The sequence below is a fragment of the Gordonibacter sp. 28C genome, assembly GCF_003339845.1.
GTDB lineage: Bacteria > Actinomycetota > Coriobacteriia > Coriobacteriales > Eggerthellaceae > Gordonibacter.
The window spans coordinates 286,795-517,480 of sequence record NZ_PPTR01000001.1 but is presented as its reverse complement, the minus strand read 5'-3'; the positions used below and the strand labels follow the sequence as shown (position 1 = coordinate 517,480).

The following is a 230,686-nucleotide window of genomic DNA, read 5'->3' as shown; positions in this document are numbered from 1 at the left end:
TGTAGGGCACGTCGTGCACGATGCCGCGCATGACGGAGTTCTCCAAGTGGGTGTGAAGGTCGACCAAGCCGGGCATGAGCGCGGCCAGGCCGTAGTCGACGATCTCCTCGTCGGGGTAGCGAAGCTTCAGCATATCGACGGTGCCGATATCGCGGATGCGGCCGTCGCGCACGAGCACGGCGCCGCCCTGGAACGGTTCGGAGGTGATGGGAAGAATGTATTGTGCGCACAACAGCATGATGGCCCGCCTATCTCCCGATTAATCGTGTGCTGCGTATCATAGCATTCCCGGCCCCCTCTCCGGCGAAAGCACACAGGGCAATCGGCGTGAGGGAAGGACGGGCGTGCGAGTTCACCGCCGGTTTAGGAGGGCGCGGCGCACGGGGAGGCAAAGGGGGCGCGACGGGCGCGGCAGCGGGTTGGATGGCCGCGCCCATGCGGGAGGCGAAGGGAGGCTCGGCGGGCTCGGCGGCCGTGCCTACGCCGGACACCCGTCGCCGAAGAGCAGCTCGCGCTCCGCCCCCGTGAGAGCGGCCCGCGCTTGGTCGCGCAGGTTGTTCATGCCGCTGAGGAACTGGCGGTACATGACGACGGTGAGGTAGCGGCCCTTCGGCGTGAGCGTGAGCTCTTCCTCGTTGTCAGTTGCGAACGCCCTGTTCAGGCGCATGAAGGCCATCTCCAAGGGAAGACCGGTCTCCACGCTGCAGCCGAAATCGCGCTCGAAGGCCCGCTTGTCCAGGCGCAGCTTGTACAGGTCGAGCAGGAAGCGGTAGCGCATGAGGTCGCGCTCGCTCATCACCGTCTTGCCCATGATGGACATGCGCCCGCTCTCGATGGCGGCGTTGTAATCCTTGATGCTGAAGTTGTTCACGTACAAGCAGCCGTTCAGGTGCGTGATGGAGCCGCTGCCGATGGCCGGGTACTCGTCGTAGTTCACCTGGTACTCTTCGATCTGCGGCTTTGAGTTCTCGAAGCCGCAAAGCGAGGCGCCCTCCTGCTGGCCTTCGCGCGTGAACGTCCACAGCGTGGTGCGCTCGAACAGCGGATCGTCGCCGCCGGCCAGCACCCCGTCGAGGATCTGGTAGTAGCGGTACTCGCGGTCGTAGTCCACCTTGCCCAGCGTGGCGGCCATCTTGCGCGTCGTGGCGGACGACACGTACAGCGGCGAGAACGTGGTCTGGCGGCAACCGCACAGCGCGATCTTCTCCAAGTCGGCCATGAGCACGTCCTCGGTCTGCGAGGGGAAGTTGAAGATCATGTCCACGTTCAGCGAGTCGAAGTACGGCTCGGCCTCGGCGATGCGCTCGAGGATCTCCTCGCCGCTGCCGTACTTCTCGTAGCGGTCCATCTGTTTGAGCAGGTCGTTGTCGAAGCTCTGCACGCCCACGCTCAGGCGCTGCACGCGGCCGTGCAGCTTGTCGAGCCACGGTTGCGTCAGGTGGTTCGGGTTGGTCTCGGACGCCACTTCCCGAATGTCGAAGTTGTCGCGGGCCATGTCGAGCGTCTCGCACAACTCGTCGATCATGACGGTGGGCGTGCCGCCGCCCACGTAGATGCTCTCGAAGTCGTAGCCCAGGTCTTTCAGCATCATCATCTCTTTGCGCATGTTCGCGAAATAGGGCTTGGCGACGTCCTCGCGGAACGGGTAGCGGTTGAAGCTGCAGTACGGGCACAGGCGCTCGCAAAAAGGTACGTGCAGGTAGAGCATGTATTTCTGCCCAGGTTCCGCCGGGGGCATCATCGTCTCGTCGGTGGGCTTCAGGGTCAGCTCCCGTTTGGTCATGGAGTGGATCAGGCGCGAAAGCATGCGCTCGGAAAGCATGGAGGTCTCCTCTACGTGTATGAAGAAATGTGTCGACACCATGGTAAGGCTTCTTCGGCGGTTTGCCACGATCTTCTGCCCCGCGTTGACGAAAATCCACCTGGAGCAGAGCGCCCGCCAAGAACGAGACGGCGCGCACGGGCGGCCTTCCCGCAGTTCACCGTGGCCATTGCTCCAAAGCCGTGCAAGACAAGGATTCGCATGCGCCCGTTGACAATAGAGGAAAAAAGAGAAAGAATAGGAAAAAAAGGAAAGGGCCCTGTATGAAAGACACGGTATTCTCTCCGGCATTCGGCAACCGCCCGAGCTGCCTCGTTGGCAGAAGCGACGTTGTTTCCGCCATGCTCGCCGGGCTCGAAGAGCCACCCGGCAGCCGGAGCAGGGCAACGCTTCTGTTAGGGCAAAGAGGATCGGGGAAGACGGTCCTTCTTTGGGAGCTCGCGGATCGCGCTCGAGCCAAAGGGTTCGTGGTGGCAAGCCCCACCATCGCAATCGAAGACATGCTCGACCGAATCGTCGAGAAAATACAGGACGACGGCGAGCGTTACATCAAGGAGAAGACAGCGCACCTCACGGGTGGGAACATTGGGGCTTTAGGTTTTTCGGCGGGGCTCCAATTCAGCAGAAGCACCCAGGAATCGAAGAGCTTCCACTACAAGCTTTCCCACCTCTGCGACGCACTGGCGCAGCAGGGAAAAGGCGTTCTCGTGCTTATTGACGAAATACAGGGAAACGATCCTCGGGTTCGCCAGCTCGTTGCAGCTTATCAGGAGCTTGTCGGCAAGCAGGCGGATATCGCGCTTGTCATGGCCGGATTGCCAGGAGCGGTTTCGGCTACGCTGAACGACCGCGTTCTCACGTTTCTGAACCGTGCGAGCAAAATGTCGTTGGAGCCCTTGGCACCGGCTGAAACCGACGCGTTCTTCATGAAAGCGTTCGAGCGGCTTGGCCTGCACGTTTCTTCCGACCTTAGACGCAAAGCGGTGAAAGCGACCTGCGGATCGCCGTATCTTCTTCAGCTCGTGGGGCACAATATGGTGCTGTATTCGGCAGAGGACGGCACCGTGGACGAAGACGCGCTTGAAAGCGCGCTTGAAAGCGCGCGAAACAGCTTCGAAAACGATGTATGCGGGACCACGCTTGCCGCCCTGTCGGACAAGGATGTCTGCTTTCTCAGCGCCATGTCCGAAGACCCGTACGAAAGCCGCATCGCAGACGTGGCCAAGCGCATGGGCGTCACGCACGACTATGCGCAGAAGTACCGCAAGCGACTCATCGATAGCGGCATCATCGAACCGGCCAGGCGGGGGATTGTGCGTTTCGCCGTCCCTTATCTGGCTGATCACTTGCGAAAGACCAGCGAAATCATATCCGACTTCTAGGGGCGAATACCCCCCCCCCGCAGGCATGCGCGCGAAAGCCACGCTCGTTCGACTTAAAAAGCGTTCGCGCACGTATTTCCGGCTCCTTCGTGCTTCTTGGCCGAAAACGCGAGCCGAGGATTGCGGCGTGACGTATACTGGGCTTTTATTCGCACGGCAACCTTCAGTTTTGGAGCAGCATCTGTGAGCATCGACACCGCCACCGGCAAGGAAGCACCCGCGGAGATATCCTCCGAGCGGGTAAAAGACATATTCTCGTCCATTGCGAAGAAGTACGAGCGGTTCAACGCCGTGTCGAGCTTCGGCGCGTACAAGGTGTGGCTGGCCGGCATGATGAAGCAGGCTCCCATCGGGTCCGGCGACGACGTGCTGGACATCGCGGGCGGAACGGGCGACGTGACGTTCTCCGTGGCCCGGGCGAAGCACCCGGCCCATATCCAGTGCACCGACCTGGTGCCCGAGATGCTCGACGTGGCGCGCATGCACCGCGACGAGGGGGCGGCCGAGGGGGTGCCCGTCGACTTCGAGGTGGTGGACGCCCAGGACATCCCCTACGCCGATGCGAGCTACGACGCCGTCACCATGGCCTACGGCATACGCAACATGCCCGACCGGCCCCGGGCGCTCGCCGAGATGTTCCGCGTGCTGAAGCCGGGCGGCTCGCTGGTGTGCCTGGAGTTCTCCACCCCGCCGAACCGCGTGTGGCGCGCGCTGTACACGTTCTACCTGAAGCACCTCATACCGTTCTGGGGCGGCCTCATCACGGGCGATCGCGACGGGTTCGTGTACCTGGCGCGCTCCATACGCGCATTTCCCGACCAGCAGGGACTGGCCTCGCTGATGGAGGACGCGGGATTTTGCGACGTGACGTGGAAGAACTACACCGGCGGCATCGCGGCCGTGCATGTGGCGAAGAAACCTGCGTAGACGCCTACGAGAAAATCAAACAATCGGTACGATGCATCGACCGGTTGACGGCGTAAGATGGAAGCATGGCATCTGACGCAGCGCATATCGACGAAGAATCTAACGAGGCCCCCGCAACCGCAGCGCGCGCCGAAGCCCGCACGGGCGGGCGCGAGCGCCTTTGGTCGCCCTTGTTCGTGGCCATCGTGGCGGCAACCCTGTGCTGCTTCATGGTGGGACAGGGCCTCAATTCGGGGACCTCGGTGTTCCTCGCACGCATGGGAAACAGCGCCGCCTTCGCCGGCGCGCTCGCCGCCGTGTTCTCCGCCTCGGCCGCCGTGGCGCGCATCGTGTGCGGGCCGCTCGTGGATCGCGCCGGACGCCTGCGCGTGATGGCGGTCGGGGCGGTGCTGCTGCTGGTCGGCACGTTGCTTCCGGCCCTCAGCGCGAACGACACCGTTTTCGTGGTCTGCCGCATCGTGCAGGGCGTGGGCTTCTCCGCAGCCACGACGGCGTCGGCCACCGCAGCCGCCGACGTGCTGCCGCGATCCCGCTTGGGCGAGGGCATCGGCTATTACGGGTTGGGGCAGGCGCTAGCCATGTCGGTGGGCCCCGCCTTGGCATTGCTGCTGGTGAACACCGACCCCGCCGCCAACCTCTATCTCGGCCTGGCGGGCATCGCCGCGCTCTGCGTGGTGCTCACCGCGTTCTGCCGTTACGAGCGCAATCCCTCGCGTCTGCCCGCCACCGCGGCGTACCGGCGCCTCTTCGAAGAGCGCGAGCGCAGGGCCGCGGACGCGAAGCCGGAGGAAAGCGGCGAGCGCGGCTTGCGGCGCATATTCGAGCCGAGCGCCCTTCCCGGCGCGCTGCCGATGCTTGTGCTGAGCCCCGCGTTCGGGTTCGGCATCTTCTTCGCTGGGCTGTACGGCACGACGCTCGGCGTGGGCAATCCCGGCCTGTTCTACACGCTTTCGGCTCTCAGCATGATAGCCGTGCGCCTCAAGTCGAAGTCGTTCATGGACCGCGTGGCGCCCATCAAGGTGTTCACCGCCTCCACCGCATGCGGGCTCGCCGGCTTTGCGCTGCTTTTCGCCGCCGGCGCGAGCGAGATCGCGTATTACGCGGCCGGCATCCTGTACGGCGCGTGCCTGGGCGTGAGCATGCCGCTCAACCAGTCAGTGGCCGTCAAGAACACGCCGCCCGAGCGTTGGGGCGCCGCGAACGCGCTGTACCTGCTGGCGAGCGACATAGGCATCGGCATAGGCTCCGCCATATGGGGCGTGGTCAACGATGCGGCAGGCTTTCCCGTCACCATCTGCTGCGTGATGGGTTGCATCCTGGTCTCCTGGGTCGTGGCCTGGTTCTCGTATCCGAAGCCCGCGCGCCCGCGATAGGTTTCAAGAGCGCGGTCGAGCGTGAGCTCGGGATCGACGATCTCGTCGATGCGCTCGGAGCCCACTTGAGCAAGCCACAGCTTGAACGGTTCGGCTTTCTTGGAGGGGGTAGACTGGACGATGCGCAGGATTTGCTCAGTAGTTGCCACGTCCGTCATGCGCATTTTTCCATCGGAAGCCTTCATTTTCAAACCGTGACAATTTGTCACGGTTTGATTTCCCTCTTCAAGCAAGCGCTGCTTGAGCTTGCGCCAATAGGCGGCGGGATCCTTGCTTTCCGTCTAGGCACCAACCACGTCGACGACTGAGAAATACCACTCCTGCTCGTCCTCGTTCCATGCGGAACGTATCTCTTGGCTCTTGAACAGCTTCACGGAAGAATCGACCATGATTCCCTCCTTCGGTCCTCGGCGTTTTGGACGGGAGGGTGCTTGGTCGAGCACAACGCCATACGATTATCGATGACTTCAGTATATCATAAAACGAACTGATGTTCTATATGAATTAGTAGGGCTCGTCCAAGTTCGCATGCGCTTGCGCATCGGCGTCCAAGGGAAAGAACCTGCCGGCACGGTAGCGGTCGAGGGCCACGAGGGCGATCATGCCGGCGTTGTCGCCGCAGGCGCTCATGGGCGGAAGCGTGAGGCGCACGCCCAGTCGCTCGCACAGGGTCCGGTAGGCGTCGCGCAGCACGGGATTCGCGGCCACGCCGCCGCCGAGGCAGAACGTGGGCGCGCCCGTCTGTTTGAGGGCGGCCTCGGCCTTCTTCACCTGCACGTCCACCACCGCCTGCTGGAAGCTGGCGGCGATGTCGGGGATGTTGAGCTCGCGCCCAGCGGCGCGCTCGTTGTTGATGTAGGTGACGACCGCCGTCTTCAGTCCCGAAAGCGAGAAGCGCAGATCGCCCGAGTGCATCATGGCGCGCGGGAACGCGATGGCCTTCGGGTCGCCCAGGGCGGCTTGCTTCGAGATGACGGGCCCGCCGGGATAGCCCAGGCCGAGCGCTTTTGCCACCTTGTCGAACGCCTCCCCCACCGCGTCGTCGATGGTGGTGCCGAGCGTAACGTATTCGCCCCAGTCCTTCATGTGCACGAGCATGGTGTTGCCGCCCGACACGAGCGACACCACGGCGGGCGGCTCGAAGTCGGGCGCGCCGATCTTGTTCGCGTACAGATGCCCTTCGAGGTGGTTCACGCCGATGAACGGCTTGCCGGCGCCCCACGCCGCTCCCTTGGCGAACGCCACGCCCACCACGAGCGCGCCCATGAGGCCGGGCGCATAGGTGACGGCCACGGCGTCGAGGTCGGCCCACGTCAGACGTTCGAGCCCCAAGTGGGCGGCCGCCACGTCAAGGCACTCGTCGCATACGCCGCAGACGGCCTCGATGTGCTTGCGGCTGGCGATCTCGGGCACCACGCCGCCGAAGCGCGCGTGGAAGTCCACCTGCGAGGCCACGATGTCGGCCACGAGGTTGCCCTCTCCGTCCACGATGGCGGCGGCCGTCTCGTCGCACGACGATTCGATGGCCAAGACGAGCGGTCGCGCGACGGCGGGGCTCGGAGCCTGCGCGCGCTCGGCCGCCTCCGCACGAGCCGCATCGACCTGCAACTCCATGCCCGCCACATCATGCGAAGCCAGAGGCAGCGGGCCCTCGAGGATAAGGGCGTCCTCGCCGTCGGAATAGTAGCGCGGGCGCGTGCCCAGCGCGCGGAAACCGAGCGCCTCGTAGAACGCCTGCGCGCCGGCGTTGCCCGCGCGCACCTCGAGCGAGCACATGGCGGCGCCCAAATCGCGCGCATCGGCCGCCACGCGCGCCAGCAGCTCGCGCGCGATGCCGCGTCGGCGCTGCGACGGGTCGACGCCCACCTTGAGAATCTGCACCTGCCCGTCCACGACCCACCCGCCGGCGTAGCCGACAAGCCTATCGCGTTCGTACGCCGCCCACCACACACGATCGCCGCGGGGCAGTTCGTCGGCCACCAGGTTCACGTTCCAGGCGTCGCTGCCCATGACCTGCGATTCCAGTGCGGCCACGTCGGCCGCGTGCGCGGCGTCGAGCGGTTTGTACGTGATGCCGTCTGCGGCGGGGCGCGCGTTCAGAATGGCGGTGTCGTGCATGCTCGCGCGCTGGTCGCGGCGCAAAGCCACGTCCTGCACGCCGGTGGCGAGGTTCTTCGGATCGTTCTTCGCCAAGCGGATGCGCTCGTTCTCCTCGGCATCCGACAGGCGCGTGTACACGGGGAGCGCGAACGCGGGGTTGTGTCGAGCCGCATCGAAGGGATCGGCCTCCCCCGCGCGCCAAGCAGCCTGCAGCGCAAGCAGCAGCCCGCGCCCCGTGGGCGCCCACAGCTCCTCCGGCAGCGCCTCGCCCGCCGACGAGAACAAATCGGCGTACTTCGCCAACCCGTCCCCCGCCAGCAACAGCGCCGGGGAATAAGCTCGAGAGCCCTCATCGACAGGGTCGGCTGGGCAGGGCTCACCAAGCGAGTTCCGCAGCGAAGCGAGGACTGTCTGAGCGACTGAGCCCTGCCCAGCCGACTCGGACAGGTCGTCCCTCCCGGCCAATTCCCCGGCCGCTTCTTCCGCCTTCAGCACGCGGTCCGCCTCGAGCCGCCGCGCGCCTTCGTCCGAAAGAAGGTAGCGCACCGGGTACACCTCTTTGCGCATGGCGTCGGCCACCACGGCCAGAGACCCCCGCACGCCCGCGAACCGGGCGTTCCAGGCAACGGCGTCGAGCGACGACACGCCCACCAGCCCCACGCCCAGCGCCGATGCGACGCCTTTGGCCGTGGCCATGGCGATGCGCACGCCCGTGAACGACCCCGGCCCGCGCCCCACGACGACGCACGCCAGCTCGTCGCGCGTCACGCCCCGCTCGGCGAGCAGCGCGTCGATGCGCGGTAGAAGCTGGGTGTTCGAGGCTCGATGCGCCGACGCCTCCACCGAGGCCGCGACCTCGACCGCCCGGCTTTCGGCATGCAGCGCGCCCAAACCGATGGCGATGACCTCGTTGGCCGTGTCGAACGCGAGCGCATAGCGCGGCGCATCTTGAACGCCCGCAGCGGCGGCATCGGCCGCGCGCTCCGGACGGAACCGTTCCTCGCTCACCCGTTGCACCCCGCTGCCTTCATGAGGCGCGACTTGGAATCCTTCGCCCATACGAACAGGAGCTGCCGCGCGCGGTCGCCGAACGACTGCGCGAGCACCTGCCGGTTGCCGTCGTCGTCCACAGTGATCGAGATTTCCAGATAGCCGTACGGCAAAGACGAGGGGAATTTCTCCCCCCATTCCACGAACGAGGCGCCGTCGCCGTCGATGGTCTCGAAATAGCCGATGTCCTCCAGCTCGTCGGGATCCTCCAGCCGGTACAGGTCGAAGTGGTACAGGGGAAGCGCACCGCCCGGGTATTCCAGCAGGATGTTGAACGTGGGGCTGGTCACCTGGTCGCGCACGCCAAGACCCGCCGCCACCCCCTGCACGAACTGCGTCTTGCCCGCGCCGAGGTCGCCCGAGAGCACGATGACGTCGCCCTCGTGCAGATAGGGCGCCAGCGTGGAAGCCAGCTGCTTCGTCGCCTCCGGGGAGGTGGTTTTGCGCGTGTAGGTAAGTCCGGTAGCCATAACGCATATGATACGCCAACGCATCCGCGCAGGCCACGGCATGCGCAGGGAAACGGGAATCCTTCATCGCGCCAGCCGCCGCCCCTGCAAGGGCGCCTCGCCGCTGCCGACGTGGACAAATTTTCGTCGCATGGCAAAAAACGCGCTTCGACCAAGGCCCCTGATGCACTAGTTCGAGAAGAAAGGCCAGGTGGCTGGATTTCCAGATCTGGAATCTCATTTCGCACAGGCCATAGCTCTGTTTTTGTCCATGACTCTGCTGATGGTATCTCATGAGACCTGGCTGCCTTGCCCACATTCCGCATGCGAAACCCACTCGCCAACCGTAGTTTCATGCAAAGCGGCGAAATGCCCATCGCGGAACGCGTCTTTTGCACTATCATCGCAACAAGCAACCAGAACACGACAGGAGGCACCCCATGTACGAAGAACGCATCGAAGCCGTCGTGCGGAATCTCGAGCGACGCGGCCTTTCGCAGATGCTCGCATGCGATCCGCGATCCATCCAGTACCTGACCGGCGCGTACGTCGAGCCGGGCGAGCGCTTCCTGGGCCTTGCGCTTTCCGTGGGCCGCAAGCCGGTGCTGCTGCTGAACGAGCTGTTCGGCGCACCCGACGGCATCCCCTGCGACGTGCGCGCCTTCAAGGACACCGACGACCCGCTGGCGCTCGCGGGCGAGCTGTTCGACCCCGCGCGGCCGCTGGGCTGCGACAAGAACCTGGCGGCCCGCTTCCTCATCCCGCTCATGGAGCGCGGCGCGGCGAGCGGCTTCGTGCTGGCATCCGACGCGGTGGACGACGCGCGAGCCATCAAGAGCGCCGCGGAGCGCGACCTCATGCGCGCCGCCTCGCGCACGAACGACGCGGGCATGGCGCGCTTCAAGGAGCTCGTGCACGAGGGAGTGACCGAGGCCGAAGTGGCCGGCCAGCTGGAGGGCATCTACCGGGAGCTGGGTGCGCAGGGGCACTCGTTCGCGCCCATCGTCAGCTTCGGGAAGAACGCGGCCGACCCGCACCACGAACCCGACGGCACGCGCCTGGCCGCCGGCGACGTGGTGCTGTTCGACGTGGGCTGCCGTCAGGACGAGTACTGCGCCGACATGACGCGCACGTTCTTCTTCGGCGAGCCGACGCCCAAGCAGCGCGAGGTGTACGAAACGGTGCGCCGCGCCAACGAGGCGGCGCAGAGGCTGGTGGCGCCCGGCGTGCGCTTCTGCGACATCGACGCGGCGGCCCGCAACGTCATCGAAGAGGCGGGCTACGGCCCGTACTTCACGCACCGGCTGGGACACCAGATCGGGCTGGACGTGCACGAACCCGGCGACGTCTCGGCGGCGCATGACGCGCCGGTGGAGGCGGGCATGTGCTTCTCCATCGAGCCCGGCATCTACCTGCCCGGAGAGTTCGGCGTGCGCATAGAGGACCTGGTCATCGTCACCGAAGACGGCTGCGAGGTGCTGAACGAGCACCCGCACGAGCTGGAGGTGCTTTCGTAAGGGCAACCGGCGGTTACGGTTTGCGCTTCATGCCGGCTCGCCGGCCCGCGGCCTTGGCGTCGTGGAGGCGCTTGCAATCGGGGCAAACGCCGGTGAGGGCGAGGGCGCGGGCGGCGTCGGCGTTGCCTTCCTCCTGCTCGAGCAGGGAGCTGGCGTACTCCACCTCCTTGTTCGTGGCGTAGTAGCGGCCGCACGAGGCGCACTCGCGCAGGGCGAACAGGCAGCGTTTCGGAGGCTCGGGGTCGTCGGCGAACGCCGCTGCGCCCCCGGCGCCGCCGGCCACCAGACCCATAGCGCCCGTGGGACAGGCGGCGGCGCAGCGGCCGCACCAGGTGCAGTCGTACAGGTCGAGCGTCCACACGAGCATGCCCTCGTCCTCGTCGACGAAGATGCGGATGGCGGTGGTGTCGCACGCCGCAGCGCAGGCGGCGCAGGCGATGCAGCGGCCGAAATCGTGATGCGGCTTGCCCTGGTCGGCGGAAACCCGATCCGCGCCGCTTCCGCCGACCGCGCCCTGCGAGCGCACCGGCGTGCGCGGTTGGCCGTGCGAGATGGAGTTCGGCACGCGCGGTTTGACGGGACTCATGGGCGCGCCTCCTCGTCGACGTCGGCCGCCTCGAACGCGGCTTCGGCCGCGAGCAGCTCAGCCAGCTGGGCGGTGCCCTGCATGGCGACGTTCGTCTTCTCGATGGCGTCGATGCGGCGTTCGCGCGCCAGATGGCTGAGCGCCCCCTCGTCCATCAGCGACAACGCCTTCGTGGGGCAGGCGGCGATGCAGCGGGGGCCGTCGGGCGCCTTCGCGCACAGGTCGCACACCACCACGCTCGTGTACGCTCCCGTTTCCTTCTGGCGCAGCAAGCCCGCGGAGCGCGCCGACGACGCGCGGCTGTACGGCGCCGCCTTCACGTGCGCCGTCGAAGGCGACGAGGGGTAGACGGCGCCGAACGGGCACACGAGCGCGCACAGCAGGCAGCCCGTGCAGCGCGCCTCGTCCACCTGCAGGCGATCGCCTTCCTGGTAGATGGCCCCTTCGGGACACACCGACAGGCACGGCGCGCCCTCGCACTGGTGGCAGGTCACGGCCGCTGAAACGTCGCGCGTCTTCACGAGCGAGATGCGCGACGCCGGGCGCAGCGCGCGCTTGCGATGCGCCTCGCTGCACGTCACCCGACACGCGCCGCAGCCGATGCAGCGCGACGGATCGGACACGACGAAGCGGTTCATACGAGCGTCTCCTCTTCGCCGTCCGCGTAGAGCGCGCGGCCCGCGACTTCGGCCTCGTGCGGGGCGAACGCGCTGGGCGGAGGGGAGGAGCTGGCGGGGTCCGAGGAGTTGTTCGCTGTCGCCGCGCGGGATCCTTCGACTACGGCGGCTGCGCCGCCTTCGCTCAGGATGACAGAGTTGGGGTCGGCCGCGTCCGCTGCCGGTTCCGCATTCTCCGGCGGGTTCTGTCGGTCGGCTTCGGCGGCCAGGCGAGCCTTGAGCTCGGCGTACGCTTCCGCAAGGCGCTCCTCGGCTCCGCGTTGGTCGGCGATGGCCTCCACCTGGCAGGCGCTGTACTTGTCCTCGGGCGTGCCCGACTCGCCGTCCACCGCGTGCAGCGTGAGCTCGTTGCACTTGCCCACCCACCACTGGTAGGTCATGTACACGGCGCCGCCGTTGATGCGCTCGTCGATGGCCGCGCGCGCGACGATCTTCCCGCGGCGCGACGTCACCTGCACCAGCTCTTCCTCCTCGATGCCGCGCGCCTCGGCGTCGGCCGGGCTCATGCTCACGTAGCCGGGCTCGTCGGCCAGCGCGGCCAGCGCCTTGCAGTTGCCGGTCATCGAGCGGCAGGAGTAGTGCCCCACCTCGCGCACCGTGCACAGCACGAGCGGGTAGCGCTCGTCGGGCTCTTCGGTGGGCGGGCGCCAGTGCGCCGCCTGCAGATGCCCCTTGCCGTCGGGCGTGGTGAACGCGCCGCCGGCGTACAGCTCGGACGTGCCGTGGTTGTCGGGGTCGTCAGCCGCATCCGCGTATATGGGCCACTGCGCGTAGCCTAACCCCGCCATCTTCTCGTAGGAAGCACCGGCGAACTGTGGGCAGAGCGAGCGCACCTCATCCCATATCTCGCGCGTGTTCTCGTAATGCATGGGATAGCCCATGCGCGTGGACAGGTCGGCGAATATCTCCCAGTCGTGGCGGCACTCGCCCTTAGGCAGCAGCGCGGCGGTGGTGAGTTGGAACGAGCGGTCGGACGCGGTGTACACGGCGTCGTGCTCGCCCCACGACGTGGCGGGCAGCACGACGTCGGCCAGCGCGGTGGTCTGCGTCATGAAGATATCCTGGCTGATGAGCAGGTCGAGCCCTTCCAGCGTTTTCCGCATCTGCGCCGTGTCCGGCTCGGTTTGCAGCGGGTCCTCGCCGAAGTTGTAAAACGCGCGGATCTTCCCCTCGGCCACGCCGTGCGGCAGGTCGGTGAGCTTCCATCCCTCCTGGAGCGACAGGCGCTCCTCGGGAACGCCCCATGCGGCGGCGAACTTCGCGCGCACGGCCGGGTCGTCCACGCGCTGGTAGCCGGGATAGAGGCTCGGCCACATGCCCATGTCGCACGAGCCCTGCACGTTGTTCTGCCCGCGCACGGGAGCGAGGCCGCTGTTCGGGCGGCCGATGTGCCCCGTGATGAGCGCGAGCGCCGCGATGGCGCGCACGGTCTGCACGCCCTGCGCGTGCTGGGTCACGCCCATCCCCCAGCCCACCACGGCCGAGGGGGCCTTGGCATAGCGGCGGGCGGCGTGGCGGACGAGCTCGGGCGCGAGGCCCGTGACGTCGGCCACGTCCTCGGGCGCGTACTCCTGCACCACTTCCCACCACGCGTCGAAGCCCTCGGTATGGTTGTCGATGAAATCCCAATCGGCCAGGTCCTCGTCGATGATGGTGTAGGCCAGCGCGTTCACGAGTGCCAGGTTCGAGCCGTTCTCCAGCGGCAGGTAGAGGTCGGCGATGCGAGCGGACTCGATGACGCGCGGGTCGCACACGATGAGATCGGCGCCGCGCTCCTTCGCCTTCACGATGCGGCGCGCCACGATGGGGTGGCTGGCCGCCGGGTTGTAGCCGATGAGCAGGATGCAGTCCGTGCGCTCCAGCACGGGGATGCTCACGCTCATGGCGCCCGACCCCACGCATTCCATGAGTCCGATGACGCTGGCCGCATGGCAGGTGCGCGCGCAGTTGTCGATGTTGTTCGTGCCCAGGCACGCGCGCGTGAACTTCTGCATGACGTAGTTCGCCTCGTTGCCGGCGCCGCGCGAGGAGCCGGTGAGCATGACGGCCTCCGACCCGCTCTCCTCGATGATGGCGCGCAGGCGCGAGGCTGTGAAGTCGAGCGCCTCGTCCCAGCTCACGCGCTCGAGCGGCGCGCCCTTCTCGCGGCGGATCATGGGGTGGTAGATGCGCGGGGTGAGGATGCGCGTGTCGTTGATGAAGTCGTAGCCGTAGAGGCCCTTCAGGCACAGCTCGCCCTCGTTCGTGATGCCGTCCAGACCTTCTGCCTCGATGACCAGGCCGTTTTCCACCACCAGGTTCATCTTGCAACCGGCGCCGCAGTACGGGCACACCGCCATATGCTTCTCCATGAGGCTACTCCCCCTCGTCTAGGTCTGCGTTGAGCTCGATGGTGCTGTAGGCCGCCGCCGCGCGGGCGGCGGCTTTCCGCTTGGCCTGCTTGCCGCGCTCCAGCATCTGCGGGTCGATGAGGCGCAGGGCCTTCGTGGGGCAGGCCGCCACGCACGCCGGGCCGTCCGCATGGTCGACGCACAGGTCGCACTTGATGACCGTCGACAGCTTGCGGCGGCGCTTCTTCGCCTTCGCGCGGTCGCGCGCGCTGGGTTTGGGGGCTTTGGCTGTAGCAGGTTGCCGATTGTCATCCTGAGCGGAGGCGCGAAGCGCCGGAGTCGAAGGATCTCGGGCTGCGTCAGCCGTAGCGCTTCCTGCTGTCGCCGCGCGGGATCCTTCGACTCGCCGCGCTCGCTCAGGATGACATTCGTCGGCTTCCGGCTCGGGGGGCGCGGGGCGGGTGACGATGTCCACCGCGCCGTAAGGGCAGGCCAAGACGCAGTTGCGGCAGCCGATGCACTTTTCCGGATGCACGCCCACATGCTCGTCGTCGGTGTAGAGACACCCCGTGGGGCACGCGTCGGCGCAAGGGGCCTCGGCGCAGTGGTGGCAGCCCACCGGCGCGGATATCGTGCGCGTGGTGACGAGCGTGAGGCGCGGCACGGGCACGTCGCCCGGCGCGTCGTGGCGCATGAGGCACGCGGCCATGCAGGTTTTGCAGCCGATGCACGTGCCGGGGTCGGCGATGACCAGCTTGCGGCTTGTCGGATAGGCTCCGCGCACGCTAGCGCCCTTCCCCGCCGCGCTCCGCGAGCGCCCGTTCGGCGGCCGCCACGGTGTGGGCCATGGTCATGGACGTGGTGACGGTGCCGATGCCGCCCGGCACAGGCGTGATGGCGCCCACGATGGGCTCCACCCGGTCGAAGTCCACGTCGCCGCACAGGTTGCCGTGCGTGTCGAAGTTGATGCCCACGTCGAGCACCGTCTGGCCGGACGCGAAGTAGTCGGAGTCGAACGCGCGGGCGCGTCCCGTGGCGCAGATGACGATGTCGGCCGAGCGGCAGATGCCCGCAAGATCGTTCGAGCGCGAATGGCAGACGGTGACGCTGGCGTTGCGCCGCAGCAGCATCATGGACACCGGCTTGCCCACCACCAGGCTGCGTCCCACCACCACCACGTGCCTGCCCTCCAGCGGCACGCCGTAATGCTCGAGCATCTCGATGCACGCGGCGGCCGTGGACGGCGGGAAGCCCGCGTGCCCGTCGGTGAACACGGCGGCGAGCGAGGCCAGCGTGATGCCGTCGACGTCCTTGCGCGGATCGAGCACCTCGCAGGCGCGCGCGTCGTCGATGAACGCCGGCAGCGGGCGGAACAGCAGGCAGCCGTGGACGGAGGGATCGTGGTTCACCTCGTGAAGCGCCGCCTCGAGCGCCTCTTGCGGGGCGAACTCGTCGAGCACCACCGAGCGAACGGCGATGCCGAGCGACTCGGCGCGCTTCTTCGCCGTGCGCTCGTAGGACAGGTCGTCGGGGCGCTCGCCCATGCGCACGATGGCGAGCGTGGGCACGATATCGGCGCGTCCGAGCGCCTCGATGCGCGGGGCGAGGTCGGCGGCGATGCGCTCGACCACGAGCTTTCCCCTCAATTGTTCAGCCATATGCGCCTTTCCCGCTCTGCCCCGCCATGCGGGGCGACTGCTTGCGAAAGGACGATTTTACCCTATGTGGGCCATGACGTACTCAAGCGTTTCGTCGGCGCGGGAATTACCCCGCTCGACGAGCTCGTCCGCCTCGTCGCGGAACCGCGCGGCCAGTTTCTCGTCCTCGAGCGACGCCACGTTGATGTACACGTTGAGGCTGGCCGCCACGATGGCCGAGCACGCCAGCGTCGCCGCCGCCCCCGCATCGGACACCGCGAGCCTGCTGCCGTTGCGCGCGAGGAAATCGGCCTGCTCGAGCACGTCGGCGCAGGCGCGCATGATGGCGAGCGGCGCCTCGCACGCTCCGCCGAGCGCCGCCTGCACGGCGGCCTGCTTGGCGGCGAGCTCTTCCGGCGCGTCCTTCGGCATGCGGTAGGCCGCCGCCAAGGGCTCGAACGCGCGCGCATCCTCGTCTATGAGGTCGAGCAGGCGCCCCCGCAGCTCGGCGAGGGCCGCCAGCGCATCCTGCACCTCGCCCTCGACCGCCGCGTAGGTCTTCTTCCCCACCGTGAGGTTCCCCACCATGGAGGCGAGCGCCGAGGCCAGCGCCCCCGCGTAAGCCGCCGCCCCGCCGCCGCCCGGCGTGGGCGCGGAGCTGGCCAGCTCGTCGATGAAAGTCGTGTCCATCATGGTTCCTCTCTGCGCGGTTCGGTCCGAGTCGTCGCCTGCCATGATACGACACCGCCGCAGCGAGCGCCAAGCGCCCCGCGAAACGCGCACGAACTCGATGACGTCGAAAACAGGGTTGAGCTAGCCCCATCCCCAGGGGGCTCGTGCCATTTATTCCAACGTTGCCGGAAAACCACCTTGCAATACGGTTTTATGCAGCACAAGTCTCGCTTCTGCTGAGTAACGAAAGGGAGCGCCCTTTCTCGCATCGCCTTGGCAACGTCTCCTATTTCAAACAAAAAGGGCGGTAATGTTCGTGATTGCGAACATTACCGCCTATGAAACGATCGTCCCGGTCCGAGACCGGCAAGCCGACCGAACCTAGAACAGCCCTGAGATCTTCCCCGTCTCGTCAACGTCTATCTTGAACGCGGCGGGGGTCTTGCCCAGACCAGGCATGGTCATGATGGAGCCGGTGAGCGCCACCACGAAGCCGGCGCCGGCCGACACCTTCACCTGGCGCACCGTCACCGTGAAGCCGCGCGGCGCGCCCAGCTTCGTCGCGTCGTCGCTGAACGAGTACTGGGTCTTGGCCATGCACACGGGCATGCCGCCGAAGCCGAGTGACTCGAGCTGCGCGAGCTCCTTCTTGGCGGCCGGCTCAAACGTCACGCCGTCGGCGTGGTAGATGCGCTTCGCAATAGCCTCGATCTTCTCGGCCAGCGTCAGGTCGTCGTCGTAGGAGAACTCGAACGTGCTCGCGTTGCGGCCCTCGGCATCGCCCTCGTCGCACAGGCGTACCACCTCGGTCGCCAGCGCCTGGCCGCCCTCGCCGCCCTTGGCCCACACCTCGGACAGGGCCACGTTCACGCCCAACTCGCGGCACTTGGCCTCCACCAGGTCGAGCTCGGCCTTCGTGTCCGTGGGGAACGCGTTGATGGCCACCACGCACGGCAGGTGGTACACCTGCGTGATGTTCTCCACGTGCTGCAGCAGGTTGGGCAAGCCCGCTTCCAACGCCTCGAGGTTCTCCTCGTTGAGGTCGGCCTTCGCCACTCCGCCGTGGTTCTTCAGCGCGCGCACCGTGGCCACCACGACCACCGCGTCGGGCTTCAGGCCGGCCAGGCGGCACTTGATGTCCAGGAACTTCTCCGCGCCCAGGTCGGCGCCGAAGCCGGCCTCCGTCACGCAGTAGTCGCCCAGCGCCATGGCCATGCGCGTGGCCATGATGGAGTTGCAGCCGTGCGCGATGTTGGCGAAGGGGCCGCCGTGCACGAACGCCGGCGTGCCCTCGAGCGTCTGCACGAGGTTCGGCTTGAGCGCGTCTTTGAGCAGGGCCGTCATGGCACCTTCGGCGTGCAGGTCGTGCGCCGTGACCGGCCGGTCATCGTAGGTGTAGCCCACCACGATGCGGCCCAGGCGCTCCTTGAGGTCGCTGATGGAGGTTGCCAGGCAGAAGATGGCCATGACCTCGCTGGCCACCGTGATGTCGAAGCCGTCCTCGCGCGGCACGCCGTGGGCCTTGCCGCCCAAGCCGTCCACGATGTTGCGCAGCTGGCGGTCGTTCATATCCACCACGCGCTTCCACGTGATCTTGCGCACGTCGATACCCAGCTCGTTGCCGTTGTGGATGTGCGCGTCCAGCAGCGCCGCCAGCAGGTTGTTGGCCGCCCCGATGGCGTGGAAGTCACCCGTGAAGTGCAGGTTGATGTCCTCCATGGGGATGACCTGGGCGTAGCCGCCGCCGGCCGCACCGCCCTTGATGCCGAACACGGGGCCGAGCGACGGCTCGCGCAACGCCACCACCACGTTCTTGCCCTGCTTCGCCAGCGCGTCGGCCAGGCCCACCGTCGTGGTGGTCTTGCCCTCGCCGGCCGGCGTGGGGTTGATGGCCGTGACCAGGATGAGCTTGCCGGGCGTGTGCTCCACGTCCTTGAGCAGGTTGTAATCCACCTTCGCCTTGTTGGTGCCGTACATCTCCAGATACGATTCCGGCACGCCCGCCTTCTCGGCGATGGCGCTGATGGGCTCAGGAGTAGTCGCCTGGGCAATTTCGATGTCGCTCAACACGTCGGGCCCTTCCTTTCGTCGGCTTCCGAAAGGGGAAAGGCCGCTGCCCGCCCCCTTCTCTCGTCTGCTTGCATTCTACTGGTTTTGCCCGCCGCGACCACCCCTTTTCCCGCAAGGGCCATCAAATGCCAGCAATCGGGAAAGACGCTTCCGGTTTCCACTGGTTTTTCGGCAGATTGGCGGTTTTTGCTAAAAAAGGACGTTTATGCATGATCTTTTCCAAGGATAATAAAAACGGCGTTCACCTCATCAGGCATTTTATATAATTACCTTATCAGTAATATTATAAAAACGTCGATAATTCATTCACAACGTCATTTTTTAGCAGAAACAGCTGTCCGCCATCAAAACCTGCATCAAAGCGTACCGGTTCGTCCCGCGTGCGGGCAAGCCGACGGGTCCGATCGACGCCTCCCATTAAGCCGGAACGCTTCCAAGGGCCGAGCGTTGCCGCAACAGTGGGTTTTGGCAAAACGCCATGAATCATGTCCTAATGGCGAACTCTTTTGTTTGCTTTAATAAATGATTTGGATGATGCTCGCAGCACGCTCCGTCTTATTCAGAAGGATCAATCACCAGTGAATCAGGCGGGATTTTTCTATTCGCGGGAATAAGAGCAAGCGTGTATCCGGTGATTCGCCCTATTGCAGCCACTGTTGAACATTCCGAGCTGCCTGGTCGTTGCAAAGTTGAGCTTATCCAATTCGCAGACCGCCCCAGTTCGGTCGAGACGGCGCGCTGACTATAGCCCGAATGGTCAATCATGGTTCTTATGGCTTCGTTCGTGTCCATCGCACGCCTCTCTTATCAAGATGCATGATAAGAGAGGAATCTCTCGATCTGAAGAAATGACTAACTGTAGTTGTTCAAACAATTAGAGTTGTGTATACTATCTGGAGGAAGCCTCAGAGGAAGGTCGGTTCAAGCATGGGAAACCAGCGGAAACGGAGACGTATACCTTCAGAAAATCGCCAATCTGTACCTATCCATTTGATCGACCTTATTGACAGGGTCGAGATGGGCGCAAACGAACTCTCGCAAGCGACGGAATACGCGTACATCGCCATGTCGGCTAATGCGGATTATGCGAGCGAATACGCAGCGGGAATGCTTGCCGCGCTCTCGCTGCTGGCACAAAAGCTTCAAAGCGACGTCGAAGAGCTTTCACGTGAAATACGGAAGCTTCGCGCAAGCTATAATACGGAGTCCGGCTCTTCCCCCCAGCCGCCTACGAACAGCTTCCAGCAAAAGCCGGAAACAACCATCGAAGACAGAAGAAATGCCCTTGAGCACGGGCTAAATCTGCACAACCAGCTTGAACTAGCTCTGGATCAACATCGAAAACCGCAGACCGGCTTAACCGACAAGGAACTTCTAGGAGAAGCCGTACGATCACGTTGGGAGGAACAGGGCATCTTATAACCCCCAGCTCCCGTTATCCGTGCGCCTCGAACCTTTGCCGGCTATCGCTCCGCGCTACGCGGGCATGACCCACGAGGCTTCCGGGCGGGCGATGAGGCGGGCGTTGTTGTACGCCATGTCGAGCGTCAGGCATGTGCGGGCGGAGTAGTAGCCGTCTTCGCGCTGCAGCGCGAGCGCCAGTTCCGGCTCCTCCCCTATCAAGCACAACGGCAGGAGCAGCTGAATGCGCCCGTTGAAGTACTGGGGAACCGCCAGCATGTAGTTCGCGGCCACGCGCTGCTCGGCCTCGGCGACGGCGCCCACGAAGGCGCGGCGCAGCAGCAGCCGCCATTCAGGCTTCCTCAGCTCCTCGGGTACGCGTTCGAGGTTGCGTTCGTCGCCCAGAATGTGGTCGATATTCGGCCGGATCTCCAACCGGTGGTCGTAAATGAGGTCGGCGGGGTCGTCGAAGAAGCGGGCGCGATCGGGCAACGCGTCCACCACCTCAAGTCGCGGCGAGCTCTTCTTGAAAAACCCCGTCTGGTACCACGGCTGGCGATCCTCCCGTTGGTTCGGCTCGAAAAGGCAGTAGATGTCTTCGTAGCGCTCGGTGTACAAGCCGGTGTTGATGCACGCGCAATCCTCGCGAAGATACAGAATGCGGTCGCGCGCTATTCTGGGGGTCCCAGCGTCGAGCGCGTTGTACTCCGACGCGATCTTCTTGAACAGGTAGCGCAGGTAGTTGGCGAGGACGGCGTTCCCCTCGCCCCAGTTTTCGGACGCGGCGAGGTCGGCGAGGTCGCTCAGGCGCGCACCACCCGCCGGCGACACGTAGAAACTAGGGCAGTAGGCGAATTCGAACAGGTCCTCGGGGACGTCTTCCCGGATGCTTTCCTGGGCGTTTTGCACGCGCGCCTCCTCGCTTTCCACGGCGGCCTTAAGCCGCTCCGCCGTCCTGCGCCTCGTGGATCAGCCGCAGCCCCTCGAGGGTCAACTCGGGATTGATGGCGGTGATGGTGCCGGACAGCTCGGCAACGCGCGGGGCGAGGCCGCCCGTGGCCACCACGGGGGCTTCGTAGCCCAGCTGGGCGAAGATGCGCCGCACCAAGCCGTCCACCCGGTCGGCCTCGCCGTACACGATGCCGGCCTGGATGGCCTCTTCCGTGCTGCGGCCGATGGCCGTGTGCGGGTCCACCAAATCGATGGCCGCCAAACGCGTGGCGCGCGAGAACAGCGCCGCGGCGCTCGTGTCCACGCCCGGCGCGATGACGCCGCCGATGAACCGCCCCTCTCGGTCGATGACCTCGATGTTCGTGGCCGTGCCGAAATCGACCACCACCACGGGCGCGCCGTAGAGGGCCCGCGCCGCCACGGCGTCGGCCACGCGGTCGGCCCCGATCTCGGCAGGATTCGCGTACGTAGTGGGAAACAGGGCTCCGGCGGACGCGGCCGTGCACACGAGCACGTCGGCGTCCAACATGCGGTGCAGTGCCGCGCACCATGCCTGCGTGAGTTGAGGCACCACCGAGGCGAGCGCCGCGCCGCGCACATCGGCGAGCTGGATGCCCTCGGAAACGAGCAGCGGGAACACCTTCGCACGCAGTTCGTCAGATGTGTGGTTTTTGTTGGTGGCCACGCGCCACATGTGAACGAGTACCGAGCCATTGTACACGCCTACCACGGTTTGGGTGTTCCCCACGTCGATAGCAAGTAACATGTTTTTGACAAACCCCCTCGAATGCAGGCGAAACGGATGCAAACGGATATAGTTTCGATTGATTATTATACCAAGCGGGCATCCAACCGCCTCTATCTGACTACGCACTCGTAGAAAGGTATCACATGAACGATACACCGAACCGCATTCTCGTCGTCGACGACGAGCCTTCCATCACGGAATTCGTGAGCTACGCCTTGAAGAAGGAAGGCTTCTACACCGATGTGGTCGACAACGGCGAAGAGGCTCTGGCCCTGGCGACGAAGAACTCCTACGACCTGTTCGTGCTCGACATCATGCTGCCCGGCATGGACGGTTACGAGCTGTGCCGCAGGCTGCGCTCGAAGACCACCGTGCCCGTGCTGTTCCTGTCGGCGCGCGACACCGAGCTGGACAAGGTCGTGGGTCTGGAGATAGGCGGCGACGATTACCTGGCGAAGCCCTTCGGCGTGCGCGAGCTCATCGCCCGCGTCCGCGCGCTGCTGCGTCGCGGCTCCGGCGGCGACTTCCCCGGCGCGAGCCACGCCATCACGGCGAGCGGCATCACACTGGACGAAGACGCCCACACGGCATCGGGCGAGCGTGGCGAGATCGACCTCACGCCGCGCGAGTTCGAGCTGCTTGCCAGCCTTATGAAGAACGCCGGCAAGGTGGTTTCGCGCGAGGATCTGCTGCGCGATGCGTGGGGCTGGGAATACTTGACGGAAACCAAGACCGTCGACACCCATATCAAGCGCCTCCGTGATAAGATTGAGGGTGCCGGGTACGATCCCGGTCTGGTGGAGACGGTTCGCGGATACGGGTACAGGTTCAAACAATAAAAAGGCTGCAGACATACTTCTCCCTGCTGGCAACGCTGCTCATGCTGTTCGCCGGCGCCTTCATCGTGTTCATTTGCTACATCGCCCTCGGCACCACGCCGAGGGCGTTTCTGCTCCTTATTCCCGGAGGCATGATCACGTTCGTGCTCAGCCTGGTCATCGGGCACTTCCTTGCCGAGCCGCTCAACGTGCTGGTGAAGAAAACCCAAGCCGTGCGCTCGGGCGTCGACGTGTCGCTCGCCCCCGACGGGCGCCTGCACGAGGCCGACGAGCTGTCGCTCACCATAAAATCGCTTGTTGAGAAGACGCGGTCGCAGCAGATCGACCTGGCGCTCAAGGAGCACCGGCAGTCGGCTTTCGTAAGCGACGTGGCCCATGAGCTGCGCACGCCCCTCACCGCCATCCGCGGCAACGCCGAGATGCTCCTCGATCCCGACATGCCCCCCGAGCTGCACGACAAGTTCTGCTCCATCATCGTGGCGGAAACCGAGCGGCTGAGCCGCTTGACGAACGACCTGCTGGCGCTGCAGCGCATTGAGGACGACGACACCCCCTTCGAGCTGTCGCGCGTGAACCTGAACGCCCTTGCCCACAGCGTGCTCGACGCGTTGGAGCCCATTTTGCGCGACCGCGAGGCCAACACGCGGATCGTGGGCGAGGCGCCCGACGTGCTGGGCAACCCCGACCGCCTCAAGCAGGCCGTGACGAACCTCGTGGAGAACGCGAGCCGCTTCATCAACCCGGGCGGCCACATCGTCATCGAGCTGTTCGGCCTGCGCGGCAACTCCATCCTGGCCGTGAAGGACGACGGCCCCGGCTTCGGCGACGTCGATCCCAAACTGCTCTTCGACCGCTTCTACCGCACCGACGCCTCGCGCAGCCGCGGCACGGGCGGCACGGGCCTCGGGCTGGCCATCGTGAAGTCCATAGCGGAGGCGCACGACGGCACGGTCGAGGCCATCAACCTGCCCGACGGCGGAGCCTGCTTCATCGTGGCCATCCCGTCGATTCCGAGTAGCACGGCGTAGCGGACGACGGTTCGGCGCCGCACCCTGCCGGTCTTTCAGCGGAGGCGCGCTTGGGGCTTTCTGCCACCTCATGCGGAGCTCACGGCACTATTTCCGGCACCCTATTCGCCAGCATCATGCAACAGCCTCCCTGTACCGTTTCGTCGTTTTTGCAGAACGACAAAGTGTCGTGATATCGCGCATCACGAACGACGGTTCGCCTATAATGGAATCTCGGCTCCAATAATCTTAAGGGGGAAGATTCCACATGAAGGTCAAAAAAGCGCACGTGCGAACCATGCTCCCCGTAGCCTCCGCCGGCCTCGCATGCTTCTGGGCTTGGTTCTACTTCGCGCTATTAAGCCCTTACCCGGCAGAGCATGCCGGCAAGGAAGCGTCTCTGTACTTGAAGCTGGCGTTTCTGGTGGGCATGGTGGCCGCCATGCTGCTCGTGTACGCGAAGCGCGATCTGTTCAGCCGCACGGAGCGCGACCCGCTGCCTCGTGCCGCCGCGCTCCTGACGCTGCCGTTCGGACTGTTCAACATCATGGCTCACTACCTGACCGTATCTCCGGCGGCTTTCGCGATAGCTTGGTTCTTGGCAGGTTGCGGGTTTTCGCTCATCTTCCTCCTATGGCCCAAAGTGTTCATGGTGGGCTGGCAGAAGGATGTGGGGGCGTATTTGTCCGCCAGCGCCTTGGCAGGTGCCGTGATCTACCTTTTCGCTTGCGAGTTGAGACCGCCCTACGGCGACGTTATGCTCGTGCTGCTGCCACTCGCATCGTTGACCGTGCTCCAATACGTGCGCACCCATATCGTGGGAAGCGAGCAGGAACCCGAAGCGCCGCTCGAGCAAACGCGCCTGTTCCCGCTTACCGGCTTCACCGTGGCCGTGTTCGGCGCGCTGTTCGGCATTGCCCTGTACCTGCTGTGCGCCAACCTAAGCGCCGTGGACCCGCTCGCCATCGCCGCAGCCATCGCGTGCGGCGCAGGTTTGCACTTGGCGCTGAGCGTACTGGTGAAGCGCTATCTGCCGTTCGGCACCGCAGAGAAGCTGTCGTTGCTGCTGTTGGTAGTGGGCTTTCTGGGGCTGGCGTTCCTGGGGCCAAACCTTATGCTGGTATGCTGCCTGTTCATCCTGGGCGTGTACGTGTATCTTGATTTCTCGAACATGAGCGCCCTCGTGGGTTTCGCGAGCGGCCATCCTTCGCCGTTCTGGCGCATCGCCCGCGGACAGCTGGTGCTACCGGCAGGCATGATCACAAGCTGGATCGTCTGCATGGTCATCGAGCACACGAACCCGAGTTTGTTCGCATACGTGCCCTATCTGGCGCTCGGCCTGCTGCTGGCCTTGGCGCTGTTGGCCGCCTTTGTACCGTTCAAGGACAACACGTTCGCCGACAAGACCGTGAAGGGAGAGATCGTGGAGGGCGGCTACTTCAAGCAGCGGTGCAACCAGGCGGCGCAGAACCATAAGCTATCCAACCGCGAGCAGGAGATCCTGTACTATTTGGCGAAGGGGCGCAACGCCCAGTTCATCGCCGACGAGTTGAATATCTCCGCATACACGGCCAAGACGCACGTGTACCATATCTACCAGAAGATGGGCATCAACTCGCAACAGGAGCTCATCAGCATCGTGGACTCCACGGAGATCGTGTACCAGTAGCACTCGGTCAAGCGGCGAGCGGCCTCAAAGACAAGGGCTTGTCACCGTCGAACGCGTCGCCTGGAAGCACGGCGGTCACCCCGTCCGAAGCCTTGATTTGAGTGGCGAGGTGCGCGGCGGCTTTGAGGCCTACGGCTTTTACGGCGTAATCGCCCGGCTCGAGAGCGAAGGTTCGCGTTCCGCTGTCCGTTCCCTCGCAGACGACTTCCACGCGTTCGCCGTACTTCACGAGCACGGTTTTGAAATCGCCCGCGGTGACGGTTTGATCGTAATCGACGACGACCTCTCCTCCGCCTTCGGGAACGGACAGACGCAGCCAAGCCCTCGTTCCGGTGAACTCGTCGATACTCATATTGTCGGGAGGTTCGCCCCTCCACTGCACGGCAGTGTACGTGTCCCCTTCTTGGGCGATAAGCTTGTCGTCGGGATAAGCTGCAGCTTGAACCGAGTTGGCCAAACCGCCGCAGCCCGTCAGGGCGAGGCACAAGGCGGCGAGCACGGGGATCACGAGGCGCTTCTTGTTCATCGGGCTTCTTCCTTCGGCGGGGAGCGGCGTCGCAGGCGATTGTCCCACCTTTTGCCCGCACTGTCCACGTCGGACGGCGCGGCGGCCGGCCGTTCCCGCAATAAGCGCTCTTTGCAGGGGCGGCCTGCTGCCTGCGGCGACTTGGCCGCGCGACGCTCAGTAACCCACCGCCGCCACGAGCGGCGCGAGCACGGTGGCGTGCAGCGCCACCATGGCGACTGTGGGCAGCACGCCCGCCTTGAAGAAGTCGACCATCTTCCAATACCCATGACGGAACGACAGCATGTTGTTGCTGTCTACGCCCATGAGGAACGTCGTGGACGCGTTCACCGCCACGATGACGGTGAACACGACGGGGCTCACGCCGAACGCCGCCGACATCGACGCCAGCGGAATGAGGCAGATGGCGATGAACGCCGGCCCTACGGGAATAACCAAGCGCAGCAGCGGCAGCAGCGCCGCCGTGGCGCCCACGATGGCCGTGCCGCTCACGGCGAGCTTGCCCACCGTGGAGCCGAACAGCCAGCTGGCCGCCCCCTGCTCCTTCACGCCGCCCGACAGCGACTGCACGCAGCCGATGAGCAGCACGATGTTCCACGACACCGACGCCGTGTACTCGCGCCACGTGAGCACGTCGAGCCCCGGCAAAAAGAACAGCACGAGGCACAGCACGGCGATGGCCGTGGCGTCCCATCCGGTCCAGTTGCTGGCGATCCACAGAGCGAACGTCGCCCCCATGATGCCGAGCACCTTCCAATCGAGCGCCTCCAGCTTGCCCACGGCGCGGCCTTTCTGCTCGATGCAGGCCATGGTGGCCGCCGAAATGGGCTCCGGTCGGAACACGAGCGTCACCGACAGCCAGCACACCACCAGCAGCACCAGCGCGATAGGCATGCAGATGGCCGTCCAATCAAGAAACGAGATGGTGATGCCGGTGTTGGCGGACAGCACGTTCATGGCCATGATGTTCATGGCGCTGCCCGACGGGATGGACTGCCCGCCCACCACAGACGCATAGGTGATGCCGATCATGAGCGCTCGCCCCAGGTTTGACTTTCCGGGCTCGCATCCCTCGATCTTCAGGATGCTCGACACCGCGATGCCGGCGAACAGCGCCGTGCACGGCAGGTCGGAGATGAAGAACGACAGCACGGCGGCCGACAGCATGAACGCGCCCACCGTGGCCCGAGCGTTACCCTTCGTCAGCCGCATGAGCGCGAACACGATCTTCGTGGGCAGCTTCGTTTTCAACAATGCCGCCGTGATGCCGAACGACGCCAAGATGAAGAAGATGACGCTGCTGATGAACCCGCTCCACACGCCCCCGTTGAACTCCAACACGCCGAACACCGGCATGAGCACCATCATGACGAGGCCCGCTATGGCCACGGGAACCGGCTCGGTCACCCACAGGAAAATGCCCGCCACCATAAGCGCGAGCGACATCTTACCCGCTTCGGTAAGCCCCTCCGGCGTCGGACCCAGCCACGCCGCCGCAACCAGCACCACGGCCACCGCCACGCAGAGCGCTCGCTTAACCATGGAAGCGCCATCGTCCCCGCGCTCTTCGCCGCCTTCTTTCCGACTGCCGTGTCGCGTGCTGTTCTTCCCCACTGCGTTCATTGCGACCACCCCCTGCAAGCACGTTCGGCCATTGAAACGATGCCGAGCCGTCCGAGGCGCACATCTTGCCTTCTCGGCACCGCTCGAGCGCCCACCATAACGTGAACGCCGCGAACGCGAATCGGACGTGCGAAGCGAAAGCGCAGTAACGCCATACTACCGAGCGTATGACCCCCGACGAGCGGGCCCTTCATACGGATTTTTCGATGGGAGCGCGCGCATTTAGCAACCGCCATTCGATTCGCGTCCCCGCGCGCTGGCGGATAGTTGAACGCGAGCATTCGGCAAAGGCGCGCCTCTCGCGCAAAGGGCATCGAAGAAAGGGGGATCGACCGAAGCTCCGATCGAACAAGGATCCTATAGGAAAGCAAGGGGGTTGATTATTTCATGTCCGACAACAACAAGCAGCAAGGCACGTCGCTCGGCAAGCGTCTGGCGCTTATCGGCGTAGCCATCGCCATCATCGTGATAGCGCACTTCCTTCCCACGCCGGAAGGACTGTCCTACGCGGGCAAGATGGCCATCGCGCTCATGGTGTCCGGCATCGTGCTCTGGGTGACGGAGCCCGTGCCCATGGCCATCTCGGGCCTGGCGCTCATGTGCCTGATGCCGGGATTCGGCATCTTCCCGTACAACGGCACACCGGGCGTCTGGGCGAACTTCATCAGCAACGTCATCTTCTTCATCTTGGCGTCGTTCGGCATCACGTCGGCGTTGCTGAAAACGAAGATCCCGACGAAGATCGTGTTCACGCTCATGCATATCACGAAGGGCAACGCGAAGCTCACGGTGCTCATGTTCATGGTGGCCACGGCCGTCATCTCGGCGTTCGTGTCGAACCTGCCCTGCACGGCCCTGTTCGCCGGCATCGCCATGTCCAGCATCATCGAGGTCGAGCAGAAGAACGGCACCGCGAAGCACGCCGCCAACCTGGGCAAGGCGCTCATGATCGGCATCGCGTACGCCTCGTGCATGGGCGGCATGATCACACCCGCCGGCTCGGCGCTGAACATCATGACCCTGAACATGCTGGGCGCGAACGCGGGCTTCACCATCTCGTTCCTCGATTGGGTCATCATCTGCGCGCCCATCGCCATCATTTTGCTGGTGGTGTGCTGGCTGTCCGTCACGCTCATCTTCAAGACGGACCGCATTTCCGACGAGACCATGCTCGCCATCGAGAAGTCGGGCGCGTCGGTGGGCAAGCTCGATATGTTCGACAAGAAGGTGCTCGCCATCCTCGCGCTCATGATCGTGTGCTGGTTCGCCAGCAACTGGACGGGCTGGGACGCCACGGCCATCGCCGTCGCGGGCCTGGCGCTGTTCTTCCTGCCCGGCATCGACGTGCTCACGTGGAAAGAGTACATCGCCAGCGTGCAGTGGGCCATCGTGCTGCTCATCGGCTGCGTGCAGTCCATCGCGGGCGGCATCAAGGAGCAGGGCGCTGCCAGCTGGCTGTTCGGCGCCACCGTGGGCAAGATGGCGGTGTCGGCGTTCGCCGTGATCGCCGCCACCGCCGTGGCGCTGCCGCTCATGCGCCTCATCATTCCGGTGGGCCCGGCGCTCATCGCCATCAGCCTCATTCCGCTTGCGGCCATGGGCCCGGGCATGGGAGTGTCGGCCGCCGTCTTCGCCATCATCATCGCGTTCAACGCCAACACGACGTTCCTCTTGGGCGTGGACAGCAACAACATGATGACGTTCAAGCACAACCAGTGGAAGATGGGCGAGTTCTTCAAGGCCGGCATCGCGCCGACCATCGCCATGATGATCCTCCACGCCACCATCTTGGCTCCGCTCGTGAGCATGGTGGGCTACTGATCTTCGGCAGCGTAACGGTTTGTCTGCCTGCAAGGCCCGCATCGTTTCGGTGCGGGCCTTTTTGCCGCTTGCCGGCTCGTCGAATTCGTCGCACAATGGAGCGAGGACCGCGGCTGCGGCGACCGCACAGGGGAAAGGGGAACGGACATGATAGAGGGCATCGCGTTCGACGCGTACGGCACGCTGTACGACGTGTACTCGGTGGAGCGGAAATGCGAGGAGGAATACCCCGGCAGCGGGGCGGGCATCAGCCGGCTGTGGCGGCAGAAGCAGCTGGAGTACTCGTGGCTGCGCACGCTCATGGGGCGCTACGTCGACTTCTGGCACGTGACCGAGGACGCGCTGCGCTACACGTTGGCCGAGCTGGGGCTTGCGGTCGACGAAGGGAAGATCGAGGCCCTCATGGCCTCCTACTTAAAGCTGGAGATGTACCCCGAGGCCATCGAGGCCATGGCGCGGTTCGGCGCACGCAAGAAGGCCATCCTCACGAACGGCAACCTGGAAATGATCGAGCCGCTCGCGGCGCGCACCGGGCTGGACGCGCACTTGGACGCCTGCCTGAGCGCCGACGAGGTGGGGCTGTTCAAAACGCGTCCGGAGGTGTACCAACTGGCCGTCGATCGCTTGGGCATTGCGCGGGAGCGCTTGCTGTTCGTGTCCTCGAACGGCTGGGACGTGGCCGGCGCCAAATCGTTCGGCTTCACTGTGGGCTGGCTGAACCGCCGCAACCTCCCCCCGGAGGAGCTGGGCGTGCGCGCGGACTACGTGGCGAGCAACCTCCTGGAACTGGCGGAACAGGTGGAAGAGGCGTAACAGCGTTCGCGGCATCACCTAGCTACAAGGCGGTTGCATTTGCCGGGTTGTCATCCTGAGCGAGCGAAGCGAGTCGAAGGATCCCGTGCGGCGCCAGCCGAGGCGCATCCGGCTCGCGCCGCACGGGATCCTTCGACTCCGGCGGCTTTCGCCGCCTCCGCTCAGGAAGACAACCTGGCCGGGTGCATGTCGATGCTGGTAAATATAGAGGCGCTTTCTATGCGGCGCTCCCCGAAACGGGCCCCGCCACTTCGCCGGCGGTGGCTGCGGCAGGCACCTCAACGTCCTCGAACTCGAAACCGGGCTTCGTGCACACGGTGCAGAAGGCGGGACGGCGGCCGGCCACGATGAGGCCGCAGGAGGGGCAGCGCGAGAGGAGCTCGGGCGGACGAGCCCCTTCGGCCATGTCGAGACAGAGGCACGCGGCTGTTTGCTCCACCTCCTGCAGCTGGCGGTAAAGCTTCGCGATGTCGCGGTGGCCGTGCACGCGGGCGCGCGCGGCGGCGTCGCGACAAGGCCCCGTGCTCCAAGCGTCGGCGCGCGCGGCCACTTCGCGCAGGGCGTCGTCGAGGCCCGTCGGCAAAGGCGGGCGCGACTCGGGATCCACGCTTTCGGCGTGCAACGGCCCGCGGAAATCCTCGAGCGCGGCCAAATGGGCCCGCTCGCCGGCGGCCAGCGCGTCCAGCACGGCACCGTCCTGTTCGCGACCGCCTGCGCGAGCGGCGTCGGCCAGCATCCCGTAGGTGCGCTTCTCCGTCAAGCAACGGGCTCGCGCGGCCTGCAGATCGTCGTACACCGCACCGACGTTCTCCCGCGTGAAGGCCGCCGCCTTGCGCGCCCGATGGCGGCGATACGCGCGCATGCCCAGCAGCTCCAACGCCACGAGGCCGACGACAACCGCGATCAGCAGCACGATGGTGTCCATGAGCGTTCCTTTCCTCCGAATGCCGATGCGCCCCGACGTTAGCCGGGGCGCATGCGCGCATAGCTGACACTCGCGCGAGCGGCACGGCGCGCGGCCCCTGCGGCACCCCGCGCGCTTGCGGCCGCCGCCGTCCCGTGCGCCGGCCGCAAGCCGGCGCACGGGGTCTTCCCTTACTCGCCCAGGGCGAACACCGCCTGCTTCGTCTTGGCGGCCAGTTTGGCGTTCAGCTCCTCCAACGGGCCGTACTCAAGGCACTTCGCCTGGCAGTGCTGCACGCAGGTGGGCACCTTGCCCAGTTCCCGACGCGCGGCGCACAGGTCGCACTGGTCGGTGGGCACAGGCATGTAGGCCAGCTGCCACACGTCCTCGTCGATCTTCCAGGGGCCTATCTCGTTCACGAGGATGCCCGTCTGCCCCACCGGGTAGCCGTGCTCCATCTGGCACGCGAACTCGCACGAATGGCAGCCGGTGCACCACTCGTAGTCCACCAAGATACCGTACTGGGCCATCGTTACTCACCGTCCTCTAGCTTGTAGAGCCTGCAGATGCTCGTCTTGTAGTTGGAACCGAACCCGCTCTTGCCGGGGCTGTACACCATAAGGTTGTTGATGTTGTACTCGAACACGTCGAAGAACTTCTCCGGGTCGCTCTCCGGCTTCCACCACGCGTGGTCGCAGGCCACGATGCGCGGGTCGGTGAGGATGGGCGTCGACTCGATCTTGATCTTGGCGCGGCCGTTCTGGTTCTCGATCCACACCCACTCGCCGTCCTCCATGCCCAGTTCGGCCAGTTTGTCGGGATGCACCTGCACGATGGGGTCGGGATGCATCTTGCGCAGGCGCTCGATCTGGCGATGCTCGGAATGGAAGTAGTTCCAGTTGCGCGCGCCCGTGGTCAGCACCAACGGGTACTGCGCGAACAGCTCGGGCGTGGAGCCGGGGCCGGGGTCGGGCTCCTCGAAGTACGGAAGCGGGTCGAGTTCGGCCGCGTTGTAGAACGTCGACCACAGCTCGATGCGGCCGGTGGCCGTCTGGAAGCCGGGCTGGCCGTCCTCGCGCATCTTGCCGTTCTTGTACTTGTAGTACTCGACCGGCAGGTACACGGGCGCTTCCTCGCGCAGCTCCTCCCACGAGTAGCCGGTGGGCTTCAGCAGCTCGGTGAACATCTCCTCGGGCGTCTCCCACGGCCAGGCCTCGGGGTTGAAGCGCTTGCCCAGCTCGAGGTTGATCTGCATGTCGGACTTGCACTCGCCGATCTGCGTGACCTTGTTGATGACCTCGCCGCGCTGCGGGCCGTCGCCCACGCGGATGCCGTTGCGCTCGGGGAACGTGGCCGCGGGCAGCACCACGTCGGCCAGCGCCATGATGGTGGGCGTCATGAACAGGTCAACCGACACGATGAAGTCGCACTTGCCGAACGCCTTGTACACGCGCTGCGGATCGGCGGCCATGCAGGCCAGGCCGTTCGTGGTCTGGAAGTGCGCGCCGTGGATCTCGTAGGGCACGCCCGTCTCCATGGTCTCGATGAGCACGTCGGGCGAGGACTGCTTGAAGCCCATCTGCAACAGGCGGTAGCGGTCGAGGCCCAGGCGCTTCGGCTCCTGCTCCTCGGGCAGCAGGTCGCGGCCCCAGCCGCCGGAGTACGCCATGATCTCCGCCGGGGGCACCAAGCCGCCCGGGCAGTCGATGTTGCCGGTGATCTGGAACAGCGCCGCGATGGCCTGGCCGGCGGGAATCGCCTCGCGCGTCATGTCGATGGCCAAGCCCCACTGCAGCGTGGCCGGCTTCGCCGCAGCGAGCATACGGGCGGCGCGCACGATCTTCCCCTCGGGGATCCAGGTGATCTCGGCCACGCGGTCGGCCGGGTACTCCTGCACGCGCTCCTTCAGCTCGTCGAAGCCGTAACACCAGCAGTCCACGAATTCCTTGTCGTAGATCTCCTCGTTGATGATGACGTTGAGCATGCCCAGCGCCAGCGCCGCGTCGGTGCCGGGACGGATGGGCAGGTGCAGGTCGGCCTTCGCCGCCAAAAACGTCACGCGCGGATCGATGACCACGGTCTTCATGCCGCGCTTCATGAGGTCGATGACCCAGTGGCCGAAGAAGCCGTCCGAGTTCGCGATGATGGGGTTGTTGCCCCACACGAACATGACCTCGGGCATGGTCCAGCCGGGATGGTCGTAGCGGTCCGTGAAATGCTGGGCCACGTCGGCGATCCAGAACGAGCCCGTCGTGGCGGCCATGCCGGCCACGCGCGGCAGGTAGCACGCGTTTCCCGAGAGTACGTTGCCGTAGTTCGGGCTGCCGAACGACCAGCACAGGCGCGATTGCCACGGCGCGATGTCGCGGCCGGTGCCGTGGATGAAGACCACCGATTCGGCGCCGTACTTCTCTTTGATGGCGTTGAACTCGCGCTCGACGATATCGTACGCCTCGTCCCAGGTCACGCGCTCCCACTTGTTCTTGCCGCGATCTTCGCGGGCGCGCTTCATCGGATAGGTGATACGGTCCTTGTGGTTCACGATCTCGGGCATGTCCAGGCAGCGCACGCACAAACGGCCCTCGGTCATCGGGTTCTCGGGGTCGCCCTCGACTTTGACGAGCTTCCCTTCCTTGTCGGTGTACAGCAGCACGCCGCACCCCAGGTGGCACCCCGGCCCCGACCACGCGCTGCCGCGCGTCACCGTGTACTCGCCCTCTTCGTAGCGCCACGGCTTTTCATGCGGGATGGTGATGCCCTCTGATTTCTCCATGCTTCGCCCTCCTTGGTTCTCTCGTCGAATAGCACTGGACACAGCATGCCGCGCGGGATGGGGCGGCGAATCGCCGCCGGGACGTGAAATCGCGCGGCTGGCGTCAGAATATGGGATTGATGAGGGAGGAAGGGCGGCATACTACCCTCGGCAGTATGCCGGGAAGTGGCTTTTCGAGAGAATGGCGGAATGCTTCGACGTTGGTGGAGGATGCGCGTGCGTCGCCTCGCCCCCTTCCCCGTGCAGGTGGCGCGGTATGCTATATTCGTAACTTGAGTTATATTTGATGGCCACGGGAATCGAGGGCTGCTGTACGCCCGCTTCGGGGCACGCGAGGAACAGGGCGGTGCCGCGTCGCAAGGCGAGCGTCGACTCGCTTCGAGCAACCGCGTGAAACGGAACGGATAGGGAAAGGACCAGCATGCCGAACATCAGCAACGAGGCGTTCTCGCTCGACGGCGTGGAGCTGCCGTCCGACTTCCCCTACCGAGCCTACGAGATGGAGCCCCATTGGGAGCGCCTGGTGGAACTCGGAGACGAGGTGGTGCTGGAGCGCGGCGAGCAGCTGCACGCCGAGCGCGACGCGCGCTTCTGCTACCTGGTGCTCGACGGCTTGGTGGCCTCGTCGAGCCCCGGACCTGCCGGCTTGCCTCGTCACGGCGCGTTTTTCCTGCGCGGCAGCCTGTTTTTGGAGTCGAACGCGCTTTCGGGCCTTCCGTCGAACACGGTGTTCACCGCCCTGGAGCGCACGACGCTCGTGCGCGTTGCCCGCGAGCGCATGAAGGCGGCCATGATGGCCGATGGCGACGTGTTCGACCTGGTTATCAGCTCGCTCGCGCACAAGTTCTTCTCGGCCAACGAGCGGTTGCGCGAAACGGAGCGCTACGACGTGCGCATGCGCGTGTACCTCATGCTGCTGGGATTCGCGAAGGACTGCAACGAGCCGCTGGGCGACGGGTGGCACCGCATCACGTTCAAGCTCACCCAGCAGATGATAGGCGAGATGCTGGGCGCCAACCGCGTGACCGTGAACACCGCCGTGCGCAACCTGGCCGACGAGGGCGTCGTGGACAAGCGCGACGGCTCCTACCTCGTGCGCGACCCCAAGGGGCTGATAGGCTAGCCGCCTCGTCGCCACGGTCGCATCCCGAATCGCGGCGCATCGGGGTCGCCCCCGCCGGCCAACCGATTCGCCGCGAAGACCTCCTTGGCACAGTAATGACAGATTCTCTGCGCGCATGTCTTTTAGCAAACGACATCTGAACCGTGCGAACTGGGAAAACGATTGGTGTAAACAGCCATCATCAACCAACAGAGGGACTTTCGTCCCCGAACATGCAAAGAATCTGTCATTACTGTGCCAAGGAAAACCTGTCGATGCCCCCGCAAGGTGCATTCCGGGAGTGAACGCTTCGGCCCGCTCGCCCCTGAAAGCGAACGAATCTTGAACGATAGTTTTGCCCCGATGGTAAACCCAGCAAAGCGGGCAGCCAACAGACGGCGAGCGCTTTGTGGACATCGCTTGGGGATGCTTTCCCCTTCGCGTCGCGTGTTATAATCGAATTAGTTTGATTATCGAAGTATTTTGCCGTCCATCGCGCACCGCTCCAGCCGTCTCCGGCCTCGCGCTGCGCGTTCAAGGTCGGCAAAGGCAGGAGAACATTGTGGGCAGTGCATTGGTGGGGTTCGGCAAGGCGGTTCCGGCGCTCGAGGTGCAAAACGACGACCTGAAAGCGCTCGTGGACACGAACGACGAATGGATCAGGACGCGCACCGGCATCGAGAGTCGGCACGTCGCCGTTGCCGAGTCGAACGCCGATCTGGCCGAGGCGGCCGCGCGCGAAGCTTTGGGCTGGACCGACGGCGGCTTCGCCGAGCGTCGTTTCGAGGCGGGAGAGATCGACCTCGTAGTGTTCGCCACCATCACGCCGGACATGGTGGTCCCTTCCATGGCGGGGCTGCTGCGCCGCCGCTTGGGCCTGGAGAACGCCATCGCCTTCGACCTGAACGCCGCCTGCACGGGCTTCGTCTACAGCCTGACCGTGGCCGAAACCATGATGGCCGCCTCCGCCCCCGGCGCGCCGGGCGCCGCCGGGCGCAACCCCGTGCGCCGCGCGCTCGTGGTGGGCGCCGAACGTCTCACCCGCTTGACGAACTGGGCCGACCGCAACACCTGCGTGCTGTTCGGCGACGGCGCGGGTGCGGCCGTGCTCGAATGGAGCGACGAGCGCCCGGGCATCCTGAGCAGCTTCATCGTGAACGAGGACGACGTGACGAACGCCCTCTCTTGCCCCTCGGCGTACGACGCGCCCCAGCCCTTCGACGCGAACGGCATCGCGCCCGACGTCACCACGACCGATGCGGCCGCCGCCCGGATCGCCGAAGAGCTCGACGTGCTCGAGGCCGTTGAGGCCGGCCGGCCGCACCAGACCATCTATATGAACGGTCAGAAGGTGTTCAAGTTCGCCGCCGAGGCCATGACCGAGGCCGTGAACCGCGCGCTCGAGCGCGCGGGCGTCTCGCTCGACGAGGTGGCGTGCATCGTGCCCCATCAGGCCAACGAGCGCATCATCAAGTACGCCGCCAAGAAGCTCGACCGCCCCATGGACCTGTTCCAGCTGTCCATCGCGCACGCGGGCAACACCTCGGCCGCCAGCCTACCTATGGCCCTGGCCGAAGCCTACGCCGGCGGCCGCATCAAGCGCGGCGACAAGGTGGTGCTCGTGGCCTTCGGCGGCGGCTTCACCTCGGGCGCCGTGGTGTACGAGGCGTAAGAAACTTCGCCAAGGCGAACCGGTCATTGCACGCCTGCCGCCTTTGGACCACATGCTCCGAAGGCGGCAAACCGCACTGCGAAAACAAGCTGGGCCCAAAACGAGGCGCTAGCGCCTCGGCAAAGCCTTCCGCACAGCTCGGGCAGTGAGCACGCCGGCGACTAGCTTCACGCCGTCGACGATGAGGAACGGCGCGACCGCCGTGGCGAACGCGGCCTCGGGCCCGAGCCCTGCCACGCCCATGAGCTGGATCCAGCCGCACACGTACATCACCAGCAGGAACAAGAAACCGGCCACGACGTCGACCGCGAGCGCGCGACGCTTTCCCCTGCCGCCTTTCGCAACCCCGTCGCCCGCTCCGGCCTCCACCGCCGCACCGCGCCGCAGCCGCATATCCGCAAGCCGGAGGAACGCCAGCGCCACGACGGCCCCCAGCAAAAAGCCCCACAGAAAGCCACCCGTCGGCCCGGCCACCACGCCGATGCCGCCACGCATGGACGAGAACACCGGCAAGCCCACCGCGCCGATAACCAGGTACCCCCCGATAGCGGCAAGGCACTCGCCCGGCGTCAGCACCAGCAACGCGAACACCATCACGAACGTTTGCAGCGTGAAGGGCACCGGCCCGAACGGCACCGACACCCAGGCCGACACCGCCATGAGCGCGATCGACAGCCCCACGAACGCCACCGATCGCGTGCCGACGCGCGACGCGCCTTTCATTTCCTTCGCCTGCTCCATGATTCGATTCTCCCTCTCGGCCACGCGCGCCGATATGCTCTTGCTTGTCGTTCACAAGCCTAGCGCATGGTGCGGCGCCGCGTCTTCCGAGAAGATTCCAGAGGGTGACAAATGCGAAGGCGGCTCGTCGGCCGCCTTCGCAAGATAACCCAGGTTGCGGAAGGGCGCGAAGCTAGAACTTCGCTGTGATCTCGCCGCGCTCCAGCTTCTTCAAACGGCGCATCTCCACGATGATAAAGATGACCGTGGTGAAGATGGACAGGAAGTCCGCCAAGGGCGTGGCGAAGTACAGCGCGTCGAGCCCGGTGAACTGTGATATGATCTGCGGCAGCACCTCGGGCAGCGCGAACAGCAGCGGCACGAGGAACAGTATCTGGCGCGTGAGCGACAGCACGATGGACTTGAGCGGCTGGCCCGTGGCTTGGAAATAGTTCGATCCCACGATCTGGAAGCCCACGAACGGCAGCATGAACAGCTGTACTTTGAGCGCGAACACCGTGAAGTCGACGAGCCCCGGATGCGTGATGCCGAACGCCCCCACGATGGCCTCGGGGAACAGGTGCACGACGGCCCACATGACCGTGCCGAGCGCCGTGGCTCCGGCTATGCCGCACCACAGCGTCTTGCGCACGCGGTCGATGAGCTTCGCGCCGTAGTTGAAACCCAGCAGCGGCTGGATGGCCACGGCCACGCCCACGAGCGGCAGCACGGTGAACATGGCGATGCGCTGCACCACGCCGATGGACGCGAGCGCGTCGTCGGCCCCGATGGGGCTGAGCGCGCCGTATTGCACGAGCAAGTGGTTGATGACGAAGTTCACCACCGCCATACCCGCCTGCACGGCGAAGCTGGCGAACCCGAGCGACAGGATGGTGCCGATAACCTTGAGATGCGGGGTCATGTAGCGGAAATGCAGCTTGAGCGGAACCTTCTTCGTGAAGATGAAGTACCACAGCACCGACACGCACGAAGCGCCTTGGCCGATGATGGTGGCCAGCGCGCTGCCCTCAACGCCCCAGCCGAACCGGAGCACGAACAGGTAGTTGAACACCAGCGACACCACCAGGCCTATGAGCATGGTGACGAGCGCGCGGTTGGGCGCGCCGGCCGTGCGGATGAAGTTGTTCACGCCCATGCCGATGCATTGGAAGATGAAGCCGAAACAGATGATCTGGAGGAACGCATGCGCGTAGGGCCGCACGTCGGCGGTGGCGCTCGAGAGCGTGAGCAGGCTGTCGATGACGGCCGGGTTCAACGCCGCGATGCCCACGACGGCCGACACCACCACGCTCAGCAGCACCGTGTTGCCCAAGCTGATCTCGGCGTCCACGCGCCGTCCCTCGCCCAGGCGCAGGGCGGCGAGCGCGTTGCCGCCGTTGCCGATGAGCATGGAAATGGCCATGAACACGATCATGATGGGGTTGGCCACCGTGGCGGCCGACAGGCCGATCTCGCCCATGGCCTGCCCGAGGAATATGGAGTCGACCACGTTGTAGGCGCCGTTCACCACCATGCCCAAGATGGCGGGAATGGCGAACTCGGTGATGAGCCGCGGGATGGACGCCGTGCCCATGCGGCTGACCTTGCTGTCGCGCTCGGGGTTCTTCGGGTCTTTGCCGAGCGGCGCGCCCGTGCTTTCTTCGTTGAGGTCGAGGGGTAGTTTCGCCTTCGTCGCTGCAGCTGCTGCCATGTCTTGACGTGCCTTTCTCATTTTTGCGGAACGAGATATTTTACTTGCGCGCGCATACTTAGGAGAACACCTTGCGAGCGGATACACAAACCGCCCACAGCGAAGCGCCGCCAATGGACCGATTCAGGCGCTAGACGGCGGCCGAACAGGCGAAGGGACGCGAATCCCGAATCGTCCGTACGCGGAGAAACGCGTCGCGTTCCTTCCTTGAAACACAGCGGGCGAGCAGCCCCCCCCCTTACGGTTAGGCCCAGCCTTCGTGGGGTCTTTTCCTTTCGATCTTGCCTCCAAGAGCCTACGATAAGGAGGACCCTGCGGGGTTGCTGGCGATCAGCACCCGGCTGCCGTCGACCTCGAGAGCTCAAAATTTATTCCCGAAGCCGCTTTCTGCTAAAAAATGACGTTTGTGAATGATCTATCACGAGGATAATTAGGCCCGCGATGTATTCACCTGGCCTTTTATTTAATGATAATTTTACTTAGATATAAAAATCATCGAATGTTCGTTCACAAACGTCATTTTTTAGCAGAAAAGCTCGCTGGCGCGGATTTTTTCGATTTCAAGCGAGCCCTACACCAGATGCGCCTCGCCCGAGGCGACCGGCACGAGCGAGCCGTCAGACGCGCGCAAAACCAAACGGCCGAACTCGTCTACCGAGGCCACGGTGCCCTGGGCGACCGGTTCGCCCGATCGGTTCACCATGCGCACGCTGCGTCCGGTGAGGCTGGCGTGCGCGGCGTACTCGTCGACAAGCGGAGCGAAGCCTTCGGACAGCCAGGTGCGGTACAGCGGCGCGTAGGCTCGCAGCACCGCGGCGGCAACGTCGTCCACGCAGCCCTCGAAGCCCAGTTCGGGAAGGTAGACGGGGACGTTCTTGCCGCCCACCTTCGCAACGTCGGCCCGGTCCGGAGGCTCCACGTTCACGCCGATGCCCACGCACACCCCGCCCGCATGCGCCTCGAGCGAGATGCCGCACAGCTTGCGATACTCGATGCCGCTCGCAGGTTGGATGCCCGCAGGTCGGCAGGCCGCCGGAACCACCAAGTCGTTCGGCCATTTCACCAGCACGGTTCCTCCGGCGTCGGGGGGCAGCAGCTCGGCGGCGGCGCGACGCACGGCCAGGCCGGTCACGAGGCTCAACGTGGGCAGCACGGCAGCATCCACCTGCGGGCGCAGCAACAGCGACAGGTACAGGCCCCCTTCGGGGCTCGCCCACGCGCGACCCTGCCGCCCGTAGCCGCCCGTCTGACGCAGGGCGAGCACGGCCAGGCCCTCGGGTTCGCCGGCCTCGAGCGCGCGCTTGACCTCGTCGTTCGTCGAAGTCGTCTCGTCGAGCTGCCGAACGCGGAACTCAAGCATGGGCTCCCCCTCTCGCAGGTTGAACATCACCGCCAAGGGCGTTTTGACGGATCGTACCGTAGGGCGCTCTTCAGAGCGCCCGTTCGCGCGGAGCGCGAAAACATGTGCCGTCGTTGGTTTTCCGGCTTCGCCGGAACGGGCGCTCTGGAGAGCGCCCCTACGAGGCGACCGGGAAAGCGGCATAGCCGCAGCGGCGCAGCGGCGCTGGCGCCGCCCCCGGCATCCGCGCGCCTTACAGCCGCGTCGCCTTCCCCACCGTCACCTGGTCCGCGCTCACGGGGGTGCCGTCGGCCAGCACATGGCTCGGCAGCAGCTCCAGCAGCGGCTGCACCACGAAGTCGCGCTCGAGGGCGCGCGGGTGCGGCAGCGTGAGCAGGTCGTTGTCCGTCACGTAGAGCTGGTAGTCGATGATGTCCAAGTCGCAGGTGCGCGGGCCGTTCTCGATCTCGCGCACGCGGCCCAGGCTGTTCTCGATGGCGTGCAGGTAGCCCAAGAGCTCCTTGGGCGCCAAGCCGGTGCGCAGCAGCGCGACGGCGTTCACGAACGTGTCCTGGTCCAGGTAGTAGGCCGGCTCGCTCTCGTAGAAGCCGGAGATGTCGATGATCTGCGAGTCGGGCAGCGCGCACAGCTCCGTGACGGCCTGGTTCAACAGCGCGATCTTGCCCTCGCGCTCCTCGCCCGGCTCGGCCACGAGCGGCACGTTGCAGCCCAGGCCCAGCAGCACGTAGGGGCGCAGGTCCTTGAGCGCCTTGACCGTTTCGGCCACGTTATGCGTGCGCACGACGTTCGCGCCCAGCTCGCAGGCCATGAGCGCCTCAGCGGCCGAGGCGTGGTCGCGGTCCTTCGGCTCGTCGATACGGTAGGCGTAGCCGATGTAGCTCTTGCGCGAGAGCGCCGCCATCACGGGATAGCCCAGCCGCGCGAATTCCTGGAAGTTGCGCACGAGCTCGATGGTCTGCTTCGGCGCCTTGCCGAAGCCGGGACCGGGGTCGATGCAGATGCGGCCCCGCGCGATGCCCGCCGCCTCCAACGCGGCCGCGCGGTCGCGCAGGTAGTCGCGCACGTCGTTCACCACGTCGTCGTACACGGGGTCGTCTTGCATGGTGGCCGGCTCGCCCCGCATGTGCATGACCACGAGGCCGGCTTCGCAAGCGCGCGCCACCTCCACCATGGCCGGGTCGCGGAAGCCGGACACGTCGTTCACGATGGACGCCCCCGCCTCCACGGCGGCGCGGGCCACCTCGGGTCGGCGCGTGTCGATGCTCGCGCACACGCCGCGCTCGGCCAGCGCGCGCACCACCGGCAGCACCCGGGCCAGCTCCTCCTCCACGCTCACGGGCGCGGCGCCCGGACGGGTGGACTCGCCGCCCACGTCCACGATGGCGGCGCCTTCCTCCACCATGCGCTCAGCGTGCGCGAGCGCGGCTTCGGGCCCTTCGTGCTCTCCGCCGTCGGAGAAGGAATCGGGGGTAACGTTCAAGATGCCCATGACGATGGGCATCTTGGTGTCGAACTCAAACGAAGCGCAGCGCCAGATCATCTACTTCTCTCCGTCGCCTTTCTTGTCGTCCTTGCGCTCGGCAGACTTGCCGTCGCCCATCATCTCGCGAAAGCCCTTCTCCAGCTCGCCCAGGAAGTCGTTCGACCCTTCGGCGCGCTGCTCGCCGGCGGGCGCGGAGGGCGTCGAGGCGTCCGGTGCCGGAATGCCCTCGACGCGGTCTTCCTCGGCGGGCTCGCGGAACGGGGGGTTCGGGTTCTGGTCGCCCGGCTCCACCGGCTCCTCTTTCCAGTTCGGGTCGGCGAGCTTCGCGTCGCGGGCGCGGGCGGCGGCCTCTTCGGCCTCCTTGCGGGCGTTGATCTCGCCCTCGTGCTTCAGGTACTCGTCCCACGTGTTGTCGAGCAGGGCCTGGCAGGCCTCGCCCTCCACGGTCTCGCGCTCCAGCAGAACGCTGGCCATGAGGTCCATCTGCTCGCGATGGGCCACCAGAATCTCGTAGGCGCGGTCGTGCGCGTCCTTCATGATGCGGGCCACCTCGTCGTCGATGCGCTTGGCCGTTTCCTCGGAGTAGTCCTGCGTGTTGCCGTAGTCGCGGCCCAGGAACACCTCGTGGTTCGGCTGGCCGAACACCTGTGTGCCCAGCTCGGCGCTCATGCCGTACTGCGTGACGATGGCGCGGGCCATCTTCGTGGCGCGCTCGAGGTCGTTCGAAGCACCCGTGGTGATGTCGTCGCAGAAGATCTCTTCGGCCACGCGGCCGCCCATGAACACGGCCAGCTCGTCGCGCATCTCGCCGAGCGAGTTGAGCACCTTGTCCTCCTTGGGGATGGACAGCGTGTAGCCCAGCGCCCGGCCGCGCGAGATGATCGAGATCTTGTGCACGGGGTCGGCGTGCGGCAGCGTGTGGCCCACCAGGGCGTGGCCGCTCTCGTGGTAGGCGATGGTGTGCTTCGTCTGCTCGTCCAGCACGCGGCCCTTGCGCTCCGGGCCGGCGATGACGCGCTCCATGGACTCGGACACCTCGCGCTGCGTGATGATCTTCTTGCCGCGGCGCGCGGTGAGCAGCGCCGATTCGTTCATGAGGTTCGCCAGGTCGGCGCCCGTGAAGCCCGGCGTGAGCTTGGCCACCTTCGACAGGTCGACGTCGCTGCCGATGGGCTTGTCCTTCGAGTGCACCTGCAGGATCTTCTCGCGGCCCTTCACGTCGGGCGCGTCCACCACGATCTGGCGGTCGAAACGGCCGGGGCGCAGCAGGGCGGGGTCGAGCACGTCGGCGCGGTTCGTGGCGGCGATGAGCACCACGGAGTCGTTGCTCTCGAAGCCGTCCATCTCCACCAGCAGCTGGTTCAGCGTCTGCTCGCGCTCGTCGTGGCCGCCGCCCAAGCCGGTGCCGCGCTGGCGGCCCACGGCGTCGATCTCGTCGATGAAGATGATGGCGGGGCTGGCGTCCTTAGCCTGCTGGAACAGGTCGCGCACGCGGCTGGCACCCACGCCCACGAACATCTCCACGAAGTCGGAGCCGGAGATGCTGAAGAACGGCACGCCCGCCTCGCCGGCCACGGCGCGCGCCAGCAGCGTCTTGCCGGTGCCCGGAGGGCCCACCAGCAGGCAGCCGCGCGGGATCTTCGCGCCCATGGACTGGTACTTCGCGGGGTTCGCCAGGAAGTCCTTGATCTCCTGCATCTCCTCCACGGCCTCGTCCACGCCGGCCACGTCGGAGAACTTCACGTCGGGGCGCTCCTCGATGGACTTCTTCGTTTTCGCCTTGCCGAACGACATCTGCGAGTTGTTCGCCTTCTGCATGGAGTTGAAGAAGAAGAACAGCAGCGCGCCGATGGCGATGATGGGCAGCAGCGTGATGAGGATGTCCACGAACCCGGAGGGCAGGTTCACCTGGTAGGGGATGTTCGGATGCGCGGCCATGAGCTCGCCGAGCGAGTCCTGGCCCACGTAGGTGGACGTGAAGTTGTGCTCGGTGCCCAGCGTGGCCGCGCCCACGTCGGACGTGCCCACGCCGCCGAGCGCCTTGCCCGTGTCGGGGTTCTTGAGCGTGGCCATGCGCGCGTTGAGCGCCTGGATGGCCTCGTTGAACGCGTCGGCCTCCGTCGAGCCCGCCGTGACGGCCGGGTAGTACGAACCGGAAACCGTGTGCCCGCCGGCGTCGTACACGACCCTCGTCACACGGTCCTGTTCCACGGCCTGCACGAACTCCGACGTGATCAAGCCGTCGGTGGGGGTTCCGCTTGCCGACATGTTCATGAACTGCTGGCCCACGAAGAAGGCCACGACCATGAACAGGAGGACCGATATGATGGTCGTCCTGGGACTCGGCTGCTGGAACTGCGGCTTTTTGTTTTTGTTGTCTTGTGCCATAGAGCCTGACTTTCCTTCCCGAACGGCCGACCGCGGTTCCAGGCGAGGGGACCTCCGTCCGCCGCCGCTCGAACCGCTGCCGCTCGCCTGCCTGCGAATAGGCGGCGCCGCTTGGCGCGCCTTCAGTCCGCAGCAGGGACGTCGTTAGTAAACCTCCGGCTTCAGAATGCCGATGTAGGGCAGGTTGCGGTAGCGCTCCGCGAAGTCCAGCCCGTAGCCGACGATGAACTCGTCGGGGCATTCGAATCCGATGTATTTGCAGTCGATCTTAGCCTGCGCGCGCGTCTGCTTGCGCAGCAGCGTGGCCACCTCCACCGAGGCGGGATGGCGCGACGCCAGGTTTTTCAACAAGTACGTCAAGGTGAGGCCGGAATCGAGGATGTCCTCGGCCACGATGACGTGGCGCCCTTCGATCTCGGACGTGAGGTCCTTCAGGATGCGCACGACGCCGGAGCTCTTGGCCCCGTTGCCGTACGACGAGATGGCCATGTAGTCCATCTCCACCGGCAGCTCGATCTTGCGGGCCAGGTCCGCCATGAAGATGGCCGCCCCGCGCAGCACGGAAATGAGCACGATGCCGTCTCCGTCTGCCGTATGGGCGTAGTCGCGCGTGATGGCGCGGCCGATCTCGCCCACGCGCTCGGCGATTTCCTCTTCGGTGAACAGTACCTCCGCTATGTCGCTATGCACAAGCCTGCATCCTTCGTCGCTTCGTCGCATCCGCGCTCCGCCGACCCCACGCGCCGCGCCGAAGCACGGTAGGTGATCTGCGGCGTCACGCTTACCTTGAATTGGGTTAGTGTACCATTGCACCCCGCATAAAAGGCGACAAGACGGTAACGCCGGGCGAAGGGCCACGATTTTTACATTTGCCGTGGGAACAGGGCGTATAGGTTGAAGAAAACGAGTGCTCGAGAAGGCGGGACCGGGGCGTCGGGGCGTCTCGGCGACGCTAAGCCACAGGCGCCATCAGGTCGGGGAAGTCTTCCCTCAAGCGGCCGACGGGCAGGCCGATGACCGTGTCCATCGCGCCCTCGACGCGGTCGACGAAGTTGGCCCCGGCGCCCTGGATGGCGTACGCGCCCGCCTTGTCGAACGACTCTCCCAGCTTCAGGTAGGCGGTGATCTCCTCGTCGGTGAGGTCGCGGAACGTCACCGCGGCGCGGTCGACGAACGTGCGGAAGCCCACGGATATCTTCTCCGCCTCGGGCGCGGCCACCATCCACACCGACACGGCGGTGAGCACCTCGTGAGTGCGCCCCGACAGGCGGCGCAGCATGCGCTTGGCGTCTGAGAGGCTCGCCGGCTTGCCGAATATCTCGCCGTCGAGCACGACCATGGTGTCGGCGCCCAGCACGGCGGCGACGCCCAGGTAGTCCTCGGACAGCACCTCCTGCACCACGGCGCCCGCCTTGCGCTCGGCGAGCTTCTTGGCGGCCTCGGGCGGATCGGCCAGAAGGTCGGCGTCGAGCGCCTCGTCGACGTCGGACACGCGCACGGCGAACGCGACGCCCGCGTCCTCGAGCAGCTGCTTGCGGCGCGGCGAGCCGCTGGCCAGGATGAGGTCGATGGCAGGTTGCTCCTGCGCGTCGGCGGCCTGCGCGCTCGGCGCGGCCGCCTCGTTGGTGTTCTGTTCGTTTTCCATGTCCGGTATTGTAGCGCAAGCCGACACGGCCTGGGCCGTGATCTCCGCCTGCGGCGAACGGCGGACGTTCGGTCACGCGGACGATGCGCCCTAGCCCCTCTTGCGGCGGGCGCGGAAGGCGGCCATGGGCTCGATGCGCACACCGTGCTTGTTGGCGCTGACGGCCAGGTCTCCCTGGATGTTGGCCACGTAACCGCCGCGCGGGGCGCCGGCGGCGTCGTAGGCGGCGAGCACGGCCTCCACTGAGGCGGTTTCCACCCGCGCCTCCGACCCCAGCATCAGGCCCAGCACGCGCACGACCGCGCGCCGCTGCATCGGGCGCGGCTCGGCGCCCAACGCGGGCGCCAGCACGCAGCCCGCGCCATGGTCGACGCCCAGGGCCTCGGCTTGCTCAAGCCATGACGCCTGGCGCTCCACCAGGGCCTCTGCCCGCCCTTCCAGCATGTCGTCCTCGTCGGCGACGAGGTTCATGGTGCGGCACAGCACGTCGAGCAGCTGCGGGTTGCGCTCCTTGGCGCGGGGCACGATCTCGTGGCGCACGTAGGCGCGGAAGCGGTCGGTGTGGGCGTTCGTCGCGTCCTCGCGCCAGAGGTTCCCCTCCGCGTCCACGGCCACCGGTTCGCCCGCCCGCTCGCGTTCAGCCAGACAGGAGCGCAGATCGTCGCGGCTCACGTCCAAAAGGGGGCGCACGACCGGCCCGTTGCGGTAGCGCATGGCGCGGAAGCCGCCCGGCCCCGTTCCCACGATGGAGCGCATGTAGAAGCTCTCCACGCGGTCGTCGGCCGTGTGCGCCGTGAAGATGCGCCCGTCGGCGAGCGGCGCGGCCGCATGGAGGCACAGGCTCTCGAGCGCCTCGTTCGCCGCCAGGTAGCGTTCGCGACGAGCTACGGCCTCGACGTTCTCGCCGGTGCGCTCGGCCTCGCGGGCGATGTCTATCTCGCAGGAGAACAGCGGGATGCCCAACAGCTCGGCCAGCTGCGCGACGAAGCGCGCGTCGGCGTCGGCGTCCTCCCCCCGCAGCTGATGGTTCACATGCAGCATGGCAAGCTGCCCCAAGTCGCCGGCCTCGTGCAGTTCGGAGGCCAGGTAAGCGAGCGCCGTGGAGTCCGAGCCGCCCGACACCATGAGCAAAGCCGGCGTATCCGAGCCCCCCAGCGCCCGTTCGGCGAGGGCGGCCCTCATACGGTCGATGACGGCGGGTGCGGACATGATGGCGCTCCTTTCGCGAGTTTCGCACGCGGCAAGCACAACCGCGCTTCCCCGCGATTATACGTCACCGCCGCAAAACCGAGCCACCGGAGGAAAGCGCAAGAGAACGGCGGAGCAAGGGGCGCCGGCACGGGCGCCGACAGCCGACCGCGATTCGCCAAGTGCAAGCGGATGATCGATTTCTGAGCAGATTTTACCGTTGTGCACGGATTTCACCGCGCCAAACGCCTTCAGAGGCGCACCGGCGACAACCTCGGCGATACACCGCCTGCGGTCGAAATATGCGAGCTGGGGAAACGCGACCGCCTTGCCAGCATTCGAACCGCCCCGCATTCCCAACCGTCAATTCTGCTCAGAAAACCGCCTCGCCCATGCACGGGGAGATGCAGAGCGCCGACGAAAAGCGGGCGAAGGCAGTCGAGGCCGCATGCGCCCGCTTCGGCAAGAAGCGGGCGCATGTTCGGGCAGGCGGACGCTCAGACAGAGCAGGCGATCGGACGGGCAAAATGGGCGTCCTGGCGAGCAGGCGTCCGTCCGGACGGGCAGGCGCGCGGACAAGCGGATGGGCGCGAGGGCGGGCGAACGGGCAGGCGGGTGGGCGAACAGGAGCCCGGGCAGGCGCCCTGGTGCACGGGCGCCTGGGTGCGCGGGCAAGCAGACGGGCCCGACCTACTGCTCGAACAGCGGGGTGGAGACGTAGCGCTCGCCCGTGTCCACCGCGAACGTCACGATGGTCGTGCCGCGCGCCTCGGGATGCTCGGCTACCAGCTTGCGCACGGCGGCGGCGTTCGCGCCCGAGGATATGCCCACGAGCAGACCCTCGCGCGAAGCCAGGTCGCGCGCGGCGGCCAGCGCGTCGGGCGTCGGCACGGACAGCGCGCCGTCGAGCGCGTCCAAATCGAGCGTGGCGGGGATGAAGTTCGCCCCGATGCCCTGGATGCCGTGGGATGCGGGCGCGAGCTCCTCGCCGGCCAGCGCCTGCGAGACAAGCGGGCTTTCCGCCGGCTCGACCGCGTAGAACTTCGTGGGCGCTCCCTGGGCGCGCAGGTAGTGGGCCACGCCCGAGATGGTGCCGCCCGTTCCCGCTCCGGCCACCACGTAAGCGGGGAAGCCGCCCAGCTGGCGCACGATCTCGGGGCCGGTGGTCTCCTCGTGAGCGCGGGGGTTGTCGAGGTTCGTGAACTGCCCCACGATCCACGCGCCCGGCGTGTCACGCGCGATCTCCTCGGCGCGCGCCACGGCCCCGGCCATGCCGGTTGCCGCCGGCGTGAGCTCGAGCTTCGCGCCGTAGGCGGCCATGAGGGCGCGGCGCTCGCGGCTCATGGACTCGGGCATGGCTATGACCACGTCGTAGCCGCGCGCGGCTCCGATCATGGCGATGGCCACGCCGGTGTTGCCGCTCGTGGGCTCCACGAGCACCGTGCGGCCCGGCGCGATCTCGCCGCGCTCCTCGGCACGGTCGATCATGCTCTTCGCGGCGCGGTCCTTGATGGAGGCGCCGGGGTTGGCGGCCTCGTACTTCGCGTACACGTCGGCGCCCACGTCCTGCGAGAGCGCGTCCAGCCGCACGAGCGGCGTCTCGCCGATGATCTGCGATACCTGGTCTGCCATTTCAATCTCCTAGCGTTTCAGTAGGTTTTTGCCTATAGTAGCATGCCTTCGTGAAATGGCAAGCTTTCAGCCGCACTATTTCACAAGGTTTTGGCCAGGAACCTCTGCTCGAACTCCTCGGGCGGGCAGGGGCGGCCGAACAGGAAGCCCTGGATGCTGTCCAAGCCCATGCCGCTCACGGCCTCGTACTCCTCGGGCATCTCGACGCCCTCCAGGCACACGCGGATGCCCACGTCGTGGCACAGCTCCACCACGAAGCGGATGAACGTGGCGTCGAACGTGCTGTCCTGGATGTCGCGCACGAACGTGCGGTCGATCTTCACGATGTCGGCCGGCGACTGCTTGAGCATGCCCAGCGCCGCGTAGCCCGTGCCGAAGTCGTCCATGGCCACGCGAACCCCCAGCGCGCGCACGCCGGCGAACAGCCGCTGCGCCGCCTCCTCGCTGCTGGCGAAGCAGCTTTCCGTCATCTCCACCACGAGGTTCGCAGGAGGCAGGCCCGTCAGCGACAGCGCCTCGGCGATGCTGGGCACGAGCTTCACCTCGTCCAGTTGGCGGTACGACAGGTTCACGCTCATGACGAAATCGGGATCGTACGCCCGCCACTGCGCGGCGGTCTCCATGGCGCGGTACAGCACCCAGGCGCCGAACGGCACGATGAGCCCGCTCTCCTCCAAAAGCGGTATGAACTCCAGCGGCGGCACCTCGCCGCAGGCGTCGCAGCTCCAGCGCGCCAGCGCCTCGGCGCCGATGACGCTCCCGTCCGCGGCGCGCACCTGCGGCTGGAACACCAGGCGGAAGCCCTCGAAGTCGTGCTCGATGCTGTCGCGCAGACGCTCCACGAGCTCCAGCGTGCGCGAGCGCTCGGCCAGTATGCTCGGCGAGAACGACACGCGCCGCTTCTTGCCGTGGCCCTTGGCGTACTCGAGCGCGTAGTTCGCGAACTTCACCAGGTCCTCGTAGTTCTCCGCATCGTCGGGATACTGGGCGCAGCCGGCCGAGAGCGTGCAGTAGAACTTCTTGCCCTCGTGCGTTTGCTGGCGACGGAACGCCTGGTGCAGCGCTTGGTAGACGTCGGGAAGGGCGACGGCGTCGTCGCCGCGCGCCACGACGGCGAATTCGTCGCCGTCCAGCCGGTACACGTGCGCCCGCCCCACGAGGGCGCTCTGGATGCGATGCGCGATGATGCGTATGACGTCGTCGCCGAACCCTCGGTCGTAGCGGTCGTTGATGTGGCGCAGGTCGTCGATGCCCAGCACCATGAGGCCCAGGCGCTCGTCGGCGCGCGTTTCCAAGGCGCGGCGCACCGCGCCCTCGAACTCGAACTTGTTGAACAGCCCGGTGAGGGGATCCACCTCGTTCTTCTTCTCGAGGTTGGCGATGAAGCCCGCGAACAGGCAGGGCTCGCCGTTCGCATCCGGCACCACCGTGCCCCGGCAGCGCAGCCACACCCACTCGCCCACGCGGTTGCGCGCGCGGTACTCCACGCAGTGGCGCGTCGCCCGTCCGTCGACGATGTCCTGGTTCGACTCCATGAACGCCTGGTAATCGTCGGGATGCACGTGCGAGCCCCACACGGCGGCCGCGTCGGCGACCACCTGCGAGGGCAGGCCGAACTCCTCCACCATGGGCTGCGGATAGCAGAACACGCCCGTTTTCATGTTGCACACGTACAGGTAGTCGTCCGTGCTGTCCACCAACGCGTCGTACAGCAGGCTCTTGTCGAACTCGAACGCGCGCACGTCCTCCTCGGCCAAGGCGGCGTGGCGCGCAAGGGCCTCTTCGGCCCGCGCCACGCTGCGCCCGATGTGCAGGCGCCGCTTCTGCTCGTACATGCGCTCGTCGGCCAGCGTGAGCACGTCGTTGAGCTCGGCTTCGTCGGCGGGATGCACTTCCACGACGCCGAAGCAGAAGCCCGTTTCCCGCAGATCGCTCTTCACGCGATGCGAGAGCTGGTCGTCGGCGCGCTCCATCTTGCCGCGCGCCTCCGCGGCATCCCCTTCCACCACGCACACGAACTCGTCTCCCGAAAGGCGGAAGGCGAACTCGTCGCCCGAGAGCTGGCCGCGCACGGCATCGGCGGCTGCGCGTAGCACCACGTCGCCCTCGGCATGGCCGAACGTGTCGTTGATCTCTTTGAGGCGGTTGATGTCGAACAGGCACACGCAGAACACGTCGCCCTCGTCGCCCGCACGGCTGAGGCGCGCCTGCAGCCTGCCCTTGCCAATGCGCCGGGTGAGCAGCTCGGTAAGCTCGTCGATGCTGGCCGTTTTCACGTCCGTGATGTCCACGGACTGCTGAAGGTGCGCGAGCGAGCCGTCGACCCAGCGTATGAGGCTGTCGCAGTTGCGGTACACGCGTCCCGTTTTCGAGCTGGTTTCCTCCCACTCGATCACGTGGCCCGGCTCGCCGAAGGCCTTAAGCTTGTCCACCGGGCAGAACGGGCAGCGGCGATCCAGATTACGTTGCAGCGTCTGCCAGCACAGGGCGCCCTCGGGCCGGTCGAGCCCGTAGTCTTCCCGCATGGTGCGGTTCATGTACAGGATCTCGTCGGTGGCGGGATCGGTCACGTACACGTTCGCGCGCATGCCGTCCAGCACGGTGTCCAGCACGAACCGGTAGGCGTCGGCCTGCACGTCGTCCGAAGCCGGCGCCTGTTCGGCGCCATTCTCCGCGTACTCGTCCATGGCTATCGCCCTCCTTCGCGCTCAAGAAGCGCAATCGTCTCGATATGGTCCGTATGCGGGAACATGTCCACCGGCTGCAGCACCCGCAAGCGGTAGCCGCGGCGCTCCAGGTGCCGCACGTCGTGAACCTGCGTTTCAGGATTGCAGGAGATGTACACCACGCGCGCGGGCGCGCACGCCGCCAGCGATTCTAGGAACTCCTCGCTCGAACCGGCTCGGGGCGGGTCCATGAGCACGACGTCGGGCCGCTCCCCCTCGGCGGCCGCCTTGCGCATGAAGGCGCCCGCGTCGTCCACGACGAACCGCGCGTTCTCCACGCCGTTGTGCCGGGCGTTCTCGCGCGCGTCGCGGATGGCCGACGCCACGGAGTCCACGCCCGTGACCTGCGCCGCCCCGTGCTTGGCGGCCACGAGCCCGATGGTTCCGGTGCCGCAGTACGCGTCCACCGCGCGCTCCGTGCCGGTGAGGCCCGCCAACTCCACGGCCTGCCGGTACAGCACCTCGGTCTGCACGGCGTTCACCTGGTAGAACGACTGCGACGAGATGCGGAAGCTCAAACCGCACAGCTGGTCCAGTATGAAACCCGGACCGTACAGCGTCTGCTCGCGCTCGCCCAGGATCACGTTCGTCTGGCGCTCGTTCACGTTCTGCACGATGGTGGTGACGCCCGGGCAGCGCTTGACGAGTTCGCGGCAAAAAGCGCGGGACCCGGGGAACTCCCGACCGTTCGTCACCAGCGTGACCAGCATCTCGCCGCTCGTGTGCCCCACGCGCACCACCGCGTGGCGCAGAAAGCCGCTGCCCGCGTCCTCGCGGTAGGGTTCCATGCCGAAGCGGGGCATGAGGTTGCGGATGGCCAGGATCACGCGCTTGGCCTCCTCGTTCTCCACGAGGCACTCGTCGGTGGGCACGATGCGATGCGAGTGGGCGGCGTACATGCCGCAGAGTATCTCGTGGCGCGGGCGGCCCGCCGCGCGGCGATCGCGCGCGTCGCGGGCGCGGTCGCCGCGCGAGCCCTTGCCCTTGCCGGCCGGCGCCGCACCCGGCAGCTTCTTGCCCGGCGCGTAGGGCGAGACCACCTTGTTGCGGTAACGGTAGGGGTCGTCCATGCCCAGGATGAGACGCAGCTCGGCGCCGTCGATGCCGCCGAACAGCTCGGCCACGCGCGCGTCCTTGCGGGCCAGCTGCTCGGCGTAAGGCTCGTTCACATGCTGGCAGGCGCCGCATGCGCGGGCATGGGGACAGGTTGGCACGGCGTCGGGTTTCTTACCAGACGAGGAATTTCGCATTGTCGTTGCTCCAGTGCACGTCGCGGATATAACGTTGCAGCGCGGCACCGTCGCGTTGCTCGAACAGCCGAACGATCTCGGCATGCTCGTCGTTGGCCTTGCGCAGCAGCGCGTCGAGGTCGGCGGCGTCCACGTTGGCGTACTCCCGTTTCATAAAGTAGCGGTTAAGCTGGTGGACGAACTCGATAAGCCGCGAGTTGCCGCACTTCTCCACGTAGCAGTTGTGGAAGTCGCGCTGCAGGTCGTCGTACTTCTTGTACAGGCCCTTGTCTATGGCGAGCTGCATGGATCCGTGCAGGAACTGCAGCTGGGCGATGTCGTCGTCGGTCATCTCGTTTACGGCCAGAAGCGCCGCGCGGCCGTCGAGGGGCGCTATGACCTCCACGATCTCGCGCGCGCTGTCCTCCGTCACGCGCTTCACGTAGAAGCCCTTGCGCGGCACGTTCTCGAGATAGCCGTCGGCGGCAAGCTGGATGAGCGCCTCGCGCACCGGCGTGCGGCTCACGCCCAGCGCATCGCATATCTGCTGCTCGCTGATTTTATGGTCGTCGCCCAGCGTCCCCCCGTCGATGAGGTCGGCGATGTAGTCGTACACGTGGTCTTTGAGCGACCGGAACTCGTTCGTCATGCTGCCCGCCTGTCAAGCTGTTTCCATGTATACCAATATACCATATCGCTCCCTATACGCTCTTTGAGGAAGGCGGGCAGCTCTTTGCGCTCGGCCACGGCAGATGAGCGAAAGGCCGTGGCGAACGGCATGCCGCGATAGCCGCGTTGAATGCCCGTCCGGTTGGATGCCGCGCAAAGCGCACGAAATCGTTTGCAGTTGCGAGACCCCCCCCCCTGCAAACCCGCGCACCCGCTCGTCCGTTTTCCACGATTTGAAAAAAGTTCTTGTTTCCTCTTGATTGTATACAATATACAGAATACAATATGCGGCATAGCGAGCCGAAAGCTCCACCTCAACGAAAGGACCGTTTTATGACCAAGTTCTCCAACGTCATCGTCCGCCGCCCCGCCAAGTCTATGGACGAGGGCATCACCTCCGCCCCCGAGCTGGGCCAGCCCGATTACGAGAAGGCGCTCAAGCAGCACGACGACTACATCGCGGCCCTCAAGGAGTGCGGCGTCGAAGTGACCGTGCTGCCCGCCCTCGAGCAGTTCCCCGACTCCTGCTTCGTGGAAGATCCCGCGGTCATCACGCGCTGCGGCGCCATCATCACGAACCCGGGCGCCGCGAGCCGCAACGGCGAGAAGGACGAGATCGAGCCCGCCGTGCGCAAGTTCTTCGACGACGAGCACGTGAAGCACATCCAGAGCCCCGGCACGCTGGACGGCGGCGACGTCATGATGGTGGGCGACCACTTCTACGTGGGCCAGTCCGCCCGCACGAACGAGGAGGGCATCCGCCAGTTCTGCGAGATCCTGGAAGGTTGGGGCCTCGAGGGTTCCGAAGTGAAACTGGAGAAGGTCCTGCACCTGAAGACCGGCGTGAACTACCTGGAAGACGGCAACATGCTGGTGTCCGGCGAGTTCGTGACGAAGCCCGACTTCGAGCAGTACAACCGCATCGAGATCCCCGAGGACGAGGCGTACGCCGCGAACTGCATCTGGGTCAACGGCACCGTCATCGTGCCCGAGGGCTATCCCACCGTGTTGAAGGCCGTGCAGGACGCCGGCTACGAGACCATCACGGTCGACACGTCCGAGTATCGCAAGCTGGACGGCGGCCTGAGCTGCCTAAGCCTCCGCTTCTAGCTCTTTTGTCGTCCCCGCTCAAGCTGCTGCCCTGTCATCCAGAGCGGAGCGCCGCCAGGCGCGGAGTCGAAGGATCCCGTGCGGCGACAGCAGAAAGCCTCACGGCTAGCGCCGCGCGGGATCCTTCGTCCCCGCTCCGCGGGGCCTCCCTGCGCCCGCTCCGCGTGCTCGGGAGTTCGACAGTCCACTGGACTGTCGAATGCTCCGCTCGCTCAGGATGACAGGGGTTCGGGACGACAATCTCCAACATCGCCGCATACGGCGCGCTGCGGCTCTGCCCGGCGCGCCGTTTCATTTCTGACGCTCGCACCCTTCGTGCCCTGCGTCCGCACTCCCTGCAACCCCTTGAAAGGAGGGGCCATGTCTCGTGCTGTCTCGAAAAGCGCCGACAAGGGCATGATCATCGACCCGAACGGCCTGAGCCTGTTCCGTCTCACCATGATGGTGATCACCGCGAGCATCTGCGGCGGCATCTTCGCCCTGGCCGGCGACATGGCGGCCGGCGGAGCCAACACCGGCGCCGTGCTGGTGAGCTGGGCCATCTGCTTTGTCGGCGTGTTTTCGCTCATGATGTGCTTCAACGGGCTGTCCCAAGCGCGTCCCGACCTCACCGGCGGCATCTATGCGTACGCCGCCGCCGGGTTCACCAAGTACGTCGGGTTCAACTCGGCGTGGGGCTACTGGATCTCCGCCTGCCTGTCCAACGTGTCGTTCGCCATCCTGCTGTTCTCGGCGCTCGGGTACTTCTTCCACCCGTTCGAGAGCGGAAACAACCTGCTGTCGTGCGTATGCGCGTCCGCTTTCCTGTGGGTGCTCGTGGTGCTGGTGGCCCGCGGCGTGAAGGAGGCGGCCGGCATCAACGTGGTGGTCACCATCGCGAAACTGGTGCCCCTCGCGCTGTTCGTGCTGTCCATCGCGCTGCTGGGCAAGTTCGACCCCGCCATCTTCATGGAGAACTTCTGGGGCGAGGCGGGAGGCCCCGACTTCATGACCCAGGTCGTTTCAACCATGATCGCGCTCGTGTGGGTGTTCACCGGCATCGAGGGCGCCGTGGTCATCTCGGGCCGCGCGAAGTACGCCCGCGACGTCGGCCGCGCCACCGTCATCGGCTTCGCCGCCGTGTTCGTGCTGTACCTGATCATCTCCATCGAGAGCATGGGCATCATGCCCCGCGCCGAGATGGCCGCGTTGGCCACGCCGTCCATGGCCGGCATCCTCGAGCACGCCATCGGACCGGTGGGAGCGGGCATCGTGAACCTGGGCGTGGTGCTGTCGCTTCTGGGCGCCATGCTGGGCTACGTGATCATCGCCGCCGAGACGCCGTTCGAGGCTGCGCGCCAGGGCGTGTTCCCCAAGGCGTTCGCCCGCACGAACAAGAACGGCGCGCCCATCGTCACCGTGCTCATCTCGGCGGGCATCACGCAGCTGTTCCTGATCGTGTCGGTGTTCTCGTCGTCCACGTACCAGTTCTTCTACGCGTGCGCCGTGTCCACCATCCTCATCCCCTACGTGTGCTCGGCCGCGTACTACATGAAGATCGCCTGGAAGCGCGAGTCGCTGCAGCCCGACCAGATCGCGAAGGCGCGCATTTTGGGCACCGTCGGCTTCATCTACACGGTGTTCCTCGTGTGGGCGGCCGGCCTCGTGGGCATCATGATCACCACGATCCTGTTCGCGCCGGGCATCATCGTGTACGTCGTTGGCCAGAAGGGGCGCGACGAACCGATACTGCCCCACGTGGCCGACAAGATCATCGCCGCCGTCATCGTGGCGGTCATGATCCTGTCGATAGCGCTCATGGCCACGGGAACCATTTCGGTGTTCTAATCCGGCCCGTTCTGCCGGGCGGCAACAAGGAGCGTGGGGGACAGGTGCGTTGAAAGCCGTTCGGACAGGATGGCCTCTCGCACCTTCTCCTTCCGAGGCGGCGAGGCAAACCCGAGGCCGCCGGGCGCGACGGGCGTCCATGCCGCTTTCCCGTTCGTTCGCAACGGCGACGGGTAACGGTTGCAGAAGGAGCGTGTTCCGCCGAGGCATCCATCGTATAATGGGCGGCATCAGCGTTCGCGGCTCGGCCACCCGCATGCGAAGGGTGCGGCGCGAACGACCCGGCCCCCGAAACGAAGGTCGCCCATGAGCAGAAACATGACCCGCAGGTTCTTCGCCGTATTCGCCGCGTTCACCCTGGCGGCATCGCTGGTCGGCATCCCCGTCGGCGCCTATGCGGACGACGGCGCGAACGCAGGATCGTCCTCCCCCATCGTCATCGTGCACACCAACGACGTGCACTGCGCCGTAGACCAAGACGCCAAGAACGAGAACCTGGGGTACGCGAGCCTGGTCTCCTATGTCAAAAACGCCGAGAGCGCGTACGGCAACGCCAACGTGGCGCTGGTGGACGCGGGCGACGCCGTGCAGGGCAGAGCCATGGGCACGCTTACGAAGGGCGAGTACCTCATCGACATAATGAACCAGGCCGGATACGACATCGCCGTTCCCGGCAACCACGAGTTCGACTACGGCATGGAGCAGTTCAACAAGCTCGTGGACAGGGCGAACGCGCAGTACATCTCCTGCAACTTCATGGATCTTCGCACGGGCAAGACGGTGTTCGACGCCTACGCCATCAGGGAATACGGCACCGGCGCGAGCAAGACGAAGGTGGCCTACGTGGGCATCTGCACGCCCGAGACACTGACGAAGTCGTCGCCCGCCAGCTTCAAGGACCAAGACGGCAACTTCGTCTACGGGTTCTGCCAGGACGAGTCCGGCGCGGCGCTCTACGCCGCCGTGCAGAACGCGGTGGACGCCGCGCGCGCCGCCGGCGCCGACTACGTGGTGGCCATCGGGCACTTGGGACAGGCGGGCATCACCGAACGGTGGCGCAGCGACACGGTGGTGGCGAACACGACCGGCATCGACGCGTTCATCGACGGCCACTCGCACGAAGCGTACGAGCAAGTCGTGAAGAACAAGGACGGCAACGACGTGCCCCTGGCGCAAACCGGCACGCAGCTGGTGAACATCGGCGTGCTGACCATCGACCCCGCGACGAGCACCGTTTCGGCCGCCGCCGTGAACGCGGCCGACGGCACCGAGCTGGCCGACAGCGCGGATGCCGACGCAGCGTCGAAGGCCGACGCCGAAGACGGCTTGCTCGGAACGGACGACGGCGACCGCTCCGCCGCGAGCGACGCACCGGGCGGCGGTGCGACCGGGGCCGTTCCTACTGACGAGGGCGACGACCCCGATCCAAGCGCAGAGAATCCCGACGCGGAGAACGGCGCGACGAACGGCGAAAGCGACGCGGAGGGATCGCCCGGCGCAACCAACCTGCGCCCGACGTCCCGTGCAGCCGAGCCCGCAGCCACCTCCAACGACCTCGGCGCGCCCGCGCTCGACACCTCCGCAAACGCGCTCGGCGAATCCCCCGCCGCGACGGCGCCAACCGCAGCCGGCAGCATCGCGGGAAAGCTGGTGAGCGACTGGACCGACCAGGATCCGGGCACGTTGGCGCTGGTCAACAAGCTCGATGCCGAAATCAAGAAGACAACCGGCAAAAAGATAGGCACCTCGGACTACCGCCTGATGGCGCTCTACCCCAACAAGGAATGGGCCGTCCGCGCGCAGGAAACCAACCTGGGCGACTTCGTGGCCGACGCCTACTACGCGTCCGCCGTGCGCGGCGGCCTGCAGGTCGACGCCGCCTTCGTGAACGGCGGGGGCATCCGCGCCGACGTCGAGGCGGGCGACGTCACCTACGGCAACCTCATCGACGTGCAGCCCTACAACAACCAGCTGTGCGTGGCCGAGGTGCGCGGCCAAGACCTGCTCGACGCGCTTGAGATGGGCGCCCGCATGTACCCTGCCCCGCTGGGCGGGTTCCTGCAGGTGTCGGGCATAAGCTACACCATCCGAACCGACGTCCCTTCCTCGGTCGTCACGGACGCCACCAGCAACTTCGTGCGCGTGGACGGCCCGTACCGCGTGCAGAACGTGACCGTGGGCGGACGTCCGCTCGACGTGAGCAAGACGTACCGCGTGGCGTCGCACACCTACTACCTCGAGCAGGGCGGCGACGGCATGACCATGCTCAAGAGCGATGCCGTGACCCTGCTCGGATTGGACAACGAAGCGCTCATCGACTTCATCACGAACGATCTGGGCGGCACGATCGGCGCCGCGTACGCCGACCCGAACGGGCAAGGGCGCATCGTCGTCAAGAACGGCCCCGACTCGCCGGGCGGGAGCGCCCTCGCCAAAACCGGCGACGGTGCCGCAAGCGCTTCGGCAACCGCCTCGGTCGTCGCGCTCTGCGCGCTGGCCGGAGCCCTGGGCGCCGGTCGCGTCGCGCGGCGGCGCGGGGAGCGGGAACAGACTATGCGCGGGTAACGATACCCTGACCGTGCCTAGGAGGTTTCGCCTCGAAATGGTATAGTGGCGAAACCCGTGAAAGGAGCGCGTCCGTGAAATTCATCATCCGCTGGCTCGTAACCGCCATCGCCTTCGGCGTCGCCGTGTGGATCGTGCCGGGCATCGACATCGTGGGCGGCACGGAAGCGTGGGCGGCCATCGCCCTCTACGGTCTTATCCTCTCGCTCATCAACATCAGCGTGAAGCCGCTCATGCAGCTTTTGAGCCTGCCCATCACCGTCATCACGCTGGGCATCTTCTACCTGGTGGTGAACACGCTCATGCTCTACGTGGCCGCCTGGCTGGCCAACGGCATCTTCCAGGTGGGCATCGAAATAGCCACGTTCGGCAGCGCCTTCGTGGGGTCCATCGTGATCAGCATCGTGTCGGGGCTCATGAACGCGCTTTTGGGCAACAAGGACTAAAGAGCTTTCGGCTTTCGCGTCCGCCGGTCCTTCGCCGGCAGAGCTTCGGCGGCCCCGTCGCACCCGGCGCTCATCGCGCCGCGGTTGAGGCAGGGCCGCTCGCGTATCTCCAGAAAGCCTCCATGGCGCAGCGCGCGTTCCGCCCTACAATGGATGCGAGAAAAACGCCTCGATCGAAGGCGGCCGGGCACCCTGCGCGAGCGCTCGGCCGCCTTCGATCCGCCAAGCAGGTAAGGAAAACCCATCGTGGAACAATCGACCGAACCCGTCTGCGAGAGCGACGAGCGCATGCCCGCGCCCGCCGAGCCTTCGCCCTCGAAACGGAGAAGGGCGCTGCATGCGGGCAAGCGCGTGGGCGTCCTGCTCGTGCAGCTCTCCGTCGTCGTGGCCGTGTACGCCGCCGGCTGCGCGCTGGCCTCGGTGCTGCCCGTCTCGCTGCCGGGCAACATCGTGGGCATGGTGCTGCTGCTCGTGCTGCTGGGAACGGGCCTTCTCAAAGGGAAGCACGTCGGACGCGCCTGCACCTGCCTTTTGGACAACATGTCGCTGTTCTTCATTCCCGCCGGCGTGGCCATCATGGGGTGCTTCTCGCTTTTGGAGGGCAACGTGCTGAAGTTCGCGCTCGTGTGCGCAGTCACGACGGTGCTGGTTTTCTTGGCCACCTCGTACACGGTCATCGCCGTGTCGCGCCTCATGGAGCGTCGAAGCGCGCCCGGCGGACAGCCCGCGACGGCCGACGAGGAGGGGTAGGGCATGCTCTCGATAGTCCTTACCCTGGCGTTCGGCACGCTCGTGTCGTTCGCCGCGTTCAAATTGTCGGTGCTGCTGTACGAGAAGGTGAAGTCGCCGCTGCTCAATCCCCTGCTGGTCACGGTGGCGTGCATCATCGCCGCCCTGAGCGCGTTGCGCATCCCCCTGGAGTCGTACGAGCAGAGCGTGCAGGTGATCTCGTTTCTGCTGGGCCCCGCCACCGTGGCGCTGGCCTATTCGGTGTACCAGCAGCGCCAGATGCTCAAAACCCACTTCGTGCCCATCTTCGCCGGGTGCCTCATGGGGTCGATCGTATCGATGACCAGCGCTTACGCGCTGTGCAAACTGCTGGGGTTGGACGACGCGCTCGCCCTGTCGTTCATCCCGAAGTCGGTGACCACGCCCATCGCCATCGCCGTGTCCCAGCAGCTGGGCGGCGTGACGTCTATCACCGTGGCGGCCGTCATCGTCACGGGCATCCTGGGCGCCATCACCGCGCCGATGATGGCGCGCCTGTTCCACGTGCGCGACAGCGTGGCGAAGGGCGTGGCCATCGGCACCTGCGCCCACGCCGTGGGCACGACGAAGGCGCTTGAGATGGGCGAGCTGGAAGGCGCTATGAGCGGTGTGTCGATAGCCGTGTCCGGCCTGCTCACCACCGCCATCGTCATCGTAGCGAGCTGCTTTCTGTAGTTCAGGGCCCGCAGGCGCACAGGCGGCCCGTAGGGGCGATCTCCTGATCGCCCGTTCGCGCGCAGCGCGAAAACAAACGCCCAGGTTGGCGTAGTAAGTCAGCGAGGCCGGCCGTGGTGTCCGAGATCGTGGGGATGGCGGAGGCGAAGCGTACTTCGGTACGCGAGCCTCCGGCATCGCCGCGAGATCGGGCACCACGGCCGGCCGCAGCGTCGGCGATTGCGCTGGCCGTCAGGCCAGCGCAATCTTATAGATCTCTCGCGCGTCGTCCATGGTGAGCTTCATGAAGCTGCCGAAAGGCTCCCCCTTGTTCTCCTTGAGCGTGGGGATGAGCTTCTCGATGTCCTCTTCGCGCACGTCCAGCTCGTCGAGCGTCACGGGCATGCCGAGCGAGGCGAAGAAGCCGCGCGTCTCGTCGATGGCCGAGAGCGCGTCGGCATCGAGGTCGCCCGTGGGCGCCAGGCCGAACACCTCGCGACCGTAGAAGGCGAAGCGCGCCGGGTTCTGGGCGTACACGTACTCCATCCACGCCGGGAACATGACGGCCAGCCCCGCACCGTGCGTGATGGCGGGGTTCAGCGCGCTCAGCTCGTGCTCCAAGCCGTGCGTGGCCCAGTCCTCGTGGCGGCCGACGCCGGCAAGGCCCTGGTGGCACAGCATGCCCGCCCACATGACGTTCGCGCGGGCATCGTAGTTGTCCGGCTCCACCATGACGCGCGGCGCTTCGGCGCGCACGGTTTTCATAAGCGACAGGCACAGGTTGTCCGTGACGGGCACGGCACCCACGTCGTCGAAGAAGCGCTCCAGCAGGTGGCAGAACATGTCGGTGAGGCCGGCGGCCGTTTGGTACTCCGGCAGCGTGAACGTGAGCTCGGGGTTCATGAACGCCAGCTTCGGTCGCTGCGCGTTGTTCGCGTAGCCCGACTTCAGCTGCAGCTCGTCGTTGCTCACCACGGTGTTCTTCGACGCCTCGCTGCCGGCGGCGGGAATGGTGAGCACCACGGCGATGGGCAGCACGTCGTCGGTGAGCCGCTTCGTCTCGAAGAAGTCCCACACGTCACCGTCGTAGTGCGCGCCCACGGCGATGGCCTTCGCCGAGTCGATCACCGATCCGCCGCCCACGGCGAGCACCCAGTCGATGCCGTGCTCCTTGCAAAGCGCGATGCCCTCGCGCGCCAAACCGATCTCCGGGTTCGGCCGCACGCCGCCCAGCTCCACGTGCTCGACACCAGCCTCGTCGAGCGCTGCCTTCACGCGGTCGATGAGCCCGCTTTTCACCGCGCTTTGGCCGCCGTAGTGGATGAGCGCCTTGCGCGCGCCGCGCTCGGCCAGTTTCACGCCAACCTGCTCTTCCGCCCCGTGCCCGAACACGAAGTGCGTCGGCGATATGAACTCGAAGTTCTCCATGGCAGCCAGTCCTTTCCGCAAAGCCTTTTCCGTTGATCACCCAGTATACCGCTCCCCCGCGCCCGCACGATGCGCGCCCGCCGAAAGAGGCGGATGTCGGCAATCGGTTGGAACCGTGTTGGAAACAGGCGATAAGCGCGGAAGATCGAGGCGGCGCACAGGCGAGGATCGTGCAAGATCCGCGCGGCCCCGCGACGGTCGGATTACGGTCGGTGTGCAAGGTTGCGGAGGTAGGATAGACGCACGGATTCGTCCAGGCGGAGAGGACCGACACCCCTTACACCCATTTCCGATTTTAGGAAGGGGGGTGACCCTCTATGGATGATACGCTGCTTGCCCTTACCGGAGTGATCTTGCAGGTTCTCGGGCTGCACGTCGCGTTGCTGGGCGTGCTGCTCGGGGCGGCCGAGCTTCTGCTGAAGCTCGTGTCGATAGATACGCCCCGGTCGTCCGACAAGGACGAACCGGGGCACAGCGCATAACATCCGAACCGCCGAGACGATCCGAGAGCCGTGGGGAGTTACCGCTCCCTGCGGCTCGCCTGCATTATAGCAAACGAGGCTCTTGAACGTAACCGCTAAGTGCCACTTATTTCGGGCATGTACCCTCTCATGCAGCCTTCGCGTTACCGGAGTTGGCACGAGGCGAGACAGCCGTGGCACCTCCCGCTGCTGCGTGAGATCCTTCGACTCCGGCGGCTTCGCCGCCTCCGCTCAGGATGACAAGCAAGAGCGCCGCGCCACTTGCGCCTTAGGATACCATCCGCAAACAGCAACCACCCCATAACCCCATCCCCCTCACCCGTCATGGTTTTTTCAACCGCACAGGGGCGGGGGCCGGCGAGGGGTCGGCGAGAGCCGGAGCGAGATTCCGCACGAGCCGAACAGCCCAGCGGGCTGTTCGTGCGAGCTCAGGACTGCTCGAGCGCCGGCCCTCGCCGACCCCTCGCCGGCCCCCGCCCCGCCCCGCAGGTCGAAAAGACCGATTACCCCAAAGCCACGTCCAGCACCATCATAACCAGAAACCCCGCCATGACGCCCAGCGTGCCCACGTTGGAGTGCTCGCCCAGGTGCGCCTCGGGAATGAGTTCCTCCACCACCACGTACATCATGGCGCCGGCCGAGAACGCCAGCATCCACGGCATGTACGGCGAGATGAGTCCCGCGAACAGCACCACCAGGATGCCGAACACCGGCTCGGCCAAACCAGACAGCGTGCCCAGCGCGAACGCCTTGGGCGAGCTCATGCCCTCCTGCAGCATGGGCAGCGCCACCGCCGCGCCCTCGGGGATGTTTTGGATGCCGATGCCTATGGCCAGCGCCACCGCCATGCCGAACATGGCCGGGTCGCCGCCGTTCTGGGCGGCGATGGCGAAAAGCAGACCAACGCTCATGCCCTCGGGGATGTTGTGCAGCGTGACCGCCGTGAACAGCAGCGTCGGTCGGTCCCACTTGCTCGGCAGCCCCTCGGGCTTGCTCTCGCCCGGATGCAGGTGCGGCAGCAGCTGGTGCAGCACCATGAGGAACGCCACGCCTATCACGAACCCGCCCGCCGCGGGTATCCAGCCCACCTGACCCGCTTCCTCGGCCCGCTCGATGGCAGGGATGAGCAGCGACCACACCGACGCGGCTATCATGACGCCCGCCGCGAACCCCAGAAACGCCCGCTGGATGGTCATGCTGTTGCGCTTGCGGAACAGAAACACTGACGCCGCGCCCAGCGTCGTCATCAAAAACGTGAACCCCGTGCCCATCGCGGCCCAGAGAAGCGCGGTTTGCATGAGCGCCCTCCCATCGTATCGTCCATCGCCAACCGCGGTATGGGAACAGCGATTGGCGCGCTCTTCGTTGGAAAACCAAGTGTAAGCCTTTTTGCCGGCTCGTTAGACCTTATTCGGCCAGCGTTACCGAGCCGCCCTGCGCAAACCCGCTTTTCAAGCGGACACGCAATGAGGCCGGGGGTGTCCCCGGCCTCATCGAAAGGAATGCCGACAGCGTGCTTGGCGTATCCTTAGTTCACCCACAAGCCCTGCCGCAAAGCGGCTTCGCAATATCACGAGACTGTAACTTGGCGAAGATAGTCTTTTCGTTTATCATTGCGGTTTTGTTCTCTACTGTCGGACACGGTGGATTATAGGCCCTTTGCCAAGCAAACTGAACCCCTTTTGCCCCTTTTGTGCACGTGAGCAACGAAACCGTTACCGTCGTCAACAGTCCGTTTAACCTCGCATGCCCTTCGAAAGCCGCGCTCACCTCTTCTTTTGCGGACCCTTGGATCCCTTCGAGCTCTTCGGCGCCCAGTCGCGCATGCCGGGAATGGCGCCGCCCGCAATCTCCCAAAGATAGAGGCTCGCCACCGATCCGTACGGCGAGTAGCGGCGCTTGTACTTCGCGAACAGCTGCGGGGTGATGCGCCGATGGTGGTGCAGCATGCGCAGGCCGCGCAGGATGGCCAGGTCGCCGAAGCTCATGACGTCGGGCCGCTGCATCGAGAACGTCATGAGCATCTCGGCCGTCCACACGCCGATGCCCGGAAGCGCCGAAAGCCGCCGGCACACCTCGTCGTCGGGCAGGTCGGCCAAGGCCTCAAGGTCCAGCTCGCCGGACAGCACGCGCTCGGTGCATCCCTTGATGTAGCCGACCTTCCGGAACGACAGCCCGAACCGCTGCAGCTCGTCGTCGGTGCAGGCGGCCACGGCTTCGGGCGCGACGTCGCCGAACGCGTCGACCATGCGCTTCCAAACGGTTGCCTGCGCCTTCGTGGATATCTGCTGGCCCACGATGCAGTTCACGAGCGCCGCGAACAGATCGGGCGTCACCTCGCGGCGCACGGGGCCGATGGCGTCTATGGCCTCGGCGAGCCTTGCGTCGCGCGCTTTGAGATGGGCTATCGCCCTTTCGTCGTAGGGGAAATACTGCGGCTTTCCCATCGATATCCTTCCACCGTGGCCTCTTCGTCAAGTATAGCCGCTCTGTTGCGGGGAGGGCGCACGCGAGCGCAAGCGCAAAAGAGCCGGCACGTCTCGGAACCGACGCTCGCATTCGCGCACCTTGCGCGCCGATCCGAGCGAAACGCACCGGAAAAGGTGGAGAAAGTCCTCGCTACGGAATAAACCGACCATAGCCAGACGCAATCGAAAGGGGTACCATCGACTCAGCATAACGGCGGGCCCCGCGCGCGTCGACGTTCACGAAAAAAGGGGGAAACCATGAAAGACCATCCAGTGCGGAACTCCATCTACAACGTGTACTTCAGCCCGACGAAGGCCACCCAGACCATCGCCTACGCCGTCGCCGACGCCATCGCGGCCGACCGCGACCTCACCAGCATCGCCATCAACCTGACGAAGCCGAACAGCCGCCCTGTGCGCGCCGGCGGCCAGGCGGGCGACGTGTTCCTGTTCGCCTTCCCCGTGTACGGCGGGCGCGTTCCCACCGTGCTCATGGACTGCATCGACCAGTTCCAAGGCGAGGGCGCGAAAGCCGTGGTGGTGGGCGTGTACGGCAACCGCGACTACGATGACGCGCTGCTGGAGGCAGCCGACCTGCTGAACGAGCGCGGCTTCGAGGTCGTCGCCGCCGGCGCGTTCATCGGCGAGCACTCCATGGCCCCGCGCGTGGGCGCCGGCCGGCCCGATGCCGACGACCTGGCCGTGGCCGCGCAGTTCGGCCACGACGTGGCCGCCCTTATCGAGCAGGGCGCCAGCACGATGCCCGCTATCAAAGGCAACCGTCCTTATCGCGACGGCATGCCCGACGCCGACGTGCGCCCCGTCACCACGGACGCCTGCACGTCCTGCGGCATCTGCGTGAAGCTCTGCCCCATGGGCATCATCGACGCCGACGACCCCGCACAGGTGGAGGCGGGCTGTTTGCAGTGCAACGCCTGCGTGAAGGGTTGCCCGGAAGGCGCCAAGCACTTCGAGGGCGAGCAAGCCGCGGCCATCGTGGCCATGCTGGAAGGCAACTGCATGGCGCGCAAGGAGCCCGAGCTGTTCCTGTAGCGAGGAGACGAGGCGGGGTGCGACAAAGGAAATCGATGCGGCGGGCGCACGGTGCGCCCGCCGCATGTTCGTTTCGACCGCACGGTCGCCTTCCCGGGCGGCCAACAGGCCGTCCCCACGAGGCAACGACGCATTAATTAGTCCAGGATCGCCTCGCCCAGCACCGAGTCGAAGCGCACCGACGTGCCGTCGACGTAGGCCACGTTCCAAATGCGGTAGTCGAGGGAGTCCGGCACGTCTTCGGAGGCAAGCGCGCAGCCTTCGCCCGACGTGTCGACTTCCGCCCCGGCATCGCCGCTCGCTGGCGCGTCCTCCGGAAGGCTCCCGGCATCGGCCGCCCCGTCGCGATCGCCGCTCGTCGCGTCGGTCGAGTCGGCGCCGCGACGCAGAGCCGCCTCGGCCTCGGCCAGGGCGTCGTCGAGCTCGGCACGGGTGGGCTGCTCGGTCTCGCGCGCCGCGCCTTCCCAGGCGTTCTCAGCGTCGGGATCGGCCGCGGCCCAGCCGCCCTGCGCCTCGTCGTCGATGCCGGCGGCCTCCGTCACGGCGGCTATGACGTCGGATGCCGAGGACGAGCCGCGCTCTTCCCTGCCGATCGCGCGCTCGACCGCCTTCGCGCCCGCAGCGCCTTCGGCGGGCGCGCCGCCAGCGTCCTCGCGCTGCGCGGCGATGCTCGCACAGGCGGGGATGCGGATGACGTCGATGGGGTCCGCGCCCAGCGCGCCTTCGCGCAGCAGCGTGCGCGCCCTCCCCACGTAGCCTGCGGCGGCCGCCGGAATGGCCGACTCCACCATGCGCACGGCGATGGCCGGACCGCCTTTGAACCGCACCTCCGCCCACGTGAACGGCAGCACGCGCTCGCCGTTGTTGCGACGCGCGTCGTTCTCGCGCGCAACCAGGGCGGACGTTTCGGCGAACTCCTCGTCGAGCCAGGTGGTGAGCGCCCCTTCCCACAGCGGGTCGTCCTGATCTTCGTCCATCGCGCCCGCCCCCACGTCGAACTCGATGACGTTCGCGCTTTGGGAGCCCTTCTCGGCACGTACCACCTCGGTGGGGGCCACGGCCGCGAAGCGGCGCTCGATCTCGGCGTCGGCGTCGCCCTGGTAGCTCTCCTCGTCGAGCACGATGTTCAGTTTCAATTCGGGATGGATCGATGCGGGCATGGCGGTTCCTTTCATCGAACGCGGGTGCGACCGCGAGGGCGCCCGCGAATGGGGTCGTATCCACAGTATTGTCGCTCTGGCCGCAATCCATCCAGCCGTTGCGATTCGAGCGTGACGCAATCGTTGCGCTCCCTTCACCGGAAGGCAAACCGGCGGGAAAGCGCAAGTGCGATCCGCCCGCCCGACCGCTATAAGCGACTCGATGTATTCCTGGTATTACGTTTCGGTTATACTGGAATCATCGCACACGACGAGCCGGCGTCCCTCGCGGGGCATCGACGAGGACCGGGGGATTCCATATGCACGACCGTGAGACAACCGCAACCATCGAAAAGCTTGTAGAGACCGTGTACGACCTCTTTCGCGCCCAGTGCGACTACGAGGACGTGTCGGTGGCGGAGCACGACCTCGTCGCGCGCATCCAGTACGCGTCTGCCGTGGTCCAAGCCGAGAAGGTTGCTCCTCCGGGCGGATGGGACCCGTACGGACGCTGAGGAAACCGCCGACGCTCACGCGGCTGACGATATGCGTTCGAAACATTCGGGGGCGACGGCTTGTGGTATCGTGGGTGCCTGCAACTGAACACGGCCCGCGCCGAAGGGCGCGGGCATCGGGCAGGAGAGGGGCCGACCCATGCGGAACCACCGCGACGCGCAGGACGACGCCAAAGCGGATGCGAAGCTCGAAAGCGAAATCGAAGCGCTGACGTCAAAGGAGACCGAGGCTTCCGAAACGCTGAAGCGGAAGATTCCCTTGCTGCTCAAAGTGTTCGCCATCCTGTGCATTGTCGCCGGCGTCGCCATCCTGCCCATGATCGCGTTCGTGATCGTGGTCATGGTGTTCGCGTTCCGCCAAGGCGAGTTCGCCGGCGATTCCACGGCCTCCACCGTGCTGTTCTTCGCATTGCTGGCCATCCTGGCCGTGCTCACGGTCACGTTCGTCGTGTTCGGCATTCGCCTGCTGCGCGACAAGCGCCGCCACGCGGCCCAAACCGCCGAAGTGCTCACCGGCTTCATGGTAGCCGGCATCCTGTGCGACATCATGCTGTTCGGCCTGGACGGCACCGTGATCTTCTTTGCCGCCTTCCTCGTGTTCCTCGTGGTGCTGACCAGCTATTTGGACCCGTCGCTCGCCGACGAGCGCGAGTTGCAACGCAAGCTGCGCGACATGGAGGTGCGCGAGGACGCCGAGGACGGAACGCTCGGACGCGACGAGACGGGCAAGGGCTACATCGCGCTCAACTTCTTCAACATCTTCTGGATATTCGTGGTGTGCTGCGTGTTGGGCCTGATCATCGAGACGGTTTATCACGTGCTCGTGGTAGACCCCGGGCATTACGAGGACCGCGCGGGCATGCTGTACGGGCCGTTCTCCCCCATCTACGGGTTCGGCGCCGTGCTCTTGACCATGGCGCTCAACCGCTTCCACGACAAGAACGTCATCCTCATCTTCCTGGTGAGCGCCGTTATCGGCGGTGCGTTCGAGTACGCGGTGAGCTGGTTCATGCAGTACGCGTTCGGCATCGTGGCTTGGGATTACACGGGCACGTTCCTGTCCATCGACGGGCGAACCAACGGCATGTTCATGGCCATGTGGGGCGTGCTGGGCGTGGTGTGGATCAAGCTGTGCCTGCCGTGGATGCTGAAGCTGGTGAACCTCATACCGTGGAACTGGCGCTACGCCCTGACCACCGTGGCCGCCGTGCTCATGATAGCCGACGGCGTGTTGACGCTGGTGGCGCTCGACTGCTGGTACGGTCGCGAGGCGGGAAAAGCCCCCGACAGCGCCATCGAGCAATTCTGCGACGAGCACTACGGCAACGACTTCATGCAGGAGCGCTTCCAGAGCATGAGCATCGACCCCGACCGCGCCACCCGCGCGAACTAGCCGCATCTGAGGAAGAGTGAGGGGCGTCCATGCCCTCCGTAGGGGCGCTCTCCTGAACGCCCGCTCGCGCGAAGCGCGAGAATGCGGCCCTCGGTTGCTTTTCGGCTTGCTCCGAAACGGGCGCTCTGGAGAGCGCCCCTACGGGGGTTGCCGCCGAAGAAAGATTGCCGCCTCACTCCTATTGAGCAAATAAACTCGCCTATTGAGCAAATTTGCGCTCCTATTGAGCAAATTTGCTCAATAGGAGGTGGCCATGGCTGCATACCAGAGAAGCATCGTGCGCACGCTCGTCCGGCGCATGAACGAGCCCCGCCGTTTCATCCAAATGCTCATAGGTCCTCGTCAAACGGGGAAAAGCATCACCATCAGGCAGGCTTTGAAGCTCGTCGACGTACCGAGTCATGTCGCGCTGGCGAGCATCGACTCGTCGAGCAGGGACTGGCTGCGCGCGCAGTGGATTCAAGCTCGCAACCTCATTGGAGATGCCTCGCCCAGCGCCCTGCTGGTCATCGACGAAGTGCAATTGGTGAGCCAATGGTCCGCCGTCGTCAAAGAGCTATGGGACGAGGATACATGGAGCGGCATCGACGTGCGCGTCGTGCTCACCGGGTCGTCGTCGCTGCTGCTGCAGACCGGCCTTGTAGAGGGGCTTACCGGACGGTTCGAGATCATAAGAAGCACCCATTGGGGCTATGCGGAGTGTCGGGAGGCGTTCGATTACTCGCTCGACGACTTCCTATTCTTCGGCGGCTACCCCGGAGGCGCCGCGCTCAAAACAGACAAGATGCGATGGCTCGACTATATGAACGAAGCGGTTATCGAGCCGAGCATAAACAAAGACGTGATTGCCTTGGAAGACGTGCGCAAGCCGGCGCTCATGCGCAGGCTGTTCCAAATCGGAGCGCCCTATTCGAGCCAGGAGCTGTCGTATCGCAAGATACTGGGGCAGCTTGACGACGCGGGCAACACCACCACCATAGCCCACTACCTTGACCTCTTGGCCAGCGCCGGCCTGCTTTGCGGCTTGCAAAAGTACGACCCGAAGCTCATTCGAGAAAAGGCGAGCTCTCCCCGCCTCATGGTGTACGACACGTCGCTCATGACCGCCACGTACGGGCAATATCGCGACGCCCTGCTCACCGACCCCGAGCGCAAAGGCCGTCTCGTGGAAAGCGCCGTGGGCGCGTTTTTGCTCGCCCAATCGAACGTGCGGCACTTCGCCGTGCATTGGTGGCGCGAGGGCAACGACGAAGTGGATTTCGTCTTGTCGCAGAACGACTCCGTCATTGCCGTGGAGGTCAAAAGCGGGCGCGTGAAACCCCTTGGGGGCCTGACCGCTTTCGTCAACCGTTTTCCGAGGGCACGAACGCTCGTCGTGGGGTCGGGCGGCTGCTCTGTGGAAGATTTCCTGCTCGGCAAGGTGCCGCTTTTCGACTAGCGCCTCAGCGGGAGCCCCCTCCCCCGCCTTTTGAGAGGCCGTGTATCGCCGCGCGCTCGAACCCGGAGCGCTAGCGCAGGTAGCGCTCGAAATAGCCGGCGCTCCTGAAGGCGAACTCCTTGCTCTTGACGCGCAGGTTGACGGCGAAGGGAACGAGGATGAGGCACACCGCGATGCCGACGCCTATGCCGACGCCCGCCAAGACCTGCGCCCACTCGAACGGGTTGGCGGAAAGCCACGCGATGCCCCAGACGGCGTTCAGAAACAGCGGGAAAAGGGCGGTTGCCACGCCCGGCGCGTAAACGGTCCTCTTCCCCTGGGGCTTGAAGCGCTTGCGCATGCCGATGCCCTCGCGCGTATGGTTCGCCAGCTCGACGATGCCAAAGAACACCGCGACGGTCACGACAGTCGCTCCGAGCGCGTTGGCGTTCGCGGCAACGAGGATGAACACGACCTCGGCGCCGAGGTTGGTGACCATGTTGGTCGCGCGGTTCTGCGGGTACACGAGCGGCTCCTTCGAGCCGAAGGTGAGGTTGTTCATGTAGAAGAAGCCGCCGGGCCAGGTGTTCTCCTCGAAGACGTGCAGGGGGATGCCGGCCGCCAGAACCCAGGCGATTCTCTCAGGCGTCGAAAGATCGCCCCAGTTGACGACCAGCACCGCAAGCGAGGCAACGCCCAAGGCGTACACGACGTAGAGCCACGCCTTGTCGCACCATGCGCTCAACGCCCTCCTAATCAACGCGAGGCTCCGGCTGCTCGACATCCTCCTTGCGATAGCCGCCGTAGCGCATGTAGTACTTGGCGTCCTCGAACGCGAACATGCCCGGCTCCTGCTTGCGGACCCACTTCTTGAGGGGCGTCTCCGTAAGCGGCACGCACACGCAGCACATGACGGCGAACAGAACCACGCACCACAGCCAATCGGTTGCCGTGACGCCTGCGATGTGCGCGACCAGGTACGCCCCGGCCGGCAAGAACATCAAGAGCGACGTGACAAGGCCCGTGTGGTAGATGGTCTTCTTGCCCTTGTCGCGATACCAGAGGTAGGTGGCGATGCCGCCCGCCGTATGGGCGAACAGCTCCATGACGCACAGCAGGATGACGCACAGCGCCACCGCGTTCGAAAGGGGCAGGAAAAAGCAGAGCACCGCGTAAACGAGCGGGATCCACTGCAGCCCCACGTTGGTGACCATGTCCGTGAGCCGGCTCATGGGATAGCGCGTCGGGTCGTAGAGGCTCTCGTCTTTCGGACGGAAGACGCTCGTGTTGTAGAACCAGTGAAGGCCGCCGGGGAACTTCCACTCCTCAAGCACGTGGAAGGCCATGATGTAGGCGACGAAGACGCCCGCTTTGCTGCCCAAGGGCATCGCGTCCCAGAAGACGGCCGCAAGCACCGCCACCACCGCCGCCGTGACGCAGAGGAAGACGATCCACTGATTGTCGCACCATTTGTCCAGTTTCTTAACGAAGTTGCTCGCCATGTTTCCTCTCGCTTCCTTACTTCGCTTTCTTCACCTTGCCGAAGAGGCCCTGAGGCACGCTGTCGGGGTCAGCCGCGGCGGCGGCCTTGCGCTCTTCCCAAACCTTCGCGACGTACTCGCGCTTGTAGCCCCAAAGCTCGCGTTCCTCGAAAGGATGCTTGGAATCGCGATCGTGCATGAAGAGAATCGGCAAGCCGAACGAGATGCCGAGCAGCACGAGCGAACCGGGGATTCCCCACCACAGCTGACCGGCGGCCTCCGGCATGAACGTCAGCACGTACCAGATGAACACGATGGCGACCGGCAGCTGCAGGAACACCGCCGCGAAAAGGCCGGGGTTGTAGACGGACTTCAAGCGCATGTTGAGCACGATGCCGTGCGCCGGGATCTGCCAGAGACCCTGGAAGATCTGGGCTGCGGCAAGCCAGATGAACTGCGGGAATAAGATCGGGACGAGGTAGCACAGGTAGCACAGGAACACGTTGCTGACGAAGCACTGGCGCTGGTTCAGGATGTAGCGGTCCGAGCGCTCGATCTCGTTGAACACGATCATGTTGGAGATGAGCGGGAAGCCGCCCGGCCAGGCGTATTCCTCGAATTGGTGGACGAGCATGCCCATCCAGCTGAAGATGAGCAGCACCTGCACGTAGTCGAGGGCTCTGGCGCCCCACAGCCCCATGATGAACGCGAGCAGCACGAAAACCACTCCACCGATGTAGTACCAGTACCTCTGCCAGAACATCATAGGATCGCCTCCTTTTTCTCATATGCTCCAAGCTTTTTTCGGCTTGTTGGTATAGACTGCATACTAGTCAACACAGCGGTTCGAAGTCAACAGACTGTCGATCCAAGAATGATGCATGGCAAACATGGATGCGTGCATTTGCGTTAAGATCAACATATCAGGCAATTTTGTCGAGGTGGTACCACGTGGAGAACCAGAGAGTGCGAATCAGCAAGACGATGCTCAAGAACGCCCTCGCCCAACTGCTTCAGGAGAAACCCTTGGACAAGGTGTCGGTGCTCGAGATCTGCCAGACGGCCGAGATAAACAGAACCACGTTCTACAAATACTACGGAAGCCAGACCGATCTGCTCGAGGAGATCGAGTCCGACTTCCTCGGGCAGCTCGACGAGAAGATCGGCCTCGTTCTGAGGAACTCCACCGATGCGATCATCGACGTCCTCGGCAGCCTCTACGAGCAACGATCCCTCTTCTGCACGCTCGTCCGAGCCGTTCCGGGCCAGCAATTCGCCGCCCACCTGCTCGCCTTGCCGAGCCTCAACGCCATCTTCCAAAACCTCGAGGTAAGCGAGGGCTACGAGGAGCATCAGGCGAGATATGTGCGCAGGTTCATCTCCCAGGGCACCTTCGCCGTGCTCTGCGACTGGCTCGGCAGCGACGACCCCGAGCCCGTAGGGGAGATCGCCGCGGTGCTGGAAACGATAAGGAGTCGCTTCTGATCTCCTACGAGCCCAGCATGATCCTGATGATCTCGTCGTTCGTGGCGCGCATGCCGTCGCGGCCCAGGCGGGCGATGCTGTCGATGGTGTTCTCCACGCCCTTCTTCACGATGCCGTCGCCGCCGTAGAACTGCTGGCCGTCGCGGTACATGACGTAGCCCAGAATGCCGGCGTTCACGGCGAAGGCTATCTTGCCGGCGCACGAGGGCTTCGCGCCGTCGCACACCATGCCGGCCACGATGGACAGCGCGTTCACCACGGCGTGGCAGGCGTCCTTGTAGCCGCCGCCGTCCAGGTACGCGATGCCCGCGCCGGCCGCCGCGCCGGCGCACACGGCGCCGCAAAACGCCGAGAGCCGGCCGATGCCCGTCTTCTGGTGGATGGCCACCAGGTTGGATAGCACGAGCGCCCGGCGCAACCGCTCGTCGGACGAACCCAGTTCCCGCGCGTACACCAAGAGCGGCACCGATACGGTGATGCCCTGGTTGCCGCTGCCGGAGTTGATGACCACGGGCAGCTCGCATCCGCTCATGCGCGCGTCGGACGCCGCGGCGGCCATCGCGCAGGCCCGCACCTTCACGTCGTCGCCGTACGCGCCCAGCATGACGCTGCCGATGTTCGCGCCCCAGTCGCCGGAGAGCCCCTCCTCGGCCACGGCGCCGTTGCACGCGATCTGCCGATCGAGCGGTCCCCGCACGTCCTCCAAGTCGACGGTCATGGCGAAGTCCCAGATAGAAGCCATATCGAGTACGCTGCGATCCGTGAGTCCTTCCGCGGTGCCGACCTCCGACGCCAGCGGTGCCTCGTGCAGCACCGCGTCGTCGAGCTCCTCGCGCACGATGTTCGTGTGGTAGTCGGCTATGCGCACGAGCGCCGTGCGCGCGCCGGCGGCATCGGACACGCGCACGACCACGTCGAAGTCCACCGCGTCGTCCGTGCGAGCCACCTCGATGGGCACGCGCGCGAGGTAGTCCGCGATGGCGCGCACCTCGTCGGGCCCCACCTGGGCTATCACTTCCAGCTTGCGCTCGGGCCTCCCCGCCACGATGCCGGCCGCTGCGGCGGCTTCGATGCCCTTGAGGCCCCCCGTATGCGGCACGACCACGCTCTTCGCGTTCTTTATGATGCTGCCGCTGGCCTCCACGTGCACGTGGGCGGGTTCGGCGCCCAAAAGCTCGCGCGCCCGCGCCGCCGCCAGGGCGATGGCTATGGGCTCGGTGCACCCCATGGCGGCGATGAGCTCTTCCTCCAAAATGGCAACGTAGGCGCCGTAGCGCTCGTCAGTCCGCTCCATGCTCCGCCTTCCTCGCAAGTCCGATCGCCCCATGATAGCACGCAGACGCTGGCGACGCCCCTCGCGCAAATTGCCACCGGCAACCTTGAAAGCCGAGGCTATAATAGGGAATCATAGCGCTCAACCAGCAAAAACAAGGAGATGGGCTTGCGCAAGCGGAGCACATGGGGTAAGGGGCTCGTCGTCATCGCCTTCTGGGTGCTGGGCGCCTTCATCCTCATCTTCACGCTGTCGCAGGTGCGCGACTTCGCCGGAATCATCAACGACTCGGGCGTGGTGCGCGGGGGCACGCAGAGGGTGGTGAAGATGGAAGTAGCCGGCAAGTCGGCCCCGTCCACTGAGCAGCGCGTGACCTCGCTTCTGGAAAAGCTGACCGAAAACGAGCAAAGCCGCCTGTACAAAGGCCCCGAAACCTACGAGTTCATGGACAAGCTCGCCGCCGTGACCAACCAGTGGCAGCTCATCGAAGCCGAGATCGACGCCCTCGATCGTGGAGAGGGGTCGATCGACCAGCTTCTCTCCCTCAGCGAAACGCACTTCACCCTCGCCGACGAAATGGTGATGTCCGCCCAGCAGCGCGCCGAGCACGACTTTCTGTGGATGGGGGCCATCTGCACCGTGTTGTTCCTGGCCGCCGCGACCATCATGCTCTTCATGCGCAACGACCGCATCTTGAAACTCAAAACGGCCTACTTCACCGACCCGCTCACCAGGCGCAAGAACATGCTGGCGTTCGAGGAGCAGGCCCAGCAGCTCGTGTCCGGTTCCGCCGATGGCGCGTACCTCGTCGCGTACACGAACATCTCGAACTTCCGCTACATCAACGAAACCTACGGCTACGAGGCCGGCGACCAGCTCATTATCACCTTGGCGCGCCTGCTGGACAACGCGTGCAAGCGCGACGAAGTGGCCGCCCACGGCAATGCGGACCACTTCGTGCTGCTCCTGCGCAACGAGCCCCAGCGCATCGAGAGGCTGTACGAGCATGTGGAGGAAAAGCTGCGCTCCACTCCCGACCTGCACTTCACCGGGGTGCTCTCGTTCGGCTGCGGCGTGCGCGAGGTCGAGCAGGCCAGCGACAGCATTCCGCTTCTGGTGAGCGACGCCATCGCCGTGACGAAGGAAGCACCCGCCGAAGGGGGCATATCGCGCTACGACCAAGCGTTCCGCGACGCCGTAGATCTCAAGAACCGCATCGAACGGCACGAGGACCACGCGCTGGCGAACCACGAGTTCATGCTGTACCTGCAGCCGAAGAACCGCCTGGCGGACGGCGCGCTCGCAGGTGCGGAGGCGCTCGTGCGCTGGGAGTCTCCCGAACTGGGCTTCCTGCCGCCCAATTCGTTCATCCCCCTGTTCGAGAAGAACGGCTTCATCGTCCAGCTGGACTTCTACATGCTCAAGCGCGTCTGTCAAAACTACCCGATGGCCCCCGCCCCCTCGGGCGAGGCGCTTGTCGTGTCCGTGAACTTCTCCCGCGTCACTATCCTGCGGGACGGCTTCGTCGAACGCCTGTTGCGCGTGGTGGACGGGGCCGGCGTTCCCCACGAAGCCATCGAGATCGAGATCACCGAGAGCGCGTTCGTCATGGACGAGGACGCGGTCATCGCCAAACTCGAGATGCTCAAGGCTTTGGGGTTCCGCCTGGCCATGGACGACTTCGGCACCGGCTACTCGTCGCTCAACCTGCTGCGCAAGCTTCCCATCGACGTGCTGAAGATCGACCGGGGATTCCTGGCCGAGAACACGGACGCCGAACGATCGCGCTCGGTGCTCAAAGGCGTGATCGACATGGCGCGCGACCTGGGGTTGACCATTGTTTGCGAAGGCGTGGAAACCGAGGCCCAGATCGCCATGCTGCGCGAACTGGGCTGCCCCATCGCCCAAGGGTTCGCGTTCTCCAAGCCCTTGCCGGAACACGGGTTCCGCGAGCTTTACGATATTCCCGACGACGGTTCCCAGGACCGCTGAATTCACGCTAAACCTTCGATGCAGTTAGGAGCAGGTGCATGAGCAGCGACGTTTCGAACAACCCTTCGATGCACCGCCACACCTACGTCATAGACTGCGACTACCGCGTCGTGTACATGGACAAGGCGGCCCACCGCGTGTTCCCCTCGGGTCAGATCGGCGCGTTGTGCTACGAATCGTTCCGCGGCGCGACCGAACCGTGCAAGGACTGCCCGTGGCACGGCCACGAGCACGACGCCGCCACCCAAACGGTCATCTTCAGCGCGCGGCGCGACCTGTGGTACGAGATCACCTGCCTTGAAACCGACTGGTTCGACCGCGGTCCCTGCGTTCTGTTCTCGGGAAGGCCCATCAGCGACCAGAGCCGCAGCCTGTTCGCCTCGCTCAGCGAGCCGTCGTCCTACGACGAGCTGTTCGAGATCAACATGACGAACGACTCCTACAAAGTGCTGTACACCGAACCCGACAAGTACGTCATGCCCGCGCTCGAGGGAACGCTCAGCATCATGTTCGAAGACGTGCTGAACAACATGATCTACCCCGAAGACCGCGATCGCTTCCTCGAGCTCTGGGACTTCGACACCTTGACCGCCCGCCTCGAGCAGGCGGGCGGCGCCCTGCGCGGGGAGTTTCGCAAGCGCCTGTGCGCCGGCGGCTGGGGATGGGCGGCCCAAACCGTCGTCCCCGTCAAACGCGGCGAGAGCGGCGAAGCCGTGGTCATGTGCTTCATCACCGACATCGACGCCGAGGTCAAGACCCGCAAGGAACGCGCAGATACAGCGCAGATACAGCGCTTGAGGGAACGCGACCAGCTCACGGGCCTTTACAACGCCTCAACCTTCTATGAAAAGGCGACCGAGCTGCTGGCGGCCCGTCCCGACCTGAGCCACGAGGCCGTCTACCTGGACATCGAGCACTTCAAGTTGTTCAACGAATGGCACGGCCGGGAAGCGGGCGACAACATGCTGCGCGCCATAGCCGACCGGCTCGCCGCCATCGCCCAGCGCTTCGAAGGCGTGGCGGGCTATCTGGGAGGCGACGACTTCACCCTCGTGCTCCCCTGCGGCGTCGTCAGCGACGAGAAGATCGAGGAGCAGTTCAAGCTCCCGCCGTTCGACTCCGAGGACACGATAGGCTTCCGCCCCGCCATAGGCATCTGCTCCATCGATCGCGCGGGCGGATCGGTGGGCACCGCCTGCGACCACGCCATGCTGGCCATGGCCACCGTGAAGGGGTCCTTCGCCCGCCGAGCGGCCTGGTACGAGAACGCCATGTCCGAAGAGCTGGAGAGCGAGGCCAAAACGCTGCTCGAGGTGCAGCAGGCGCTGAGGAACCGCGAGTTCGTGTTGCACTGGCAGCCCCAATGTAACACCCGCACGGGCCGCATCGTGGGGCTTGAAGCCCTCGTGCGCTGGCAGCACCCGGAGCGCGGCCTGGTGATGCCGGGCGACTTCATCCCGGTGCTCGAGCGCAACGGGTTCATCGCGAGCCTGGACCTGTACGTATGGGACGAGGCCTGCCGGCACCTGCGCTCGTGGATCGACCGCGGCAAGCGGCCCATTCCCGTGTCCGTGAACATATCGCGGGCCGACCTCTACGCCATCGACGTGGTGGACACGCTCGAAGGCCTGGTGCAGAACTACGGCCTGGACCACCACCTGCTGGAGCTGGAGATCACCGAGAGCGCCTACGCCGAGGACGAGAAGATGGCCGAGGCCGCGAACGACCTGAAGGAGCTCGGCTTCACCATCCTCATGGACGACTTCGGCAGCGGCTACTCGTCGCTCAACATGCTGAAGGACATCACCGTGGACATCCTCAAGATAGACATGGGATTCCTGGTCCGCGAGAGCGACGCGCAGCGCAGCGAGAGCATTCTGGAAGCCGTGGTGTCCATGGCGCGCCTCATGGACCTGCGCATCATCGCCGAGGGCGCCGAGACGAAGGAGCAGGTGGACTTCCTGCAGGACATCGGCTGCGACTACGCCCAAGGCTACTATTTCCACCGCCCCATGGACACCGTGAAGCTGGAAGCCCTCATCAGCAACGACGACGTCATCGACTATCGCGGCGTGCTCAGCCCCCTGATGGATCTGATAGACATGAACGCCCTGTTGAACGAGGACGAAACCAGCCGCACCATCGTCGACAACCTCATAGGCGGCATGGCCGTGTACGCGGTCTACCCCGACCGTTTCGAACTGCTGCAGGTCAACAACGCGTATTACCGGGTCACGGGCTGCAACTCCGTGGACTTGAGAGAACGGCAGCACCACATATCCAAGCAGGTGCACCCCGACGACCTGCCCATCGTCATGGATCTGTTCGCGCAGGCCGAGCAGCATCCCGTTTCGGGGGCCGAGGGCACATTCCGCCGCTATCGCCTCAACGGAAACCTTATGTGGCTGCGCATGAAGACGTTCTTCCTCAGGCGCGAGCAGAACCGCAACATATTCTTCGCCTCGCTAGCCGACGTGACCGAGCAAAAGGAGCAGGAAGAGGAGCTGCGTTCGTCCCAATCCGCGCTCAGCAACGTGCTAGGCTTGCCCTTCGCCGAGAAAAGCCTGGACGACATGACCACCGAGAACCGTCAGGCGGCCGCGCAGGTGTTCATGCGGAACGTTCCCGGCGGGCTCATCGGCGGATACTGCGAGGACGGTTTCCCCTTGCTGTTCGCCAACGAGGAGATCGCCCGCATGGCCGGCTACGACACGACGGAGGAATTCATCGAGGCGATGGACGGCATGGTGGCGAACTCCATCCACCCCGACGACCTGCCTCAAGTGACGAAGGACATCGGGCCCGAATACTACGAGGGACTCGAGTATACCACCCAGTACCGCATGCCCCGCAAAGACGGCACCTGGTTCTGGGTGGCCGACCACGGCCGCATCGTCCGCACGAAGAACAACCGGCTGGCCATCGCCAGCGTGTGCATCGACATCGACAACACCGTGAGCATGCAAAAGCAGCTGGCGGTGGAGGACGAGATGCTCTACCGCATCATTCGACGCGCGAACCTGAACGTGTGGATATACGACATCGAGCACGACGCCATCACGTTCCAAAACCTCTCGTCGAACGGGATCGCATCGCTCCTGGCTCAAGCCGACCTTCCGAACGTCTTGCCGAAGGGCGCCGCTTCCGATCTCGACGCGAACGCGCTTCCCGACGACGTCGGGCGCATCCTCAAGCGCATGGCACGCGAAGTGCAGTGGGGTCGCAACGTCGCGCGCGACATCGAGGTGCAGACCGACGACGACGAGATCCTGGAGCTGCGCGTCACCTGCGAGGCCGTGACCGACCCCAGCGGCAAACCCGCGCGCGTTATCGGGTACATGGAGGAGACGAAATCCAATCAGCCCGCCGCCCACCCCTCCGCGAACAGCAGTCGTTTGCTCGAGATGCTGAAAGGCAAAGCGGTGGAGCACTGGTACGTCAACCTGAGCACGAAAAGCTTCCTCAGCGCAGCCGACCGCAAGGCGTGGCGCAAAGCCACGGGCATCGTCTTGGAGGACTGGTCGGGCACGACGCCCCAAGAGCGCATCGGCGAGGTGGTGCGTTCCCAAAAAGACGCGGAAGCCGTCGAGGCCTTCCTGGACTTCGACGCCATGCTTTCCCAGTACAAAAAGGGCAGCCGGTTCGGCTCGCTGGAGTTCCGCCAATGGAGCGAGAAGGGCGAGCGGTGGATGGAGCTGAGCTACCGCCTGATACGGCTGGAGGAGGGCGGAAGCGTGTTCGCCCACCTGTCGGTATCCGACATCGACGAGCGGAAGCGGCGCGAGCTGGAGCTGGAGGACAAAGCCGCGCACGACGCGCTCACGGGCCTCATGAACCGGCAGGCGGCCTCCACGCTGCTGCCGGGCGCCTTGGAGGAAACCTTGCGAAAAGGCACGTCGGGCGCGCTCATCATCATAGACCTGGACGATTTCAAACAGGTGAACGACGAGTACGGGCACCTGGCGGGCGATGTGGTGCTGTCGGGCATCGGCCGGCATCTGAAAAGCGCTTTCCGCAAGAACGACCTGGTTTGCCGCTGGGGCGGGGACGAGTTCATCGTGTACTGCGACGACATCAGCCGCAGCAGCCTGTCGCGCCGCGTGGGCACGCTCTGCGACACGCCGTGGAAAACGCAGGTGCAGCACGGCACGTCCATCGAGCTGTCCGCATCGGCCGGCATCGCGCTGGTGCCGGGTCACGGCTCCAAGTTCACCGAAGTGTACGAGCGGGCCGACGAGGCGCTGTACTGCGCGAAGTCGGACGGCAAAGCGCACTTCCGCTTCTACGAGGCCGGTTAAGGCAAGCAAGGGTTCGTCCAATTACCTCGTAGGGGCGCTCTCCAGAGCGCCCCTACGAAATCGACCCGAACGCCAAACCGGCGGCGCGGCGGCGTCCGCCGAGGCTACACGCCCAGCCCCACCGTCATATGCATCATGTAAAAGGCGAACCGCATGACGAAAATGCCGGCGAGCGCGAGCGCGCTCGCCGCTGCGGCGCGGCCGACCGTCAAACGAAGCGCGCCCCCGCTGCGGCGCGCGTACAGAACCCGGGCGTCGACGCCGATGCCGGCGAGCGCGAGCACTCCGAACACGGCGATCATCAAACCGTAGTACGGCACGAGATCGGACGCCGACAGAAGCGAGTTCTCGATACGGGGCAATCCGGCGCTCTGCAAGCCGAACGACACGAGGTTCGCCGCCAACGCCGCGATGGACACCGCCACGAGCGCACGTCCGAGGCGATCCTCCACCGGCCGGTAGCGCGCCACCCGCAGCCCCACCACCGCAAGCAGGGGCCCGCCCACCAGCGCGTTGAGCCACAGGTTCAACGGCACGTACACCGTGTACCACGAAACGATGGTCTCGGCGGAGTACGCGAAGGCCACGGACGTGACGAACACGACGCCCGCCACCATGGCCAGCGCCATCCACGCGCGCTGCAAACCTGTGCGCGGCCGTTGCGAAAACGAATAGAGCCAGTACACGCCCGCCAGAGCCAGGAACACCACGGCGCAGAACACTTCGGTGGACAGCGGGCTGCGGCCCACGCCCAAGAACACGTACAGGGCGTTGGCCGGGTTGCCCAGATGGGTGGCCGAAGCCACCAGCCCCACCATGGACGTGACCAGCGGGATGCTGAGGAACTGGTCGATGCGCCGCCGGGTTTCGACGGGCAGGTCGCCCCGCAGAAGAGGCAGGCCCATGAGGATGAACGCGACGACACCCGACGGCGCGAGCGTCGTGAACAGGACGAGCGTGATCTCGCCGAGCGCGGTGTCCATCCCCGACAGCACCGGCGGCCTAGCGGTAGAACCTCGGGTAGGTCACGTCGAGCGCAAGATCCGCCTGAATGCCTTCCAAGCTTGCCTGGGCCAAGCGCGCCAGCCCCTCGTAGAACGGATGCTCCGCGGCCTGCGCCAGCTGCTCCAGGAAATGCGACGACCAGGTGAGCAGGTGCAAGCTCAGATAGTCGTCCAACGCCTCGGGCCGGTTGCGGGCTATCCACGCCATGAGCACGAGCATGAGCCCTAGGTGATCCTCGGGCGTCTTGTCGTCCACAAGCCGTTCGATGCCCTGTTCTCGCATCCAGGCGCGCAGCGCGAGCGTGGTCTGGCCGAACACGACGCACTCGCGGTCGGTGTACACCGATCCCCACGGCGGCGCCGGCTTCGGCGCGGGCCCGATGAACAGGCGGCGATACTCCCACACCAAATCGTCGTCCTCGGCGCCCTTCGCCAAGCCTTCTTTCATAAGCCCCAGGTCGCGCAGCGCCTCCGCATCGTCCACGAACGGCCATTCGGCAGCGGCGGCTTCCACGTCGAGCCCGGCAAGCGCCTGAAACGCCGCGCCCGCGTCGCCCGTTTTCGGATCGTTGAGGAAAAGCGGCCCCAGCGTCTCGCCCACGAAGGCGATCCCCTCAAGCACCGCCTGGCTATCGTTTTGCATGTTCTCATCAGTCACGAGATGCTCCCTCTCCCTTTCGCACACTTCAAACAAAAGCAGGGTACGTTGCCATTGTAACGTACCCTGCTGCTTCGCAGTCGATCTGTCAGGAGCTCGAAGCTAGAAGCTCAAACCCACCGACAGCTGCACGGCGTAGAACACGAGGCGCGCAACGAAGATGCCGATGATGGCCATGACCGAGCCGAAGCACGCCATCCCCACCGGGCTTCTGCCCATGAGCGCCGCCACGTTGCCCGCAGCTGCCAGCACGAAGCAGGCCACGGCCACGGCGAGGTAGATCGTGACGTCCGCCACGAGGTCGGCACCGGACACCAGCGCGTTCTCCATGGCGCCCACGCCCATCACCTGCACGCAGAAGCCCACAGCGGCCAGCAGGGCGCCCACCACGACCACCACGAGGGCGGACATCTTGAAGGAGCCCTTGAGCGCGTCGGACAGCGATCCGGCCAGACCCAGCACCAGCGTGCCGAGCGGCATGCCGCCCACCAGAGCGAAGCCCAGCATCTGCACGACGGTGAGCGGCGAGTTCCACGAAGCGATGGTCTCCATCATGTACGCCATGCCGGTGAAGCAGGCGAACACCACGGCCGCCAGCGCCACGACGACGATGAAGCCCTTGCGCGCGCCGCCGTTCAACTTGCCGGTCAGCGCAACGATGACGTACACCAGGGCCAGCACCACGAAGATCGAGCCCACGAGGATCTCGTTCGACAGCGGCGAGGAGCCGATGCCGGCGAACACGCCCACGGCGTGCATCGGAGCGGCAAGGTGGAAGAACGAGGCCGCGAAGCCCACCAACACCACGACGAGCGGGATGATGGTCATGCGGTCGATCTTCTTCACCTGCTCGTCGGTGAACTTCGTAGTGAGGAAGGCCAGGGCGAGCGCGATGAACGCGCCGGCGCCCATCGGGGCCAGGGTCGTGAACAGCGCCAGAGGCAGTTCGGCGAATGCGGCCTCCATGCTACATCACCTCCAGGGGGTTCGCGACCTTGCCATCCTTGCTTCCCGCAGGCTTTGCGTCTTTGGAAGGCTTGATGTAAAGGTTCGGGTTCGTATAGGTGGATTCGGGCAAAGGCGCGATGTTGCCGCGCTCGCCCATCTTGGACATCTCCTCGACCGGGCCGAAGTCGAGCGCACGGGCGGGGCAGGCGCGCACGCAAATGGGCTGCTCGCCTTGGGCCACACGCTCAGCGCAACCGTCGCACTTCACCGAATGGCCCTTCTCGCGATCGACTTTCGGTGCGTTGTACGGGCAGGCCATGTGGCAGTATCCGCAACCAACGCACTTGTCGGCATCGACGGATACGAGTCCCGTGTCGGAATCCTTGTGCATGGCACCGGTCGGACATACCTTGGCACAGGCCGGATCGTCGCAATGGTTGCACGACATGGATACATAATAGGCAAAGCACGTGGTGCTGACATAGCCGTTCTCGTCCTTGGACGTCTCACCGCCCGTGCATTCGTACACCTTGCGATACTGCACGTCCGTATCAAGATCGTAATAATCTTTGCAGGCGAACTCGCAGGTCTTGCATCCGGTGCAGCGAGATCCATCGAAATGGAATGCATATTGCGTCATTTTCTGGTCCCCCTCCCCTAGCCGATCTTCTCAACTCGGCAGATGTTCGTGTGCTGCGGATTGCCCTTCGTCAGAGGCGAGGGACGGTGGGTGGTCAGCGTGTTGATGCAACCGCCCTTGTCAACCTTGTCCCCGTACATGTCGGCGTCATGCCAAGCTCCTTGCGGGATAGCCACCGTGCCGGGAATAATGCGCGGCGTGACCTTGGCCAGCATATGCGTCTCACCGTATTCGTTCTTAACAGCCACTTTGTCGCCTGCTTCGATACCGGCCTTGGCGGCATCGGAGGGATTGATCCACACCTCTTGCGGGTTCGCCGCCTTCAGGATTTCGATATTGCCCCAAGAGGAGTGCTGGCGTCCGCGATAGTGGAATCCGGTCAATTGCAGCGGATACTCGTCGGTCGTCGTCTCAACGCCGTACCATTCGGGAATATAGATCGGCAGGCCGTGGAATTTCTCATCTTCCTCAAGGTCCCACGTTTCGGCAAGCTTCTCGACCGTCTCCGAGAATATCTCGATCTTCCCAGACGGCGTCTTCAGCGGGTTGGCTACCGGGTCGGCGATAAACGACTGGTAGGCGATCGTCTTGCCCTTCGGGTTCTCCTTCTTGTACACGCCCATGTCCATGAACTCGTCATAGGTGGGAAGCGTCGGATCCTTGGCACGATCTTTCTCGTACAGCTCCTTGATCCATTCCTCCTGCGTTTTGCCCTCGGTAAACGTTTCCTCGCTGCCGCAAGCGCGCGAGATGAGCGTTGCGATCTCGTAAGGGTTCTTGCGCTCGAACTTCGGGGTCGTGCAGGGCTGGCCGGCGATCATGTAGCCGGTATCGCCACCCGTGCCGATCATGGACACCTGCTCGAAACGGAACGAGTCGGGCAACAGGATATCGGCGTACTTCGACGAGTCGCACAGCACCGTGTTGGTGCATACGATGAACTCGCACTTGCTCTCGTCGGCCAAGATCTCGTGCGTGCGGTTGATGTCACCGTGCTGGTTCGTCAGCGCGTTGCCCGCGGCGTAGAACATGAACTTGATGTCGCTCGTCACCGCGTCGCCCTGCTTGACGCCGGCGTTCTTCGCCGTGAACTTGCTACCATGGTCGATGGCGTCGGTGTAGAGGAAGCAGGGGAACTGCTGCTTGATCGGGTTGGTCAGGGCAGGGATGGAGGTCAGGTTGATGGAGTAGCTGCCGTGGGAGTAGCCGCTGTTGGTGCCAGGCTTGCCCATCTGGCCCACCAGGCAGGGCAGCGTCATGATGGACCAAGCGTTCCACTCGCCGTTGCTGCGCCGTTGCGAGCCGTAGCCTTGGTCGATGAACAGCGCCTCGGTCGTGCCGATCTCCTTCGCCAGCTCCTCGATCTTCTCGGGCGCGATGCCGGTGATCTTCGATGCCCACTCGGGGGTCTTTTCCACCTTGTCGTAGCCCTCGCCCATAACATAGGCGCGGTAGGACATGTTCTTGCCCTGGTACGCCTCGGGCATGGTCTCCTCGTCGTAGCCCACGCAGTACGTGTGCAGGAAGTCCAAGTCCACCATATCGTGCTCAATGAGGTAGTGGGCGATGCCGGCGACGAGCGCGGCATCCGTGCCCGGATTGATGGGAACCCATTCGTCGCAATGGCCGGCGACGGTGTCGGTCAGACGCGGGTCGATGTGGATGATCTTGGCCTTCGTGTTCTCGCGCATGCGCACGTAGTCGGTATGGCCGCAGCCGCCGCCCTGCGTGGTGACCACCGGGTTGTTGCCGAAGCCGATGTAGAGCGTCGAATCCTCAATGGCGTTGATGGTGGATCCGGCCGTCGTGCCGAACACATAGGCGCCCGTGTACATGAGCTGATGGCTGGAATAGTTTCCGTAGAACTGCAGCGAACCACCCATGGCGTTGAACATGCGCCAGTACGGGCGCGCCGTGGTCGAGCTGGTGCCGGAGCCCATGTGGATGTAGATGGCCTCGTTGCCGTACTTCTCGATGGTCTCTTGAATCTTCTCGCTGATGGTGGAAATAGCTTCATCCCAGCTGATCTGTTCGAACTTGCCCTCGCCGCGCTTGCCTACGCGCTTCATGGGGTAGTTCAGGCGGTCGGGATGGTTGATCCAGCGACGATACGAGCGCCCGCGCAGGCAGGCGCGCACCTGCATGTCGTCGATGGCGTTGTTGTCCGACGTGTCCGTTTCGACCCAAACGACTTCGTCGTCTTTCGTGTGGATGCGCAGCGCGCAACGCCCCGGGCAGTTGATGGCGCAGTGGCCCCAGGTGACCTTCTCCTCGGTGTCGGCATGCGCTTCGGGCACGCCGGCTCCGAAGAGCGAGTCCGCAGCGGCCACGCTGCCGCCGACGGCTGCCAGCGCACCGAGAGCACCGGTCGTTTTCACGAACGTTCGGCGGCTCAGACTCGGCATGATGTCTGACATGACACTCCCCCTTCTTTCGTCTTCTCGCACGCCCCGCGCCTCCCGCGCCGAGCGCCTCGCCACCCGCCCAGTTCGGCTTCAGCCGATGCGGCGATGGCTCGATAACGAGGTTCACCATAACGCTAACCGCGAAACGCTTGTCACATGAAATATGGTAACTTTGCGTATTCCCAGATCATAAGGGGGTAATCGCCAAGGCGAAAAGAGAGCGCTCCCATGGCCGCTCGTTTGTCACCCGCTCGTCCACGGACGAAGCTCATCTGCCCGCAGCCTCGAACAGGTTGCCGCGCGCCGTGCGGTTACCTGACCGCAGCGCTCGATGCGGGCGCCTTCCTCATAAAGGAGCTCATCATAGCCGGAGCCATGTTGAGCACCAAGTTGGGCTGCGTCAGATCGGGCGCGGGGAGCGGAGGAACGGCGGCCAAGCTCCCATGCGCGGCGCGCAGCTTGTCGATGTCGTCGAAAGCGAGCGCGTGCTCGGGACACGCGGACACGCATGCCGGCTCGGGATGGGTTCCGAGCGCGCCGGCGCAGGCATCGCAAACGTACGTGCATCGACGAACCGGATCGTGCTTCGGCGCACCGTAGGGACAGGCCGACGCGCACGCTCCGCACCCAACGCACTTCGAGGGGTCCGCGGTCACGACGCCCGTGCCGACGTTCTTGAACTTGGCGTGGGAAGGGCAGGCGTCCACGCACGGGGGCGCGCTGCAATGGTGGCAGCTGAGCGAGAGGTAATAGGTGAACAGCGTGGTGGAGCAGGTGCCGTCGGCGGCCTCCTCCCACACGCCCCCCTCGTAACGCGTGACGGTACGGCAAGCGGTGCTTCGCGTGGTGCCGCACTGTTGGCAACATGCGTCAACGCACGTTTCGCAGCCCGTGCACTTGAGCGCATCGAAGAAGAATCCGTACTGCACGCTTTCGTCCTTTCGCCAGCCTTGCATTATGGTATCGTCCTTCGCAACGACAACAAGGTAGGTCAGCTATATTCACGGTATTCTGTGGCCGCGTCGTTGCCTCGTCGTTGAGCCGCAACCGCAGTTCGCGCCCCCGAGAAGGCCGTAACCGTCGAGCGCGCGGCGAGGGGCGGCGGGGCGCCGGCACGCGTTCCGCACGGCAACGTAATCGTTCTCTGCCGTTCTCCCGCAGCGAAGGCAACTGGGTTATACTTCACGATTGCGCAGACCGCAGGCGACCAAGGACGATCCGTGAACATCGCGAGCCTCGTACATATACTGAAGCCGAACGTGACATCGCTCGGCTACGCGCTGTTCCTGGCCATCAATGCCGCCGGGGTGTGGGGAGGCGTGTTTCCGTTTCTGCCCATGGGGTTCCAAACGTCCGAGATCGTGTTCTGGTTCTTCCTCTCGCAGTCGCTCGTGTTCTCGCTCAGCTATTTCGCGAGCGCCCTCGGCGTGTACTTCTTTCCCGGCCCCACGAGGCGCTTTATGGTCACGCTGGCCAGCGCGCCGTACTTCCTGGGATGGTGCTGCCTGATTGCCGCCATCTACCTCGACGCGTTCTCGTTGCCGCTCGTCGTGGCAGGAGGCGGTTTGCTGGGTTTGGGGTCGGCCGGGTTCTTCATGCTGTGGCAACGCCTGTTCTCCAGCTTCGACGCCGACCGCGGCAGCCGAGACCTCATCGTGGGCACCGCCTACGCCGCCGTCATGTACTTCGCGTTGTACCTCATACCGCAGGCGGTGACGGCGTATTTGATACCGCTGGTGTTCCTTCCGTTGTTCGGCCTGGCCATCGTGTTGAAGAGCCGCGAGATCAACCGCGACCAGCCCATGTTCGAAGACGTGCCGCGCGATCATCCGCGCGTGTACCGCAGCGTCATCCGCGACTACTGGCGCAGCGCGTTCTGCGTTGGCGCCCTGGGATTCTGCACCGGCATCATGCGCTCGCTGGCCATCGGCGAACCTCAGGTGGGCGCATTGGTGAATATGATGTCCATGGCCGGCGCGCTGGTGGCGGCCGTCGTGGTGCTGGTGCTATGGCAGTACAAGAACCTGCGTTTGAACGTGGTGGGCGCCTACCGCGTGGTGTTCCCGTTCGTCATCACGTCGTTTTTGCTGCTGCCGTTCCTGCTGACTGAATACGCCCAATGGCTGGCGGCCGTTCTGTACGCCGTGTACAGCGTGGCCATCATGCTCATGATGATGCAGTGCGCGCAAGCCTCGCGCGACCGTGGCATCAACCCCGTGTTCATCTACGGGTTCTTCGGCGGCGTGGTGTACGCGCTGCACGACGTGGGCTTCATCGGCGGATCGTTCGCCGAGCAGATCATGATCACGGGCATCGAGCCGCTGGCCGTGGTGGCGCTGGTGGCCGTGTACCTGTTAGGGCTCATGTACTTCGTGGGGCAAGGCGGGTTCCGCAAGATATTCGGACGCGACAACGGCGCGGAGAGCATCGAGCTCGTGGCGCTGCGGCCCGCGGGGAAAAGCGGCAAAGCGAAGGCGCCGGCCCCTCCCAGCGCCGATGCGCCGGTCTCGGGCGAGAGCGCGCGCCCCGCACAGCAGCGCAGGAGCGCTCGACAGGGAAACGCAGGCGCTTCACAGGGGAAAAGCGCCGCGACGCAGCGCCAGCCCTGGCCGGACTCGCAAAGGCGCGGCGACGCGCCCGTGTACCAAGACCGCATATCGAAGCAGGCCGAGCTGCTGCGCCAGCACTATCGCCTGAGCGCGCGCGAAACCGAGGTCATGGAACTCATCGCCCGGGGCAACACCGTCGCCCGCATCGCCGAGGACCTCGTGGTGTCCGAGAACACCATCCGAACCCACTCGAAGCGCATCTACACGAAACTCGACATCCACAAAAAGCAGGAGCTGCTCGACCTCATGGACTCGTTCGATCCGAGCGAGCTGGAGGACTGAGCAGCTCCTTCGCCGCCAGCCGCTCGCAGGCGGCCATCGGCTGGCGCGGCTATATCTGCAGCGCGTAGAACAGCACGCGGGCCGCAACCAACGCGATAAGCACGGCCACGTTGCCCAGGGCGAGCAGCCCCACGGACGACGCGGTCGCGGCGCTCGTCTCGCCGGCGCTGGCTGCATCCCGGGTGCGCGCGGGGTCGTCGATCGGCGCATCGTCGATTCCGTTCCAGGGCATGGCGGAGGCTCCCGCGGTGCTGCCCAGAGGCGCGCTCGAACGCCCGCCGCCCAGCGATCCGCGCATGCATGCGAGCACGGCCACGAAGCCGACGATGGACACCACCAGGTACACCCACGCACCCGGCAGGAAATCGACGCCCGGAAGCACGGCCGCGGCCACCGACTGCGCGTTCATCATCAGCACCGTCACCGCGAAGATGGACACCACCGCGCCGACGAACGCCGAGATGAGCGCGATCGAGCCGAAGCGCGTTGCACGCGCCCTTGGCAGCGCCCGGGCAGCCGCGACGACGAACATGCCCAGCGGCACGCCGCCCACCACGCAGTAACCGGCGAATCCGAGCGGAACTACAGGAGAGGCCCACGTGGAAACGTCGGACAGGGAGTACGCCACCCCTATCGCCACGGAGAGCACCACGGCCAGCACGCCCAGGAAACCGACGTACACCTTGCGCACGCCGTCCGCCAGCTTGCCCACCATCGCCACCACCCAGTACACGAGCGCCGCCACGGCGAAAAGCACCGACATGACGACGACGAACCCCACAGCGCCCAAGCCGACGCCCTGGATGGCCAAGAGCGCGCTCTGCGGCGCGAAGGAGAACGCGATGGCCGCCACGAAGCTCACCGCCAAGATGGCGATCGGCAAAAGCGTCCACCGATCGATACGACCCAGCTCCTCGGCCGAAAACCGCGTCGTGGCGAACGCGATGGCCAACCCGATGAAAGCGCCCGACGACATGGGCGCGGCCGCCGTGAAGAACACGAGCGGCAGTTGCAGGTACGCGAGATCCATGGGACATCAACCTCCTTGAAGCGCGAGGGCTCCATCGAATGCCGGTTTTGATTCGCGGCTATCTTAGGCGCTTCCCGACCGTCGCCTGCGAGGTTGGTTCCGTGTTCGATAAAGCGTTGCCGCGCCGAAGCGAACCCGACGAGAGCGGAGGCCCTTACCCTATCAGCCCTCGTTTGCGGGCGTGCAGCACGGCGTCTTCGGCGGTGTGCGCGTCGAGCTTGCGGTAGGCGGCTGCCAGATGGCTTTTCACCGTGGGAACCGAAAGCTCGGTGCGCTCGGCTATCTCGGGGGCACGCAGGCCCTGGGCCAGCAGCTCCAGCACGAGCTTCTGCTGACGGGACAGCTTCACCGGCTTGTCGCTCGCACCGAGGTTCGCCGTCACGCCGCGGAAACGCCCGGCGCGCTCGTGCGCGGCCAGCAGCGCCTCCTGCACGAAAACGCGCTCGAGCGGGCCTTCGTAATCGGCGCGCACCATACGGGCGACCAGGCTTTTCAGCACCGGCTCCACCGCCGCGCCCTCGTCAGCCACCACGCGGTAGAACCCGTAGGGCGCAAGCTCCTCGAGCGCGGTTGCAAGTACGTCCACCGCCTCGCCCTTCCGGCCCGCCGCCCACAGAAGCGACGCCTTGAGCGCGCCCGCCTCGCCGCAGTCGAGCGGCCGGTTGAACGCGCGGCCGAACTCCAGCAGGTCGTCGAGCAACCGATCGGCATCGTCCGCCTGGCCGAGCGCGAGAAAGGCCCGCGCGGTGGTGAAATGCTGGAACGCACGCACAAGCTCGATGCGGTCCACCTCGGTGACGAAGTACTCGTCCAGCCAAGCGCGCGCCGCTTTCGCGTCGGCGTCGAACAACGCCAGCTTCGCCTCGTAGGCCTTCAGGTTCGGCAGGAAGTACGGCGCCTTCGCCTCCACGAACGTTCGGAACGCGGCAAGCTCGGCAGCGGCCTCGTCGTCGCGACCCTGCTGCCACAGCGCCGCATGGTGCATCACGGCGATGCAGATGCGCCCGTCGTCGCGGTTCTCGGGCACCACCGCCCTTTGCGCTTCTTCGATGCCGGCCAGCGCGGTTTCCATGTCGTCGCGCTCGTAGGCGAAGCACGCCGGGATGAGCGGGTAGATGTAGCCCCACTCCGCCCCCAGCAGCACCGAGAACGTGCGGCCGAGAAGGTCCATGCCGCCCTCCTCGAGCGCGATGCACGAGTAGTCCAGGTTGCTGCGATGGGGGTACGGCAGGTTGTGCGTAAACGACGTGAGGGTGGTGGCCAGGCCCTTCGGCGTGAAATGCTTGACGAAGCGGCTGAACTTCGAGAACTTGCGCGCCTTGTCCAGCACGCTCGTTCGATGGTCGATGCTGTAGGACAGAATGGACGACTCCACGAAGCGCGAGTCGAACAGCGCGATGCGCGGGAGGGCCCGGTACAGCTCATCCATGTGGTGCTCGAACATCTCGCAGCGGCCGGTGAGGTAGGCGTACCACAGCGCCAGGATGTGCAGCGGCGGGCACACCCGGTACGCGTCGTCGGGGATCTTCTCGATGTCGAGCGTGCGCAGGAAATCAGCGTAGTCGGCCACCGATCCGGGGTTGCTCTCGAACAGGAACAGCAACAGGTACGTGTCCATGCCGCTGAAATCGCCGCTTTCCAGCCAGAACCGCAGTGCCCGCATGTAGTCGCGCTTCTGGCGGAAATGCTCGGCCGCCCGCTTGCACAGCGCCACGCGGTCGACGTTCGAATCCTCGGTCTTTCGTATGAGGTAGTCGCGGAACAGGTGGTGGTAGCGGAACGTGTCGCCGTGCAACCGGGTGAGGAACGTGTTGGTGCGCGCGAGCCGGTCCATGACCTCGCCCGCGTCGTCCCGTCCGCTCAGCACCGCCGCAAGCTCGGAGTCGAACTCGCCGGCCACGCTCGTGGCCAAGCAGAACGCGCGCAAATCGTCGTCCCACGTGCTCCACACCCGCTCGTCGAAATAACTCTCGAACAAAAACCGGCTGCTGCCTGCGTTCACGTGACCCGATTTCGCCAGCGCCGTCACGCCGATGGCCCAACCGTCCGTGGCCGCGTACACGATCCGCGTCTCGTCGGGCGTGAGAGGCAGGCCCAGCGTGTCGAAGTACCAGCCTATCTCGTCCTCGGCGAACCGCAGATCCTCCACGTCCAGGACGGCAGGTCCTCCGGCCACCCCGACAGCGCGCCATTCCTCCGGCAACTCGACACGCGAGAGCAGCACCACCGTGAACGCGCCGGGCAAACGCTTGAGCACAGCCGGGAGCGATTTTATGATCTCGCGGTTCGAGATGAGATGGACGTCGTCGAACACCAGCACGTGCCGCTTGTCCGGCGGCAGCATCTCGGCCACGAGGCTGATGACGTGCTCGACCGGAGATGCAGAGAACACGGGATCCACCAGCACGCCACGCATGGCCTCGTTGTCTGGCTGAACCGAGTACAGGCCGGTGGCCAGCTGCCTGTAGAACACCGAGGGAACGTCGTCGTAGCGGTCGAGGCCGATCCATACGGTGGGCTGCTTCGCCTTGCGAACCCACAGCAGCGTCGACACCGTCTTTCCGCTGCCCGCCGGTGCGCCGATGTAGACGAACCGGCTTCGTGCTGCACGGTTGATAGCGTCCACCACGCGAAGCCGCGGAGCGCAGACGTCGGGCAGCGACGCCGGCGCGAACTTGTCGCTCAAGAGAAGTTCGGGCTGCACACCGGGATTCGACTCGCCTGCCCCGCCGTCCGCTGCATGGAACTTCTCCCCCATAGCACCAGCGCCCTTCCCTTTGCGAGCCATCGCCGTGGCGAAATTATATCGGCAAAACCTCATACTGGATGATATGGTTACCCAACCGTTCTTCGTATAGTGAGTAGGTAGGAGCACCCTCCGCCCCGTTCGCCATCGAAGGAGCAGCATCATGAAACGATCTTTTCATGCGTCGTCGCCCTCACCTGCGCACGCGCTTGACGGCAACCCTTGCAGCGCAGTCCAACACCTGTTGCGCACGGTGTTGGCCTTTGTGCTGGCGGCATCGCTCGGCCTCACGGGGAGCCTCGCAACCTCGGCGCGAGCCTGGGCCGACCAGGGGACACCAGGGCCCGAGGAGGCATCCGCCAACGCAAACGACGCATCGCAGGCGCAAAACTACTTCAGCGATCCGAGCGCTTACGACGACTTCCACCTTGACATCTCCAACACACCGTTGGACTTCAACGGCGATACGAGCCAGGAACCCACCGCGGGCTACACGAGCCTCGATCCGCAGAACCTCTACGTCAGCTACATGAACCGCGACGACTACGACCAGGGACAGTTCTCGGTCGCCGACAGCCTTGTCGACCTGGGGTTAACCGGCACGTCGCTGGACACTATGTTGAAAGACACCGTGGGCGGCACCAAGAAACTGGACGCCACCAATTGGAAGCATTACCAGTACCACGCCAACAACTCGTGCGCGGTTCCCAATCGCAGCGCAGACGAGAACCTCGTGGCCATAAGCAACATCTACGTGGGAACGTCTACGGGTTCGGGCGACGCCGACCGCAGAAGCCGCCAGGAAATTCAACTCTGGCGCTTCGAAAAAGACAGCTCGGAGCCGATGAGGGTCGGTCAAGAAAACCTCGACCTGGTGAGCGGTCAAAAAGACGATCTGGAGAGGCTGGAGGACATCGAGCAAGACGGGTCGCTCGGCCTGACCGCCTTGGCAGGCGGCGACTTCGAAGGAAAGGGGGCTGCGGAATTGGCGGTGTACGTGCCGGATGCCAGCAAACCCCGTATCGACTTCTACGCTTACACGAAAGACACAGGCTTCACGAAGAAAGGGTGGAGCATCGCGCTGTCCGACCTCGGCAGCCAGTTCGGCGGGACGTTCAAGAACTGGTACCTGCCCATCGTGAGTCTGAGCACCATCCCGCGAACCGACGGCACCGTCTCCTACGACGACCTCGCCGTCACCGTGAGCATGCCCTACACCAACTACAACGGAATGGACCGGTGCGACCAGTCAACCGTCATGTCCATCTACTCGACGCGCAGCGGCACCAACAACGGCACGTTCGAGGAGGCGTTCAGCTATTCCCCCAACTACGGCTCGCAGCGCATGCGCTTCGCCTCGACCACCGCAACCGACCTCAACGACAACGGAGTGCCCGAGCTCATCTTGGCCGGCAACCGCAACACCTACGACAAGAACGACAAGATGGGAAAAATGGACGCCAGCACGAACCTCGTCCAAATGATCATCTACGACGAAAAAAAGAGCAGCTACCAGCCTGTCTGGGACGATCCGAAAGAAGTTGATGCGCTCGACAACATGAACGTGACGTTCGAGATGTGCGAACCGGTGGCCATGGCCTCGGGGAAGTACGTGCGCGAACAGCACAACATCCTGTTCTTGGAAGGCTATCTGTTCGCGCTTTCCTCCACGGGAGAAAAGGCGGACGACACCGAGGCGGACCTTTTCGCAAACGGCAGCTTCAGCGCCCAGTTCCGTATGGATCTGAGCGGGTCGAACGCCTTCATCAAGAAAGCCACCAGCGGCAACTTCGCGAAGATGAACGTGGGGACCGAGCAGCTTATCGTGCAGAGCGGCACCACCTCGTCGGGGGGAGACAAAACCGTCTCCTACGACGTGCGCTGGGTGAACGAGATGAACGGCCAACTCTGGCAGTTCAACACCGACCTGAACTTCATGCACAACAAGAAAAGCCACGACAACGGCACGTTCCTCACTCTGTGCACCGTGGAGGCCAACACCAAAAACGCCGTCAAGTTCCAGCTGAAATCCAAGACGTACGGCTGGAGCGCGCCCGCGCCCGTCGCCGTGCTGGGGGGCGTGCCGTACTGGGGCGAGCTTGCCGGCGTCGACAACTATCGGATCGGATCCACGTCGTTCGGAATCAACACCTCCTCGTCAACGGGCACCGAAGGCAGCTGGAGCATCGGCGGCGGCTTCAACTTGTCGGCCGACCTGCTGCTGGGCACCGGTTTTCTGGGAAACGACATCAAAGTGGGAGGAGGGTTCGACTTCGAAGCCTTCGGTGATTACCTGGGAAGCTACTACACCTCGCACCAAGTGGTCAATTCCGTCAACTACACGGAGAATGCGGGACGCGACATCGTGGTGTGCTCCGCAACGCCGGTGGTGATATACGAGTACGAGGTATGGGTGCCCGAATTCCTCGTAACCCAGGAGTACCTCGACGCGTACAACGAGAACGCTCCCGCAGGCCGGCAGTGGCCGCAAAGCATGGTGGGCACCATGCACCAGGGAACCACAGTGCCCTGCAAGACGGTCAACATGTACGACCCCGCCCTGAGCATGCTCACCCTCGAGCAGTACAACCAGGTGGCGGGTTCTTACCATTCGAGCGATATCCCGACGCTCGACAAAAGCAAGATGTTCGGCGGCAGCCGCACCGTCGGTGATCCGACCACCTACCCCAACGCAACCGCCCAGATACCGAACGTTTCCGATACGTTCGACCTCGTGACCGGCGACGTCCAAAACGTCTCGCCCATGGGCGACGCCAACACCCAGGTGTCGGTGGAGATAAGCGACACGACGGAGAGCAAAAACGGGTTCGACCTCACCTTGGGCGGCGGCTTGTCGGTAGAGGTATCCGCCAGCGTGTCGTTCTTCGCAGCGGCGTCGGCCTCGGGCAAAGGAGGTTGGAAGATCCAAGCCAGCGGCGGCGCGAGCTGGGTGCAGTCGAACACCGATGGCACGGTGTTCGCAACCGACCTGCCGCAACTTCCCAACGACACCAGCACGTACCAAGGGTACTCCCACGCCGTGCAGATGGCGGTCTGGAGAACCGATGCGGTGAGCGCCAACCCGTACGTGATCGGTTATATGGTCACCGAAACCGGCATCGACGATGCGCCGAGAAGCCTGCCGCGCTACCCGATTGCCTACAGCACGTCGGACACCGAGATCGTGTGGGCATGGAGCAACAACACCACCCGTCCCGCCGAAGCTTACGGCATCGCCCTGCCCAAAACGGGCGGAACCGGGTGGGAGGTGCCCAGCAGCAACGTGTTGAGCGGCAGCTCGACCATGTTCGCCACGGGCGGTTTGTCGGCAGGCGATTCGCAGAGTATCCGCTTCCAAGCTTACCGAAACCCGGAGAAGAGCAACCCGAGCGCCCTCGGCCGGGAGCTTACGGGCTTCACCGCCAGCGCGCAGGCTCCCCTCATCAACAAGCAGCCTACCTGCGATCCCGTTCCCCTTGGCGGCACGGTCACCCTCAGCGTGGACGCCGAATCGCAGCGCCAGGAGGCGCTCGACTACCAATGGTATCGCCTCGACACGTCCGAAAGCCTCTATTACGACGAGTGGAAGCCGGTAAACGGAGCGACCGAATCAACGTTCACCATTTCCAGCGTGGCATCTGCCGACGACAACACGCTGTACTGCGTGGACGTGACCGATCAGACGCCGGTAGGCGGCCAGCTGCCTTCCACCCGCTCTATGCCGGCCACGATCAAAATCGACGACAGGGCCGCAGTCGCATCGTCGGATGCCGACGCGAACGCGACGACGCTCTCCGTGCCGAGCATCGGGTTCTCGTTCGCGAAGGACGACGGGACGGATGCGTCCCTCCATGGCGACGAGTTCTTCTTGATGGAAGGAACCGCAGGCAGGCTGGGCGTCCAGGTGACAGATCCCAACGGCAACTACTGCTCAGGCAAGGTGACTGCAACGGTATATTACAAGGCCCATCCCACAGACACGACCCTTACGATCGCGAAAGAGAACCTACCAGAAGGAGCTCTCGATGGCAGCGGTCGGTGCTCCTGGGAATTCGACCCCGCAGACAACCCTGACTGCTGGGGCGGCTCCGGACCAAACGTCTATCAAGTGGAGATAACGTTCAAACCCGTCAGCCAGCAAGACGCGGCCAAGTGGACGGAATCGAGCACCCGGCTCTTCATCAACTACGGCACTGTGGAGCTAAACCGCAAAGCGCACTACCTCTTGTTCGACACAGACGGCGCGATGCCCGGGCTGGACGAACCAGTCGCGGCATCCGGCAGCAATGCTTACCTGCTGGCAGTGACGAAGGACACGGTGCTGCCGGACATCACTCCGCAGATGGTGGGTGCCCAGTTCGACGGCTGGTACCTCGACGAAGAGTTCAGCACACCGCTGTCCTTCCCCTTCAACCCGCTGACACCGGGAGAAACGACGACGCTGCACGGCAAGTGGCAGCAGGACGAATACAGCATCGTCTACGACTTGGACGGAGGGGCGAACGACCCCGGCAATCCCGCCGTGCTGACCAACGACAGCTCGGCGATCGCGCTGAAGGATCCGGCGAAACCTGGTTACGCGTTCGAGGGCTGGCACGAGGTGGTCGACGGCACGATGACGCAGGGCGGGCCCATCGCCTGCATCCCCCGCGGCCTTACCCACGACCTCGAGCTGCGCGCGACGTGGTCGCTCGTCAACTACCGCATCTGCTACTCCGCCTTCGAGGGCGCCAACCCCAGCGACAACCCGCGTTCCTACACCGTGAACGACGAGGTGTCCATCCAAGCCCCCCTGTTCGAGGGGGCCGTGCCGGGCACGAACGCCTGGTACGCCGACTCCCTGTTCACCCAGAAGGCCGCGATCACCATCCCCGCAGGCAGCACTGGCGGCGTGGTGCTGTACGGTCGAGCGGACTTTCCGGACGCGCCGGCCCCCGGCCCTGGGCCCGCCCCCGGTCCGGGCTCCGACCCCACAACACCTGCCGGAGGCAACGGCGGCGGAGCCGCCCTGGCGTCCACGGGCGATGCGATGCTCCCCGGCAACGCCGCTCTGGCCACCCTGTTGCTGGCGGCTCTAACCGCCATCGGCTTCGCCGTGTACCGTCGGCGCTCGTAGCAGTCCTCCGCCAACCGCGAGGAGCGTGCCCACCGGCCCCGCTCCTCGCCGAAGCGCGACCAAACCTCAACGCTGCTGCAAGCCGCCCCTCCCCGCACCGGACGACCTTGTCGTTCCTAGCGCCGGCGAAGCAGGTGCGCGATCGCATGCTGGCGCTCCTTGGAACGATGCCGGCAAGCGCCTTTTCGAATCCTACGACAAAATCACGTCGCCTTCATCCAAGCTGCGAAGCAGCTCCGTTCGCAACGTGAGGTTGGCGACGGAAAACGACGGCTCCTTGTACTGCACCCTCTTGCCGAGACGCTTGCCTATATGGTTCGCGATCCTTTCCATTTCGACGCGGCTCGCAATCTGCAGCGTGGTCACCGAGATCACGTCGACGCCCAGCGCGTCCAAGGCGTTGCGGCGCGAGGAGTCGCTCGCCGCACTGCGGGATCCCAGGTGCTCCGAATCGCTGTCGTATTCGATGGCGAGTTTCGCTTCGGGCCAGTACAGGTCGCACCGGTAAAACTTCCGGGAAGCCATCTTCTGCGCATGCGCGCCCACGTCGATGCGATAATTGAGACAGGGCGGCGCGAACCCGTATCCGCCAAACCGGTACGGCAGGCACAGCAGCATGGCCAGAACGGTCTCCCGAGGCGAGGCCGAACCGTCGACGACAAACCGCAGCGCCCACAGCGCCTTTTTCCGCCCATGCGCCCCGGCGCTCTTCGCCACAAACGCTTCCAGCTTCGCGGCCGTGGTCAACGGCGCACAGGAACGCATCTCGCCCGTCGAGATATCGTACGTTCCGCAAAGCTCGAGCCCGTCCATGACCAGATCCACCGGGTTTTCCCGTTCGGCCATCTGAAGAAAGCATAGTTCCGGCGAGCTGACGCAGAATCCGTTCTCCGTGTCGAGCACCGATCCCTTCGGCAAAGAGCCCGACCAGACGTGGCTCGCCACCTCCTTGGACGTCCTGCGCACCGCCGCGTCCCCCACCAGTACATGCAAGGGCCGCGTCAACCACCAAGGACCAGGCTCCGCCAGGTCGTCGGCTTTCGGCGGAACCGCGAGCAGCTTCCGCGCATGCGGCACCTGGCGAAAGTGACGCGACCCCACGCGCACCGACCGCCAGTACTCCAACGCAGATTCATGACTGAGCACCGGTTCCATATCTGCCCCTCTCGAAAGTTGCGCATTCCCCATTGCGTATCGACGCAACGCGCACATGCCCATGCGGCCGATGCTCCCCCTGCGCTCCGCGCGGGGAGCTCGCGGAGCGCAGAAATCAACATCCACGCGCTCGTTCCTCGCATAACGTCCAAGATAGCGCGCATCCCGGCAAAAAATCATACAATGGCGCGTTTATGCTAAAAAATTACGTTTGTGCATGATCTTTTATGAGGATAGTTAAAAGTGCGGTTTCTTCATCTGGTGTTTTATTTAATGATATTTTCACTAATATATTATATAGACAGATTATTCGTTCACAAACGTGATTTTTTAGCAGAAAAGCTTAGATTTCCGAGATTTTGCCAAGAAAGAAGGCGCAGAGGAAGGGAATGAAAGGAGCCCGGCGGCATCCGAACCGCCAACAACGTCGAAAGGGAACGCCGACAGCGTCCGAACCGCCCGCAACGTCAAGAAGGGACCCCGCCGAAGCGAAGTCCCCTCATAGTGTCCTGTAAAACCGGTTCCCTGCTATGCAGGAACCGCGAGCCTCGCGGAAGGCCACCGGCGCCACGCCGGCCCTTCCGCATACCGGCAGAAGGGTGACGCACTACGAAAGACCCGCCACGGAAAGAACGGTGCCTCGCGAAAAACACCACCTCGAGGCGGCACCCCGCAGGATGCCGCCTCGTCGTAGAAGCGGGTTGTCGCAGCCGCTCCCTACATCATGGGCACCGTGATGGTCACGGGCAGCGCGGCCACGACCACCAGGAAGCGCAGCAGGAAGCCGCCCACCAGCACGCCGGCGTCCGACCCGAAGCTGATCCAGTGGGCCTTGCGGCTCTCCTCGAACTCCTTCGGGCTGAAGAACAGCAGCCACGTCTCAAGCGCCGTGGGCAGCACCAGGCCGATGAGCACCAGGCCGATCCAGAACAGCGGTGCGTACTGGCCCACCAGCAGGCTCATGACCGAGTTCCAACCCGCCACGGAGTTGAAGCTGGTGATGAACATGAGCGAAGCCACCAGCACGAGCTCGATGATGGGCAGGCAGAAGTGGAACTTCTTCAGCACGCCCACGCGGTTGAACTCGTCCGCATGGCGGATGACGGCCACGAGCAGCACGCTCGCCGCGCCGGCCGACACGGCCGACACCAAAAACAAGATGGGCAGCAGCGCGTTGTTCCACAGGGGGAACGTCTTGCACACGCCCAGCAGCGCGCCGGTGTACACGGCCACGCACACCGAGAACACCACGCCCACGATGTCAAGCCACACCGGCACGGACTTCTTCAGGAAGTCCAAGACGACCACGACGATGGCCACGATGGTGAAGCCGCCCAGGAACACGACGCCCCACGTCATGACGGAGCCGAAGTTCGTGAGCAAGAGCGCGAAACGCAGCGGGTTGTGCAGGCCGCCCTCGGCGTCGAACATGAGCAGGCACAAGCCGATGATGACCACGATGGGCGCGATGAGGTGCCCCACCTTGTGCATGTTCACGGCCTCGGGATGGCGCCAGCCCAAGAAAGCGGACGTGATGAACGCGCCGCCGCCCAAGCCGGCGAGGAACAGGTACCATGCGATGATGGCGCCCCAGATAGGTTCGAATGACATCGCTCATCACCTCACGTAGAATACTTTGGATTTGGTCAGGTCGCCCGCGATGGGCTGGGCGTTCGTCTCGGCGATGGCCTTCGAGATGTCGCTCTCAGGGTCGTCGAGGTCGCCGAAGATGCGGGCGTTGGTCAGGCACGCTTCCACGCACGAGCACATCTTCGTGCCGCTCGTCTCGGCCGACACCGTGCAGAAGCGGCACTTGTCCACCGTACCCGTCTTCTCGTTGTGCACGCGCACCTGGTAGGGGCAGGCGGCCATGCAGTACTTGCAGCCGATGCAGCGCCCCTCGTCCACGCCCACGATGCCGTCGGCACCGATGTAGGCCGCGCCCGTGGGGCACACGGCCACGCAGGGGGCGTCCTCGCAGTGCATGCACTGCAGCGGCACCGTCTCGATGGACACGTTCGGGTACGTGCCCGTCTCGTGCTCCTCGTAGCGGATGAAGTCCTGCGTGGGAAGCAGGTCGTTCTGGCGCTGGCAGGCCACGCGGCATGCGTAGCAGCCGATGCATTTCTTGGTGTTGATGAGCATTCCGTAGCGAGCCATTACGCACCTACCTTCTTAACGGTGACTACCGCTTCCTGCGTCATGGCGCCTCCGTAGGCCGGTTCCAAGTGGAACGGCACGAAGTCCATCTGGCGCAGGCCCACGTCGAACGCGGTGTGCTGGTCGGGCGACGAGCAGCCGTAGTGGCTCGGCATGTACAGCGCTGTGGGGTTCATGCGCTGCGTCACCTTCGCGCGCACGCGGCCGGTGTGCTGGGTGTTCGACACCTCCACCTCGTCGCCGTCCTCGATCCCCAAGCGCTTCGCCACGTCGGCGTTGAGCCACACGCGGGTGAGGTCGTAGTCCTTCGTGATCTGCATGAGGTCTTCGATGTTCGCGGTCTGCGTGTGGCTGTGGATGGCCTGCTTGCCGCCCACGAGGCGCAGTTCGTCGCCCATGGGCATGGTGGCCGGCTCGACCCACACCGGGTAGGGCGAGAGCCCCGCCTTCTCGCACGCCTCGCTCGTGAACTGCACTTTCTCGGTGGGCGTCTTGAACTTCGGCGCCGTGCCGTAGGCGAACTCCTTTTCGGGGAAGTGCGCCGTGCCCGTTTGCTTGAGCGTGTCGAGCGACAAGCCGACGGTCTGCAGCTGCGCGTCGGCCAGCTCGTCCACGCCGAAGCGGAAGTACTCGCCCACGCCGCACGCCTCCGCCAGCTCGGCGAATATCTCGTCGACCGGCTTCGTGTTGGGATGGATCTTCTCGAGCACCTGGTCGCGCAGCGCCACGGCCGGCACCTTGCCGCCGATGAACTCGGGCAGCTCCAGGCGCTCCAGGTAGCTCGTGTCGGGCAGCACGTAATCGGCGAGCATGGCCGTCTCGGACATCTGCACGTCCACGACCACGCACAGGTCCAGGTTGGACAGCGCGTCGGCCAGATACGCCGTGTTGGAGTAGCCGGCGGCCATGTTCGAGTTGTAGAAGAACATGCCCTTGACGTTGCCCTCCTTGGCCTGCTCGGCCGCGAACAGGTTCGTGCCCATGCTGGACAGCGCCAGCGGGTACTCGGCCGAGCCCAGCAGCTTGTCCTCGGGCTTCTTCGGGTCGGCGAAGCGCTCGTCGGCCAGCTTGCCCGCCGACACGCTCGGCGTGAACAGGGCGCCGCCCTTCTGGTTCCAGCAGCCCAGCAGCGTGTTGAACAGGCAGATGGCGCGCGCCGTCTCGCCCGAGTTAGCGTACGAGCAGCCGAACGCGCCGCGCCAGCTGGGCTCGATGGAGGCTGCAGGGGCGGCCTCGGCGAACTCCACGGCCAGACGGCTGATGGTGGTGGCGGGAATGCCCGTGACCTTCTCGGCCCATTCGGGCGGATATTCCGCCAGCGCACGGGCCCACTCGTCGAAGCCCACGGTGTTTGCGGCCACGAACTCCTTGTCGTACAGGCCGCGAGCCACCAGCACGTTGCTCATGGCCAGCACGAGCGCCAGGTCGGTGCCGGGGTTGATGGGCACCCACTCGTCGGCGAACACGCGGCTGTTGCTGCAGCGCGGGTCCACCAGCACGATGTGCGAGCCCTTCTCATGCGCCTTCTGCAGGGCGGCCACGGAGCTGGGGCGGATGGCGTCGGCGTAGCTGCGCCCGATGAACATGGTCATCTTCGCGTTCGCCACGTCGGACGAGTAGCTGCCCGTGCCGATGGCCTGCGTCATGCCGCTTTCCTTGGACAGGTTGCAGGCGGCGCCGTGCGTGTACACGTTCGCCGAGCCCAGCGCGTTCATGAAGCGCTTCGTGTAGTACTTGCCGCTGGGGCGCGGGTCCTGCACCATGGCGAGCGCCTGCGGGCCCTTGTCGTCGATGATGGCCTTCACCTTGTCGGCGATCTCGCTGTAGGCCTGATCCCACGAGATGGCTTCGAACTTGCCTTGGTCGTTCTTCTTCAGCGGGTCGGTCAGGCGATCCTCGGAATAGGCGATCTGCGAGTAGCCGAAGCCGCGCGCGCAAATCTTGCCCTTGGCGTAGGGGTGGTCGGCGTCGCCGATGAGCTTCGTCAAGCGGCCGTTTACCACATAGGCCGTGAAGCCGCACTTGCTCGAGCAGGCGTTGCACAGCGTGTGGACGGTCTTCGTCTCGCCGCCTCCCGATGCGTCATCAGCATGCGCCTGTTCCCAAGCGTCGAAGCTCATAAAGCCGGCCGCCGCCGTGAGCGCAACCGCCCCAGCGCTGCCAGCCAGGAAGCTTCGCCTGGTTATAGCGTTTTCTGACATAGCTGTTTCCTCTCTATATGCATGCACGTGATATCTCTCGTTGTCGGCGCTCATGCGATTGCCGCATCGGCCATGGTCAGCTGCGCGCGGATGGTGACGATCACGTCCACGAGTCCGATGTAGAAGCGGGCGTCGTCGTCGAGCGTCAGCAGCCGCATGCGGTACGCGGTGAGCCAGGCGAAGCGTTCCGTCAGGAACTGCCGGGCCTCCTCCCGCATGCCGGAGCGCAGCATCACGGCCACCAGGTCGAGCTCGAGCGCCAGATGGTCGGGGCACGCCGCGAACGCGGGCGGCACCTCCATACCGAATCGCTCCACGAGCTCGCGCATGTAGTGCGCCGAATCCCCCAGATACAATCCCTGCTGCTGCGAAAACGGCGCGGGCGCGGCCCCGGTGGACCACGTGCGGTAGAGCGACTCCACCGGCATGGCGGACTCGGGGAGGCCTCCTGCGAAGTGGCGGGCGGCGAAAGCCTGCTTCTCGGCGTACGTCGGCGGCGTGAACAAGGCGTTCACCTCGCCCGACGAGAGGAACTCCTGCAGCGGGCAGCGCCTGCGCGCCCGTGCGAGCGGAGCTTCCAGCGCGCCCAGCTCGTCGGCCTGCATGACGCGGCGGGCCCCGTCGAGGAAGTCCGACCACAGCGGGCCCTTCGACAGCTGGCTCCATGCGGCCTCGTCGACCGGGCCGAAGCACTGCGCGAGCACCGAGAACACGGCCTCGTCTTCCATCATCGCTCTCCCTCCTTCCCGTTTCTTATCGCTCCGGCGCGGCAAGCGCCGGGCGTCGGGATCGTATCCGGAACTATCACGCCTGCACGAGGGTCGTCGTCCTCACGACGCCCTGGTCGATGACTTTCTGCGCGATGTCTTCCCAGTCGATGAACTTGATGGCGCCGTTCGGGCACTGCTCGGCGCAGCGGCCGCACGAGATGCACTTCGTGGACACGCCGGTCTCGCTGTCGACGCGCGGCATGTTCCACGGGCACGCCTGGCTGCACATGCCGCAGCCGATGCAGCGCTCGGCGTCCACCTTGCGCGCGCCGGACTTCTCGTCGGCGTAGATGGCGTGGACCGGGCAGTAGTTCATGCACGCGGGATCCTCGCACTGCTTGCAGTGCTCGACGGTGAACTCGCAGTTGTCGTAGACGCCGTCCAAGGTGTCGGCGCCCGACCCGAAGTTGTAGTTCGGCCACACGCGCACGCGGGCGATATGCTGGCTCACGCGACCGTCGTTCTTCAGCGTGCACATCATCTCGCAGCGCTGGCAGCCCGAGCAGCGGGCGCGGTCGGTCACGATCATCTTCGTGGGCGTGGTGCGGATCTCGATGCGCCCCGAGGCGATGGACTTCGACGTCACGCCCCACGACGCCAGCACGCCGCCGACCACGAGGCCGGCGACGCCGCAGCCCGCCATGGCCAGCACGCTGCGTCGCGTGAACGTTTTGCTCTTGTGCTCCCCCTCGCCCGCAACGCCTTCGGCGCCTGCGGTTCCGGTCGTCGCAGGCGCGCTCTCCCGAACGTCCTGGTTCTCGGAGGTGTTCTGGTGCAGATTGGAATCTGACATAGCCTGGTGCTCCCTCCCTCACTTGCATTCCGTGAGTGTCGTTTCCCTGATGCCGACCCCGCGCCGTCTCGCCTGGCTTCTCTCGTCTCGCCCCGCCTGCGCTTCGCGCGGGCGGCTGCTCGCCACGGGGTGGCTGCGCTCGGACTCGCCTCCGATTTCGCGGTGCCACACAACGCCTCGAAGTATGCGCGACCGTGCGCGCCCGCCCTACCCTCTTTGAGGGAGTTCTGTAACCTGATCGGCGATTTTGCGGAATTACCCCCAAAGAGGGGATACCCCGACCTACAAGGTCGCGCATACTGCCGCTTGACGATTGTTGTCAGCGCTCGCATCGCGTCCGTCGGTTCCCACACAACACGAACCACGAATCCTTTTCCCCTAGATTTGGAGATGCAACATGGCTGACGAAACATCGTACGGATGGGCCGGTAAGATACTCCGCGTCAATCTGAGCACGGGCTCGATCACGACGCAACCGACCGACCCCTACAAAGAGTACATCGGCGGCATGGGCCTCGCGAACAAGATCATGTACGACGAGGTGCCGGCCGGCACCGACCCGTTCTCCCCGGAGAACAAGATCATCTTCGCCGTCGGCCCCCTGACGGCCTCGGGCGTGCCCCTGGCGGGCCGCACCACCATCTGCTCGCTGTCCACGTTCACGAAGGACCATCTGGTTATCGACGCGCACTGCGGCGGCATGATCGGCGCCAAGATCAAGCTCGCCGGCTGGGACGCCATCGTGCTGGAAGGCGCGTCCAGCAAGCCCGTGTACCTGAACATCGTGGACGACAAGGTGGAGATCAAGGACGCCGGCTCCGTGTGGGGCCTGGGCACCCGCGAGGCCACCGAGGTGCTCTGCCGCAAGGAAGGCAACGAGGCGTGCGTGGCCACCATCGGCCCCGCCGGCGAGAACCTGCTTCCCTACGCGTGCATCATGAACTCCCGCAACCACTCCGCCGGCGCCGGCACGGGCTCGGTCATGGGCTCGAAGATGGTCAAGGCCATCGTGGTGAAGGGCAACGGCAGCGTGCACGTGAAGGACCCGCAGGCCGTGGCCGACCTGTCCGACTACATGCTGCGCGAGGTCATCGGCTCCAACAACAACCACGTGGTGCCGCAGACGCAGCAGGAATGGGCCGAGTTCTACGACAAGGGCTCCCGCTGGTCCGCGCGCAGCGGCCTGACGTGGGGCATGGCCGAAGACGGCCCCATCGACGTGGGCGAGCCGAAGCCCGGCGAGCTGAACACGGTGGGCTACCGCTGCATGAAATCGGTGTACGACCTGGGCGAGGTGGCCGAGAAGTACACCATCAAGATGGACGGTTGCCACAGCTGCCCCATCCACTGCTACTCCGACCTGCGCACCGAGCGCACGGGCGAGCTGGGCGGCAAGTCGACCTCGGGCAACACCTGCGCGGCGAACTTCCCCTTCAAGTACATGAACGGCATCCTGAAAACCGACATCAAGGAAGACACCGAGTCGGGCATCGTGTGGAACACGCTCATCGGCACCACCATCGACGAGCTGGGCCTGTGGTGCAACTACGCCCAGCTGTGGCGCGATTTGGCCCACTGCATCAAAGCGGGCGTGTTCGACCGCGTGCTGCCCGAAGAGGAGAAGGCGAAGTACGACTGGAACCGCATCTACAACGACGACCCCACCATCATGGTGGAGCTGCTGCACGACATCGCCCGCAACGACTCCGAGATCGCGCATCTGGCCTACGGCCCCTACCACTGGACCGAGCGCTGGGACGACAAGGAATGGTTCGACCAGCAGCCCAGCCAGCTCATCAACTACCGCGGCTGGCCCGTGCACCACTCCATCGAGTGCTTCGGCCAGGTGGGCGGCGTGTACAACATGATGTTCAACCGCGACGACATGATCCACTCCGCCGTGAACTTCCAAGGCTGCGGCCTGCCCTTCGAGCTGAAGCAGGAGATCGCCGAAGAAGTGTGGGGCGGCAAGGACGCCATCGATCCGGACAAGAACTACACGCCCATGAACGAGCACAAGGCGAACTTCGCCTGGTGGAGCATCGTCACCGACGTGCTGCACGACTCGCTCACGCTGTGCAACTGGGTGTGGCCCATGACCATGAGCCCGACGAAGGCCCGCAGCTATCGCGGCGACCTGGACCTGGAGGCCAAGTTCTTCAAGGCCGTGACCGGCGAGGACGTGACCACCGACGACCTGTACCAGGCGGGCGCCAAGATCATGACGCTGCAGCGCGCCAACACCGTGCGCGGCATGACGAAGGCCGACGGCACCATGGGCGAGAACGACATGCGCAACGTCCACGACGTCATGTGCGCCTGGACGTTCAACGCCGATCCTGACAAGCAGCCGTTCACGGAAGGCACCATCAAGATGGAGCGCAACGACTTCCAAACCGCGCTCGGCATGCTCTACGACACGTTCGGCTGGGATCACGAGAAGGGCTGCCCCACGGCCTCCTGCCTCGACCAGTACGGCATGTCCGACGTCAAGGAAGAGCTCGACGGCCTGGGCCTGCTGCCGTAAAACCATCGATCCGGCGGTGCCGCCCTCCCCTCTGCGGCACCGCTCCCTCATCGGAAGCGGACGGCCTACCTTCCCCCCTTCTTACGAGGCCGTCCGCATGAGAAAGCCCCCGATTCGGGGGCTTTCTCATAGTTGCTCCAGCTTGTCATCCTGAGCGGAGGCGCGTAGCGCCGCAGTCGAAGGATCTTCGACGAAGGAAGCACCCCATTGCCGAAGATCCTTCGACTGCGCGCCTGCGGCGCTCCGCTCAGGATGACAGGGTGGCCTTGCGCTGCGGCGCTCCGCTCAGGATGACAAAGTGGGAGCGGCCTGCGCTCGGAACAACAAGGCAACCCTACGCTTCGGCCAGCCTCAGATCGATGCGGGTGGAGCGGAAAGAGCAGTGCTCGCACATGACGCAGGAAACGCCCAAGGCGTCGCAGGGCACGCGGGCGTCGAGCTCTTGGAGCGTGGCGCCCTGATGCGCGAGATAGTCGCCCACGAGAGCGCGGATGGCCTCGACGGCGAAGTGGAGCGTGTACGATTTGTCGACCGGCACGCCGTCCAGGGCGCGCTTCACGTCGTCGGTGGTGATGGTTAGCGCCTCTTCGAGCGTTCTGCCTTCCAGCAGGGAGCACACCACGCTCGCGCAGCCGGTCACGGCCAGGCATCCGCGCGCCTTGAAACCCGCCCGCACGAACGTCTCGGTGTCGGGATCGACGACGGCGAACAGGCGCAGGGCCACCTCGCCGCGCTTCGACTTGCCCACCATGCTCTGGGCGTTGAACCCTTCGGGCGCTCCGCCGTTGCGGAAGTTCGCCACCACGGCCAGCAGCGTGTCGGAGTAGCCCGCCACGCCGTCTTCGATCTCGGTTTGGTACACGTCCGCCGTGCGCAGCACGTGGCGGTCCTTCACCTCGCGGTACACGTTGCGTGCCTCGTCTTCCACGAAAACCCCTCTCTCTAGCAAGATCCTTCGACCCCGCGCCTGCAGCGCTCGGTCGGTGCGATCTCGTTTACAGGAACATGCCGCGCTCGACGGAGCTCCACTCCGCGAGCGACGCCGCGTAGGCGGGCGTCAAGTACTCGGTCGAAAAATAGTACACGTCGCCGTTCGAGGCGGTTACGGTGTCGAGATCGGGATAGGCCCCGCTGTCTCGAACCGTTTGCCACAACTCGTCGATCTCCTCGCGCGACAGGTTGAACGGCTCGTTGGAAAGCGAAGCGGCCTCCATCGGGCGCGGGTACTTCTTCGACTCGTCGCGCACGCACTCTACGAACGTGAGCACGCGATCGTCCTCGTTCGCCAGAAACGACCAGCGCGCGTAGGCGTCCGTCATGCGGTCGGCGGAGTACAGGTAGTAGCTGTGCTTGCCCACCAGAGCGACGATGTCGTCGCACGGAGGCTCCTCGGACGCTTCGTCCGATGGAGCGGGGTCGTCCGTCGGCGCGGTCTCGGCGGATTCCGCCTCGTCGGAGGCTTCGACCTCGACGGCCGTCTCGAGCGTTTCGGGTTCTTCGGGCACCGCAGCTTCCTCGGGTTCCTCGGCTTCCTCGGGCTCCTCGGCTCGAAGCATGCGGGGCACGCCCACCGTCCGCGTGGCGGTGCGGACGGGAGCCGCCGGCTCGAGAACCTCCTGCCCCGCCCGCTCGGCCTCGCGCTCCTCAAGGTACTCGTACACGAGCATCTCCCAGTCCTCGGCCGTCTGGCCTTCGGGCACGAGGCCGGCCTCCGCCCACCTCGTCGGTTCAACCAACCGTCCCGCGGCGGATTGCGCGCGCACGTCTTCGAAGATCGCGGCAAGCAGCTCGCGTTCGGTGAGCGCGCCGGTGCCGGGCGCGGGCGCGCACCCAACGGAGTCCGTATCGAAAGCGGCTTCTGGGCCGCCCTCGACCATACCGGGATCGTTGGGAAGCGGAGCCCCGGCGCCCTGGCCTGCGGGCGTCTTGGCAAGCTCGGCATCGGCCGCCGGATCGGCGTCCCCGCCCCCTCTCGCCTCTTCCTCGGCAAGCGCCCGGATAACCTCTTCTCGAATTCGCCGAGCTTCTTCGTCAACCATATTCGCTCCTTAATCGAGCCTCTGAATCCATATGGTATGATGACCTTCGGAGCGCATCCGGCATCCCCTCTTTCAGGATAAATCGAGGGCGAAAGCGGAGCCGCGCCTATCGCGACGTCGACGTCTATCAGGGAGAGGGAGGCGCGCTTGAGCGCACATGCGACGAGCAACCAGACGGAAGGCGGCGACCCCGACGAGCAGCTCGCACCGAACACGGTTCTGAACAGCTTCCACCTGCTCTGGCCGCTCGTGGTGGGTCTGGGTTTCGGTCGGGCGGGCCTCATCGTCGCCAGCTACGGCAGCTACACCAGCACCGACGAGGGCATCTTCACCGACGGTGCCATGCTGGTGGCCCTTTGCGTGCTCGCCGTGTTCTTCGTCGTCATCACGGTGGGCAAGGTGTCCATCAAGAAGCACGCCACGAACGTCATCATGCGCGTCGGCATAGCCCTGGAAGCCTTGACGCTGGCTGGGCTGGCAGCGCTCGACCTGACGGGCAACGACGACCCCGCCCTGCAGTTCGCTTTGAGCTCGCTGTGCACGCTCGTGTCCTCCGTCACCATATATTATTGGCTGCGCCGCGCCCGCGGAACGGGAACCATCGTGGCGGCTTTGTTCGTGTTTTCCGCGCTCATCTTAAGCGAGGTGGAGATATACCTGTGCGCGCTGCTGCCCGGCGCGGCGGGCAACTTCGTCGCCGCGGCGCTCGTGCTGGTTCAGTACCCGTGCATGCTGTGGGCACGCCATCGCACGCAGCCGCACGACATCGTTTCCGTATCCCAATCGAGCGACTACTTCGGCTTCACGAAGAACATGATCCAGAGCAAGCAGTTCCTGGCGGCCACGGCCATCGGCATAGGCTTCCTGTCCATCGTCATCGGCCTTTTGCGCGGCTACCCCGACGGCCAGGCCATCGCATTCGCGCCCGTCACGCGCGCAGCCTACGGCTTGCTCACGGTGGGCATCAGCGGCGCCATCATCGCGCTCGTGCTGGGCAAGCGCCAGCGCGTCCTCACCGTGGGCATCTTCATCGTCATGGAGCTATTGGCCTGCCTTGCGCTTATCGCCTACGCCGCCTTCCCCGACATGCTGGACATCGGCGCCGTGTTCACCACGACGCTGAACGCCCTCATGGTGGCGTTCACCTGGTACATCATCATCGCGTTCATGAGCTACGGATGGCGCGACCCGTACTACTACGCCATCGCCGGATGGCTCGTGTGGCTGGGCTGCCGCGCCGTCGCGCGCGTGGCGCTGATGGAGTTCTACAGCATATCGGCGAACGACGTGCTCATGAACGCGCTCATGGGCGTGCTTATCGTCGTGTCGACCCAGGTCGTTTTCGTGCAGTTCCTCAACATCGCTCGGCGCGAGAACAAGGAGCATGAAGACCAGGCAACCCGCCAGGAAAGCGTCTTGGTTAAGATCATGGGCCTCGACGAGCACGAGTCGCTGGCCGACGTGCGCCAAGCGTCCATGAAGCACAACGCCGAGGAGATGGGCAAGCAGTTCCTGCTGTCGGAACGCGAGATGGAGGTGCTGGCGCTCTACGCGCTGGGATACACCCAGAAGCGCGTGGCCGAGGAGCTCTACATCACGCCGGGAACCGCCCATGCGCACATCAAGCGCATCTACGCGAAGACCGGCTTGCACTCCCGCCAGGAAATCCTAGACTATATGCAGCAGTACACATCGTAGCCGTCCGCATTGCCTCCGAACAGCGTTTCCCCCTTTGCATCCGAACGCATCGCCTTCACTTTATTCGGCAGAACGCGGCGGCAACGGCACCCGTCAACCCCAGGGCAAGCATAACGGTGCCGCAAAACGTCCAATTCGACAGATCCGGCCCGAGCAGCAGGGGCGTCACAAGCGACCCCAAGAACTCGCCAAGGCACATGACCAGCGTGAGCGCCCCCGTCGCCGCGGGAAGCAGCGACCTTTTTCCCGCGATTTGAGGGAGCGCCGAAAAGCTCACCACGGGAAGGCCATAGCCGATAAGGCCCATGAGCAGGGCACCCACCCACAAAAGGGGCCCTGACTGGGTGAGCATGAGAAAAGTGGCCGGACCGCTTGCGAGCAGAGCGGCGACGAAAAACGGCTTGGTTCTGCCCGTCTTGTCGATCAGCTTGCCGATCAAAGGAGAGGAGACGACGGCCAGCAGCCCGGGAAGCGAGCTCGCAAAACCCGAAAGCGACGCGTTCATTCCCCGACTCTGCAAAAACGTAGGCGTGTAGCTGAGAACCGCCAGCATCTCGATATTGAAAACAAGGTACGCGAACAGGAAGATGAGGGCGTGAGGACGGATGATCGCCAGATAATCACGGGCCGTGGCCCGAGGTTCGACGAGCTCGCTCGTCTCGATGCCATTTCTGTCCGCCGAGCCCAACGAGTCCGATGAGAAGCGATCTTTCGGCACGCGCACGACGACCGCGAGCACAACGGCAGCCGCCGCGACGATCACGGCGTAGGCGAGCCATGCTCCCGTGAGGCCCAAGGCCTCGAACACCATGGGAGTCGCAGTCGCGCCTACCACCGAGCCCAGGCATATCCACAGCGACCAGATGCCGTTGACCGTTCCCCGATGCTCGTGGGCCACGTATTTGTCAACCGCAAGGGGACCGGCAACGGACACGAACACGAACGCCACTCCCTCGATGGCCCTCGACGCGATCATGACCCATGCCGAAGTTGCCCAAGCGCCAATGACGCTTCCCAAAACGACGATCGAACACCCCAAAAGCAGCACGTTCTTGGGCCCCAGCCTCTTTGCGAGCGAGCCCGTTGGAAGCGACAGAACGATGCCCATCGCCGTGAAAATGGACATCAGCCACGACCCCGTAGCGGACGTCATGCCGTATGCGGACATGATGTCCACCAATATGCTCGGGACTTTGTACTGCACGATGGCGACCGACGTCCCCACCACCAACAGAACGGCGCCAAGCAAAAGATGGTTCAAACGAACCGGCGCGCCACTTTGGGTGCTTTTCGGCATCGACTTTTCCTTTCTGGCGACGCGGAGCATCGCAGGCAATCGCAAACGAGACGCTTTTCAGAGCGAGACGAAACGAACGCCCGCCAGAGGGGCGGGCGTTCGCGGAAACGGAAGCAACGGGAGCTAAGCCTCGGCAGGAGCCGGAGCCTTCGAGGGATCGAATCCGCTTACAGCCGCAGCTAGCTTCATGGCGACGGGAAGCATGACAAGCTCGACCACGTAACCGCTTGCCAGCAAGAACGGGTACACCATAATCCAAGCGGCGAAGGTTCCGTCCCATCCGGCAACTTGAACGTTGTTGATCCATGTGCAAACATAGCTGATGGACGTGATCATAACCAAGGCGAGCACCGCTACGCTGATGAAGTGCGCGCCTACCTTGTTTTTCACATGCAGGGCAGCCGCGAGTTTCTGGCCCCACGCAAGAGCGGGAACATGATCGCCCACGAACTCGCCAACGCAGAAGCTGGTGACGAACGACACGAAGAAGCCGAGCGGCGTGAAGATGGGAAGAGCCTCGTTTCCGGGAAGGTTCTGCACCGTCCATAGCACGTACACGCTCAAGATCGCGCACATGATGATGTTCATGAAGCCGTTGACGACGCGGCCGAAACCGCCGGGGCCTTTCAAAGGATTCATAAGTCATTTCCTCCTAGATAATGCCCATGGTCCGACTTTCGGGCCAGGGAATCGCAGCCGCCGGTCTCGCCGACGCCAATCGCAATGAGGCCGGCAGCTGCTCCTATATGCCAGATGCAAAGACCGATGCTCGATCGGCCACATCGTCATTCAAACTGTCCAATGTCACCCGAGATGGGGTTGCGGCGATTCGCCTTGACCAGCTCGCCGTACGTCGCCGGCTTGCGATCCTTCAACAGGTCAGAGCCCGCCATGGAGGCAAGACGCGCCTTCTTGATCTCGCCGTGGATGTCGACATCGGCCACCGCCATGCCTTCCTCGAAGCTGGTGGAGGCGCAGATCTGCATGGGGTTAGGACCGATGATCCGGCTGTGCCCCATCTCGAAGGGACCGCTCACACAGGAGTCGACGAAGAAGCACATGTTCTCAAGCGCGCGGGCGAAGCTGAACACGTTGCCTGCTTTGTAGTCGTTGTCATCTTCGTTGGGCTCGATGGACGGCCAGGCGGTGGGGCACAGCAGAACGTCGGCGCCCTTGAGGGCCAGCGTGCGCGCGACTTCGGGATACGCCTTGTCGAAGCAGATCATCAAGCCTATCTTGCCGATACGCGTATCGAAAACGGGGTAGTCTCCCTCGCCCGAGTACATCATGATGCGCTCGGTGAGGGGAAGGTGCACCTTGCGGTATTTGCCCACGAAGCCCTCGGGGCCCACGAGAACGAGCGCGTTGTAGATCATGTCCCAGTTCTCATGGCTCTGCTCGGTCATCCCCCAGGCAATGTACATATCGTGCTTCTTGGCAAGGTCGATGAAGTACTGGGTGGAATCGCCTTCGGGTACCAACTCGGCGACGTCGTGCTGGTAGAAGGCGTCTTCGGGACTGAATACGAACATGGGTTTTTCCGGCAATCCGCCGAGCGCTAGCTCTGGGAAAAGAATGAGATCGACGTTCTTTTCCGCAGCCTCTTCGATGAACTTGGTCATCTTCGCCTTGTTCGCCTCTTTGTCGCGTACGAGGTCCATCGCAACGCTTGCAATTACAGCCATAACCATCCCCTCCTAGTAGGACACGATCCATTTCTAAAAATTGAGTACACTCAATTTCTATGTCTGTAATATATATTCTGATTGAAAGTTTGTAAATACATTTTTGATAACTTATCAATATTTGAGTATACTCATATTTTGATATCAGGCCTTTTGCTGTGGCGAAGCGGGTTTTGGGCAATTCTTGCCACTTTCCCTATATCAGTGAGGGATAATGAAGCCCAGAAAAACGAGGGATGGAGCTGCCGCATGGTCAGGTTGAAAGCCGGCGAGAAGAAGAAAAAACTTATTATCGATGTGTGCAAGAAGTTGTTCTACCGCAAAGGTTATGCGAACACCACCTATGATGACATCTGCAAGAAAGCCGACATTCCGCCGGGAAGCATCACCTATCACTTTCGTGGCAAACGCGATATCGCGGCGGTTATCGACGCCGAATACGAGGCGCAAAACAAGATCTACATCGAGAAGCTGTGCGGGGACGCCTACGACAAGACCACGCTCATGGTCATCGAGAACTACCATATGTGGAAACGCAATTTCGAAGATGGTAACATCAGGCGCTTCTTGTTGGACATTTCCACCGAACGGCTGCCGTCATTCTCCGCCCTTGACACGGTGAAGTACTACTATCAATGCGTTATCGACGACCAAGGAATAGAGGGAATCGACGACCACGAACTCAATCTGATCGTAGCGGCGCAGCTGGGCATGTCCGACGCGCTCCTCATTGCCACATCGAACGATCCCGAGGAGTACACCTGGGAAGATGCCGCTGAGTTCGGCATTCGTTTCTTTCTCCGGCAATTGGGAATGCACGACGAAGAAATCAAAGAGATAATGAGGCAGGGCAAAGAGATTTTCGACACGCTCCCCATCGACAACCGCTACTATTCCGACTTCGCTTACGACGATAAATACGTTACAAAAATCAAGTAACCTATTGCATCGAACAGAGAAAGGATCCCGAGAGTCATGCTTCATTTCGACAGCGACTATATGGAAGGCGCGCATCCGGCCATCATCGAGCGGCTGGCCGCCACGAACCTCGACCAAACGAGCGGCTACGGCACCGACGAGGTGTGCGAGCATGCGCGCGATCGCATCCGAGCGGCGTGCGACTGCCCGGAGGCCGCCGTTTACTTCCTGGTGGGCGGCACGCAGGCCAATGCCGCTGTGGCCGACCAGATACTGAAACCGTGGGAGGGCATCGTCTCGGCCACCACCGGGCACATCACCGCGCACGAGGCCGGAGCGGTGGAAGCGTGCGGACGCAAGACCCTGCCGCTGCCCCAGCATAACGGCAAGCTCGACGCCGTCGAGGTGCGCGCGCTGTGCGAGGCGTACTGGGGCGACGAGAACCGCGAGCACATCGTGGCGCCGGGCGCCGTCTACATCTCGCACCCCACCGAGTACGGCACCGTGTACTCGCTCGCCGAGCTGGAAGCGCTCTCGCAGGTGTGCCGCGACTTCGGCATGCGGCTGTTCATGGACGGCGCGCGCATGGGCTACGGCCTGGCCGCTGTGGGAACCGACGTCGCGCTGCCCGACATCGCGCGTTTGTGCGACGCGTTCTACATCGGCGGCACGAAGGTGGGCGCGTTCTGCGGCGAGGCCGTGGTTTTCACGAAGCCGGGGCTGGACGACCACTTCTTCACGCTCATGAAGAAGCGCGGGGCGCTGCTGGCGAAGGGACGCTTCCTGGGCCTGCAGTTCGATGTGCTGTTCGAGCAGGAGGACGGCCAGCTGCGCTACGAGCGCGTCGGCCGCCATGCCGTCGACCTGGCGCAGCGCATCGCCGAGGGCTTCCGCGCGAAGGGCTACGACCTGCATATCGACTCGCCCACGAACCAGCAGTTCGTGGTGCTGGACGACGCCACCAAGGAGCGCCTGGCGCAGCACGCCTCGTTCGGCTTCTGGGAGCGCACGCCCGACGGCCGCACCGTGGTGCGCTTCGCCACGAGCTGGGCCACCCGGCCGGAAGCCGTGGACGAGCTGCTGGCGCTGCTGTAAGCGCCGAGCGAAAGCGACCGGCATGCCCGACCTCATTGACATAGTCCAGCGCGCGGCCGAACGACCGCCTGTCGCCCTGTTGCATGCACCGCGGTGCCTGACGGCGCGCGACGCGGGAGCGCACTGCACGGCCTGCGCCGACGCGTGCCCCGTCGATGCGCTGGCCGTGACGCCGCTCGTTGCCGAAGGCGCGCAGCCGTACGAGTCGATCAACCCCGTCGATGCGGCCGGGCCGCGCATCGACGCCGAAGCATGCGCGCATTGCGGCGCCTGCGTGACCGCCTGCCCGACAAACGCCCTGCTGGCGATGACGCCGCTCGATGACGAGACGTTGTTCGAACGCGGGATCTCGGCGAGCGCGGCCGCCTGCCTGCATGCCGCCGCAACGGGCGGAATCGCCGACGAATCGATCGTCCTAGACGGGCGGGCTTTCGGAAACGCCGTCGAAGGCCCCGCTCCCGCAACGGCGGGCCTTGCCTGCGAGCGCTGGGCGCAAGCGCGTCGCCTCGACGGGAATCGAACCGTCGTGCTCCCCTGCCTCGGATGGGTCGACGCTGCCGTGCTGGTCCATATGGCGTGCAGCGGCGTCGAACGCATCGTCCTTCCCCTGGAAGCCTGCGCAGCGTGCGAGCTGGCAACCGCCGCCGCACGCGCACGCGAGGCAGCTGCCCAAGCGCAACGCATCTGCGACGCCTGGGGCCTCGGCACCGTCATCGAATCAACCGGCGAAGACGGCCTCGCACCGCTAGAGGCGGAACCCGACGCCGATGCCGCCGGCGAGCTGTCCCGCCGCAACCTGATCTCCCAGGCGGGCACCTCGCTCATCGACACCGCCAAAGCCGAAGCGGCCAAGCAGCTGGAGTCGCTGGCCGGCGCAGCGCATGCCGACGTCCAGCCCGAACCGGACGCCCGACGCTGGCAGATGCTCGACGACCTGCACGCCGCCGGCCTGCCCGACGACGAAGCCGTGGTCCCCCGAGCGCTCGCTCCGCGCGTGGGCGTCGATGCCGACCACTGCTCCGGCTGCGCCCAATGCGCCCTGTTCTGCCCCACCGGCGCGCTCCGCAAAGCCGGACGCTTGCCGGGCGGCCGCACGCTGCTGGAGTTCGACCCCTCCCGCTGCCGCGACTGCGGCGTGTGCGAGGACACATGCCGCTACGGCGCCCTCGTCCGCGACGAGACGCTCACCGTCGGCGAGCTGTTCGCCCTCGACCCCATCGAGATCGCCATCCCCAAACGCCGTGTGCTTCCCGAACGCAAACGGTCCAGCCACGCTTAGTTCCGATATTCCTCCATGAGCGCCTTGAATGCGGGCATGCTATTCTCGATGGTTTCACGGGAAATGCAGTAGCTCACGCGCACCCAGCCGCCCACGCCGAAGCTGTCGGACGGCACGAGCAGCAGCTCATGGGCCTTCGCGCGGTCGCTGAACGCCTGGGCGTCGTCCTCCAACGCGCGAACCCACAGGTAGAACGCGCCGTCGGGCTCCACGAACTCGTAGCCGAGCGCCCCCAGACCCTCGGTGAGCAGCGCGCGGTTCGCGGCGTAGGATGCCACGTCGGACGGCTCGTCGATGCAGCGCTCGATCACGCGCTGGAACAGCACGGGCGCGCAGATGAACCCGAGCGCGCGACCGGCGCCCGCCACGGCCGTGGACACCTCGCGCGCGTCGTCCATGAGGTCGGAAACGTAGATGTAGCCGATGCGCTCGCCCGGCAGGGAGAGCGACTTCGAGTACGAGTAGCACACGATGGTGCGCGGCCACACGCACGGCACGTAGGGAACTTCGGCGCCGTAGGTGATCTCGCGGTACGGCTCGTCGCTGATGACGTAGATCTTGCGGCCGAGCTCGGCCTCCTTGCGCTCGAGCAAGGCGGCGAACGCCTCCAGGTTCTCGCGCGTGTACACGGCGCCCACCGGGTTGTTCGGCGAGTTGATGATGACGGCGCTCGTTTTCGGCCCGATGGCCGCGTCCAGCGCGTCGATGTCCAGCTGGAAATCGGGCACGTGGGCCGGCACCTCCACGCACGTGCACGCGGCGGTGTCGATCCACACCTTGTACTCGGGGAAGTACGGCGCGATGACGATGACCTCGTCGCCCGGTTTCGTGATTGTCGAGACGGAGATGGCCAGGCCCGCTGCGGCGCCCGCCGTCAGGTACACCTGGTCGGGCGTCGCGGCGACGCCGAAGCGGCGTCGGATATGATCGGCCACCGTCTTGCGCACGCTGGGCGCGCCGGCGGCCGGCGTGTAGCCGTGCAGGTCGCAGGGAGGCTCCTCCATGAGCTCGAGCACGGCCTGCTTCACGGCCTCGGGTGCAGGCACGCTGGGGTTGCCGATGCTGAAGTCGAACACGTTCTCGTCGCCGATTTCTGCCTTGCGCGCCATACCGTACGCGAACAGCTCGCGAATCGCGCTCGGCTCGGCTCCCAGCCCGTACATCCTCTCGTTCACCATGTGCACCACGTCCTCGTCTTGCCGCCTGTTTTAGATGAGGAACAGGGTAGCACAACGCGAAGCCCTCGAAAGGCTTGCGGATGCAAAAGGCGGCTGCAGCGGCGTTTCAGCTGATCCCGCAACCGTCCACGTCTCACACCGTCCCGTGAAAGCGCGGGCCTCCCGTTTGCGAAAGCCGCAAAACGAACAAGCAGCAAGCTGTCAAAGGGCCCTATTCGCCGAACAGCATCTTCTCGAACTCGGCCACGGTCACAGGACGCGAGAACACGTAACCTTGCAGCATGTCGCAATCCATGCTGCGCAAGCGAACTGCCTGACCGGGCTCTTCGACACCCTCGGCCACCGTGTTCAAGTCGAGCTTCTTCGCCAAGGCCACCACCGACTCTATCACGTCCCACTCGCGTTGCCCGGTGGCATCGCCCGCCGAGAAGAACGCTCGGTCAAGCTTCATCGTGTCGATATCCACGTCTTTCAGCACGTTGAGCGACGAGTACCCGCTGCCGAAGTCGTCGAGCGAGCAGCGATAGCCGCGAGCGTGCAGCAAGTCGATGACGCCCATGAACGTCTCAGGATCGCCGAACACCAATGTCTCGGTCAGCTCGAATTCGATGAGCGAGGCGGGAACGCCGTATCTTTCTCGAATCTCCTCGTAAGGCCCGAGGAAGCTCTGCTCTCTCAGGTGCGCCCGCGACATGTTCACCGAGATGGGGACAGGTTTCTTCCCCTGGTCGATCCACGATTTCAGAAGCCTGCACACCTGATCGAACACGCAGAGGTCCACGTTGATGATGAAGCCGTTTCGCTCGAAAAACGGCACGAAATCGTCCGGCGGAACCAAACCGCGCACGGGATCGATCCAGCGCACGAGCGCCTCGGCGCCGCCGATCGCCCCGTCGGAGAGCCGCTGCTTGGGCTGCAGGTACGCTACGAACTCGCCGCGCTCGAGCGCGCCGTGCATGCGGTTTTCCATGTCCTGCTCTGTCAGCAAGTTCCGGCGGTCGACATCGCTGTAGAACGCGCACGTGAAATGGCGCGCATTGGGCGCCTCCTTGCCGGAGTTGCGTGCGACGTTCGCGCGATCCCGCATGATGGTGAGGGACAGGCTCGTATCGACCACGGGATACACACCCACGGTGAACGACAGGTAGTAGGGACGCTCGGCGTCGATATTGAACCGGTTCACGTCCTGCACCATGTTGTCGATGCGCGCGAACATGTCCTCTTTGCTCTCTTGGCGCATAAGAAGGTTGAAGGTGTCGGCATTGATGCGCGCAACGCATTCCTCGCCGTCAAGGTGATCGCCCAGGCATTTGTACACGTAGCGCAGCACCATGTCTCCGCTCGTTTTGCCTTGTATCTCGTTCAAGAGTTTGAACTTCTTCAGATCGAGCGACACGAGCGCATACGAGCCGGGTTTGGCGGAATCGATGACGCGACGCACCGTGAGGTCGAAGCGCGTTTGGTTGAACCCTTCCGTCACCGGGTCGACGAACGCGAGCCGTTCAAGTTCCTCGTTTGCGTTCTCCAGGGCCTGCTTCTGCTCGTCGAGCTGCTGCTGCGCTTCGATTAGGTCGGTCACGTCCACCATCGTCGTGTACGACAGCTGGTAGCCGTCCACGTACTCGTCCAGAAACGTGGAGGCGAACTTGACCCACTTATGCTGGCCGTCTTTGGCGTTCAAACCGGCAATGCACTCGTAGCCACCGGCGTTCTTCTCGAGCGCTTCAGTCACATGCTCGACGATGACGGCGAAGTCCTCGGGGTTGTCTTCGAAGTACAGGTCGGGACGATTGTGGAACAGGGCTTCGTACTCCTCTTTCGGATAACCGATGAACTGGTAGTAGTACTTGTTCGCCCAAACCAGCGTGAAATGATCGTCTATCTTGTGCTTGCTCACGCTCAACCGAAGCGTGTCGGCCAGCACGCTGTCCTCTTCGCTTACAAATTGCATCGTTTTCCGGGAATCGAAGGTGCTCGCCATTGCGGACTTCACTTTCACGTGGTTACAGCGTTCGTTGCGCGACATCCCATGCGCAAGCGCCGCCTGAGATAACGTGCCATTCTACGCTTTTTCGCTTAGCGAAACCACCTCGCGGCAAACCCTTCAACAAAGATGAAGCCAAAACGGCGGTGCCGAAGCCTTACCCCTGCTTCACCACGAGCACGTCGCAGCGCATGTTCCTGATGAGGTACGTGGACACGCTGCCCACGAACACGTATTTGATGTTCGAGAGGCCGCGCTCGCCGCACACGATCAAATCGGGCGAGAACGGTTCCACCAGCTGTTCGGCCAGCGTCTCGGCCACACGGCCGGCACGCACCTGCACGTCCACGGACGGGATCGACGCGTTGCCGCGCGCCTCGCGCAACTCGCCGGCGAGATCTTCCTCGATGCGCGCCAGACCCTCTGCGCACAACGCGTCGTAGTCGGCGCCGTTCGCCTCGTTGGGAACGGAGTCGATCACGTGCCCGAACAGGAGCTGCGCCTCGTTGTCGGCCGCAAGCGCGACGGCCCGCTGGGCCACCGCCTTTTGCGTGGACGCGCCGTCGAGTGCCGCGAAGATGCGTTGGTACTGCGCCATGGGATGCTCCTTGCCTCGCCTTTTCGCCCTATTGTAACGGTTCTCGCGCGCGGGCGCGACTTCCCCTCGCCTCCCATCCGCCCACAGGAGCAACCTGCCGGCCGACCACAAGCGGCAGCAGGCGAAACCGCATCGGCGCAGACAGAAAAAGGAGGCCGATGCGAGTCGCACCGGCCTCCTTCAGTCAGCGTCGCTTGAGCCGAAGCTAGCAGCAGTGGCAGCTGTGAGCCTTGCGGCCCTTCTTCTTGCCGTTGACGCCCTTGTCCTTGCAGGACAGGATGAGCTTCTCGGTAAGGGCGTTCAGCTGGGCGACCTCGTCGGCGGACAGGCAGTCCAGGATGTCCTCGGCCGTCTTGTCGTTGGCCTTGACGCGCTTCTCGGCGACCTTGCGGCCCTCGTCGGTCAGCTTCACGGCGTAGGTGTGCTTCGCGTCGTGGTCCTCGATGGTCACGTAGCCGTTGCGCTCGGCCTTCTTCACGATGCCCTTGAGGTCGCTGCGGTCCATGCCCATGGTCTTCACCAGTTCGCGCTGCGTGGTGCCGTCGTTCTCCAGCAGGGCGTTCAGCAGGGCGCCCTGGCCGCGCTTGTAGCTCTTCGGGCCGTTCTTGTGGAACGAGAGGCGGGTGAGTTTGCTGGCCTTCTTCAGCTGCGCCAGCGTCTTGGTTGCTTCGGTCATGAGGGGGTTCCTTCTTTCGTTTCTCAATATCTCTCATGGTTGACGCTGATACTATAAGTCTTGTTTTTGTAAAGTGACCTATTATCCATAAAACGATCAAAGATAATCATCTTCCCAGATCACTTATCATAGTTATATTATTCATGAATTATATTCAAATAGAGTTATTCTAACTTCGACCTTTGAAGCGGGGCTAGCTCGTCACCAACAGCATGATGCCGATGAACAACAGCAGTACGTAGGTGAGCTTGAGGAACTTCTCTTTGCTGATCTTCTTTTGCAGCTTGCTGCCCAGCAACGTGGCCACGACGGCCAGAGGGGCGCACATGAGGATGATCTGGAGCACGTCGCCGGTGAAATGGCCCTGTTGGAAGGCGATGCACGCGTAAATGAAGTTGAGCACCGTCCATATGAGCGACAGCGTGATGCGGAACTCCTGTTGGTCGCGCAGCTTCTGCACCGCGTAGATAACCAGCAGCGCGCCGCCCGACACGAACATGCCCTGGATGAGGCCCGCCAGCGCCAAGATGATCCACAGCGCCCATTCCGGCAGGAACTTCTGGCGGGTGAAGATGAGGTTCTTCGCGCCGATGAACACGATGATGGCGCCGTATATCTTCAGCAAGATGTGCAGCGGCATGAGCGTGTCGAGCCAGATGCCCACGAACATGAACACGATCATAACCGCGATGATCTTGCCGAACTCGCGCCAATTCACGTGCTTGATGTTCAACAACGCCAACAGACCGCACGCGAAAAAGCCCATCACGTTCAAGATGGACACGGTGGAGTTCAGGCCCAAAAGCGTGGTGCCCACCGGCATGGCGAAGATGTTGCCGGCAAAACCGGTGATGGCCTGCACGGTGTACGCGAAGAAGAACGTCGCAAGAAACAGTGCTTTTTCCATATATGCTACAATCCTATCCTAATGACAAGTTACCAGTGTAGCATTGATGGGCAACGTCATCGACGCGCTCCGGCGGGCGATGCCGGTGCGCGCCCTTCCGGTTGCGCAGCGACGCCCTCGAGAGACGGAGAACGGAACCATATGGCGGGATTCAGCATCACCATCGCCGGCGATTCGGCGCTCAACCTGGAGTTCGCGCATGCGATCTCCCCGGAGACGAGCGCGAAGATCCGCCTGGCGGCCGAGAACCTCACCGCCGACCCCATCGAGGGCATCACCGAGCTCGTGCCCACGTTCTGCTCGCTCATGGTGTACTACAACCCCCTGACGATCACGTTCGACGAGCTTTCCGCGCGTTTGCGGGGGAAGCTGCGCGACGTGGGCGAGGCCGACCTCTCCGTGCGCAAGATCGTGCAGATTCCCGTGTGCTACGGCGGCGAGTACGGCCCCGACCTGGCCAACGTGGCCCGACACGCCGGGCTGACCGAGCGGGAGGTCGTGGACGTCCACACCGCGCACGACTACCTCATAGACATGCTGGGCTTCCTGCCGGGCTTCGCGTATCTGGGCGGGCTCGACCCGCGCCTGCACACGCCGCGCCTGGCCACGCCGCGCACGCGCATCGAACCCGGCAGCGTGGGCATAGGCGGAGAGCAGACGGGCATCTACCCGCTGGCCTCCCCCGGCGGCTGGCAGATCATCGGCCGCACGCCGCTGCGCCCCTACGACCCCGACCGCGAGGAGCCCATCCTGTACGCCGCCGGCGAGTACCTGCGCTTCGTGCCCATCACGCCGGACGAGTACGCCGCTATCGAGCAGCAGCTGGCCGCCAACACCTACGAGTACCAGATCTTCGTGGAGGACGAGTAGCATGGGCCTCGTTATCAGAAAACCGGGCGTGTACACGTCGATCCAGGACAACGGCCGCTTCGGCTACCAGGGCAGCGGCTTCTCCACAAACGGCGTCATGGACCACCGCGCCTACGTCATAGCAAACCTGCTGGTGGAGAACGACCCGGACGCGCCCGTGCTGGAGTTCGCGCTGGCCGGCCCCATGCTGCGCTTCACCACGAAAACCATCATCGCCATCACGGGCGCCGACTTCGCCGCCACCATCGACGGCGAGCCCGTGCCCCGCTACGCGGCCATCATGGTGAAACGCGGCTCCATCCTGCGCTTCGGCGCCGCAAAGACCGGCTGCTACGGGTACCTTGCCATCGCCGGGGGCAGCGTGCGGGTGCCCGAGGTCATGGGCAGCCGCTCCACGAACTTGAAGTGCGAGTTCGGCGGCTGGAAGGGGCGCACGCTCATAACCGGAGACTACCTGCCGTTCGTGACGAAGGGCGTCGACTTCCTGCCGAACCTGGGCTCCCACCGCATCGACCCCGACCCGTTCTACGGGTTCGAGGAAGACGAGATCGCAGTGCGCGTGGTGCCCGGACCGCAGGAGGACATGTTCACCGAAGCCGGCATCGAAACGTTCTACAGCCAACCGTACACCACCACCACGAAGTGCGACCGCATGGGATACCGCCTTGACGGCACGGAAATCGAGACGAAACACGGGTCGGATATCATATCGGACGGCATATCGTTCGGCGCCGTGCAAGTGCCCTCGCACGGCCGGCCCATCATCATGCTGGCAGATCGCCAAACCACCGGCGGCTACGCGAAGATCGGCACCATCGCCACCGTGGATATCCCGAAGCTCGTGCAACGCCCTCCCGGCAGGCGGGTCCGCTTCGAAGCCATCACCGTGCAGCAGGCCCAGGAACTGCTGCGGGAAGAGGCACGGCAGTTCGAAATGCTGGCCCTGAAGGTGCGTCGGCCCAGCGCCGACGGCATCTCACCCCGCCGCACGGCGCGGCGCCTCACGCCCATCCTGGAGAAGCAAGCCATGAAAACCCAGGCCGACACGCTATGGATCGACCGAGCCGACCGCGCCGAGCGCGTGGGGAGCCGCAACGCATTGCACTACGAAAACAGCGCGGACGCCAACGGCAACGACCGCGACAACGGCAAAGACCGCATCGCATAGAGAAGCGCAAGGAGAAGCACCATGGATACGAAAGCCATCGAAGAACTCATCGCCATCATGGACAAGGCCGAGCTCACGGCCCTGCGCGTGGACGACGGCGAGACGAAAATCGAGTTGGAACGCAGCCACGGACCGCTCTCGTCCTCGGCCCTTCCGCTCATGGCCGATCGCGTGAGCGCGCTTCTGGCCGGCAAGTCGGAAGGCCACGAAGCCGCCGCGATCGAGGACGTGGACAAGGACTCGCTGCTGGTGCGCAGCCCCATGGTGGGCATGTTCTACCTCTCGCCCAGCCCCGACGAGGACCCGTTCGTCAAGGTGGGGCAAGAGGTGCTGTCGGGCCAGACGATGGCCATCGTGGAGGCCATGAAGATGATGAACGAGATCACGGCTCCCGCGCCCGGCGTGGTGGTGGAAGTGCTGGCCGCCAACGGAACGCAGGTGGAGTACGACCAACCGCTGTTCCGCATCGCCACCGCCGAAGCGCGCTAGGCGGGCGGCGCCATGTTCGACAAGATACTCATAGCGAACCGCGGCGAGATAGCCGTGCGCATCATCCGCGCCTGCCGCGCCATGAACATCAAAACGGTGGCCGTGTACTCCACGGCCGACAAGCATTCCCTGCACGTGTACCTGGCCGACGAGAGCGTGTGCATCGGCCCGCCGGCCGCACGCGACTCCTACCTGAACATCGCCGCCATCCTGTCGGCGGCGAAGGGAACGGGGGCGCAGGCCATCCATCCCGGCTACGGTTTTCTGTCCGAGAACTCCACGTTCGCGAAGCTGTGCCGCGAGAACGACATCGTGTTCATAGGACCCGCGCCCGAGGTCATCGACCGCATGGGCAACAAGAGCCAGGCCCGCAAGACCATGATGGAGGCCGGCGTGCCCGTGGTGCCCGGGACGAAGGAGCCCGTGCACGCCCCCGACGAGGCGCTGGAGAAGGCGCGCGCCATCGGCTGGCCCATCATGATAAAGGCGTCGTCGGGCGGCGGCGGCAAGGGCATGCGCGTGAGCCTGGACGACCGCGACTTCTCCGAGCAGTTCTCCATCGCACAGCGCGAGAGCGTGGGCGCGTTCGGCGACAACACCATGTACCTGGAGCGCTGCGTGTTGAACCCGCGCCACGTGGAGGTGCAGGTCATAGCCGACACGTACGGCACCGTGGTGGCGCTGGGAGAGCGCGATTGCTCCGTGCAGCGCAACCACCAGAAGATGATCGAGGAGAGCCCCTCGCCCGCCCTGACGGAAGAGGTGCGCGACGAGATGCTCGACGCCGCCGTGCGCGCGGCGCAGGCCGTGGGCTACACGTCGGCCGGTACGATCGAGTTCTTGCTGGACGACCAGCTGAACTACTACTTCATGGAGATGAACACGCGCGTGCAGGTGGAGCACTCCGTGACCGAGATGGTGACGGGCACCGACATCGTGCAGGAGATGATCCGCGTGGCGGCGGGCGACCCGCTCACGTTCACGCAGGACGACATCACCTACCGCGGCCACGCCATCGAGTGCCGCGTGAACGCCGAGCAGCCCGAGCGCGGCTTCCTGCCCTCGCCCGGCACCATATCGCAGATGCACCTGCCCGGCGGCAACGGCGTGCGCGTGGACACGGCCGCGTTCGACGGCTACGAGATATCGCCCTACTACGACTCCATGATAGCCAAGGTCATCGTGCACGGGCGCGATCGCACCGAGGCCATCGCGAAGATGCGCACCGCGCTCGAGGAGATGGTGGTGGTGGGCGTGAAGACGAACCTGGACTTCCAGTACGCCATCATGGAGAACGAGACGTTCGCCGCCGGCTTGGCGGACACGAGCTTCATCGAGCGGTTCATGAAGGGGGAAGTGTAAACCGACCTGCGGGTCCGGCGGTCGGGGCGGCGACGCGCGCCGCTCCCAAAGCCCTCACTTCTTGAGCATCTTCTCTATCTGGGGCACCCCCAGCAAATTGACCGTCTGGAACTCCCCTTTGTAGAACACGGCCCAATTGTTGAAGGCGCAGGGGAGCTCCTTGGCCTTCTGCAGCGTGTCCACGAGAACGAGCGACACGGGCACGTCGTTCGCTTCGCAGTACTGACATATCTTCTCGATATATTGATGGATGTAGGGGCATTGCAGGTCGTAGTAGATCGTCAGCTCTTCGCTTTCGATTCGCTCGCGTTTGGCATTCGGTGCGAACTGCGGGACCGTTCCGTCGAAAGAAAGCGCAAGCAACTCGTAGCCGTTCTCGGTGGCGTCAACAACCTCGAAGCCGTACTTCTTCGCGAACGACTGGTCGGAAAGCCAGCTCTTCTGCTTCTTCGACCCGAGCATGCAAACGCCGGACCTGCCTTTTTCCTTGGCATCGGCCAGACAGTACTTCATCAGCGATTTCCCATATCCGCTTCCTTTGGGGCTGCCGGCAACCCACAGGCAGTACAGGTAGAGGTAGTTGTCGCCGACTACGGGAACCCAAGCCGACTCAAGCGAGGCGTACTCGATGAACACGGTGGCCTTCGCCTGCAGCTTCCTGAAAACGTGGCCTTCCTTCAGCCGGTCGGCGAGCCATTGCCGCTTCGCTTCGACGCCCGGATGGAGCTTCTTGCTGCGGATGATGCAGCAAAGGTGCTCGTCGGCGAGGTTTTCCGGTGTCAGGTTCACGAACTCGGCATCCATGCGCGTTCCTCTTCTCGTGTCGGTGGCGGCCGCTTTCATTGTAATCCCTCGTTTTCCTACGATTCGCCAGAATGCAGCAACCGATGTCAGGATAGATTCGAACACTGTCGGCCAGACGCATGCGCTAAGAGCGTCGACCTTGCATGCGAACGTGGATAGATGTTGACGGGCACGCCGCACGAAGGTTTCCCGTGCGATAATGGAGCACACATCTTGGAAAGGGGCCTATCATGCATAACACTTCGATTCCCACCAAGCCCGAAGGCGTTGCGGACGACGTATGGGCGCAGATGCTCGAGGCATCGCCCGTCGACGCACGGCATCTCATTCGATCGGGCGCGTTCACGGCGCCGACGAGCGGCCTGTGCCCCGGATACGCACAGGCGAACCTCATCGTGCTGCCGAAGGAGCAGGCTTACGACTTCCTGCTGTTCGCGCAGCGCAACCCCAAGCCCTGCCCGTTGCTCGAGGTGACCGAGGTGGGCGCGCGCGAAGCCACCATCTGCGCGACCGACTGCGACATCGCCACCGACTTCCCGCGCTACCGCATCTACGAGCACGGCGAGCTGGTGGCCGAAGTGGAGAAAGTCGAGGACTACTGGCGCGACGACCTGGTGTCGTTCGTCATCGGGTGCTCGTTCTCGTTCGAGTCCGAGCTCATCGAGGCCGGCATCGAGATGCGCCACAACACCATGGGCCGCAACGTCTCCATGTACCTGACCGGCGTGGACTGCCAACCAGCCGGCTCCATGAGCGGCAAGATGGTCATGTCCATGCGCCCCATCCCCTACGACCAGGTGGTGAAGGCGGTGCAGATATCCGGCGCCATCCCGAAGGTGCACGGCGCGCCCATCCACATCGGCGACCCCGCGGCCATCGGCGTGAAGGACATCGCACACCCCGAGTTCGGCGACCCCGTGGACATCCACGAGGGCGAGGTGCCCGTGTTCTGGGCATGCGGCGTCACGCCTCAGTCCATCGTCATGAACAGCAAGCCGCCCTTCGCCATCACCCACGCCCCCGGCTGCATGCTCATCACCGACACGAAGAACATCGATTTGAAGGAATAGGCTGGAAACAGCCATAACGCCTGCAAGATGGTTTTGCGAATGCAAATGAAGGTCGTCATGGGCAGGCCCTCCCTTGCCGACGAAGAGGTGAAGCCCATCACGTTCAGGCTTCCCGTTTCGAAGATAGCCGCGCTCGATCGGCGGGCGGCGCGCGAGGGGCGCACGCGCTCGGAAGAGCTGCGTTTGGCCGTGGACGACCGCCTCATGAAGGCTTAAGGAAGGACGCATATGTACCGCATCGATTTGAACAGCGACTTGGGCGAGAGCTTCGGACGCTACACGCTGGGTCTCGACGACCAGATCATCCCGCTCGTCTCGAGCGCGAACGTGGCCTGCGGCCAGCATGCGGGCGACCCGATGGTCATGCGCGACACCGTGCGCATGGCGGCGGACGCCGGCATCGCCATCGGCGCGCATCCGGGCTATCCCGACCTGCAGGGCTTCGGGCGCCGCGACATGAACCTGACGCCGGACGAGGCGTACTCCTACATGCTGTACCAGATAGGCGCCCTGCAGGCGTTCTGCGCCGCCGCGGGCGTGCCGCTGCGGCATGTGAAACCCCACGGGCAGCTGTACAACCACGCCGCCATCGATCCGGAGCTCGCGGCGGCGCTCGCGCAGGCGGTGCGCGATGTGGACGACCGCCTGGTGCTCGTGGGCCTGGCGAACGGCGCGCTGGTAGACGAGGGCCGCAAGCTCGGCCTGACCACGGCCGAGGAGTTCTTCACCGATCGCAACTACACCGACGAGGGCAAGCTCGTGAACCGCAACGATCCCGCCGCCCTCATCCGCAGCGAGGAGGAGGCCATCGAGCGCGTGAAGAACGCCATACGCGACGGTGCCATCCTGTCCGTGAACGGCAAGCTCATCGACCTGCACCCCGACACCATCTGCGTGCACGGCGACTCCCCCACCGCCCTGGCCTTCGTGCGCCGCACCCGCGAGGCCCTCGAAGAGGACGGCATAGCCATCAAGCCGGTGGGAGCGACGAACTAGCAGAATCGACGTCGCGACGTTTTCCGCTATGCCTATCGACCCGAACAAAGGCCGACGCCCCGCAAGGGACGTCGGCCTTTTCGTCCGCCCCGCACGGGGAGGGAGGAGGCGCGGGGCGGAAACGGAGGGATGCAATGGAAACCCGCACGACGGAGCGCATCGGGGAACCCGCGGAAAGCCCGGATTCGAAAAAGCCCCCTACATCATGCCCGCGGCGAAGAAAGCGTAGCGGGCCAGCACCACGCCCACCGTGGCGAAGGCGCATACGGCCACGGCACCCGCCTGCGCTGGAAGCTTGCCCGCATGCGTCGCACCGGCGGCAACGCTGGCAGCCAGCGGCCCGACGACCCCGGCCGCAACCAGCAGCCCGGTCATATCGGCGCCGATGCGCGCCAGGTGCAGGCCGAACGCCACGAGCACGGCGGCGAAAGCGATCTGGGCGGCTACGTTCGCGCAAGCCAGCTTGCCGCTTGCGAGCGCGCCCCGATCGAGCAGCGCGCACAAGCCCGCACCCAACGCCAGATCGCCCAGCACGAACAGCGGGACGGTGGCAGCCCCGCTCCAAGCGGGCAGGCCCAAGCTGTGGTAGTACGCCAAGCCGGTGACGATCATCAACCCCACGGCCACAACCGCGCCAACCCAGCGCACCGGGCGCGGGGGCGCGCCCTTCACCTTCGCAAACGCCAAGTCGATCACGATGACGACGCCGAACGCGATGGACCAGTACGCTTCTTGGGCGATCATCGAGCCGGGATTCGCCATGCCGTTCGCGAACCGCAGGGGTTGCCCGAGGTGCGCGAGCGTGCCGCACAGCCCGACGCCCAGCAAAACCAGGCAGACCAGCGGAAACAGCCAAGCACAGCAAGGCGCGGCGGACGGCGAGGCGTCGGAACCGCCCGTGCGCAAACCCCCGCACAGCGCGTCGACCACGTACGCCCCGGCGGCAAGGCCGGCGAACGTCGTGAACACCAGAAGAGGAAGCACATGCATAATCATGTTCATCAACCAACCTTTACACGTAGTAGACCGACGGGCGCGTGCCGGCCTCGGGAAGATACGGTTCGGCGTGGCGTTCCTGCATGAGCTTGCTCGGCGCGCTCTCCGGATCGTTCAAGTCGCCGAAGACGCGTGCGTTCGCCGGGCAGGCGGCCACGCAGTACGGGTCGATCCCCTCGGCCACGCGTTCGGCGCAGAACGTGCATTTGCTCATGACATGGTCGACGTCGTTCATCGAAGGCGCCCCGTACGGGCACACCCAGCTGCAGTAGCCGCATGCGATGCACACGTCCTGATTCACCGAGACGATGCCGGTGTCGGGGTCTTTGCGCATGGCGCCGGACGGGCAGTTGTTCACGCACGCCGGATCCTCGCAGTGGTTGCACAGCAGGGGGCGGAACGCCAGCGTCGGACGCGGGAACGTCCCGGTGGACTGGTACAGCACCTCGCCATCGAGGCTCTCCAGATGGTTCCAGTGCGCGCTGCCGGGCACCTCGTTCGATATCTTGCAGCTCACCGTGCAGGTCTGGCAGCCCACGCAGTACTGGGTGTCGATGACCATGCCGTAGTGTTTCTGTTCGGCCATGATTCCTCCTTTACGCTCGCTCGACTTCGACGAGCACGTCGTAGAAGGCGCTGTTCGTCATGCTGTAGGCTTCTTCGGCATCGCAGATGGTGTGATGCGTGAGGTTTTGGTAGCAGCCCTCGATGAAGTAGTCGGGCGTCCACCCGCTCTGCGTGGCCACGGTGCCGGGAACGATGCCCTCGGTGAGGAACGCGCGGATCTTCATGTCGCCGCGGTCGTTCTTCACCCGCACCACGTCGCCGTGCGCGATGCCGCGGGCTTCGGCGTCGACGGGGTTCATTTGCAAAAGCGGCTCGTCCTGCACCACTTCGAGCGCGGGGTTCAGAATGTGCTGCGTGTGCACGTTCAGACGGTCGTGGTACTGGATGTACACGAGCGGGTACTTCTGCGCCAAGTCGCCCTCGCGCGGATCCTCGCACGGCGGTTTCCAGGTGGGCACTTCGTCGTCGAACTCCACCAGAGTCTCGGTGTAGAACTCGAACTTGCCGGTGTCGGTCTTGTAGCCCGCGCCGTCGGCGTAGACGATGGCGGGATCGTAGAGGGCGTCGGAGCGGCCGTAGATGCCCTGCTCCACCACGTCGCGATCCCAATCGAGATCGTCCCAGGCCGGATGGTCGGTGCTCACGAACTGGCGCACCCATTCCTCGTCGGTTTTATCCCAATACGCCTCGACTCCCGTCTTCTTCGCCAGAAGCGACATGATCTCGACGTCGGACTTGCTCTCGCCCATGGGTTCGATGGCAGGCTGGTTGAACATGGCCCAGGGGCTGCGGTCGACCAGGTCCCAGTGCTCCCAGTACGTGCTGGCGGGCAGCACGATGTCGGAGTACTTCGCCGTCCACGTCCACCACGGATCGGCGGTGACGATGAAGTCGATGGCCGGGATGACCTCGTTGATGATGCGGTTGGAGTCGGGGCTCATGTTGACGAAGTTGGAGTTGGCGATCCACAGGAAATCGATGGGCACCGGATCGTGGTCGACCGCCGCCGAGTACACCTGGGAAGAAGGAACCAGGTTCGCCTTCTTGCCCGTGTTCGACCAGTCGGAATAGTCGTACACCGGCCCCGTGTAGCCGGCGACCGGCTTGTTGGTGGCCGTGCCGCCGGCATGGGAGGCGCCGCCGCCGGGAACGCCGATGTAGCCGGCAACCATGGCAAGCGTGGCCACGGTGCGGAAAGGCGCGTAAGAGTGGTACACGCGCTGCATTCCCTGGCCCATGCGGATGCCGGCGGGCTGGGCCTCGATGTACTCTTTGGACAAGCGCTCGACCACGGCCGGTTCGATACCGCAGATCTCGCCAGTTCGCTCGGGGGTGTACTCGGAGCACGCGTCGACCAGGTGGTCGAAGGCGGTGCGGCACGCCACCCCGTCGACCGTGAAGGAACCCGAGAGCGCGGGCCTCGCGGCGCCGCCCTTGATGGCATCCGCTTCGGGCGCGGACATCGCGGCGCCCGTGAGCTCGTCCCAAATCACATAGGTGCCGGCACCGGCCCCCGCCGTGCCCTGAGCCGCCGGCGCGGTGCCGATGGAGCCGGCCTCGGCCGCCTCGGCCCCATCCGCCGTCGCGACGACGGTGCCGTCGACCATGCGAAGGTACGTGCCGTCGTCCTCGCGGATGAGGTACGGGGCCACCGACTCTTCGACCAGCTTGCCTTTAGCGTGCAGATCGTGGCCGATGATCCAGTTCATCATACCCAGGGCGAGCGCAGGGTCGGTCTGGGGGTTGATGGGAATCCACTCGTCGGCTATGGCGGCGGTGGAGCACTGGCGCGGGTCGATGACGATGAGCTTCGCCCCGTTCTTGCGAGCGGCCACGTAATCGCGCAGCTCGGACGTGTGCGTGTCCGCGACGTTGCGGCCCCACGCGATGAGCAGCTTCGAGTTCAAGTAGTCGCGCGAGTCGTGCGCGCCGCGGTGCGTGCCGAACACCATGGTCATGCCCATGGACGCGCCGTGGTCGCCCATGATGCCCTCGATGTCCCACGTGGTGGCGCCCACGGTCGCGGCGAAACGCGTGGGAGCCTCCCACGAGAGCTTGCCCAAATCGCCCGTGAACGAGTAGAACGAGGCCGCCTGCGGGTTTTTGGCCAGAACCGCGTTCAGCTTCTCTGCTATCTCGTCGATAGCCTCGTCCCAGGTGATGCGTTCGAACTCGCCCGAGCCGCGCTCGCCGGTGCGGCGCATGGGGTACATGACGCGCGCGTTCTCGTCCTGCAGGCGCTGGATGTAGCTCATCGAACGCAGGCATGCGTTCGCGTATCCCGGACGCCCCGGCATGTCGCCCGGCTCCACGCGCACGAGCTTGCCGTCGCGCACGGTGCCGCGCAGATGGCAGCGCGACGTGCAGTTCACGGTGCACACGGCGTGCACCGCCCGTTCTCCGGCAGCCGCAGGCGCCTCGTCGGCCAGCGCCTCGCCCGCGCCGATCCCCCTCGCCCCGAAGCCGAGCGCGGACGCCACCGTGATGGCTCCGACGCCTTTGATGAACGTGCGGCGCGTGAGCTTGCCGTCGCGCGTGAAGTATTCGGGTTCGCGCGTCCCGACATACGTTTCGCCGTTCTTCATATCCTCCTCCTTGCTCTCGTCAAACGTCCTCGATGGTTCGGACAACCGACAACGTTACGCTTCCCGCCTCGCGCCTTCCACACACGCCGGTGGGACTGGCACAGGGTTGGGCCGCGCCCCCAAACAAGGAGCGTTCCCACAATGTTGTGGGCGCTGCCCAAGCTTGGCTGGACAACCTTCGAGCAAACGGATAACGTCTCAGCGGTGGGGAGGGGGAAATCGTGACTGCGAAGGGCGAAGAAGAACATGCCCGGCACCGCTGCATCGACGTGATACGCGGACCGAACGGCACCGCCGCGCTCGTTGCCGTTGCGGCCTTTTTGGTGTTCGGGCTCAACAGCACCGAGACGTCGGCGCTTCCGGCTTACGTCATGGAGCTGGGGGGCGGGCCGTTCGTAGCCAGCCTGCAAAACAGCCTGTTCGTCCTTATCGCCGTGCTGCTGCGCATTCCCCTCGAACGCGTTGTCGTTCGGCGCGGCTGCCGCTTCGCCATGGTCTTGGGAGCGCTGGGCTACACGGTGCCCTGCCTGCTCCTGGCAGGCTGCTCCGAGCTCTGGCAGGTCTTGTCCTTGCGTCTGGCGCAAGCACTGGGCCTGGCGGCTTTCCAACCGAGCGTCTCGCAGTATTTGACCGCGTCCTCCCCTTCCCCCGTGCTTGGCCGCCACCTCGGAATCGTGCGGTTCGCGACCACCGCCTCGCTCATGGTTGGTCCCGTGTCCGTCTTTCCTCTGATCGTCGAGCAAGGATACGGTGCGTTCTTCACCGCGCTCGCCGTCGTAGGCGCATGCGGAACCGCCATCGCCTGCGCGTTGCCCGGCAGAAAGCCCGCCGCCGCGTCAAAGCGCCCAGCGCAAGCCGTACCTCGCTCCGACGCCAGCGACGCGGGCTCGCTTCAGATGCGGCAAAAAGCACTGCTGCTCATCGGCCCTTTCCTGTTGGCCTCGGGCTACAGCGTGGTTATGAACTTCGGGCAGCTGCTTTCCCGCAGCGCGTTGGCCGGGTTCAACGACGGCGTGCTGTTCACCTGCCTGAGCGCGGGGGGCCTCGTGGGCAGCCTGGCCGCAGGGTGGGCGGCCGACCGATTCGGCCCCAAGCGAGCCGTCGCCTGCACGATCGCGGCCAACGGGCTGGGGCTGCTGCTCATGGGAATCGCCGTTGGCCCCCTTCCCGTTCTGACGGGGTCGCTGCTGTGCGGCGCAGGTTATTTCGGGGGCATCGCCACGCTCATAGCCGCCGCGGGCACCTCGCTCGGCGGCGGGGCGAGCACGTTCCTCGCGCGCCAGCAGAGCGGATTGGACCTGGGCATGATCGTCGGAGGGCTCGCGGCCGGGCTCATGATGCAAGCCGGCCTCCCGCTGGCTGCGGCGTTTTCAACAGCCTCGGCCGCCGCAGCTGCGGCCCTGCTGGCATGGGGTATGATGTACCCTCGCCGCAAGGACGCGTAAAAGGAGGAGCCATGGAGGCCATCAGCCTGTTCGTGCAGCCGAAACCCCTGTTGAGCGACACGATCGAGCACGGCGTTGCCGAAGGCGTTCTCAAGGGAAGGCCGATCCGGCTCAACCCCGGCGACTACCTGTTTCGAGAAGGCGACGATATGCGCGACACGTTCTATTTGACGCGCGGTCTGGTGAGGTTGTACAGCGACACGCCCGACGGCTACACCAAAACGGTGTTCTTCCACAAGGCCGGAACGCTCATCGGGTTCCAGGGGTTCCGACCCGAAGTCGACCGCAAGCCGTCCATCCTGAACGCGAAGGCGACCACCAAGGTGGAGGCCTACGCCCTCGACGCCGAAAGCTTCGGCGACTACCTCAAAGCGCACGGCGAGGTGTGCTACGCCATGGCGCAGTACCTGTTCGAGATGATGGCGCTGCAAACCCGCGAAGCGGTGAACGCGTCCATCTATCCCGTGCTGCAGCGGTTCTCCGCCCTGCTGCTCACGCTGGCGCGCGAGTTCAACTCGGCCCAGGCGCCAGCCATCGTCCCCTTCAGCAACGAGGAGCTGGCCGAGATGCTGGGCGTGCACGTGAACTCCATCACGAACTCCGTCGTCGCCCTGCGCAACGCCGACTGCGTCGAACGGCAGCGCGGAGCGCTCGTCATCACCGATTTCAGGAAGCTCAAGAGCATCGCCGAGAACCTCATAGCGAGCTCTTAGGGGCGAGTCTCAGGGTGACGAGGCGCGCTGCATGAATCGAATCGCGAAAAAAGCGCCCGCCGAATGGCGGGCGCTTTCGCGTTGCAGCTATACCGGGCGGACGCTAGCCGCCGATCAAGGCCGAAAGCGACGTCAGGAAGCTGGACATATTGCGGTAGCACATGAACAGCGTGATGACGATGATGACCACGCCCGCGCAGTTCGCGAAGATATGGTTCCTCCACTTGCCCAGGTCCTTGCCGTTGGCGCAGTAGATGACGAAGAACGCCATGATGGGCAGCAGGATGGCGTTGGCCGCCTGCGCCACCAAGATGAGCTCGGTCGGGCTCTTGCCCAGCGCGATGGCCATGACGCAGCCGCACACGAGCACGATGATCCAGATGAGCTTGAAACGCAGATCCTTCGTCGTCTTCTTCCATCCCAGCACGCCGTTCACGGCGTAGGCGGCCGAGAACGATGCGGTGATGGCGCTCGAGAAGCCGGCGCACAGAAGGCCGAGGCCGATCATCCACGTGGCCCACGAGCCCAGCAGCGGCTGCAGAGCCAGCGCCATGTCCTTGCCGTTCGTCACCACGGCATCGGTGCCGTAGATGTTCGCAGCGGCGCAGATGAGGATGGCCATGGAGATGATGCCGCCCAGGCCGATGCTCAGCACGGTGTCGAAACGGGCGTCGGAAACCTGCTCGGGATCCTTGAAGCGCTCGGAAGCGCCCGAGGCGTGCAGGAACAGGTTGTACGGCACGATGGTGGTGCCGATGAGGCCCACCGCCGTGAGAATGCCCTTCGATCCCTCTTCGGGCAGCGTCGGCACGAAGAGGCCCGTGGCGATGGCACCCCAATCAGGGCTGGACGCGATGGCCGTCACGAAGAACACGACGCCCATGAACACGACGATGGCCGTGAGGATGACCTCGACCACCTTGTACGAGCCGATCCACATGGCGATGAACGCGCAGATGCCCAGAACCACCACGATGGGCAGCAGGGGGATGTCGGGCGCAACGGCCTGGATGCCCAAGATGCCGCCCGTGATGTTGCCCGTCTCGTACGCGATGTTGCCCACGAAGATGGCGATGATAACAATCACGATAGCAATCCACATGAGAGCTTTGTTGGGAATGCGGTCGCGGATGTTTTCACCCAAACCCTTGCCCGAAACGATACCGACGCGCGAGGCCATCTCCTGGAACACGATGGTGGCCACGGTGGCGAACAGCAACGCCCACAGCATGGTGTATCCGTAGCTCGCACCGGATACCGTGCAGGTGGTGACGGTGCCGGGCCCGATGAAGCCGGCCGCCACGAGCGCGCCAGGTCCAACGTTTTTGAACTTCTGAGCCAGTGAGCTCATACCCTCTCCTTTCCCTTCTTGACAACGAGGTGCAGCGTTTTGCACACCCCATGATCCCCGTTGCACGTTTCGCCTCTGTTGCGAACGCGCAGATTCTGCCCTCGAAAAGGCAATGCCGATCAGATTCGCCTACTTTAGCAGAATGAAGTCCCAACGTATACGTCCTAGCCGCAGATGGATTCGAGCATCGGCGGCGAAGCGTCCCCGAACGCGGCGAGAGACGGCGGCAGCTCGGGCCCGGGTTCGCACGCTCGCTCGGAGCGCTAGAAGAAGCCGCAGCGGTTGCGACCGACTCGCTTGGCCGCGTACAGCGCCTCGTGGGCGCGCCGATAGAGGTCTTCGAACATCGCACCTGCGCCTCTCCCCTTGTCGTGCCCTTGCTATACTTCCGGGCCCAAGAGGAATGCGCAATGCCTATTCTGAGTGCTCAATAAGGTCGATGACCTCGTCGCGAGAATGCACGTCGAGTTTCTGGTAGATGGACTTGATGTGGTACTTCACCGTGTTCTCCGACACGACGAGCTTTTCGGAGACGGCGCGCGCCGTGCGGCCTTGACCCAAATGGACGAGGATCTCGGACTCGCGCGGCGTGAGTCCGTGCGCGCGGGCGAGCAATGCGCAGCGATCGGCCAACGCGTCTCCCTGACGCTCGGCCGTGGGCATGGCGACTTTGCCGTCGTCCTCGTCGGAACCTTGGAGCTTCCTGTCCTTGAACAGGAACATCGACACCATGGCCACCAGATACACCGCCACCAAAGCCACCGCCGTGAGCTCGAGGTTGCCCCGTCCGAAGCTGTCGGCGTTGAACAAGCCCAGCAGCGTGCCGGCCATGCGCGCCGCATTCGTGCATACGAGCGAACACGAGAACAGCAGCGCTGCCGGAAGCTTCGTGTCGTGGACGACATTGGCCAGCATGCACCACAGGATGATGCTCGCCACGAGCGTGCCCAGCTGCGCGCAGGCGTTGGCCAGCCCGCCCCCGCCGTTCCAGATGAGCGGCAGCAGCAAGAAACCGGCGGCCGAAAGCGGCAGGGCCACCTTGTACACCGAGCCCAGGCTCGGACGGCTCTTCACGAACAACGCCGGCAGCAGCAGCGCCACGATGACCACGGCCTGCGTGACGAGCGCCGTCTGTTGGAACGTGGCCAGCGGGATGTCCTGCCGCACCGACACCTGCAGCATGAGCCCGCTCATGAACGAAAGGATGGCCGTGCCCAGCATGGGCCGCCACAACGCCGAAAGCGCGCCCTTGAACACGGGGGCCGAGTACTCCTCGGCGATGGGAGCGCGCGCGTCCAGGCACTTCTTGCAGAACCAGGCCGACGCGAAGAACAGCACGGCCCCCACCGGCAGCATGGCGGCTGCCGGAAGCAACGTGACCAGGAAGTACACCACCAAGCTGGCGACGTTGCTCAGCAGCACGAACAGATAGACGTGGCGCAGGTCGAACGTGCCGCAATAGCGCGCCCACAGCAGGTTGATGAGGGCGTCCCCGGCGCCGAAGAACATGCCGCCGAACACCAGCCACGGAACGAGCGCCTCGAAGGGCACGAAGCCCGCGAACTGGAACGCCATGCGCGTGACCACGAAGCCGGTCGCCGCCACGCCCGCGCACACAACGATAGCCGTGAGCGACGACGACCGGTTCGAGGCCCGGCGCGCAACGGCCATCATGACCAGGTACACCACGAGCCGCGCCGCCACCACCGCCACCAGGAACAGCGACTCCACGTGGGCGCCCGTCTGCCCCAGCGAAGTCAGCACGGTGGGCGATTCGAACGACATGTATCCGAACACCAAGTACAGAGCGTAGCCGCCCATGAACGCCACGTCGCGTGCGCGCATGCCGGCGAACATTTCCCTCAGACGGTTCAATCGGGCCCCTCACCCTTCGCTTTCACGGCTGCCAGTGTAGCCGAAATAGGAACCCCCGTCATCCCAACAATATGGAAACATCGATTACCACCCGTATCGGGTAGGCGGTTCATCGGGGTAAACGTCGAAAACTACCCGGATGCGATGTCGCAACCTCACGTTGAGGAGCGTAGAGTTTCACAGCGTAGGGAGGGTTTCGCAACGCGAATCCTCGTTAGGGGGCGGCGGATAGATCCGCCGGGCGCCGCAGCGGTGCGGCGCCCGGTCCCGTACCCCGCAACGAAAGGAGAGGGAACATGTCAGAAAAAGGTTTGAGTCGCCGCGCGTTCCTCGGCTTCGGTGCCACGGCCGCCGCAGCCGCCGCGGCCGTCGGCATCACCGGCTGCGCGCCGCAGGCCAAGGGCGACGCGGGCGCGTCGGGAGACGCGTCCTCCGCGGGCGGCGCGGCCACGAAGTTCACGCCGGACTTCCTCACGCCGCCCCCCGTGCCCACGGACGTCAAGGACGAGAAGACCTGCGACGTGCTCGTCATCGGCATGGGCTTGGCCGGCACCGCCGCCGCCAAGGAGGCCGCCGAAGCCGGCAAGAAGGTCATCGTGCTGGAGAAGCAGCCCGAGGACAGCTACTCCGTCATATCCATGGCCGGCGACTTCGGCGTGGTTGGCTCGAAGATCCAGAAGGACCTGGGCATCGAATGGGCGCCGAAGGAGGACATCCTCAACGAGTTCGTCAAGGAGACGGGCGGGCGCTGTGACACGTGGATGACGAACTACTGGTACGACCATTCCGGCGAGGACTTCGACTGGTTCATCGAGAACGCCGATTACGAGGTGCTGAAGTCCACCGCCGCGAATCGCGAGACGGACAAGCCCAACTACATCCGCCCGAAGTGCTTCCCGCCGCAGGAGGGCTACAACTACAAAGAAGAGGTGTACCCCTACTTCCACGGCACCATCACCACGAACCCGAACATGCAGTGGGCCTGCCAGGCGGCGTTCGAGGACGCCATGAAGGCCGGCGCCGAGCTTATCTACAACGCCGAGGGCGAGCAGCTCATCGTGGAGGACGGCGCCGTGAAGGGCGCCTACGCCAAGACGAAGGACGGCTACCTGAAGGTGAACGCCAAGGCCGTCGTGCTGTGCTGCGGCGACTACGGCGCGAACCCCGAGATGCGCCACTACTACGCTCCGTGGACCGAGGAGTTCATGGGCGGCGTGGACGACGGCCGCGGCCAGCTCATGGGCATCTGGGCCGGCGGTTGGATGGAGCTGGGCCCGCACGCCCCCATGACGCACCACATGGGCGGGTCGCTGGGCGTGGACAGCTTCCTGCAGCTGAACATGGAGGGCAAGCGCTTCATGAACGAGGACGTGCCCGGCCAGAACATCGCCGACGAGCACACCCGCCAGCCCGTGGCGAAGGACCCCGAGATGGCCGAGGCGGGCGTGAAGGCGTGGCAGATCTTCGACAGCAAGTGGCCCGAGCAGATCGACAAGATGCCCGACGGCCACGGCTACACCACGCACTTCGTGTCCGAGGAAGAGGCTCCGAACTACGAGACGGTGCTCTCCGGCTTCGGCCTGGGCTACACGACGGCCGCCATGGTGGAGGAGCGCACGGACGTCATCGCGAACTCCCTCGAGGAGCTGGCCGAGAAGACGGGTCTGCCCTACGACACGATGAAGGCCGAGATCGAGCGCTACAACGAGCTGTGCCACAAGGGCGTGGACGAGGACTTCGGCAAGATGTCCAAGCGCCTGTTCCCGGTGGAGAACCCGCCGTACTACGCGTGCAAGTTCGGCAACGCGGGCATGCTGGTCATGTTCGGCGGCCTGGAGTGCGACCACGACCTGCACGTGACGAAGGACGGCACGAACGACCCCATCCCCGGCCTGTTCGTGGCCGGCAACACGATGGGCCGCCGCCTGCTGGTGGACTACCCCGTGGTCGTGGCCGGCATCAGCCTGGCCACCGCCCTGTGCTTCGGGCGCCTGGCCGGCAAGAACGCCGCCGCCAGCGTGTAAGCCGGAACATTCCCCGCGGGGCGGCCGGCCTCCCTCCCCTTGACGGCCGCCCCTTCGATCTCGGGCCCCTTGCCATCGGCGAGGGGCCCCGCTTGCTTGACGGGGTTTCGCCGCGCTACGACGTTCTCCAAAAATCCTGCACGAGGGCCTGGCGGTTGGGCTGGCCCGTTTTTTGCAGGATGTTGTGCACGTGCACCTTCACGGTGCTGAGCGCCAGGTGCATCTCCGACGCGATGTTCTGGTTGTCCTTGCCCACCAGCACGTAACGCAGCACCTCGCACTCGCGATCGGACAGCCGGTAGCGCTTGCCGTACATGAGCAGGTTGTCGTCGATGAGCTCTTCCTGCCGTCCGCCCTCGTGCATGGGCGGACGCTCGAAGCGCAGCGACAGCACGCGGAACGCGTCGCGGCAGGCGAAGAACGCGCAGCACAGCATGAGCACGTTCTCGGTGAAGTTGCGCTCGGGCGCATAGGCGCGCGGCCCGAACATGATGGGATCGGGCAGCAGGAACACGCACGCGTCCTCCACCACGATCAAAACGCCCAGCGCCCACAGCGCCACGTACAGCCAGCGATGACGGCGCAGCCGACCGCGCTCGGCCTCGTCCTTCGTCGCGAAATAGCGGAAGCCAGCGAACAGCAGCATCCAGAACAGGTAGAGCTCGCGCGGGAAGTAGAACAGAAAGCTGCGCAGTTCCCCTTCAGGCAGCAGCACGAGCACGCCCACGCTTGCCACCACGAACAGGGCGACGGGGACAACTTTGAGCGCCTTGCGCGTTTCGCCCAGATAGTCGCACACCAAAAGCCAGAACGACGTGAGGAACCCGCCGCCCGTCACCACGAGCGCCAGCGACATGACGATCGCATAGGCCGCCCCCAGCCCCGCGCTCGCCCCGGTGAAGAAGTCGTCTTGGAACACCCATGCCACGTCGAAGAAGTAGAACAGGAAGCCGAAGAAGGCGTAGAGCATGGTGCGCTTGCGCGACACCAGATAAGCGGACAGGCACGCCGCCGACGCCAGAATGGAGCCCAGCAGCACGAAGAGCGTATAGTGGAAGAGCACGAAACCCACGAGCGAGCACCTCTCAGTCGCCTACCTACGGCCATCGAAGGCCTTCGTCCATGATACACGAACGAGCCCCGATGTTCCCGCAGGGGCGGCCTGCAACCTGCCCCCTACGGTCGCCATCCGACGGACGTCATCGCCACCTGCGGTTTAGCGAGGGTTTAGCGCCGACCGAGGCTTGATACACCCCGATCGATGCTCCGGTAAACCCGCTTTACATCTTTCCTTTGTTCCGCAACAGGTGCAAGGTTAAGCCAACGCGTCGCGGGGCTCGCAAAGCCCCAGACGCACTTGGCGAAGATAGGCCGGCGCGCTTAAAGGACGCGCGGGCCGAACAACAGAAGGAAGAAGGAGGGTTGCACATGTCAGGAGTGAACGTCAAGAGCGAGATCAAGCCCTTGAAGAAAGTCCTGCTGCACCGCCCGGGCAAGGAGCTTCTGAACCTGACGCCGAACACGCTCGAAGAGCTGCTGTTCGACGACATCCCGTTCTTGAAGGTGGCCCAGGAGGAGCACGACGCCTTCGCGCAGGCTCTGCGCGACAACGGCGTCGAAGTGTTTTACCTGGAAGACCTCATGGCCGAGGTTCTCGAGGCCAACCCCGAGCTGCGCGAGCAGTTCCTCAAGCAGTGGATCGAAGAGGCCGGCATCCGCACCGACCGCTACCAGAAGATCATCTTCGACTACATGCAGGAGAACTACCCCGACGCCAAGGAACTCGTGCTGAAGACCATGGAGGGCATCAACCTCACCGAGCTTCACACCGACAAGTCCAACTCGCTGGTCGACCTGGTCTCCGAGTCTTCCAAGATGGTCGTGGCCCCCATGCCGAACCTGTACTTCACCCGCGACCCGTTCGCGATGATCGGCAACGGCGTGTCCATCAACCGCATGTACTCCGAGACCCGCAACCGCGAGACCATCTACGGCGAGTACATCTTCACGCATCATCCCATGCTGAAGGGCACCCCCGAGTACTACAGCCGCTACAACACGTTCCACATCGAGGGCGGCGACATCCTCAACATCAACGACAAGGTGCTGGCCATCGGCATCTCCCAGCGCACCGAGCCCGACGCCATCGACGCCATCGCGAAGAACATCTTCAACGATCCGACGAGCCCCATCGAGACCATCCTGGCGTTCAACATCCCGAACTCCCGCGCCTTCATGCACCTCGACACCGTGTTCACGCAGATCGACACGGACAAGTTCACCATCCATCCCGGCATCATGGGCCCGCTGACGGTGTTCGAGATCACCGCCGAAGGCGAGGGCATCAAGGTCAAGGAAGTGAACGGCACGCTGGAGAGCATCCTGGAGACCTACATCGGCCATCCCGTGGAGCTCATCCCCTGCGGCGGCGGCGACCGCATCGCGGCCGAGCGCGAGCAGTGGAACGACGGCTCGAACACGCTGTGCATCGCCCCGGGCAAGATCGTGGTGTACGAGCGCAACGACGTCACGAACAAAGTGCTGCGCGACAAGGGCCTCGACCTCATCATCGTCCCGTCCGCCGAGCTGTCCCGCGGCCGCGGCGGCCCACGCTGCATGAGCATGCCCATCGAGCGCGAGGACTAAGCTTTCCAACTCCCCTTTGGGCGCATGCACGCGACCAGCCTCCGTGCATGCGCCCTCCTTCATGCTGTTGCCGCAGCGCTGAGCCCGGTCCCACTGGCGAACGAGAACCGGGCTCAGCGCTGCGGCAACCATGTTTCCACCGGCGCCCCCTGCGCTTCGGTATCGGCCTTCGCCATCCGATACCGAAGCGCAGGGGGCGCTTTGCGATTGCGGATCACTGCTCCTCGAGGAGCCAGTCGACGACGTTCGTCACTTCGACGCCGTCCTCGAAACCTAGCCCCATGCGGTCGTACGTGAGCAAAAGACTTCGTGCGCCGCCGCGCGCCAGCCCCCGCAACGGCGCCAGCTCGCGCTTCCGCGTCTCGGCATCTAGCACGCTGGCCGACACCTGCACATACAGCTTTTCCTCCGCCTTCTCGGCCACGAAGTCTATCTCGAGAGAATCGGTTTTTCCTACGCGCAGCTCGTAGCCGCGCAGCTTCAACTCGTTGCACACGGCGTTTTCAAGCGCGAACCCGTAGTCTCCGCGAGGAAAGCCCAGCAACATGTTCTTGACTCCCAGATCGGATGGATAGTATTTGTCCAGGCCCTGCAGCAGTCCTCCTCCCTTCACGTCGAGACGGCGCACGCGGTAGAACAAGAACGCGTCGACAAGCGCTTGCAGATACCGCTCGATCGTTTCCCCCGACGTTTTGCGATGGGCGCTCTTCAGCCGGTTTTCGATAGCGGTAACCGAGACTCTCGAGCCAGCAGTGTTTGCAAGGAAACAGGCAATGTCGTTAAACACAAGGGGATTGCGGATCTGCACATGCTGCGCGACGTCTTTCACGAACACGGTGTTGTAAATGCCCGAGAGCACGGTTTGGGCCAGATCGCGGTCGTCCCCCTGCTCGACGACCGGCGGCAAACCCCCGAATTCAAGGTAGCGCTCGAAAGCCTTTTCCACGTCCTGTTCTTCGGCGAAAGCGAGGAATTCCTTGAAAGACAACGGGAACACGCCCACTTCCACATATCGACCGGACAGCAACGTTGCAAGCTGGCTCGAGAGCAAATAGGCGTTCGAGCCCGTCAGGTACACGTCAACGTCGAAATCAACGCGCATGGCGTTCACAGCCTTCTCCCACGATTCGACCAACTGGACTTCGTCGAGGAGCAGATAGCAATGACCCTTTCCTTCCACCCGCTCACGCATCCGCGAAACCAAATCGCGGTAATCCACGATGTCGAAGCATGCAGAAGACTCGAAGTTCATCTCAATGATGCGGTCTCCCGGGACACCTTTTTGCTTCAACCTGCCTGCGAAGAGCTTCAAGAGAGAAGATTTGCCCGAGCGTCGCATGCCTACGACGACCTTGATCAAGCCGTTGTCGCGTAGAGCTTCCAGCTGGGCTAGGTAACGGGGTCGATTCTTCAACTCCATGCAATATCTCCTTAATACAGGTGCTTCATGTTTCCTAGTATACCCGAAAACTTTGGAGATTTATTTTAACTTTTCCGGGTATAATCGGAAAAATAATCGAAGGGCCTGGAGCAGCAGGTCGGCCGCCACGCGGCGACGCGAATCCGTTCCGCCGCAGATCATCCACGTTGTCAAAGACATTTTGCAGCGCCGGCGGGCCCCGTTTCGCCCCTGCAAAAGACTTTGGGTGGTATCGTGGAAGCCGATAGGGCATCCTCTCTCCACGGAAAGGGAACTATGGAGCTCGGCATCCGCATCAAGCAGCACCGCGCCGCGCGCGGCCTCTCGCAGGAGGACCTCGCCGGGAAGATCTACGTCTCCCGGCAGACCGTATCCAACTGGGAAACCGACAAAACCTACCCAGACGTGGAAAGCCTGCTGCTCCTAAGCTCCCTCTTCGACGTATCGGTGGACGATCTAGTCAGAGGAGATGTCGAAATGCTGCAGGAAACCGCACGCGCCAACGCAAAGAAGCTGAATTTCTGGGGAGGACTGTCCCTTGCCTCCGCAGCCCTCGCGCTGCTCGTTTTGACGGGCGGGGTCTTCCTCTTCGGCATACCCGGAACATTCTTTGTGACGCTCGTTCCGACTTTTGCGTGTGCCGTCGCAGCTTACCGAGGGTCACGCATCATGAAGAGCATCGACGTAGTGACCACCGCCGAGATGGTGGCGCTTCTTGAGGGAAAACCCATCAACCGCGACGAGGCGAAGCGCAAGCAGTACCGCAAGTGCGTCGCCATCATCACCATCATAGTCACGGTTGTCTCCGGCTGCATTGGCGCGTTCATCGGCCTCATGGCCTACAAGGCCGGCTTCTAAGTTAGCATTATACCTGATCAAACACCATGTAAAGCACTTTTGACGACGTGAATCGAGCGTGGAACGCCCTCCGTCAAGACCATTTGATGGTACACTGGCCCGCATCATGGCAACCTGTGATCAGCGAAGGGAAACGCATGGAGCTCGGCAGTCAGATCAAACGTCATCGGACGGAACGCGGACTCTCGCAAGACGACCTCGCGGCGAAGATCTACGTTTCGCGCCAGACCGTCTCGAGTTGGGAGAACGACAAAACCTACCCCGACGTGGAAAGCCTGCTCTTGCTCAGCGTCCTCTTCGACGTAACAGTCGACGAACTGATCAAAGGAGACGTGGAAGCCATGAAGAAAGCGATTTCGAACGACTACAAGAAGATGGCCGCACTCGCCAGCGGGGGCCTGGCCATCGCCATCGTAGGGGCCGTGGCCGCCGTCGGCGGCATCGGCTGGTGGGACTGGGGCGTCGTGCCGTCGGTCATCATCGGCTTGCTGGTGTGGGGCATCGGCATGGCCATGCTCGTACGCGTTGAGCGCATGAAGAAGGAGCACGACCTGGTGACGTACCGCGAGCTGGTCGCGTATTCGAAGGGCGAGCCCATCGACCGCAACAACCCGCGCAGCCAACGCGCCCGCCGGCACCGCTTTCTCAAGGGCGCGGTGCTCACGCTGGCCGCAGCGGCCGTCGGCGCCCTTATCGGGTACTTCGGGTACATGTTCTTCGGATAACGCGCGGCACCTATTCCTCGCCCATCATCCCATGGAGCAGCTCCTCGCGCAGCGTCAGGCGTTGCCGTAGTTGCCGTAATACGCCACCAAACCGAGGAGCGCGCCACGAGAAAACGCCCCGGCCGGATGGTCGGGGCGTTCGGTGGATCGACAATCGGAAATCGACGTTCAGCGACAAAATAGCGTAGCGTCTACTTCTGCGGCGTCTTGGCCTTCGTCTGCACCTGCTCGCCCTTGTCGACGGCGGAGCGACCGCCGTGGTTGAAGCCGGTGTTGATGACGCCCTGGGTGTTGCCGGTGACGAACTTCGCCTTGCTCAGCGTGTCCATCTCCTTCTTCATGTCCTCCACCAGCTTGATGCACAGTTGCATGGAGAAGTCGGCGCGCGCCACGACGCGCTGGACGGTGGTGTCCTGCATGTCGGCGGGCATCGGGTACGCCGGCACCAGCCAGCCGCTCATGCGCAGGCGGTCGGACAGGTCGTACAGCGACCACTCCACGTCGGCGTCGTCTTTCAGCCCCCAGCATACGATGGGGATGTGCGACGCGTCCTCGTAGATCTCGAAGATGCCCATCTCCTTGAGCTCGGCGGCCAGGTAGCGCGCCACGTCGAGCGTGCGCTCCTGGATCTCGCGGAAGCCCTCGAAGCCGTTGCGCATGAGCACGTAGTACTGGCCCACGATCTGCGACGCGGAGCGCGAGAAGTTGATGGCCATGGTGGCTTCCTCGCCGCCCAGGTAGCTCACCCAGAAGATCAGGTCCTCGGGCAGCGCTTCCTTGCTGCGCCACACCACCCAGCCGATGCCGGGGTACACCAGGCCGTACTTGTGGCCGGAGCAGTTGATGGACCACACGTTCTTCAGCTGGAAGTCCCACACCAGGTCGGGCTCCACGAACGGGGCGAACATGCCGCCCGACGCGCCGTCCACGTGTATGCGGATGGGAAGCTTCGGGTGCTCCTGGTTGTAGGCCTCCACGAGCTCGTCGAGCTTCTGCACGTCGTCGAACTTGCCGGTGTACGTGATGCCGAGGATGGCCGTGATGCCGATGGTGTGGTCGTCCACGTAGTCCATGACCGTGTCCATGTTCAGCGACAGATGGTCCTTTTCAAGCGGCACGAGGCGCATCTCGACGTCCCAGTAGCGGCAGAACTTTTCCCAGCACACCTGGTAGCCGGCCGAGATGACCAGGTTCGGGCGCGTCTCGGTGTAGATGTCGATGCCAGCGGCCTTCGCCAGCTTCTTCCAGCGGAACAGCATGCCCAAGCCGCCCAGCATGCAGGCCTCGGACGAGCCTACGGTGGACGTGCCCATGGGCTCCTCGTCGGGGTTCGCGTGCCACAAATCGCCGATCATGGCCACGCAGCGGTTCTCGAGGTCGGCCGTCATGGGGTACTCGTCCTTGTCGATGGCGTTCTTCTCCATCGTCTCGGCCATGATCTTCGTGGCCATGGGCTCCATGTACGTCTGGCAGAACGTGGTGAGGTTCTGCGTGGCGTTGCCCTCGATGGACAGGTACTCCTTGATCATCTCGTAGGCGATGCGCGGCTCGACCGGCTGCTCGTTCATCTTGAGACGCGGCATGGCCACGTCGGATGCCTCGGAGCCGAAGATAGGGGTGCTGTACTTCGTGCCCTCGTCCATACTGTCGAGAATCTTGCTGGTTGATTGCTCCTTCATATAAACCTCCTGTACGTAGGGTTGGAACCTGAATTGACGGGCGAATGGGTGCCCCGCCTGCACCGCGACCGGCGGCGCAGGCGGGGCGTGCCGGCGCAGAGCGTCGCGTCGGCCGCCTACCCGTTGCCTCGACGACGCTAGCGGCCCGGCTGGTTCGTGTCGATGCCGGTCTCGCGACGCGGTTCGGGCGTGTCAGGGTCGGCGCGGGGCACGCCCTCGCCCACCACGGCCTGGGTGACGCTGGCGCGCAGCGACGGGTCGCCTTCAGCCTCGCGCTCAATCAGATCGTCGCGAACCTTTCCCGCATCCTTAGCGCCGTCCTTGCGAGCATGCGCCGCGGCGGGCGCCTCGCACGAAGGCGGTGCGTCATGGGCGCCCCCGCCTGTGTCGAGGTCGATCTCGCGTACCTCCACGGCGTCGCGCATGACGGGCTGGGGCTCGGCCGGCACGTCGTTCGCACCGACCGTGGGGCCGGAATCGACGGACACCGGTCCCGACGGGCGGCTGGTCACGCTGACCACGGCTGCGGAGATGCCGCGCGCTATGGCGGCGCCCATGTCGGACCCGGGGCCGCCTCCGGCAGTCGAGCCCAAGGCACCGGCTCCGGCAGGCTTCGAACCGCCGTTGCGCAGGTTCTCGGACGCCCGCGTGCGCTTGTTGATGGGCCCGCTGTCGCCAAGCGTGCTCGACGTCACCGACGGGGCCATGCCCTTCTTCGGATCGACCTCCGCCGGATCAACCGACTGCGCCGCCTTCCGAGCCTGCGGCCCCAGCGGCACCGAGCGCGACGCGGTGCCGATCGGCATGCCGGATCCCGTGACGCCGGCCGCGCCTCCGCCCACCGCAGTCTTGGACGTCGGCCCCTGGGGAGCCCAACGATGCCGCAGGCTGTAGATGATGAACGGGATGGCCACCGATACCACGAATGCGACGCCGAGCGTGGCCTGGTACACCATGTTCGACTGGGCGTCGAGGTTCGACGACGGGAAGAACGAGATGATGAGCGTGGCCACGGTCATGATGAGTCCCACGGCCGCCACGATTGCCTTGAAGGGCGTGCCGCCGGGAAGCTGGAACGAGCGCTGCAGGTTCTTCTTCTTGAAGATCAGGTAGAAGTACCCCAAGAAGAACAGCACGTAGCCCACCAGGTAGATGACCACCGTCAGGCCGATGGCCGTGAGGTAGCCCACCGACGAGCTCGAGCCGCCGGATAGCGCGATGGAACCGCACAGCACCGCATCCCACACCGTGACGATGACGGCCTGGATGACCACGGTCTTCACCGACACGCCGTTCTTATTCACCTTCTTGAAGGACGGCGGCAGGATGCCGTCGTGCGCCGTGTCGAGCAGCGCGCGCGACGGGCCGACGATCCATGCGGATATCTCGGCCAGCACGCCCAAAGCCAGCAGCAGCGCCACCACGAACACGATCCAGCTCATGGACGGCCCGATATGCTGCACGAAGATGGAACGGAACGCCTCGATCACGCCGAAGGACAGGTTGCCGTCCAACACCGAGGCCGGCAGGGTGGTGGCCACGGCCAAGCCGCCCAGCGCGTCGAGCGCGATGGTGAGGACGGCCAAGATGATCATAGCCAGCGGGTAATTGCGGTTCGGGTTCTTCAACTCGTTCACGTGCGACGCAGACGCCTCGACGCCCATGTACGCCAAGATGAACGAGGCGAAGATCACGAGCGTGTCCACCTTGCCGAAGTCGGGCACGAACGTGGCCGGTGTCATGGAAATCTGCGAGGCGCCACCCGTGGCGAAGTAGTAGATCAAACCCACCAGAAGCACGAGCACCGGGACGATGATGCCGCCCACGAAGCCCACCTTGGAGATGCGGGCCGTGTACTTCGTGCCGCCCAGCTGCGTGAGCGTGAGCAGCCACACGATGGCCGCCACGCCGAAGAACATGACCAGCGGGTTGTTGTACAGCGCGTCCCACCGAAACACGTAGGCCAGAGCGGCCAGGATGAAGAACGACATGGTGACGAAGCCGACGGTGATCTGGAACCACTGGAAGAACAGCGCCGCGAAGCCCCAGCGCCTACCCAGCGTGTTGCCCACCCACGCGAAGATGCCGCCGGACTCCCACCCCTTCACCGTGGCCATCTCCGCCGCGCACAGCGCCACGGGCAAGAACCACAGGATGCCGCCGATGATCAAGAAGAACACCAGCTGGAATCCGGACGAGGCGAACGACGGATACTCGTACACCGTCATCACCATCGATGCGGTGATTGCAAAAAACCCGAAGAACGTCAATGACCGTTTGAACGACGGACGGCTCGCCTGCCCCACGGGACCGGGATCGGCCGAGGGCGCGACCGCCTGCTGACGGGATTCGCTCATGCTCCAACTCCTTTCTTTGGTTTGCTGCAAGGTGGGCTTGCTTCAACGCGTTCGAGCGGGAACACGCAGCGACGCCGTTGCAGGGTTTCGTTGTTCCCGAGTGTTGTACCAAAGAAGAGGGGTGCAAAAACGGCTACGGGAGGGGTTTAACCCTCCCGTAGCCGTTTCGTTGGAGCAAGGTTTGCTGAAGCCTACCGGCCTTGCTTATCTTTGAAAAAACTCTATCGTTACGCATATCCTCCGCTCGTGGATATCGAACGAGGATGGGAAGCCGAGGGACTTGGGACCCATGCACGAACCCCCAAGCCCCATTCCGGGCAACCCTGCGTGAAGCAGCTGATTATCGGCGGTTTTCGGCCGCATGACGCCGCGCAAGGAGCAGACCCGCGCCACCTACGGCCGCTGCCAGGACGAGCAGGGCCGCCCCGCCCTTGAGCAAGCCGTCTCCGGTCTTCACCATCTTGCCCAGGGCCGGAGGACGGGATCCGTTCACCGTCGTCTTCACCTTGTTGGTGCCGCTTACCTGGTTTTCGGCCGCCGGGGTGTCGGGCCTCGTCGCCGTTTCCTGCCAGAGCGCCACGTTGGCGATCTCGGTGCCGTCCCGGCATTCGTTGACGCGAACCTTGAGCGTGAGGTCGAGGGACGTTCCGGAAGGCAATCCTTCGCCGATCCACCACTTCACGTAGTTCTCGCTCGAGCCCGTTGTTCCGTAGATGCCGCGTTCGTCGCACCCGACGAAGGTGGTGTTGGCAGGGATGATGTCCTTCACGAAGATGCCGTCGCTCTTGTAACCGCCCTTGTTGGCAACGTGGATGGTGTAGGTGAGGATGTCGCCCGGCTTCGCGACGTCCTTGTCAACACTCTTGGTCACTTCGACGACGGTCGACGGATCTTTCTCGAAGTGAGCCGTGAACGTGGCCGCCTCGTAGATGCCGGAGGACTTGGCGACAGCGTCCACCTGGGCGGGAGACAGCGTTGCGTCGGTCGTCTCGGTGGCGTCGACGTCGTTAGTCCACTTCACAAAGTGATATCCGGGATTCGCCGTGGCCGTGGAGCCCGAGGCGGCGCCGGTGGCCGGAGCCAGGGCCTCGCCGGAGGGCGAGACGCCGCCCATCGTGGAATCGTTGGATGCGTAGACCAAGCCGATGTTGGCGTTCTCGGCAAAGTGCGCCGTAAAGGTGACGGGCTCGTAGATGCCGGAAGATTTTGCCACCGCGTCCACCTGCGCGGCAGAGAGGACCGCGTCGGTCGTCACGGTGGAGTCGAGGTTGTTGGTCCAACTCACGAAATGATAACCGGGTTTTGCCGCAGCCGTTGAACCGGAAGCGGAACCGGTGGCCGGAGCCAGGGACTCGCTCGCCGGCGAGACCGAGCCAGCGGCGGCGCTATCGGAAACGTAGGTTAGCTCGATGTTGGCGTTCGGAGCAAAATGCGCCGTGAACGTGACCGGCACGTAGACGCCGGAGGTTTTGGCTACGGCGTCCACCTGGCTACCTGTGAGCCACGCGTCAGTGGTTTCGGCGGAGTTGACGTTGTTCGTCCATTTCACGAAATGGTAGCCGGGAGCGGCCGTGGCTGTGGAGCCCAAAGCGGCGCCCGTAGCCGGATGCACCAGCTCGGAAATCGGCAGAACCGAGCCCATGGACGAGTCCCCTGAAACATAGGAGATGGTCACGTCGGCGTCCTCGGCGAAGTGCGCCGTGAACGTGACCGGCACGTAGATGCCGGAGGTCTTGGCCACCGCATCAACCTGCGCACCCGTAAGGGTTGCGTCGGCAGTTTCGGTGGCGTCGACGTCGTTGGTCCACTTCACGAAGTGGTAGCCGGGAAGAGCCGTGGCCGTGGAACCGGCCGCAGTGCCCGTGACCGGGGCAAGCGACTCGCTCTGCGGCGACACGGTGCCCATGGAGGCGTTGATCGAGGCGTAGGCAAGGGGAACGTTGGCCTTCTCCTTGAAAAGCGCCATGAACACCGTGTCGCCCGTGATGGCCACGCTGGAAGGATCGTTCGTCGTGTCGCTTTTGAACGAGCCGTCGCCCTTGGCCATGCTGTAGCTCCACGCAGGCGAAGCCAGCTCGAAGCCGGTATTCGGCGTGACGGTCACGCCGGTCATCGTGGGATTGGAGCCGTGATCGACCGTCTCCGGCCCGCCGGCGACCACGCCCTTGTCCGTGTCGGACGACACGTAGCTCACCGAATGCGCGTCGACGGCCCACTGCGCGTACAGCGTAACATCTTGGGAGATGTTGTAGGTCTGCCCGACGTTGTAAGCCTGACCGGTTCCGTTCGCCTCGGTGTTCCAACCAACGAAATGATGGTGGGCATAGGTGAACGCGTTGCCCAAAGGCGCCCAAGCCGCACCCTCGGCGTACGGGCTATCAGGATCGGTCATGGTGCCGGAGCCGCCATTGGCGTCGTAGGTGACGGTGAACGCCTTTTGGTTGGTCGCAAGCGCCTCGCAACCTTCGACGTCGCTGCTGCTCATAGAGAACTCGCCCGTCGAAGATATCGCGATGCCTCCGATGTGGGTGAAAGCGAGCGAGTCGGAAGCGTAAGGAGCCGGAACGCTGACCTCGACGGCACGATACGTGCTGTTGGAAGTCATCGCGCCCAGCAAGACTTTGCCGTCGACGCCCGTAGTTCCCTGAACCACGTTCCCCAGGCTATCGCGATAGTCGCTCCATGCGCCATCGGAACCTTGGATTTGAACCTTGAAAACAGCGCCTTGGATAGGGGCGTGCGTTAAAACGTCCACCTTGGTGATGCGAAGCTCGCCTTTGCTGGGAACGGCCACGACCGTGTTTCCGGGCACCGAGTAGGCGGAGGAGGCGATGGTCGAGGTGGAGGTTGAGCCTTGAGCGTTCGTCCGGGTGTATTCAACTGCGTTCGTCAACCCTGAAAGGGGATAGGGGGTTCCCGCGTAATCGGCGTAATACTCGATCTGGAATGCTTGGACGTTGCCGCCAACAACGTTGCCGTCGCCGTAAATGGCACTGAGGGTCGCGTTGCTCGTAACGGCATCGCCCCACGTCGCCGTCGCGTTGACCCCGCTGCCGGGGGTGCCCGGCGATCCCAGGTTGACCATGAGGGTCATTGCCCCCGTGGCCGGATCCGTATGGACGCCATAGGTGAGCGGCGCCGCCTGAACGCGACTCCGGAAGGAGCCCAAGGATTCTCCGGCACCTTGCACCACCTCGGAAATTGTCCCGTTGGCGACAAGGTCGACGTTCTTGAGCACTTTCGTCGTTGGCGTGGTGGTTGGATTCGGATTGTTCGTATGGGCATCCACCGTCGCCGTAGTCACATCGTACAGCGTCGCCCAGATTTTCGGTTTGCCGTTGCCGTTGCGATCGCCGCAGATCGCCTTCACGTTGGACCCGCCTGGCACGGTATCCTCGAAGAAGGCGTTGGATACCGTGCCGTCTTCTTTGAAATGATTGAGGTTGGTGCCGCCGGATTGATACAGGCCGAGCATGGACTGATAATTGAACTGCACGTTGAAATGCGCCGAGGTCAAAAGAGTCGATCCCGTCGGTGCGTCGGAGCCCCAATACGCCTTGTTGTCCCATGTCCACTCGCTCAGGACATCGGTGGAAGGCGGCGTAGTGTTGGTGGAGAACTCATACGTGACGGTGTTTTTGCCGTTCTGCAAGTCGGAAGAGCCGATGACGACCTTTCCGGACGCATCTGCTGCGATCGCCTGCTTCGTTCCGTCGGCTTTCGTCAAAGTAACGCTTTTAAGGGTCTCGCCGACATTCGGAGTGCCGGTGATTTCGGAGGATCCGCTGTTCAGCAAAACGGAAACGGCACCGCCGGAAAGCGAGGCGGAGCCGTTGCCGACGGAGGTAACGTTTAACAGTTTGCCGCCCTTGAAGCCGAGGGAGACGGTTTCGCTGGCAACGGTTAGCGCCTCGTTGGAATCTGCGGACAAATCGAGATTCTTAGCCGCAAACTTTTCGAAATACCCTGGGAACGTCCCGTACAATCCCACAAACCCCATATCCTCTGCCGCCTGGTTGAAAGCGATGACGATCTTGCCGTCGGCCGTCAAGGTCAACGTGGCCACAACGGTTCCACCCGCAGTGGCAACGTTGCTCGTCCAGCCACCGGCGAACCGGTAGAGATCGGCAAGGTTGGTGGGGATGGTGACGGTGTCGCCGTTTTTGAAGGAGTTTTGCACCCCGCTGAAGGCAACGTTCCAATTGAACGCGAGCTCGCACCTGTCTCCCGGCCAGATGCCGGCGTTGGGCGTCATGCCCAGATTGGTGACCTCGACCTTGAAATTCGGCGAGTCCGGCGTGTAGTCCGTGCCGGCCAGCGGGGAAACGTCGTCGGAAAAAGGCACGGCCTCTGGAACTTCGACATCGGCATCCTCGCTAATGTCGGCTTCCGGCTGCATCGCCTCCACCGGCGGCGGCGTCTGCGCAGCGGCCTTTTCGGCGGCGAGACGCGCGGCTTCCGCCGCGGTCGTCGCCCGCTCCTCTGCGTTATCGATCTTGTGCGACATGTCCACGGTTCCGGAGTAGATCTCGTACGCGTAGTAGCCGACGTTTTGACCGTCCACGCTGCCGTACACGCGGTAGAAGTCCCCGCCGTTCACGGTGTAATAGTACAGCGTGTAGGCCTGCTCGGGGCGATCGGCCCGGTTCAGCACCTGATAGTAATCGGGCACCCGCGTCTGCTCGCCAGCAGTCAAGCCCTCGTCGGGATCGACTTCGGTAAAACGCAAGGCCGCCGCCTCGATGCCCGACATTGCGAGCGCCGATTGCTCGGTGCCGTCGGAGACTGTCTCCTCCGAACGCTCGGACCCCTCGTCGGCCAGCGCGGAAAGCGCGCCAACGGGAACGAGGGCGACTGTCAAAGCGAACGCGCACAATACGCGCAGAAGCTTTGGCGTCATGCCAGGTTTTGCTCTCATGCAACCACCCCAATCGCTTGTTGTCAGCCCGAACCCAGTTCCCCCTGGGACATCCGCGCCCGCACTGAACAATTTGTCTCAGGGTACTTTTACCACCTTGTTTTTCCCCGAGACGCAACCCGTCGCGAACGACGCCCGACCCGTCATAAACGACGGTCCTCATTCTGCGGCGAACCCACCGACCCTACGCATACGCCGGCATCGCTCAATCCGTCCAGCCCACGTTCGTTGACGTCGCCCACGCCGTTGCCGTCCTCCACCGTGCGGCGCAGATGGCGATGCACCGCGATGCTGCCGCCTACCAGCGCGAGAAACAGCAGTATGCTGAGTATCCGAACGAACGTCATACGGACGCGCCCCCTTCGTCCGGGCGAACAACCTCGACCACCGCATGCTCGGCTGCATAGCGGGCGCCCTTCGTCCGACGAACCTCGGCCTGCTTGCGACGCAGCCAAACGACCTGCATGACAAGGGGGACGGACAGCCACCCCACCACCGCACATATGAGGAAACCGGATCCTACGATCACCGCATCCGCCCGGGTGGGGCCGGCGGTGAAGAAGTCCGTTGCGTACCACGGTGTTTTCCCGCCCTCGTCGGAGGACGGAGGCGCCGAGTCGCCGGGTTCGTCGGGCTTGCGCGCATCGCCCTGCACGAGCAACGGCAACACCCGTTCCTCCGTCTCGCCGCAGCACCGGCACATTCGTCGCTCGAGCCCCGGCTCGACCTCGGTGGATTCGCGCACCGTCTCCCAACCTCCCCAGTCGTGCCCCAAGGCAGGCAGCACTTCGCCGTGCGACTCGCCGCAGATGGAGCACACGTACATCGCCATGCCGTCTTCGGTGCATGAAGGCTCCAAACGGGACGTTTCGACGAACTGGTGCTCCCCGGTAGGCGACAGAGGAGGAATGATCCGGTACTCGTAATGGACGTTATCGGGGTGTTTGGCGCACACCCGAGCCTCGACGCCCTCGGACGTGCACGTCGCCGGAGCGTCCACATACCAATCGCTCCATTCGTGGCCGGTAGCCGGCACCGTGCGGTAGAACGAATCGCCGCACTTGCTGCACACCAGGTATTCCAAGCCGTCCGCATCGTCGGTCACGGGCATCACGACGGTTATCTCGTAATCGTGCTGTCCGCCCGCCGGGCACTCGTCGGCATAGCCCGAGGGCACCCCGACTAGAAGGAGCACGGCCGCAGCAACGAGCACGGCCACCGCTGCCGGCGCTCTATGCCGTTTACGTTTCATCATGTTCGGTCACGTGCACCGTGGCGCGGGCGTCCATCGCTTCTAAGAACGAAGTCCGCTTCGCCCGCCCTAGCGGAACCTCCACGCCGTTCGAAAGCGTGATCGAGGTGTACGTGTAGCTTTGCACGTAGGCGCAGTTGACGAGGAACGACCGGTGCGTGCGCAGGAACCCATACTGCAGCAGCATGTTCTCCAATTTTCCCAGAGGCGATAGGAAATCGATCGTCTGCTCGGTGCCAGGCAAGGTCTTTTCACGGGACAAGTTGAAATGCACGACGCACACCCGGCCGCGCACCTCGAAGTAGCAGATATCGTCGATGGGTATGTTCAGTCGTTCGGTTATGCCGTTGATTTGGATGTAGCGGGTTTTGCGCTCCTCTACGGCTGAAACGGCCTCGAGGAACACGCGGCGGAAGCGCGAACCATCGCTGTCGTCGGTCTTGAGCACGTAGTTGAACGCCCGCACGTCGAACGCCTCGAAAGCATATTCGCGCGAGACGGACAGGAACACCACGGCCCCCGCGAAGTTCTTCTCGGACAGCTTCCGGGCAACCGCCATGCCGCCCAGTTTGGGCATAACGACATCGAGGAACACGATGTCCGGCATGGCCTCCATGTCTTCAAGATCGAAGAGAAAGTTCTGACCGTTCTCGTAGGTGGTGAGCCGTATGTCGAGACCGCTTTTTTGGGCAATCGATTCGAGCAGGCGCGCGTAATATTCGCAATCGTCGTGGTTGTCGTCGCAAAGAACTATGTTCAACGAGCACCTCTCTCGCCCCGCATGATGAATCGCCTTCGCCACGGCGTCCCTGTTGCCCAAAAGGCAACACGGCCGGGCCCCGACAGCGCGAGCATAGAGGTTAGCAGTCGGTTCGAAATTGGAACCGAAAAGTATACAACTGTAATGAGATAGTTAAGAAGACGCGTTCAGGAGCCCCGAATCGTGAAGGAGGCGTGAAGGAACGAGGCGCGATCCGCCTATCGGCTTTACCGCTCGTCAGCTTTTTCGCGCTACCGCTTCTTGAATCCGTACACTTCGAGCGCATCCGCAAGAAGGCCGGATGCGAACTCCCGCACGTCGTAGCCCTCGGAAATGGCGGCCACGGCCGCACCGTCCACGATGGTGCCCACCATGCGTGCGGGCATGTTGATCCCAGCATGCGACAGGATGCGCCCGACGGCGGCGTCCAGGGAGACGCGGCCCTTCTGGTACGCCTCGGTGACCACGGGGGACTCGGCTGCCGCGATCAGCTGGGCGTAGTGGGCCGAAGGAACCACGCTGTCGTCGGGCAGGCAGGCCCGGATCAACAGGTCGACCGCTCGATCGCGGCATTCCTCCACATCCATCGCCTCGGCGGCCGAAGCTGCTTTCTCGGCGCGCTCGGCCCACAGCTGAATGTTGTAGCGGCCCGCCTCGTGCAGCAGCTGCGTCACGGAATCGAAGTAGTACCCCACCGACGACGACGCGGCCCCGGCCCATTTCGCCACCTTGCGATAGGTGACCGCCTTCGGACCCTGCTCGCGCAGCAACGCTGCGGCTGCAAGCACCAGCGAGGTGCGCGTGATCTGCGCCTTCAACGACTTCGGCGTTTGCGATGTCTCGCTCATCTCTCCTCCGTAACCCCGGCGACGCCGACCGGCATCGCGCACGAACGCCGCCCGGGCCTCCATTGCCCGGGCGGCGTTGCCTCTTCATGTTCGACCGCGCGGTGCGGGCAAACAATTTCCCCAGATCAACCTATATCTCAGTCAAATCCTTACCGGTATGCTCATGCGACAGAATCATGGCGACCAACGCTAGCGCGGCGATGAACACCATGTAGAAGCCCGGAGCGATGGCGCTGCCCGTAACGTCGATCAACCAGAACGAGATGAACGAGGCCGATCCGCCGAATATGGCGTTCGCCAAGTTGAAGCTCAAGGCGAAGCCCGAGTAGCGCACGTCGGTCGGGAACGTTTCGGTAAGGTAGCTGGACAGCGTGCCGTCGTTGATGGTGAGCACGAGGCACATCACCAGCTCGACCAGCAGGATGATCCAGAAGTTCTTCGTTCCCAGCAACAGGAACGCCGGAATGGTGAGCACGATGAACCCGACGCAAGCGATGATGAGCATCTTCTTGCGCCCGAAACGGTCGGAAATGCGCCCGGACAGGAAGATGAACGCGATGTAGACCACCAAAACGATGGTGGTGATGATGGACGCGGAGCTCGGATCGTAGTTCAGCGTGGTCTCAAGGTAGTTCGGCAGGTACGTGAGCACCGCGTAGAAGCCCACCGCGTTCAGCACGCAAGCTCCGAACGAGACGACGAGCACCTTGAAATGCTTTTTAAACAGCGTGCGGATGGGATGCTGGACAGCTTTGCCCGCGCCGCTCAGCCTGCGCTGCATCTCCTCGTACACGGGAGAATCCTCGAGGTGCGTTCGGATGTAGTGCGTGATGTAGCCCAGCGGAAGCGCCAGGAGGAACGGGATGCGCCAGCCCCAATCGATGACGAAGCTGGAATCGGCCCCCCATGTGTTGAACATGAACGTGGCGAACAGCGATCCCACGAGCAAGCCGGTTGCCGTGGACGCCGGCACCATCGAACAGTAGAAACCGCGATGGTTCTTCGGCGCGTACTCGGCGATGAACGTGGCTGCACCGGCGTACTCGCCCGCCGCCGAGAAGCTCTGCACCATGCGCAGCACCAGCAGCAGAATAGGAGCGCCCACGCCGAGGATCGCGTAACCCGGCAGGCAGCCGATAAGGAACGTCGCGCCGCTCATCATGAGGATGGAGATGGACAGGGCCCACTTGCGGCCCTTCTTGTCGCCCATGTTCCCCCAGAAGATGGCGCCGACGGGGCGCACGAGGAACGACAGCGCGAACACAGCGAACGTGCTCATGACCGAAACCAAGCGGTCCTCGCCGGGGAAGAACACCAGTGCGATGACCGTGGCCAGATAGGAATAGCTCGCATAGTCGAACCATTCGATGAAGTTGCCCAAGAACGAGGAGAAGGTTACTTTCTTGAGCGTTCGATGCTGCTCCTCTTCGGTAAAGGCGATGGCAGCAGCGTTTGAATCAGAAATGTTAGATTCCATGGTAATCCCCTAAGAAATGTACGGCCTCGTTGAGAGGAGAAGAGACCTGTACGCTTAGCGTGTGCTTCAAAAAGCCCCCTAACATGGGTGTACGCTACTAGATTAAGGCTATCATACCGCAAATTTCGAAACCGGGTGTAAACCCGTTACTTTTGACCCTAGATGGCAACATGGTTGAAACATGGCCGTTCGACGAACGCAAGGAGCCCGTTATACAGCATAACGGGCTCCCGCTCTTTAACGTATGGATCAGTAGTCTTCGAGCAGATCGACCTGCGCCTTGCTGGCTCGCAGGATGAAGTCGCGCTTCGCCTTCTGGCCGCCCTGGGCGAGCTTGCGCAGGATGACCCTCTTCAGGCGCGGGTAGTCGTTCATGCCGTACCACGCGAAGGCCGTGCCGCCGATGTACGCCTCGACGATGCTGTGCACCGGGGCCTCGGCGTCGCGCTTGGCGTCGAGGGCCAGGTACTCCTGGATCTCTTGCCCGCACAGGTCGCGGATGACCTCGGGGCTGATCTCAAGGTCGTGGGCCAGCTGCTTCAGCTGGTAGTCGACCTCGTCCTCGTCGGCATGGGGGAAGTACGTCACGTCGTAGGTGACCGCGCGCACGTCCGATGCCTTCGCGAACTGGAGCAACGTGTCCAGCGCCATCATCTGCACATGCTCTTCCGTGCGCTCCGCGATGTCGAGCTCTGCGGGAAAGCCCTGCAATCCGTTTTCTGCGAACGCGGCTTTCAGCTCGTCCTCGTTCAATGCGGGCTCGAATTCCACCACGGTAGCAATGTGGGTCAGATTATTCGTTATCTTCATATGCCACACCTTCCTCTTTGCTCAGTTTGGCATTCGCCACCACTACCGCAGGTTCTCCTTGTCGGCTTCCTCTTCCAAGCGAGCGGCAAGGTTTTCGCTGATCTCCTCTTGCTGCTTCTGCTTGCGGCCGGCAACCATGCCCTTGATAGACGGGATGGCACCGCCGCCGATGATGAGGATGGCGCCCAAAGCCGTGTTGATGGTGAACGGCTCACCGAAGATCACCAGGCCGCAGAACAGCGCCACGGGAACTTCCCAGTACGCGATGGTGCCGTAGTCGGCGGCCGGCAGGTTGCGCCCGGCAACCAGCAGGAAGCCCAAGGCGATGGGGCCGCAGATGATCCACAGCAGCACCGCGCCGATCCAGTTGAACGTGGTGAAGTGAACGTTGAGGGCCCAGTTCTCCATACCGGGAGTGGCGCCCAGCGAGTTCAGGACGATGGTGATGGCGCCGGCGCCGATGACGGCGAAGATGAAGTTCCACACGCCGCGAGCCGTGGTGTCGGCGTCCTTGCGGTAGCCGTTGAAGAACATCGAAGCGCCATAGAAGAAGCCCGAAGCGACGCCGAACGCATCGCCGATGCCCTTCATGGGGAACTCGGCGGTGGACGGAGCCAGGTTGAAGTCGAAGCCGAACGCTTGGCCGCCCACGCCGAAGCCGAGCAGGCCTTCGCCGAACAGCATGCCGATGAACACCGCGCCCAGGCAAATCCACTGCAAAGGCGACATAGGCTCTTTGCGGAAGATGCGGGCGAGCAGCACGCAGATGACGGGGCCTATGTAGATGAACAGCACCGCGTTCGACACGGTGGTCAGCAGCGTGGACGTGACGTAGCACGCCAGCGACATGCCGATCATAAGGCCGCCCAGCGCGATGGCCGGGGTCAGCTTCAGTTTCTTGAACACGTGCACCTTGTGCGTGGCCACGAGCAGAACGAGGAAGAACAGCACGCCCATGCCCATGCGGCCCACGGCCATCAGGGCGCCGATGCTGTCTCCCGCGTTGAAGCCCGCGGCTCCGTCGAACATGTCGGTGCGGGTGGCCCAGCGGCTGAACAGGGGCACCAGGCCCATGCCCGTGGCCGAGATGAGCATGGCGATGGTGCCGAAGCCCAGCCTCATCTCGTAGCTGCCGGACCCGTCCTTGCCGTTGCCCATATCTGGGTTTTTGCTTTTGTTGGTATCTGCCATTGGTCCTCCTTAACCAGTAGCAAGAAAAAAGAATCCCCTCTGCCGCCGCGACTCGCGCCCTGCGAGACCGAATGAGGCATGCGTTCACCTATTCGGCCTTATACGGCCGAATCGTATTCGCGGTGGTATAGGTTTAAATCAAGAAAGGGGACCTGAGCGCTTGAGCTTGCCAGATCCCCTTTCTTTGTTGTCAGACGACTCTTGCCTTCTTCAGCAAGGGTTGGTCACGCTACGCGACTAGTCGTTCCACATCTCCGGGCGCACCAGGGTGGGATCCTTGACGCGGTTCGGGAAGTAGTCGAGGCAGTCGCCCTCGCGGTAGACGTCAGCCGTGGAGCAGTGCAGGCCGCCGCCGAACGGATAGGCGTCGCGCAGGTCGCAGGGGATGACGTTCATGCCGAGCTTGTCCATCTGCTCCTGCTGGTGCACCTCGGAGGCCTCGACGATGACGGTCTTCGGGTCGAGCACGAGGCAGTTCATGGACAGCCACACGGAGCTGTAGCACAGCGCGGGCGGCTCGTCGTGCGCCGGGTCGGCGGCCTCGACGATCTGCCAGTCGTTGGCCTCGAAGATGGCGCGCTGCTCTTCGGGGAGCTTGCGGTGCGGGTTGTTGATGATCAGGCCCGGACGCAGCGGCACGAAGGTGGCGTCGATGTGGATCGGGTACGGGTCGCCGGGGAAGTTCACGGCGTGCACGCGGTACTCGGGGTAGTAGCGCTGGAACCAGTCCATGGCCGTGCGGTTCGTGGTCAGGCCGTGCTGGATGAACAGGTCCTTGCCCATGCGCATGACGTCGGCGGCATCCCACATCGGCTCGACTTCGGTGGTCACGAAGTCTTTGTTGGCCGTACGGACGAGGCGCTCTTCGAGCGTGATCTTCTCGTCGTAGTAGTTGTGCTTGTAGGAGGCGTCGGTCAGGCGGGGACGGGGAGCCTGGGTCCACAGGAAGTCCGGATCCTCGTCGAAGTACTGCTTCATGAGGGGCCAGTAGGCCAGGTACTCGAAGTAGCGGCAGCGGAAGGAGTTGGCGGAGGCCATGATCTCGTTGCCGATGGTGAGCAGGATGTCGCGGGGCGGCATGCAGGTCATCATGGAGTCGTTGCGGAAGTCGGGCGTGCCGATGGCCTGGTTCCACTGCAGCGGGGTCGGGCGGTCGACGACGACGCCGCGGTCCTCGAGGATCTTCACGAGGTTGTCGAGGCACTCGTTGCCACGCTCAACGGTCTTGGCGGGACGGAGGCCCCACATGCCGCGCATCTCGGAATCGACGGGCACCTTCTCAGACGTCGCGGGCTCCTCGGGAGGGATCATCGAGTTGTCGCAACGACCGACGATAACGCGCTTCAGCGGATCCCAGTCGTTCCAAGAATTGACTATCTTCGCCATGACAGTCTCCTTTCTTTGGCAGCGCTCTTCGCTACCGTTGGGTGGCACACTACATACTACTGCAGCTTGCTGGCATTGCCGTGCGACTGCGGGAGCGCCTTGGAGACTGGTGGTTCATGGTTCTCCTCGGTTTTTCCTACCGTGGCATGGTTACCAGATTTGCCGTTGAGGAAGTTATACCATCTTTTTTGTTCACCTGCAACACTATTTTCCGTGTGATTTGTAGCAAAACTGTAATGATCTTGTCCACATGCACAAAAATATGATCAAGTAGCAGGTCAAGGAACAGCAAGGCAATATGACCATATTGGATATTTTTACCTTTTATTTCCATGCTTCTGCATAAAAATGGAATCAAACTGTGGCCTCATGCACACGAAACGGCTGCCGATTCTGTAGGAGAAACGTTCCTGATTTGCACAATTTGAAAAGGTGCCGTTTCGAGGGGTTTTGGCAAAAAACACAATTGATAAAGACGCGCGATCAGCGCCGCAGCAGGAGGAATGTGGAAGGATCCCGCAGAAGGCTGCTCGCCGATCGCCGGTGCGACGGGTTGCTCGCATGAATGCGATGCGGCGCGCCGGGCGCTCGCCGCATCGCATTCCTTTTGCGTTGGTCTTTCTGGTGCCGAGCGGGCAGCAGGTCGCCCACGGCGGCGCCGTCGCTGCGCGTCGAGGCCACCCTTACGAGATGTGGCCCAGGAAATCCTTCGTTCGATCGGACTTCGGATGGTCGAACACGTCCTCGGGCGTGCCCTGTTCCACGATGAAGCCGCCGTCCATGAATATCACGCGGTCGGCCACGTCGCGGGCGAAGCCCATCTCGTGGGTGACCACGATCATGGTCATACCGCCCTTGGCCAAGCCCTTCATGACGCTCAGCACGTCGCGCACGAGCTCGGGGTCGAGCGCGCTCGTGGCTTCGTCGAACAACATGACATGCGGGTCCATGGCCAGCGCGCGGGCGATGGCCACGCGCTGCTGCTGACCGCCCGAGAGCTCCGAGGGCTTGTAGTCTATGCGGTCGCCCAGCCCCACTTTCTCCAGCTGCTCCACGGCGATCCGCGCCGCCTCGTCGGCGTTGCGGTGCAGCACCTTCTGCTGGGCCAGCATGACGTTCTTCTTGGCGGTGAGGTGCGGGAACAAGTTGAAGTTCTGGAACACCATGCCCACCTTGGCGCGCACCTTGTTGATGTCGGTCTTCTTCGCGGTGATCTCGGTGTCCTCGAAGAAGATGCGGCCGCCCGTGGGCTTCTCCAACAGGTTCACGCAGCGCAAAAGCGTGGACTTTCCCGAGCCGGAGGGACCCAGGATGACCACGACCTCGCCGCGGTGGACGTCGAGGTCGATGCCGCGCAGCACCTCGTTGTCTCCGAAGCTCTTGCGCAGGTCCTCGATGCGCACCACGATCTCGTTGGAAGCCGCCGACGCACCCGAAGCGTCCGCGCTCGCGGCTCCTGCGCCCACGGCGCCCGCCCCCGATGCGGACGCAGGGCCGGTATCAACGGCTTCTCCGTTCAAGACGACGCCGTCGTGGTTCGATTCGCTCATGTGATCCGCACCTCCTTAATGGCTTATATGGTTGCCGTTGCGACGCGCGTCGTCGTAGAGCTGCGTCGTCGTCGCGTCCAACTGCGATGCCGGGCCGGCGAACGTCTCGGACATGCGTATGCTGCGGGCCACGGCGGCATCGGAGTCGGGCACGACGGATGCGGCAGAGGTGATGCTGCGATCGGCCGGTCCCTTCTTGTGCTTTCGCCGGCCGTTCGCCATGCGCGTTTCCATGGTGTTGATGAGCTTCGTGAGCGGGATGGTGACGATAAGGTAGAATCCGGCGGCCACGATGTAGGGCGTGACGTTGCCCGTGGCGGCCGTGATGGTCTTCGCGTACATCATGAGCTCGGTCACGCCCACGGCGGCCAGAAGCGAGGTGTCCTTGTACATGAGGATGAACTCGCTCGTCATGGTGGGTATGACGCGGCGCACCGTCTGCGGGATGATGACGAAGAACATGGTCTGCATGCCGTTCATGCCCAGCGACCGCGCCGCCTCGAACTGCCCTTGGCTGATGGACTGGATGCCCGCACGGAATATCTCGGCCAAGTACGCGCTCGAGTTCATGATAAGCACGATGGCGCCCATGGCAAACGGGTCGAGCTGAACGCCCATGAGAGGCAAGCCGAAATACGCAATATACAGTTGCAGAAACAGCGGCGTGCCGCGCACGATGTTGATGTAGGTGGCGCCGATAGCGCGCGGCAGACGATGCTTGGCCATGCGAAGGAACGACAGCAGCAGACCCAGCGGTATGGCCAAGGGGAAGCTGACAACCACAACACCCAAAGACACGAGCCAACCGGCGAACAACGCCGGCACGGACGTGGAGATGATAGCTGGGTCGAAGAACAGGTGGAGGAACTTGTTGGAGTTCCATGCCTTCACCCATTCTTGCTGGTTCAACCAGTTGGCCAACTGCTCGGAGGGAGATTTGCCCACCACGTCGATGACCTTGTCGGTGGCCGGCATATCGTGCGTTTGCCCATCGATCGTGGTGTAGCTGCCCGCTAGGCCGAACGACCCGCCTTCGCCCGGCAGAAGTGTACGGTTGCACTCCACCATAATGAGTGCGCCGACGGGGGCCGGCTCGTCCAGCGCTACCGTAACCGTAGCACCATCGACTGTAGCTTGCGAAGCAACTTCCAGCCGATCGAGACCAGCAATGACGGTGGCTTTCACGTTTTCCGGTTCGACGGTGGAGCCGTCGGGGAGTTCGATGGACACACCCGTCACCGATTCGTCCTCAGCGGACTGTCCTTGCCACGTCACACGCGTGGGCGTTGCTCCCATGACGGTGACGCTGTCTCCGTCGGCGTTCCCTTTGGCGGTCCAGCGCTCCACTTCCAAAGCCTGCGCTTGGACCGGCAAAACGAACGATGCCGCCAGCATCGCAGCGACAAGAAGCGCTGCGATGCTGGCGAAGTGCGTCTTGATGAAAGAGATCACGTTCTGCATCGGTCGATCCTTAATGGTGCGTCGACGCCGTTCCTACGAAAGCCACTTGGCGACGGCTTCGTCGTACTTGCCGTTGTCCTTGATGGCCTTCAGCGCCGTGTTGAGCGCCTTCGTGAGCTCGGGGTTCTCTTTGCTCACGGCGATGGCGTACTGTTCGCCCGTGGGGATCTCCTTGATGATCTGGCAGTCGGTGTAGGCGTTCTTCACGTAGTAGTTCGCCACCGGCCAATCTACGGCGATGGCGTCGATCTGACCGGACTGCAGGGCGGCGAACACAGCCGTCATCTCGTCGAACGCGATGACCTCGGCACCCTTGACGTTCTCGGCGGCCCACTGGAAGCCCGTCGTGCCGGATTGCCCGCCGATCTTCTTTCCTTCAAGCTGCGCCACATCGGTGATGCCGGAGTCTTTCAGCACGGTGATGCTCTGGTTCACGTCGCACACCGGATCGGTGAAGTCGACCTGCTCCAGGCGCTCGTCGGTGATGGTGATGCCGGACACGCCCACATCGGCCTTGCCGCCGGTTTGGATGAGCGGCACGATGGTATCGAACTTCGTAGACGGCAGGTAATTGCTCTCGATACCCATTTCCTCGGCCAACAGGCCCATAAGATCGACTTCGAAGCCCTCGGGGGCGTTACCGTTCAGGTTCTCGAACGGGGGGAAGTCGAGCGAGGCGGCAACCGTCAGCTTGCCGTCGTTGACAAGCGTATAGCCTGCGTCCGTGGCGTTACCGTCGCCGCTCTTCGCGTCGGAGTCCTGCCCGCCGCCCGACGAGCAGCCGAACAGCGCGAGCGATGCGACCAGCGCGCCTGCCGCTACGAGTACGGCCCATTTCTTCATCTTCATTGGTCTCTCCCCTTTCCTCTGCGCCGATCCCGCATACGAGACGACTTCGCGTACAGCGGGTTCTCACGACGCAATCGCCTTACTATAAAGCGCCTTACCGGTATTATCAAACACTTATTCACGTTGCGGAGGTGTTTTCGATTAGCGGATGCCCCGCGAACGGTGATTTTTCAAGCGTATTCGGTACAGCGCACTAGAGCGATAGAGCGACAGGGGCGCAGGAGAAGCTTGCTCATCCGGATTCACCGACAGCGCGCGCAGGACACTGGCACGTTCGCTGCCGCAGACGCCGGCATCGTCGAATCCGCCGCACAGGCTTCTTCGTGCGCGAACGCTTCGAGCACGCGGAACGCGGCGCCGTACACGCCGCACTCGTTGCCCAGCTTCGAAGCCACGATGGGCGTTTCACGGCAGACCGACAGGGCGCAGGCGCGGTAGCGCGCGCGGACGGCGTCGAGGTACAGCTCGGAGCGTTCAGACAGGCCCCCGCCCAGCACGAACACATCGGGATCCATCAGGCACGCCATCTGCGCCAAGCCGAAGCCGAGCGCGTCGGAGAATCGGGTCAGCGCCGCGCGGGCGGCCGGATCGCGGCGCACGGACGCTTCGAGCACGGCGCGCGCGTCGGGAAACGCCTCCGCGGCGGCCCGCTCGGCCGCCGAGAACGCCGCATCGGAGTTCTGCCGCCCAACCTGCACGCCCGCCCCAACCGTTCCCACGACGAACGCCGCCGGCGCCCCCTGGGATGCGAGCGTCGCGGGTGCGCTGGCGGCAACCGCCACCGCATCGCCTTCGTCCCCGTCGTGCAGCGACTGCGTCGCCCGGGTCGCGAACTCCCGACGCGCCGTGCGCACAAGGCCGGTAGCCGACGCGTACTGCTCCAGGCAGCCCGCTCCGCCGCACGAGCACGGCTCCTGCTCGTTGGGGTCGACGCACAGATGGCCGAATTCCCCCGCCGCCCCGTGCGCGCTGGCGTAGAGCGAGCCCTTTACGATTATGCCCGCGCCCACGCCCGTGCCCAGCGTGATGAACGCCACGTTGGATTCGCCGCGCTCGCCCGACGATCCGCGCCAGCAATCCCCCAGCACGGCCGCATCGGCGTCGTTCAGCACGACGATGCGCGCCGCGGGAAACCAGGAATGCAAGAACGCTTTGTAGGAGCGCAGATCGAGGTCGATATGGGGGCAGAGCTTGAGCGACTCCTCGGCCGCCACCGCGCCGGGCACGGCCAAGCCGACTCCCATCACGCGATCGGCCGACACCCCGGCCTTCTCCAGCACCGATCCCATCTCGCGCGAAAGCTGCGCATGGCTGCCGTCGGCCAGCACGCTCTGCGAATCGAACACGTGGGTGCCCACCAACTCGCCGTCCATCGTGAACGCGCCCACCTTCGTGTGCGTGCCCCCCACGTCGACGCCCACGACGAAGCGCGCAGAACCCGACGCGGCGGCTCCGCCGGGAGCGCCGCCCCCGGTCGCCGCCGCGCCCAGGCCGAAATTCGAACCGCCCGCGGCCGATGTCGCCTTCGCGTCGACGTCGGCCCCGGGGCCGACGTCCTTCGACGCGAGTTCGCGCGAGCCGAACCAGCGCGCTGGATCGATGCGACTGCCCATGATGCCGCGCGACGCAGCCATGACGATGGAGAACACCGCGACCGTGTCGACGAGCTTGTCGAACAGCAGCGCACCGAACACCGCGAGCACGTCGGGCAAGCCCCAGCTCGCCAGCAACCCGCCGTAGAACTGCTCCGCCACCGTGGTCAGCCGCCCCGTAGCCAGCGAGAACGACAGCGCAGCGGAGACGAGCGACTCCGCAATCACCAGGAACAGCGCCGCCCAACCCAGCGAACGCAGCGTTACCTTCTTCCCCCGGCCGAACAACAGGCCGAACGCGAGCGCACTCACGGCGCTCAGGCCGTAGTACAGCAGGTTGCCCGCATTGCCCATCTGCACGGCCAGCACGAGGTTGTTCGCGAAGCCCACGACAAGGCCCGCAGCCGGCTCCAGCAAGATGGCCGCGAGCGCGGTGCCCGCCGTGTCGAGCCACACGGGAGCCCCGAACGCGCTGGCTGCCGCATAGAGGCCCTGGTTCACCAGCACGCACGCAACCATGGTCGCACCGTAGGCGACCACCTTCGGGTGCGCCTTCGCGTAGGCGAGCACGCCGCCGTACGAAGCGGGCGTACGCCCCTTGAACGGCTTGCGCTCGGATGCGCGGAAGTACGCCTCGCGGTCTGCCTGGCACTGGCGGATCTGTTCCAGGAAGCCGCCGGTGATGATGCCGGCGGGCAGCGCGATGACGGCGATGCCGAACAGCGACGACGCCATGGATATGAACTTGCCCAGATCGGTCATCGGGTACACGTCGCCGTAGCCCACGGTGGTGAGCGCCGTGGTGGCCCAGTACAGCGCGTCGAAGAAGTTGTCGAACGTTCCCGGCTCGTTCACGAACATGATAAGACCGCTCACGAAGATGTACATGAGCGCCACCACGAGCACCGACAGCAGCGTGTTCTTCTCGGACCTGAACACGTTGGCCACGATGGTGAGGTTCTTCGAGTAGCGGAACATCTTCGTAACGCGCAAAACTCGCAGGAACTTGAACGTCTCGGGCAACACGCCGAGCGACGGCAGGATGGCCAGAAGGTCGATGATGGCGAGCGGCGTGAAAGGGTACTTCGCGAACTCCCTCCAACCCTTCTTCCCCGTCTTGAGGTCGTGCGTCATCCAGCGCAGAATATAGTCGAGGAACAGGATGTACACCGTGACCACGTCGAGCAGGTTCATGCCGTGCGCCACTTCGAGGCTCATGTCCTGCGGCCTGAACATAAGCGGGACGATGCTCAAGAAGGCAACGGCCACGATGAAGACATCGTAGGCGTGGCTGACCTTGTCGCCGACGCGCGCACGCTGCACTATTTGGAATATTCGCTCCCTCATAGCTGGTAAGTGTATCGTGAACGCCAGGGCAACAACAGCGGTCGGCAATTCAACTTTTCGTTGAAAAGAAGCTTGCGCACGAGCAGGTGCGCAAGCAAGCTCCGAAGCGGGGCCGGGAGGGGGAAACGCGCGACCTCGCACCAGCCTTGGCGCGGACTCGAAAGCTCGTCATCCCAATCGCGACGAAGCGCGTCGGCGCGCAGATGTCGGGCGGATGCGCCGCCTTTCGAGGATGGGGCCATAGAGTACGTGACGCCACAGGGCTTTCGATGCAGCCTCCGTTGCGCCGGCGTCTCAAGCGGCGGGGACGCGGAAGCCGGGATGGGGGACGCTGCCGAAGCGGCCGTGGTAGTCGGAGCCCGACGTGCACGTCAGGCCGTAGCGCTCGGCCAGACGGGCGCAGCGCACGTGGTCGACGGGCGTGTGGTCGGGATGGTTGCGCTCGATGCCGCGCAGGCCGCAGTCCACGAGCTCCGACACGACGTCGTAGCTGTCCAGCTGGCCCGGATGAGCCAGCACGGGCATGCCGCCGTCCTCGGCGATGGCGCGCACGGCGTCGCGCGCGTCGACGTAGACGATGTCGCGATCGCAGATGCCTCCGTTCTTGAACAGGCCTTTGTAGAGCGTGCGGTAGGCGGCGCTCACGTACGGCTCGTTGGTGAGGGCCGCCATAATGTGCTGCTTGTACAGGGCCGTGGACGCGTGGCCCAGCTCCAGCGCGCGCTGCACGTCGATGTCGTAGCCGGCCGCGACCAGCTGGTCGAGCTGCCAGAGCGAGTTGGCGTTGCGACGTTCGAGAAGCGGGCCGCACAGGGCCTCCACCGCGGGAGACCCCTCGCGCAGGCCCAGGCCCAGCACATGCACCTTGCGGTTGCGCTTGAAGTCGTAGGCGCTCACTTCGATGCCGCCCGTCACCTGCACGCCGTAGCGCCGCCCCAGCTCTTCCGCCTCGTCCAACCCGCGCGTGGTGTCGTGGTTCGTGAAGGCGATGCGGCCGATGCCGCGTTGGCGGGCCTGTTCGAGCACGTCCTCGAACGTGTCAGAGCCGTCCGAGATCGTCGTGTGCACATGGAGATCGGCGATCATGTCATCATCCCTTCCTGCATGTTGAACTCATGATCGCACAACCCTTCCATGAATTCGAGGTCGTGGAAAATGCCGAGCATGGTGGTGCCCTCGGCCTTCAGCTGCTCGATCAGATCGCGCACCTTGAGCTTGGAGGCGTTGTCGAGCGAGGCGGTGGGTTCGTCCAGCAACAGCAGGCGCGGGCGCTTTATCATGGCCGAGGCGATGTTCAAGCGCAGCTTCTCACCGCCGGAAAACGTGCGCGGATACAGCTCCCACAGCTCTTCGTCCAGATCGAAATGGCGCAGCATGCGCTCGGTTTCCGCCTCGGCCCGCTCGCGCTCGTCGACGCCGTAGGCTTCGAGCGCGCTTTTCAGCACGATGTCCCGGGCCGTTTGGCGCGGCAGCGCGTTCAGGAACTGGGAGACGTAGCCCAGCTCGTAAGCGCGCAGGTACAGCATCTGGCGCTGCGTGGCCTGGGCCAGGTCGAGCGTTCCGAAACGCTTGGAGTCGTACAGGATCCGACCGCGCTCGGGCAAATTCGTGCGCCAGATGCAGCGCAGGATGGTGGACTTGCCGCTGCCGCTGCGTCCGGTGATGCCCACGAACTGCCCCGGCGACAGGGAGAAGCTCACGTCCTGGCACCCCTGGATGCGCCGGTTCACGCGATGGAGCAGAAACGACTTGGAAAGGCCGTCGATTTGCAGGAGGGGGATTTCGGCCGGCGCCGCGGGGGATCCTTCGACTACGCGCTGCGCGCTTCGCTCAGGATGACATGTGGGGAGCGTTGTTTGCTCAGGATGACAAACGGTTGCCATGCTACACCGCCTCGATGGGGAGCTCGCGGTCGAGGGGCTTCGTGCCCTGGAGCGGCGAGACGAGGCGGTCGCATGCGGCGTGGAGGGACGAGCGCCCGCTCCGGCCGAACTCGTCCAGGTCGCGCGCGTAGCCGCGCGGCTGGTCGGGGTAGTGGGAACGGAACACGGAATGACCGCCCACGAACGCGCGCGTGACCACGGGCATGGTGTGCGCTTCGCCGTTGCCGCAGGCTATCTCGCGCACGAGCAGCACGTCGGCCCGCTTGCCCACCGCCAAGGAGCCCACCTCGTCGGCGATGCCCGCCGCCTTTGCCGGATTGATGGACACGAGCGCGAACGCCCGCGCGATGTCGAGCCCGCATTCGTCGCGCAGCGCGAACACGGCGTCGAGCAGGGCCGCCGGGTAGTAATCGCTGCACAGCACGTCGATGGCGCCGGCCTCAACGGCCTCGCGAGCGCTCAGGTTGCCGGAATGGCTGTGCCCCAGCATGACGTTCGGCGCGCCGGCCACCGTGTGCAGGCCGCGGGCGCGCGCCTCGCGGGCGATGTCGAGCGAGATGGGGAATTCGGAGATGGACGCCTCCAGGCCGTCCATGAACGCGAGCTTCTCCGCGCTGTCGTCGTCGTGCGACGCGATGGAGATGCCCCGCTCGCGCGCGATGGACGCAAGCGCCGCTATCTGCGCGTACGTCATCTTGCTGCTCTCCTGCTGCATGCGGATGATGTCGCGCACCTCGTCGTCGGTCACGTCGCGGTAGCCCTTGAGCGTGTCGCCGAACATGAGCAGGTCGCGGTACTGGCCCTGGCCGGGCGTGTGGTCCATGAACGACACCAAGTCCACCTTGCCCGAGCGCAGGAACTCCTCGATGTCGTCGTACAAATCGACCGAGTCCAGCTCCACGCGCATGTGCAGGCGATGTCGGATGAGATGGTCGCGCTCCTCGCCCGCGCGCAAGACGGCCACGCGGTCGATGAGGGCGCTCACGTTGCCGAAGTCGCGGATGGGCTTGTGGTCGAAGATGTGCGCGCCGTACACCGACAACGAATGGAAGATGGTGGTGATGCCGTGCGACACCAGCTCGCGGTCGGCCTTGTACAGCGACGTGTTCAGGTCCATGACCACGCTGGGGCGGGGCGAGGCCACGTTCTCCACGTAATCGGAATGGATGTCGATAAGGCCGGGCGCCACGTAGGCGCCGCGCGCGTCGACGACGGGCAGCACGCCCACCGTGGCATCGGGCTGCGCGTCGAAGTCCCGCTCGGCGGACGGCTCGATGGCGGCGATGCGCCCGTCGATGACGACGACGTCGCAGTCGGGCCGCACGCGATCGGCGCATACCACGGTGCCGCCGCAGATGATGCAAGAGTTGTTGTCCATGGTGCAGGTTCCTTTCAGGTTTTGTCATCCTGAGCATTCGACAGTCCAGTGGACTGTCGAACCCTTGCGCCGCGAAGCGACAAGCGCAAGGAGGCATTTGGGGCAAAATTCGCCGCAGGCCGAAGTCGAAGGATCTTCGGCAACGGGAGGCCTCCTTGGTTGAAGATCCTTCGACTGCGCGGCTTCGCCGCTCCGCTCAGGATGACAAGTTGGGGCGGGTCACAACAGTGAATAGACAAGCTGCTGGGTATAAGAATGTTGCGGGTCCTCCAGTATCTGATCGGTCAGGCCGCTTTCGATGACGCGGCCGTCCAACATGACGAGCGTGCGGTCGGCCAGCATGCGGATGACGCCCAGGTCGTGGCTCACCACAAGCATGCTCACGTCGAAGTCGCGCCTGATCTGCTGCACGAGGTCGAGCACGGCAGCCTGCACCGACAGGTCCAGGCCCGTGGTGACCTCGTCGAGCAGCAGGATGGGCGGGTTGTTCGACAGCGCCTTGGCAATCTGGACGCGTTGCTGCATGCCGCCGGAGAAGGTGCGCGGCGGGTCGGCTTCGCGGGAAAGCGGGATGTTCACGCGCTCGAGCAGCTCTTCGCCGCGAGCCCGCATGAAGCCCACGTTGCGGCTGCCGGCGGCTATCATCTGCTCGGCGATGTTCGACAGGCTGGAGAAGTCCATGCGCAGGCCTAGGTAGGGATTCTGGTACACCATGCCGAACACCGTGTTGCGGATGGCGCGCTGCTGCTGGGGCGAGAGCGACAGCAGGTTCTCGGCGCCGCCGTCGAAGGGGCGGGCGCGCACGTCGCCGTCGGTTGCCTCTTCGTCGAAGAACAGGCATTTCATAAGCGACGACTTTCCGCTGCCCGACTCGCCCACGATGCCCACGATCTCGGCCGGAAACACGTCCAAGCTCACGTCGCGCACCGCATGAACGGTTCCGCAGCGCGGGCACACGTTGCGCTCGAGTTGAGGTTCGAGCCCCAGGCAGCGCGGACAACCGGCTCCGAAGCGCTTCGACAGATGCCGCACGGACAGGCAGGGGGCCTCGTCCGCGCCGAAACGTTGCTCATCGAGCATGGGAGGCTCCTTCCTGAGAGTCGCTGGTTGTTCGCAAGGTCAGCTGGGAGGCTTCTAACGGATTGTCATCCTGAGCGAGCGTGAGCGAGTCGAAGGATCCCGCGCAGGAAGGCCGCACGCTTCGAGCATGATCCTCGGCTGATGCCGACGCACGGGATCCTTCGACTACGCGCTGCGCGCTTCGCTCAGGATGACATCCCGCGCAAAACGCCGTGTCGTTGCATTGGTAGTACGTCTCGCCGGTGATTTCGTCCACCAGCTCGTCCAGGTAGACGTCCTCGGCGCCGCACAGGCGGCAGCGCTTGCCGTCGAAGCGCTCCACCGAGAACGGATAGTCCTCGAAATCGAGCGGCACCACGTCGGTGTGGGGCGGCACGGCGTAGATCTTCTTCTCGCGGCCCGCGCCCAGCAGCGTGAGATGCTCGGCCTGGTGGAGCTTCAGGTTGTCGAAGCGCGGGATGGGCGAGGGAGCCATGACGTAGCGGCCGTTCACGAGCACGGGATGGTCGGCGCCGGTCGTGGTCATGTCGTAGCGCACGATCTGGTCGAACAGCTCCAACCAGGCACCGGTGTAGTCGGCCTCGGCGTGCAGGCGCTTCGTCACGGCCTCGCTCGGCTCGAAGCTGCGCAACGGCTCGGGCGTGGGCACCTGCAGCACGAGGATCTGGTCGGCACGCAAGGGCTGCTCGGGAATGCGGTGGCGCGATTGAATGAGCGAGGCATCTTCGGTGGCATCGGTCACTTCAACATCGGTGGTGTCGGCCACGAGCTTCTTGATGTTGACGGCGTTCACGCTGTCGTCCGAACCCTGGTCGATAACCTTGAGCACGTCGCCGCGGCCGATGATGGCCAGGGTGATCTGCAAACCGCCCGTGCCCCAACCGCGGCCGATGGGCATCTCGCGCGAGGCGAACGGCACCTGGTAGCCGGGGATGGAAACGCCCTTGATCAGGGCACGGCGGATCTCGCGCTTCGACGCCTCGTCGAAGAAGGCGTAGTTATAGCGCTGCTGCATCGGATGCCTCCTTCGCTTCCAGCGCAGCCGCGGCCGCCTGGTCGGCGGCTCGGTCGTCGGCGGCGCGCGTGCCGCGCACGCTGGAAAGCTTCGACTGGAACGTCACGTAGTGCGGGAGCTTGAGGTGGGAGATGAAGCCCGTGGCCTCCACGCCGTCCACGTGGTAGAGCACGAACTCCTCGTCCTCGGTGGGATAGCGTTTGTCACCCAGCTCCAGGCATCGGTCGAGCACGCTCATGGCGATGGCCTTCGTCTCGGCACGGCCGAGCACGAGGCCGTACCCGATGGCCAGCGAGAGCCCGCCGGGCGCATCGGCGTCGGAAGCGTCGAGACCATCGCCCGGCGCCGCCGTCTCGCCCTCGGACATGAACACGCTCTCCACCTCGGTGACGGGAATGGAGCCCAGGTAGTAGGCGTTGTCCGCGCCGCCCGGCTCGAGCGGATGGTCCACGGCCACGGCCACGCGGCCCTGCCGCAGCTCGCCCACGGTAGGGTGGGCGGGGCCGAAACCGCGTATGGCGGCGTACCCCAGCGCCTCCACGGCTTGCGTCATGCCGCGCGCAAGCGTCTGCAAACGCACGGAGCGCGACGAAGGGAAGGTAAGCGGCACCATGGTGGCGTCCACCGGCTCGGCATCGTCGTCCGGCACCCGGTTGACAAGCCCCTCGGCGCGCAGGTAGTCGAGCACGCGCGGGAGAACGGCGGGACGACTCGAACCGGAGGGCGAGCCCCCGGCGTCGTCCGCTTGCGCGGTGGCGGCCTCGTCGAAATGGCGGGTCAGTTCGGCGCGCTTCTCGGCCAGCTCCTCGGGGCCTTCCGTTTCCAGATCGAACGCCAGCAGACGGTGGCTGTAGTCGCGCGTGGCGCCCAGCAGCTGGCCGCCGGGCACGTCCTTGAACGCGGCCGACACGCGCCGGCTCACGCGCATGGCGCCGGTGTCCACCGAGCGGGACACGTAGGGGCGCTCGAGCGTGGAGCGGAACGCGCGCAGCAGGAACACGGCTTCGTCGGGAGAGCCCTGCGCCTGCTTGAGCGCCAGCGCGGCCAAGCGCGGCGCGTACAGGGACGCCTCGCCCATCACCTGGTCGACGAGATCGGGGAACGTGCCCTCGATCTCGTCGGTGCCCCACGCCGACGACGTGCTCACCCGCTCGTACTCCAGCAGCTTGAGGCTCTCCTCGATAGCCTTGCCGCCGCCGCGGACGGCTACGTAGCCCATCTAGCGAACCTCCCCGGCCAGGCAGGGTTCCGATGCCGCGGCGACTCGGTCGGCGGCCTCCGTCGCTCCGAGGGCCGAAGCGTCGCCGCTCAGCGTCACCTGCGAGCTGCGGGGCACGGCCACGAGGTTCCCTTCGAGGTCCACCAGCACTATCTCCACGCCGCACGGGAACTCGTCGCGCCGCTCCGCGCGGGCGCGCGCCCATTCGACGCGGTCGACGGCGAAGCGGTTCACGTCGGCCACGCCCGGGCCGCGCACCTCCACCACGTGGAGCGCCGGCTCGCCGCCGGCCGCCGCCTCTTCGGGCGCGGACAAGCGAGCGCACCCCATGAGCACCGTCGCGCCCTTCTCGGGGGCCACGAGCGTGCCTCGGCACGCTTCCAGCACGGCCTCGGCCGCCAGCTGCGCGTCGGCGCGCGCCGGCACCACGACGAAGTCGGCCTCGCGAACGGGAAAGCGCATGGCGTGCGTCTCGCCCGTAAGGTAAGCGGCCGTGGCATCGGGCTCGGCATCCACCACGCTGAACGTGACCGCCTGGTCCACGAACAGACGAACGACCGCTTCGAGGGCGCTGTCGAGAGCAGCCGGCCTCACCGGGCTGTCGGCTGCGCGCTCGATCGTGCAGACCGTGCCCGGATGCGCGAACGCGTCGAGCACGCCGCGAAACGCTCGCTGCGCGCGATGCAGTTCGGCGTTTTCCGTGATCATCATGATTCCACCTTCATAGTCGAAAAGTCCACCTTCGTCGCCGCGTTGCGGCGCGCGTCTTCTGCCTCGCGCGCTTCGATGCGCTCGAGCTCCCGGCCCAAGCGCTCCTCCCAGCGGGCGGCGAAGCCCTCTCCCGCCGCGCCGGCGAACGCCGCGTCGACCACGGCCAGCTCGTAGGCGCGGCAACGGTCGCTGCCGAGCACCATGCCCAGCCCCACGGCCTCGCCCAAGCGCACCCGGCACGACGTCATGAGGGCCTCCCCCAGATAGAACAGGCTGCCGTGCGCCGTCTCGCGCACCTTCACCATGACCAGCTCCTCGCGCGGCTCGTCGAGGACGGCCACGGCGTTCGCGCCCAGATCGTCCTCGATGTCCCGAACGATGGTACGCGCCAGCGTGGGATCTCCCTCCACCAAAGCGCGCGTCCGTTCGTATCGTTTCAACCTTGCTCCTTATCAGTGTTGTACTATGTAGCGCTTCCTGAGCCTGGTGGCCACGACCTCCAGCACCACCGCCACGGCCAGGCACAGGTACACGATGAGCCCCACCTCGTGGATGTTGTAGTAGAAGCTGCCCGCCAAGAACAGCTGGTAGCCGATGCCGCCGGCGCCCGCCACGGCGCCCACGGCCACCGCGTTCACGAAGTTGATCTCGAAGCGGATGAACGTCCACGACAGCATCTCGTTCACCTTCTCGGGCACGATGCCCTGGAACACCACCTGCCACCACGAGGCGCCGCTGGCGCGCAGCGCCTCGATCACGCCCGGGTCCACCTCTTCGAAGCTTTCCGAATAGGCCTTCACCAGGTAGGCCACGCTGTGGAACAGAAGGCCGATGACCGCCGCCTCCGGCCCCAGGCCGATGGCCACCGAGAACACGAGCACCCACAGGATGGTGGGCACGGCGCGCGCCACCGACATGAACACTTTGATGACGTTGCTCACGGCCCGGTTCGACAAGTTCGAAGCCGCCAACAGGCCCAGCACGAACGCGATGACCGCGCCGATGAAGGTGGTGAGCAGCGCAAGCGCAAGCGACACGAACAGCCCCTCCACCACGTCGGGCAGCGTGAAGTGGCCCGCAAGGCCCGGCTGCAGCATCATCTGGAAGAAATCCCCCACAGCCGAGGCCATGGCCTGCGCGAACGGGACCTTGCCGTAATTCATCGTGACCATGGTGAACACGGTCACCAGGGCCAGCAGCCCCAGGGTGAGCATGAGCGCCACGTTCGGCTTGTTGGCCACGCGCGTTTTGATCTTGCCGGAGCGCGTCATGCGCGCACCTGTCGGAGCGTTTCCGTCGTTCGGAAGAACGACGGAACCAGAAGGAGTCATATGATCTGCCTCCTCACGTAGTTCGAGATCAACTCGCAGGCTATGCACACCACGATGATGGTGAGCACCACGAGCCCTGCCACGTCGTACCGGAAGCTCTTGTAGTAGATGTCGAACACGAACCCTATGCCGGTGCCGGTGAGGATGCCGATGAGCGTGGCATCGCGGATGTTCGTCTCGATCATGTAGAGAACCCAGCTCACCACCGACGTTATGCTCAGCGGGATAACCGCTTGCGCCACGATCTGGCCGTACGTGGCGCCGGTGGCCCGCAGCGCCTCCACCGGGCCCGTGCTCATCTCGTCCACGCTTTCCAAGAAGCAGCGCGTCAGATAGCCGAAGCTGGTGAGGAACAGGGCGAAGAACCCGGTGAACTCGCTTTGCTTGAACGAGAACAGCAGGATGAACGCCCATGCCACTACGGGAATGTTGCGGAAAAGCGACGCGATGCCCCGTACGATGAGGGAGGCAGGCCCGCCTATCCCCACCGAACGTGAACCGAGCACCGCGCATATATAGGCCAGGACCGCCGCCGTGCAGCTGGAGGCGACCGAGGCCAGTATCGTTGAACCCAAGGCGGGTAGGATGGTTCCCAACTTGTCGAGGGAAGGGAGGGAGGGGACGAATTGGGTCACCATCCAAACGAGCCCGCCTGGGACATCGAGGATTGCCTGAATTGAATCGAAGCCGACGAACGTGCCCGACACGGCGCCCAGCGCCACGAACACGACGGCGGCCGCAACGATGGCGAGGGTGCGCCGGCGGAAGAACGATCCGTCGTACGTGCCGCGCGGCACGGCTCCTTTGCCGCGCAGGCTTGCGAGCAAGCCCGCTGGCTCCATGGTGCGTTCGGTCATGCGGCCTCCCCCGTTGCGGAGGAGCCCTTCGGCTCACCGCATTCGACGAGGACGGCGGAGGGGTCGGAATCGTCCGGAGCGGTGGAAGGATCGTCATCGTCGTTCGGCGCGGGATCCTCTTCGTTCGTTGCATAGATGGCGGCTGCCGTTTTCTCGTCAAGATCGCCCGGCAGTCCGTCGAACACCATTTTCCCGCCCTTGAGTCCTACGATGCGATCGGAGAACTCGAGCGCGAAGTCGACCTGATGCAGGTTCACCAAACATGCGATGCCCAGCTCGTCGGCCGCCCAGCGCAGGTGCTCCATGACCGTGCGCGACGACTTGGGATCCAAGCTGGCGATGGGTTCGTCGGCCAGGATGAGCAACGGGTCCTGCACGAGCGCGCGGGCGATGCCCACGCGCTGCTTCTGGCCGCCCGAAAGCTGGTCGGTGCGCGTGTAGGCGAAATCGGCCAAACCCACTTGGTCGAGCGCTTCGAACGCACGGCGCTTCTCGGCCTCCGAGAACAAGCCCAGCGCCCCGGCCGCCGTGGACTTGTAGCCCAGGCGGCCCTGCAACACGTTCTCGATCGACGTGGCCCGGTACACCAGGTTGTAGTGCTGGAAGATCATGCTGATGCGCCGACGCACCTGGCGCAGGTCGCGACCGCGCACGTGCGTGATGTCGCGACCGTCGAACACGACGCTTCCCTGCGTGGGGTTGATAAGCCGGTTCACGCAGCGCAGCAGCGTCGACTTGCCCGCGCCCGACGAGCCGATGACGGACACGAACTCGCCGCGCTCGACCCGCATCGACACGTCGCCGAGCGCCTTCGACCAGCCGTCGTAGCTCTTCGTCAGGCCTCGTACCTCGAGAAGCGCCTCGGTCATTACGCGGCCCCGCCCAGCTTGCGGATGGGCTCGTACCAGGCGTCGTCGGTCTTGACGAAGCAGGTCTTCTCGGAGTCCTTCTCGAACAGGCCCTTGGCGTTCTCGTCCTCCGGGTCGACGAAGATCTTCGGATCGTCGGCCACCTTGCTGGAGCAGAAGTAGTCGATGATCTTCGTGCGGTCATCGTCGGAGATGGCCTCTTCGTTGAAGCAGATGGGCGAGTTGAGCACCGGCGTGATGGCGATGATGGTGAATTCTTTGCCGCGCACGGTGTCCACCGGCGCTTCTGCGGTCTCCTTGGCCTTGTACGTCGCACCCACGCTGTTGGCCTCGCCGGACACGAGGTCCAGGTACATGTCCACGTCCACGTCGTCGAACGCGGCCACTTCGGCGTCACCCGACAGCAGGTTCACCAACGAGCCCACGTGCGAATTGCCGAACAGCACCTCGCTGAAGAACTTCCCGCCTTCCAGCAGCTCGTCGGAACTGTCGAGGCCGAACTCCTCCACGATGCCGCTCGACGGCACTTTGAAACCCGAAGTGGACGTGGCGGACACGAACGAGAACGACTTGCCCTTGATGTTCTCGATGGAATAGGTGCTACCGCTCTTGTACTGGTCGGCGTTCTCGGAAAGCACGCAGATGCGGCTGTAGTAGCAGGCGCCGTCCAGCCCGCCGTCCTCGTCGCTGTTCGTGAAGGCGGCCTGCACCTTGGGGTTCTTCTTATTGGCCTGCACGTAGCCCTCGGGGCCGAGCAGCGCCATCTGCGCCTTGCCGGACGCGATGGCCTCGATGGCCACGTTGTAATCGGTGGTGGTGAGTAGATCCGCCTCGCGGCCGCACGCAGCCGTGATGGCCGCGCCGATGGCTTCGCGCGAAGCCGTGAGGTCGGCCGAGGAGTTGTCGGGGAGCCACACCATGGTAAGGGGTTCGGTGGAGGCGTTCGCCTCGCCGCCGTCGGACTTCGGCTCGTCCGCGCCCGCCGCCGAGCCGCTGCCGTCGGCCGTGCAGCCCGTCATCATGCCGAACATGCCGGCCAACGCGACCGTCGCGCCGCCGACCACGAACTGCCGCCTGCTCAAGAACCCGTCTGTCATCGCCTGTTCCTTTCGACTTTCCCGCGCCTGCGCGCGGCACTGTATGCGATTCACCTGCGCCGCCCTCCGTGCGTTCGTTCCGGCAGCGTGTGGGTTCAATCGTAAGAAAGGAAGGTAAGGGACCGTTCAGGCGCACGTAAAGAAGCGCCCAAGTTCAGGCAAAGGAACGGTCATGCTTGGGGAAAGGAACGGTAAAGCCGCTGATGGGGAAAGAGCTTCTGCATCCGTGCGGCAGTGCGCAGAAAATGCGAGCGGCTCCCGGCCCGCAAGGACAGGGAGCCGCAACAAAGACCAAACCGCCGGCGCGGCTATCCCTCGAAATGCTCGGCGGCCACCTCCAGCTGATGGACGATATCGATGCTCTGAGGGCACATGGACTCGCAGGCGCCGCAGGCGATGCACGCCGACGCGCGGCCCGGTGCCTGCCACTGGTACAGGCCCTTCACGAAGTCGCGGTTCTCGGTCATGAGCTCCAGGTTCAGCAGGCTCATGATCTCGGGGATGGACACGCCCTGCGGGCAGTCCTTCACGCAGTAGCGGCAGTTCGTGCAGGGAACGGAGGCCACGGCCCGCAGCGTGGCGACGACCTCGTCGAGCGCCCGCTGCTCGTCGGCCGAAAACGGCTGGTTCGCCCGATAGGCCGCCACGTTCTCGCGCACCTGCTCCAAGGTGGACATGCCCGACAGCACGGTGAGCACGCCCGGCAGGTTCCAGCAGAAGCGGTACGCCCAGCTGGCCATGCCCGCATCGGGATTCGCAACGCGAAACGGGGCCGTGGCGCGCTCGGGCAGGTCCACCAGGCGGCCGCCGCGCGCGGGCTCCATGATCACGACCGGCTTGCCGTGGCGCGCGGCCACCTCCATGCAAGCGCGCGCCTGCACCACCGGGTCGTCCCAATCCAGATAGTTCACCTGCAGCTGCACGAAGTCGGCCTCGGGGTGCGCCGTCAGCAGCGCGTCGAGCGCTTCCGGCCCGTCGTGCATGGAGAAGCCCCAGTTCCTGATAAGGCCCTCCGCCTTCTTCTGCTGCACGAAGTCCCACATGCCGTACTCGTCGAACTTGGACGTGCGCTCGCCGCCCACGTTGTGCAGCAGGTAGAAGTCCACGTAGTCCAGCCCCATGCGCTCAAGCGACGTGGCCAGATTGCTCTGCGCCTCCTCCTTGCTGCCGACAGCCCAGGCCAGGCACTTGGTGGCCACCGTGTACGCGTCGCGCGGATAGCGTTCGACCAGGGCCTTTTTCAGCGCGGCCTCCGACGCGCCCTCGTGATAGACGAACGCCGTGTCGAAGTACGTGCCGCCGCCTTCCAAAAACACGTCCACCATCTGCTTGAACTGCTCCACGTCGATGCTGGTCTGGTCGGCGGGGTCGAGCAGCGGCAGGCGCATGCAGCCGAAGCCGAGCTTCGGCGTGGATTCGAATTCCGGTTTCATGGGGGTCTCCTCTCGTCAGGATTGCCCGTCCATCATAGATCTTGGAGCGCACTCGAAGTCAAGCGGAAAGTTTGCGCAACCGAGAGGACGACCTTCTCACACCGAGCGCAGGTCGTCGAACAGGCGGGCGTACTCGTCCCCGAACACGCTGCCCTTCAGGCGGATGAACGTTAGGTCGTGCTCGATGAGACGACCGGCGAGCGGGATGCGCACGAGCGTGCCGGCCTCGAGTTCGCACACGACGGCGGCCCCGTACAGGAAGGCGATGCCGTAGCCGCTGGCGGCGAACTGCTTGATGATGTTGACGCTCTCGATCTCCGTCACCCGCGCGAAGCTTTCCACCGACAGGTTCCGTGCGGCCAGGGCGTGTTCGAGAACGGCGCGCGTGCCGGATCCGCGCTCCCGCACCAGCACGTGCTGGTCGAGCAAGTCCTCGAAGCGCAGGGGCTCGCTCGCGCCGGCGAGCGGCGTGTTCGGAGCGCACACCGCCATCAGGTGCTCCGTGGCGAACACGCTCCAGTCGTAGGCGCTCTTGTCGAAGAACCCCTCCACGAGCGCGCAGTCGATGTCGCCCGCATGCAACTGCGCCAACAGGCGCTCCGTATCGGACGAGGCTATGCGCACCTGCACGTCGGGATGGTCCACCAGGTACGCCGCCAACGGCTCCGCCAGCACGTACTCCCCGGCGGTGAGCGTCATGCCCAGGCGCAGGCGACGGCGTGGTCCCGCGAGGGCGGCGATGGCGTCGCGCAGCGTCGCCTCGTCATGCGCCATGGTGGCCGCCGCGTCGCGTAGCAGCTCCCCGGCCGGCGTGAGCGAGAGCTTCTTGCCATGGTAGGAGAGCAGCTTCGCTCCGTACGCCTTCTCCAGATACGCGATGTGCTGCGACACCGCGGGCTGCGTGATGTTGAGCTCCGCCGCCGACCGGGTATAGTTCAACGTTCGGCACACGCTCAGAAACGTGTTCATGCGGAAATCTTGCATGGTAATCCTTCCGTTGCTTGTGTTTGGCTCTCGGGCGCAGTATCGTCGACAGCGCAACAACGCACGTCAGAAGCCTTATCGGCTCCGACGAGCTGCCGAATGATCGTCGATCTATTATATATTGTTATCAACACATAATGATATATCATTTTTATTTTTGATAGGAGCATGCAAGAATGCGTCTGAGCAAATCGAAGGACGACGTTGAAAGGCATGCGACTATGCGCGACATCATCGAGAAAGTGCCCATCCCCACGGCAGGCGTAGCCCTGGCCCTCACGGCACTGGGCAATCTGCTGCAGCCGGCGTACGAGGGCATCCACATCCTGTGCGGCGCGGTGGCGCTGCTCCTCATCGCCATGCTGGCGGCGAAGATCATCATGTTCCCCAAGCTCATCCGCGACGATCTGCACAACTCCATCATGGCCAGCGTGAGCGGCACCGTGTTCATGACGCTCATGCAGTTCTCGTCCTATCTCGCGCCGGTCGCCTACGCACCCGCCTTCGCGCTCTGGATCGCGGCCACGGCGGCGCACCTGGCGCTCATCGTGTGGTTCACGGCGCGCTTCTTCAGGCAGTTCAAGTTGAACGAGGTGTTCCCCACGTACTTCATCTGCTACGTGGGCATCATCGTCGCCTCGGTCACGTCGCCGACGTTCGGCATGCAGGCCGTTGGGCAGGTTGTGTTCTGGTTCGGCTTCGCGTGCTATGCGGTGCTGTTGGGCTTGGTGACGTACCGCTACGCCAAGCACGAGATCCCCGAAGGCGCGCGTCCGCTGTTCTGCATCTACACGGCGCCCATGAGCCTGTCCATCGTGGGATACCTAGCCGTTACGGCCGAGCCCAACGCGGTGATGGTGGGTATCATGCTGGTGCTGGCGCAGGTGCTGTTCGCGGTGGTGCTCTCCCGCCTGCCTCGTTTGCTGAAGCTGAAGTTCTACCCCAGCTACGCGGCCATGACGTTCCCGTTCGTCATCACGGCCACCGCGCTCGGCCAGGCCACCGCCTTCTTCCGCGCAAACGGCATGGCGCTGCCCTTCGCCTTCGACGTGCTGTTCTTCGCCGAGGTGGCGCTGGCCACCATCATGGTGGCGTACGTGCTGGCTCACTACCTGCGCTTCTTCTTCCGCCGTGTCGAGCTGCCCCAGAGCGCCGGCGTGCTCAAGGAGAACGCCCAGATCGCCCGCTTCTCGGAGAACTTCGAGAACTGACAAGGCGGCGCGAAAGCGCCGCCTTGTCATCCTGAGCGAAGCGAACACCGTGAGCGAAGTCGAAGGATCCCGTGCGGCGCAAGCCGGAAGCCAAAACCTGCAAGTCTGACGGACCCTCCCTCAGTGCACCTCTTCCCCGTCCCACACCAGCGTTATGATGCTGTGCGGCGGAGCCTCCAAGCGTGCGACGCGCGGGCGCTCGGCTACTTCGAAGCGCACGGCGTGCTCGCGCCGGTTGAGCGCCACGAGCACGCGGCGGCCGTCAGGGCGCGCGAAGCCCGCGCATTCGAGGTCGTCCGTGAAGCGCGACACCAGGAAGCGCTGCGAGCCCGGCGGCACGAACCGGGAGAAATGCCCCAAATAGGAGAACGAGCGGTTCTCCACCAGCTCTTCCGCCCCGCGGTCGTACATGAGGGGCGCCTCGCAGAAGTTGCGCACGTGGTTCGGGCCGCCGCGCTCGTCGAGCAGCAGGTTCCAGTCGATGAAACCGTTCGCGCCGGCGTTCAGGCAACCCATGACGGCGTGCACGTACTGCTCGGCCTTGCGTTGCTGCTCGGCGTCCGACGCGCGACCGGCACGGCCACCCGCAGCGCCCTCGCGCGCGTACTCCACGCACCCTTCCGTGAACAGCAGCTCCTTGCCGGGATAGGATTCGGCCACGGCGCGCACCTGCTCGAAGTGGTCGCCCGCGTACCAGTGGAACGCCACGCCGCCGAGTGCCGCGTCCGCGCCGGGATCCTCGAGCACGTCCTCCACGCGCTCGAGGATCCGGTCGGTATTGTGGTCCCACATCAGCAGGCGCACGTCGGCGAACCCGGCCTCGTCGAGCGCCGGACGCAGGTAGCCGGCGGCGAACGAAGCTTCCTCCTGCGCCGTGAACAGGCACGAATCCCACGTCTGGGCCGCCATCGGCTCGTTCTGCACGCTCATGCGCCCTATGCGCACGCCCGCTTCCGCGTATGCCGCCACGTAGCGCGCGAGCAGCCGCGCCCACGCCCCGTAGCACGACTTCCGCAAGCGGCCGCCTCCGTTCATGCGTCCGTTCGTCTTCATGAACGCCGGGGGACTCCACGGCGACGCCACCAGTTCGAGCGCGGGATTAACGGCCAACCCGCATTGGATGAACGGCAGGAGCAGCTTTCGGTCCCGTTCGATGGAGAACGACCGGAGCGCCCGGTCGAACGGACGCACGTAAGCGTAGTTGCCCAGCGCGAAATCGCAGCTCTGCGCATGCGTGCGGCAGAGCGCGTACGCGTTGCCGCCCCGCCCTTCGTCGCCATCGGTCGCACCGCCGAAGCACTTCAGCATAAACTCGTCTTGCACCTGGGGCGGCATCTGCGCGAACACGTATGCGCCCGCCTCGGTGAACGCGCCGCCGAAACCGGCGATGCGCTGGTAGGTGCGATCGGGCCGGCACACCACCAATTCCATTTCAGCACGCTCGTCGCGGCGGAATCGCACATCCTCGCGGCAAAACGCGCCGCGAGCGTCGGTGGTGTAAACACGCATGGGCAGTCCTTTCAGTAACGTCATCGGCTGGCGCCGCGCGGGATCCTTCGACTCCGCGCTAACGCGCTCCGCTCAGGATGACAACCGACAAACCCCCCTAGTCGTCCATCTCCAGCGCGCGGGCCAGGATCTGCATGCGCGCCTCCACGTCCTCGATGATGCGGCTGCAATCCTTCAGCTCGTCACGCGAGTCGATGCCCTCCACCTCGCTCACGGCCTTGTACTTCAGATCGTGCTCCAGGCTGGCCCAGAAGTCCATGGCGATGGTGCGCAGCTGCACTTCCACGGGGATGAGCTCCTTGTTGTCCAGGAAGTACACGGGTATGCGCACGATGACGTGCAGGCTGCGGTAGCCGTTTGGCTTGGGGTTGGCGATGTAGTCCTTCACCGTGACGATGGTGAGGTCGTCCTGCTTGCGCAGAAGCTCCAGCAGGTTGTACACGTCGTGGATGTACGAGCAGATCACGCGCACGCCAGCGATGTCCATGATGTAGCGCTCCATGTTCTCGAGCGTAGGCTCTTTGCCGTAGCGTCCCAGCTTCTCGAAGATGCTCGCCGGCTTCTTGATGCGCGACTCCACGTGGTGGATGGGGTTGCGGTGCTTCTTCAAGTTGAGGTCCTGGTCGAGAATCTCGAAGCGCACCTCCATCTCGCGCATGGCGGCCTGGTACTTCTGGATGATCTCGCGCGTCTTCGCCTCCATGTCCTTGAGGCGGGTGAGCTCGTCGATGGGCTCGCGCAGATCGTCGGTGACGCTGAAGGGGGGACGCTCGTCCGTCTCTTCCTGCGCCTCCCCCACGACAAGACGATGGTCGAACGGCGGCTGCTGCGGTGCGTCTGGCATGGTGTAGGCTCCTTGGCAATAATGGCAGTGCTCGACCCCATGATAACGCTCCGCGAGGACGCGGCGCAGACCACCTGCGCAATCTCGCGCAAATCATCAGATGCCTTAAGCGGGAATGAAAACCGAGAACATCACGCCAAGCCTGGCAGTGCCGCATAGCCGCTGCCGTGGACCCCTCGATGGAAATGCTAGTCACGATACACGCGGATGCGGTTCTTGCCCAATCGTTTCGCCTGGTAAAGAGCTTTATCGGCCTTGACGAACACATCCCGGTAGGCGCGGTCGCCCATACAGGTGGCGTAAACGCCAATGCTGATGGACGGAGCGTGGTCCAATCCCGGCACCGCCGTGGAGGATATCTGGTTCCGCACCTGTTCGAGCTTGTGCAGCACCACGTCGAGGTCGATCTGCTTGAGCAGCATCACGAACTCGTCGCCTCCCACGCGGCCCAAAACGTCGCTTTCGCGGAAGTTCGCCTGCAACACGGAGCCCACCGTATGCAGAAGCGTGTCGCCCTCAATGTGGCCGCTGCTGTCGTTCACCAGCTTGAAGTCGTCGATGTCCAACACGACGCACACGCTCCGCCCGCGCACGTCGGGATCCGCCAGCGCGGCTGTGATCAGATCCTGCGTCGCCGCATGGTTGCTCAACCCCGTGGTGGCGTCGTACTCGGCGCGGTAACGAAGCTCGCGTTCGTCGTCGATGTTCTCGATGAGCCCCACCAAGTGCCAGGCCCCCGCCTCGTCGTGCGCCACGAACAGGTTGGCGCGGTACCATGCGTAACCGCGCTCGTAGTAGTCGGCGCGGTACTCCACGCTCACCTTGTCGGCGCCGCTGCGGGCGTCCTCGAACATCTGGCGCACGTCGTCCATGCTGTCGGGGTGGACCACGCCGCTGCGCGTGTTGACGAGCGTTTTTAAGTAGCGAGGAATGACCTGGGCTTCCGTCCCGTTACCCGTTCGATCTATGTACAAGAGCACCGTGTCGGTGTCGGAGTCGTAATCGAAGCTGATCTTATGGGTCATCTCGCTCAGCAGCCGATAGCGCTCGTCCTGCCATGCGCGTTCCCGACCTTGGGCCGTCATACGCTCCGTCACGTCTTTGTTGCAGCACAGCAGGCTTGCATCGGAAACTTTGACGAACGTGCTTTGGCACCACCTGACCTTGTCGTCCGAACCCACTTTGTACGCGCAGGTGGACGGCTTTTCTCCGTCGCTCTTCCAACACCCTTCAAGGGTCTTGCGCAAGACGGAGCGTTCCAACGCGTCGGGGATAAAGCTCATCCACCGCTCCATGGCTTTGTCGAACGGAAGCGCTTTGTCGTCCACTTCCGGATGCTTCGATGAATAAAGCATGCGATAGGCGTTGTGCTCGCAATCGAACTCGAGCACCTCTTCGTACACGGAGCACAACACGCGCGTGTAGCGCTGCAGGTCGAGCTCGTGGCGTTGCTGCTGCTTGTCCGACACGTCGATGAACGCGCTCTGCACGAGCGGAGACCCTTCCGCCATAGCCTCGATCGCCGACGTGCCCTCCAACCATCCGACAGATCCGTCGCGGCGATAGTAGCGGTAGGAGAAGTCGATGGGAGGCGACCCGCGCAGGAGCTTCCCTATCGTTTCGCGGTGCCGGGGAACGTCGTCTTCGTGAATGGGCATGAGCGCGCCGCCGCCTGACAGCGCGAGGTACTCCTCCAGCGACCTGTATCCCAGGATGTCGCACGATTTGCTGTTCATGGACACGATGCGAGGATGCTCCTCGGCCGTGTAACGCACGATGCCGCAGGGAATGGCATCGTAAAGGCGCTGCTGGGCCTCGTTCTGGGTGCGGAGCTTTAGCTCGTTGTTCTTCTCGCTCGTCACGTCGATGGCCACGACCACCACGAAGAAGGCGTCGTCGTCGCGGTACACCACCGACGCGGACAGGTGCGCCCAACGGTGCTCCTCCGTTCGATGCCTCACGCGCACCGTGCACGACGCGCTCTGGTCGCCCGACCGCAGCCTCTCCAACGCAGCCTCGACGAGGGGCCGGTCGTCATCCAACACGATTGAAAACGTTCCGGACTCCGCCCAATCCAGATATTCCTCGCGCGTGCAGCCGGCGAACTCCGCGGCGGCATCGCTGAAGTCGAGCACATGGGGTCCGTCTTCGGCCACCTCGTAGAACAGCAGCCCTCCCGGTATGGAGCTCGTGGTGGCTGCCAAGCGGTCGCGCAGCGCCTGCTCTTTGGTGGCCTCCTCCCCCATCAGGTACAGCGTGCACACGTCGCCCATCCGCGACAGCAAGCGGAAGCGAATGCGCACCCAACGTCCGACGCCCCGCCCGCTGCGGTAGTGGAGCTCGCATGCGGCGTCCGCCGCCCCGTCTTCCGCGCGGCGCAATGCCGCGCACAGCGCCGCGCGATCCTCCCGGGAAAGCACGGATACGAGGTCCTTGCGCAGAAGATCGGCCGTTTCGTCGTCCTCCACGATATCCAGCAACTCCGCGAACTCGTCGTTCAGGCGCACGAGTTCCAACGAGCGGCCGTCGTATTCCGCGATGGCCGCCGCCCCCACGTAGCCGTTGAAAATGAGAGCCAGCTGCGATTCCGCGTCCCAGAACTCCGCCGCGTCCTCCCGCAGGTTCTCGGTACGCGGGCGGGCGACGTCCTCGGCGTCCAGTTCGTCGAGCAGGTGCTCGAACGCCGTGCGATCCACGGGCTTCGAGAACAGGTAGCCCTGCATGTACTCGCAGCCCACGCTGGCCAGGTACGCGGCCTGCTGGTTCGTTTCGACGCCCTCGGCGATGGTGGGCAGGTCCAGCCAACGCGCCATGCGCACGATGGAGGCGAGTATGAGGCCGCCGCGCACGCCGGCGCGCGCGTCGAGAAAGCCCATGTCGAGCTTCAGCACGTCGACCGGCACGTCCTTCAGCGTGTTGAGCGACGAGTAGCCGCTTCCGAAATCGTCCATCTCCACCGTGAAGCCGGCTGCGCGCAGCTTCGTGACAACGTCGATGAGTTGCTCGGGGGCCTCCATGTAGGCGCTCTCGGTGATCTCCAGGTGCAGCAAATGGGGTGGCACGTCGTAGCGCTCCACGAGACCCGCCAGGTACGAGCACAGGTCGGACCGGTAGATGTCGGCGCGCGACAGGTTCACGGACAGACGAGGCACGCGCTGTACGCCGCGTTCGTCGATCCAAGCGCGCAGGCAGCGGCACGCCTGGTCCCACATGTAGAAGTCGAACGTGGCGATGAGCCCGTTGCGCTCGAACACGGGGATGAACTCCATCGGGCCCAGCAGCCCCTTCACAGGATGATTCCATCGGGCTAGGACCTCGGCCCCCACCATGCGCCCCGTGGTATAGCGGTACTGCGGCTGGAAGAACGGCACGAATTGCCCGTTTTCCAAAGCCACGATCATCTCGCCGGCCAGCTCTTGCTCCTTGAGCACCGAGGAGCGCAGCCTTTCATCGTAGAGCACGTACTTGCTGCCCGCGTAACCGCTTTTCGCGGAACGCAGCGCGAGCAGCGCGCGGTCGCACATGAGGTTGACGTCGAGCGTAGGGTCGTCGATGGCATACAAGCCCACGCGCACGAAAAACGTGAAGTCGTCGCGATAGGAAGAGAACCACTCGTCGAACTTGGCGAGCAACGCGTCGGGGTCGAACGAGGAGCGCGGACAGCAGCACACGAAGTGGTCGGCGCGCAGACGGGCGGCAACCGACCCCGCAGGCATCACGTCGCGGATCATGGTGCCGATATCCGCCAGCAGGCGATCGCCTGTCAACGTGCCGAACAGGTCGTTGTAGACCTTGAAGCGGTCGATGTCCCCGTAGACGAGCATGTACTGCTCTCCGGGATGATCGTCCAAGAGCGAGCGAACCCGCTCGTTGAACCCGTTTCTGCTCAGCAGCCCCGAGAGCGCGTCATGATCGGAAGACGAGGCCGGGAGCCCCCCCCCCCCGCCTTCTTCTTTTGTCGACGAGCCTTTTGCGATTCCAAGTTCCCATGCAGGACGCATCGCCCTCCTCGCCTTCCCGCTCGTCATACCTGATGTCGAAGGTACAGTTTAGCGCTTATGAGAGCGCGGCGCCATCATACGGCCTGCAAAGATTCGTTTAATCGCCCGGCGGGATCGCACCGCGCGGCTCGGTGCGGTGCGCTAGGGGCGCTCGAGCTCCTTGGCCCGCTGCCACAGGGCTTCGCGTTCGTCGGGTCCCATGGCTTCGAGGGACGTGCCCTGAGCCCACGCCGCCCCCTCCATGAACGACCAGCGGCGGCGGAACTTGCCGCAGGTGGAACGCAGCGCGTTCTCCGCGTCCACGCCCATGTGGCGACCCACGTTCACCAGCGCGAACAACACGTCGCCGAGTTCTTGTTCCACGGCCGCGGCGGCGCGGGCGGCCTCGTCGGGGTCGCCTTTTCCCACGCCGGCGTCCACTTTGCCGTTGGCCGCTTTCGGTGCGGCCGCGTACGCCTCTTGCAGCTCGTCGACCTCCTCGCGCACCTTGGCCCACACGTCGTCGAGCGCGTCCCACTCGAACCCGGCGGCCGCGGCCTTCCGCGATATCTTCTGCGCCTGCATGAGCGCCGGAAAGCTCGTGGGCACGCCGTCGAGCAGACCCTCGGGCGCGCTGGATGCTCCGTCGTCCGTCGAGGACGCGACGCCCTCTCCTTCCGAACCCCCGCCGCGCTCGGCCATCTTCACCTGGTCCCACAAATCGAGCACCTCGGAGACGTTGTCGGCGCGGGCTTCGCCGAACACGTGGGGATGGCGGCGGATCATCTTCGCGTTCACGTCGGCGCACACATCGTCGATGTCGAACGCGCCCGCATCGGCCGCAATCTGGCTTTGCAGCACCACCTGCAGAAGCACGTCGCCCAACTCCTCGCGCAGATGAACCGCGTCGTTCGACTCGATGGCGTCCACGGCCTCGTAGGCCTCCTCTATCATGTTGTGCGCGATGCTCTGGTGCGTTTGCGCCCGATCCCACGGGCATCCGTCCGGCGCGCGCAGAGCCGCGACGGTCGCCACGAAGTCGTCGAAGTCGGGGTGGTCGATGGGGGCGATGCGCTCGTGCTCGGTCGACATGGGTGCTTCCTTTCAGCCGATGGTCTGCAAGCAGTATACCGCTCGACACCGTGGGCGGATGCGAATGCGCTACACTCGTCACGAAGCGAACGCGCTGAGCCAGCGCGGAAGACGATCCCTCGTCTGGAATGCGCACGATGCGCAGACAGGCAGGCATGCGACGGCATGGGTGGCGACAAGCGAAGGGCGGAGGGCGATGAGCAAACGAGAACCTGTGCGGAGCCGAAAGGCCGCCGGCATCGCGGCGCGCGCGGTCGTGGCGATCGTGTTCGTCCTCAACGTGCAGTGCGCGGTGTCGTTCGTGCTGTGGCCCGAGGCGTACGCGGGCGGTTTCGAGCTGGCCGGCGTGCCGGGCGCAGCCGCCGTGCGCGGGCTGGGCGTGGCCTTCCTCATGTGGAACGCCACCTATCCCGCCGTCATCGCAGACCCGCGCCGCTTTCGCGCCCTTTACGCGGTGGTTCTTGTGCAGCAAGCCGTAGGGCTGGCAGGCGAGCTGTGGATACGCTCGACGCTTCCCGCCGGCCACGCGGCGCTCTCGGCCTCCATCGAGCGCTTCGCCGCCTTCGACGCTGTCGGCCTCGTGCTCATGGCCGCGGCGTTCGCATGGATGCTGCTGGGGGATCGGACCAAAAGAATGCCTTCTTCCCGCGTTCAGGAGAATCTGGAATAGTTCGCGCGACGTGGTTCGTCGGTCGACCCCGTCCGAGCGCTTATGCGATCGATCGGCCTTCTTCGCCATCCGCCCTCGTTCCGAGCGACCCCTCGCGGGGCGAACGCCCGACGAGCAAACCGTTCCCTCCACGAGGGGGGCCACCGTCGTCGCAAACCCGCACGGGGCCGCACAGTACCCGGACGTTGCCGTCGGGCGCCGTGCGGCCCCGTGCGTCTTCGGATTAGCGGCGGGAAACGCCGTTTTGGCAGAAAAACCGAGTTCAGGGAATCAGAGAGGAGACCTAGGACGCTCTCGCGGGGCGATTGGAAATCGCGACCTGGGGTTTTCCTTCGAACGTCCAGAGGAACCGGCCAACAGGGGTCTCTGCCATTCCCTGAACTCGGATTTTCTGCCAAGAACTGGCATGCCGGCCTCACACCGGAACCGGGATAGCGCTGGCGCGGCTCGCCACGCCTCGAAACCATCCAGCGCGGCGAACCCGATTTCTTGAGCGTGACGGGTGGAATTCTTCTGCTCTCCGCGGCGATGCTGTACTACCATGTTCGCCGAACAAAAAAACATCGCACAAGAGGAGCATCATGACCGATACCGACCAGTCTCAAGGCACCCGGCTTTCGCCGGCGGCGCTCGCGCAGATACGCGCGTTCCAGCAGAACGAGGTGACGGAGGCCGCGGTGTACCGCCGCATCGCCGCGCGCACGAAGGACGAGGGCAACCGCGCCACGCTTTTGCGCATCGCCGACGAGGAGGCGAAGCACGCGGGCATCTGGCAGCGCTACACCGGCCAGGAGATGCGCCCCCAGCGCGGCAAAGTGCGCCGCTACGCGCTCATCGCCCTGGTGTTCGGCTTCACGTTCGCCGTCAAGCTGATGGAGAAGGGCGAGGAGAAGGCGCAGATATCGTACGATGAGCTGGCGAAGGAAGCGCCCGAGGCGCTGGACATCCGCGCCGACGAAGAGGCTCACGAGAAGGCGCTGCTGGAGATGCTGGACGAGGAGCGGCTGTCGTACGTGGGCAGCATGGTGCTGGGCATGAACGACGCCATGGTGGAGATGACCGGCACGCTGGCGGGCCTCACGCTGGCCATGCAGAACACGCGCCTCATCGCGCTGTCCGGTCTGATAACCGGCATCGCGGCCACGCTGTCCATGGCGTCGAGCGAGTACCTGTCGTCCAAGAGCGAGGGACGCTCCGACGCGCTGAAGTCGGCCACGTACACGGGCATCGCCTACCTGGTGACGGTGGCGCTACTCATTCTGCCGTACCTGCTGTTCGACGAGTCGCACTACCTGTGGGCCATGGGCACCATGGTGGTCATCGTGCTGTTGATCCTGGTGGTGTTCAACTACTACATATCGGTGGCGCAGGACCTGCCGTTCAAGAAGCGCTTCGGGCAGATGGCCGGCATTTCGCTGGGCGTGGCCGCGCTGTCGTTCGTCATCGGCATTCTGGTGAAGCAGTTCCTGGGCGTGGATATTTAGAAGAAATGGCCGCTGTTCCGGCGGGGGAGGCGCGGGGAGTTCGATGCTCAAACAGTCCTGAGCTCGCACGAAGCGTCCGCTGGACGCTTCGGCTCGTGCGGAAACTGCGCGTCGAACCCCCCGCGCCTCCCCCGCCGGAACAGCGGCCTTTGCAGGTTCTGGTGAGATGGTTTCACCACTGGCGAGTCATCGCAGGGCGAAGTATTTTTCCTAGTCGCTCGAAATGTCCTAAAAAGGGACAGTCCCCATTTGGGACATTTCTCGAATAGGCGGTTAGCAGAAAACACTGGGCTCGTGCCTCTCCTGCGTCGTGAGGGGGATCTTCGTGCGAGCGCCGGATCCGCTTGAAGGCGTGATGCGCTGCTCCCAAGCGGATCCGAGCGCGCGGCCTTTACGCGAGGATCGTTGCCAGATCCTCTTCGGGGGTGCTGATGGGACGGACGTCGAACTCGCGCACCAGCACGTCCAGCACGCCGGGGGACACGAACGCGGGCAGCGTCGGCCCCAGGTAGATGCCGCGGATGCCCAGGTGCAGCAGCGTGAGCAGGATGCTCACGGCCTTCTGCTCGTACCACGACAGCACCAGCGTCAGCGGCAGGTCGTTCACGCCGCACTCGAACGCCTCGGCCAGCGCCACGGCCACGCGGATGGCGCCGTACGCGTCGTTGCACTGCCCCATGTCCATGATGCGCGGCAAACCGCCGATGGTGCCCAGGTCCAGATCGTTGAAACGGAACTTGCCGCACGCCAGCGTGAGGATGATGCTGTCGTCGGGCGCTTGCTGCACGAAGTCGCGGAAGTAGCTGCGGCCCGGGCGCGCGCCGTCGCAGCCGCCCACAAGGAAGAAACGGCTGATAGCGCCCTGCTTCACGGCGTCGACCACCGTGTCGGCTGCGCCGAGTACGGTTCCATGCCCGAAGCCCGTGACGAACGTGCCGTCCTGGCCGGCGGGCGCGTCGTAGCCGCCCAGCTCCAACGCGCGCTGGATGAGGGGCTCGAAATCCTTGCCGCCGTCCACGCCCGCGCCGATATGCACTATGCCGGGGTACGCCACGGGCCCCGTGGTGAACACGCGGTCTGCATAGGAGGCCGCCGGCGGCATGAGGCAGTTCGTGGTGAACAGGATGGGTGCGGGCAGGTCGGCGAATTCGGCCCGTTGGTTCTGCCACGCGGTTCCCAGGTTGCCCTTGAGGTGCGCGCACCGTCGCAGCTCGGGGTAGGCGTGCGCGGGAAGCAGCTCGCCATGGGTGTAGACGTTCACGCCGCGACCCTCCGTCTGGTCGAGCAGCAGCTTGAGGTCGTGCAGGTCGTGGCCCGATACGACGATAAAGGGGCCGGCCTCGATAGCGCGCGCCACCGTGGCGGGTTCGGGCGTGCCGAACGTCTCGGTGTTCGCCTGGTCGAGCAGCTCCATGCAGCGCAGGTTCACCTCGCCCACCTTGAGCGACAGCGGCAGCAGCACGTCGGCGCCCGCTTCGGCATCGGCCAGCGCGGCCAGGCCCTCGTGCAGGAAGGATGACACCGCGTCGTCACGATAGCCCAGCGCCGCGGCGTGGTATGCGTAGGCCGCCAGGCCGCGCAGACCGAACAGCACGAGTGACTTGAGCGATCGCACGTCCTCGGGCGCGTTCCACAGCGCGGCCAGGTCATAGTCGGGGGCAGCTTCCACCCGTGCCGCCATCGCGATCGCATCGCGCTCGGCATGCACGCGCGCAACGAGGCCGCGCAGTTCGGCGTCGTCGAAATCCACGTTGGTGAGCGTGGCGAACAGGCCCTCCATCACCAGGTCGTCTGCCGCGCGCCGAGCATCACCGCTGGCGCCGGCCGCCCGCACCGTCAGCGCCAGCCCGACGAGCGCGCCCGTCACCTCGTCCTGCAAGCGCGCCGTGCCCGCCTGCTTGCCGCACGCGCCCGCCGCCCCCGTGCAACCGGAGTATCCCGCCGTCTGCTCGCACTGGAAGCAGAACATCGTGTTCGTCTCGCTCATGATCGTCCTCTCTCGCGCCCTTGTCCGCAGGCCGCCGCTTAATGTCCCCAAAGGGGACTGTCCCTTTTTGGGACGTTTTCTTTTGCGACGGTCGCTCCCTCGAGAAAAATGATCGAAGGTCGTCGCATTCTCTATCGCTTGCCTTGTTGGCCCCACTCTACGATAATGGATTCGCCGTTTCCGTTGTATATACAACAAAGGAGTACGATGGACGCCCACCTGCCCCTCATCGCGCGCTCGCCGCTGTTTCGCGGCATCGAACCCGACGAGATCCAAGCCATGCTGGGCTGCCTGGACGTGCGGCGGCGGCACGTGCCCAAGGGCGACGCGCTGCTGCGGGTGGGCGACGTGACCACGTCCATGGGCCTGGTGCTGGAAGGTTCGGTGCGCTTGGAGCGCGAGGACTACTGGGGCAACCGCACGATCTTGGCGTCGTTCGGCCCCGGCCAGTCGTTCGCCGAGGTGTACGCCTGCGAACCCGACCTGCCCCTCGACATCAACGTGGTGGCGGCCGAGGACGCCCTCGTCATGCTCGTGGACCTGCGCCGCGTCACCACCATGTGCCCCTCGTCGTGCGCGTTCCACGCGCGGCTCATCCGCAACCTGCTGGGATGCGTGGCCCGGCGCACGCACGCGCTCACGCGCAAGATCGAGCACACGTCGAAGCGCACGACGCGCGCCAAACTGCTCTCGTACTTGTCCGACCAGGCGAAAGCCGCCGGGTCGAACCGTTTCTCCATCCCGTTCGACCGCCAGGAGCTGGCCGACTACCTGTCCGTCGACCGCAGCGCCATGTGCGCGGAACTGTCCCGCATGCGAAAAGAAGGTATCATGGACTATCGGAAAAACGAATTCGAGCTCAAGGAGGGAAGCGCACTATGATCGATCCTCGAAAGGCCGCACTCATCATCATCGACATGCAGAACGGGTTCATCGACCCGGCATCGGCGCTGTGCGTGGAGGGGGCGGCGGCTACGGTGCCGGCGTGCTCGCGCGCGCTCGACCGCGCGCGCAGCTTGGGGATGCCCGTGTTCCACGTGGTGCGCGAGTACGCCGAAGACGGCTCGGACGTGGAGGCGGTGCGCCACGGCACCTGGCGCGACGGCGGCCGCCCGGTGTCGCGGGCCTGCGCGAACCCGCATTCGCTGGACGAGCCGGCGCCCCTCGCCCCGCAACCCGGCGACCGCGTGATCGTGAAGCCGCGGTTCTCGGCGTTCTTCAACACGAACCTGGACACCGTGCTGCGTCGCTTGGACGTGGGCACGGTGGTGCTCACCGGCACGACCACGCCGAACTGCATCCGCACGACCTGCTACGACGCGCTCTCGCTCGACTACAACGTGGCCGTCATCGAGGACTGCACCTCGTCGCGCACGCCTGCCGTGCAGGCGGCGAACATCGAGGACATGGCCCACATCGGCGCGCAGATGCTCACGTGCGACGAGTTCTGCAAACGCGGCTTGGAGAACGTGCGCGACGTGTCCGCCGAGGTGGCGGCCGCCGTGCGGGGGCTGCGCCCATGATCGTGCGCGTGGACACGCTGGACGACCCGCGCCTCGATGCGTACGCGCGGCTCACGGACGTGCAGCTGCGCAGCCGTCTGGAACCGGAGAAGGGGCTGTTCATCGCCGAGTCGGGCAACGTGATCGAGCGCGCCCTCGAAGCCGGCATGAAGCCGCTGTCGCTGCTCATGGAAGAGAAGTGGCTGGACGCCCTGCAGCCCGTCGTCGAACGCGCGGCCGCCGCGAATCCCGAGGCGCCCGTGTTCGTCGCTCCGCGCGCCGAGCTGGCGAAGCTCACGGGCTTCGAGCTGACGCGCGGGGCGCTCGCGGCTTTCCGACGCCCCGAGCTGCCGAGCGTGGCCGACGTCGTGCGCGACGCCCGCCGCATCGCCGTGCTGGAGAACGTGACGAACCACACGAACGTGGGCGCCATCTTCCGCTCGGCGGCGGCGCTCGGCATGGACGCCGTGCTGGTGACGCCCTCGTGCTACGACCCGCTGTACCGCCGCGCCGTGCGCGTGTCGATGGGCACCGTGTTCCAGATCCCCTGGACGCGCATCGGCGAGGACGGCGAGTGCACCGACCCCCGCAAGGCCACGAGCGGCGCGTGGGCGGCGGCGGGCATCCCCCTGCTGCGCGAGCTGGGCTTCGCCACGGCCGCGTTCGCGCTGTCCGACGACTCCGTGTCGCTGGACGACCCGCGGCTGGCGGCCGAGGAGCGGCTGGCCCTCGTGTTCGGCACCGAGGGCGACGGACTCTCCCCCGCCACCATCGCAGATTGCGACTACACCGTGCGCATCCCCATGCAGCACGGCGTGGACTCCCTGAACGTGGCCGCCGCCAGCGCCGTGGCGTTCTGGGCGCTGCGACGTTAGCGACAAAGCTGCAACGCCTTCGGCATTTCTCTCTGTTGCACCGATATCGATACGCTTTTCACATGGCACCTGACAGCGATCTGGCGCCATGTAACTTAGAACAGGTTTATGCGAACGCGATCTGATCAACGGACAGCATAGATGCTGGCACGGATTTGCCGTTATGAACGATTTTCTTTGCTTGCTAAACCCCCTGTTCTCCTAGAATCCCAGATCAGTTTTTTGGCCAGCGCAAGAAATCGTTCATAACGATAAATCCGTGCCAAGGCGAAACGCACTCCACGCCAAACTACCATAGTCATAGCCCAAGCCGACTCGCTTGCCGCAAAACCGGTATCGGCCTTCGCGAAACACCTCCTCGTTCGGAGACGGCTTGCCATCCAGCCCTCCCCCAGGCGTTTCGATTCGCAAACGGCAGACATCGGCACCCGTCAACGGTGATTTGACATAGCGCAACGCATCAACGAAGAGCTTCGCGTTTCCCGTAGGGTGCCTAACGTCCGAGCAGTTCCCTATGCAACCTCATGTTTGCGCGCGTGAATTCGGGATCTTTGTACCGAAGTCTTTTCCCAACTCGCTCGGCAATCACGTGTGCGATCCCGTTCAGCGAACCGCCATGGTCGATCTGCTGCTTCGTAACCGAAACTACCGTGATCCCCATGGACACCAGCGCATCCCGGCGCATCGAGTCCTTCGCCATGCGTTCCTCTTCGACGTGGTCGCCGCCGTCGTACTCAACATCGAGCCGAGCGCACGGCCAGTAAAGATCGCAGACAAGGTAGTTTCTGCCTGCAATGCGCCGCTCCCTTTTTCCTAAGTCGATTCGACAATTCATCTGAGGCATCGGTATGCCGTATCCGCCCATCCGATATGGCAGGCATAACAGCATAGCCAGCGCGGTTTCTCGCGGCGATGCCGAATTGCCCATGACATAGCGTAGAGCGTAGCTCGCGTTCCTCTTTCCGTGCACGGGGCCAAGGCTCGCCAAGAATGCACCCAGTCGATCGACAGTGGTCAACGGCGCGCACTCCCGCACGTCACCGTTGGTCGTGTCGTAGGTACCGCACAACTCGAAGCCTAGTTGGATGAGTTTCTCGATCCCCCACTCAGCGGCCATTTGGACGAAGCACAACTCGGGCGAGCATACGCAAAAGCCGTTTTGCGTGTCGAGAACGGATCCGATGGGAAGCGCTGTGCTTTCCACATGGCAGACCACCTTGCTTGATGCTCGGCGTACGGAATCTTTCGACACGAGCACGTGAAGGGGGCGCGAAAGCCACCATGGACCGGGCTCGGCAAGTTCCCCTTTCCGTGGAGGCTCGGCAAGATAGAGTCTCGGATCGTCGACGGCAAGGAAGCTTCGCGAACCGACGCGCACCGACCTCCAGTATTCCAACGCGGATATGTGGCATAGAACCGGTTTCATGCTTTCGTATTATATTATCGATATTGTCAGCAATCTCTGCTTTGGCACAGAATGACGGTTATGAACGATTTTTCATCGTAACGGATAATGTGTTTGGAAAAAACTTCAGGTCAAAATTTTCGCTTTAGCAAAAAATCGTTCATAACCGTCATTCTGTGCCAAACCCCTCGTGTCTGGCGAACGAACGGTCGATGATACCTATCTGCGCGGAACCGCAGAATGCTGCTGAACGCCGGGCTGTAATCAGGCGAAGCACAGCGAGATGCAACAGCGGGATCGACGGTGTGCCTCATGATAGAGTCGCGACCAACCGGAAGCACGGACGGCGGCAAGCCTGAGACCATGCCCGCACGAAGGGGCACAGAACGAAACTTCACGCGCAGGCCCTGCGAAGCCGGCTCATGGGCACGCTTTCACTTCTACAGCGAGTCGTCGGACACGTGGCCGGTGTGGTTCACGCTTTTGGCAAGCGGGTGCTCCTTCAGAGTGAGCATGAGGACGAAGCCCACGATAAGCAAGGGCACGACGTACAGGAAGATGGGCACGAGGGCGTCGGAGTAGGCGGTGGTGATGATGTCGCGCGTGGCTCCGCTCAGATGGTCGACGAACTGGGGCGTAATGCGGTTCATGCTGATGTTGTCCACGTGCGGCAGCCGGGCAACCAGATCGGCCGCGAGCCGCGACGTGAACAGCGCGCCCACGAGCGACGCGCCCAGCGTGGAGCCGATCTGACGGAAGAAGTTGTTCGCCGCCGTGGCCGTGCCCACGATGGCGTGAGGGAACTCGTTCTGCACGATGAGCACGAGAATCTGCTGTCCGAGCCCGATGCCGAAGCCCAGCACGAACAGGAACACGCCCGTCATGAAAAGCGACGTGTCAGGCGTCAGGCGCGACAGCAGCACGAAGCCCACGGCCGCCACGGCGCAGCTGGCGATGGGCATCCACTTGTAGCGCCCGGTCTTCGTGGCCAGGAAGCCGGTGCCCACGGCCGTGAGCAGCACGCCGGCCATCATGGGAAACGTCATGAGCCCGGCCTGCTCGGGCGCAAGGCCGTCCACGATCTGGAAGTATGTGGGAAGATACGACACCGTGCCCATCATGCCCAGCATGATGAACATGCCGGTCACCGTGCACACCACGAAGTTGCGGTTCTTGAACAGGAGCAGGGGGATGATGGGCTCGGCCGCGCGCCGCTCCACGAGCACGAACACCACGGCCGCCGCCAAAAACAGCGCGAACAGGCCGACGATCTGCCACGACGCCCAGGGAAACAGCGTGCCGCCCCACGCGGTTGCCAGCACGAGGGACGAAACCGACACGGCCATGGCCATCATGCCGCCCACGTCCACCGGCGGCCGGTCGTCGCGGCGCTGGGGGTTCGTGAGGAAGAACGTCACGGCGCCGATGGCCAGAAGCGCCAGCGGGATGTTGAACGCGAACAGCCAGCGCCAGCCCGTCACCTGCACGAACCAGCCGCCCAACAGCGGCCCCACCACGGTGGACACCGCGAACACCGAGCCCATGACGCCCATGTACTTGCCGCGCTGCCGCGGCGGGATGATGTCGGCGATGGTCGCCTGGGCCAAGATGATAAGCCCGCCGCCTCCCAGCCCCTCGACGGCGCGACCCGCGATGAGCCCGTCCATGCTGGGTGCGAGCCCGCAGGTTGCCGACCCCACGATGAAGATGGACAGCGCCACGATGAACAGGTACTTGCGGCCGAACAGGTCGCCCAGCTTGCCGTAGATGGGCATCATGATGGTGGAGGCCAGGATGTAGGCCGTCGTCACCCATTGCATGTGGTCGACGCCGCCCAGGTCGCCCACGATGGTGGGCAGCGCCGTGGCCGTGACCGTCTCGGACAGCGTGGACACGAACATGGCCAGCAAAAGGCCCGCGAACACGGCCGCCACGCCGCGCTTGCGCTCGGGCTTGGGCTCGGCGGCTGGCACGCCGCCTTGGCGGGCGGACGCCTCCGCAAGCTCGCGGGCGCGTCGCGCGGCGGCGCGCCCGGACGCGGGCACGGAAGCCGCCCGCCCTGGCGACATGCCGTTGGGAGGGACCGCGCCAGTCGCCTCGCCGACAGCGCCGCCCTCACCAGACGGCTCGCCGCCGACAGCAGCCTTGCCGGCCGCTTTCCTGCCCGTCCGTTCCGGTTCCGCCGCCTCGTGCGCACGAGCCTCGTCAGCCGCCGTACCGCCCGTTCGATCCACGCCTTCCATAGCCGCTCCTTCGCCGTTGCATACTTGCTGCCAAGTATCGGCGAAGCGGACCGGCGCGCCGCGGCGCGTACGAAGTCGGAAAACAGGCCGTCAGCGTTTCGAGAACGGAAGGACAAGCCCCTTGCGGCGAAAGCGCCTGCGCCAGCTGAAGGTTCACAGCCGAAGGATCTTCGACAACGGGAGGCAGCCTACGTTGAAGATCCTTCGACTGCGCGCTACGCGCTCCGCTCAGGATGACAAAAGGAGGCGCGCCTTGCGGCCCCCTCTATCTGTCGATTTCCTCGCGGGGATCGTGCAGGTCGTTCGGTGGAACGCGAACCTCGTCCCAGCCCATCTGCTTGAGCGCGTCGGCGGTGCGCCACGGCGGCGTCACGTCGTCGAATTCGGCGCAGTAGCACAGCGCCTCCACCACGGTGATGGCGTGCATGAGGTCGGCCATGGTGTCCACGTCGGGAATGGGAGGCAGGTACAGGGCGGGCAGGCCTTGCGCGCGCGCCTTGGCGATGTAGGCGGGCAGCACGGTGAGCCCCTCTTGGTTGTAGAACACGCCGGAATGGTCGAAGTCCGTCTCGCGGGTCCAGCCGATCACCGACACGCCCATCTCCTGGTCGGGTGCGAGCACGATGCCGCCGCCCGGCACGCCGTCCAGGCGGTGCAGAGCGTCGAACCCGGCGATGACGTCGGCTTTCGTGAGCGCCGGCATGTCGGCGCCCATCGACAGCACCGCGTCGGCCCCGCCCTCGAACGCCTGCGCGAACGCATGGTTGTAGTGCTCGTCGAAGCTGGCCCCCTCGTCGGCCGCGAAGGTGATGGGGCGCGGCCACGTGCCCGCTTTGCGGTACAGATCGCGCATGACCTCGACGTTCGACGCCGGCGTCGTGGAAATGACAAGCTCGTACACGTCGCGCACGCCCTCGCGCTCGGCGCGCTCGGCCGCCCGCTCATCCAGGTCGGCCAACGCCGCGCAGCACACCTCCGTCACGTCGAACAGCATGCAGTGGTACAGCGCCGAAGCCACCTCGGGCGTGAACACGCCGTCCTTGAGCGTGGTCAGGCGCGTCTTCACCAACCCCGGCGCCGGCGGCTTGCTGAACAGCACCAGCGCGTTCTTCCGTTCCCTCAAACCTTCCTCCTTGATCCTTGCGGCCGCGCCATCGGCGCGCGGGGCCGCCGCGCACGGCTCTCGCCGTGCGCCCCCTGCGGCCCGCTCGCCTCTCGCTACTTGGCGATGAGCACCGGCACCTTCGTGCCGTTCACCACCTTGTGGCTGACGCTGCCCATGTACTCCTTGAGCCCGCTCAGGCCTCGATTGCCTATGACGACCAGGTCGTAGGCGCGCTGCTCGGTGAGCTTGATGATCTCCGTCGCCGGGTTCACGCCCGTCAGCAGCAGCGTTTCGGTGCGCGCGGCGACGTCGTCGCTCATGCCCTCCTCCATCTTGGCGAGCACGTCCTCGCCGTCGGAGATCATCATGTCGAGGATCTCCTTGAAGCTCGCCGTCTGCGATTCGTCGAGCAGCGGGATGGGGACCACGTACACCAGGTCGAGATGCATCTCGGGATCGGGGGCGGCCAAAGCTTCCGCCACCTCGAGCGCGCGCTTGGCGCCCTCGGATTCGTCCACGGCCACGAGCACCTTGTTGATTTTCATGTCGCGCTCCTTTCGCGCGCGTCCCATTCGAACGCGCTAGTCGCCTGCGAGCTTCCTTCATCTACCAGTATAAAGGTTTTGACCGGCATGGGGGCCGTTGTTCGGAGGCGGTTGCCCGGACGGTGCGAGCGCATGCGCAACGCGGGGCGCATGCGCAACGCGGGGCGCATCGCGTTTTGCCAACGGTTCGGTTATCGCACGACGCACGCGCGCGTCTGCGGGCCGCCCGGGCTGTCGCAGAGCGTACGATGAACCTCGCCGGACGGGCGAGCCTGACGCCCGCGACGATGCGGCAAGCACAGGCGCACGACGAGGGCCGCACCATGCGGCCGCAAAAGAGAAATCGAGGAAAGGAAGAGCCATGGACCAAGTAGATGCGGCGATCATCGGATTCGGGTCGGCGGGCAAGCCGTTGGCGTTGGACTTGGCGAACGCGGGGTTCACCGTGGCCGTTATCGAGCGGTCGAGCCGCATGTACGGCGGTTCGTGCGTGAACACGGCCTGCCTGCCCTCGAAGATGCTCGTGCACGCCGCAGCCGAAAGCGCGTTTCAAGGCGGCGAGTTTCCGGAACGATCCGAGCGCTACGAAGCCGCCGTCGACGAGAAGAACGCGGCCACGGCGCGCTTGCGCGAACGAAGCCGCCGTGCCCTTGCCGACAACCCGCGCATAGAGCTCGTCGATGGCGAGGCGTCGTTCGCCGACGCCACCCACCTGGTCGTGAGCACGGCCGACGGGGAGCGGCGCATCGAAGCCGCCCGCACGTTCATCGACACCGGCTCCGTGCCCGCGCTGCCCGATATCCCGGGTGCGGACGGCAAGCGCGTCTACACAAGCGAAACGCTGCTGGACGTGAAAGTGCTGCCCGAGCGCGTGGTCGTGGTGGGCGCGGGCTACGTGGGCCTGGAGTTCGCGTCGCTGTTCGCCGACTTCGGCGTGGACGTGACGGTGCTGCAAAGCGGTGACGAGTTGCTGCCGCGCGAAGACTGCGACGTGGCGCGCGCCGTGCGCGAGAACTTCGAGGCGCGCGGCATCCGCCTTGCGCTGGGCGCGCACGTGAAGAGCATCGACGACGACGTGGCCCAGGTGCTGGTGGTGGCCGACATCGACGGGAAAGAGGAACGCATCCCCGGCGATTTCGCGCTCGTGGCCACCGGACGGCGCCCCGCCACGGACGTCCTGAACCTGAGCGCCGCCGGCGTGGAGGTGAACGAGCATGGGGCCGTCGTGACCGACGAGCACCTGCGCACCACCGCCCCGAACATCTGGGCGCTGGGCGATGCGACGGAGGCGCAGCAGTTCACCTACGTGTCGTACGACGACTACCGCATAACCGCGTCCGACGTGCTGGGCGACGGCAGCCGCACGCGCGACGACCGCGGCGCCGTGCCGTCGTGCATTTTCGCCAACCCGCCCTTCGCCCGCGTCGGACTCACCGAGCAGGATGCGCGCGACCAAGGCTACGATGTGGCCACCGCCGTGCTCAAGGCCGAGGACATGCCGAAGGCGCCGCTGCTGGGCAAGCAGGCACTGCTCATGAAAGCCGTCGTGGACAGCGCGACCGACCGCGTGCTGGGCGTGCACCTGTACTGCTCGGACGCGCCCGAGATCGTCAACCTGGCGAAACTCGCCCTGGACGAGGGCCTCACCGCCGCCAGCCTGCGCGGCGCCGTGTTCACGCATCCCACCCTCACCGAGGAGCTGAACAACCTGTTCGCCAAGGTGCAGAAATAAGCGCAGGCTTTCCGAGGCGACCGCGGCCCGATGCGCCGCGACGGAGCACGGCCCGCGGGCTTCCGCGGGCCGTGCTGACTTTTCTTTCAGGAATCTCCCCTTTCTTCTTGACAGCGATAACTGTACGCATTATTGTTACAGTCAGTAATTGTACCTATGGCGATTACATTTAAGGTGTTAACGGAGAAAGGGGCGGGTATGCGAGCCGACGGTAGGAAAAGAAGGGCGCTAGCCGCCGCAGCCGCAACGCTGGCCTTGGCGGCGGCGCTCGGGCTGTCCGCATGCGCGGGCGGAACGTCGACCGGAACGGGAGACATGGCGGGCGGCACCGGCCCCGACAACGCGATGGGCGGATCGGGCATGAACGGCGACGGAACGTCCGACGCGGCGAACGCCTATCACAAGATAACGGCCGAAGAGGGCAAAGCCCTCATGGACCAGGGCGACGTCACCGTCGTCGACGTGCGCACGCCGCAGGAGTACGCCGACGGCCACGTGCCCGGCGCCGTCAACATCCCCAACGAGGACATAGGATCGGCGCAGCCGTCCCAGTTGAGCGGCAAGGACGACAAACTCGTGGTGTACTGTCGCACCGGCGTTCGCAGCAAGCAGGCCTCCGACAAGCTGGTGGCCATGGGCTTCACCGATGTGAACGACATGGGCGGCATAGTGGATTGGCCCTACGAGACCGAAACCGGCACCGACGCCATGATGTAGAACCCTGCCAGGCCCACCGGCCCGCAGGGAAAAGCGGGCCGGCACCGGGAGCCTTGGGGGAGCGCGCCGCCACGACCGAACTCGTAGTTGTGTGGGCAAACGCAACCCCACGAGTCGCGCCACGCCGGCGCGCTCCCCCAAGCCCCCCGAATCTTCGAAATCCTCCCTCCGAAAGGAATTACCATGAAACAGGTCGACGCGGCCGTCATCGGCTTCGGCAAAGGCGGAAAGACGCTGGCGGGCGCGCTCGCCAGCGCGGGAAAGACGGTGGTGCTGGTGGAGCAGTCGCCGAAGATGTACGGAGGCACGTGCATCAACGTGGCTTGCATCCCCACGAAATCGCTTGTGAGCTCTGCCGCGCTGTCGGCCGCCCAAGGCGGCGCGTTCGCCGAACGCGCCGCGCGCTACGCCGCAGCCGTCGACGAGAAGGATCGCCTGACCGGCATGCTGCGCGACAAGAACTACCGCAAGCTGGCCGACCTGCCGAACGTGCAGGTGATGGACGGCACGGCGTCGTTCGCGGACGCGACGCACCTGACCGTGCGCACGCCGGACGGCGGCAAGGAGACCGTCGAAGCAGCGCAGGTGTTCGTCAACACGGGCGCCCGCCCGTTCGTGCCGCCCATCCCCGGCGCGGACGGCCCGCGCGTGTTCGTGAGCGAGACGTTGCTCGACGTGCGAGAGCTTCCCGAACGCCTGGTCATCATCGGAGGAGGCTATATCGGCATGGAGTTCGCCTCGATGTACGCGAACTTCGGCTCGCAGGTCGTCGTCGTGCAGAACGAGGACGCGTTCCTGCCGCGCGAGGACGCCGAGATCGCCGCCGCCGTGCTGGCCAGCTTGGAGGAGCGCGGCGTCCGCGTGATGCTGGGCGCCGACGTGCGGAGCATAGAGGACGACGCCGAACGGGCCGTCGTGGTGGTCGAGACCTCAGGTTCGGAAAAACTCCTGCCCGCCGACGCCGTGCTCGTGGCCACCGGCCGCCGTCCCAACGTGGCCGAGCTCAACCTGGAGGCGGCCGGCGTGGAGCTCACCGAGCGCGGGGCCGTGCGCACCGACGAGCATCTGCGCACCACTGCCCCGAACGTCTGGGCCCTGGGCGACGTGGCGGGCGGGCTGCAGTTCACCTACATCTCGCTCGACGACTCCCGCATCGTGAAATCCGCCGTGCTGGGCGACGGCGCCCGCACCACCGAGAACCGCGGCGCCGTGCCGTACAGCGTGTTCCTGGATCCGCCGTTCTCGCGCGTGGGCATGACCGAGCAGGAGGCGCGCGACGCCGGCTTCAACGTGAAGGCCGCGAAGCTCCCCGCCGCGGCCGTTCCCAAAGCGCAGCTGCTCCAAAAGCCCACGGGCCTGCTGAAAGCCGTCGTCGACGCCGACACCGACCATATCTTGGGAGCGCACCTGTTCTGCGAGGAGTCCCACGAGATGGTCAACACCGTCAAACTCGCCATGGACGCCGGACTGCCCTACCAAACCCTGCGCGACGCCGTGTACACGCACCCCACCATGAGCGAGGCGTTCAACGACCTGTTCGCCACGGTTGCGTAGCGCGGACGGGCGTGCCGGCCAAACCGTCGATCGATCCTGCCCCAGCGCGATCGCGGAACGGCGCGCCCGGGTTTTCCGCCGCCCCCGGAAACTTCCGCTTGACATGCCCTTCCAAGAGAATTACTGTTACCGTCATAAACTGTAATTGCATTGGATACATTTAATTTCTCCCCGCTTGCCGCGGCAGGAGGGACAGACGGGAGGGCAGCATGGCAGACGAGGAAGGCTCGGTCAAAGTCGTCATCACGGCCGACGACCAGCGGGCGCTCGATTCGGACGCGTACCACCTGATCTCTTCGGAAGCCGCCGAAGATCTGGTCGAGCAAGGCGGCGTGACCGTCTTGGACGTGCGCTCGCCCCAGGAATACGCCGACGGGCATCTGCGCGAGTCGCTGAACATCCGCTACGACGGCTTCGACCCGTTGCCCGCCGAGCTCGAAGGCCTCGACCGGGACGCTCCGGTGCTCGCCTACTGCCGCACCGGAAACCGCGCCCGGAAATCCTGCGCGCAGCTCATCAACAACGGCTTCACCAACGTGTACAACATGGACAAGGGCATTCTCGACTGGGCCGGCGTGACGGTGGCTTGGTAGAGAGGCGCACGCGCCGACGAACGGTCGCCCGACGCCCGCTGTCAAGCCGTTCAACAACATTTTAAGCGTATTGACATGGGGTTACTCTCCAACGACGATAACAGCGCCAACTATTACTCAAGGAGAGGAGCCAACCATGGCCGTGGAAGCGTACTGCATGAAGTGCAAGGAAAAGAAACCCATGAAAGACCCCGTCGCAGGCATGACGAAGAACGGCAAGCCCATCACGAAGGGCACGTGCCCCGTTTGCGGCAGCACCATCTGCCGCATAGGCAGCACGAAATAGCAGCCTGCGTCGAAACCCGCAACCCGCGCTCCGAGCGCGGGCGTCTGCAAGCAATCATCGAATCAAGGGGAGCCTTACCATGGAAGTTTCACCAATGAAGAAGTACGCCGCGGAGGCGTTCGGCACGTTCGTGCTCACGCTGTTCGGCTGCGGCAGCGCCGCCGTGGCGGGCGCGACGCTGGGCACGCTGGGCATCGCCATGGCGTTCGGCCTGTCCATCGTGGCCATGGCGTTCGTCATCGGCAACGTATCGGGATGCCACATCAATCCGGCCGTGTCGTTCGGCCTGTTCCTGGACAAGCGCCTGTCGGGCAAGGACCTGGCCGGCTATTGGGTTGCCCAGTTCGTCGGCGGCATTGTGGCGGCCGCCGTGCTGGCCCTCATCATCAGCATGTGCGATTTAGGCGGTGTGCTGGCCACCGGCCTAGGCTGCGACGGCTACGAGGCCGCGTCGGCCGTAGGCATCTCGCTCGCGGGCGCCCTTATCGTCGAGGTCATCCTCACCTGCATCTTCGTGCTGAGCGTGCTGGGTTCGACGGCCGACGAGCGCACGGCGCCCTATGCCGGCATCATCATCGGCCTCACGCTGGCGTTCGTGCACATCATGGGCATTCCGCTTACGGGCACGTCCGTGAACCCGGCGCGCAGCTTCGGCCCGGCCCTCATGATGGCCGTGTCCGGCGACGCCACGGCGCTCTCGCAGGTGTGGGTGTTCATCGTCGCCCCGCTGGTCGGCGCCGCGCTGGCCGCGCTCATCTGGATGGGTTTGAAGCAGAAGGCCAAGAACTAGCATCGAGGCGAACGCCCCCAGAGCACGGCCCCTTCCGACACGTTCATTCGCGGAAGGGGCCGTTTCATTTGGCGAGAGTCAGCGCCCCGCGAGGGCGTGCAGCGCGCTACTTCAGGAAAGGAAGTCCGCCGCTCGAGCGCAGCTTCTCCACCACGGAGAACGTCGCGGCGCCACGGCCTTTCAGGCAGACGACGCAGATGGGCACCGCCATGGCGTCTTCCGAAGCCAGAAGACGCACCGTCAGCAGAGGGCTCGTGCGCCCGAGCGCGGGGATGCCCGTGGTGAAGATGAGGCCGCCCTCGCCCAGGAACTTAGCGACGTCGTCTAACGCGAGCTCGACGAAGTTCAGATGCGCCTCCCGCTTGCGATAGCTTTCGACGATGGTGTCGTTGGCACGGTCGAACCAGCTGGAACGCGCTATCGGGTACGGGGCGAGGTCGTCCAAAGCGACCACGTCCTTCGCCGCAAGCGGGTGGCGCGAACCCATCATGACGCCGGCGGGAACGGTGCCGACGGGACAGCAGTCGACGTCGGCATGACGGAAGGCCCCCACGGTGACTAGCACGTCGAACGTGCCGTCGACCAGCCCCTCGTATCCTGCCTCGCCGGTGGCGAGGTCGCAGGTGACATCGATTCCAAGCTGGCTTTTCATGAACGCCGCCGTGTTCTCGCGCACCAGCTCGTTGCCGGGGAACGCCGGGGTGTTCAACGCGAGGCGCAGGCAGTCGGGCATTCCGTTTACATCGGCGTAGGTGAGGGAAAACGATTCGAGCCCTTCGAACCCGGCGATAACGCTCTGGGCTTTCTGATAGAACAACGTTCCGAACGACGTGGGCTGCATACCGCGGCTGCCGCGCACGAACAGGCTTTGCCCCAACTCGCGTTCGAGGTCGGCGATGGCCTTGGATAGCGCCTGCACGGTGACGTACAGCTCCTTGGCGGCCGACGACAGGCTGCCGCGCTCCACGACTTTTGACAGGTATATGATCTGCTTGATGTTCAACAACGCACCTTAGAGGCCAGATGAGGGCACAATAGTGAGTTATTGTACTAGGCTTCCCCCGCCTCTCGTCCTTCGCGAAACATTCAAATATATTTTCAAGGCAGGGTAAACCCGAGCTTGACGACAAGATGGCCGAGGCGCCGCTATTTTGCCGAAGCGTCGAACGCGCCGCCGAGAACCGCCAGCTCGCTTGCCAACCACCGTTCGAACGCCAGATACGAGGAGGCCTTGCGATCTTTCATGCTGACCAGGCAGATGGGGACGGCGACGGCATCTCCAGGCGCGATGGGCCTTATCACCGTGCCGGGATGCATTGCCCCCAACGCGGGAATGTACACCATGAAGCAAACGCCCTTGTCGACCGTCAGATGGTGGTCGAACTTGCTCGGGACGAGCGGGACGAAATCCATGTTCGCCTTGCGTCTGCGGTACATGGTGACGATGGAGTCGTTGAAGTTGTCGAACTCGGTCGACAGGGACACGGGATAGCACGCCAGGTCGGCCAGGCTCACCGACTCCTGGCTCGCAAGAGGATGATCCTTCGCCATGACCACCCCGGGGGCGACCGTGCCCACCGGCACGCAATCGATGCCGGGATGGACGAACGTTCCGATGGTGATGAGCGCGTCGTAATCGTTTCCGCGAAGCTTCGCCACCCCTTCGGTGCCGGTTTCCAGCGCGACGCTCACGTCGACGCGCAAGCCTCGTTTCGCAAAAGCGGCAATGCTCGCGCGCGCCTGCTCGTTCCCGTAAAAAGGCGGCGAGCACAAGGCGAGGCGCAGCGCATTGGTGGATTCGCGTTCCCGATAACCCTTGGCGAAGGCCTCGAGCTCGTCGAAATCCTTCAAGACCACGGCGGCCTTCTGGTAGAACGCCTCGCCGAACGGCGTGGGATGCACGCCGCGGCTTTCGCGCACGAACAGGCTGCGCCCCAACTCGCGCTCGAGGTCGGCGATGGCCTTCGAAACCGCCTGCACGGTGACGAACCTGCTTTTCGCCGCCGCAGACAGGCTACCAAGTTCGACAACCGTTGCAAAATATCGGATCTGCTTGATATTCAATGGTTTCGCTTTCAACCTTCACCTCATGACATCAACGTTCAAATTCTACAGCTCTGCGCCCTGCCCGCCGGCGCGCCGAAACCCATTCAACTTCTTTTGAAACCCATTTGTTACGCATCCTCCGATCAAGATAGCAGCACAGAGACATCAGACCCCTATCAACGGCACGTTGCAGCCGGCCATCGGCAGGGCCACGCACACGCAAAGGCGCCGCGTCGCACGCTGCCCGCCCCATCCGAACGCATCGTCTGAACCGATTGGAAGGTTTATGGCGAACCGACGGCGGCACAGCGCGCCCCCCTTCGAAGCGATACCATGGGGCCAACCATCGAGCGAACGAAGGGGTCGCATGGGCATCCTCAAGCAGAACGATTACGCCGACGTGCGCAGCGTGGGCATCCCCCGAGCGCTGCTGTACCATCGCTACGGAACGCTGTGGGAGGCGTTCTTTCGCGAGCTGGGGCGCGAGGTGGTGCTCAGCCGCGAGACGGACCGCGCGCTCGTGGACGCGGGAGGCGCCCTGTCCGTGGACGAATGCTGCCTGGCCTCGAAAGCCTACCTGGGGCACGCCGCAAGCCTGGTGGGCGCCTGCGACGCGCTGTTCGTGCCGAGCATGGGGAACCTGGGACACCATCTGGGTTTTTGCACGAAGTTCCAGGCGCTGCCCGACTTGGTTGCCAACACGCTGCGCGATCGCAACGTGCGCGTGGCGTCGTGCTTGGTGGACGTGACCGAAGAGCATGCGTCGATGCGCGATGCGTTCCTCGAGCTGGCGCTTCGCTTCGGGGCGAGCCCCCGAGAAGCGAAGCGCGCCTGGAAGACCGCTTCCCACGAGCAGGAGCGCGCCGATCGGGCGGCGGCGGGAGCCCAGGAGCGGCTCGTCGCCTCGCTCGCCTCCATGCAGGGCGAAGACCGGCCTTTGGCCATCTTGCTGGTGGCGCACCCCTACCTGGCGCACGACCCCTACCTGGGCGGCAGCGTTACGGACCCGCTCGAGCGCATGGGCGCCACCGTGGTCTTCGCCGACGAGGCAGACCGCGAGCGCGCGCTCAAGGCCAGCTTCGACTTCTCGGCCACGATGCCGTGGATAGTGAACCGCGAGCTCATCGGCGCCATCCTGCTGCTGCACGAGCGCATAGACGGCATCGTGCTGGTGAGCGCGTTCCCCTGCGGGCCCGACTCCATGACCGACGACGCCATCATGCGCTGCATCCAGGGCAAGCCCATTTTGAACCTCACCATCGACGCGCAGAGCGGCACGGCAGGTTTGGAGACGCGCATCGAGAGCTTCGTGGACATCCTGCGCTATCAGAAGAAGGGAGGGTACGTGCATGGCTAGCATGGACGACGACGGCCCGGACCGCGCCGCTTCCGCCTCAAACGGGCCGAGCGGCATCTTCGACGGAGCGGCAACCTCCGTCGAAAGCGGAAGAGGGATCGGCGCGATCGACGAAAGCCTGATCGGACACGCCGACGGCTCCGACGACACGCTGCGTGCCCGCATCGCCCTGCAGCTCGAGCGCAAGCGCCCGCCGCGCCTCGTGCTGCCGCGCCCCCGCCCCAAACGCGACCGCCACGCCCGCACGCGCGTGGCCTTTTTGCGCTACAGCTACTACGACATCGTGTTCAAGTTCTTCGTGGAACAGGTGCTCGACGCCGACTACCTGCCCCTGCCCGAGCCCACGAAGCGCACGGTGGAGCTGGGCAGCCGCAACTCCAGCGACTCCGTGTGCGCCCCGTTCAAGCACATCCTGGGCGACTACCTGGAGGCGCTGGAGCTGGGCGCCGACGTGCTCGTGCAGTTCGCCGGCCCTTGCCGCCTGGGCTATTACGGCGAGCTGCAAGAATCCATCCTGCGCGACTTGGGCTACGAGTTCGAGATGCTGAACTTCGCCACGGTCACGGGCAAGCCGCTCACCGACTACATCGAGGTATGCAAGAAGAAGGTGAACCCGAACCTGTCCGTGCCGCACGGCGTGCGCGGCATGCTGGCCGCCTTCAAGATGATCGAGTGCCTTGACGAGGCGCAGGACTTCTACCTGGCCCACGCCGGGTTCGAAGCCGAGCGCGGCTCCTTCGCGAGCACGCTGGCCTCCTACCACGCCGACATGCGCGCCGCCGCGAGCGATCGCGACATAGCCGACGCGCACAAGCGGGGCATGGAGGCCCTGCGGGAGCTTCCGGTGCGCATGCCCGCCCGACCGCTGCGCGTGGGCGTGGTGGGCGAGTACTTCACGGCGGCCGACCCGCATTCCAACCTGGGTCTCGAGCGCAAGCTGCTGGACATGGGCGTGGGAGTGCACCGGATGCTGAACATGACGAACCGCAACCTGCGCTACCACGAGAAGAACCTGCGCGCGAGCATCGCCGACTACGTGCGCTACGACATGGGCCCCACGTCGAGCATGACCATCGCGGCCGCGCTCAAGTACGCGCAGGAGGGCTTCGACGGCATCGTGCACCTGAAATCGTCGGGATGCACGCCGGAAGTGGACTGCATACCCGTCTTGCAGCAGGTCAGCCGTGACACCGGCGTGCCTATTCTGTACTTGAGCTACGATTCGCAAACCAGCGACACGGGTCTGGACACCCGGCTCGAAGCGTTCTACGACATGCTGGCCATGAAGAAGGAGAGAGCGAGATGACGGACGCCTACCTGGGCATCGACATCGGATCCATTTCCACGAAGGGCGTCGTCGTGGATGCCGACCGCACCATCGTCGCCCGGTCGTACCTGTGGACGGAGGGCAACCCGGCGGACGCCGCGCGGCGCGTGGTGGCCGACTTGGGCGCGCAGATCGATCGCGACGAGGTGCGCGTGCGCGCCGTGGGGACCACCGGCAGCGCACGACGGCTCGTGGGCGCCATGCTGGGCGCAGCCGTGGTGAAGAACGAGATAACCGCGCATGCCGTGGGCACGACGTACCTGCACCCCGACGTGCGCACCATCCTGGAGATAGGCGGGCAGGACTCGAAGATCATCTGCGTGGAGGGCGGCATCGCCGTGGATTACGCCATGAACACGCTGTGCGCCGCCGGCACGGGCGCGTTTCTGTCCAGCCAGGCGCACCGCCTGGGCGTGGAGGTGGAGGAGTTCGGCGAGATAGCGCTCACGGCCAAGCGACCGGCGAACATCGCGGCACGCTGCACCGTGTTCGCCGAGAGCGACCTGGTGCACAAGATACAAGTGGGCTACGCGCGCGAAGACATCATCGCGGGACTCTGCCGCGCCGTGGCGTCGAACTACCTGAACAACGTAGGCAAGGGCAAGAAGATAACCGCCCCGGTGGTGTTCCAGGGCGGCGTGAGCAAGAACGCAGGCGTGGTGCGCGCGTTCGAGGACATGCTGGGCATGGACGTGCTCGTGGATCCCGACGGCCACCTCATGGGCGCGTTCGGCGTGGCGCTGCTGGCCGCCGAGACGGGCGCGGGGCGCGGGACGGAAGCGTGCGGCGGCGAGCCTTCCCGCGACGACGCGTTCGATTTCGACGCCATCGGCGACTTCGCCTTCAAAACACGCGAGATCGAATGCTCCAAATGCGCGAACCATTGCGAGATCATCTGCGTCTACCGCGACGACGAGCTCATAGACTCCTGGGGCAACCGCTGCGACCAGGGGGCCGTGAAGGCAGGGAACTCCTAACCCGCCCGGCGTAGCGCCCGCAGCACCGTTGCCCGTGCAGCGGGCGCATCGAAAACATCGCTAGCAGTTCAACCAGTGCACGCGGTCTTCCTCGTAGCGGTCCTTGCCCTTCGCGACCGGCTCGGTCTCCGGTCGGCCGAGCGCGATGACGGCGAACGGCTCGAGGCCCGCCGGGGCGCCCACGATCTCGGACACGGCGGCCATGCGATCGGGCTCGGGCGCGATGCCCATCCACACGGCCCCCAGACCCAGGTCGACGGCCTCCAGCAGGATGTTCTCCACGCAGGCGCTCATGTCCTGCACGGCTATCTCGGGGAAGCGCAGGCCCTCCGTGCGCATGCACGGCACGATGGCGCATGCGGCGCCGGCGGCCGGCTTCGCGTAGGGGCTCGCCTCCGAAAGCAGCTGCAGCGTGGCCCGGTCGCGCGCCACGTAGAACTCCCACGGCTGCTGGTTGCCGCCCGAAGGAGCCGCCATGCCCGCGCGCAGCAGAGCGCGCACCTCGTCGTCGGTCGTCGGGTCGTCCGTGAACTTCCGCACGCTCGCCCGCTTGAAAATCGCGTCCACCATGTGGTGCCTCCTTCTGTCGAACGGCTGAGGGGTCAATGATATCGCTCGCCGAGCTCGCCCTTGCTTTTTGTTTCCTCATAATCATTTCGGGTTTGGCTTCATGCCTTTTCTAAACCGCACTTGCCGACCCCATTCGGATCGCCCTCGCTTAGACAACGAGCGATTACGATGCTATTTGAACTTCGTCGCAATAGCACTTGCGACACCGACCAAGCCCATAACACCGCACGCAAACGCCAGCAGACCCCAATTGTTTAGCCGAACACCCAAAAAGAAGGGCGCAGCCAGCCCTGAAAACAACTCTCCAAAGCATTGAACGAACATGTAAATGGAAACGGCCATCGTGTAAAAACGCTGGTTATCAATCACCCTCGTAATCGACGCCAAAGTGGATACAAAAACAGGCGTAGCAAACAAGCCCATTGCCGTTGCCGCGACCCAAAGCATCGCACCTTGCGAGGTGAAGAGCATCACCGTGGTAATCATATTGGCAAAAAGAGCGAGCACAAGAATTTGTTTCGCACACCCGAATCTGTCCATCAGAGCACCACCGATAGGACCTGTCGCCATGGAGAGGAGCATGGGTATCGTAGTGACGAAGCCCGAAACGGATGCGTCCATTCCCGTGCTTTGCATGTAGCTTGGCGCGTAGCTCATAATTGTGAAATTGAGAAGATTGAAACTCAGCCAAGCAACCAAGAAAAGCACGAAGTTGCGACTTGGCTTGATTTTTCCAGCTCGAGCCTTTGCGCCCCCCGTTTCCCTCTTCGTCGCAGGCACGCTTTTCGGAAGCGGAACGAACGCCAGAACTAAACCCGCAACAATCGCAAGGGGAACGACGAAAGCAAGCCATAGGCCCGCAAATCCCATTGGCCCGAAATAAATCGCAGGAGCCAAAACCTCGCCGATAAATGCTCCGAGGGGAATCCACGCCCCCCAAATGCCATTCGCCAAGCCTTGCTTTTCTTCTGGAACCACTTGTTTGATCGCTATAGGCCCCGCCACGCAAATAATCGCGAACCCCACGCCTTCAACCCCGCGAGACAAAACAAGAGGAAGCGGTTGCTCGAAAGCGAGCCCCAGCAGAGATCCGGCAACGCTGAAGAACGAAGCTACGAAGATTGCCTTCTTGACTCCTATCTTGCCAGTCAACGGGCCGGAGGCAAGCGCCATCATCGCACCCGAAAGCGTGAACATGGTAATGAGCCAAGGGCCCGATTCTCCGGTTAATCCCTTGTCGACGATCAGGCTCGAAAGAACCGTTGGAACCTTGTATTGAACCGCGGCGAAAAAAGTGGCAAGCAGCATGAGGACCGTAGGGATCAGCAAATATCGAAGGGTACCGCCCTTAGCCTGCACATCGTTTTCGTTCCCATTCAAAAAATCAGATCTCCCTTCCGATAGCAAAGGGGAACGTCGGAAAAGTCGCCCGACGTTCCCCTTCTTCAATACGCAATCACTTGGTTTTTGCAACCTTTTCTTTCTTTTCGATTGCCGCGGCTTCTTTGTTATTGATGAGCAAACAACAGAGCGCGCCGAGCAAGCCGATTATCAAACACGGTAGTCCGGCCGCCGACCAAACGTTGCCGGCGGCTTCAACGACGGTTCCGATGACCAAAGGGCCCACTGCGATACCCGCGTTTTGGAACAAGGTGACCAACGCCACGACAATGCCGATGTAAACGGGCCTTGGAATAGTATCCGGACCGATTGTGAACAGCGAACTCGAGATAAATCCCACGAAGAAGCCCGCTACTACCATCGCAAGAGCAGCGACCATCAGAGAAGGAGCGAAAAACGCGAGGGCAGCTCCGAATCCGAGGCCGGCGAGACCGATGGCGGGGAGATATTTACGGTTTTTTATACCAACTTTATTGAGTAGGACGCCGTTCAAAACGATGGCGGGAATCATCACTGCGCTCAACAAGCTGACTATAAGAGTCGAGAAATCGAGAGTGGCGCCATACGTCTCCACCAAAGCCGTTGGCATGTAGGTAGTCAAACCGTAAAACGTGATGTCGAAGCAGAGGAAAGCAACGAGGACGCACCACAAACTCGGAGTTTTCACAAGCTTTTTCACGCTCACCTTCTCGGCCGTCTCATTGGATTCTTTCAACTTTGCGGTGTGCGATTCCGTATAGGGACGCTTGTTGGAAAGCCGAGCAAAAACAACGACGAGCGTGATTGCGCTCAACACCGCGCCAAGCCACCAAACGGCATGCCACGAAAAAGACTCGGTGAGGAGCGGAGACACGTTAAGCATGAAAAAGCACGCGATCGGATACATGCAAACCATGATCGCAGTCGGTAAGCCTCTTTTGTCCGGCGTAAACCACTCATCGATAATGAAGGCGCAAATGACTCCGAGGATACCAATGCCCGCACCGCTCAGAACGCGAGCAAAGCACAGCACGGCGAAGGATTCCGTCACTCCCCCAAGGATGCCAGAAACAAGCGGCAGGGCGACCGCCAAGGCCATGGTAAGTTTTGGCTTGATTTTCGTAAGGAGCCAAGCTGCCGGAAGCGCCGCCAAGAGAGAGGCCCATCCCAACGCGCTCATGAGCCAGCCTCCGTCGACCACGCTCAAGCCCATATTCTCAGATAAAATCGGGAGAATTGGAGGCACCCTCTGCTCGGAAGTTTCAACGACGAAAAAACAGAGACAAACGATGGCGGTAACCGCCCAGGATTTTTTGCTATTCAAACGCGAGTCTTCCACGATCTTCCCCTTTCTTGATACAAGCTAACCTGCAAAGTTATGGGTTGAGCGCAAGCGCGTTTCGCATGATTCATGCTTCATGCGAAGCTCGGGGCTCCGCAAAGCTTCACGAGGCACCTCCGTCACGTCCTGCGCGCTGTCAAAGAGATCGTCGAGCCCTTCTCTCTTTTTCATAAGCTCAACGGCCTTTTCTGCGTCGTACGAAACAATTCGCTTTCTGTCGGCAGCGGCTTTTACAATGAAATTAGGCGACGTAACCGGCTCGGGCATCTGATCGAGCCATCGCGACGTGCCGTACTTTGCGGTCATTTCGTCCACCGGGCCGAAATCGAGAGCCCTGAGCGGACAGGATGCCACGCACACAGGAATATGCCCCTCGTTGAGCCGGTCGACGCACATGGTGCATTTGCTCATTTTGGTATCGGAACCGTCGTCCGCGAATTTCGGGGAGCCGTAAGGGCATGCCTCGTAGCAGGCTCGACAACCCGTGCACGCATCTTGGTCAACAAGAACGGCGCCGTATTCGCCTTCTTTCGCAACCGCCCCGACAGTGCAAGCTTTTACGCAAGCGGGATCGTCGCAGTGCGCGCAGGGGAAAGCCAAACTGCGAAGCCTTATGTCGGGAAACGCGCCTTCCTCCCATTCGTAAACCGACATCCATTTCTCGGGTCCAGCCTCAATCCCATTCCAGTCTTTGCAAGCGACCGAGCAGGCATGGCACGAATAACAGCGACTTTGATCGAAATAGAACGCGTACTGGCCCATCTCTATCGCCTCTCTCCCTCGACAAGCTTCTCCACCTGCACAAGCCCATGCTTGATATTGACTCCCACGGCATGCGGCAGATGGACATCGTCCGTCATCACATTTGTCGATCCCGCATAGTCGACTCCTTCGGGCATGAGGCTCGTTTTCTCCCGGCCGCCTTCGTACCAGCGACCGTGATAAACCAAAACCGTCCCAGGCGACATGCGTTGGGTGATGTAGACGGGCAGCCTCATCTCTCCTTTATGGTTGAATATGCGAACCATGTCGCTCTTTTCGATGTTTCGTTTCGCAGCATCGGCGGGATTGATCCAAACCGCGTGTTCGTAGCAGTCGTTCAGCAAAGGGTTCTTGTCATTGCACGATTGCTGCCTGAACATGGAAACGGCCGTGGTCAACACAAGCGGATAACGCTCGGCTTTTTTATCGTAGAATGAATCGAGAGGCTTTCCGTCGGGCATATAGGCAAGCTCCCAACGCGGCATCGGATCCATGTAGCCACCGAATCTCGTGTCTTTTCCGTTCGATTCGACCAGGGTTTGCGAGACGAATTCGATCTTCCCTGATTTGGTGTTCTCATAGGGGTTTCTGTCGGCCCATTGGTAATCCATGAAAGCGTGAAAAGGCACCTCTATGGGAATGCGGACGATGGGCATTTCGAGGAACTCGTCCCAAGGTTTGATTTCGGCTCCGAGATTCTCCATTGCGAGCCGGTAATCAGCGTACCACTTGTCGTAGGCTTCATGATAGATGTCATCCACCCTCGCGTCCCACTCGTTCCAAGGAACGTTCTTGAGACGGGGGCAATACCGATCCGCAATGCCAAGTCGACTTGCCAACGCCGACCATACCCAATCGACGGAACGTATTTCGCCAGGCGGATCAACCACTTTTTGCGCGTACATGAAGTAATTGTGCATGCCCCCGGGACCTTGCATGAACCTATTTTGGCCTAGCAGGTACTCGTCGGTCGATTCGAACATGTGAACAGGCGCCGGAAGCACGATGTCGTAAGCGTCCATTGTCTGCTGCTTTTTGTTCCAGAGCCAACCCCAGCTGAAGTGAGTCTCCTTCAAAGCTCGGATGCATTTGTTCGTATCGGGTATGCCATTCGCGAAATTATTGAGACCGATGAGCATTTGTATATTCGGAACAGGGCTTTCGGGCGGACAGCCGATAGCTGCCCGATATTCTTCCTCGGAGAGTGCGCCTGATTCCATATCTTTGCGCATGAGGATCGCGTCTGCAAGCTTGTTGTGATTGAGGCAGATGGGCGCTTCGTAGTCGCCTGGCTGCTGGCCGAATTCAGGCTCCGGCACAGGCATGCGTTCGGGCGTCCAAATGCAGATGCCGCTTTCGCACCCACCGGCAACGTCGATGTTTCCCGTCATGCTCTGCAAAAGCATCACCATGGAAGCGACGTACTCTCCCCCGTGCCGTTTCGAGACCGAGTATTGAAGCTGCAGGTGAGTCGGCTTCGTCGCACCGTATAGCCGCGCAATATCTCGTATGGTTTCCGCAGGCACGGCGCAAATGCCCTCTGCCCATTCCGGATTCCTGCAAACGCCGTCCTCGCCCCCCATGACGTATGCGCGAAATTGGGCAAAACCCTCGGGCTCGACATGCTCGGCTACGTAATCCGCGTCATAGAGGTTCTCTTCGAAAAGAACTTGCGCCATTGCCAACATCATCGCCATATCCGTGCCGGGCCGAATGGGGATCCATTGATCCGCAAGAACCTCGGCGCTCGTCGTGTAGCGAGGATCTATCAGAATGATGGGAATACCCTTTTCACGTGCGAGCTTAAGATAATAGGCAACATAGCCGTACCAGCTCACAAGAGGATCCATGCCCCATAGAATGATGAGCTTGGAATTGAAAAGATCCGGCGCCTCGAACCCGACCTCGCCGATGTAGCCTTTTCCGGAAAACATCTTTCCGACATCGTAGCCAAGATGCCTATACTCGGCCGTCGCTTGCGCCGGGGCGGAATTTTCGCCCCATGCGCCCACCCCTGCATGAAGGTAGGGTGCGAAAGGAAAGAAGCAGCGATCCCAAAACGAATCGAGATGCAGGATGCTGTGCGGGCCAAATCGTTCTATGACCTCCTTTATCTGGGCGGCGATGGTGTCGAGAGCCTCGTCCCAGCTGACCCTTTCGAAATCGGCCGACTCACCCTTCTTCCCCTTGCGCCGCATCGGATACAAAATGCGATCGGGATCGTCGAGCGACTTCTTCCATGCATGACCCTGAACGCAAGGCCGGGCCTGGAGCATGCCCGCTCTGACTGCGTCATCCCCGACGTTTTCGCGCCCCATTCCCGCATTGATCGAATCGTCCGGCTCAATAGCGGTAATCTTGCCATCCTTCGTCCGGCACTTCAAGATGCACACTGCATCCCAGCAGCCGTTCTGATAGCACGTCGTGTAACGCACCTCTTCACCTTCGTGCCGTTTCGCCAACTTTTGGACAATCTCGTTCTGATCCATGTTCCCCCTCCCTCTCTCATCTGCTTTTCCTGCCCGGTTGCATGATTGCTTGCACGCTGGGCTTTCACTTGGAATATACGAGCGCGGACTGGAATTGCCCTAGCACCGTTTTGGAATACCCCTCTCGCAAACCAGGAATACGCCTGCACGGACTACTCACTGATCTTCATTGGGCTATGATGATTTCGAATAAGCACTGCCTCCAAACCAAAGAACGGGCGTTTATACTGCAAAGGGGTAGAGGGGTAGCTATGAACATCGATTTAATGAATGAGTTTATTGAGTTCTCGAAGAGCCTCAACGTCAGCGCCGCAGCAAAGAGCCTCTTCGTGTCCCAATCAACTCTCAGCAAGCATTTGAAGGCCCTGGAAGAAGAGGTCGGAGCCCAGCTTATCGACAGATCGCCCGCTTCAGGATTGAGGCTTACCGAGGCGGGCAAAGTGTTCTTGGATGCCTGCAGCCTCATTTCGCATTCCTACGATGTTGCGCTTGAGAATTGCCATAAGCTCTCGCGCAGCCCAAAGAAGATCTCGATTTTGAGACCTTGCACTATAGACGCAAGCTCAGAGCTCATTTACGAGGTCTATCGCAACATGCAAAAGGATCACGACGATATCTCCGTCAGCCTTTTGCAAATGGGCGGCTACTCCATGATCGAAAACCTTACCATGGGGCGCGTTGATTGCACGACATCCCATATCGTTTCACCTATGCAGAAGGCAGAGTTAGAAGCAAAGAACGTCAGCCTTATTCCCTTGCTCGAAGACGATGTCTACGTTTGGGCGCAGAAGGATTCAGAGCTGATAACGAAAGAGCACCTGTATGTGAGAGACCTGATAGACGTTCCGATACTCGTACCTGCAAGCAGAATCTACATGGACCTACACGAATGGTACACCTTTCTCTGCGCTAAAGCGGGTTTCAAACCCTTGCTTGCCTACAGGGATGTGAACGATATGTACGAACTCATGAATACCAACCTCAAACACGGCATCATGGTTCTCACGTCAGAAGCAACTATGGGCGACCCCGTCTTCGAACTGCAATCAAACCTTGCTTTGAGGCCATTCGAAGATAACGACCTGAAAAACATTCTTTACCTTGCGTTTATGAAAGATAACGACAACCCCGCTTTGCAAGTTCTCATCGATTGCATCAGGAGCCACGAATACCCTGTTTTCAAGGGGAAATCCGTTACCGACATCATTGAGCGATAGCCACTCGCCGAATCGACGAGGGCGTCGGGCACCGCCTCAAACCTATAAGCCTTCGAGAGCGCGGAATGAAACGGGGATCAATCGCGAAGTGAAGGGATGCCTGGGCAGACCATAGGGGAGACCGCATCAAAAGACGTCGAAAACGCCCTTCGTAGAGCCAGGCTTGCCCCGCCCTAACGTGGCGATCGCGGAGCGCGCGTAACGACGGCTTTTGATGCAGCAACGGTTTCGGCGCAGCAAGCATCCGAGGCTCGCGTTTTCGCGCGAAGCGCGAACGGGCGATCAGGAGATCGCCCCTACGGGGTCCATGGAACATGCGGACTTCTCTGCAGGCGCTAGCGTTCGCGCGAAGCGAGTAATCCACCGCCCAGGTTGCCTCGACAGGCAAGCGAAGCGGTGCCTGCCATGCGGCCGCAGGCCGCATAACGAACGCCCAGGTGGACGGCGCGGAAATGAAGCGACCCGCGCTTCGCGCGCAGCGCGAAAACAACCGCACGGGTTGGCGTAGTAAGCCAGCGAGGCCCGTTCTCGTGCCCGAGATCGTGGGGATGGCGGAGGCGTGGCGTACTTTGGTACGCGAGCCTTCGGCATCGCCGCGAGATCGGGTGCGAGGGCGGGCCGCAGCGTCGAGGGGTTCCGGCGGCTGGAAGCCGCCGGAACCAGATTACATCAGCTTCGCCACGTTCTGAGCGAAGGCGACGGGGTCGTCGATGGGCATGCCCTCCACCAGAAGCGCCTGGTTGTACAGCAAATCGGCGTAGAGGCGCACCTTGTCGGCGTCGCCGGCCTCGTGGGCGGCTTTCAGCGTGTCGAACACGGGATGCTTGGCGTTGATCTCCAGCACGCGCTGCGACTTCACGCCGTCGGGACCTTCGGGGCCCTTCGACAGGATCTTCTCCATCTCCAGCGAAACGGGGCCCTCGGCGGTGATGCAGGCGGGGGCGTCGGTGAGGCGCGCGGACACGGCCACCTTCGTCACGGCGTCGCCGAGCGCGTCTTTCAGGGCCTTGAACAGGTCTTCGTTCTCCTTCGTGGCCTCCTCGGCTTCCTTCTTCTCGTCCTCGGTGACGAAGTCGAGGTCGCCCGACGCCACGTTCTTGAGCTCCTTGGCGCCCTCGCCGTCCTCGTTCGCACCGTAGTCGCGCATGGCGGTGAAGCAGAACTCATCGACGTCCTGCGTGCACAGCAGCACGTCGAAGCCCTTGCCCAGCACCGTTTTCACGATGGGCATCTTGTTCAAACGCTCGACCGACTCGCCGGCGGCGTAGTAGATGGCCTGCTGGTCGGCGGGCATGGCCTCCACGTACTCGGCCAGCGTCACCAGCTTGTCCTGCTTGGCGGAGTAGAACAGCAGCAGGTCGGCCAACGGGTCCTTCTGCGCACCGTAGCTGGCGTAGATGCCGTACTTCAAGCCGCGTCCGAAGTTCTCGAAGAACGCCTCGTAGCCCTCGCGGTCGTTGTCGCGCATGTTCTCCAAGTCGGACGTGATCTTCTTCTCGATCTTCTTCGCGATGGCGCGCAGTTGGCTGTTGTGCTGCAGCGTCTCGCGGGAGATGTTCAGCTGCAGGTCCTGGCTGTCCACCACGCCGCGCACGAAGTTGTAGTAGTCGGGCAGCAGCTCCTCGCACTTCTCCATGATGAGCACGTTGGAGCTGTAGAGCGCCAGGCCTTTTTGGTAGTCGCGGCTGTACAGGTCGAACGGCGCGCGGCTCGGCACGAACAGCAGCGCGTCGTAGGACAGCGCGCCCTCGGCGTGCACGGAGATGGTGCGGGCCGGGTCGGCGAAGTCGTGGAAGTCGGTCTTGTAGAACTCGTTGTACTCCTCCTGGTCGACCTCGGACTTTCGTCGCTTCCAGATGGGGATCATGGAGTTCACGGTGTCGAGCTCGGTGTAGTTCTCGTACTGCGGCACGTAGTCGTCGCCGGCGTCCTCGGGCTTGGGCAGCTCGCGCGACTTCGTTACCTCCATGCGGATGGGGTAGCGCACGTAGTTGCTGTAGCGTTTCACCAGGTCCTTCAGGCCGTACTCGGACAGATAGGTGTCGTAGTTGTCCTCGTCGGTGTTGTCCTTGAGCGTGATGACGACGTCGGTGCCGTGCTCGGCGCGCTCGGCCGGTTCGATGGTGTAGCCCTCCACGCCGTCGCTCTCCCAGGCCCAAGCCTCGTCGCTGCCGTAGGCCCTCGACACCACGCGCACGCTCTTGCCCACCATGAACGACGAGTAGAAGCCCACGCCGAACTGGCCGATGATGTCCACGTCGTCGCCCTGCACCTCGTCGTTCTCCATCTTGAAGGCCATGGAGTCGGAATGCGCGATGGTGCCCAGGTTGCGGTCGAGCTCGTCCTTCGTCATGCCGATGCCGCTGTCCGACACGGTGACGGTGCGGGCGTCTTTGTCGAACGCCACGTTGATGCCCAGCTCGTCCTTCGAAAGCTCGATGGACTTGTCGGTGAGGCTCTTGAAGTAGAGCTTGTCCACCGCGTCCGACGCGTTCGAGACGAGCTCGCGCAGGAATATCTCGCGGTTCGTGTAGATGGAATTGATCATGAGGTCGAGTAGCTTCTTGCTCTCTGTTTTGAACTTGCGCATGGTGGCGTGCCTCTCCTTCGTCTGGAACAGTTGCTTCCACGGCAAGACCGCCGGACGGGCCGCCCCCGACGCGCGGCGCGCATCGACCTGTCTTAGCAGTCTCAACCTTCGAGTGCTAAAACGAGATTGTAGTACGACGCGTTTCATTGTCAAGAAGGAGGCCGCGCGATTACGGAAACAACCCGAAGAACTACCGAGGGAAGCGAAGCGGCGGCGCTCGATGAGCGCCGCCGCCGTCCGCACCGCAAACTGCTTTGCGCGGCGCAAAACCCAACCCTAGGCTCGAGGCGCTCCGGAAGGCTTCGGCATGCCGGGAGCCCCGGGCGCTCCGGGGGCCTTCGGCGCTCCCGGGGCCTGGGGGACGCCGGGGGCGGGCACGGCTCCGGCGAGATCCTGCGCCGAGGCCCCGCACCCCTGGCACTTCGTCGAGCCGGGCGGATTCGACGTGCCGCATTTGGGGCACACGAGGTTCTCCGTACTTGCCGCTGCTGGTCTGAAACACATAGCTTTCTCCTTTTCCGTCGCAGAACGCGAAGCTGACCGCTTATGGTCGGGATCGCGCGAAACGATGCCAACCCTATCGAAACGGCGCGGAAAAGGGCAGCGGCCCACGGACTGATTTCCCCGTTCTCGGACGTGTAATGCTTGCGGACTACACCGTGGGCCCCTGAGCCTACCGATCGGCGCCCCGCGGTAAAGAACGAAAACTCAGCTCGGATGGTTCTCGATGAAATCCAGCAGCTCTTGCTGCGTGTGCACGCCCACTTTCTGATAGATCCGGTAAATGTGGGCCTTCGCCGTATGGACGGCGATGAACAGCTCGTTGGCGATGTACTGGGCGTTGCGCCCCTTGGCCAAGAACACGAACACCTCGTGCTGCCGCGGCGAGAGCTTCGCCTCCTGGGATATCTCGGTGACGCGCCGCCGCCACTTCCCCTCCGAGGCGTCTTCCGACAGCAGACCCCCCACCGGCGCAGCCTGAGCGTCCGCCCGCGCGCATTGTCCCTCCGCGACCAGCAGCACGACCGCGGCCAAGATGATGGCCGAAGCGATAACGGGAATAAACGGCGACTCGACGTGCCAGTACAGCACGGCCATCGCGCCGAGCCATCCGCACGCGACGCCCGCCCCCTGGGCGATCATAGCCAAGCTGACGAGCGACACGGCATGGGTTTTGAGCTCTCGCACGAAATCGGCGATGTCCAGCAGGCGAATCTCCACGTACAGCACGAAACTCGCCAGCATCAACAGGCTCGCCACGCCCAGCATGTCCTGGGGAAGCCCCGCGAGCAGCAGCAGAGACGCGACGCAGACAGGAAGGAGCATTCCCTCGACGTCCCCCAGGAACAGATGCCGCGCGTTGTGCGCGAACGCGATAACCGCACACAACACCGCGGCGGCGATCAGGGCCGCAAGCGACCCCGCCGGGAAGACGGACGCCTCGCCCGTGCCCACGAACAGGCCCAGCACGAACCCCGCAGCCATGCCCCACAGGCCGTCGACAAGACCCTGCCGCAGCCGGCCTTCGAAGAATAGCCGCTCCGACTCCATGTCGTCGAAGCCCTCTTCGCGCGGTACGATGCTCTTGCCCATCTCGAACAGCACCGTGGATGCGATCGGCAAAACCGCCAGAACGACAGAAACGCCCACGGCGTTCAACGCGAAAGCGGACAGGCCGAAGATGCCGGCAGCGAGCGCCAGGGACACCGCCACCACGATGATGACCGTCTTCGACGAGCCGGCCATGGAATAGAACAGGCTGGATCGATACACCAGCACCGCCAGGGCGACGCCGCTCAGGGCCCAAACGACCAACCACAGAGACAGAGGATGGTCCCCCGTCCAGATCATCGCCGCCAGGGGCAGGCACCCCACCACGCTGAACAGGATGGTGACGATGCGCGAAAGGCGGGCGAGCACCTTCTTCGCCAAAAGCAGCGCGCACAGAAAGCTCACGACGCAGGCCGCCACGGATGCGGCACGGCACCCTTGATCGAAAACGCCCGTGTCGCCCTGCCCCATCATCTGGGGCGATAGGAACGCCACGGCAATCGCGGCGAGACAGCATGCATGCGCGAGGGTGCCCAAGACAACCGCGCAGTCGATCTTGATGACGACCGAAGGCCCTCGCCTGTCCTCTCCAACTCCCGCCCCGTCCAGCTTTCGCACGTCGCCCATATCCTCCCCCTTTGGATGTAGGTTGCTGCGGGCATCATGGTAGCATGCCGCAACGGCGGGGCCGCTGCCGCCCGCAAACCGTATGACACCCGAAAGAAAAGTCGGGGCCCGAGGGGCCCCGACTCGAACAGAAGCTCCTTTACCGCTCGAACCGTTACCGCGCCTTGATGAACAGCGAGAGAACGGCCGCGACGACGGCTGCGGGAACGAGCCAGAACCAACCCACGCTCAGCCAGTCGTTCCCCGTCGCCGCCAAGATGTTCGAGAACACCAAGGGGCCCACGAGAAGGCCGAGGTTCTGGCCCACCGCCACCATGCCGTTCGCGATGCCGGCATGCTCGGGCTTGCCGGCCAGCTCGGGCGCGGCGGCGTACGTGCCCGTGGAAACGCCGGACGAGAATATCGACACGTGGATGAAGATGCACACCACGAGCCCGGCGAAGCCCAGAACGGGGTTGAAGATGAAGAACGAGGTGACGATCAGGCCCATCAACGGAATGACGATGACCTTCTTCCTCGATCCGATCTTGTCGGACAGCATGCCGCACAAAGGCTCGCACAGGCACACGCCTATCATCATGGCGGCCACCGTCCAGTTGGACATGGCCAGGTCCATCCCCACGCCCTCTACCAGGTACGTGGGCAAGAAGTTCGTGGTGCCGCCGGGAGAGACGGCGTTGAAGATGGCGAACACCAGGGCGAGCATCCAGATGCGCAGGTCCTTGAGAACCCTGAGGGACGCCTTGAAGGAGGCCGTGACCTCTTCCTTGGAAGCCCCCTCGACGAACGGCTTCTCCCCGTGCAGCGCGACGTACTCCTCTTCCGAGGGCAGGTGGAACGCGAAGAGCACGACCGCGAAGGCCGCAACCGCGCAGATCAGGCCGAACCACCAGGCGCCCTGCCACCCGAAGGCCGCAGCGAGCGCGGGGGCCACCACCAGCATGATGAGCGTTCCGAACGGAACCCACGTGGTGAAGATGCCCAGCGGAAGGCCGCGGCGGTCTTTGGGGAACCAGGCGGCCAGGCCGGAGGGGATGGCCACGCCGAGCAGGCCGAACCCGACGCCTTCGACGAGGCGCGTGGCGGCCAGTATCTCGTACGACGAAGCGAAGACGCCCACCACGGAGCCCACCGCAAGGAACCCGAGGGCGATGAGCAGCGACGCCTTGATGCCGGCCCGCTGCACCAGCAGGCCGCCCGGAATGGCCAGGATCAAACCGGCCACGGAGAACACGGACATCAGCGTGCCGATGTCGGTGACCGGAATGCCGAGCCCGCCCACGGGATCCATGAGCACCGTCGCCAAGCTGGACACTTTGAACATGTTGAGGGCGGCTGCCGCCGCCGTCAGGTACAGCATAACCAGAACGGCCCAAGAGTATTTCGGAACTGGAGTTTTCTGCTTGGGCATAGTTGCACTAACCATATTTCCCCCTTCTCGATCCCATGATACAGAGAATTTCTCGTGACGCCCCTTGCAGGGGGCCCTTCATTCGGAGCGCATCTCCCCCTCGAACCCTCCGGGAAGCCCGGATGTCAGCGCCCGGTGCGCGCAAACGTCGACGCATCGATAGCAGGCCGAGCATCGCGCCGCATCGGCCACGCGAACCCGCCCGTCTCCGTCGAATTCGAGAACGCCCTGCTT

At 64.3% G+C, this 230,686-nt stretch carries 184 protein-coding genes (2 of these 184 running past the window's edge); 62 read left to right on the top strand and 122 right to left on the bottom strand.

Annotated features, from left to right (window positions below; translation table 11 throughout):
* Positions 1 to 238, bottom strand: partial view of an amidohydrolase family protein gene (locus C1878_RS02100; RefSeq protein WP_114600036.1) — the 5' end (the start) only. It extends 1,118 nt beyond the left edge of the window; only the first 238 of its 1,356 coding nucleotides appear in the window; the start codon lies at positions 236 to 238; its stop codon lies off the left edge, out of view.
* Positions 239 to 478: 240 nt separating this feature from the next.
* A complete protein-coding gene (locus C1878_RS02095) occupies positions 479 to 1,822 on the bottom strand; it encodes a coproporphyrinogen III oxidase family protein (RefSeq protein WP_114600035.1) in 1,344 nt (447 codons plus the stop codon).
* Positions 1,823 to 2,085: 263 nt separating this feature from the next.
* Between C1878_RS02095 and C1878_RS02090 the strand changes: the two genes are divergently transcribed.
* The 3 genes from C1878_RS02090 to C1878_RS02080 all read left to right on the top strand — a co-directional run bounded on the left by C1878_RS02090 (position 2,086) and on the right by C1878_RS02080 (position 5,504).
* Positions 2,086 to 3,204, top strand: coding sequence for a BREX system ATP-binding domain-containing protein (locus tag C1878_RS02090; RefSeq protein ID WP_114600034.1), 1,119 nt, complete (start codon positions 2,086 to 2,088; stop codon positions 3,202 to 3,204).
* 183 nt (positions 3,205 to 3,387) lie between these two features.
* Positions 3,388 to 4,131, top strand: a complete 744-nt coding sequence (locus C1878_RS02085; RefSeq protein WP_114600033.1) for a class I SAM-dependent methyltransferase — start codon at positions 3,388 to 3,390, stop codon at positions 4,129 to 4,131.
* A gap of 65 nt (positions 4,132 to 4,196) precedes the next feature.
* Positions 4,197 to 5,504 carry an MFS transporter gene (locus C1878_RS02080; RefSeq protein WP_158539662.1) on the top strand — a complete coding sequence of 436 codons (1,308 nt, stop codon included), beginning with the start codon at positions 4,197 to 4,199 and terminating at the stop codon, positions 5,502 to 5,504.
* A 504-nt stretch (positions 5,505 to 6,008) separates the two neighbouring features.
* Here C1878_RS02080 and tsaD read toward each other — a convergent pair.
* Together tsaD and tsaE are read right to left on the bottom strand one after the other, a co-directional pair.
* Positions 6,009 to 8,612 (bottom strand): tRNA (adenosine(37)-N6)-threonylcarbamoyltransferase complex transferase subunit TsaD, encoded by a 2,604-nt coding sequence (tsaD, locus tag C1878_RS02070; RefSeq protein WP_114600121.1) that lies wholly within the window; start codon positions 8,610 to 8,612, stop codon positions 6,009 to 6,011.
* Positions 8,609 to 9,124 (bottom strand): tRNA (adenosine(37)-N6)-threonylcarbamoyltransferase complex ATPase subunit type 1 TsaE, encoded by a 516-nt coding sequence (tsaE, locus tag C1878_RS02065; RefSeq protein WP_114600120.1) that lies wholly within the window; start codon positions 9,122 to 9,124, stop codon positions 8,609 to 8,611. Before tsaE ends, tsaD begins: the two co-directional genes overlap by 4 nt.
* A 419-nt stretch (positions 9,125 to 9,543) precedes the next feature.
* Here tsaE and C1878_RS02060 point away from each other — a divergent pair, with 419 nt between their 5' ends.
* Complete coding sequence (locus C1878_RS02060) at positions 9,544 to 10,620, top strand: Xaa-Pro peptidase family protein (protein ID WP_114600032.1); 1,077 nt, start codon at positions 9,544 to 9,546, stop codon at positions 10,618 to 10,620.
* A 13-nt stretch (positions 10,621 to 10,633) separates the two neighbouring features.
* Here the strand turns inward: C1878_RS02060 and C1878_RS02055 are convergent, their stop codons facing one another.
* The 8 genes from C1878_RS02055 to C1878_RS16420 form a co-directional block, all read right to left on the bottom strand.
* Positions 10,634 to 11,206: a 4Fe-4S dicluster domain-containing protein gene (locus C1878_RS02055; RefSeq protein ID WP_114600031.1), complete on the bottom strand. Its 573-nt coding sequence runs from the start codon at positions 11,204 to 11,206 to the stop codon at positions 10,634 to 10,636.
* Positions 11,203 to 11,844, bottom strand: coding sequence for a 4Fe-4S dicluster domain-containing protein (locus C1878_RS02050; RefSeq protein ID WP_114600030.1), 642 nt, complete (start codon positions 11,842 to 11,844; stop codon positions 11,203 to 11,205). Before C1878_RS02050 ends, C1878_RS02055 begins: the two co-directional genes overlap by 4 nt.
* The gene (fdhF, locus tag C1878_RS02045) at positions 11,841 to 14,234 is read right to left on the bottom strand and encodes a formate dehydrogenase subunit alpha (protein WP_114600029.1); all 2,394 of its coding nucleotides are present in this window, start codon (positions 14,232 to 14,234) and stop codon (positions 11,841 to 11,843) included. Before fdhF ends, C1878_RS02050 begins: the two co-directional genes overlap by 4 nt.
* A gap of 4 nt (positions 14,235 to 14,238) precedes the next feature.
* Positions 14,239 to 14,997 carry a 4Fe-4S binding protein gene (locus C1878_RS02040; RefSeq protein ID WP_114600028.1) on the bottom strand — a complete coding sequence of 253 codons (759 nt, stop codon included), beginning with the start codon at positions 14,995 to 14,997 and terminating at the stop codon, positions 14,239 to 14,241.
* A gap of 1 nt (position 14,998) precedes the next feature.
* The gene (locus tag C1878_RS02035) at positions 14,999 to 15,871 is read right to left on the bottom strand and encodes a bifunctional 5,10-methylenetetrahydrofolate dehydrogenase/5,10-methenyltetrahydrofolate cyclohydrolase (RefSeq protein WP_114600027.1); all 873 of its coding nucleotides are present in this window, start codon (positions 15,869 to 15,871) and stop codon (positions 14,999 to 15,001) included.
* 57 nt (positions 15,872 to 15,928) lie between these two features.
* Entirely contained in the window at positions 15,929 to 16,543 is a 615-nt protein-coding gene (locus C1878_RS02030; RefSeq protein ID WP_241963572.1) for a cyclodeaminase/cyclohydrolase family protein, read from the bottom strand.
* 360 nt (positions 16,544 to 16,903) lie between these two features.
* Positions 16,904 to 18,592, bottom strand: a complete 1,689-nt coding sequence (locus tag C1878_RS02025; protein ID WP_114600025.1) for a formate--tetrahydrofolate ligase — start codon at positions 18,590 to 18,592, stop codon at positions 16,904 to 16,906.
* Positions 18,593 to 18,875: 283 nt separating this feature from the next.
* Positions 18,876 to 19,079 (bottom strand): hypothetical protein, encoded by a 204-nt coding sequence (locus tag C1878_RS16420; protein WP_147272889.1) that lies wholly within the window; start codon positions 19,077 to 19,079, stop codon positions 18,876 to 18,878.
* Between the two features lie 440 nt (positions 19,080 to 19,519).
* Here C1878_RS16420 and C1878_RS02020 point away from each other — a divergent pair, with 440 nt between their 5' ends.
* Positions 19,520 to 20,014, top strand: a complete 495-nt coding sequence (locus C1878_RS02020) for a hypothetical protein (protein WP_147272888.1) — start codon at positions 19,520 to 19,522, stop codon at positions 20,012 to 20,014.
* A 54-nt stretch (positions 20,015 to 20,068) separates the two neighbouring features.
* Here C1878_RS02020 and C1878_RS02015 read toward each other — a convergent pair whose 3' ends face one another.
* Both C1878_RS02015 and C1878_RS02010 read right to left on the bottom strand, forming a co-directional pair.
* A complete protein-coding gene (locus C1878_RS02015) occupies positions 20,069 to 20,902 on the bottom strand; it encodes a DUF3825 domain-containing protein (RefSeq protein WP_158539660.1) in 834 nt (277 codons plus the stop codon).
* A gap of 28 nt (positions 20,903 to 20,930) precedes the next feature.
* Positions 20,931 to 21,710 (bottom strand): type III pantothenate kinase, encoded by a 780-nt coding sequence (locus tag C1878_RS02010; RefSeq protein WP_114600022.1) that lies wholly within the window; start codon positions 21,708 to 21,710, stop codon positions 20,931 to 20,933.
* Between the two features lie 125 nt (positions 21,711 to 21,835).
* Between C1878_RS02010 and C1878_RS02005 the strand changes: the two genes are divergently transcribed.
* The 3 genes from C1878_RS02005 (at position 21,836) to C1878_RS01995 (ending at position 25,207) form a co-directional block, all read left to right on the top strand.
* A complete protein-coding gene (locus C1878_RS02005) occupies positions 21,836 to 22,531 on the top strand; it encodes a response regulator transcription factor (protein WP_114600021.1) in 696 nt (231 codons plus the stop codon).
* 110 nt (positions 22,532 to 22,641) lie between these two features.
* A complete protein-coding gene (locus C1878_RS02000) occupies positions 22,642 to 23,559 on the top strand; it encodes a cell wall metabolism sensor histidine kinase WalK (protein WP_114600119.1) in 918 nt (305 codons plus the stop codon).
* Positions 23,560 to 23,806: 247 nt separating this feature from the next.
* Positions 23,807 to 25,207 (top strand): response regulator transcription factor, encoded by a 1,401-nt coding sequence (locus tag C1878_RS01995; protein ID WP_114600020.1) that lies wholly within the window; start codon positions 23,807 to 23,809, stop codon positions 25,205 to 25,207.
* 7 nt (positions 25,208 to 25,214) lie between these two features.
* Here the strand turns inward: C1878_RS01995 and C1878_RS01990 are convergent, their stop codons facing one another.
* Both C1878_RS01990 and C1878_RS01985 read right to left on the bottom strand, forming a co-directional pair.
* Entirely contained in the window at positions 25,215 to 25,733 is a 519-nt protein-coding gene (locus tag C1878_RS01990; RefSeq protein WP_114600019.1) for a hypothetical protein, read from the bottom strand.
* Positions 25,734 to 25,889: 156 nt separating this feature from the next.
* Positions 25,890 to 27,275 (bottom strand): SLC13 family permease, encoded by a 1,386-nt coding sequence (locus C1878_RS01985; RefSeq protein ID WP_158539659.1) that lies wholly within the window; start codon positions 27,273 to 27,275, stop codon positions 25,890 to 25,892.
* A gap of 468 nt (positions 27,276 to 27,743) precedes the next feature.
* Here C1878_RS01985 and C1878_RS01980 point away from each other — a divergent pair, with 468 nt between their 5' ends.
* A complete protein-coding gene (locus C1878_RS01980) occupies positions 27,744 to 29,177 on the top strand; it encodes an SLC13 family permease (protein WP_114600017.1) in 1,434 nt (477 codons plus the stop codon).
* A gap of 147 nt (positions 29,178 to 29,324) precedes the next feature.
* Entirely contained in the window at positions 29,325 to 29,990 is a 666-nt protein-coding gene (locus C1878_RS01975) for a haloacid dehalogenase type II (protein ID WP_114600016.1), read from the top strand.
* 217 nt (positions 29,991 to 30,207) lie between these two features.
* Here C1878_RS01975 and C1878_RS01970 read toward each other — a convergent pair whose 3' ends face one another.
* The 3 genes from C1878_RS01970 to C1878_RS01960 form a co-directional block, all read right to left on the bottom strand.
* The gene (locus C1878_RS01970) at positions 30,208 to 30,915 is read right to left on the bottom strand and encodes a hypothetical protein (RefSeq protein ID WP_114600015.1); all 708 of its coding nucleotides are present in this window, start codon (positions 30,913 to 30,915) and stop codon (positions 30,208 to 30,210) included.
* A 170-nt stretch (positions 30,916 to 31,085) separates the two neighbouring features.
* Positions 31,086 to 31,424 carry an oxidoreductase gene (locus C1878_RS01965; RefSeq protein ID WP_114600014.1) on the bottom strand — a complete coding sequence of 113 codons (339 nt, stop codon included), beginning with the start codon at positions 31,422 to 31,424 and terminating at the stop codon, positions 31,086 to 31,088.
* Positions 31,425 to 31,426: 2 nt separating this feature from the next.
* Positions 31,427 to 33,667, bottom strand: a complete 2,241-nt coding sequence (locus C1878_RS01960) for a molybdopterin-dependent oxidoreductase (RefSeq protein ID WP_114600013.1) — start codon at positions 33,665 to 33,667, stop codon at positions 31,427 to 31,429.
* 421 nt (positions 33,668 to 34,088) lie between these two features.
* Between C1878_RS01960 and C1878_RS01955 the strand changes: the two genes are divergently transcribed.
* Positions 34,089 to 34,790 (top strand): Crp/Fnr family transcriptional regulator, encoded by a 702-nt coding sequence (locus tag C1878_RS01955; RefSeq protein WP_114600012.1) that lies wholly within the window; start codon positions 34,089 to 34,091, stop codon positions 34,788 to 34,790.
* A gap of 541 nt (positions 34,791 to 35,331) precedes the next feature.
* Positions 35,332 to 36,441 (top strand): beta-ketoacyl-ACP synthase 3, encoded by a 1,110-nt coding sequence (locus C1878_RS01950; protein WP_114600011.1) that lies wholly within the window; start codon positions 35,332 to 35,334, stop codon positions 36,439 to 36,441.
* A gap of 108 nt (positions 36,442 to 36,549) precedes the next feature.
* Here the strand turns inward: C1878_RS01950 and C1878_RS01945 are convergent, their stop codons facing one another.
* The 12 genes from C1878_RS01945 to C1878_RS01890 all read right to left on the bottom strand — a co-directional run bounded on the left by C1878_RS01945 (position 36,550) and on the right by C1878_RS01890 (position 53,172).
* Complete coding sequence (locus C1878_RS01945; RefSeq protein ID WP_114600010.1) at positions 36,550 to 37,182, bottom strand: biotin transporter BioY; 633 nt, start codon at positions 37,180 to 37,182, stop codon at positions 36,550 to 36,552.
* Between the two features lie 172 nt (positions 37,183 to 37,354).
* The gene (locus C1878_RS01940) at positions 37,355 to 38,872 is read right to left on the bottom strand and encodes an MATE family efflux transporter (RefSeq protein ID WP_114600009.1); all 1,518 of its coding nucleotides are present in this window, start codon (positions 38,870 to 38,872) and stop codon (positions 37,355 to 37,357) included.
* Positions 38,873 to 39,443: 571 nt separating this feature from the next.
* Positions 39,444 to 40,232 carry a biotin--[acetyl-CoA-carboxylase] ligase gene (locus tag C1878_RS01935; RefSeq protein WP_114600118.1) on the bottom strand — a complete coding sequence of 263 codons (789 nt, stop codon included), beginning with the start codon at positions 40,230 to 40,232 and terminating at the stop codon, positions 39,444 to 39,446.
* Between the two features lie 232 nt (positions 40,233 to 40,464).
* Positions 40,465 to 41,772 (bottom strand): dihydropteroate synthase, encoded by a 1,308-nt coding sequence (folP, locus tag C1878_RS01930; protein WP_114600008.1) that lies wholly within the window; start codon positions 41,770 to 41,772, stop codon positions 40,465 to 40,467.
* Positions 41,773 to 44,103, bottom strand: coding sequence for an ATP-dependent zinc metalloprotease FtsH (ftsH, locus tag C1878_RS01925; protein WP_114600007.1), 2,331 nt, complete (start codon positions 44,101 to 44,103; stop codon positions 41,773 to 41,775).
* 144 nt (positions 44,104 to 44,247) lie between these two features.
* Complete coding sequence (hpt, locus tag C1878_RS01920) at positions 44,248 to 44,823, bottom strand: hypoxanthine phosphoribosyltransferase (RefSeq protein ID WP_206749704.1); 576 nt, start codon at positions 44,821 to 44,823, stop codon at positions 44,248 to 44,250.
* A gap of 232 nt (positions 44,824 to 45,055) precedes the next feature.
* Complete coding sequence (locus tag C1878_RS01915) at positions 45,056 to 45,748, bottom strand: nucleoside triphosphate pyrophosphatase (RefSeq protein WP_114600005.1); 693 nt, start codon at positions 45,746 to 45,748, stop codon at positions 45,056 to 45,058.
* A gap of 90 nt (positions 45,749 to 45,838) precedes the next feature.
* Positions 45,839 to 46,957: a tRNA lysidine(34) synthetase TilS gene (gene tilS / locus C1878_RS01910; protein ID WP_114600004.1), complete on the bottom strand. Its 1,119-nt coding sequence runs from the start codon at positions 46,955 to 46,957 to the stop codon at positions 45,839 to 45,841.
* A 669-nt stretch (positions 46,958 to 47,626) separates the two neighbouring features.
* Positions 47,627 to 48,568 carry a cysteine synthase A gene (gene cysK / locus C1878_RS01905; protein WP_114600003.1) on the bottom strand — a complete coding sequence of 314 codons (942 nt, stop codon included), beginning with the start codon at positions 48,566 to 48,568 and terminating at the stop codon, positions 47,627 to 47,629.
* An 80-nt stretch (positions 48,569 to 48,648) separates the two neighbouring features.
* On the bottom strand, positions 48,649 to 51,255 hold the full coding sequence (locus C1878_RS01900) for a bifunctional diguanylate cyclase/phosphodiesterase (RefSeq protein WP_114600002.1): 2,607 nt from the start codon (positions 51,253 to 51,255) through the stop codon (positions 48,649 to 48,651).
* A gap of 2 nt (positions 51,256 to 51,257) precedes the next feature.
* A complete protein-coding gene (gene rlmD, locus C1878_RS01895; RefSeq protein ID WP_241963571.1) occupies positions 51,258 to 52,508 on the bottom strand; it encodes a 23S rRNA (uracil(1939)-C(5))-methyltransferase RlmD in 1,251 nt (416 codons plus the stop codon).
* A 13-nt stretch (positions 52,509 to 52,521) separates the two neighbouring features.
* A complete protein-coding gene (locus tag C1878_RS01890) occupies positions 52,522 to 53,172 on the bottom strand; it encodes a GntR family transcriptional regulator (RefSeq protein WP_114600000.1) in 651 nt (216 codons plus the stop codon).
* A 353-nt stretch (positions 53,173 to 53,525) separates the two neighbouring features.
* Between C1878_RS01890 and C1878_RS01885 the strand changes: the two genes are divergently transcribed.
* The 6 genes from C1878_RS01885 (at position 53,526) to C1878_RS01860 (ending at position 60,583) form a co-directional block, all read left to right on the top strand.
* Entirely contained in the window at positions 53,526 to 54,302 is a 777-nt protein-coding gene (locus C1878_RS01885) for a dimethylarginine dimethylaminohydrolase family protein (RefSeq protein WP_114599999.1), read from the top strand.
* A gap of 360 nt (positions 54,303 to 54,662) precedes the next feature.
* Entirely contained in the window at positions 54,663 to 56,129 is a 1,467-nt protein-coding gene (locus C1878_RS01880; RefSeq protein ID WP_114599998.1) for a basic amino acid/polyamine antiporter, read from the top strand.
* A 306-nt stretch (positions 56,130 to 56,435) separates the two neighbouring features.
* Complete coding sequence (locus C1878_RS01875; RefSeq protein WP_114599997.1) at positions 56,436 to 58,694, top strand: bifunctional UDP-sugar hydrolase/5'-nucleotidase; 2,259 nt, start codon at positions 56,436 to 56,438, stop codon at positions 58,692 to 58,694.
* Between the two features lie 74 nt (positions 58,695 to 58,768).
* A complete protein-coding gene (locus C1878_RS01870) occupies positions 58,769 to 59,140 on the top strand; it encodes a phage holin family protein (protein ID WP_114599996.1) in 372 nt (123 codons plus the stop codon).
* Between the two features lie 246 nt (positions 59,141 to 59,386).
* Positions 59,387 to 59,890, top strand: a complete 504-nt coding sequence (locus tag C1878_RS01865) for a CidA/LrgA family protein (protein ID WP_241963570.1) — start codon at positions 59,387 to 59,389, stop codon at positions 59,888 to 59,890.
* A gap of 3 nt (positions 59,891 to 59,893) precedes the next feature.
* Entirely contained in the window at positions 59,894 to 60,583 is a 690-nt protein-coding gene (locus C1878_RS01860; RefSeq protein ID WP_114599995.1) for an LrgB family protein, read from the top strand.
* 231 nt (positions 60,584 to 60,814) lie between these two features.
* Here the strand turns inward: C1878_RS01860 and C1878_RS01850 are convergent, their stop codons facing one another.
* Entirely contained in the window at positions 60,815 to 61,990 is a 1,176-nt protein-coding gene (locus C1878_RS01850) for an iron-containing alcohol dehydrogenase (RefSeq protein WP_114599994.1), read from the bottom strand.
* Between the two features lie 317 nt (positions 61,991 to 62,307).
* Here C1878_RS01850 and C1878_RS16680 point away from each other — a divergent pair, with 317 nt between their 5' ends.
* A complete protein-coding gene (locus tag C1878_RS16680; protein ID WP_167510310.1) occupies positions 62,308 to 62,472 on the top strand; it encodes a hypothetical protein in 165 nt (54 codons plus the stop codon).
* Between the two features lie 503 nt (positions 62,473 to 62,975).
* Here C1878_RS16680 and C1878_RS01845 read toward each other — a convergent pair.
* Both C1878_RS01845 and C1878_RS01840 read right to left on the bottom strand, forming a co-directional pair.
* Positions 62,976 to 63,770, bottom strand: a complete 795-nt coding sequence (locus tag C1878_RS01845) for a ZIP family metal transporter (protein WP_114599993.1) — start codon at positions 63,768 to 63,770, stop codon at positions 62,976 to 62,978.
* A gap of 468 nt (positions 63,771 to 64,238) precedes the next feature.
* The gene (locus C1878_RS01840) at positions 64,239 to 64,919 is read right to left on the bottom strand and encodes a DNA-3-methyladenine glycosylase (RefSeq protein ID WP_114599992.1); all 681 of its coding nucleotides are present in this window, start codon (positions 64,917 to 64,919) and stop codon (positions 64,239 to 64,241) included.
* Between the two features lie 279 nt (positions 64,920 to 65,198).
* Between C1878_RS01840 and C1878_RS01835 the strand changes: the two genes are divergently transcribed.
* Positions 65,199 to 65,993, top strand: coding sequence for a 4Fe-4S dicluster domain-containing protein (locus tag C1878_RS01835; RefSeq protein WP_114599991.1), 795 nt, complete (start codon positions 65,199 to 65,201; stop codon positions 65,991 to 65,993).
* A 137-nt stretch (positions 65,994 to 66,130) separates the two neighbouring features.
* Here the strand turns inward: C1878_RS01835 and C1878_RS01830 are convergent, their stop codons facing one another.
* Positions 66,131 to 67,153, bottom strand: coding sequence for a hypothetical protein (locus C1878_RS01830; protein WP_114599990.1), 1,023 nt, complete (start codon positions 67,151 to 67,153; stop codon positions 66,131 to 66,133).
* Between the two features lie 299 nt (positions 67,154 to 67,452).
* Here C1878_RS01830 and C1878_RS01825 point away from each other — a divergent pair, with 299 nt between their 5' ends.
* From C1878_RS01825 to C1878_RS01815, 3 genes are all read left to right on the top strand, one after another.
* Positions 67,453 to 67,647 carry a hypothetical protein gene (locus C1878_RS01825; RefSeq protein WP_114599989.1) on the top strand — a complete coding sequence of 65 codons (195 nt, stop codon included), beginning with the start codon at positions 67,453 to 67,455 and terminating at the stop codon, positions 67,645 to 67,647.
* 139 nt (positions 67,648 to 67,786) lie between these two features.
* Positions 67,787 to 69,040, top strand: a complete 1,254-nt coding sequence (locus C1878_RS01820) for a putative ABC transporter permease (protein ID WP_114599988.1) — start codon at positions 67,787 to 67,789, stop codon at positions 69,038 to 69,040.
* A 253-nt stretch (positions 69,041 to 69,293) separates the two neighbouring features.
* The gene (locus tag C1878_RS01815) at positions 69,294 to 70,478 is read left to right on the top strand and encodes an ATP-binding protein (RefSeq protein ID WP_114599987.1); all 1,185 of its coding nucleotides are present in this window, start codon (positions 69,294 to 69,296) and stop codon (positions 70,476 to 70,478) included.
* A gap of 70 nt (positions 70,479 to 70,548) precedes the next feature.
* Here the strand turns inward: C1878_RS01815 and C1878_RS01810 are convergent, their stop codons facing one another.
* From C1878_RS01810 to C1878_RS01800, 3 genes are read right to left on the bottom strand one after another with little or no spacing between them, the layout of a single operon-like run.
* Positions 70,549 to 71,202 (bottom strand): HXXEE domain-containing protein, encoded by a 654-nt coding sequence (locus C1878_RS01810; protein ID WP_241963569.1) that lies wholly within the window; start codon positions 71,200 to 71,202, stop codon positions 70,549 to 70,551.
* A gap of 7 nt (positions 71,203 to 71,209) precedes the next feature.
* A complete protein-coding gene (locus tag C1878_RS01805) occupies positions 71,210 to 71,959 on the bottom strand; it encodes an HXXEE domain-containing protein (RefSeq protein WP_114599986.1) in 750 nt (249 codons plus the stop codon).
* A 16-nt stretch (positions 71,960 to 71,975) separates the two neighbouring features.
* Positions 71,976 to 72,704: an HXXEE domain-containing protein gene (locus tag C1878_RS01800; RefSeq protein ID WP_199519263.1), complete on the bottom strand. Its 729-nt coding sequence runs from the start codon at positions 72,702 to 72,704 to the stop codon at positions 71,976 to 71,978.
* 185 nt (positions 72,705 to 72,889) lie between these two features.
* On the opposite strand from C1878_RS01800, the gene C1878_RS01795 reads away from it, so the two are divergent.
* The gene (locus tag C1878_RS01795) at positions 72,890 to 73,423 is read left to right on the top strand and encodes a TetR/AcrR family transcriptional regulator (RefSeq protein WP_241963568.1); all 534 of its coding nucleotides are present in this window, start codon (positions 72,890 to 72,892) and stop codon (positions 73,421 to 73,423) included.
* 4 nt (positions 73,424 to 73,427) lie between these two features.
* Here the strand turns inward: C1878_RS01795 and C1878_RS01790 are convergent, their stop codons facing one another.
* On the bottom strand, positions 73,428 to 74,717 hold the full coding sequence (locus tag C1878_RS01790; RefSeq protein WP_114599985.1) for a serine dehydratase subunit alpha family protein: 1,290 nt from the start codon (positions 74,715 to 74,717) through the stop codon (positions 73,428 to 73,430).
* Positions 74,718 to 74,864: 147 nt separating this feature from the next.
* Here C1878_RS01790 and C1878_RS01785 point away from each other — a divergent pair, with 147 nt between their 5' ends.
* On the top strand, positions 74,865 to 76,688 hold the full coding sequence (locus C1878_RS01785) for a bifunctional diguanylate cyclase/phosphodiesterase (protein ID WP_158539657.1): 1,824 nt from the start codon (positions 74,865 to 74,867) through the stop codon (positions 76,686 to 76,688).
* Between the two features lie 38 nt (positions 76,689 to 76,726).
* Positions 76,727 to 80,986, top strand: a complete 4,260-nt coding sequence (locus C1878_RS01780; protein WP_114599983.1) for an EAL domain-containing protein — start codon at positions 76,727 to 76,729, stop codon at positions 80,984 to 80,986.
* A 104-nt stretch (positions 80,987 to 81,090) separates the two neighbouring features.
* On the opposite strand, the gene C1878_RS01775 is transcribed toward C1878_RS01780, so the two are convergent.
* The 6 genes from C1878_RS01775 to C1878_RS01750 form a co-directional block, all read right to left on the bottom strand.
* Positions 81,091 to 81,969 (bottom strand): DmsC/YnfH family molybdoenzyme membrane anchor subunit, encoded by an 879-nt coding sequence (locus C1878_RS01775; RefSeq protein ID WP_241963567.1) that lies wholly within the window; start codon positions 81,967 to 81,969, stop codon positions 81,091 to 81,093.
* A gap of 19 nt (positions 81,970 to 81,988) precedes the next feature.
* The gene (gene dmsD / locus C1878_RS01770) at positions 81,989 to 82,633 is read right to left on the bottom strand and encodes a Tat proofreading chaperone DmsD (protein ID WP_114599981.1); all 645 of its coding nucleotides are present in this window, start codon (positions 82,631 to 82,633) and stop codon (positions 81,989 to 81,991) included.
* A 117-nt stretch (positions 82,634 to 82,750) separates the two neighbouring features.
* Complete coding sequence (locus tag C1878_RS01765) at positions 82,751 to 83,614, bottom strand: DmsC/YnfH family molybdoenzyme membrane anchor subunit (RefSeq protein ID WP_114599980.1); 864 nt, start codon at positions 83,612 to 83,614, stop codon at positions 82,751 to 82,753.
* Between the two features lies 1 nt (position 83,615).
* Entirely contained in the window at positions 83,616 to 84,236 is a 621-nt protein-coding gene (locus C1878_RS01760) for a DMSO/selenate family reductase complex B subunit (RefSeq protein WP_114599979.1), read from the bottom strand.
* A 17-nt stretch (positions 84,237 to 84,253) separates the two neighbouring features.
* Positions 84,254 to 86,653: a DMSO/selenate family reductase complex A subunit gene (locus tag C1878_RS01755; RefSeq protein ID WP_114599978.1), complete on the bottom strand. Its 2,400-nt coding sequence runs from the start codon at positions 86,651 to 86,653 to the stop codon at positions 84,254 to 84,256.
* Between the two features lie 299 nt (positions 86,654 to 86,952).
* Positions 86,953 to 87,570: a 4Fe-4S dicluster domain-containing protein gene (locus C1878_RS01750; protein ID WP_158539655.1), complete on the bottom strand. Its 618-nt coding sequence runs from the start codon at positions 87,568 to 87,570 to the stop codon at positions 86,953 to 86,955.
* Positions 87,571 to 87,861: 291 nt separating this feature from the next.
* Between C1878_RS01750 and C1878_RS01745 the strand changes: the two genes are divergently transcribed.
* Positions 87,862 to 89,532, top strand: a complete 1,671-nt coding sequence (locus C1878_RS01745) for a helix-turn-helix transcriptional regulator (protein ID WP_114599976.1) — start codon at positions 87,862 to 87,864, stop codon at positions 89,530 to 89,532.
* Positions 89,533 to 89,581: 49 nt separating this feature from the next.
* Here C1878_RS01745 and C1878_RS01740 read toward each other — a convergent pair whose 3' ends face one another.
* Both C1878_RS01740 and C1878_RS01735 read right to left on the bottom strand, forming a co-directional pair.
* Positions 89,582 to 90,562 (bottom strand): DmsC/YnfH family molybdoenzyme membrane anchor subunit, encoded by a 981-nt coding sequence (locus C1878_RS01740; RefSeq protein WP_114599975.1) that lies wholly within the window; start codon positions 90,560 to 90,562, stop codon positions 89,582 to 89,584.
* A gap of 154 nt (positions 90,563 to 90,716) precedes the next feature.
* Positions 90,717 to 93,320: a LuxR C-terminal-related transcriptional regulator gene (locus tag C1878_RS01735; protein WP_114599974.1), complete on the bottom strand. Its 2,604-nt coding sequence runs from the start codon at positions 93,318 to 93,320 to the stop codon at positions 90,717 to 90,719.
* Between the two features lie 151 nt (positions 93,321 to 93,471).
* On the opposite strand from C1878_RS01735, the gene C1878_RS01730 reads away from it, so the two are divergent.
* Positions 93,472 to 98,424 carry an InlB B-repeat-containing protein gene (locus C1878_RS01730; RefSeq protein ID WP_114599973.1) on the top strand — a complete coding sequence of 1,651 codons (4,953 nt, stop codon included), beginning with the start codon at positions 93,472 to 93,474 and terminating at the stop codon, positions 98,422 to 98,424.
* Positions 98,425 to 98,616: 192 nt separating this feature from the next.
* On the opposite strand, the gene C1878_RS01725 is transcribed toward C1878_RS01730, so the two are convergent.
* The 6 genes from C1878_RS01725 to C1878_RS01700 all read right to left on the bottom strand — a co-directional run bounded on the left by C1878_RS01725 (position 98,617) and on the right by C1878_RS01700 (position 105,503).
* On the bottom strand, positions 98,617 to 99,579 hold the full coding sequence (locus C1878_RS01725) for a hypothetical protein (RefSeq protein ID WP_241963565.1): 963 nt from the start codon (positions 99,577 to 99,579) through the stop codon (positions 98,617 to 98,619).
* Between the two features lie 717 nt (positions 99,580 to 100,296).
* Complete coding sequence (gene nrfD / locus C1878_RS01720; RefSeq protein ID WP_114599972.1) at positions 100,297 to 101,190, bottom strand: NrfD/PsrC family molybdoenzyme membrane anchor subunit; 894 nt, start codon at positions 101,188 to 101,190, stop codon at positions 100,297 to 100,299.
* A gap of 6 nt (positions 101,191 to 101,196) precedes the next feature.
* On the bottom strand, positions 101,197 to 101,739 hold the full coding sequence (locus C1878_RS01715; protein ID WP_114599971.1) for a 4Fe-4S dicluster domain-containing protein: 543 nt from the start codon (positions 101,737 to 101,739) through the stop codon (positions 101,197 to 101,199).
* Positions 101,739 to 103,940, bottom strand: coding sequence for a molybdopterin-dependent oxidoreductase (locus C1878_RS01710; RefSeq protein WP_114599970.1), 2,202 nt, complete (start codon positions 103,938 to 103,940; stop codon positions 101,739 to 101,741). Before C1878_RS01710 ends, C1878_RS01715 begins: the two co-directional genes overlap by 1 nt.
* A gap of 50 nt (positions 103,941 to 103,990) precedes the next feature.
* Entirely contained in the window at positions 103,991 to 104,671 is a 681-nt protein-coding gene (locus C1878_RS01705; protein WP_241963564.1) for a molecular chaperone TorD family protein, read from the bottom strand.
* 73 nt (positions 104,672 to 104,744) lie between these two features.
* Positions 104,745 to 105,503: a ferredoxin-like protein gene (locus tag C1878_RS01700; protein ID WP_114599969.1), complete on the bottom strand. Its 759-nt coding sequence runs from the start codon at positions 105,501 to 105,503 to the stop codon at positions 104,745 to 104,747.
* 397 nt (positions 105,504 to 105,900) lie between these two features.
* Here C1878_RS01700 and C1878_RS01695 point away from each other — a divergent pair, with 397 nt between their 5' ends.
* Positions 105,901 to 108,030, top strand: a complete 2,130-nt coding sequence (locus tag C1878_RS01695; protein ID WP_114599968.1) for an aldehyde ferredoxin oxidoreductase — start codon at positions 105,901 to 105,903, stop codon at positions 108,028 to 108,030.
* 334 nt (positions 108,031 to 108,364) lie between these two features.
* On the opposite strand, the gene C1878_RS01690 is transcribed toward C1878_RS01695, so the two are convergent.
* Positions 108,365 to 108,958 (bottom strand): iron-sulfur cluster assembly scaffold protein, encoded by a 594-nt coding sequence (locus tag C1878_RS01690; RefSeq protein ID WP_114599967.1) that lies wholly within the window; start codon positions 108,956 to 108,958, stop codon positions 108,365 to 108,367.
* Positions 108,959 to 109,025: 67 nt separating this feature from the next.
* On the bottom strand, positions 109,026 to 110,069 hold the full coding sequence (locus C1878_RS01685) for a hypothetical protein (protein ID WP_114599966.1): 1,044 nt from the start codon (positions 110,067 to 110,069) through the stop codon (positions 109,026 to 109,028).
* A 147-nt stretch (positions 110,070 to 110,216) separates the two neighbouring features.
* On the opposite strand from C1878_RS01685, the gene C1878_RS01680 reads away from it, so the two are divergent.
* Positions 110,217 to 111,767, top strand: a complete 1,551-nt coding sequence (locus C1878_RS01680) for a LuxR C-terminal-related transcriptional regulator (RefSeq protein ID WP_114599965.1) — start codon at positions 110,217 to 110,219, stop codon at positions 111,765 to 111,767.
* 55 nt (positions 111,768 to 111,822) lie between these two features.
* Here the strand turns inward: C1878_RS01680 and C1878_RS01675 are convergent, their stop codons facing one another.
* The 3 genes from C1878_RS01675 to C1878_RS01665 form a co-directional block, all read right to left on the bottom strand.
* A complete protein-coding gene (locus C1878_RS01675; protein ID WP_158539654.1) occupies positions 111,823 to 113,064 on the bottom strand; it encodes a CynX/NimT family MFS transporter in 1,242 nt (413 codons plus the stop codon).
* A 123-nt stretch (positions 113,065 to 113,187) separates the two neighbouring features.
* Complete coding sequence (locus C1878_RS01670) at positions 113,188 to 113,703, bottom strand: hypothetical protein (RefSeq protein WP_241963563.1); 516 nt, start codon at positions 113,701 to 113,703, stop codon at positions 113,188 to 113,190.
* Between the two features lie 146 nt (positions 113,704 to 113,849).
* Positions 113,850 to 114,749 (bottom strand): carbon-nitrogen hydrolase family protein, encoded by a 900-nt coding sequence (locus tag C1878_RS01665; protein ID WP_158539653.1) that lies wholly within the window; start codon positions 114,747 to 114,749, stop codon positions 113,850 to 113,852.
* A 249-nt stretch (positions 114,750 to 114,998) separates the two neighbouring features.
* Between C1878_RS01665 and C1878_RS01660 the strand changes: the two genes are divergently transcribed.
* From C1878_RS01660 to C1878_RS01650, 3 genes are read left to right on the top strand one after another with little or no spacing between them, the layout of a single operon-like run.
* The gene (locus C1878_RS01660) at positions 114,999 to 115,688 is read left to right on the top strand and encodes a TetR/AcrR family transcriptional regulator (RefSeq protein WP_114599962.1); all 690 of its coding nucleotides are present in this window, start codon (positions 114,999 to 115,001) and stop codon (positions 115,686 to 115,688) included.
* Between the two features lie 36 nt (positions 115,689 to 115,724).
* The gene (locus tag C1878_RS01655; protein ID WP_114599961.1) at positions 115,725 to 116,762 is read left to right on the top strand and encodes a low specificity L-threonine aldolase; all 1,038 of its coding nucleotides are present in this window, start codon (positions 115,725 to 115,727) and stop codon (positions 116,760 to 116,762) included.
* 22 nt (positions 116,763 to 116,784) lie between these two features.
* On the top strand, positions 116,785 to 118,041 hold the full coding sequence (locus C1878_RS01650; RefSeq protein ID WP_114599960.1) for a 4Fe-4S binding protein: 1,257 nt from the start codon (positions 116,785 to 116,787) through the stop codon (positions 118,039 to 118,041).
* Here the strand turns inward: C1878_RS01650 and C1878_RS01645 are convergent.
* From C1878_RS01645 to C1878_RS01625, 5 genes are all read right to left on the bottom strand, one after another.
* Complete coding sequence (locus C1878_RS01645; RefSeq protein WP_114599959.1) at positions 118,038 to 119,219, bottom strand: pyridoxal phosphate-dependent aminotransferase; 1,182 nt, start codon at positions 119,217 to 119,219, stop codon at positions 118,038 to 118,040. The two genes, C1878_RS01650 and C1878_RS01645, sit on opposite strands and share 4 nt — an antisense overlap.
* A 211-nt stretch (positions 119,220 to 119,430) precedes the next feature.
* The gene (locus C1878_RS01640) at positions 119,431 to 121,170 is read right to left on the bottom strand and encodes a bifunctional diguanylate cyclase/phosphodiesterase (protein WP_199519262.1); all 1,740 of its coding nucleotides are present in this window, start codon (positions 121,168 to 121,170) and stop codon (positions 119,431 to 119,433) included.
* A 190-nt stretch (positions 121,171 to 121,360) separates the two neighbouring features.
* The gene (locus tag C1878_RS01635) at positions 121,361 to 121,801 is read right to left on the bottom strand and encodes a universal stress protein (RefSeq protein WP_114599957.1); all 441 of its coding nucleotides are present in this window, start codon (positions 121,799 to 121,801) and stop codon (positions 121,361 to 121,363) included.
* A gap of 205 nt (positions 121,802 to 122,006) precedes the next feature.
* Positions 122,007 to 122,477: a MarR family winged helix-turn-helix transcriptional regulator gene (locus C1878_RS01630; protein WP_114599956.1), complete on the bottom strand. Its 471-nt coding sequence runs from the start codon at positions 122,475 to 122,477 to the stop codon at positions 122,007 to 122,009.
* 193 nt (positions 122,478 to 122,670) lie between these two features.
* Complete coding sequence (locus C1878_RS01625; RefSeq protein ID WP_114599955.1) at positions 122,671 to 123,384, bottom strand: sulfite exporter TauE/SafE family protein; 714 nt, start codon at positions 123,382 to 123,384, stop codon at positions 122,671 to 122,673.
* A 141-nt stretch (positions 123,385 to 123,525) separates the two neighbouring features.
* Here C1878_RS01625 and pxpB point away from each other — a divergent pair, with 141 nt between their 5' ends.
* Genes pxpB through accC form a run of 4 tightly spaced genes read left to right on the top strand, consistent with a single transcriptional unit; the run spans position 123,526 to position 127,273 of the window.
* The gene (pxpB, locus tag C1878_RS01620) at positions 123,526 to 124,254 is read left to right on the top strand and encodes a 5-oxoprolinase subunit PxpB (protein ID WP_114599954.1); all 729 of its coding nucleotides are present in this window, start codon (positions 123,526 to 123,528) and stop codon (positions 124,252 to 124,254) included.
* A 1-nt stretch (position 124,255) separates the two neighbouring features.
* Positions 124,256 to 125,422, top strand: coding sequence for a biotin-dependent carboxyltransferase family protein (locus tag C1878_RS01615; protein WP_114599953.1), 1,167 nt, complete (start codon positions 124,256 to 124,258; stop codon positions 125,420 to 125,422).
* A 21-nt stretch (positions 125,423 to 125,443) separates the two neighbouring features.
* On the top strand, positions 125,444 to 125,911 hold the full coding sequence (gene accB, locus C1878_RS01610) for an acetyl-CoA carboxylase biotin carboxyl carrier protein (protein WP_114599952.1): 468 nt from the start codon (positions 125,444 to 125,446) through the stop codon (positions 125,909 to 125,911).
* Positions 125,912 to 125,923: 12 nt separating this feature from the next.
* Positions 125,924 to 127,273 carry an acetyl-CoA carboxylase biotin carboxylase subunit gene (gene accC, locus C1878_RS01605; protein ID WP_114599951.1) on the top strand — a complete coding sequence of 450 codons (1,350 nt, stop codon included), beginning with the start codon at positions 125,924 to 125,926 and terminating at the stop codon, positions 127,271 to 127,273.
* Positions 127,274 to 127,327: 54 nt separating this feature from the next.
* On the opposite strand, the gene C1878_RS01600 is transcribed toward accC, so the two are convergent.
* Entirely contained in the window at positions 127,328 to 128,077 is a 750-nt protein-coding gene (locus C1878_RS01600) for an N-acetyltransferase (RefSeq protein WP_114600110.1), read from the bottom strand.
* A gap of 230 nt (positions 128,078 to 128,307) precedes the next feature.
* Between C1878_RS01600 and C1878_RS01595 the strand changes: the two genes are divergently transcribed.
* From C1878_RS01595 to C1878_RS01585, 3 genes are read left to right on the top strand one after another with little or no spacing between them, the layout of a single operon-like run.
* On the top strand, positions 128,308 to 129,147 hold the full coding sequence (locus C1878_RS01595) for a putative hydro-lyase (protein WP_114599950.1): 840 nt from the start codon (positions 128,308 to 128,310) through the stop codon (positions 129,145 to 129,147).
* A 39-nt stretch (positions 129,148 to 129,186) separates the two neighbouring features.
* Positions 129,187 to 129,363 carry a ribbon-helix-helix protein, CopG family gene (locus C1878_RS01590; RefSeq protein WP_158539652.1) on the top strand — a complete coding sequence of 59 codons (177 nt, stop codon included), beginning with the start codon at positions 129,187 to 129,189 and terminating at the stop codon, positions 129,361 to 129,363.
* Positions 129,364 to 129,375: 12 nt separating this feature from the next.
* The gene (locus tag C1878_RS01585) at positions 129,376 to 130,143 is read left to right on the top strand and encodes a LamB/YcsF family protein (protein WP_114599948.1); all 768 of its coding nucleotides are present in this window, start codon (positions 129,376 to 129,378) and stop codon (positions 130,141 to 130,143) included.
* Between the two features lie 198 nt (positions 130,144 to 130,341).
* Here the strand turns inward: C1878_RS01585 and C1878_RS01580 are convergent, their stop codons facing one another.
* From C1878_RS01580 to C1878_RS01570, 3 genes are read right to left on the bottom strand one after another with little or no spacing between them, the layout of a single operon-like run.
* Positions 130,342 to 131,145, bottom strand: a complete 804-nt coding sequence (locus C1878_RS01580; protein ID WP_114599947.1) for a DmsC/YnfH family molybdoenzyme membrane anchor subunit — start codon at positions 131,143 to 131,145, stop codon at positions 130,342 to 130,344.
* 10 nt (positions 131,146 to 131,155) lie between these two features.
* On the bottom strand, positions 131,156 to 131,725 hold the full coding sequence (locus tag C1878_RS01575) for a 4Fe-4S dicluster domain-containing protein (protein ID WP_114599946.1): 570 nt from the start codon (positions 131,723 to 131,725) through the stop codon (positions 131,156 to 131,158).
* A gap of 10 nt (positions 131,726 to 131,735) precedes the next feature.
* Complete coding sequence (locus C1878_RS01570; RefSeq protein ID WP_114599945.1) at positions 131,736 to 134,291, bottom strand: molybdopterin-dependent oxidoreductase; 2,556 nt, start codon at positions 134,289 to 134,291, stop codon at positions 131,736 to 131,738.
* A gap of 221 nt (positions 134,292 to 134,512) precedes the next feature.
* On the opposite strand from C1878_RS01570, the gene C1878_RS01565 reads away from it, so the two are divergent.
* Entirely contained in the window at positions 134,513 to 135,736 is a 1,224-nt protein-coding gene (locus C1878_RS01565; RefSeq protein ID WP_158539651.1) for an MFS transporter, read from the top strand.
* A gap of 11 nt (positions 135,737 to 135,747) precedes the next feature.
* Positions 135,748 to 136,449, top strand: a complete 702-nt coding sequence (locus C1878_RS01560; protein WP_158539650.1) for a Crp/Fnr family transcriptional regulator — start codon at positions 135,748 to 135,750, stop codon at positions 136,447 to 136,449.
* Between the two features lie 103 nt (positions 136,450 to 136,552).
* Here C1878_RS01560 and C1878_RS01555 read toward each other — a convergent pair whose 3' ends face one another.
* Entirely contained in the window at positions 136,553 to 137,800 is a 1,248-nt protein-coding gene (locus C1878_RS01555) for an Nramp family divalent metal transporter (protein WP_114599942.1), read from the bottom strand.
* 414 nt (positions 137,801 to 138,214) lie between these two features.
* Entirely contained in the window at positions 138,215 to 139,675 is a 1,461-nt protein-coding gene (locus C1878_RS01550; RefSeq protein WP_114599941.1) for a helix-turn-helix transcriptional regulator, read from the bottom strand.
* A 296-nt stretch (positions 139,676 to 139,971) separates the two neighbouring features.
* Here C1878_RS01550 and C1878_RS01545 point away from each other — a divergent pair, with 296 nt between their 5' ends.
* A complete protein-coding gene (locus C1878_RS01545) occupies positions 139,972 to 141,699 on the top strand; it encodes an FAD-dependent oxidoreductase (protein ID WP_114599940.1) in 1,728 nt (575 codons plus the stop codon).
* A 115-nt stretch (positions 141,700 to 141,814) separates the two neighbouring features.
* Here C1878_RS01545 and C1878_RS01540 read toward each other — a convergent pair whose 3' ends face one another.
* A complete protein-coding gene (locus C1878_RS01540) occupies positions 141,815 to 142,771 on the bottom strand; it encodes a LuxR C-terminal-related transcriptional regulator (protein WP_114599939.1) in 957 nt (318 codons plus the stop codon).
* Between the two features lie 356 nt (positions 142,772 to 143,127).
* On the opposite strand from C1878_RS01540, the gene arcA reads away from it, so the two are divergent.
* A complete protein-coding gene (gene arcA, locus C1878_RS01535) occupies positions 143,128 to 144,345 on the top strand; it encodes an arginine deiminase (RefSeq protein WP_114599938.1) in 1,218 nt (405 codons plus the stop codon).
* A 214-nt stretch (positions 144,346 to 144,559) separates the two neighbouring features.
* On the opposite strand, the gene C1878_RS01530 is transcribed toward arcA, so the two are convergent.
* Positions 144,560 to 145,765: an ATP-binding protein gene (locus C1878_RS01530; protein ID WP_114599937.1), complete on the bottom strand. Its 1,206-nt coding sequence runs from the start codon at positions 145,763 to 145,765 to the stop codon at positions 144,560 to 144,562.
* Positions 145,766 to 146,041: 276 nt separating this feature from the next.
* On the opposite strand from C1878_RS01530, the gene C1878_RS01525 reads away from it, so the two are divergent.
* Both C1878_RS01525 and C1878_RS01520 read left to right on the top strand, forming a co-directional pair.
* Positions 146,042 to 146,623 carry a helix-turn-helix transcriptional regulator gene (locus C1878_RS01525; protein ID WP_114599936.1) on the top strand — a complete coding sequence of 194 codons (582 nt, stop codon included), beginning with the start codon at positions 146,042 to 146,044 and terminating at the stop codon, positions 146,621 to 146,623.
* Between the two features lie 137 nt (positions 146,624 to 146,760).
* Complete coding sequence (locus C1878_RS01520; protein WP_114599935.1) at positions 146,761 to 147,348, top strand: helix-turn-helix transcriptional regulator; 588 nt, start codon at positions 146,761 to 146,763, stop codon at positions 147,346 to 147,348.
* 191 nt (positions 147,349 to 147,539) lie between these two features.
* On the opposite strand, the gene C1878_RS01515 is transcribed toward C1878_RS01520, so the two are convergent.
* From C1878_RS01515 to C1878_RS01370, 30 genes are all read right to left on the bottom strand, one after another.
* Positions 147,540 to 149,027: a glutamate decarboxylase gene (locus C1878_RS01515; protein WP_114599934.1), complete on the bottom strand. Its 1,488-nt coding sequence runs from the start codon at positions 149,025 to 149,027 to the stop codon at positions 147,540 to 147,542.
* 137 nt (positions 149,028 to 149,164) lie between these two features.
* Complete coding sequence (locus C1878_RS01510) at positions 149,165 to 151,384, bottom strand: amino acid permease (protein WP_114599933.1); 2,220 nt, start codon at positions 151,382 to 151,384, stop codon at positions 149,165 to 149,167.
* A 340-nt stretch (positions 151,385 to 151,724) separates the two neighbouring features.
* Positions 151,725 to 156,284 carry an InlB B-repeat-containing protein gene (locus tag C1878_RS01505; RefSeq protein WP_147272886.1) on the bottom strand — a complete coding sequence of 1,520 codons (4,560 nt, stop codon included), beginning with the start codon at positions 156,282 to 156,284 and terminating at the stop codon, positions 151,725 to 151,727.
* 161 nt (positions 156,285 to 156,445) lie between these two features.
* Complete coding sequence (locus C1878_RS01495; protein ID WP_114599930.1) at positions 156,446 to 156,649, bottom strand: hypothetical protein; 204 nt, start codon at positions 156,647 to 156,649, stop codon at positions 156,446 to 156,448.
* Positions 156,646 to 157,557 carry a hypothetical protein gene (locus C1878_RS01490; RefSeq protein ID WP_147272885.1) on the bottom strand — a complete coding sequence of 304 codons (912 nt, stop codon included), beginning with the start codon at positions 157,555 to 157,557 and terminating at the stop codon, positions 156,646 to 156,648. Before C1878_RS01490 ends, C1878_RS01495 begins: the two co-directional genes overlap by 4 nt.
* Positions 157,544 to 158,314, bottom strand: coding sequence for a LytTR family DNA-binding domain-containing protein (locus C1878_RS01485; RefSeq protein ID WP_147272884.1), 771 nt, complete (start codon positions 158,312 to 158,314; stop codon positions 157,544 to 157,546). The genes C1878_RS01490 and C1878_RS01485 overlap by 14 nt, the downstream gene beginning before the upstream one ends.
* Before the next feature lie 251 nt (positions 158,315 to 158,565).
* Entirely contained in the window at positions 158,566 to 159,162 is a 597-nt protein-coding gene (locus C1878_RS01480) for a TetR/AcrR family transcriptional regulator (RefSeq protein ID WP_114599927.1), read from the bottom strand.
* A gap of 130 nt (positions 159,163 to 159,292) precedes the next feature.
* Positions 159,293 to 160,639 carry an MFS transporter gene (locus C1878_RS01475; RefSeq protein ID WP_114599926.1) on the bottom strand — a complete coding sequence of 449 codons (1,347 nt, stop codon included), beginning with the start codon at positions 160,637 to 160,639 and terminating at the stop codon, positions 159,293 to 159,295.
* 249 nt (positions 160,640 to 160,888) lie between these two features.
* Positions 160,889 to 161,449: a hypothetical protein gene (locus tag C1878_RS01470; protein ID WP_114599925.1), complete on the bottom strand. Its 561-nt coding sequence runs from the start codon at positions 161,447 to 161,449 to the stop codon at positions 160,889 to 160,891.
* Between the two features lie 42 nt (positions 161,450 to 161,491).
* Positions 161,492 to 162,640 (bottom strand): DMT family transporter, encoded by a 1,149-nt coding sequence (locus C1878_RS01465; protein ID WP_199519261.1) that lies wholly within the window; start codon positions 162,638 to 162,640, stop codon positions 161,492 to 161,494.
* Positions 162,641 to 162,877: 237 nt separating this feature from the next.
* Positions 162,878 to 164,026: a serine/threonine protein kinase gene (locus C1878_RS01460; RefSeq protein ID WP_080143120.1), complete on the bottom strand. Its 1,149-nt coding sequence runs from the start codon at positions 164,024 to 164,026 to the stop codon at positions 162,878 to 162,880.
* A 136-nt stretch (positions 164,027 to 164,162) separates the two neighbouring features.
* On the bottom strand, positions 164,163 to 164,360 hold the full coding sequence (locus tag C1878_RS16415; protein WP_147272883.1) for a hypothetical protein: 198 nt from the start codon (positions 164,358 to 164,360) through the stop codon (positions 164,163 to 164,165).
* Positions 164,361 to 164,709: 349 nt separating this feature from the next.
* Positions 164,710 to 165,432: an amino acid ABC transporter ATP-binding protein gene (locus C1878_RS01455; RefSeq protein ID WP_167510316.1), complete on the bottom strand. Its 723-nt coding sequence runs from the start codon at positions 165,430 to 165,432 to the stop codon at positions 164,710 to 164,712.
* Positions 165,433 to 165,591: 159 nt separating this feature from the next.
* Complete coding sequence (locus C1878_RS01450) at positions 165,592 to 167,037, bottom strand: amino acid ABC transporter permease (protein WP_114599923.1); 1,446 nt, start codon at positions 167,035 to 167,037, stop codon at positions 165,592 to 165,594.
* Between the two features lie 33 nt (positions 167,038 to 167,070).
* On the bottom strand, positions 167,071 to 167,886 hold the full coding sequence (locus tag C1878_RS01445) for a transporter substrate-binding domain-containing protein (protein ID WP_114599922.1): 816 nt from the start codon (positions 167,884 to 167,886) through the stop codon (positions 167,071 to 167,073).
* Between the two features lie 242 nt (positions 167,887 to 168,128).
* The gene (locus C1878_RS01440; protein WP_114599921.1) at positions 168,129 to 170,825 is read right to left on the bottom strand and encodes an ROK family protein; all 2,697 of its coding nucleotides are present in this window, start codon (positions 170,823 to 170,825) and stop codon (positions 168,129 to 168,131) included.
* 294 nt (positions 170,826 to 171,119) lie between these two features.
* Entirely contained in the window at positions 171,120 to 171,911 is a 792-nt protein-coding gene (phnPP, locus tag C1878_RS01435) for a phosphoribosyl 1,2-cyclic phosphate 1,2-diphosphodiesterase (protein ID WP_114599920.1), read from the bottom strand.
* Positions 171,908 to 172,708, bottom strand: a complete 801-nt coding sequence (locus C1878_RS01430) for a phosphonate C-P lyase system protein PhnL (RefSeq protein WP_241963562.1) — start codon at positions 172,706 to 172,708, stop codon at positions 171,908 to 171,910. The genes phnPP and C1878_RS01430 overlap by 4 nt, the downstream gene beginning before the upstream one ends.
* 1 nt (position 172,709) lies before the next feature.
* The gene (locus C1878_RS01425; protein WP_114599919.1) at positions 172,710 to 174,086 is read right to left on the bottom strand and encodes an alpha-D-ribose 1-methylphosphonate 5-triphosphate diphosphatase; all 1,377 of its coding nucleotides are present in this window, start codon (positions 174,084 to 174,086) and stop codon (positions 172,710 to 172,712) included.
* Between the two features lie 219 nt (positions 174,087 to 174,305).
* On the bottom strand, positions 174,306 to 175,166 hold the full coding sequence (locus C1878_RS01420; RefSeq protein WP_114599918.1) for an ATP-binding cassette domain-containing protein: 861 nt from the start codon (positions 175,164 to 175,166) through the stop codon (positions 174,306 to 174,308).
* Positions 175,156 to 176,181: an alpha-D-ribose 1-methylphosphonate 5-phosphate C-P-lyase PhnJ gene (locus C1878_RS01415; RefSeq protein ID WP_114599917.1), complete on the bottom strand. Its 1,026-nt coding sequence runs from the start codon at positions 176,179 to 176,181 to the stop codon at positions 175,156 to 175,158. The genes C1878_RS01420 and C1878_RS01415 overlap by 11 nt, the downstream gene beginning before the upstream one ends.
* Positions 176,165 to 177,400 carry a carbon-phosphorus lyase complex subunit PhnI gene (locus C1878_RS01410; RefSeq protein WP_114599916.1) on the bottom strand — a complete coding sequence of 412 codons (1,236 nt, stop codon included), beginning with the start codon at positions 177,398 to 177,400 and terminating at the stop codon, positions 176,165 to 176,167. The genes C1878_RS01415 and C1878_RS01410 overlap by 17 nt, the downstream gene beginning before the upstream one ends.
* Positions 177,401 to 178,111: a phosphonate C-P lyase system protein PhnH gene (gene phnH / locus C1878_RS01405; protein WP_114599915.1), complete on the bottom strand. Its 711-nt coding sequence runs from the start codon at positions 178,109 to 178,111 to the stop codon at positions 177,401 to 177,403.
* Entirely contained in the window at positions 178,108 to 178,551 is a 444-nt protein-coding gene (gene phnG, locus C1878_RS01400) for a phosphonate C-P lyase system protein PhnG (protein WP_114599914.1), read from the bottom strand. The genes phnH and phnG overlap by 4 nt, the downstream gene beginning before the upstream one ends.
* A gap of 12 nt (positions 178,552 to 178,563) precedes the next feature.
* A complete protein-coding gene (locus tag C1878_RS01395; RefSeq protein WP_241963561.1) occupies positions 178,564 to 179,382 on the bottom strand; it encodes an ABC transporter permease in 819 nt (272 codons plus the stop codon).
* Between the two features lie 56 nt (positions 179,383 to 179,438).
* Positions 179,439 to 180,299: an ABC transporter permease gene (locus C1878_RS01390; protein WP_114599912.1), complete on the bottom strand. Its 861-nt coding sequence runs from the start codon at positions 180,297 to 180,299 to the stop codon at positions 179,439 to 179,441.
* A complete protein-coding gene (phnC, locus tag C1878_RS01385; protein ID WP_114599911.1) occupies positions 180,296 to 181,168 on the bottom strand; it encodes a phosphonate ABC transporter ATP-binding protein in 873 nt (290 codons plus the stop codon). The genes C1878_RS01390 and phnC overlap by 4 nt, the downstream gene beginning before the upstream one ends.
* On the bottom strand, positions 181,168 to 182,265 hold the full coding sequence (locus C1878_RS01380; RefSeq protein WP_114599910.1) for a phosphate/phosphite/phosphonate ABC transporter substrate-binding protein: 1,098 nt from the start codon (positions 182,263 to 182,265) through the stop codon (positions 181,168 to 181,170). Before C1878_RS01380 ends, phnC begins: the two co-directional genes overlap by 1 nt.
* A gap of 308 nt (positions 182,266 to 182,573) precedes the next feature.
* Positions 182,574 to 183,698, bottom strand: a complete 1,125-nt coding sequence (locus tag C1878_RS01375; RefSeq protein WP_114599909.1) for an aldo/keto reductase — start codon at positions 183,696 to 183,698, stop codon at positions 182,574 to 182,576.
* 96 nt (positions 183,699 to 183,794) lie between these two features.
* Positions 183,795 to 184,682 (bottom strand): LysR family transcriptional regulator, encoded by an 888-nt coding sequence (locus C1878_RS01370; RefSeq protein ID WP_114599908.1) that lies wholly within the window; start codon positions 184,680 to 184,682, stop codon positions 183,795 to 183,797.
* A gap of 221 nt (positions 184,683 to 184,903) precedes the next feature.
* Here C1878_RS01370 and C1878_RS01365 point away from each other — a divergent pair, with 221 nt between their 5' ends.
* Positions 184,904 to 185,893, top strand: coding sequence for a TDT family transporter (locus tag C1878_RS01365; protein WP_114599907.1), 990 nt, complete (start codon positions 184,904 to 184,906; stop codon positions 185,891 to 185,893).
* Positions 185,894 to 186,013: 120 nt separating this feature from the next.
* On the opposite strand, the gene C1878_RS01360 is transcribed toward C1878_RS01365, so the two are convergent.
* From C1878_RS01360 to mazG, 4 genes are all read right to left on the bottom strand, one after another.
* Positions 186,014 to 187,402 (bottom strand): glycoside hydrolase family 30 beta sandwich domain-containing protein, encoded by a 1,389-nt coding sequence (locus tag C1878_RS01360; RefSeq protein WP_114599906.1) that lies wholly within the window; start codon positions 187,400 to 187,402, stop codon positions 186,014 to 186,016.
* Positions 187,403 to 187,499: 97 nt separating this feature from the next.
* On the bottom strand, positions 187,500 to 188,246 hold the full coding sequence (locus C1878_RS01355) for a GTP pyrophosphokinase family protein (RefSeq protein ID WP_114599905.1): 747 nt from the start codon (positions 188,244 to 188,246) through the stop codon (positions 187,500 to 187,502).
* A gap of 188 nt (positions 188,247 to 188,434) precedes the next feature.
* Positions 188,435 to 192,247: an EAL domain-containing protein gene (locus C1878_RS01350; RefSeq protein ID WP_114599904.1), complete on the bottom strand. Its 3,813-nt coding sequence runs from the start codon at positions 192,245 to 192,247 to the stop codon at positions 188,435 to 188,437.
* A 141-nt stretch (positions 192,248 to 192,388) separates the two neighbouring features.
* On the bottom strand, positions 192,389 to 193,318 hold the full coding sequence (gene mazG, locus C1878_RS01345; protein ID WP_114599903.1) for a nucleoside triphosphate pyrophosphohydrolase: 930 nt from the start codon (positions 193,316 to 193,318) through the stop codon (positions 192,389 to 192,391).
* Positions 193,319 to 193,532: 214 nt separating this feature from the next.
* On the opposite strand from mazG, the gene C1878_RS01340 reads away from it, so the two are divergent.
* On the top strand, positions 193,533 to 193,988 hold the full coding sequence (locus tag C1878_RS01340; RefSeq protein ID WP_241963560.1) for a hypothetical protein: 456 nt from the start codon (positions 193,533 to 193,535) through the stop codon (positions 193,986 to 193,988).
* A gap of 581 nt (positions 193,989 to 194,569) precedes the next feature.
* The gene (locus C1878_RS01335; RefSeq protein ID WP_114599901.1) at positions 194,570 to 195,472 is read left to right on the top strand and encodes a VIT1/CCC1 transporter family protein; all 903 of its coding nucleotides are present in this window, start codon (positions 194,570 to 194,572) and stop codon (positions 195,470 to 195,472) included.
* A 391-nt stretch (positions 195,473 to 195,863) separates the two neighbouring features.
* On the opposite strand, the gene hcp is transcribed toward C1878_RS01335, so the two are convergent.
* Entirely contained in the window at positions 195,864 to 197,459 is a 1,596-nt protein-coding gene (hcp, locus tag C1878_RS01330) for a hydroxylamine reductase (RefSeq protein WP_114599900.1), read from the bottom strand.
* A gap of 207 nt (positions 197,460 to 197,666) precedes the next feature.
* On the opposite strand from hcp, the gene C1878_RS01325 reads away from it, so the two are divergent.
* The 3 genes from C1878_RS01325 to C1878_RS01315 are packed head-to-tail and all read left to right on the top strand — an operon-like array spanning position 197,667 to position 199,836.
* Entirely contained in the window at positions 197,667 to 198,341 is a 675-nt protein-coding gene (locus C1878_RS01325; RefSeq protein ID WP_114599899.1) for a Crp/Fnr family transcriptional regulator, read from the top strand.
* Positions 198,338 to 198,982, top strand: coding sequence for a cysteine hydrolase family protein (locus C1878_RS01320; protein WP_114599898.1), 645 nt, complete (start codon positions 198,338 to 198,340; stop codon positions 198,980 to 198,982). The genes C1878_RS01325 and C1878_RS01320 overlap by 4 nt, the downstream gene beginning before the upstream one ends.
* Positions 198,979 to 199,836, top strand: coding sequence for an RNA methyltransferase (locus C1878_RS01315; RefSeq protein WP_114599897.1), 858 nt, complete (start codon positions 198,979 to 198,981; stop codon positions 199,834 to 199,836). The genes C1878_RS01320 and C1878_RS01315 overlap by 4 nt, the downstream gene beginning before the upstream one ends.
* Before the next feature lie 493 nt (positions 199,837 to 200,329).
* On the opposite strand, the gene C1878_RS01310 is transcribed toward C1878_RS01315, so the two are convergent.
* From C1878_RS01310 to C1878_RS01295, 4 genes are all read right to left on the bottom strand, one after another.
* The gene (locus tag C1878_RS01310; RefSeq protein ID WP_158539649.1) at positions 200,330 to 201,040 is read right to left on the bottom strand and encodes a DUF559 domain-containing protein; all 711 of its coding nucleotides are present in this window, start codon (positions 201,038 to 201,040) and stop codon (positions 200,330 to 200,332) included.
* Positions 201,041 to 201,681: 641 nt separating this feature from the next.
* Positions 201,682 to 203,484, bottom strand: coding sequence for an MDR family MFS transporter (locus tag C1878_RS01305; RefSeq protein ID WP_114599895.1), 1,803 nt, complete (start codon positions 203,482 to 203,484; stop codon positions 201,682 to 201,684).
* 265 nt (positions 203,485 to 203,749) lie between these two features.
* The gene (locus C1878_RS01300; RefSeq protein WP_114599894.1) at positions 203,750 to 204,607 is read right to left on the bottom strand and encodes a DUF2064 domain-containing protein; all 858 of its coding nucleotides are present in this window, start codon (positions 204,605 to 204,607) and stop codon (positions 203,750 to 203,752) included.
* A gap of 95 nt (positions 204,608 to 204,702) precedes the next feature.
* Positions 204,703 to 205,134 (bottom strand): universal stress protein, encoded by a 432-nt coding sequence (locus C1878_RS01295; protein WP_114599893.1) that lies wholly within the window; start codon positions 205,132 to 205,134, stop codon positions 204,703 to 204,705.
* A gap of 361 nt (positions 205,135 to 205,495) precedes the next feature.
* Between C1878_RS01295 and C1878_RS01290 the strand changes: the two genes are divergently transcribed.
* The 6 genes from C1878_RS01290 (at position 205,496) to C1878_RS01270 (ending at position 210,806) form a co-directional block, all read left to right on the top strand.
* Positions 205,496 to 206,866 carry an FAD-dependent oxidoreductase gene (locus C1878_RS01290; RefSeq protein WP_114599892.1) on the top strand — a complete coding sequence of 457 codons (1,371 nt, stop codon included), beginning with the start codon at positions 205,496 to 205,498 and terminating at the stop codon, positions 206,864 to 206,866.
* 198 nt (positions 206,867 to 207,064) lie between these two features.
* Entirely contained in the window at positions 207,065 to 207,583 is a 519-nt protein-coding gene (locus C1878_RS01285) for a rhodanese-like domain-containing protein (protein ID WP_199519260.1), read from the top strand.
* Between the two features lie 183 nt (positions 207,584 to 207,766).
* Positions 207,767 to 209,137, top strand: a complete 1,371-nt coding sequence (locus C1878_RS01280; protein WP_114599891.1) for an FAD-dependent oxidoreductase — start codon at positions 207,767 to 207,769, stop codon at positions 209,135 to 209,137.
* A gap of 209 nt (positions 209,138 to 209,346) precedes the next feature.
* The gene (locus C1878_RS01275) at positions 209,347 to 209,730 is read left to right on the top strand and encodes a rhodanese-like domain-containing protein (RefSeq protein ID WP_114599890.1); all 384 of its coding nucleotides are present in this window, start codon (positions 209,347 to 209,349) and stop codon (positions 209,728 to 209,730) included.
* A gap of 136 nt (positions 209,731 to 209,866) precedes the next feature.
* On the top strand, positions 209,867 to 210,016 hold the full coding sequence (locus tag C1878_RS16675; protein ID WP_167510309.1) for a DUF5679 domain-containing protein: 150 nt from the start codon (positions 209,867 to 209,869) through the stop codon (positions 210,014 to 210,016).
* A 79-nt stretch (positions 210,017 to 210,095) separates the two neighbouring features.
* On the top strand, positions 210,096 to 210,806 hold the full coding sequence (locus tag C1878_RS01270; RefSeq protein ID WP_114599889.1) for an aquaporin: 711 nt from the start codon (positions 210,096 to 210,098) through the stop codon (positions 210,804 to 210,806).
* A 106-nt stretch (positions 210,807 to 210,912) separates the two neighbouring features.
* Here the strand turns inward: C1878_RS01270 and C1878_RS01265 are convergent, their stop codons facing one another.
* Together C1878_RS01265 and C1878_RS01260 are read right to left on the bottom strand one after the other, a co-directional pair.
* Positions 210,913 to 211,809: a LysR family transcriptional regulator gene (locus tag C1878_RS01265; protein WP_158539648.1), complete on the bottom strand. Its 897-nt coding sequence runs from the start codon at positions 211,807 to 211,809 to the stop codon at positions 210,913 to 210,915.
* A 143-nt stretch (positions 211,810 to 211,952) separates the two neighbouring features.
* Entirely contained in the window at positions 211,953 to 212,870 is a 918-nt protein-coding gene (locus tag C1878_RS01260) for a LysR family transcriptional regulator (protein ID WP_241963559.1), read from the bottom strand.
* Positions 212,871 to 213,219: 349 nt separating this feature from the next.
* On the opposite strand from C1878_RS01260, the gene C1878_RS01255 reads away from it, so the two are divergent.
* From C1878_RS01255 to C1878_RS01245, 3 genes are read left to right on the top strand one after another with little or no spacing between them, the layout of a single operon-like run.
* The gene (locus tag C1878_RS01255) at positions 213,220 to 214,209 is read left to right on the top strand and encodes an acyl-CoA dehydratase activase-related protein (RefSeq protein WP_114599887.1); all 990 of its coding nucleotides are present in this window, start codon (positions 213,220 to 213,222) and stop codon (positions 214,207 to 214,209) included.
* Positions 214,202 to 215,515 (top strand): hypothetical protein, encoded by a 1,314-nt coding sequence (locus tag C1878_RS01250; protein ID WP_241963558.1) that lies wholly within the window; start codon positions 214,202 to 214,204, stop codon positions 215,513 to 215,515. The genes C1878_RS01255 and C1878_RS01250 overlap by 8 nt, the downstream gene beginning before the upstream one ends.
* Entirely contained in the window at positions 215,512 to 216,513 is a 1,002-nt protein-coding gene (locus tag C1878_RS01245) for an acyl-CoA dehydratase activase (protein WP_114599886.1), read from the top strand. The genes C1878_RS01250 and C1878_RS01245 overlap by 4 nt, the downstream gene beginning before the upstream one ends.
* Before the next feature lie 60 nt (positions 216,514 to 216,573).
* Here C1878_RS01245 and C1878_RS01240 read toward each other — a convergent pair whose 3' ends face one another.
* The 5 genes from C1878_RS01240 to C1878_RS01220 all read right to left on the bottom strand — a co-directional run bounded on the left by C1878_RS01240 (position 216,574) and on the right by C1878_RS01220 (position 223,056).
* Complete coding sequence (locus C1878_RS01240; protein ID WP_199519259.1) at positions 216,574 to 217,083, bottom strand: nitroreductase family protein; 510 nt, start codon at positions 217,081 to 217,083, stop codon at positions 216,574 to 216,576.
* A gap of 171 nt (positions 217,084 to 217,254) precedes the next feature.
* Positions 217,255 to 218,463, bottom strand: coding sequence for a CynX/NimT family MFS transporter (locus C1878_RS01235; RefSeq protein ID WP_147272882.1), 1,209 nt, complete (start codon positions 218,461 to 218,463; stop codon positions 217,255 to 217,257).
* 76 nt (positions 218,464 to 218,539) lie between these two features.
* Positions 218,540 to 219,802: an MFS transporter gene (locus C1878_RS01230; RefSeq protein WP_158539647.1), complete on the bottom strand. Its 1,263-nt coding sequence runs from the start codon at positions 219,800 to 219,802 to the stop codon at positions 218,540 to 218,542.
* A 24-nt stretch (positions 219,803 to 219,826) separates the two neighbouring features.
* Positions 219,827 to 220,567, bottom strand: a complete 741-nt coding sequence (locus C1878_RS01225; RefSeq protein WP_114599883.1) for a 4Fe-4S dicluster domain-containing protein — start codon at positions 220,565 to 220,567, stop codon at positions 219,827 to 219,829.
* A gap of 2 nt (positions 220,568 to 220,569) precedes the next feature.
* Positions 220,570 to 223,056: a molybdopterin-dependent oxidoreductase gene (locus C1878_RS01220; protein ID WP_114599882.1), complete on the bottom strand. Its 2,487-nt coding sequence runs from the start codon at positions 223,054 to 223,056 to the stop codon at positions 220,570 to 220,572.
* A 251-nt stretch (positions 223,057 to 223,307) separates the two neighbouring features.
* Here C1878_RS01220 and C1878_RS01215 point away from each other — a divergent pair, with 251 nt between their 5' ends.
* Positions 223,308 to 224,273 (top strand): LysR family transcriptional regulator, encoded by a 966-nt coding sequence (locus tag C1878_RS01215; RefSeq protein ID WP_158539646.1) that lies wholly within the window; start codon positions 223,308 to 223,310, stop codon positions 224,271 to 224,273.
* Positions 224,274 to 224,937: 664 nt separating this feature from the next.
* Here C1878_RS01215 and htpG read toward each other — a convergent pair.
* The 5 genes from htpG to C1878_RS17035 all read right to left on the bottom strand — a co-directional run.
* Positions 224,938 to 226,863: a molecular chaperone HtpG gene (gene htpG, locus C1878_RS01205; RefSeq protein WP_114599880.1), complete on the bottom strand. Its 1,926-nt coding sequence runs from the start codon at positions 226,861 to 226,863 to the stop codon at positions 224,938 to 224,940.
* Between the two features lie 276 nt (positions 226,864 to 227,139).
* Positions 227,140 to 227,367 (bottom strand): hypothetical protein, encoded by a 228-nt coding sequence (locus C1878_RS16670; RefSeq protein WP_199519258.1) that lies wholly within the window; start codon positions 227,365 to 227,367, stop codon positions 227,140 to 227,142.
* 204 nt (positions 227,368 to 227,571) lie between these two features.
* Positions 227,572 to 229,041 (bottom strand): helix-turn-helix transcriptional regulator, encoded by a 1,470-nt coding sequence (locus C1878_RS01195; protein WP_114599879.1) that lies wholly within the window; start codon positions 229,039 to 229,041, stop codon positions 227,572 to 227,574.
* A gap of 154 nt (positions 229,042 to 229,195) precedes the next feature.
* The gene (locus C1878_RS01190; RefSeq protein WP_114599878.1) at positions 229,196 to 230,467 is read right to left on the bottom strand and encodes a nitrate/nitrite transporter; all 1,272 of its coding nucleotides are present in this window, start codon (positions 230,465 to 230,467) and stop codon (positions 229,196 to 229,198) included.
* 63 nt (positions 230,468 to 230,530) lie between these two features.
* On the bottom strand, positions 230,531 to 230,686 hold the 3' portion of the coding sequence (locus tag C1878_RS17035; protein WP_114599877.1) for an ATP-binding protein. Its footprint extends 78 nt past the window's final position; 156 of the gene's 234 nt are visible here — the last part of the coding sequence; the start codon falls outside the window, past its right edge; the stop codon is at positions 230,531 to 230,533.

What these genes read in the sequence shown, in the direction of transcription:
- C1878_RS02095 (WP_114600035.1), bottom strand. Translation starts at nt 1,822, where the DNA reads ATGCTTTCCGAGCGCATGCTTTCGCGCCTGATCCACTCCATGACCAAA.
- C1878_RS02090 (WP_114600034.1), top strand. Translation starts at nt 2,086, where the DNA reads ATGAAAGACACGGTATTCTCTCCGGCATTCGGCAACCGCCCGAGCTGC.
- C1878_RS02080 (WP_158539662.1), top strand. Translation starts at nt 4,197, where the DNA reads ATGGCATCTGACGCAGCGCATATCGACGAAGAATCTAACGAGGCCCCC.
- tsaE (WP_114600120.1), bottom strand. Translation starts at nt 9,124, where the DNA reads ATGGCTACCGGACTTACCTACACGCGCAAAACCACCTCCCCGGAGGCG.
- C1878_RS02060 (WP_114600032.1), top strand. Translation starts at nt 9,544, where the DNA reads ATGTACGAAGAACGCATCGAAGCCGTCGTGCGGAATCTCGAGCGACGC.
- C1878_RS02055 (WP_114600031.1), bottom strand. Translation starts at nt 11,206, where the DNA reads ATGAGTCCCGTCAAACCGCGCGTGCCGAACTCCATCTCGCACGGCCAA.
- C1878_RS02050 (WP_114600030.1), bottom strand. Translation starts at nt 11,844, where the DNA reads ATGAACCGCTTCGTCGTGTCCGATCCGTCGCGCTGCATCGGCTGCGGC.
- fdhF (WP_114600029.1), bottom strand. Translation starts at nt 14,234, where the DNA reads ATGGAGAAGCATATGGCGGTGTGCCCGTACTGCGGCGCCGGTTGCAAG.
- C1878_RS02035 (WP_114600027.1), bottom strand. Translation starts at nt 15,871, where the DNA reads ATGGCTGAACAATTGAGGGGAAAGCTCGTGGTCGAGCGCATCGCCGCC.
- C1878_RS02030 (WP_241963572.1), bottom strand. Translation starts at nt 16,543, where the DNA reads ATGATGGACACGACTTTCATCGACGAGCTGGCCAGCTCCGCGCCCACG.
- C1878_RS16420 (WP_147272889.1), bottom strand. Translation starts at nt 19,079, where the DNA reads ATGATTCATGGCGTTTTGCCAAAACCCACTGTTGCGGCAACGCTCGGC.
- C1878_RS02020 (WP_147272888.1), top strand. Translation starts at nt 19,520, where the DNA reads ATGGGAAACCAGCGGAAACGGAGACGTATACCTTCAGAAAATCGCCAA.
- C1878_RS02010 (WP_114600022.1), bottom strand. Translation starts at nt 21,710, where the DNA reads ATGTTACTTGCTATCGACGTGGGGAACACCCAAACCGTGGTAGGCGTG.
- C1878_RS02005 (WP_114600021.1), top strand. Translation starts at nt 21,836, where the DNA reads ATGAACGATACACCGAACCGCATTCTCGTCGTCGACGACGAGCCTTCC.
- C1878_RS01995 (WP_114600020.1), top strand. Translation starts at nt 23,807, where the DNA reads ATGAAGGTCAAAAAAGCGCACGTGCGAACCATGCTCCCCGTAGCCTCC.
- C1878_RS01990 (WP_114600019.1), bottom strand. Translation starts at nt 25,733, where the DNA reads ATGAACAAGAAGCGCCTCGTGATCCCCGTGCTCGCCGCCTTGTGCCTC.
- C1878_RS01985 (WP_158539659.1), bottom strand. Translation starts at nt 27,275, where the DNA reads ATGGTTAAGCGAGCGCTCTGCGTGGCGGTGGCCGTGGTGCTGGTTGCG.
- C1878_RS01980 (WP_114600017.1), top strand. Translation starts at nt 27,744, where the DNA reads ATGTCCGACAACAACAAGCAGCAAGGCACGTCGCTCGGCAAGCGTCTG.
- C1878_RS01975 (WP_114600016.1), top strand. Translation starts at nt 29,325, where the DNA reads ATGATAGAGGGCATCGCGTTCGACGCGTACGGCACGCTGTACGACGTG.
- C1878_RS01970 (WP_114600015.1), bottom strand. Translation starts at nt 30,915, where the DNA reads ATGGACACCATCGTGCTGCTGATCGCGGTTGTCGTCGGCCTCGTGGCG.
- C1878_RS01965 (WP_114600014.1), bottom strand. Translation starts at nt 31,424, where the DNA reads ATGGCCCAGTACGGTATCTTGGTGGACTACGAGTGGTGCACCGGCTGC.
- C1878_RS01960 (WP_114600013.1), bottom strand. Translation starts at nt 33,667, where the DNA reads ATGGAGAAATCAGAGGGCATCACCATCCCGCATGAAAAGCCGTGGCGC.
- C1878_RS01955 (WP_114600012.1), top strand. Translation starts at nt 34,089, where the DNA reads ATGCCGAACATCAGCAACGAGGCGTTCTCGCTCGACGGCGTGGAGCTG.
- C1878_RS01945 (WP_114600010.1), bottom strand. Translation starts at nt 37,182, where the DNA reads ATGGAGCAGGCGAAGGAAATGAAAGGCGCGTCGCGCGTCGGCACGCGA.
- C1878_RS01940 (WP_114600009.1), bottom strand. Translation starts at nt 38,872, where the DNA reads ATGGCAGCAGCTGCAGCGACGAAGGCGAAACTACCCCTCGACCTCAAC.
- C1878_RS01935 (WP_114600118.1), bottom strand. Translation starts at nt 40,232, where the DNA reads ATGCTTGAGTTCCGCGTTCGGCAGCTCGACGAGACGACTTCGACGAAC.
- folP (WP_114600008.1), bottom strand. Translation starts at nt 41,772, where the DNA reads ATGATCTGGCGCTGCGCTTCGTTTGAGTTCGACACCAAGATGCCCATC.
- ftsH (WP_114600007.1), bottom strand. Translation starts at nt 44,103, where the DNA reads ATGGCACAAGACAACAAAAACAAAAAGCCGCAGTTCCAGCAGCCGAGT.
- hpt (WP_206749704.1), bottom strand. Translation starts at nt 44,823, where the DNA reads ATGCGACGAAGCGACGAAGGATGCAGGCTTGTGCATAGCGACATAGCG.
- C1878_RS01915 (WP_114600005.1), bottom strand. Translation starts at nt 45,748, where the DNA reads ATGGAAAACGAACAGAACACCAACGAGGCGGCCGCGCCGAGCGCGCAG.
- tilS (WP_114600004.1), bottom strand. Translation starts at nt 46,957, where the DNA reads ATGTCCGCACCCGCCGTCATCGACCGTATGAGGGCCGCCCTCGCCGAA.
- cysK (WP_114600003.1), bottom strand. Translation starts at nt 48,568, where the DNA reads ATGGCAGACCAGGTATCGCAGATCATCGGCGAGACGCCGCTCGTGCGG.
- C1878_RS01900 (WP_114600002.1), bottom strand. Translation starts at nt 51,255, where the DNA reads ATGGACGAGTACGCGGAGAATGGCGCCGAACAGGCGCCGGCTTCGGAC.
- C1878_RS01890 (WP_114600000.1), bottom strand. Translation starts at nt 53,172, where the DNA reads ATGACGAACGAGTTCCGGTCGCTCAAAGACCACGTGTACGACTACATC.
- C1878_RS01885 (WP_114599999.1), top strand. Translation starts at nt 53,526, where the DNA reads ATGACCAAGTTCTCCAACGTCATCGTCCGCCGCCCCGCCAAGTCTATG.
- C1878_RS01880 (WP_114599998.1), top strand. Translation starts at nt 54,663, where the DNA reads ATGTCTCGTGCTGTCTCGAAAAGCGCCGACAAGGGCATGATCATCGAC.
- C1878_RS01875 (WP_114599997.1), top strand. Translation starts at nt 56,436, where the DNA reads ATGAGCAGAAACATGACCCGCAGGTTCTTCGCCGTATTCGCCGCGTTC.
- C1878_RS01860 (WP_114599995.1), top strand. Translation starts at nt 59,894, where the DNA reads ATGCTCTCGATAGTCCTTACCCTGGCGTTCGGCACGCTCGTGTCGTTC.
- C1878_RS01850 (WP_114599994.1), bottom strand. Translation starts at nt 61,990, where the DNA reads ATGGAGAACTTCGAGTTCATATCGCCGACGCACTTCGTGTTCGGGCAC.
- C1878_RS16680 (WP_167510310.1), top strand. Translation starts at nt 62,308, where the DNA reads ATGGATGATACGCTGCTTGCCCTTACCGGAGTGATCTTGCAGGTTCTC.
- C1878_RS01845 (WP_114599993.1), bottom strand. Translation starts at nt 63,770, where the DNA reads ATGCAAACCGCGCTTCTCTGGGCCGCGATGGGCACGGGGTTCACGTTT.
- C1878_RS01840 (WP_114599992.1), bottom strand. Translation starts at nt 64,919, where the DNA reads ATGGGAAAGCCGCAGTATTTCCCCTACGACGAAAGGGCGATAGCCCAT.
- C1878_RS01835 (WP_114599991.1), top strand. Translation starts at nt 65,199, where the DNA reads ATGAAAGACCATCCAGTGCGGAACTCCATCTACAACGTGTACTTCAGC.
- C1878_RS01830 (WP_114599990.1), bottom strand. Translation starts at nt 67,153, where the DNA reads ATGCCCGCATCGATCCATCCCGAATTGAAACTGAACATCGTGCTCGAC.
- C1878_RS01825 (WP_114599989.1), top strand. Translation starts at nt 67,453, where the DNA reads ATGCACGACCGTGAGACAACCGCAACCATCGAAAAGCTTGTAGAGACC.
- C1878_RS01820 (WP_114599988.1), top strand. Translation starts at nt 67,787, where the DNA reads ATGCGGAACCACCGCGACGCGCAGGACGACGCCAAAGCGGATGCGAAG.
- C1878_RS01815 (WP_114599987.1), top strand. Translation starts at nt 69,294, where the DNA reads ATGGCTGCATACCAGAGAAGCATCGTGCGCACGCTCGTCCGGCGCATG.
- C1878_RS01805 (WP_114599986.1), bottom strand. Translation starts at nt 71,959, where the DNA reads ATGGCGAGCAACTTCGTTAAGAAACTGGACAAATGGTGCGACAATCAG.
- C1878_RS01800 (WP_199519263.1), bottom strand. Translation starts at nt 72,704, where the DNA reads ATGATGTTCTGGCAGAGGTACTGGTACTACATCGGTGGAGTGGTTTTC.
- C1878_RS01790 (WP_114599985.1), bottom strand. Translation starts at nt 74,717, where the DNA reads ATGGAGCGGACTGACGAGCGCTACGGCGCCTACGTTGCCATTTTGGAG.
- C1878_RS01780 (WP_114599983.1), top strand. Translation starts at nt 76,727, where the DNA reads ATGAGCAGCGACGTTTCGAACAACCCTTCGATGCACCGCCACACCTAC.
- C1878_RS01775 (WP_241963567.1), bottom strand. Translation starts at nt 81,969, where the DNA reads ATGGACACCGCGCTCGGCGAGATCACGCTCGTCCTGTTCACGACGCTC.
- dmsD (WP_114599981.1), bottom strand. Translation starts at nt 82,633, where the DNA reads ATGCAAAACGATAGCCAGGCGGTGCTTGAGGGGATCGCCTTCGTGGGC.
- C1878_RS01765 (WP_114599980.1), bottom strand. Translation starts at nt 83,614, where the DNA reads ATGGAGGCCGCATTCGCCGAACTGCCTCTGGCGCTGTTCACGACCCTG.
- C1878_RS01760 (WP_114599979.1), bottom strand. Translation starts at nt 84,236, where the DNA reads ATGACGCAATATGCATTCCATTTCGATGGATCTCGCTGCACCGGATGC.
- C1878_RS01755 (WP_114599978.1), bottom strand. Translation starts at nt 86,653, where the DNA reads ATGTCAGACATCATGCCGAGTCTGAGCCGCCGAACGTTCGTGAAAACG.
- C1878_RS01740 (WP_114599975.1), bottom strand. Translation starts at nt 90,562, where the DNA reads ATGGATCTCGCGTACCTGCAACTGCCGCTCGTGTTCTTCACGGCGGCC.
- C1878_RS01735 (WP_114599974.1), bottom strand. Translation starts at nt 93,320, where the DNA reads ATGGGGGAGAAGTTCCATGCAGCGGACGGCGGGGCAGGCGAGTCGAAT.
- C1878_RS01730 (WP_114599973.1), top strand. Translation starts at nt 93,472, where the DNA reads ATGAAACGATCTTTTCATGCGTCGTCGCCCTCACCTGCGCACGCGCTT.
- C1878_RS01725 (WP_241963565.1), bottom strand. Translation starts at nt 99,579, where the DNA reads ATGGAACCGGTGCTCAGTCATGAATCTGCGTTGGAGTACTGGCGGTCG.
- nrfD (WP_114599972.1), bottom strand. Translation starts at nt 101,190, where the DNA reads ATGTCATTCGAACCTATCTGGGGCGCCATCATCGCATGGTACCTGTTC.
- C1878_RS01715 (WP_114599971.1), bottom strand. Translation starts at nt 101,739, where the DNA reads ATGGCTCGCTACGGAATGCTCATCAACACCAAGAAATGCATCGGCTGC.
- C1878_RS01710 (WP_114599970.1), bottom strand. Translation starts at nt 103,940, where the DNA reads ATGTCAGAAAACGCTATAACCAGGCGAAGCTTCCTGGCTGGCAGCGCT.
- C1878_RS01705 (WP_241963564.1), bottom strand. Translation starts at nt 104,671, where the DNA reads ATGATGGAAGACGAGGCCGTGTTCTCGGTGCTCGCGCAGTGCTTCGGC.
- C1878_RS01700 (WP_114599969.1), bottom strand. Translation starts at nt 105,503, where the DNA reads ATGTCAGATTCCAATCTGCACCAGAACACCTCCGAGAACCAGGACGTT.
- C1878_RS01695 (WP_114599968.1), top strand. Translation starts at nt 105,901, where the DNA reads ATGGCTGACGAAACATCGTACGGATGGGCCGGTAAGATACTCCGCGTC.
- C1878_RS01685 (WP_114599966.1), bottom strand. Translation starts at nt 110,069, where the DNA reads ATGGTTGACGAAGAAGCTCGGCGAATTCGAGAAGAGGTTATCCGGGCG.
- C1878_RS01675 (WP_158539654.1), bottom strand. Translation starts at nt 113,064, where the DNA reads ATGCCGAAAAGCACCCAAAGTGGCGCGCCGGTTCGTTTGAACCATCTT.
- C1878_RS01670 (WP_241963563.1), bottom strand. Translation starts at nt 113,703, where the DNA reads ATGAATCCTTTGAAAGGCCCCGGCGGTTTCGGCCGCGTCGTCAACGGC.
- C1878_RS01665 (WP_158539653.1), bottom strand. Translation starts at nt 114,749, where the DNA reads ATGGCTGTAATTGCAAGCGTTGCGATGGACCTCGTACGCGACAAAGAG.
- C1878_RS01660 (WP_114599962.1), top strand. Translation starts at nt 114,999, where the DNA reads ATGGTCAGGTTGAAAGCCGGCGAGAAGAAGAAAAAACTTATTATCGAT.
- C1878_RS01655 (WP_114599961.1), top strand. Translation starts at nt 115,725, where the DNA reads ATGCTTCATTTCGACAGCGACTATATGGAAGGCGCGCATCCGGCCATC.
- C1878_RS01650 (WP_114599960.1), top strand. Translation starts at nt 116,785, where the DNA reads ATGCCCGACCTCATTGACATAGTCCAGCGCGCGGCCGAACGACCGCCT.
- C1878_RS01645 (WP_114599959.1), bottom strand. Translation starts at nt 119,219, where the DNA reads ATGGTGAACGAGAGGATGTACGGGCTGGGAGCCGAGCCGAGCGCGATT.
- C1878_RS01640 (WP_199519262.1), bottom strand. Translation starts at nt 121,170, where the DNA reads ATGCAATTTGTAAGCGAAGAGGACAGCGTGCTGGCCGACACGCTTCGG.
- C1878_RS01635 (WP_114599957.1), bottom strand. Translation starts at nt 121,801, where the DNA reads ATGGCGCAGTACCAACGCATCTTCGCGGCACTCGACGGCGCGTCCACG.
- C1878_RS01630 (WP_114599956.1), bottom strand. Translation starts at nt 122,477, where the DNA reads ATGACCGAAGCAACCAAGACGCTGGCGCAGCTGAAGAAGGCCAGCAAA.
- C1878_RS01625 (WP_114599955.1), bottom strand. Translation starts at nt 123,384, where the DNA reads ATGGAAAAAGCACTGTTTCTTGCGACGTTCTTCTTCGCGTACACCGTG.
- pxpB (WP_114599954.1), top strand. Translation starts at nt 123,526, where the DNA reads ATGGCGGGATTCAGCATCACCATCGCCGGCGATTCGGCGCTCAACCTG.
- C1878_RS01615 (WP_114599953.1), top strand. Translation starts at nt 124,256, where the DNA reads ATGGGCCTCGTTATCAGAAAACCGGGCGTGTACACGTCGATCCAGGAC.
- accB (WP_114599952.1), top strand. Translation starts at nt 125,444, where the DNA reads ATGGATACGAAAGCCATCGAAGAACTCATCGCCATCATGGACAAGGCC.
- accC (WP_114599951.1), top strand. Translation starts at nt 125,924, where the DNA reads ATGTTCGACAAGATACTCATAGCGAACCGCGGCGAGATAGCCGTGCGC.
- C1878_RS01600 (WP_114600110.1), bottom strand. Translation starts at nt 128,077, where the DNA reads ATGGATGCCGAGTTCGTGAACCTGACACCGGAAAACCTCGCCGACGAG.
- C1878_RS01595 (WP_114599950.1), top strand. Translation starts at nt 128,308, where the DNA reads ATGCATAACACTTCGATTCCCACCAAGCCCGAAGGCGTTGCGGACGAC.
- C1878_RS01590 (WP_158539652.1), top strand. Translation starts at nt 129,187, where the DNA reads ATGCAAATGAAGGTCGTCATGGGCAGGCCCTCCCTTGCCGACGAAGAG.
- C1878_RS01585 (WP_114599948.1), top strand. Translation starts at nt 129,376, where the DNA reads ATGTACCGCATCGATTTGAACAGCGACTTGGGCGAGAGCTTCGGACGC.
- C1878_RS01580 (WP_114599947.1), bottom strand. Translation starts at nt 131,145, where the DNA reads ATGAACATGATTATGCATGTGCTTCCTCTTCTGGTGTTCACGACGTTC.
- C1878_RS01575 (WP_114599946.1), bottom strand. Translation starts at nt 131,725, where the DNA reads ATGGCCGAACAGAAACACTACGGCATGGTCATCGACACCCAGTACTGC.
- C1878_RS01570 (WP_114599945.1), bottom strand. Translation starts at nt 134,291, where the DNA reads ATGAAGAACGGCGAAACGTATGTCGGGACGCGCGAACCCGAATACTTC.
- C1878_RS01560 (WP_158539650.1), top strand. Translation starts at nt 135,748, where the DNA reads ATGGAGGCCATCAGCCTGTTCGTGCAGCCGAAACCCCTGTTGAGCGAC.
- C1878_RS01555 (WP_114599942.1), bottom strand. Translation starts at nt 137,800, where the DNA reads ATGAGCTCACTGGCTCAGAAGTTCAAAAACGTTGGACCTGGCGCGCTC.
- C1878_RS01545 (WP_114599940.1), top strand. Translation starts at nt 139,972, where the DNA reads ATGTCAGAAAAAGGTTTGAGTCGCCGCGCGTTCCTCGGCTTCGGTGCC.
- arcA (WP_114599938.1), top strand. Translation starts at nt 143,128, where the DNA reads ATGTCAGGAGTGAACGTCAAGAGCGAGATCAAGCCCTTGAAGAAAGTC.
- C1878_RS01530 (WP_114599937.1), bottom strand. Translation starts at nt 145,765, where the DNA reads ATGGAGTTGAAGAATCGACCCCGTTACCTAGCCCAGCTGGAAGCTCTA.
- C1878_RS01525 (WP_114599936.1), top strand. Translation starts at nt 146,042, where the DNA reads ATGGAGCTCGGCATCCGCATCAAGCAGCACCGCGCCGCGCGCGGCCTC.
- C1878_RS01520 (WP_114599935.1), top strand. Translation starts at nt 146,761, where the DNA reads ATGGAGCTCGGCAGTCAGATCAAACGTCATCGGACGGAACGCGGACTC.
- C1878_RS01515 (WP_114599934.1), bottom strand. Translation starts at nt 149,027, where the DNA reads ATGAAGGAGCAATCAACCAGCAAGATTCTCGACAGTATGGACGAGGGC.
- C1878_RS01510 (WP_114599933.1), bottom strand. Translation starts at nt 151,384, where the DNA reads ATGAGCGAATCCCGTCAGCAGGCGGTCGCGCCCTCGGCCGATCCCGGT.
- C1878_RS01505 (WP_147272886.1), bottom strand. Translation starts at nt 156,284, where the DNA reads ATGACGCCAAAGCTTCTGCGCGTATTGTGCGCGTTCGCTTTGACAGTC.
- C1878_RS01495 (WP_114599930.1), bottom strand. Translation starts at nt 156,649, where the DNA reads ATGACGTTCGTTCGGATACTCAGCATACTGCTGTTTCTCGCGCTGGTA.
- C1878_RS01490 (WP_147272885.1), bottom strand. Translation starts at nt 157,557, where the DNA reads ATGATGAAACGTAAACGGCATAGAGCGCCGGCAGCGGTGGCCGTGCTC.
- C1878_RS01480 (WP_114599927.1), bottom strand. Translation starts at nt 159,162, where the DNA reads ATGAGCGAGACATCGCAAACGCCGAAGTCGTTGAAGGCGCAGATCACG.
- C1878_RS01475 (WP_114599926.1), bottom strand. Translation starts at nt 160,639, where the DNA reads ATGGAATCTAACATTTCTGATTCAAACGCTGCTGCCATCGCCTTTACC.
- C1878_RS01470 (WP_114599925.1), bottom strand. Translation starts at nt 161,449, where the DNA reads ATGAAGATAACGAATAATCTGACCCACATTGCTACCGTGGTGGAATTC.
- C1878_RS01465 (WP_199519261.1), bottom strand. Translation starts at nt 162,640, where the DNA reads ATGGCAGATACCAACAAAAGCAAAAACCCAGATATGGGCAACGGCAAG.
- C1878_RS01460 (WP_080143120.1), bottom strand. Translation starts at nt 164,026, where the DNA reads ATGGCGAAGATAGTCAATTCTTGGAACGACTGGGATCCGCTGAAGCGC.
- C1878_RS16415 (WP_147272883.1), bottom strand. Translation starts at nt 164,360, where the DNA reads ATGGAAATAAAAGGTAAAAATATCCAATATGGTCATATTGCCTTGCTG.
- C1878_RS01450 (WP_114599923.1), bottom strand. Translation starts at nt 167,037, where the DNA reads ATGCAGAACGTGATCTCTTTCATCAAGACGCACTTCGCCAGCATCGCA.
- C1878_RS01445 (WP_114599922.1), bottom strand. Translation starts at nt 167,886, where the DNA reads ATGAAGATGAAGAAATGGGCCGTACTCGTAGCGGCAGGCGCGCTGGTC.
- C1878_RS01440 (WP_114599921.1), bottom strand. Translation starts at nt 170,825, where the DNA reads ATGAGGGAGCGAATATTCCAAATAGTGCAGCGTGCGCGCGTCGGCGAC.
- phnPP (WP_114599920.1), bottom strand. Translation starts at nt 171,911, where the DNA reads ATGATCGCCGATCTCCATGTGCACACGACGATCTCGGACGGCTCTGAC.
- C1878_RS01430 (WP_241963562.1), bottom strand. Translation starts at nt 172,708, where the DNA reads ATGGCAACCGTTTGTCATCCTGAGCAAACAACGCTCCCCACATGTCAT.
- C1878_RS01425 (WP_114599919.1), bottom strand. Translation starts at nt 174,086, where the DNA reads ATGGACAACAACTCTTGCATCATCTGCGGCGGCACCGTGGTATGCGCC.
- C1878_RS01420 (WP_114599918.1), bottom strand. Translation starts at nt 175,166, where the DNA reads ATGCTCGATGAGCAACGTTTCGGCGCGGACGAGGCCCCCTGCCTGTCC.
- C1878_RS01415 (WP_114599917.1), bottom strand. Translation starts at nt 176,181, where the DNA reads ATGCAGCAGCGCTATAACTACGCCTTCTTCGACGAGGCGTCGAAGCGC.
- C1878_RS01410 (WP_114599916.1), bottom strand. Translation starts at nt 177,400, where the DNA reads ATGGGCTACGTAGCCGTCCGCGGCGGCGGCAAGGCTATCGAGGAGAGC.
- phnH (WP_114599915.1), bottom strand. Translation starts at nt 178,111, where the DNA reads ATGATGATCACGGAAAACGCCGAACTGCATCGCGCGCAGCGAGCGTTT.
- C1878_RS01395 (WP_241963561.1), bottom strand. Translation starts at nt 179,382, where the DNA reads ATGACGCGCTCCGGCAAGATCAAAACGCGCGTGGCCAACAAGCCGAAC.
- C1878_RS01390 (WP_114599912.1), bottom strand. Translation starts at nt 180,299, where the DNA reads ATGACCGAACGCACCATGGAGCCAGCGGGCTTGCTCGCAAGCCTGCGC.
- phnC (WP_114599911.1), bottom strand. Translation starts at nt 181,168, where the DNA reads ATGACCGAGGCGCTTCTCGAGGTACGAGGCCTGACGAAGAGCTACGAC.
- C1878_RS01380 (WP_114599910.1), bottom strand. Translation starts at nt 182,265, where the DNA reads ATGACAGACGGGTTCTTGAGCAGGCGGCAGTTCGTGGTCGGCGGCGCG.
- C1878_RS01375 (WP_114599909.1), bottom strand. Translation starts at nt 183,698, where the DNA reads ATGAAACCGGAATTCGAATCCACGCCGAAGCTCGGCTTCGGCTGCATG.
- C1878_RS01370 (WP_114599908.1), bottom strand. Translation starts at nt 184,682, where the DNA reads ATGCAAGATTTCCGCATGAACACGTTTCTGAGCGTGTGCCGAACGTTG.
- C1878_RS01365 (WP_114599907.1), top strand. Translation starts at nt 184,904, where the DNA reads ATGCGCGACATCATCGAGAAAGTGCCCATCCCCACGGCAGGCGTAGCC.
- C1878_RS01360 (WP_114599906.1), bottom strand. Translation starts at nt 187,402, where the DNA reads ATGCGTGTTTACACCACCGACGCTCGCGGCGCGTTTTGCCGCGAGGAT.
- C1878_RS01355 (WP_114599905.1), bottom strand. Translation starts at nt 188,246, where the DNA reads ATGCCAGACGCACCGCAGCAGCCGCCGTTCGACCATCGTCTTGTCGTG.
- C1878_RS01350 (WP_114599904.1), bottom strand. Translation starts at nt 192,247, where the DNA reads ATGCGTCCTGCATGGGAACTTGGAATCGCAAAAGGCTCGTCGACAAAA.
- mazG (WP_114599903.1), bottom strand. Translation starts at nt 193,318, where the DNA reads ATGTCGACCGAGCACGAGCGCATCGCCCCCATCGACCACCCCGACTTC.
- C1878_RS01335 (WP_114599901.1), top strand. Translation starts at nt 194,570, where the DNA reads ATGACCGATACCGACCAGTCTCAAGGCACCCGGCTTTCGCCGGCGGCG.
- hcp (WP_114599900.1), bottom strand. Translation starts at nt 197,459, where the DNA reads ATGAGCGAGACGAACACGATGTTCTGCTTCCAGTGCGAGCAGACGGCG.
- C1878_RS01325 (WP_114599899.1), top strand. Translation starts at nt 197,667, where the DNA reads ATGGACGCCCACCTGCCCCTCATCGCGCGCTCGCCGCTGTTTCGCGGC.
- C1878_RS01320 (WP_114599898.1), top strand. Translation starts at nt 198,338, where the DNA reads ATGATCGATCCTCGAAAGGCCGCACTCATCATCATCGACATGCAGAAC.
- C1878_RS01315 (WP_114599897.1), top strand. Translation starts at nt 198,979, where the DNA reads ATGATCGTGCGCGTGGACACGCTGGACGACCCGCGCCTCGATGCGTAC.
- C1878_RS01305 (WP_114599895.1), bottom strand. Translation starts at nt 203,484, where the DNA reads ATGGAAGGCGTGGATCGAACGGGCGGTACGGCGGCTGACGAGGCTCGT.
- C1878_RS01295 (WP_114599893.1), bottom strand. Translation starts at nt 205,134, where the DNA reads ATGAAAATCAACAAGGTGCTCGTGGCCGTGGACGAATCCGAGGGCGCC.
- C1878_RS01290 (WP_114599892.1), top strand. Translation starts at nt 205,496, where the DNA reads ATGGACCAAGTAGATGCGGCGATCATCGGATTCGGGTCGGCGGGCAAG.
- C1878_RS01285 (WP_199519260.1), top strand. Translation starts at nt 207,065, where the DNA reads ATGCGAGCCGACGGTAGGAAAAGAAGGGCGCTAGCCGCCGCAGCCGCA.
- C1878_RS01280 (WP_114599891.1), top strand. Translation starts at nt 207,767, where the DNA reads ATGAAACAGGTCGACGCGGCCGTCATCGGCTTCGGCAAAGGCGGAAAG.
- C1878_RS01275 (WP_114599890.1), top strand. Translation starts at nt 209,347, where the DNA reads ATGGCAGACGAGGAAGGCTCGGTCAAAGTCGTCATCACGGCCGACGAC.
- C1878_RS16675 (WP_167510309.1), top strand. Translation starts at nt 209,867, where the DNA reads ATGGCCGTGGAAGCGTACTGCATGAAGTGCAAGGAAAAGAAACCCATG.
- C1878_RS01270 (WP_114599889.1), top strand. Translation starts at nt 210,096, where the DNA reads ATGGAAGTTTCACCAATGAAGAAGTACGCCGCGGAGGCGTTCGGCACG.
- C1878_RS01255 (WP_114599887.1), top strand. Translation starts at nt 213,220, where the DNA reads ATGGGCATCCTCAAGCAGAACGATTACGCCGACGTGCGCAGCGTGGGC.
- C1878_RS01250 (WP_241963558.1), top strand. Translation starts at nt 214,202, where the DNA reads ATGGCTAGCATGGACGACGACGGCCCGGACCGCGCCGCTTCCGCCTCA.
- C1878_RS01245 (WP_114599886.1), top strand. Translation starts at nt 215,512, where the DNA reads ATGACGGACGCCTACCTGGGCATCGACATCGGATCCATTTCCACGAAG.
- C1878_RS01240 (WP_199519259.1), bottom strand. Translation starts at nt 217,083, where the DNA reads ATGGTGGACGCGATTTTCAAGCGGGCGAGCGTGCGGAAGTTCACGGAC.
- C1878_RS01225 (WP_114599883.1), bottom strand. Translation starts at nt 220,567, where the DNA reads ATGGGCCAGTACGCGTTCTATTTCGATCAAAGTCGCTGTTATTCGTGC.
- C1878_RS01220 (WP_114599882.1), bottom strand. Translation starts at nt 223,056, where the DNA reads ATGGATCAGAACGAGATTGTCCAAAAGTTGGCGAAACGGCACGAAGGT.
- C1878_RS01215 (WP_158539646.1), top strand. Translation starts at nt 223,308, where the DNA reads ATGAACATCGATTTAATGAATGAGTTTATTGAGTTCTCGAAGAGCCTC.
- htpG (WP_114599880.1), bottom strand. Translation starts at nt 226,863, where the DNA reads ATGCGCAAGTTCAAAACAGAGAGCAAGAAGCTACTCGACCTCATGATC.
- C1878_RS16670 (WP_199519258.1), bottom strand. Translation starts at nt 227,367, where the DNA reads ATGTGTTTCAGACCAGCAGCGGCAAGTACGGAGAACCTCGTGTGCCCC.
- C1878_RS01195 (WP_114599879.1), bottom strand. Translation starts at nt 229,041, where the DNA reads ATGGGCGACGTGCGAAAGCTGGACGGGGCGGGAGTTGGAGAGGACAGG.
- C1878_RS01190 (WP_114599878.1), bottom strand. Translation starts at nt 230,467, where the DNA reads ATGGTTAGTGCAACTATGCCCAAGCAGAAAACTCCAGTTCCGAAATAC.